Genomic DNA, 224,363 nt, shown 5'->3' on the forward strand with positions numbered 1-224,363 from the left:
ACGAAGGGGAGCGCCAGGACCGTGTAGGCGAGGACCAGAACGACGGGGAAGTCCTCGTTCTGGACGGCGATGAAGGTCTGGTAGAGCGGGGTCCGCGACAGGTGCTCCGGGCCCCAGCGCAGCACGGTGGTGATACCGGTGACCAGCGCGATCGGCGGCACCACCAGCGGCAGCATGCACATGACCTCGACGACCGGGCGCAGCCGCGGGGAGCCGATGCGTACGGCCACCAGCGCGGGCACGGCGAGCAGCAGCGACAGTGCGATGGTCGCGGCGGCGAGGCCGAGGGAGAGCAGCAGGCTCTCGGTGAAGCCGTCCGCGGAGAGCAGCTCGGTGTACGCCTCGAAGGTGACGCCCTGGCCGGGCACGTGCACGGTGAAGACGAACGAGGCGACGAGCGGGACGAGGAAGTAGGCGCCGGCGAGGACCAGGACGGCTCCGCGCCAGATCCTGGGGCGGGGCCGGCGGGCCGGGGTCCGCGCCGGGGCCCCGGTCTGCGGTTCCCCGGTGTCCCGGGCGCCGTCGGAGTACCCGGTGGTCGGGGTGGTGGGGGTCAGCGCAGCCATCGGGCGCTCCGTCGCTGGAGGGGCAGGTAGACGGCCATGACCAGGCCGGCGATCAGGATCATGTCGAGGCCGAGGGCGAGCGCCACGTTCTCCTGGCCGGTGAGCACGTTCCCGGACAGCGCGTCCGCGATCTTGAGCGTGACCAGCGGGACGGAGCCGCCGACGAGGGCCGCGGCCGTGGCGTGGGCGGCGAAGGCGGTCCCGAAGAGCAGCACGAACCCGCCGAGCAGGGAGGGCGCGAGCACGGGCAGGCCGACGTGGCGCCAGAACTGCCATCCGGTGGCTCCGCTGCTCTGGGCGGCCTCGCGCCACTGCGGGCGCAGTCCGTCCAGTGCCGGGGCGATCACCAGCACCATCAGGGGAATCAGGAAGTACAGGTAGACGACGGTGAGGCCGGTGAAGGAGTACAGGTTCCAGCCGAGGGCGGTGAGGTCGGCGAGCCGGGTGACGACTCCGGAGATCCCGACGGTGGCGATGAAGGCGAACGCCAGCGGTACGCCGCCGAAGTTGGCGAGCACCCCGGAGGCGGTCAGCGCGGCGCTGCGCAGGCCCGGGGAGCGGGAGCTGACCACGGCCTGGGCGATCACCACGCCCAGGACTCCGCCGACGAGTGCGGTGAGGGCGGAGAGCTGGACGCTGCCGATGAGGGAGTCGAGGTAGGGGCCCTGGAGGGAGCGCGCGAGGTGCTCACCGGTCACCCGGGTGGCGCCGCCTGCCGGGTCGGTGCGGGTGACCGCGCCGTAGGCCATGGCACCGAGGGGGATGCCGAAGCAGAGCCCGGTGAAGGTGAGCAGCGGGAGGGTCGCGAGCCAGGTGCGCGGGCCGCGCCGCCGGCGGCGGGTGCCGTCGGCGGCGCGGGGGTCGGTGGTGGAGGACATCAGGAGAGGGCCTTGTCCCACTTCTCGGCGAGGGTGGCCTTGGCCTTGTCGAGCTCTTCGGAGGCGGGGAAGGCCGGGGTGCCCTGGACCTGCGGGAGCTTGGCGACGGCGGCCTTGTCGGCGGTGCCGTCCTGGGTCATGCCGGGGAGCAGGACCGGGCGGGCGTATCCCTTGAGCCAGAGGTTCTGGCCCTCGGCGCTGTAGAGGAACTCCAGCCACAGGCGGGCGGCCGCCGGGTTGGGGGCCTCCTTGTTGATGGCCTGCGAGTAGTACTGGGCGTAGACGCCGTCGGTGGGGACGGCGACCTTCCAGTCGACGCCCTTGCCCTTGAACTGGTCGGCGTAGCCGGCGTTCAGGTAGTCCCAGTCGATGGAGATGGGCGTTTCGCCCTTCTCGACGGTGGCCGGGGTGGACTCGACCGGGATGAAGTTCCCGCTCTTCTTCAGCTGGCCGAAGAAGTCGATGCCGGGCTGGATGTCGGCGAAGGAGCCCTTGTTGGCGAGGGCGGCCGCGTAGACGCCGCCGAAGGCCGAGCCGGACTTGGTGGGGTTGCCGTTGAGCGCGACCTTGCCCTTGTACTCGGGCTTGAGGAGATCGGCGAAGGTCTGCGGGCAGGTGGGGATACGGGCGGCGTCGCAGCCGATGGAGACGTAGCCGCCGTAGTCGTTGGTCCAGCGGCCGTCGGCGTCCTTCTGGGCGGCGGGGATCTTGTCCCAGCCGGCGACCTTGTACGGGGCGAAGAGGTTCTCGGCCGCGCCGCTGCGGGCGAAGGCGATACCGAGGTCCAGGACGTCGGGGGCGCGCTTCTGGCCCTTGCGGGACTTGACGGCGGCGATCTCGTCGGAGCTGGAGGCGTCCGGGTTCTCGCTGTTCACCTTGATCTTGTACTTGGCCTCGAAGGCCTTGATGATCTCGCCGTAGTTCGCCCAGTCCGGCGGCAGCGCGATCACGTTGAGCTCGCCCTCCTTCTGCGCGGCGGCGGCGAGGGCCTCCAAGGAGCCGAAGTCGGCGACCGAGGTCGCGGCGCCCGGCTGCACGCCGTTCTTGGCGCCGTCGGCGCCGCCGGACTTCTGGTCGGGGGCGGCACCGCAGGCGCTGAGCGTGGTGAGTACGGCGGCGCTGAGCAGAACGGCCGCACCGCGACGGGCGGAGGAACTGAGCACGGTCTCTCCCGGAGACGAAGGTGGGTTCACTTGTCTGAACAAGTTGGCTCCAGTTCGCCCGGGCCCGCTGTACGGACGGTGAACGCCGCCTGTCGCCCGGAGCACGTCTCGACGAAGAGAGAAGAATGACCGGAAGAAGCCGTGACAGAACCTGTTGGAATGATCATGGGATACGTGTGCACAGCGATTCCGGTACGGCACCGCCGGACCACGGCGAGCAGGGGGCGAAGGGCATGAGCACGAGCGCGGGCACGGCCAGGTACGCGGAGATCGCCGAGGCGCTGCGCCGGGAGATCCTCTCGGGCGAACTCCCGGTGGGGGCGCACCTGCCCTCGGAGAGCGACCTGGCTGCACGCTGGTCCGCATCGCGCGGGACCGTCCGCCAGGCGGTCGCCACCCTCGCCGCGGAGGGGCTGATCGGCTCCCGCCAGGGCGCGCGGCGCATCGTCCTGCGCCGGGAGCGCCGGCACAGCTTCGGCGAGCTCAACAGCTTCGCCCAGTGGGCCGAGGGGCTCGGGCACCGGGCCGCCAGCCGCTTCCTGTCGCGCACCCGCAGGCCCGCCACGGCCGAGGAGACGGACCGGCTCGCGCTGGCCCCCGGTACGGAGATCCTGGCCGTACTGCGGCTGCGGCTGCTCGACGGGGAGCCCACCATGGTGGAGCGCACCGCCTACGCCGACTGGGTCGCGGCGGCCGTCGAGGCGCTGCCGGTGGACTGCCGTTCCGTCATGGACAGCCTGGCCGAGGGTTCGGGGGTGGTCGCCCACTACGGTGAGCACCTCATCGACGCGCTTCCGGCCGGCAGCGAGGACGCCCGGCTGCTGGAGATCCGGCGCGGCAGCCCGCTGCTGCGCCAGCGGCATGTCTCCGCGACCGCCACCGGCCGCCCGATCGAGTGGTCCGACGACCGCTACCGGGCCGGCAGCGTGACCTTCAGTGTGAGCAACTCTTCGGTAGCAACTCCCTTGGAGCGGCGCGTCGGAGACCACTGACCGCGTCAGCCGGCGGCCCGCGGGGTCTCGGTGATCGCCCCGGGCAGCCAGTCGGCGACGTGCCCGAAGCCGAAGCCGAGAGCCGAGGCCCGGCCGTTGTCCATGGCGTAGGCACGGTCGAAGGAGAAGGGCGAGGCGGCGGCGCCCGCCCCCACCACCCGGTACCGCGGGACCCGTCCGACCTGCGCCGCGACCGCCTCGCAGAGCGCGAGCACGTCGGGCGCGCCGTGGGAGGCCGCGTTGACGGGCCCGGTGAAGGTCCGCTCCGCCGTCCAGTACAGGAATTCGGCCATCTCGTGGTGGTGGATGAACGAGGTGGCGTACGGGGCCTCGTGGACGTCGACCGGGGTCCCGGCGCCGATCCGGTCCACGTAGTGCGCGAGCCGCCCGGTGAACTCCGCCGGGCCGCCGCCGAGGACGTGCGCGGCCCGCACGCTGACGTACGGGAAGGCCGGGTCCCGCAGGAAGACGGCCTCCGCCTGCCGCTTCCCCTCGGCGTAGACGTACGCGGGCCAGGGCCCGGGTCCGCGGCCCGCGGCACCCGCGAGCGGCAGCCGCACGGGATCGAGCGACGCCTCGGTGACGGGGGCGGAGGCGGGGGCGGGGGCGGGGGCGGGGGCGACGGAGCCGACGGGACCGGCGGGGAGCGTGGCCGGGTCGTAGACCTCCATGGTCGAGGTCATGACGTAGCGCCCGGTCCGCCCGGCGAACACCCTTCGGGCGACGGCGGCCTGGAGCGGTGTGTAGCAGACCTGGTCCACGACCACGTCGAACTCGCGCGGGCCCAGAGCCGCCCGCAGCGCCTCCTCGTCGTCGCGGTCGGCGACCAGACGGTCCACGCCGTGCGGTGGTGCGCCGGAGCCCCGGTTGAGGACGGTGACCTCGTCGCCCGCCTCGCGCGCCCGGGTGACCAGGGTCTTTCCGAAGTACCGGCTGCCGCCGATGACAAGAATTCGCTTCATGCGCCCGACTGTGCCGCTGTATCGTCCCCCAGCGGAACCGACCAGCTACTGAACGCATCGTAAGGAAAACTGATGATCGATGTGCACCGGCTGCGCGTCCTGCGGGCGGTGGCCGAGCACGGCAGTTTCAACCGGGCCGCCGGCGCCCTGCTGTTGACCCCGTCGGCCGTCTCGCAGCACATCGCGGCGCTGGAGCGCGCGGTCGGCCACCCCGTGGCGGTGCGCAGCACGCGCGGGGTCACCCTCACGGAACCCGGCAGGCTGCTGGTGGAGGCCGCCGAGTCGATCTCCGCCGAGCTGGACCAGGTCCGCCACGCGATCGACCGGCTCACGGCGGAGCGGCCGCGCCTCACCGTCGCCACCTTCACCAGCGGGGGCCGGCATCTGCTGCCCTCGGCGCTGCCCCGGTTCGTGGCGGCGCATCCGGAGGTGGAGCTGACCGTGCTGGAGAGCGAGCCGGAGGCCGCTGCGGCGATGGTGCGCACCGGAGCCGCCGATCTCGCGCTGGCCTACCACTTCGACGGGCCGCCGCCCGTGCGCGCGGGTGAGCGCCCGGGGCTCGACTGGGTTCCGCTGATGGAGGATCCGCTGTGGCTGGTGCTGCCGCCGGGTCACCGCCTCGCGGACCGGCCGTCGGTTGACCTGGCCGACCTGGGCGCCGACCGCTGGGTTCTGGGCTGCCTCAGGACGGAGGCCTACCTGCGCCGGTACGCGGAACTCGCCGGCTTCGACCTGCGGGTGGCGGCCTCCACCACCGACTACTTCTTCGCGCAGACCCTGGTCGCGGCCGGGGTCGGGGTCTCCCTGATCCCGGACGTCTCGCTCGCCACGACCGGGGAGTCGATCGCGGTCCGCGTCGAACCCCCGCGGCCCGCCCGGCACATCGGGCTCGTCCTCCCCCGACGGCGTCCCCCGCACCCCCATACCCAGGCGCTGGCAGCCGCCCTGACCGCTGCCGCCACCTCCGCCGCCCCGACCCGCACACCGACCGGAGAGCGCCCTTGAACCACCTCCTGTGCGGACTGGCCGCCAATCCGGCACTGCCGCCGGAACTCGTCGACCGACTGCTGACACGCGCACTGAAGGAGGCGGGCACGGAGCCCGGCACCGACCGGGACTACGCCGACGAACTGCTCCACGACCTGACCGACCGCACCGATCTGCGCCGCGACCAGGTGCTGGCGCTCGCCGCGTACGCGAGGAGCACCGCCGTGCCCCTCGCCTACCGCGGGATGCTCACCGCCGCCGACGTGGATCCCCTGTGCTGGCCGTACGCGGCCATCGCCCTGATCGACGAGGGCCGCGGGCACCCCGAGTGGCCCGGCCTCCTCGCGGCGCACCCGGACTCCGAGATCCGCTGGAAGCTGGCCTCCTGCCCAGGCCTGCCGCCCGACGCGGTGGACCTGCTCGCCGCCGACCCGGACGTGGAGGTCGTGCAGGAACTGGCCCTCTGGACGGACTCACCCGTGACCGCCCGCCTCGCCCTCCACCCGGATCCCGAGGTCCGCCTCGCGGTATCGGCCAACCCGTCCACCCCGCTCGAAGCCGTCCTCGCCCTGGCCGAGGACCCCGAACTGACCCTGGGATGGGCGCTGCACGAGCGCCCCGATCTGCCGCAGGCGCTCTACGCCCGGCTCGTCGCCGAGGCGCATCCCGGTCTCCGTGCCACGTACGCGAGCAACCCCGGGATCGGCCAGGAGCTGATCCGCCTCCTGGCCGCAGATCCGGAGATCCAGGTACGGCGCGCCGTCGCGGAGCATCCGCACGTACCGCTCGACCTGCTGGCCGAGCTCGTCGTCGGCGACCGGGCGGCGTGGGATCCGCTGCCGCGGATCGCCGCCGCCACACCCGCCGAACTCGCCGAGCTGGCCGGCTCCCGCCACGCGGCCGTACGGATGCTCGTGGCGCAGCGGCGCGACCTGCCCCCGCAGCTGCGCGACGCGCTGGCAGTCGATCCGGACGCGTCCGTGGTCAGGGCCGTCGCACGGCACCCCGGTCTGTCCGAGGAACTGCTGCGCGCCATGGTCGCGCGGCACGGCGTGCAGGTCCTCGCCGCGGTGGCCGCCAACCCGGACGCGTCCGGTCCGCTGCTGGAGCACCTGACGCAGCACCGACCGGGTGTGCGCAAGGTGCTCAAGGAGGTCGCCAAGCATCCTCGCGCGACCGGCCCGGCCCTGCTCGCCTGCCTGGGGGACCGTACGTCCCGGCCGCTGGCCGCCGCCCACCCGGCGCTGCCGCCCGAGGCCATCACCGGGCTGCTCGCCGACGAGGACCACCGGGTGGCGAGGGAGGCGGCGGGCAACCCCTCGCTCCCGCGATCCGTGATGGTGGAGCTGGTGCCCTGACAGCGACGTGACGACCCCGGTCCCGGGCACCGGCCCGGGCCGGGCCGGGCCGGGGGACCGCCGAACCGGCGCGGTCCCGGTGGGCCGGCCGGCGGACGTTCGGCCTGCTGCGCGGCGCCGCCAACCGCCCGTGCCCGCACGGCGGCCGCCGAGGGCCGGTCACCCCGCGGGCGCCTGAGGGTGTCCCGGGCGGGGAGCGGTGACCGAGCCGGGGGTCACCAGGCCCGTCTCGTAGGCGAGGACCACGGCCTGGGCCCGGTCGCGCAGCGACAGCTTCGCGAAGATGCGCGCCACATGGGTCTTGACCGTGGCCTCGCTCAGCGTGAACTCGCGGGCCAGCTCGGCGTTGGAGAGCCCGTGGCCCATCAGGGTCAGCACCTCGCGCTCGCGCGGGGTCAGCGCGGCCAGTTCCTGCCGGGCGGCGACAGCCGCGGCGGGGTCCGCGGCGGCCGCGCCCGGGCCGCAGCGCTCCACCAGGCGGCGGGTGATCGACGGGGCGAGCAGCGCGTCGCCGGTGCCGACCAGCCGGACGGCGGCGGCGAGGTGCTCGGGGGTGACGTCCTTGAGCAGGAAGCCGCTGGCCCCGGCAGCGAGGGCGGCGTACACGTACTGGTCGAGGTCGAAGGTGGTCAGCATGATCACCCGGCAGTCCGGGGCTTCGGCGAGGATGCGCCGGGCGGCTTCCAGACCGTCCATGTTCGGCATCCGGATGTCGAGCAGCACGACGTCGGGGCGCAGTCGGCGCACCGCGGCGACGGCCTCCACGCCGTCGGCGGCCACGCCGACCACGTCGATCCCGCGGGCGGTCAGGATCAGCCGGAAGCCGGTGCGGACCAGGTCCTGGTCGTCGGCGATCACCACGCGCGGCGCGGGCGCGGCAGGCACCTCCGGCGTGGTCACGGCCGCTCCAGCGGAAGCCGGGCGCGCACCCGGTAGCCGCCGCCGAGGCGACGGCGGGCGTCGAGGTCGCCGCCGTAGACGGCGACGCGCTCGCGCAGGCCGAGCAGTCCGCGGCCGGTGCCCCCGGCCTTCGGCCGGTCCCGGCCCCCGGCGGGCGCCGGGGCGGGCTCGTCCCCCGTCAGCACGCTGGGTCCGCGGCCCAGCACCTCCACCCGCAGCGCGCGCTCCTGGTACCGCACCGTCACCTCGGTCCTGCCTCCGTCCCCGTGTTTGAGCGCGTTCGTCAGCGCCTCCTGGATGATCCGGTACGCCGTGACGTCGATCCCGGCCGGAAGCGGTCGCGGCTCCCCGGAGATCCGTACCTCCACCGGCAGACCGGCGAAGGCGAACCGGTCGATCAGCGGGCCGAGCCGGGCGAGGCTCGGCTGCGGCGCCAACCGGCCGGCGTCCGGGGCCTCGTACGGTTCGTCGCCGCCGTCCTGGGCGGGCGCGAGCAGGCCCAGCAGGTGCCGCAGTTCGGTCATCGTGTTCCGCCCGGCCCGCTCCACGGCGCCCATCGCCGCCGCGGCTTCCTCGGGCAGGGTGGCGAGCACCTCGCGGGCGGCCCCGGCCTGGACCACCATCAGGCTCACGTTGTGGCTGACGATGTCGTGGAGCTCCGCGGCGATCCTGGCCCGTTCGGCGTCGACGGCGCTGCGGGCGGCGCCCTCGCGCTCCCGCTCCAGCAGCCAGCCGCGCTCCTCGAGCGCCCGGCGGTGGCCGCGCCGCGCGCGCAGCAGGGCCACGCCGAGCGCGCCCGCCACGGCCGCGCACACGCAGGCCGCGACCGCGGCGATGACCGTCCCCACCTCGAACTCCCCCACCCCGTAAGCCTGGACGCCATTGTGCCGGACGGCCCGCGTACATCCCCGGGATGACCCGGGCGGACGGTTACATCCGGGGGCCGACGCCGGGCCCGCAGGCTCCGCCCTAGGTTCGGGCCATGACAACTGATCATGACGCTGCGCGGCAGGTCGTCGTACGGCTGGACGATGTGCACAAGGAGTACGGCGACACGAAGGCCCTGGACGGTCTGTCGCTGGAGATCCGGGCCGGGGACGCGGTGGCCGTGATGGGCCCGTCCGGCTGCGGCAAGTCCACGCTGCTCAACATGGTGGCCGGGCTCGACCGGCCGACCTCGGGCACCGTCGAGGTACGGGGTCAGGACCTCGGCGCGCTGAACGAGACCGGGCTGGCGCTCTTCCGGCGCCGGCACATCGGGATGATCTTCCAGTTCTTCAACCTGATCGACGACCTGCCGGTCCTGGACAACGTGGCGCTGGCCGCCCAGCTGACGGGCGCCCCGGCCCGGCAGGCGCGCCGCCGGGCCCTGGAGCTCCTCGACGAGCTCGGTGTGGCCGACCGCCGCAACAACTATCCGGCGACGCTCAGCGGCGGTGAGCGCCAACGGGTCGCCGTGGCACGTGCCCTGATGAACCGTCCGGCGCTGCTGCTGGCGGACGAGCCGACCGGCGCCCTGGACAGCCGCTCGGGCGAGCAGGTGATGGACCTGCTGATCGACCTCAACCAGATCGGCCAGACCCTGCTGATCGTCACGCACGACCCGCAGTTGGCCACCCGGTGCGCGAGCCGTCTGGTCGAGGTCGCCGACGGCCGGGTCGCCCGGCAGAGCGCGCTGGAGGCGACCGCGTGAGCGCCGTGTGGCGGGCCTCTCGCGCGGCGGTGCGCCGCCGCAGGCTCCAGACGTTCGTCATCGGACTCGTCGTGCTCTGCTCGACCACGACCGTGCTGCTCGCGCTGGGGCTGCTCGACGCCGCCTCCAGCCCCTTCGACAGGGCTTACGCCTCCCAGCGCGGCCCGCACACCGTCGCGACCTTCGATACGGCGAAGGCGTCGCCGGAGCAGCTCGCGCGGACCGCCGACCGGCCCGGGGTGGCGGCCGCGGCCGGGCCGTTCGAGCAGGCCGTCCTGGACGTTCCCGCAGGCTGGCTGTGGATGGCCGGCGGCTCCCTCACGGTGGTGGGGCGGGCCGACCCGGCGGGTCCGGTGGACCGGATCGAGCTCCTGGAGGGCCACTGGGCGACCGCGCCCGGAGAGATCGTCGTCGGCTGGTACTCGACCGGCTCGCCCGGACCCCGGCTCCTGGGGACCAGGCTGGAGGTCCCCGGTTCCGCTCCGCTGACCGTCGTCGGGTTCGCGGCCGCCGTGAGCAGGTCGGCGGGCGCCTGGGTCTCGCCCGAGCAGATGACCGCGCTGCGTCCGTCCGCCGCGCAGATGCTCTACCGCTTCACGCACTCCTCGACGGACGCGGAGCTGGCCGCCGCCCTGGCCGGGGCGACCGCCGGACTGCCCGAGGGTGCGGTGACCGGCACGCAGACCCATCTCGCACTGCAGCAGGCCTTCTCGGCACTGGCCGACGCCTACCTCCCCTTCATGACGCTGTTCGGTGTGCTCGGCCTCCTGGTGTCCGCCCTGATCGTCGGGAACGTCGTCAGCGGGGCGGTGGTGTCCGGGTACCGGCACATCGGTGTGCTCAAGGCACTGGGCTTCACCCCGAACCAGGTCGTCACCGTGTACCTGACGATGACGGCCGTGCCCGCGGTCGTCGGCACCGTCCTCGGCACCCTGCTCGGCAACGCGCTGGCCGTGCCCGTCCTTCGGGTCGCCTTCTCCGGCGTCGAGACGGGCCGGGCCGCCGTCGGTGACGTCGGTGCGTGGGTGTCCGTGGTCTGCCTGCTCGGCATGCCCGCCCTCGTCCTGCTCACCGCCCTGGTTCCCGCGCTGCGGGCGCACCGGCTGCCGGCGGCCCGGGCCATCAGCGCGGGCGGCGCCCCGCGGACCGGGCGCGGCCTGCGCGTGCAGCGCCTGCTCGGCGGCACCCGGCTGCCGCGCCCGGTCAGCCTGGGCCTGGGCCAGCCGTTCGCCCGGCCCGGCCGCACCCTGATGACGATGGCGGCCATCGTCCTCGGGGTCACCACGGTGACCCTGGCGACCGGGCTGACCAGCACGATGCTCGCGTTCGGCGAGGCCGGTCGGGGCGGCGGCGGTGCCCGGATCCACGTGGAGGCGGGCGGGCCGCTCAACAACCGGCCCGCTCCCGTGCTCGGTGACGGCCCGACCGAGGAACGGCTGAGGTCCCTGCCCGGTGCGACGGGGGTACGGGCCCGCGGGCTGGCCCTGGTGAGCCTGGCCGGGCAGGTCCGGCCCGTCTTCGCCAACTTCTACCGTGGGGACGACCCCGCGGCCGCGGGCCGGATCGCCCGGGGCCGCCAGGCGCGGGCGGCCGGCGAGATCACGGCCGGGCCCGCCTTCCTGACCCAGAACGGGCTGGAGGTCGGCGACCGGGTCACCCTGGCGCTGAACGGCAGGCAGGTGGCGGCGACCGTCGTGGGTGAGCTCGTGGAGGGCAACGCGCGTGCCCTGGACGCCACCTGGCAGACCTTCCGCGAGCTGTCACCGCAGGCCGGCGCCGCCGAGTACGAGGTGCGCCTCGCGGCGGGGGCCGACGCCGCGGGGTACGTGGAGGCGGCCCGGGCGATCGATCCCGGCCTGCGCGTGTCGGTGCTGGACGACCGGAACGCCGGCACCGTCACCGTCGTCGCCTTCTCGTCGGCGTTCACCGTCCTGCTGAGTGTCGTGGCGGCGCTCGGCGTCTTCAACACGGTCCTCCTGGGCGTCCGGGAGCGCCGCCGGGACCTCGGCATGCTCAAGTCGATCGGGATGACCCCGCGGCAGGTCGTGGCGATGACCATGACCTCGGTGGCGGGCGTGGGCGCGGTCGGCGGGCTGCTCGGCGTCCCGCTCGGGATGATCGCGCACCGGCTGGTCGTGGACCACGTCGCGGTGGTCGCCTTCCCGGAGTCGATGAAGGACGTCTGGGACGCCCCGCTGCTTGCCGGACTGCTGCTGGCGGGGGTCGCGATCGCCGTCCTCGGCGCGCTGGTCCCGGCCCGGTCGGCGGCCCGGATGACGATCGCGTCCGCCCTGCACACCGAATAGGGCCGCGCTCCGGGCGGGGTCGCCCGAACTCCCGGTGAACTCCCGCCGACGCCCCGCCCCGGCCCGTCCCGGGTGAATTCGTCACCTCCCCGGGCCGGGGGTCGTTAGGGCCTGGGGGTTGACTCGGGGGCGAAGGGATGACGGAATGCGGCAGTTTCCTCTGGAGATGCACCACATGGCACCCGGCCGGGTGGTCGAGTGGCGGCTCAGGTCCGCGGCGGCGGAGGCCGCCGACACGGGTGACCCGGTGGGCAGGAAGGCGTCCTTCAACCAGGACAAGCACTTCACCGTCGCCGAGGAGAGCAGGGCCGCAGACGACCCGGTCGCGTCCTGGGTCGCGGTGACCTTCGAAGTGACCGGGCGGCTCGACGAGCAGGCCCTGGCGCAGTCCCTGCTCTCCTTCGTGCAGCGGCACGAGGTCCTGCGCTGTGCGTTCCGCCGCCTGGCGGGCGAGGTGGCCTGCGAGCCGTTCGACCCCGCCGGACTGGCCCTCGAACCCCGGCAGGTGGGCGCGTTCGAGACCTCCGATCTGCTGCGCGAGTTCCTCGTCGAGCGGTTCAAGCGGAGCATCGACACCCTCTCCTGGCCGCTGTTCGTCATGGGTGCGGTGGTGCGCGAGGACTCCGCGACGGTCTACCTCGCCTTCGACCACATCGTCTGCGACGGCATGTCGATGCCGATCGTGGCCCGCGAGGTGTCCACCGGCTACGAGGCCCTGTGCCGCGGCGAGAGCCCCGAACTGCCGCCCGCCCCCAGCTACCTCGACTTCGCCGAGGAGCAGCGCCGCCGCTACCTGTCCTTCGACACCAGCGACGAACGCCTTGACTACTGGAAGGCGTTCATGGGGAAGGCCGGCGAGTTCTTCCCGCGCTTCCCCCTCGACCTCGGTGTCGAGCCGGGCCGGATGTACCCGATCGTCAACGAGGCCTCCACCCTCCTGGACGCCGCCGAGGCCGAGGTGTTCGAGAAGACCTGTCTGGCGGCCGACGGCAAGCCGTTCATGGGGATGCTCGCGTCGGTCGCGGTCTGCCTGCGCGAGGCGGGCGGTCCGGGCGTCTACCGCGGCTTCATGCCGGTCAGTGAGCGCGGCCGGGACACCTGGGCGCATTCGGTGGGCTGGTTCGTCAACACCCTGCCCATCGAGTTCGACGCCTCGCCCGGCCGGGACTTCGCCCAGGTCATGGCCTCCGTCCGGGCCGGCTTCGGCGAGATGATGAGCCATCTCGACGTGCCGTTCGTCCGGGCCTGGCAGCTGCTGGCGCCCGAGGAGTTCGCCGCCCGCTCCTGGCCGTACCCGGTGAACTTCTTCTCGTACATCGACATGCGCAAGTGCCCGGGGGCCGAGCGCCACGACGAGTGGCGTCCCACCACCCACGTGTGGTCGGCGAGGGCCAACGGGGCCTGTTCGTGGTTCCAGCGGGACCGGGACGGGATGCACATGAACTCGATCTACGTCGACACCCCGGCGGCCCGCCGGACCATGGGCGACTTCCAGGCGGCGCTGCGCCTGACCGTCCAGGAGATCGCCCGGTCCGGCGGGTTCCGCCGCCCGATCGCGCTGACCACTCCGCGGCGGCCGCTGCACACCCCGCTGGACGCGGCCGCGTTCGCCCGCCGCGGCTGAACCGCGGCCCGGGCGTCACTGCGGCCGGGCCGCCGCCCGCGGCCCGGCCGACGAGGTGCTCCGCAGCACGGAGATCCCGACGGCGAAGGCCCAGTAGCCGCGCCGCTCAGAGGCGGGCCGCGCGGTCCAGCAGCAGGGTGCGTTCCCGCGCGTTGCGCGTGAGGGAGGCGGCCCGCTCGAACTCCGCGCGGGCCTCCCCGGTCCGGCCCAGCCGCTCCAGCAGGTCTCCCCGTACGCTCGGCAGCAAGTGGTAGGCGCGCAGGGCCGGTTCCCGGGCCAGGGCGTCGACCAGGGCAGGGCCGCCTCCGGCCCCTCGGCCATCGAGACGGCCACCGCCCGGTTGAGTTCCACGACCGGGGACGGGACGAGCTGGACGAGCCGCCCGTACAGGGTGGCGATCCTCGGCCAGTCCGTGTCCTCGTAGCGGACCGCCGCCGCGTGGCAGCCGGCGATCGCGGCCTGGACGGAGTACGGGCCGTTCCCCGCCCGGCCCAGGGCCCGGGCGCCCCGGTGGATGAGCATGCGGTTCCACCGGGCCCGGTTCTGGTCGGCGAGCAGCACCGGTTCCCCGTCGGGCCCGGTGCGGGTGGCGATGCGGGAGGCCTGGAACTCCAGCAGGGCGGCCAGTCCGTGCGCCTCGGGCTCCTCGGGCATCAGGGCGGCCAGTACGCGGGCCAGGCGCAGGGCGTCCTCGCACAGGGCGGGGCGGACGAGGTCGTCCCCGGCGGTGGCCGCGTACCCCTCGTTGAAGACGAGGTAGATGACCTCCAGCACCGAGGAGAGCCGGGCTTCGCGATCGGCGCCGTACGGGACCTCGAAGGGCACTCCCGCCTTGGCCAGGGCCCGCTTCGCGCGGACGATGCGCTGGGCGACGGTGGCCTCGGAGGTGAGGAACGCGCGGGCGATCTCCTGGGTGGTCAGCCCTCCCATCAGGCGCAGGGTGAGCGCGATCCGGGCCTCGGTGGCGAGGACGGGGTGGCAGGAGGTGAAGATCAGGCGGAGCAGGTCGTCGTCGATGTCCTCGGGGTCGGCCGGTTCGGCGGGCGGTGGCACGTCCTCCAGACTCCGGCCGACCTCCGCGAGCTTGCGCGCGTAGGTCTCCTTGCGGCGGACGAGGTCGATCGCGCGGTGTTTGGCGGTGGTCATGAGCCAGGCGCCCGGGCGGTCCGGGACACCCGACCGCGGCCACTGCTCCAGCGCCGCGACGAGGGCGTCCTGGGCGATCTCCTCGGCGATGCCGACGTCCCGCACGACCCGGGCGACACCGGCGATGATCCTCGCGGACTCGATCCTGAACACCGCTTCGACCGCCTGGGCCGCGCTCACTGCCGTCACGGCCACCCATCAGAGCAGCCGTGACGGGGCAGGGCAAACGCGGCGCGGGCGCGCCGGGATCACATCTCCTGGATCTCCCGGACCTCGGCGCTCACCTTCCATTCCACCGGGTGGATCTCGAGGAACCGCCGGGTCCACTCGATGGCCTCGGCCTTGTCCTTGCACTGGGTGAGGGAGTAGCCGCCGACGACCTCCTTGGTCTCGGTGAAGGGGCCGTCGGTGTAGCTGATCTTCCCTCCGGACCAGCTGAGGCGGGTCCCCGCGGAGGTCGGGAGCAGGCCGGCGGTGTCGAGCATGACCCCGGCCTTGGTGATCTCCTCCAGCAGCGCGCCCATGCGCTGCTCGAACTCGGGCGGGAACTCGTCGCTGGGCAGGTCCTGCTCGTCGATGCGGATCATCGTCAGGAAGCGCGGCATGGTGACTCCTCGGTCGGGAGGGCGGGGACTCTCCCCGCCTCTCACCCCTGCGTCGAACGGGAGACGCCCGCATCGACAGCCTCCGGGAAATTCTTCGAAGATTTTTCCGGGGCGGCCACCCCGGTCCCCCGTCCGGCCGACGCCCCGGAACACCGGGCGGTCGGACGGGATGTCGCGGCCGGATCGCGCAGAGCCCGCCCACGCACGGCTACTCGCGAGTAGGATCGCGGCCCCGGACACCTTCGAGAGGATCCCCCGATGCCCCGCGTCTCCTCCCCCCACCTGCTGGCCGGCCTCCTGGCCACGATGGCGGTCGCCCACGCGGCCGTGCCCGGAAAGTTCGACGCGATCATCCCCCGTTCGCTGCCGGGCAGCCCCCGCGCGTGGACGTACGGGAGCGGGGTGGCCGAACTCGCCCTCGCGGCCGGGGTCGCCCATCCGCGCACCCGCCGGGTGGCCGCGCTCGCCACGGCGGCGTTCTTCGTCGGCGTGTTCCCGGCGAACGTGAAGATGGCCGCCGACGCGCGCCACGCCTCCCCCGCCGTCCGGGCCGTGACGCTGGGCCGGCTGCCACTGCAGGCGCCCCTGGTCCTCTGGGCCCGCAAGGTGAGCCGGGACGCCTGAGGCCGGACCCCCGGGCCGGGGCCCTGCCGCCGGCCGGGTCCCTGCCGTCAGCGGCTGTCTCCCGTCCAGTCCCAGTGGCCCGGGTCGCCCTCGCGGCGGCGGTAGTGGGCACGTCCGCCCGCTCCGTAGCGCCCTATCTCCGTGGGGAGCCCGGCCTCTTCGGCGAGCTGCGGCGCACTCCAGCCGGTGACGTCCAGGAGGAGCCCGTCGAGCGGCCCGCCGACCAGCTCGCCGTAGGTGTGTCCGGATCGCGGTCCGGGGTCGGGGTCCTCGTGGTCGGCGCCGTAGACCCGGCGCCGGAGCATCCTGTCGTCCATACCGCTCAGCTTCACAGCCGCCACTGACAACGGCCCGGGCGGCCGCGGTCCGGCGCGGCGGCGATGATGGGGGCCGCCCTCCCGATCCGGGGAGGCGCACGAGCGAGGAGCGACACGCATGGCACGTCGGGTGCACCAGCCACTGGAGGACGAGGAGTTCGACTTCATCCTCTCGATGACGACCGGGCCCGTTCTCGCGTACTTCTGCGGCTCCTGGCCCAAGGCCGTCGAGGCGTGCCGCGCGATGGACGCCGTGGTCGGGGAGCTGACCGAGGAGTACGGGACGCGCTTCACCGCCGTCCGCACCGACATGACCCGCTGCCCCGGGCCGACCAGGCGCTACGGGGTGACGGGCGCGCCGACCGCCGTGCTCATCGAGGACGGCGAGGCGGTCGCGAGCCAGGCGGGGCCGATGACGCGCGAGGAGTTCCGGGCGTTCCTGGACGCCCACCTCTGAGAATTTCCCGGCTTCCCGGGTTCCCGGGTTCCCGGGTTCCCGGGTCAGAGCAGGGCGACGGCGCGGCGTTCCAGGGCGAGGGAGCCGTCGACCAGTCCGGCGAACTCGTCGAAGAGGGCGCGCCGCCCCGGGGCGGCGGTGTCCGGGCTGGCCGCGCGCGCCAGTTCCGCGAGCCGGGACCAGTTGACGGCCGATTCGCGGAACAGAGCGGCCGCCTCCGGCCGTCCGGCGAGGTCGCGGAGAGCTTCTCCATCCCGGAGAAGCCGAAGTTGACGTCGAACCTGTTGCCCAGCACCGGGCCGGCGAGACGGGCCGCGGTGGCGGCCACGGCCCCGTCCACATCCGGTGCGCCGGCGGCGGGGCCGGTGGGTACGAGCATCCGGTGGCGACCCTTGCGGTGGCCGGTCCAGGCCTCGCCGAACTCCTGCTCTGCGATCCGGTACGCGGCCGGGGCTCCGTCCTCGACGTACAGGCTGTCGCCTTCGTACCCGGCGAGGACCACGGTGTACGGATCGGCTCCGGCCATCTCGTCCGGGGTGCCGCCGTGCCAGGGGAGCCGGGACCGGTCGACGGTGCAGAACACCGGCCGGCCGGCGTCGAGTGCCGCGCGCACGCGGTCCCAGCGGGGCCGCGCACTCCGGGTGACCTCGTAGGGGACGCGGAGCCGGTCGAGCGCGGCTTCCACCCAGGGGTCGGGGTGGGCCTGCGCGACGATCGTCAGCAGGGGCGGGTGTCCGGCGTACTCGAAGACGAAGTACATGAAGCCGATCCCGCCCGCGAGGCCCGCGACCAGTTCCTCCTCGTGCACGCTGCCGAGCGCGTGCCGGACGAGTGAGCTCTCCCGGTGCCGTCCGGTGCCGAAGTCCTCGTAGAGGAGTCCGCCGGGCTTCGGCCGGGGTGCCTGCTCGGTCATCGGACCAGCGTAGCGACGAGGTCCGACAGCCGGACTTCCTGTACAGTTGTCCAGGAAATACCGGCCGGTAGGCCGGCCCGTACCGACATCGACCCCGAGAAGTGGAGGCGGCCATGCACGCGGTCGCATCGGTCCTGATCGGCCTCGTGGCCGCACTGCACGCGTACTTCATGGTCCTGGAGATGTTCCTGTGGCAGCGGCCCCCGGGCCGCGCACTGTCCGGCTTCGACGCGGACACCGCCCGCCTCACGGCACCGCTCGCCGCCAACCAGGGCCTGTACAACGGCTTCCTCGCCGCCGGACTGGTCTGGTCGCTCGTGATCGACTCGCTCGCCACCCAGATCTTCTTCCTCGTCTGCGTGATCGTCGCCGGGATCTACGGGGCCGCGACCGCCAACCGCCGGATCCTCGTGGCCCAGGCCCTGCCCGGCGCCCTCGCCCTCGGCGCGGCGCTGCTGGCCTCGTGAGTCCCGAGGACCCGCGTACGGCCCGGACGAAGGGGCGGCTGCGGACAAGCCTGCTGGCCGAGTGCGCGGACCGGCCGCTCGCCGAGGTGAGCGTCTCGGCGGTGGTCCGCCGGGCCGGCGTCGGCCGCGCCACCTTCTACCTGCACTACGAGGACCTCACCGCGCTCGCCGTGGACGCGTGCGCGGACGTGGTGCACGCGGCGGTCGACGCCCTGCACGCCTGGCAGACCGGCCCGTCGCCGCTGCCCCCGGCCCGGCCGCCCGCCGCGCTGGCCGGATTCCTGGCGGAGGCCGCCGACCGGGCGCCGCTCTACCGGACCCTGCTCCTCCCGGGCGGCGGCGGCCCGCTCGGCAGACGGCTGCACCGGGAGCTGCGCGCCCGGGCCCGGGCGGAACGGGCGGCGGTGGGCGCCCCCCACCCCGAGCTGGTCGCGTCGGCGGTCGCGGCCGCGTTCACCGGCGTCCTCGCGGACTGGCTGCACGAGGACATCCGGGCGGATCCCGAGACCCTGGCGGACCACCTGTGGCGGCTGCTCCTGGCCCTCCACCGCGCGATCGGGCCCGACGGCGGGCCGGAGGCGGCCCGGACCCGGTAGCGGGGCGGCCCGCAGCGCGCGAAGCCCCGCCGGGCCGGCCGGCGGGGCTTCGCTTCACGGGCGCGGCCCGGGAAGTGGACTAGCTGAGGGGAACCACCTGTTCGGCCTGCGGTCCCTTGGGGCCCTGGGTGACGGAGTACTCGACGCGCGCGTTCTCCTCCAGCGACTTGAACCCGGTGGTCGCGATCGCGGAGAAGTGCACGAACACATCGGGGCCGCCGTCGTCCTGCTGGATGAAGCCGAACCCCTTCTCCGAGTTGAACCACTTCACGATGCCTGTTGCCATCTGGCTGATCCTTCACAACGTTCCACTGCGGGCCGCACGCGCGGCCGTCTCGATCCTGCCCAAGGGTCCCGCGGAGCACACGCTGAACGCGGCCAACCGGGGCGTGCCGCACATTCGAACTTCCGGTCGCCTTGTCCGTGGAAAGAGTGAACGGCTCTGCAGAACGGCTCTGCCCGAAACCGTTCAGGCGCCGCTGTCCGCGGCGGGCAGCGCCTCGGCGGACCGCTGCCGAGGAGCCGCCACGAGGGCCCGCCGAGGCCCGCTGACGCGGCAGCCGAGGCAGTCGGCATGCCCCGTACGGGCGCCGGTGTCCCGGGTGCGCCAGTCCCAGTCGGCCTCCGGCCGGGGCCCGCTCGGCTTGCCCCACCCGGCGAGGTGCAGCAGCCAGGTGACGATCCCGGCCGCGGCGACGACGCCGAGGCCGATCCAGATCCCGGGAATCCAGGCCGCGCACACGGCGCCGCCCGCTCCCGCGAAGCCCAGCAGGGCCAGGGTGGTCCCGGTCCAGCCGGCCACCGTGTGGCCGAGGTCTACGTGGCCGTGCGCGCTCATGGTTCTCCCTGGTCGGACCGACAGCAGTACGCTCGGAAGCGGGAAGCTTATTTCGCGAGGTAAGCATCTCACTTGCTAAGTAACTTAGAGACTAAGGAGTATTTGGGTGCAGGGCAAGACCCGCCCCCCGGCCACGGCCGGCGAGGCGATTGCGCGCATGGACCAGTACGTCGCCCTGGGCATCGTCGGCCAGCAGGAGGTGGCGCAGCTCCTCGGGCTCAACGTCACCGATCTGACCTGCCTGGGGCACATCCTGGGTGCCGGGGACGCCCCGCTCGCCGCCGGCGACCTCGCCGGACTGCTGGACCTCACCACCGGAGCCGTCACCGGGGTGCTCAACCGCCTCGAACGCGCCGGATACGCGCGGCGCGTCCCCGACCCGGCCGACCGGCGCCGGGTCCGGGTGGTGGCCGACCCCGCGGCCGCCGCGCGGGTCATCGCCGTGTACCAGCCGATGTACGACCGGCTGGCCACCCTCTTCGCCGACTACACCCCCGACGAGATCGCCGTGATCGCCGACTGGTTCGGCCGCGCGGCGGTCGAGATCCGCGCGCACTGCGCGCAGGTGCGGTCCGGGGAACTGACCGCCGGGGAGGCATAGGCCCCGCTGGTACCATGGGCGGTTGACCATCTACTTCTTTCTCCCCCGCTTTCTCTCTGCTTCGAAAGGTCCTGCATGAGGAACCCGTCAGCTCATGGGCGCTTCGGTGTGAAGGGCGGTGCCAAGGCCGGTGCCCGTACCCCCGCCAAGGCCCCCCGGACCCTCGGCCCGCAGGGTGAGTTCACGATGCACGCGCCGAAGGAGCCGGCGCTGGCGCCGGTGGCGTCCTTCGCCGAGCTCGACCTCCCCCTTGAGCTGGTGGAGACCATGGCCTCGCTGGCCGTGACGGAGCCGTTCCCGATCCAGGCCGCGACGCTCCCGAACGCGCTGGCCGGCCGGGACGTACTCGGCCGCGGCCGGACCGGCTCGGGCAAGACCCTCGCCTTCGGCCTGGCACTGCTGGCGCGCACGGCGGGGCAGCGGGCCGAACCGAAGCGCCCGCTGGCGCTGGTCCTCGTACCGACGCGTGAACTGGCGCAGCAGGTGACCGAGGCACTGGAGCCGTACGCCGCGGCCCTGAAGCTGCGCATGGCCACCGTGGTCGGCGGACTGTCCATCGGCCGCCAGGTGAGTTCCCTGCGCGCCGGCGCCGAGGTGGTCGTGGCCACCCCCGGGCGGCTCAGCGACCTGGTGGGGCGGCGGGACGTACATCTGGAGCGCGTGAGGATCACCGTGCTCGACGAGGCGGACCAGATGTGCGACATGGGCTTCATGCCGCAGGTCACCGAGATCCTGGACCAGGTGCACCACGCGGGACAGCGGATGCTGTTCTCGGCGACCCTGGACCGCAATGTCGACCAGCTCGTCCGGACGTACCTGAAGGACCCGGTCTCGCACTCCGTCGACCCGCAGGCGGGCGCGGTGTCCACGATGGACCACCACGTGCTGCACATCCACGCGGCCGACAAGGTCTCGGCGGCGACCGAGATCGCGGCCCGGGACAACCGGGTGCTGATGTTCCTCGACACCAAGCACGGGGTCGACCAGTTCGTGAAGCACCTGAGGGCCATGGGCGTGCGGGCGGAGGGCCTGCACAGCGGCAAGTCGCAGCCGCAGCGCACCCGGACCCTGGCGCAGTTCAAGAGCGGCGCCGTCACCGTCCTGGTCGCGACGAACGTCGCGGCGCGCGGCATCCACATCGACGACCTCGACCTCGTGGTCAACGTCGACCCGCCCGCCGACCACAAGGACTACCTGCACCGGGGCGGCCGCACCGCGCGGGCCGGCGAGTCCGGCCGGGTCGTCACCCTCGTCACCCCGAACCAGCGCCGGGACATGGTCCGCCTGCTCTCCGACGCACGGATCCGGCCGACGATCACGCAGGTGCGCTCCGGTGAGGCGGCACTGACCCGCATCACCGGCGCCAAGGCCCCCTCCGGGGTCCCGCTGGCGGGCTCCGCGCCGACCGACGCCAAGGGCAGGCCCTCGGGCTCGGAGCTGGCGTTCCGCGGCATGGGCACCCGCCCGGGCCGGGGCAAGGAGTCCCGTAAGACGATCGAGGCCCGCCAGCAGGCCGAGGCCCGCCGCGCGGCCCGGGTACGCCGGGGCGTCTGACACGCGTGGGGCCGGCGTCGCATCCCCGGACCGGATCCGGTCCGGGGATGCGACGCCGGCCCTTTCGCTGTCGGGCTCCGCGCTGTCGGGCCTGGGCTACCGGGCCCTGCGGCGGCGATTGCGCGCCACGATCGCGCGGGTGACCACGGGGGGAAGCAGGTCCTTGGCCAGCTTGCGCCAGCGGACGGGGGGCTTGCGCACGGCGGCGGGGGCGGGGACCGGCGCCGGTTCCACGCGCGGCGCGGGCGCGGGGTGCAGCGGCTGCGGGGCCTTGGGCGCGACCACGCCCTGGTCCCCGATGCGTATCAGGGGGCGGCCGTCGATCATCTCCACGCCGTGCCAGAGGTCGCTGCGCTCCTTCAGCCAGGTGAGCATCGCCGCCTGGTGGGGTTCCGGGTCGCCCCAGGTCGCGTAGAGCTTCAGGCCCGAGATGCAGATGGGGTGCAGGTCACCCGTGACCACCGAGCTCCACACGGCGGCCGCGACGCCGGGGGTGTGCTCGGAGCGGTAGTCGTCGAAGACCACCACGGCTTCCGGGGCCGCGACGAGCCGCGAGGACGCGATGTCCGTGGCGACGTGCTCGTAGAGGTGCGAGGCGTCGATGTGCACGAACCGGCAGCTCGCCGGCTTGACCTCCTCGGCGACGACCGAGGTGGGGGCCTGGATCACGGTCGGCAGCGCCTCGTGGAAGGCCAGGTAGTTCGTCTCGAAGCCGCGCCGCGTGAGCGTGGGGTAGGACTCCCGGTTCTCGGCGATGTTGAAGTCGTCCGTCGCGGGCATGTCGAAGAGGTCGCAGACGGTGAATTCCTCACCGGGCTGGAGGTACCGGCCGAGATACACCGCGCTCTTCCCCATGAAGGCACCGAGCTCCAGCAGGTCGCCCGGCTGCCCCCCGCTGCTGTTCTGGCGCGTCAGGAACCAGTCGAAGAGCACCTGGTCGAGCTCCGAGAACCAGCCTTTTACCTCGTCGTACGTGGTGGGGACGAGCGGAGCAGGCTCACCGTCGGTGGTCGTGACGGAAGCTTGTGAAACGTGCGACACGGAGAGTCATCCTCCAGCGAAGTGGCATCGGTCTTCACGCTGATACCCGGCCGGGTAACGGCACCCTAAGCCCTGGACGGACGTGTGACGAGATGTAATCGGGATTGGCCTGTTATTTTCGGCGCCCGTTTCGTGCGGTGTACTCGGCCCTCGGTCCGGCGGCGCGGCCGCCCGCTGCCGGACGCCGCGGCGAGCCGCGCGGCGGACCGGGGCTCGTGGCGCCGGCGCCCGGACGCCGGCGCGACGGCGTGTCCATGCCGGAAGCGGATCCCGACACTCGTCGGGCAGCAGCTCCGGCGGTTCGTCCGGTGGCCGAAAACCGGAGCGCCGGGAGAGCGGGCCGCTGCGGTGCGGCGGCCGGACGGCCGGGTGTCCAGAGTGTCGAATCCGGCGCCGTGCGAGTGCAGTTCGAGCGCTTCGAGGTGCGCCGAGCCGCTCGCGGATCCACCGCACGGCCTCCTCCGGGGGCCGTACCGGAACCGGAGGCCGCCCCCTCCGGTTCAACGTCCGGCGCTGCTCCGCCAGTCGGCGCGCAGCGGCGGGCCTGGCCGGCCGCACGATGGAGCCCGTGGCCCGGGCGAGTTCCCGGTACCGGTCGCCGCCGTGCGTCGATCGCGGCGAGACGTCTACCGGAACACACCGGCGGCTGCGAAGATCATTTGGCGTGATCGCGACGGGCCGTCACCTGAGCAGCTTCCCGTCGGACTCGTCGTCCTCGTCGTCCTCGTCGGCCGCCCGGTAGTGGTACGCGTCCGCCCACGAGTCGTCGTCCCACCAGTCGTCGTCCGGGCAGTCGTCCGGGGCGTCCTCCTCCATGACACCGCGCCACAACCGGTCGTCCTCGGCGCTCCGGCGGATGCACAGCCGCCGCGGCTCGTCCAGCGAGGCGAGAGCCGGATGGAGCTCCGCGCGGACCCGGTCCCCCAGCGGGTCCTCGCACGCCGTGCGCGCGCGGACCGCCCTGCCCGCGCCCCCGGCGGACGCGAGCGCCGCGAGGCACCCGGCGGCCACCACGGCGGCGGCCCAGCCCCGGACCCCGTGCGGGCGGACCATCAGCAGCAACACGCCCACCACGCACCAGAAACCCGCCAGCAGGAGGATGCCCGTACAGCCGCAGCAGCCGAGCAGGCAGCCGGGCTCCTTCGGATCCCGCGGGATCCGGGGGATCGGGGGCAACAGGGCGTTCCGTTCCCTCCGGTACGCGTCGCGCCGGATCTGGTACTCGGTGTCGTACCGGTCGATCCAGCCGATCGACACCGGCTCGGGATCGTACCGGCGTACGGCTTCCAGCAAGGCGGCAGGCAGCGGGTGGGCCGGCGGCGTCCGGCCGCGCCCGCGGCCCTCCTCGGTCAGCCGGGCCGCCCCGGTCCCGTCGATCTCGAGGTACCCGGCGAGCAGCAGTTCGGCGGCCGCCGCCTCGACCTCCTCGGACTTCAACGCGGCTGCGTGGTAAGGCTCCAGGTCCAGCGCGGCGACCAGCGCGAGGATCCCCCGCCGCGTCCGGGCCCGGTGCCACCACCGCAGCCCGATGACCGCGTACACGGCGGCGGCCACGGTGAACGCGGATACGGCGAGGACGGGGTGGAGCACGCCCCGAGGCTACGTGCACCGCCCCCGGGGCGGACACGCGTTTTTCCGGCACACCGCGCGCACCGCCGGGCACGGCGGGCACCGTGACCGGGTCAGACCGGCTCGTCGACCAACCCGAAGCCTTCGGGGAACTCCCGCAGGAAGGCGCGGCGTGCGGGATCGCCCTCTTCCTCGGCCATCCGCCCGAGCAGGTCGGTGAACTCGCCGCGCTGGTCGTCCGGGAGCCGGCTCAGCAGATGGCCCACCCACTCCAGCATCCTGACGGCGTCGTCCTGATCCACCTGGTCGTCCTCGCAGCCCTCGATGAACCGGAGGACATCGGCCAGGGCTTCCGCGAGAGCACGGGTCAGCGACGGGTACACGGACATGGATACGGCCTCCCAACAGGCGAACTGCACAGTGCGGCCATCTGAGCACACCCCACCGACAACACCCCCGACGCCGGTCGGCCCGGATGCGGGTGCTCGACCGGGGTCCGGTCGGCGCCCCGCCGGGTCAGACCGCGGTGCCGCGGCGAAGGCGCTCGGCGGCCGCGTTGCGGACGCGGCGGGTGCGGGCGTCGGTGGCCAGCAGGGTCAGGGCCTCGTACGAGGTCAGCAGGCGCACGGCGGTGCGCTGGCACCAGTCGGAGGCGGCCGCGAGCTCCTCGGCGGACCAGGGCTCGCCGCGGGTGACGGCCTCAATGAGGTTCCACTCCCGCAGCCGTCGCTCGGGGAAGGCCCGGCCGGCGAGGGCGCCGGCGATGGCCCGGGACCAGGCGGGGAACTCCTCGGCGGCGAGCAGCTGTACGGCACGCCGGTCGAGGTGGGTGACCACCGCGCTCTCGGCCATCACCCGGTCGGGATCGCGCAGCACCTCGGCGACGACCTCCGCCTCGGCCTGCGCGCCCGGGCCCGGCGCCGCGGCCAGGGACTCCAGGTGGCGGACGTAGCGCCAGTGCTCGCGGGGCGCGTCGGTGTCGGGGCCGGGCCCGCTCACCGGGTCCCGCGCCGGTATGCCCGAGGCGGGTCGCTGCTGGTCGTTTCCACTCCGCATGGCCCCCATTCCACACGATCTCCACGTGCGGTCGGCGGTCAGGGTGCGGTCAGGTCCTGTTCAGCGGTGCGGAGCCAGCATCAGGGCCTCCGCGCCGACGGGTCGGTAGCCCGCCGCCTGGAAGGCCCGGATGCTGCGCGCGTTCCCGGTGGCCTGCTGGGACCAGACCGGCTGCCCGCCGGGGACGAGGTGGCGGGCGGCGCGGGCCAGTTCCCGGCCGAGTCCGCGGTGGCGCACGCCCTCGTCGACCTCGATCGCCGCCTCCCAGCGGCCCGCGACGCCGCGGCCGAGGACGAGCACTCCCCCGGCCGCCGACCAGACCCGTACGTCGTGCCGGCGGCGCAGGGCCCGGCGGACGCGGGGGTGGTCGGGGTCGGTCGTCTCCACGAGGTCCAGTGCCGGTGCGCCGGGCAGCGGGCCGGCGACGGTGAGCAGGTCGATCGTGTCGGTGCCGCGTCCCGTGCGGTCGAGGAGCGCGGCCAGGAAGCGGGGGTTCATGGTGGCCGCAAGAGCGTCGCAGTCGAGGGCGGCGAGCGTGGCGTGCACCCAGTCCGGGTCCTCGTCGGTGAAGACCACGGAGTGTGCGGTGAAGGCGATGACGCCCGCGTCGCGCCGGTGTTCCTGCGGGACCACGGTCGTGCGGCCGTCGGGCGGCGGGAACCGCCCCTCGGCCGCCGCGTCCAGGATCTCCGTCAGCGTAAGTCCCACGGCCGTCAGACCTGCTCGAAGTGGAAGGACTTGATGAAGCAGTCGCGGGGCTGGCCGATCGCGAAGAAGATGCAGTCCACCAGCGACTGCGAGGTGAGCGGGTCCTCGGCCGTGCGCGGCGCGCCCTCCCAGGACTCCGACAGCGGGTCGTGGTTGTCGAAGTCCGGCGGGTAGAGGGAGATGACGCGGACGCCCTGGTCGCGCAGCCTGCGGGAGAGGATCTCGGTGAAGCCCGCCTGGGCGCTCTTGGCGGCGTAGAAGGCCGCGTGGGCGTCGGAGCGGTGGTGGCCGGCGTCCCCGCAGCCGGAGACCATGGTGACGATGTCCGGCTTGGCCGACTCCAGGAGCAGCGGGAGGAAGGCCTTGGTGGCCAGGACGGTGCCGGTGGCGCCGGAGGCGAGGGTGTCGGTCACGTCCTCGTCGGAGGCGGACAGCAGGTCCGTGCCGTGCTGGTAGCGGGAGCCGTTGTTGACGAGCACGTCGACGTGGTCGGTGCGGGCGGCGACCGCGGCGGCGAACTCCCTTACGGACGCGGGGTCGGTGAGGTCGCAGGCGTAGGCGTGGACGCGGTCCGCCGCGTGGCCCTGGGCGCGGATCTCCTCGCGGACGCGTTCGGCGGCTTCGAGGGTGCGGGCGGAGAGGTGGACCTCGGCGCCCCGGCTCGCGAAACGGAGGGCGAGGGTACGCCCGAAGTCGCGGCCCGCGGCGGTGATGACGACGCGGTGCTGTTCCAGTGCCATGTCTGCTGCCATGTCTGCGCTCCTGATTCGTGGTCTGTACACATGATCTCAGGTGCGGTGAACGGCCGTTCGGGGCGACCGGGGCGCGGAGGGCGCGGGCGCGGACGCGTACGGCTCTCCGCGCCACGCCTCAGCCCTCGCCCGCCTCCTGGTCCGCCTCCGGCAGCGGAGCCCCGGTCTCCAGCAGGGTCTTGAGGCTGGACGCGAGCATCGGCCAGGCCCGTCCGCACATGCCGATCAGCGTGCCGCCGGGTTCGAAGTCCTCGTGCAGGATGGTCAGCCGCGCGAGGGTGTCGCCGACGGGCTCGATCTCGTACGTCACCTTCGTGCGGCGCTCCTTCGCCAGTTCGGCCCGCAGTTCCTCGCCGATCCCGACCGAGGCCGCCCACTGCGGGGTGAAGGTGTGCCAGGTGTAGGAGAGCAGGCGGTCCGGGACGCAGCCGAGGACCACCTGCTCGGGGTCGCTGGTACGGGCCCCCCGCTCGACCCAGTCCATCGGCGAGCCCACCGCCCAGTCGGTCTCGAAGCTCAGGCCCCAGTACCGGCGGGTGAAGGCGGGCTCGGTGAGGGCCTGCCAGACCCTGGCGGGATCGGCCTGGATGTACAGGGTGTAGGTGATCGCGCTGTCGCTCATGGCCCCATGCTGCGGGACCGCGGACCGCGGACGCCGGATTTCCCGATCATGGCGGCCGCCGCGGTCACTCCACGTGCAGGGCGAGCCCGCACACCCCTGGGCCGGGGAGTTCCGTGGGCGGGGTGCGGACGGGGTCGGGGAGGCCGAGGCGGGCGCGGGCGGCGTGGACCGCCGCCAGCTCGTCGTCGCCCGCCCGCCCCCAGTCGTTCAGTTCGCGGACCTGTTCGGGGGTGGCCAGCAGGCGGGCGTACGCCGGGTCCGTGTCCGCAGCCGCCGCGAGGCCGGTGAGGCGGGCCGTGGTGCGCACGTGGGCGCCCTGCTCGCCGTGCCGGTAGCCGAGCGGGGCGGCGTCCTCGGTGGATCCGGCCGTCGGGGGCGGGAGGTGGGCGGCGCCGGTGGCCCGGGAGACCAGCAGCAGGACCCGGCCGTCGGGGGCGAACAGCCAGGCGGACCGGTCCCGTACGGGCAGCCGCTGCGGGACCGGGCCCGGGTGCCAGGCACCGTGCTGCGGGATCCGCCGGGTGCGCAGGACCCCGAGCCGGTCGAGGGCGGTCGGCGCGGTGGGGCGGCCGTCCTCCAGCAGGGCGGTGCCGGAACCGTTGACGCGGGCGCGCAGGGCGGACAGCGCGCGGCGGGCGTCGCCGGGGTCCATCAGGGCGGGCAGGTCGGCCGGTTCGGCGAAGTGGATGCCGGTGATCTCCTGGGCCGGGAGGCGAACGGCCCCGATCCGCTCGGGGGTCCAGGTGCCGCCGTCGTAGACGTGCAGGATCTCGCCGGGGAAGCGCATCTCGGGCGGGAAGCCGGGGGTGTCCGCCGGAATCCAGTCGACGGCGAGGCCTCGCGGGTAGCGGCCGTCGACGCCGAGTTCCTCGCGCAGCTCGCGGGCGGCCGCCGCGGACGGCGCCTCGCCGGCGTCCACGGCCCCGCCGGGGAGCAGCCGGTCGGCGCGGTAGTCGACGCTCTGGACGAGGATCCGGCCGCGGGTGTCGGTGACGAGGACGACGGCCGCGGTCCACACGGCGGCCCGCGAAGCCCCGTACTCCGCCGGGGTCATCCAGGTCCCCGTCCGCTCCCGCTCGTGTTCGTCGATCGCGCCCTGGTCGGTCAGCTGCGGCATCGGACTCCGTTCACCGTGGGTGGACCTGCCGGCCTGTGCAACACCGGGCGCGGCTCCCGGGTTACGGCGCACCGCCCGCCCGCCCCGACACCGCACGCCTTTGCCACTCCTATACCTCCTTATTACTTGGTTATGTACTCCCTGGTACGTTCCGGATGCGGACCGGCAGCGTGAAAGCCGCCGGTCCGACCAGCCTTCACGCCCCGACCGGACCGCACGGACCCAGGAGAGACCCACACATGCGACGCGCCTCCCCCACGGGCACCGGCACTCCCGCGGAACCCGGCAGGAGGTGGAGCCCACCGGCGGTCGCCGGTGCGGCCGCGGGCGCCGCGGTCGTCGGCTTCGGCGGGCTGTACGCCGCCGGGCTGCTCCTGGCCGGCGAGGAGGTCGCCGCGGGAACGAAGGTGCGCGGGGTCTCCCTAGGCCGTCTCTTTCGGATCTTGCCGGGCCCGCGACGCCCGGCACCGCACCCGGCCGCGTTGTCGGGGCGCCCGAGTACGTCCAGTACACGGTGCGCACCTCCGCCTTGCCGGGTACGGCACCGGACGCCGCGGGCTCGGCCGACAAGATCCGAAAGAGACGACCTAGGCGGCATGACCCGGGACGGGGCCCGGCAGACCCTGGACCGCGCGCCCGGCCCGGCCGCCGCGGCCCCGGTGGCACTGCGGGTCGGCGAGCGCGCCGGAAGCGGCCCGGAGTGCGAGCCCCGGACCCCGCTGGAGGGCTTCGACGTGGCCGTCGACCGCGTGTTCGTACAGGGCGGCAAGGAGGTCCGACGGGAGACCATGAAGACCCGTTGCACCCCGCGCGACCACGTGACGTGCGGCGCGTGACCGGCACCCGCGCGGGGGCGGCGGCCCCGGCCGGGGGGTCCGGCGGCCGACTGGCCGCGGTCGACGCCGTCCGCGGACTGGCCGTCCTCGGCATGTTCGCCGTGCACGTCGGTCCCAGCCCGGAGCCGGAGGGCGCCGGTTACCTCCTCGTCGCGGCCGACGGGCGCGCCCCGGCCCTCTTCACCCTGCTCGCCGGCTTCTCCCTGGTCCTCGCCCAGCGCGGGCAGGACCCGGCGCAGCGCCCACGCGGCTGGGCACGCCGCTGGCGGCCCCTGCTGATCCGCTGCGCGCTGCTGGCCGTACTCGGCGTGTGGCTGGCCTCGTTGTGGCCCGGGATCCTGGTCATCCTGGCCTTCTTCGCCGTGTACTTCCTGGCGGCCGAGCCCTTCACCCGGCTGTCCACCCCGGTGCTCACCGCCGTGGCGGCCGTCTCGGTGGTGGCGGGCCCGCTGCTGTCGTTCCTGCTGGGCCCGGTGTTCGGGTACGGGGCGTCGGGGCGCGGGCTGGTCCCGGAGGCCGCCGATCTGGCCGGTTGGTCCGGGCTGGGCGCGGTGCTGCTGGAACTGCTGCTCACCGGGGCGTATCCGCTGGCCACCTACTTCCCGTACGTGCTGGCCGGGATGGCGCTCGCCCGGCTGTGCGACGTGCGGGAGCGGCCGGTGGCCCGGCGGATGGCGGTGTGGGGCACGGTGGCCGCCCTCGCCGGATACGGCTCCGCGTGGCTCGCGAACCACGTGTTCGGTGCCCGGCAGCGGCTGCTGGAGGCGATCGCCGTCCACCATCCGGAGGCCCTGGCCGCGGCCGATCCCGTACGGGAGGTGCTGCAGGGGCAGTACGGCGCCGTGCCCAGCACCTCCTGGGACTGGCTGCTGGTGGCCGATCCCTACAGCCAGACCCCGCTCGAGACCCTGGGCAACGCGGGGGTGGGCTGCGCCCTCATCGGCCTGTGCGCGCTCGCCGCGCGGCACGGGGTGGGCGCGCGCATGCTCCGGCCGCTCACGGTGCTCGGGGCGATGGCGCTGAGCGCGTACGTCGTCCACGCGCTGGTGCTGGCCGGGCCTGCGCACGGCGCGGCGTCCTGGTCCGCCTGGCTGGCCTTCAGCGGCGCGGCCCTGGCGCTGACCTGGGCCTGGCAGCTGATCTGGGCCGAAAGCCCACTGCGCCGCGGCCCGGTGGAGCACGTGCTCCGGCTGGCCGCCTCGGGGCGCGGCCGGACCTGAGCGCGCCGTCACCCGTCCGCGTGATGGGGTTCGGCTCGCGCGGCACCGGTACGGCAGGGTGGGCGGATGCAGCTGCGTCCCGCCCTGCCCCTGACCCTTGCCGCACTCGTGCTGACCACCGGGTGCGTGACGGTTCGTCCCGCCGCTCCGCCGGACGTGCCGCGGCCGGCGGCGCCCGCGCAGGCCCGCACGCAGGAAGGGCAACCGACGCCCCTCGCCCTGCCGTTGGGCCCGCTCCCGACGTCGCCCGAACCCGAACCCGAGCCCGCCGCGCCCGCACCACCCGCACCGCCCGTCCCTCCCGCACGGCCCGTGGTCCCGGAGGCCGCACCGGTACCGGCCGCGGCCGAGCGGCCGCGCCGCCCGCGCCGGGTCGACGCGAAGCCCCCGCGCCCCCGGCGGCCCGCCGAGAGGGTGAAGCCCGCGGCCCCGGCGAAGCCCCGCAGGCGACCGCCGGCCGTGGCCGAGCACCGGCCGGCGCCGCGGCGTCCGTACGACATGGCCTCCTTGTGCGATGCAGCCGAGGGCGTCGTGCATCCGTCCATCGTCGCCCTCTGCCGCTGAAGGCGTGAGCGTCCGCCGAACGGTCGGCGGCCGGACGGGCGGACCTCGGGGATACCCTCGGAGCCGCGGAACGGACGACACGGGGAGCGGGCAGGATGTACGAGGCGGGGCCGTCGGCGGTGGATGCCGTGCGGGCGCTGAAAGAACTGGCGCGGGAACGGCCGGACGAGCTGGAGCTGTTCGAGGGTTTCACGGACGCGGAGCTGGACGGCTGGGCCGTTGCGGTGCCCGAGGAGGTGCGGGGCGTCCTGCGGGAGATCGGCGGCCTGGAGACCCAGGACCACGAGTACCGTTTCGGGCCACGCGGCCGTGAGGTGTTCGCGGACGGCTGCTGGACCCTGGGAGAGACGGACTTCGGCGAGGGCTCGCTGATCGTGGGGGTAGGGGCCGCCGGCTGGGGGCCCGTCGTCGCCGTCAACCCCTGGGGGGCCGACCCCGATGTCACCATCGAGGCACCGGACTTCACCGCATGGCTCGCCGGGTTCGCCGAACGGTTCGCGGACGGGGTCGCGGACCGGCCGCGGGGGACGTTCTCCGTGTCGGCCACCTCCACCGTCGAACTCGCCGAGGAGGGCGGGGAAGGCGCGGAAGGCGCGGAAGGCGAGCGGGCCGGGGGGATCGACCGCGAGCTCGCGGCGCTCGTCGGGCGCGGCGACCCGCTCACCGATCTCGTCGATCTGCGCGGCCTGCCGGGCTATCCGTGCTCCGTGGACTGGGAACCGTACTTCTCCACCTTCCACGAAACGGCCGACACCGGAAGCAGCGAGGTCCAGTTCCGGATCGTGGGCGAGGGCCGGGCACTCCTGCTGCGCAGCGTGGTCAGCGGCGACTTCCTCGGCCGGGCCGTGCGCCGCCACCGCGTGCCGGCCGATGCCGCCCGGCGTGCGGTGGCCGAGCTGCGGGAACTGGCCGACGACTGCCCCGGCTCGGTCGTGCTCGACGCGGGCTGCGCCGACTCCGTGATGGACGGCTGGGCGGTCCCGGTCCCCGAGGAGGTCCGGACCGTGCTCCGGGAGATCGGCGGGGTGGCGATCGCGGGGCTTCCGGAGCTGCGGCTGCTGCCCGGGGCGCCCGAACACGCGGTGGACCCCGAACTGCACCGGATGCTGGGCGGCGACGGCTCGTACTGGCCGCTCGCCCGGATCGGCCACGGGCACGGCCACGCCCTCGCACAGATCCGGATCGACCCGGCGACCGGCCGGTGGGGGTACGTCGTGTCCGTGCCCGGCGACGGCGAGAGCCTGCGGGAGTATCCGGAGCTGGCCCTGCTCGCCGAGTCCCTGCCGGACCTGCTGCTGACCTTCGCACGGCTGGCCCGGCGGGCCGCGGCGGGCCCCGATTTCGCCGCGCGGATGGCCCGCGACACCCGGTGGCTGTTCCCCAACACCGGTGAGCCGTGGCCGCGTCCCGCCCCGGTCGGCGAGTGGGCCGGTTCGGCGGACCCGCTGCTCGCGGCGGCCACCGAGCTGCCGGACGGGACGCACGCCGCCGACCTGCGGGCCGTACCGATCCCGAGCGACCTGTGCTTCTACCGGGCGGCCGGCTGGCCGTACGCGGCCCGGCTGGAGCGGCTGCACTTCGCTGCGGCCGGCCAACTGGCCGCCGCCGTGCCGGTGGCGGTGCCGATGCCGGGCTGACGGGACGGGGTGCGGACGGTGATATCGGGTGGATCCGTCCGTTCGGGTTACCTACAGTGACGAGGCACCCGATGTCGAGCAGGAGCGGACCATGCGCATCCACTATCCCCGTACGCCGCACCTGCCCTGGTCCCCCGGGGTGGCGGCGGACGACGTCCGGGCTGCCGGGCCGGGAGGGCTGGCCGGGCGCGAGGTCGTCGTGACGGAGAAGCTCGACGGGGAGAACACCACCCTGTACGCGGACGGCCTGCACGCGCGCTCGCTCGACTCGGCGCACCACCCCTCGCGGGCATGGGTCAAGGGTCTCCAGGGCCGCATCGGCCCCGGGATCCCCGCCGGGTGGCGGGTGTGCGGGGAGAACCTCTACGCCCGGCACTCGATCCCGTACGAGGACCTGGACAGCTGGTTCTACGGGTTCTCGGTGTGGGACGGGGAGCACTGCCTGGACTGGGACCGGACCGTACGGTTCCTGCGCGGCCTGGGCGTGCCCACCCCGCGCGTCCTGTGGCGCGGCACCTTCGACGAGCGCGCGCTGCGCAGGCTGAAGCTCGACACGGCACGCCAGGAGGGGTACGTCGTGCGGACGGCGGCCGGTTTCGCGCGCGCGGACTTCGGCCGGTGCGTGGCCAAGTGGGTGCGGGTCGGCCACGTACAGACCAGTACGCACTGGATGTTCGCGCAGGTCGTGCCGAACGGGCTCGGGCCGGCCGCTCCGTTGTGGGCGGTGCGCTCGGGAGCCGAGGCCGACGTGCCGGGGCTGACCGCTGCCCTCGGCATGACCGGGACCGGGTCCGAGGCCGCCGGAGCGGCCGACCCGGACGAGGTCACCGAGGTCGCGGCCCGCATCGACGGAGCGGGACGGACCGGGGAGGACCGTCTGGCCGGTGTGCTGGCGGCGGTGCTCCACCGCGAGCCGCGGGCCCGGATCGCCGCGCGGATCGCGGCGGGCCCGGCCGGGATGGGGCTCGCGCGGCGGGTCGCCGACCTGGTGGGGCTGTACCCGTACCTGCAGCGGCCGTTCCCGGACGAGGAGCGGCGGGCCGGGCTGGTCCGGATGGCCGCGGCGGCCGATCTCGGCGTGCTGCACGCGCTCGCCGGGGCGCTGGCGGACGGGCCGGAGGAGCGGGAGTGCGCGGAGTGGTCCGCGCTGTGCGCCGAGGAGGCCGGGCTGCTCGGTCCGGAGCCGCTGGAGGGGCTGCGGGCCGGGCTGCGCGAGGCGCTCTCCGGTCTGGGCACGGAGGCCGCGGACCGCTGCTGGGCCGAGGCCCGGCGGGCGTTCGCGCAGGGCGGGATCTCCGGATCCGCGGTGGAGGAGGCCGTGGCGGCGACGTGGCAGTGGCGCGCGGGAACGTTTCCCCGATTGGTGCAGCTGTGCGGGCCCTCGGGCAGCGGGAAGAGCACCTTCGGCCGCGAACTGCCCGGTGTGGACGCGTACATCAGTCTTGACGATCTGCGCACGGCCCGGGGTTCCCGTGCGGACCAGGGGGCCAACGCCGAGGTGCTGGGCGAGGGCCTGGACCGGCTCGACGCGGCCCTGGCCCGCGGCGGGACGGTGGTGTGGGACGCCACCTCGCTGACCGGCCGGCAGCGCGGCCTGGCGGGTTCGGTCGCGCGGCGCCGCGACGCGCTGGTCACCCATGCCGTGGTGCTGGTGGAGGAGGCGGAGCTGGTGCGGCGCAACGGCGTGCGCCCGCATCCGGTGCCGCCGCAGGTGCTCACCTCGCAGGTGCGCCGGTTCAGCCCGCCGTACGCGGGTCAGGCGCACCGCACGTGGTACGTCGGTGCGACCGGGGCCGTCGAGGACACGGCGGGCGGCCTCGCCGGCACGGGCGAGGGCCAGGGACAGGGGCAGGGACAGGGGCAGGGACAGGGGCAGGGGGCGTACTGATGCGTACCAGCGAGGAGCTCTACCACCGGGTCCGCTGGGACTCCCGGTTCGATCCGGCGCGGTTCGTGCTCGGGCTGCTCCAGCGCGGGGCCGCGCCGAAGCGGGTCCCGCTGCCCTCCTTCGTGCCCGGCGGCGACATCCCCTGGCACCGGGTGCTGTTCGTCGAGGCCGACGGTGAGCTGGTGTGGGACCGCGCCACGGGCGTGGACCGGATCGACGTCACCTCGGCGGGCCGGGTCCGCGATCCACGACTGCTGCGGGCCCCGTTCTTCACCGCCCGGACCCCGCACGCGTGGGACCCGGCGGGCGGCGGCGCCTGGCGGCCCGCCGAGCCGGTGCCCGGGGGCGGGACGGCCGCCGCGCCCTCCTCGGTGCGGATGCTGACCTGGAACACGCTCTGGGACCGGTACGACGCCCCGCGCATCGCCACCGCCCGCCGCAGGCCGCTGCTGCTGGCCGACCTCGCGGCCGCCGATGCCGATGTGATCGCGCTGCAGGAGGTCGAACCCGAGCTGCTCGGCATGCTGCTGGCCGCGCCGTGGGTGCGGGCCTCGTACACCCTCGGCACGGACCCGGGGGGCCGGGACGTCGCCGAGTGCGGGCTGCTGCTGCTCAGCCGGCTGCCGGTACGGGAGGCCGGGACGCACGCCCTCCGCCCGCACAAGGCGGTCACCGCGGTCACGGTGGACACCGCGACCGGCCCGCTGGTCGTCGCGAACACCCACCTGACCAGCGACCACACCGAGAACGGCGATGTCCGGCGGGAGGCCGAACTGGCCCGGCTCGCCGAGGGGCTGGGCGGCATCGAGGCCGGGGTGGCGCTGCTGGGCGACTTCAACGACGGCCGCCACGGCGCCTGGGGGCCCGCGGCCGCGCTCGGGATGCGGGACGCCTGGAGCGACGTTCACGGGCCGGCGGACGACACGCCGACCTTCGATCCGGCGGCCAATCCGCTGGCCGCGGTGGGCTCGCTGTCGGGGCGGGCGGCCCGGCTGGACCGGATCCTGCTGCGGTCCGCGACGGCGCGGGTGACCCGGGCCGCGCTCCGCGGTGACGCACCGGCTCCGGAGGGGCTGTTCATCTCCGACCACTTCGGGGTCGAGGCGACGGTGGAGTTCGGGGAGCGGGGCGGTGCTCCCGTGCGCCTCGACGTACCGGCGACGGCACGGACGGCGGTGGCATGGCTGCCGCCGGCCCTGCCGGAGGCGGTACGGGAGCTGCGCCGCGAGCTCGACCCGCAGGCCGGGCGCTGGCCCGCGCACGTGAACCTGCTCTTCGGCTTCGTACCGGAGTCCTCCTTCGCCGAGGCGGTACCGCTCCTGGCGAAGGTGGCCGCCGCTACCGGGCCGTTCCCGGTCCGGCTGGAGGGTGTGCACAGCTTCGGGCACCGTGAGGACGCCACCATCTGGCTGGATCCGGCGGCGGCGGGTGAGGCGCCGTGGCAGGAACTCCGGCGCGCGCTGGTGGAGCGGTTCCCTGGCTGCCGGGGGCGTACGGGTGACCAGCATGGCTACACACCGCATCTGACACTGGGGCGCAGCCAGGACCCGCCGCAGGCGGTCGCGGCCTTCGCCGCGCGGCTCGGCGGCCCGGTGGCCGCGCGGGTCGGGGAGCTGGCCGTGCTCTCGCGCCGCGGGGACGGGCCGATGCGGGTCCGGGCGACGGTGGCGCTGGGCACGGGCGAGGTGTGCTGGGAGCCGGAGCCGGGCTTCGAGCCGGAGCCGGCGGACCGGCCCGGGCCCGCGGTCCGGGAGGAGGCCGCCGAGTCGGTCACCGCGCGCGTCCGGGCGGCGCTCGGCGGCAGCGCGCAGGTGCACCTGGCCGGGTCGCGCCGCATGGGCTGCGCCCTGCCGGAGTCCGACCTGGACCTGGTGGCGGTGGTACCGGGTCCGGCCGATGTGGCCCTCGTACGGGGCCGGGTGGCGGCGGCGCTGCCCGAGGCGGAGCGGCTGCGCGAGGTGACGGGGGCGCGGGTGCCCGGGCTGCGGTTGCGTGTCGGCGGGCTCCCGGTGGATCTGGTCGTGGTGGCCACCGGCGGGCTGGATCCGGCGCACGCGGTGGCACGGCGGGCGGAGCTCGGCGAGGCGTCCGCGCTCGCACTGAGCGCGGTCAGCGACGCCGATGCCGTACGGGACCGGGTGGGGGCGCAGCGGCAGGCCGCGTTCGCCGGGCTGGCCCGGCGGGTGAAGGCGTGGGCGCGCGCCCGGGGGCTGGATTCGGCGCCGTTCGGGGGGTTGCCCGGGCTGGCCTGGGCGGTGCTCGCGGCGCGCACGGTGGAGGAGGCCGGGGCGCTGCCGCCCGACGCCCTGCTGCGCGAGTTCTTCGGCGGATGGGCCGCCTGGGACTGGCGGGTGCCGGTCTCGCTGTCGGCGGCGGGCCCACAGGCGCCGGAGGGCGGGCCGGGCGCGGTCACCGTGCTCACTCCCTCGGAGCCGGTGCGCAGTTGCACGGCCCAGGTCGGGCCGGGCCTGCGCGACCTGCTGGTCCAGGAGCTGTACGCGGCCTGGGAGCTGCTGGAGTCCGGCCCGGCGGACCGCGTGTGGGCCCCGGGGCCACCGCCGCTGCACCGCCGGCACGCCGCCTGGGCGGTGGTGACCGTACGGACGGCCCCCGGGGCGGAGTTCGAGGAGACCCTGGGCCGGGTGCGCGGGCGGCTGCGGGCCCTGCTGGGCGCGCTGGAGGAGGCGGGCGTGTCCGACGCGCACGCCTGGCCCCGGCCGTTCGAGTCGGGTCCGGCCCTGGCCCGCTACGCGATCGGCCTCGGCGCGGCTCCGCCGGACGCGGCGCGCCTGGCCGCCCTGTCCGGCCCCTGGCGGACCGGCCTGCCGGGTGTCGAGGTCTCCTGGGCGGCCGGCGGCGAGGTGCCCGACCCGGTGTGAGCCGGGAGGGGTCGGGGGCCGTGGGTCACGTGGGGCGGACCTCGATGATGATCTTCCCTGCCGTGTGCCCTCCCTGGCTCAGCTCGAAGGCGGCCGCCAGCTCGCCCAGCGGGAAGGTCGTGGCGACCGGCACCTTCAGCTGTCCGCTGTCGGCGAGCCGGCCCAGTTCGGCCAGGTCGCCGCCGACCGGCCGGACCCACATCCACTCGCCGCCCGCACCGAGCACGCTGGGGTCGGCGATGGAGGCGTGCCGGCCGTCGTCGTGGAGCACCTCCCGGGTGACGGCGCCGACGCCGCCGACGAAGTCCGCGACGACCGTGGGGCCGTCGGGCACGAGGGCCCGGACGCGCGCGGCGAGTCCGTCCCCGTACTCGACGGGTTCGGCGCCGAGCTCGCGCACCCGGTCGTGGTTGCGCGGGGAGGCCGTGCCGATGACCCGGGCGCCCAGTGCCCGGGCGATCTGCACCCCGAAGGAGCCGACTCCGCCCGCCGCGCCGTGGATGAGGACGGTGTCGTCCTTGCCGGTGCCCAGACGGGTGAGCAGCTGGTAGGCGGTGAGCCCGGCGAGCGGGAGTCCGGCTGCCTCGGCCCAGGTGAGGGCGGCCGGCTTGTGCGCGAGGGCGCGTACGGGCACGGTGACGAACTCGGCGAAGGTCCCGCCGTGCACGTAGTCCTTGCGGGCGTACGCGATGACCTCGTCGCCCTCGGCGTATTCGGGGGTGTCGATGCCGACCCGCTCGACGGTGCCGGACACGTCCCAGCCGGGGACCACCGGGAAGACGACGTCCATCAGGGGGTCGAGCCCGCCCGCCATGATCTTCCAGTCGACGGGGTTGACGGAGGCGCACTCGACCCTGACGAGGACCTCACCGGGGCCGACCTTGGGCATCGGCAGCCGGGTCTCGGAGAGCACCTCCGTCCCGCCGTACGTCTCGTACGCCATCGCCCGCATGGTTTCCTGGCTGCTCCGGCCCGACTGGGACATGTACCCGACCTCTCCGTGTGCTGGTGGAACCCGCCCCCGGCCCATCCCACCATGCACGAAGCGCCCGCCCCACGAAGCGGGGCGGGCGCGGCGCGGCGCGGCTCGGCTCGGCGGAGCGCGCGGGGCGGCTCACTCGTACTCGGTGCCGCCCTTGCGGGTCAGGTACGCCGGGCTGACCGCCTTGGCGATGGCACGGCCGCCCGTGACCGGGCTGTACCGTTCCGCCGACGGCCGGATGACGACGCCCTCCCGCAGGTGCGCGGCCTTGCCGGAGACGGTCTCGCGGCCGGTCGCCAGCTCCAGCACCGTGTCGAGGTCGTACGGACCCTCGTACAGCCGTGGCACCAGCGGAAGCTCACCGTCCGTCAGGACGGCCGCCGGGTCCAGCCAGCGCGTCTGCCCGTCGATCTCGGCGCAGACGTCGAAGACGGCGTATCCGGGCGGCGTGTCGGCGGTGCGGACGTCGGTCCCGTACGAGAGGTCCTGGACCCCCTTGCCGTACACCTCGCCGAAGATCCCGACGCGGGTCGCGCCGAGGCGGTCGGCCAGGGCCGCCGCGACGGCCGCCACGCCGTGCCCGCGTACGGCCCGCCAGTAGAGGTTGTGCTCGTCCTCCTTGAGCGCCAGCCCCTTCGAGCCGAAGCCCTTGGAGGAGACGATGGACCGCTCGCCCTCGGCCACGTACGTGAACAGGGAGGCGGTGCCGTGCAGCTTCTCGGTGAGGACGACCGGCTCGCCGGGCTCGAAGATGTGCGGGTAGCGCTGGAGGTTCTCGATGTCGACCCACGGCATCAGGTCGGCGGCGGCCTCGACATCGCCGCTCATGGTCGTGGGTATGGGCGGGGCCCATTTGGTGATGCCCAGCAGCTCCGCGAAGTCCGTCTCCTCCTCGGCCGCTTGGGCCAGGTCCACGTCGGCGAGCGCGCGCGGCCTGCACACCAGCCCCTGCGAGAGTTCGCCGCGGAGCCGGACCGCCTTGACCCGGTCGGCGGAGCCGCCCGCGAGGCGCCCGGTGAGACCGAGCTCCTCGATCAGATCCGCCGGCAGCACGGCCTGTTCGGGGATGTAGACGGCGAACTCTCCCGTGCGATAGGCGCCCTTGGCGATCACGGCGCGGTACAGGCCCACCTGGGCCAGTTCCAGCGCATCCGCGTTCGGGTGCTCGTGGACGGTCAGTTCTTCGGCGGTGACGCGCAGGGTCGACATGGGACGGCTCCAACAGGGTTCAGGGACACGGACGACGCCCGGTGATGGTGCGGCGCGCCGGTTTCGACCACTCTGCTTGCCGCGATTTCCGCTGGTCCAGCGAATATCGCGGTGTTAGCCTGCCCGCCCCGTCGCCGACCCGCAGGAGGCTCACGTGTCAGCTCGTCCGGTCACCGTCGTCACCGGCGGCAGCAGGGGAATCGGTGCGGCGACCTGTCTGCGGCTGGCCGCCGACGGGCACGATCTGGCGCTCGGTTACACCCGCGACGCGGCGGCGGCCGAGGCCGTCGCCGACCGGGTGCGGGCCGCCGGGGCGCGCTGTGTGACCGTGCGCGGAGACATTTCCGAGGAGTGCGCCGTCGAGCGGCTCTTCGACATCGCCGGCGCCGAACTCGGCAGGGTCACCGGGCTGGTGAACAACGCCGGGGTGACCGGCCCGCTGGGCCGGCTCGCCGATGCCCGCACCGAGGACCTGCGGCGGGTCGTGGAGGTGAACCTCCTCGGCTACCTGCTGTGCTGCCGCCGGGCCGCCCGGGACATGGCGGAGGCCGACGGCGGGGCGATCGTGAACGTCTCCTCCACGGCCGCCACCCTCGGCAGTCCCGGGGAGTACGTGCACTACGCGGCGACCAAGGCTGCCGTCGACGCGCTCACCGTGGGCCTCGCCAAGGAGCTCGGCCCGGACGGGATCCGGGTCAACGCCGTGGCGCCGGGCATCATCGAGACCGACATGCACGCGGCGATGGGCGATCCCGACCGTCCGGCGAAGGCCGCGGCCGGGATCCCGCTCGGCCGGCCCGGCCGGCCCGACGAGATCGCCGGGGCCGTCGCCTGGCTGCTCTCCGCGGACGCCTCGTACACGACGGGCACCGTGCTGCGGGTCTCCGGCGGCCGCTGATCCCGCCGGTGCCGTCCGCTCCATGGATCAGATCAAAGGCCACCGGCTGAACACCACTACGAGGAACAGCAGCGCGACGGCCACGGCGGTGAGGCAGGACCGTGCGAACGCCTTCGCCACGCTGTGCTCGTCCGGCGGGGGCGGCGGTCCGGGTGGTGGGACCGGGACGGACAAGGAAACCCCCGTGGACACGGGTACGGATCGCACGGGACGAAGCGCCCGAAAGCGCCCGCTCCTGCGTTCACCAGTAGCCCGACACAGGACTTGAACGTATTCAATCCCTACGGGGCCGGAGGGCGCGGTGGTCGCTCAGCCCATTGCAGCCTGGGTCGCCGGGCCGTAGACGCCCGGGGGGTCGCCCTTGATGGAGCGGTCGCGCTGCAGCTGGCCGACGCCCCGCTTGGTCTGGCTGTCGTAGACCCCGGTGACGGAGACGTACGTGAACCCCTGGCCGTGGAGCAGCTGCTGGAGGGCGCGCACCTCGGGGCCGCTGTCGCCCATCCGCAGCGTTCCGGAGGAGCTCGGCGGGCCCGGGACCGAAGCGCCGGGCGAGGCGGGCGGCTTGGCACCCCGGCTCGCGGACGTGCCCCCGTCCCGGGAGGGCGTAGGCGAGGCGGAGGCAGGAGTGGAGGCGGACGCGGACGGCGCGGACGCGGACGGGCCGGGTACGTCGGCCCCGGCGGCGGAGCCCGGACCGCCCCCGTGGAGCCTCGGTACGGACAGCTCGGCGGGCGCCCCGGCCCGGGGCGGCTGCGGGTCGGGACCACCCAGCAGGAGCACCAGGGCGCCCGCCCCGGCGAGTGCCAGCAGGGTCAGGACGGCGATCGGCAGCCCGCCGCGTCGACGACGGCCGGAGCCGTGCGCGCGAGCGGAAGCGGACGCGGGAACGGAAGCGGGAACGGCGCCGGGAACGGCGGGTTCCCGGACGTGCGCCGGGCCGGGGAAGGCGAGGGGGCCGGTCTGCGGCAGGGCGGGCGCGGCCGCCCGGGGCGGCGGGCCGGAGGGGGCGACGTACGGGCGTACGAGCAGGTGGTCGTCGGGGACGGTCCCGCTCTCATCAGGGTCCTGGCGCATGGTGGTCTCCCGGCGGGGACGGGGGCCGGCGCGGCGGTGCGGTGCCAGCCCCCACCCGGTCCGTCAGGCTCCGTGCCGCCGGGCGGCGGGAGCCGGGGCCGCTGCGCATGCCGGGGGACCGCCGATTTCGGCCTGGTCGGTCGACGGGCGAACGGGTCTGGACATCTGGCGTATCTCCGGAGTGCGGCTCAAGCTGCGATTCTTGATCGGCGCACTCTTGCCCTCCGACGGGGGCCGGGTCAAGCCGGGTGTCCGATCCGCCCCCGTCCATCCGATCTGTCGGGCACGACCGCTGCCGTCGCGCCCCGCCCCGCCATCAGCCGAGGGTGCCGGGTGTGCGGCGGATCGCCGTGACCCACACGGTGACGGCGGCCGTGAGCATCAGGGCGGACCCGCCGGGCAGGACACGGCGGCACGGGGATCCGGAGGTCGCGCCTCCCCCTTCACCCGCACTGCCGTTCCAATCCCCCGCACGCCCTGTTCCATTCCCGCCGGATGGGTTTCACCCGCACGCGTGAGAGGAGAGCCGGGCGGGCCCGGCCGTACGGCAAGGTGGTCGGATGCAGTTACGCCGGGCCGTGCCCCTCTCCCTCGTCGTGCTCCTCGCGAGCACGGGCTGCGTCTCCGTCGGGTCGCAGGATCCGGCTCCTGCTCCCGTACGGGGATCCGCGCCGTCGGCCGGGGCGCCCGGGGGCTCGACGCCCCTGGCCCTGCCGCTGGGGGCCCTGCCCGGGACCGCCCCGCCCGCTCCGGACACGGCCCGGGACCCGAACGGCGGGGACGGCGCGGACGGCGCGGAGCCGAGGCCGGCCCCGAAGTCGGCCCCGGAACCGAAGCCCTCGCGCGAGCGGGCCGCCAAGGCGGCGCCGCCGCCCCGGCGCAAGCGGGTGCCCGGACCGGCACCGGCCCATCCGCGGCGGCGGCCGGCCCCGCCGCCCCGCCTGGACCAGCTGTGCGCGGCCGCGGAGGGCGCGGTACCGCCCTCCATCGTCGACCTGTGCCTTCGGCAGTACGGCCGCTGACGACCGCGCAGGTCTCCGGTGCGACGCTTGACCCTCCCCCTGTGTCAGACCTTGTAGTGGAGAGCGTCATGTTCACCATCGGAGACTTCGCCAAGCACGGCCGCGTCTCGGTCCGCATGCTGCGTCACTACGACGCCCTCGGACTGCTGCGCCCGGCACGTGTCGACCCCTTCACCGGCTACCGGTCCTACGAGGCCGGCCAGCTCGCCCGCCTCAACCGGATCATCGCGCTCAAGGAACTCGGCTTCTCGCTCGAACAGGTGGGGACGATCCTCGGCGAGCGGTTGGGAGCGGAGGAGCTGCGCGGCATGCTGCGGCTGCGGCAGGCCGAGCTGGAGACCGCCATGGCCGCCGCGGCGGCCCGGCTGGTCCAGGTCGAGGCGAGGCTCCGGACCATCGAGAACGAGGGAACCATGCCCGCCGACGACATCGTCGTGAAGAGCCTTCCGCCCGTCCGGCTCGCCGAGCTGACCGGCACGGCCGGAAGTTACGAACCGCAGGACATCGGCCCGGTCATCGGGCCGCTCTACGAAGAGCTGTGCCGCCGGTTCGAGGCGGCCGGAGTCGTCCCGGCCGGCCCCGGTACCGCCTACTACGAGGACGTGCCCGCCGCGGACTCCACGGCGGCGGTCCTCGTCCACGCCGGACTGCCGGTGGCGGCCTCGGTCCGTGCCGAGGACCTCGGGGGTGAGGTACGGATCGTCACGCTGCCGGCGGTGGAACGGGCCGCGACGGTGGTGCACCGCGGCTCGATGGACGGCGTGCTGCCGACGTCGCAGGCCCTGGCGCGGTGGATCGACGAGCACGGGCACCGCTCGGCCGGGTACGCGCGCGAGCTGACGCTGGCCTGCCCGGAGGACCCGGACCAGTGGGTGACCGAACTCCAGGAGCCGCTGGCCGCCACGTCCTGACACCTCCACCGCACCCCAGATGAGCCGGGGCCCCTCAGGGGCGGCGTCCGCAGGCACGTGCGCACCGCCGGGCCGTGTCGCGCCGGGCCGTGCGCAGCCGGCGCACGGTGTCGTGGCCGCGCCGCTTCCACTCGCCCCGGGGCAGCGCGGCCCGCTGGCCGCCGCCCGCGATCAGGGCGTTGACCGGGGTCATCGGGTCGGCGGCCATCGCCTTGGCGAACAGGACGCCGACCACGAGCGGGACCAGGGCCACGGCCAGGGCCGTACCGGCGGTGGTCACGTGCTGCATGCGCGGGTGGGCGGCCCGGCCGCTCGGGGCGTCTGAAGTCATGTCCCCATTCGACCGGCGGCACGCCGTCGGGGAATCGGGGTGGATACTCAGGCCGTTGGGTGTGAGGTACTCAGACGGGTGGGACGGGTGGTGGGTGATGGCGGCAGCCGGGCAGGGTTTCGAGCCCGCGACCGGCGACGGACCGGAGGCCGAGCCCGTCGGGCGTGCGGCGGAGCTGCGCACCGCGTACGAGGGGCTGCTGCAGATCCGCCGCCTGGTGAACGGCCCGGCGGGCACGGCGGTTCCCGCGCCGTGGGAGGTACGGCAGCTGCCGCGCGCGGTGGCCCTCGTACTGGAGGCGGCCGGGATCACGCCGTCGGCGCTGGACGCGCAGGGGAGGCGTACGCGGACGGGCTACCGCGTGGCGGCCGGAGCGGAACCCGGGCGGGCGGAGGTGACCTGGCTGGGTCCGGCGGGCGGCGGCGCGGCCGGTGAGGAGCAGGAGCGGCTGACGGCCTGCGCGGCCGTGCTGGAGCCGCTGGGCTGGGTGTGCCTGCTGTACCGGGGCCCCCGGCGGCGCCGCTTCCTGGAGGTCGAGCCCCCGGACGGGCCGGGCGGGGGCGCGCTCAGCCGAGGGTGAGCAGGACGACGTCCACCTCCTGGCCGCGGGCCATGGCGAAGTCGCGGGTGCGGCCGGTCACGGTGAACCCGCACTTCTCCAGCACCCGGATCGAGCCGGTGTTATCGGCCACCGCCCCGGCGTGCAGGGGCCGGGTGTCCTCCAGCCGGATCAGTTCGGCCAGCGCCCGGGTGGCGATGCCCCGGCCCCAGTGCTCGGGGCCGATCACGTACGTCACCTCGCGCTCCTCGGGGGGCCCGAACACGGCGGCGTGACCGACCACGACCCGGTCGGCCAGCACGGTGCGCAGGAGCACGGCGGGGTCGTTGCGCACCTTCGCCCAGTGCGTGTCGAAGTGGCCCCGGTCGTAGTGGTACTTCCTGGTGATCGCCGCCATCTGCTGGAGGCCCGGGTGCGTCAGCTGCTCCCAGAAGACGGCCAGGTCCTCGTCGTTCGTCTCGCGCAGCTCGATCTCCACGTGCGCTCTCCTTCTCCCCCGGTTCTCCCCCGGTGTTCGATCCCGACGGCCACCCTACGAGGAGCGCGGGGCGGCCGGGGCCCGCGTCACGCGTAGCGTCCGGCCAGCGCGGTCACCGTCTCGGCGAGGGCCCGGCGCAGTTCGGGCGGGCCGAGCACCTCGGCCTCCGTGCCCAGGCGCAGCAGGTCTCCGACGGCGACGGCCGGGGACTCGACGGCGATGCGCAGCCGGACCCAGCCGTCCGCGTCGGGCGGGCCGGCTTCGGCGAGCGCCCGGGTGCCGGCCGCCCCGAACTGCATGGGCAGCAGGAGCTGTCCGCGCGGGGAGAGCCGCAGTTCGGCGGTCTGCTGGTGGAGCGCGGCGTTCAGGCGGCCGGTGGACTCCTGCCAGTACGCGGCCAGTTCGAATCCGGCGGGCCGTTCGAAGCGCTCGGCCGCGGTGTCCACCGCCAGGAACCGGGAGACCCGGTAGGTCCGTACGGCGCCGTCGGCATCGGCAACATCGGCGACGAGGTACCAGATGCCGCTCTTGAGGACGAGGCCTAGCGGACGGAGCTCGCGCCGTACCTCGCCGCGCCAGCGGCGGTAGTGGGTGCGCAGCACGTGCTGGTCCCAGACGGCCTGCGCGATCCGTGCGAGATGCGGAACGGGGTCGGCTTCCCGGAACCAGGCGGGCGCGTCGAGGTGGAAGCGGTCCTGGATCCGGCGGGCCCGCGCGGCGAGTGCGGCCGGCAGGGCGGCCTGGAGTTTGAGCTGGGCGGCGGCCAGATCGGCGCCGAGGCCGAGCTCCTGTGCGGGTCCGGGGGCACCGGCCAGAAAGAGCGAGCCGGCCTGGGCGTCGGTGAGGCCGGTGAGGCGCGTGCGATAGCCGTCGGCCAGCCGGTAGCCGCCGGCCGGGCCGCGGTCGGCGAGGACGGGGACGCCGGAGGCGCCGAGGGCGTCGATGTCGCGGTGGATCGTGCGCACCGACACCTCGAGCTCGGCGGCGAGTTCGGGGGCGGTCGCCCGGCCGCGGTTCTGCAGCAGCAGGAGCAGGGAGAGAAGCCGGTCGGCGCGCATGGCGTCATTGTCGCCCGTACCTGACAGAAGGTGTCAGGTACGGCTGCCAGCCTGGGGGAACGCCGGGCGGAGAGACCGTCCGGCCGGCCGAGAGGACCGCTATGCCCACGCCCGTAGAGACCGGCGGCAGCTTCACCTTCGCGAACTGGGAGGAGAGCCCCGTCGGCACCCCGGACACCGTCCCGAGGCTCACCCACGCCCATGTCAACAACGCCTTCACCGGCGGGATCTCGGCAGCCGGGACCGCATGCGACTACACGATCGCGTACACCGGGGAGAACGTCGGCTCGTACAGCGGCATGGAGCTGGTCTCCGGCAGCCTCGACGGCCGCAAGGGCAGTTTCGTGCTGGAGGAGCGGGGTACCTTCGACGCCGGCGGCACGGTCTGCCGGTTCGAGGTGGTCCCCGGCTCCGGCACCGGGGACCTCGCCGGACTGACGGGCTCCGGAGGCTTCACCCACCACCACGGCGACACCTCCGTCGCGTACACCTTCACCTACGACCTGGGCGACAGCGCGTCCCGCTGAGGGACCCGGCGCCGCCGGTCCCCGAGCCGGTGGCGCCGGCGTTGTCAGTGGGTCCCTCTAGCGTCTGGAACATGACGCGGACCGCACATACCTTCGCCTACGCACGCCCTTCCTCGCTGACCGCCTCCGGGGAGGGTCGGGCCCTCGACCTGGAGACGGCTGGTGGTCTGACCCCGGCCGGGGCCGACGCCCATCCCCAGTTCTTCGCCGGGTTCCTGAGTGCCCCTCAGGCTGCCGCGCGGGCCCTGCTCGCCGTCGCGGACGTGGCCGCGGCACGCTACTACCAGCGCACCTTGCGCGCCTCGCTCGACCCGGTCGTCACGGGCAACGGCGACCGGCTGCGCTTCGAGTCCTTCTCGGGGTGCTGCGGGGTGTACGCCCGGCTCGACGTACTGCCGGACGGCCTGCGGGGCGCCGACACCGGACACGGCACCACCAACGTGGACGTCAACAACCCGCTGCGCGAGGCGTTGTCCCGGCTGAGCGGGGACGACCCGCTGCACCTGCGGGTCGGCCCCGACGAAATGGCGGTGACGACGCTCGACGGGCCGGTCGTGGAGAAGAAGGTTCCGCTGCCGGAGCGCTGGCTGCGCGGTTTCGCCGAGTCCCAGGCCGTCACCACCGGCTTCGACCTGCGGGCCGAACTGACCGCCGCCGAGGCGGCGCGCTTCCTCCGCTCCCTGCCCCGTGCCGCGGCGGGCGGCGGCGCCGCGAGCGGCACCCTGTGGGTGGTTCCCGCCGGCCGCACGCTGCGCCCCACCACCCGGCCGGTGCCCGGCGCGGTCTGTCTGCCCGGTCCCGAACGCCTCGCCGCCCTCCAGCGGGTACTGCGGCACGCCACGGGCCTGCGCGTGTACGGTCCCGCACCGGCCGGGGCGGAACCCACCGCCTCCGCCTGGGAAGTCACCCTGCCCGGAATGCGGCTCACGCTCACCCTCTCCCCCGAGGCCTCCCGCGGGTTCTCCGGCGAGGGCGGGGTCCTGGAGGCCCTGGCCACCGACGAGGCGGCCGGGGACGCCGAGCTGATCTCCGTGCTCCTCGCCTGGGAGCCGCGCATCGATCCGGCGGATCTGGCGGACCAGTCGGGGCTCCCGGTGGAGCGCGTACGGGCGGCCCTGACCCGTCTCGGCACGGCCGGCCGGGTCGGCTACGACATCGCCGAAGCCGCCTACTTCCACCGCGAACTCCCCTACGACGCCCGCCGCGCCGAGCGGCACAACCCGCGGCTGGTCGCCGCCCGCGCCCTGCTGGCGGCCGGTGCGGTCAGCCTGGACGGGACCGGCACCGCCCTGGTGGCCTCCGGTGAACGCCGCTACCAGGTGCGCGAGTCCGGTGGCGCGCTCAGCTGCACCTGCCAGTGGTGGGCCGACCACCGGGGCCGCCGCGGCCCCTGCAAACACGCGCTGGCCACCCGGATGGCCCTGCGGGCCGCTGCCACCACCGCCACAGCCGCCACCTCTTCCCTCTCCTCTGCCCCTTCCGGAGCCGCACGATGAACCCCGACCAGAACGCCACCGAGAACGCCACCGAGAGCATCACCGAGGACGTCCTCGCAGCCGTCCGGGCGGGCCGTACCTCCGAGCTGCCCGGTCTCCTGAAGCCCCTGGAACCGGCACAGCGCCGGGCGCTGCTCGCCGGGCTGAAGGAGCTGCGCCGCGAACTGCGTTCCTCGCGGTGGGAGCGCTGGGAGGACCGCAACCGGACGAACCCGGCCCTGGTGGTCGCCGGAGCCGGCTGCATCACGGGGGCGGCGGCCGCGGCCGCCTGGATCGGCGCCGCCGATCTGCGCCGCTGGCGGCCGCGGCCGCCCGTCGCCGCACTGCTCGACGTACTGTCGGGCCGGGATCCGAAGTGGCTCGGCGACCTCGCCCACCGGCTGGCCGCCCGGTCCGCCACCGCCGAACAGGACTACCCGCTGATACGCGAATTCGTCCGGCTCGCCGGTTGTCCGATGCCCACCACCGACGGCTGCGTCGAGGGCTGGGCGACGGCCGTGGGCGCGTCCCGCTCCCCTCTCGTGGTCACCCTGCGCCGCGACCCGCACCTCACCGCCCTCGCCCCGCGGCTCTTCGAGACCGCCGAACCGGTCGGTGTCCTCACCTGGCACCGGGAACCGGACGGCCCCGACAACTGGCCGACCGCGCTGGCCACCCTGGCCGACGAGGGGCTCCTGGACCGCGCCGTCCTGCTGGACGGGTGCACCGCACGGTTGCTGCGCGGCGGCAAGCCCGCCGAGCTGAAGCCCTACCAGGAGATCCTGGAGGCCCTCCGGCCGACCGTCGAGGAGGAACGCGAGCGGGCCGCCGACTGGATCGCGCTGGCCGCCGACGCCCCTTCCGCCGTCGCCGGCAACGCCCAGCAGACCCTCGCACGGCTCGCCGCGGCGGGCCATCTGACGCCCCGCCGGCTCGCCGAGATGTCGGCCGCCGTCCTCTTCCGCCCCGAGAAGAAGCTGGTCCGCTCACAGCTCGTCCTGATCGGCAAGGAACTCGCCCGCGACCCGGCCGCCGCTCCCGAGCTGCTGCCGGAACTCGCCGAAGCCTTCGGGCACGCGGACACCGACATCCAGGGGCGGGCGCTGAAGCTGGTCGCCGCCCACCTCACCGACGATCCCGGACTGCGCTCCGAACTCGCCGAACGGGCACACCTGTTGAGTCAGGTCCACCGGGCCCGGGCGGTGGAGCTCCTCGGAGCGGCCGCCGCTCCCGCCGGGGAACCCGGCCCCTACCAGGAGATCCTGCCGCCGCTCCCGGTCCCGGCCCCGCTCGCCCCCGCTCCGGAGACGGTCGCGGAGACCGTGGAGCTCGTCGCGGCGGTCATCAACGCGCGCACCGCCACCGTCGAGGAGTTCGAGCGCGCCCTGGACGGGCTGGTACGGCACGCGTACCGGGACCGCGCGGCCCTCGCCGAGGCGCTGCGGCCCGCGCTGGCGGACCGCTGGTGGCTCGACCCCGAGCAGTCCCGTTACTACACGCACGAGCTGCCCGGCCTGGAGCACGTGGCCGCGTGCGTCCTGGACGCGCCGCCGACCGGCACACCGCAGCCGGCTCTCGCGTCCTGGCGCAGCGACTGCCACCACACCGCGATCGGCGCCGCCACCCGTGCGCGTGTGGTCGAGGCCGCGCGGGGCATCGCCTCCCGGCCGCTGCCCTTCCTGCTCGCCACGCCCACCGTGGAGACGGGCTCGCTGGACCCGCGCGTCCTGGTCGCCCGTCTGGTCGAATACGGCCGCCTCGGCGCGGAGCCCGCGCCCGCGGACTTCGCCCAGGCCCTGCTGCGGGTCCACCGCGACACCGCGGTCGCCCCCGAGGCCGCCGCCCTGGGCACGCCCGCCGGCGACCGGCTGGCCGCCTGGCTCGGCGACACCGGCCGGCCCGTGGCCGTCACCCGCCGTACCGCGCCGACGGTGTGGCACCGGTGGGGTGGTGAAACTCCCGCGCACCTGGTGATGGACACCGGGCAGCGGACGGCCGTGCTGCGCGAGTTCCCGCAGCCGTTCCACGAACTGGCGGGGGCCCGCAAGGCGGCCGACCGCTGCTGGGACGGCCGCGACGACGCGGCGCTGATCGCGGTCCTGCCCGAGGACCGGGAGACCCTGGCCGCCTGGTGCCTCCCGGCCGTCACGGCCGGTGCCATCAGCGAGGCACGCCAGGCGGCCACCGCGCTGCCCCTGCTCGCCGCTGCCGGCGGACCGGCCGGCCCGGCCCTGCACCTGGCGGTCGCCACCGGGCTCGGCTCCCGGCACCCCGAGGACCGGCTGAGGGCCGTGGACGCGCTCCTGACCCTCGCCGCCCGGGGCGAGCTGGACGCCGTCCGGCTCGGATGCGACCTGGCCGAGCTGATCACCCTGGGCACGGTCAAACCCACCCGGCTCGCCGACTCGCTGCGCACCCTCGCCGCGACGGGCGCGTACGCGACGACCTGGTCCGTGCTGCAGTGCTCCCTGCCCGCGCTGCTCACCGGGACGGTGGATCCCCGCGGTGCCGGAGACCTGCTGTCGACGGCCGCCGAGTGCGTGGAACTGTGCGGGGCCGCGGCACCCGAACCGGCCGGGCTCGCCGCCGTCGCCGCCCGGGGCGGCAGGTCGCGCCTGGTCACCCAGGCGGCCCGGCTGAGCGCCGCCCTCCGCCGCAGCGAGGAGGTTCTCGCGACGGTCGACTGAGACGGGCAACCGAACGGGTGCACACCGGAAGAATTGTTGAATGCGGTCCGACTGTCCGGAAATATGCGGCCAATTTGGCGATGAGTGGACTGATGTTCCATCATCGTGACTGCACGTCAGTTTTCGGTGTGCATCAGAGGGAAACGGGGGCTCCGGGGGGTCCCCCGTTCACACCGGCCCGACTCCGCAGGCGAGTTCCGACTCTCGCCGCGTCGCGCCGTGATTCCCGTTCCCGTTCCCGTCATCCAGGCAAAGGCTCATGTCCGCCCAGCAGCTCTCGGACCTCATACGTTTCGCGCGCCACAACTCGCCCTACTACCGGGACCTCTACGCGTCCCTGCCACCGCACGTCGACCGCCTCGCCGACCTGCCGGTGGTCGACCAGCAGGACTTCTGGGCGGCCAACGCCCTGCACGACAGCCGTGTGCTGACCGGCCCGCTCAGCGAGGCCACGGTCTACAAGACCGGCGGAACCACCGGGTCCCCCAAGTTCTCCGTCTACACCCGTGACGAGTGGCGCACGTTCGTCACGGCCTTCGGCGAGGGGCTGGTGGACACCGGTCTGCGCCCGGGGCACCGCGTCGCCGACCTCTTCTACGCCGGCGAGCTGTACGCCAGTTTCCTCTTCGTCCTCGACTCGCTCGCCCACGCGCCCGTGGACAACGTCCGCCTGCCCATCGGCGGCGGCGCGCCGCTTGAATCGACGATCCCCGCGCTGCGCGATCTCGGCGCCCAGGTACTGACCGGCACGACCACCACCCTGTGCCGGCTCGCCGAGCAGGTCGTCTCGTCCGGTGTCCGGCTCGGTTCGGTGGAGTTGCTCCTCTTCGGCGGCGAGGCCCTCTTCGACGACCAACGACGCCTGCTGGCCGCCGCGTTCCCCGGCGCCGAGGTCCGTTCCGTCGGATACGCCAGCGTCGACGCGGGCCTGCTCGGCCGCCCGGTGCCCGGCCCGGACGCCCGGGTGCACCGGGCCTTCGCCCCGTACGCCGTCGTCGAGATCCTCGACGACTCCACCGGTGAACCCATCACCGAACCGGGGCGGCCCGGCCGGGTCGTCGTCACCAGCCTCTTCCGCCGCCTCATGCCGATCATCCGCTACCCCGCCGGCGACCGGGCCGAGTGGACCGGCACCGGCCCCGGTCACTTCAGGATCCTCGGACGCGCCGAGGAGGGCGTGCGCGTGGGCCCCGTCTCCCTCTACACGCAGGACGCCCAGGACGCCGTGGCCGCGGCGGACACCGAGGGCCGCGTGGTCGGCATGCAGCTCGTCGTCCGCCGCTGGGACGGCCGCGACGGGCTCGTCCTGCGGCTGGCGACGGCCCCCGGTGAGGACGGCCGCGAGGCACTGGCCGAGGCCGTCGTCACGGAGCTGGAGACCGTGCGGCCGCTGTATCCGGACAGTGTGCGGGCCGGGTTCGTGCACCCGCTGTCCGTGGAGTGGGCGCGCCACCGCGACCTCGCCGTCAACCCGCGCTCGGGCAAGCTAGTCCGTGTCCTCGACGAGAGGCCGACCGCATGACCGCCCCATCCACGACCGACACGGCCGGCACGGCCGGCACGGAGACGTTGACCGGGCCGCAGCCGGGGACCGGCGCCGACCGCCGGCGCGCTCCGCTGGTCCTGCGCAACCGGGCCTTCGGCGCCGTATGGCTCGGGCAGGTCCTCACCCAGGCCGCTGTGCGCATGTTCCAGGTCGGCGTGTCCTGGTGGATCGTCGCCTACGCCGTGCCCGGGGCCCGGGGGCTGGCCTCGGGGTTGTTCATGGCGGTCTGCACCCTGCCCGCCGTCGCGCTGGCGCCCGTCGTGGCCGGCGCCGTAGCCCGCATCGCACACCGCTCGGTGCTGCGCACAGCGGCCGCCGTGGCCGGGGCCTGCTCGGCCGCCCTCGCGCTGTGGGCGTACGGCGGCGGCCTGCCGCTCGCCACCGTGTACGCCGCCGGTCTCGCCCTGGCCACCTGCCAGGCGTTCTTCGACCCCTGTCTGACCACCTCGGTCCCGGAGCTCGTCGACGATGCCGACATCGAGACGGCCACCGGCTTCGAGCTGTCCACCCAGTCCCTGGCCGGCCTCTCGGGAGCGCTGCTCGGCGCCCTGGCCGTCGACCGGGCGGGGGTGGCCGGGCTGGCCGCCGGCTGTGCGGCCGCCTACCTCGGCGCCGCCGTGCTCGTCGCGAGCGCCCGGTTCCGTACCCTCGCCGGGGACAGCACGGTCGGCGCGGACGGCGCGGCGGCCTCGCCGGGGAGGCGACCGCTGCGCCGCATCCTCGCCGAACTGCCCTCCGTGCGGCGGATCCTGATCTGCTTCACCGCGGCGAACCTGTTCACCGCCGCCGTGTTCGTCGTCATCCCCCTCTACACCCGGTCGGTCCTCTTCGGCGGCGGCGGTACCGTCGCGCTGCTGGAGGCCTCCCTGGGCACCGGTGCGCTCGTCGGCGCCTTCACCGGCACCCGCGTGCCGGGACGGCCCACGGTCGCCGGCGCCTGGTGCCTGGGCCTGATGGCCCTCGCTCTGGCGCTGCCGGGTCTGTTCGCGCAGCGCCCGGTCGTCGCGGGCTGCCTGGCCGTGGCCGGCTGGTGCGCCGGGGCCGTCAGCGTGCGCTTCGTCGCCCTGTTCCAGCGGATGGTGCCGACGGCCGACAAGCCCGGCTTCTTCGCCGTGATGCAGGCCGTCCTGGGTGCCTCCCTGCCGGTGGCGTCCCTGGTGTTCGGCTCCGCCGGTGACTTCCTCTCCCCGCAGACGCTGTGCCTCGTCCAGGGCATCGGGCTGCTCCCGGCGGCCTGCGCGCTGGCCCTGCTCGGGTCCCGTACGCCGGACCCGGCCGTGGCGGAACCCTCGGGAGGAGAGCGATGAGCCCCGTGATCACCCCGGCCGTCCGCGCGGACATCGCCGAACTTCGCCAGCTCTACTACGCCGTCTACGGCCCGCACTACCCCGTGGCCCTCGGCACCGACCCGGCCGAGATGGCCCGGCTCATCGCCGACCCGCACTCCCTGTGGCTCGTCACCCGCTGCGCCGGCACCGGGGCCCTGACCGCGTCCGCCGCCATCCACGGCGAGGCGGGCAGCCGCACCGGCCGCCTGGAGGGCATCGCCGTGCACCCCGAGCACCGCTCGGCGGGCCTGGCCGCCGCCCTGACCGAGGCCCTGTGCGCCGGGATGCTGGACACGGGCCGCCTGGACTCGGTGTACGCGACCGTACGCACCGTCAGCGCCGGTCCGCAGCGCGTCGTCGCCCGCAACGGCTTCCGGCCACTGGGCATCCTGCCCAACGCGGTGGATCTCAGCAGCCGCGAAAGCCTCGCACTCTACGCGCGTCACGCCGCCGGAGTGCTCGACCGCCGGATCCCCGTCACCGAAGTACCGGCCCCGATGCTGCCGTTGCTGCGCACGGCCGGGTCGGCGCTCGGCATCGGCTATCCCGGGGTCAGGGCGGCCGCCGGCCCGCTCCCGGCGCCCGCTCCGCACGCGGCCGTCGAACGGCTGGAGGTGATCGAGGCACCGGCCTTTGTCCGCCGCCGCTTCCGCGAGCGGTTCCCGGGCGCCGGGGGCTGGTTCTATCCGCTGCACACCCCGAACGTGCTGCTCACCCCCGAGGACGGCCGGTTCGAGGTCTACGCCTACCTCAACCGCGCCGGCGGATACGGCTGCCTGCTGACGGCCCACCCCGACCCGGCCGCCGCGGCGGCACACCTCGAACCCGTCACCCGGGCCCTGGCCCGCGCGGGCGCCGGCTACGTCGAGGCCCTGGTGCCGCTCGCCCACCACGAGGCCCTCGCGGCCTTCCTCGCCCAGGGGTTCGTCGCCGGGGCCCTCTACCCGGCCATGCGCGCCGACGGCGACGGCTTCCACGACTACGCCGTCCTGTCCCGTTCCAGTGAGCGGATCGACTTCCGCGGCGTCGCCGTCGAACCACCCCTCCAGCCGTATCTGGACTGCTACGTGTCGGCCTGGGCGTCGGCACACCTGCCCACTTCATCCGAGGTTGCCCCATGAGCCCCACCAGCCCTACCAGCCCTACCAGCCCCACGAACCCGCATCTCGCGCCCGTCTCCGTACCCGACCCGGCCCTGCTGCCGCACGTACAGGAACTGTGCGACCTCACCGATCCGTACGCCTTCGGACCCGCGCAGGACGAACTGTTCGCCGCCGCCATGGCGGAGACCAACGCCTGGCACACCGAGCGCTCCGCGTTCTTCCGCTCCCTGTACGAAGCCACTCCCCCGGCCGAGCCGTACCGTACGCCGCTGGTCCACGCGAACTTCTTCAAGCGGCACGAGGTGCTCTCCATCCCCCGCGAGGACGTCGAACTGCACCTGACCTCCTCCGGTACCACCGGCCAGAAGTCGCAGATGTTCTTCGACGAGTGGACGATCCGCTCCGCCCAGCGCATGGTCGCCCGGATCTTCGAGCGCAACGGCTGGATCACCCCCGACCAGGAGGTCAACTACCTCCTCTACAGCTATGAGCCGGCCCCCTCGCTGAACCTGGGGACCGCCTTCACCGACAACTACCTGTGCGACTTCGCCCCCGTGCGCAGCGTCGCGTACGCGCTGCGCAACACCGGCGGCGACCACGAGTTCGACCCCTTCGGCTGCATCGCCGCGCTGCGCCGCTTCGAGCGGGAGGACGCCCCGGTCCGCATCCTCGGCTTCCCGGCCTTCCTCTTCTTCACCCTGGAGCGGATGCGGGCCATGGGGCTGCCTCCGCTGCGCCTGCCCGAGGGCTCCCTGGTCGTCCTCGGCGGAGGCTGGAAGGGACACGCCGACCGGCGCGTCGAGAAGGAGGAGCTGTACGCGCGCGTCACCGAGCAGCTCGGCATCCCGGGTGAGCGGATCCGGGACACCTTCGGGTCGGTCGAGCACTGCATCCCGTACATCGAGTGCGACCACCACCGGCTGCACGCCCCCGTCTGGTCGCGGGTGACGATCCGCTCCACCCGCACGCTCGAACCGCTGCCCCACGGGGAGCGGGGCTACCTGCACCTCGTGTCTCCGTACATCACCTCGGTACCGGCGCAGAGCGTGGTCATGGGCGACCTCGCCTCCCTCCAGCCCGGCAGCGCGTGCGGGTGCGAGCTGGAGACCCCCTGGTTCACCGTCCACGGCCGTGCCGGGGTGAGCCGCAATCGCAGCTGCGCGGTGGCCGCAGCGGAACTGATGAAGGGAATGGTGTGACCGTGAGCGTGCACCAGCACTACTGGCAGGGCGAGTTCATCGGCGACGAGGAGGCCGGACGCCGGCTGGCCGGGCTGCCGGCCGCCGTCGAGGCCGCGCTCGCGGAGAGCCTGGAGACCGAGACCGTCCTGGCCGCGTGCGACGCCCTCGCCACCGCACTGTGCGACCCCGGCCATCCCGTACGGGCCCGGCTCGCCGCGCACCTGCCCGAGGGCGAGGACCCGGCCGTCCTGGCCGAGCTGGGCGGCCTCCTCGGCCGGCGGGAGCTGACCCGCAAGCTGCGCCGGGAGCTCGGCGGCGCGGCTCCCGGCCGGCTGAACCGGGCGGATCCGCGCGAGACGGTCTACGAGGCGTGGGCGCCCGTCGGTCTGGTCGCCCACGTCGCGCCGGGCAACGCGGCGACGGTCGCACCGCTGAGCATCGTCGAGGGGCTGCTCGCCGGGAACGTCAACGTGCTCAAGACCAGCAGCGACGACACCCTGCTGACCCAGCAGCTGATGGCGGAGCTGGCGGCCCTGGACCCGAGCGGGGCGCTGGCCGCGCGGATCGTCGTACTGCGTTTCCCGTCCTCCCGCCAGGAGTGGCTGCGCCTGATGTGCGCGCCCGCGGACGCCGTCGCCGTATGGGGCGGGGAAGCGGCCGTCGAAGGGGTGGCGGCCCACGTGCCGCCCGGCTGCCGGCTGGTGGAGTGGGGGCACCGGATCTCCTTCGCGTACCTGACGGCCGACGCCTGGTCGGCCCCCCGCACGCTCGACGCCCTGGCCGACGACGTCTGCCTGCTCGAGCAGGAGGCGTGCTCCAGCCCTCAGGTGGTCTACCTCGACACCGAGGACGAGGACGAGCTCTTCGGTTTCGCCGAGCGGTTCGCCGCGGTCCTCGCCGCGCGGCCGCCGGCCGCGGCGGGCGCGCTCGCGGGCGAGCCGGATCCGGCGGAGGCGGCCGAGCTGACCACCACCGAGCTGATGGCCCGGCTGGAGGAGCACCTGGGCCTGACCCGGGTGTTCGCCGCTCCCGACGGCTCGTGGCGGGTCATGGCCGACACCCGGTCCCCGCTGACCGCCTCGCCGCTGCACCGCAGCGTGTGGGTCAAGCCGCTGCCCCGCAAGCGGCTGATCGCCACCCTCCGGCCGATGCGCCGCTATCTGCAGACGGCGGGCATCGCGGGCAGCCCGGCGGACATCGCCGAACTCTCCCGTACCGCCCTGGCCGCGGGCGTCACCCGGGTCACGCCGGTCGGCGCCATGCTGGAGAGCTACGCGGGCGAGCCGCACGACGGGGTCTACGCCCTGCAGCGCTACAGCCGCCGCGTCGCGGTCCAGGCCGATCCGGCCGCCTTCGCCACCACCGCCTGCCTGGACGACCTGGTCCGGCCCGTGGTGCTGCCGCGTCCCGAGGGGCCGCTGCTGGGCAAGGAGGACGTGCAGGAGCCGGCCCGCCGGCTGGGACGGGCCGATGCCGAACTGTACTTCCGCAGCGGCGGCAGTACCGGCGCACCGGCGCTGTCGGTCTTCAGTTACGACGACTACGACACGCAGATGCACGCCGCCGCCCGGGGTCTGCTGGCCGCCGGCTACGACCCGGCCTCGGACAGGACCGCCAACCTGTTCTACTGCGGCGCCATGTACGGCAGCTTCATCAGCTTCTTCTCCGTGCTGGAACGGCTCGGAGGCGTGCAGCTGCCGCTGTCGGCGGGCCCCGACCACCGGGCCACGGCACAGGCGCTGATCGACCACGGGGCCGACACCCTCTTCGGCATGCCGTCCTACCTGTGGCAGCTGCTGCACGCCGAGAAGGAGGCGCTGCGCGCGTACGGCGGCCTGCGCAAGGTGTTCTACGGCGGCGAGCACTTCACCGAGGAACAGCAGCGCACCCTGAAGGACACCTTCGGCATCGAGGCCGTCCGTTCGATCACCTACGGCAGCACCGACCTCGGACCGCTAGGCTACCAGTGCACCGAGAGCTCCGGCGGTGTCCACCACCTGCACGCCGACCTCCACACGATGGAGATCCTGGAGCTGGCCGAGGACCGCCCGGTGGTCCCGGGCGAGACGGGCCGGCTGGTCTTCACCACGCACGCCCGGCGCGGCCAGCACCTGGGCCGGTACGTGATAGGCGACCTGGGCCGGGAGATCCCGGGCCGCTGCCCGTGCGGACGGCACGCGCCGCGCTTCGAGCTGCGGGGACGCACCGGCGACGTGATGCGGGTGGCGACGTACTTCCTGAACCACCGCCGATTCCTGGACCTGGCGGAGGAACGCGGCGGCCACCGGGGCGAGGTGCAGATCCGGCTCGACTCCGCCGAGGCGCGCGAGCGGCTGACCGTGCGGGTGGAGCGGACCGCGACGACGGATCCGGAGCGGCTGCGGGAGGTCTTCCTGGCCGGCTACCCGGAGCTGCGCTCGGCCGTGGCGGAGCGGCTGCTGGATCTGGTGGTCGAGGCGGTGGACGGCGCCTCGCTGAACCGCAGCCCGACCAGCGGCAAGCTCCTCGCCGTGGTGGACGCGCGCGGCTGAGACGAGAGGGGGCGCGGGACGGCCCGACGGCCGTCCCGCGCCCCCTTCGCCGATCCGGCCGTCAGGTCACGGCGCGCCGAAGGTGAGCGTCAGCTGCGGCGTCCCTTCGTTCGCCTGCGCCTCGGAGGACCACAGCCACAGGGCGTCCGTGCCGGTGCTGCTGAGCGCCAGGCCGTAGCTGCCGCCGAGCGCCGCCGCGACGCTCGCGGTGGTCAGCCCGGTGGTGTGCACCGCCGAGCCGTCCGGGATCCCGGTGAAGGTGCCGAGCGCCGGGCCGCCCAGCGCGGGCCGGTTGTTGTAGGTGGTCCCGCCTTCGCTCCACGAGCCGGTGACCGGGAGGACCGAGACGGTGTCCGTGGTGCCGGCGCCGCTCTGCGTGCTCGTCTTCACACTGAGCACGGCCGACTTCAGCACCGTGCCGGCGGGTGCGGCGGGCAGGTCGAAGCGCAGGTAGCTCGCGTAGAAGGAGGTGCCGCGCACCGCGAGCGAGCCCGAGGTGCCGTAGTTGGTGGCGGGCGCCCCCGCGTTGGCGTAGGTGTCCTCCGCGACGGGCACCTGGACCACCGAGTCGGCCGGGGCGGTGGCGAGGGCGTAGTGGTTCTGGACCTGTGCGGCGCTGAGCACCGTGGGGTAGACGGCGGTCTCGTCGAGCCGGCCCGCCCAGTACTCGCTGATCGGACGGTCGGGCCAGCCGCCGAGGCTGTCGCCGCCGGCGTGCCAGTAGCCCGAGAAGTTCTCGTGGGTGGTGACGGCGAGGGTGCCCTTCTGGGCGCCGTCCACGTAGAGGGTCATCCCGCCGGGGCCCTGGGTGGCGACGACGTGGTGCCACTGGTTGTCGTTGTACGAGCCGGGGGTGGTGATGGTGCGGGTGGCACCGGTGTAGACGCCGAAGACCAGCCGGCCATTGTTGGTCATGTAGATGTGCTTGTCGTACTGACTGCTGCCGCGGGTCTGGTTGTTCCCGAAGCCGACGAGCTTGCCGCCCCGGGTGGTGTCGGTCCTGAACCAGGTCTCGATGGTGTAGGTGCTGCCCACGGTCTGCCGCGCGTCCCCGTACACCTGGGTGTCCGTGCCGTTGAAGCCGATCGCCGTGCTCGCGCCGGAGACCGCGCCGGGCGTCTGCCGCAGGGCGGGGGCGTTGAGGTGCATGCCGCTCCGGTTGCCGGCGGCCGAGGAGTCGGCGACGAAGGGCAGGGCCGATTCGTCGTAGCGCCAGTACTGCTGGGCTCCGTCGGCGCGCACCTGGTTCGAGTAGCCCTCCACCGAGGTCGGGACGGTCACGCTCGCCGTCGCGGACAGGGCGCTGGTGTTGCCGGCGGCGTCGGTGGCCGTCACCCGGTAGGTGTACGACTGGCCCGCCGCCGCGGTGGTGTCGGTCCAGGAGGCCTGCGGCCGCTTGAAGAACAGCGAGTCGGCGGTCACCGTGGCGAGCGGCGTGGCCGCGCCGTTCCGGTAGATCCGGTAGGTCAGCGCGCTGTCGTCGAGGTCGAGGCTGGTGCGCCAGCGCACCTGGACCTCACCGGGCCGGAAGCTGACCGCGCTCGCCACGGGCACGGTGGGTGCGCCGGTGTCCCCGGTGGAGGCGAACCGGGTCAGGCTCTGCTGCGCCGCACCGTTGACGGTGGTGAACTCCCCGCCGACCCACAGGTACTGGACGCCGCCCTTGGAGCCGACCGTCATCACGCGCGGCCCGATGCCCTCGCCGATGCCGTCGTTGGTGTCGGGGGCCCAGCCGAGCTTTCCGGTTCCGGTGGTGGGCTGGGCGAGCAGGTGGTGGCGCTGGCCGTCGGGGAACTCGCCGACGCTGGAGCAGTCGTGCGCGTGCGAGGCGCTGTAGAGCACGCTCTGGTAGGGCAGCACGGCCTGGGTGGCGCCCAGGCAGGTGTCGCGCCAGCGCTGGCCGAAGTCGCCGAGGTTCAGGGCGATCCGGCCGTCGAAGACCCCGCCGCCCGTGCCCTCGTTGGCGGTGTAGAAGCCGGTGGCGTCGGTCGCGATGTCCTTGACCACGGAGTTGGTCTCGATGAAACCGGCGTACGACTTGGTGAGCGCGCCGCTCGTCGCGTCGACGACGGCCAGGGCGTGGGTGTTCGTACCGTTGACGGTGAAGAAGTCTCCGCCGAGGATCACGTTGTCGCCGTCGGGGGTGACCTCGACGGCGCGCCCGGGCTCGTCGGCGTCGGCGGTGAAGGGCTTCAGGGAGCCGTCGGCCGCGCCGACCGCGGCGAAGCGCTCACGCGGCTGGCCTGCGACGCTGAGGAAGTCGCCGCCCGCGTAGACGGTGTCGCCGGTGACGGCCAGGGCGCGGACGGTGGCCGCGAAGGCCGGGCGGAAGCCCTGTTTCACCGTGCAGCTCGCCACGTCGACGGCGGCGAGGCTGGAGACGGGGATGCCGTTGACGGCCCCGAAGTAGCCGCCGACGTACAGGGTCGCCTTGTCCGGCGAGAGGGCGAGCGCGCGGACCGTGGCACTGCCCGAGCCGACGGTGAAGGACAGCTCGCAGGAGGTCGGGGCGCCGGTCGCGGCGTCGAGCGCGACGAAGTTCACGGCCGACCGCTCGCTTCCGGATCCTCCCTCGGGCGGGCGCACCGTGGAGAAGGTGCCGCCGACGAAGACCTGGCCGGCCGCCTCGGCGAGGGCCCAGACGACGCCGTCGGGCTGCCAGGTGGACAGCGGGTCCGCGGTGAACGCGACGGGCGGGGTGACCGCGGCCGCCTGCGGGGCGAGGCCGAGGCCCGCCCCGAGAGCGGTGCCGGCCAGGGACAGGGCGAGCGCGGCCGCCGCCCCTCGGGATCTACGCATGAATCCCCCAGTTCGGTGTGCGGTACGGCCGTAGGGTGCGGCCGGACGAGCCATGGCCGAAAACCACCGAACAGCAGTCCACGACCGTGCCTAAGGGCGCACCCTAGAGCGATTCACGGCTCGATTCATCCCACTTGGCGTATCGGATGCGAAAGAACGCCGCCCCGCACTCCTGCCCCCGCCGTCACGCGCGGGGCTTCGCCCGGACGTGCATGCGCTCGCCCTGCCGCCCGAAGAGGCTGAGAACCTCCACCGGCCGCCCGTCCGCACTGCTGAACCAGTGGGGCAGCCGGGTGTCGAACTCGGCGGCCTCGCCGGGGCCGAGGACCAGATCGTGCTCGGCGAGCACGAGGCGCAGCCGGCCCTCCAGCACGTACAGCCACTCGTAGCCCTCGTGGGTCCGCGGATCCGGCTCGCCGCCCCGGTCGGGGATCAGCATCTTGTAGGCCTGGAGGGGGCCCGGGCCCCGGGTCAGCGGGACGGCCGTGCCGCCGTTCGGGAGGGTGCGGGGGGTCAGCCGGACCCGGGGATCACCCACTTCGGGAGCGCCCACCAGGTCGTCCAGGGGCACTTGGTACGCGGCCGCGAGCGGCAGCAGCAGTTCCAGGCTGGGGCGGCGCTGCCCCGACTCCAGCCGCGACAGGGTGCTCTTCGAGATGCCGGTCGTCTCGGAGAGCGCGGCCAGGGTGAGACCGCGCCGGGCGCGCAGCCTTCTGAGCCGGGGGGCGACCTCGTCGAGGACCGCCTGGTGCGGGGATGGCTTGTCGTCCATCGGGCCATTGCACCCGTCCGTCCCGGAAACGGCAACAAGGTTTGCCGTCCGCCACCGGACGGCCGCACCCTCCCGGCATGACCCCATACACCGATTCCGCGACCGGCCCCCGACAACGGCCCACCACCACCGGCGACGACGACGCGGACGCCGGCGCCCGCCGGCCCGCCGTCCGGTGGGCGCTCGCCGGTCTCTCCCTCTCCGTGCTGCTGTCCTCGCTCGGCACCGGGATCGCCCACGTCGGCCTGCCGGCCCTGGCGCAGGTGTTCTCCGCGTCGTTCCAGGAGGTCCAGTGGATCGTCCTGGCCTATCTCCTCGCCGTCACCACCCTGGTCGTGGGTGCCGGACGCCTCGGCGACCTCGTCGGCCGCCGGCGGCTGCTCCTGGCGGGAATCCTCCTGTTCACCGCGGCCTCGGCGCTGTGCGCCGCCGCGCCCACGCTCTGGCTGCTGGTCGGCGCCCGGGCGGCCCAGGGGCTGGGAGCCGCCGTGATGACGGCCCTCACCCTGGCGTTCGTGGGTGAGACGGTCCCCAGGGAACGGACGGGCAGCGCCATGGGGCTGCTCGCCACGATGTCCGCGGTGGGCACCGCCCTCGGTCCGTCGCTGGGCGGAGCCCTGCTCGCCGGGGCCGGCTGGCGGGCGCTCTTCCTCGTCAACGTGCCGCTGGGCCTGGCGGCGTTCCTGCTCTCCCGCCGCCATCTGCCCGCCGACCGGCGGGAACCCGGGGGCGACCGGCCCCGATTCGACCACCTGGGGACGCTGCTGCTCGCGCTGACGCTCGCCGCCTACGCGCTCGCGATGACCCTCGGTGGCGGCCCCTCCGGCCCCCTCGGCACCTCTCTGCTGCTGGCCGCCGTCTGCGGAGCCGCCCTCTTCGCCCGTGCCGAGGCGAGAGCGGCCTCCCCCTTGGTCCAGCGCTCGCTCCTGCGCGATCCGGTGATCGGTGCGGGCCTCGCCTCGAGCGCGCTCGTGTCGACGGTGATGATGGCGACGCTCGTGGTCGGGCCGTTCTACCTCTCCCGGACGCTCGGTCTCGGCGAGGCCCCGGTGGGACTCGTCCTGTCGGTCGGTCCGCTGGTCGCCGCGGTGACCGGGATGCCCGCGGGGCGCCTCGCGGACCGCTTCGGCGCGCAGCGCACGACCCTGCTCGGGCTCCTGGCGATGACGGCCGGCGCCGCCGCCCTCTCCCTGACGCCGGCTTCGCTCGGTGTCCTCGGGTACATCGCCCCGCTCGCGGTCGTGACCGCGGGCTACGCGGTGTTCCAGACGGCCAACAACACCGCCGTCATGGCGGACGCCGGCCCCGACCGGCGGGGCGTGGTCTCCGGCATGCTCGGCCTCTCGCGCAATCTCGGCCTCGTCAGCGGTGCGTCCCTCATGGGGGCCGTGTTCGCGCACGGGTCGGCGACGGCCGACATCGCCTCGGCGCCCGCCGGGGCCGTCGCCACCGGGATGCGGTTCACCTTCCTGGTGGCGGCGGCCCTGATCCTCGTCGCGCTCGCCGCCGTCGCCGCGGCGGGCCGGGTCAGCGGGCGTCCGGACCCGGCAGGGGACGGCACAGCAGCGCGGCCGGGGAGGGGCGGGTGGCGGCGCGGGTGGTGAAGGCGATGCCCGCCGCGTACTCGGTGGGCAGGCACTGGCCCTTGTAGTTCCCGTAGGCGAACTCGCCGCCGGGGCCGCCCGCCGGGCGGTTGTCGCCCCGGTCGAACCACACCGTCCGGCCGCCTCCGGGGAGCGTCGTACGGGCCGGGGCGCACAGCGCCGCCGAGACCCGCTCGCCGCGCAGGCTGTAGCCGATCAGGAACTGGCCGGCCGGGCACTGGAACTTGGTGTATCCGCCGGCCCAGTCACCGCCCGCCGGGACGTACCTCTCGTCGCGGACCACGGTGTGCCCGCCCGTCGGAGCGCGCAGGTCGGAGCTGGAGCACAGGCCTCGGCCACCGGTGTGGGCGAGCCCGGTGAGACGGGCGCCGTCGGGGCAGACCGCCTTGCGGGCCCCGCTGTCCCAGTCCCCGGTGGCCCGGGTGCGCAGCGAGGCGTTGTGGTCGCGGTGGTCCGTGGTCAGCTGGTACCAGGCGGTGGTGGCGGGGACCGGTCCGGTGCGACCGGGGTTGGTGCTGAGCGGGGACCAGTGGGCGGTGCGCCAGTCCCCCGGGTCCAGGACGCCGGAGCGGCGGCCGGTCGCGTCGTAGCGCAGGAGCGCCCAGCTGTCGCCGCCGGGGGTGCCGTGGGCGGTGGTGCTCCAGCCGACGAGGGGCCAGTACGCGAAGTCGGCGTCGGAGCGCGTCAGGTACCCGGTGAGGCGCTCGAACCAGGCGCGCGGGGCGGCGGAGCTCTCGTCGGCCCCGATACCGAACTCGCTGATCCAGACGGGGGCGGTGAAGTGCGTACCGGTCTCCGCGGACACGAAGAAGGCCTGGTCGTAGAGGGTCTGTTCGAGCTCCGCGGCACTCATGTCCTGGTAGCGGGCGTCGTGGGTCTCGCCGATGCCGGTCGCGCCGCTGTGCCGGGGGCCGGTGTACCCGTAGAAGTGGGCGGAGTAGACCAGCTTGTTCGAGGTGACCAGGGTGTGGGAGAGGGTGCGCACGGGGGTGAGGGTGGGGCGGCCGTGCGGGAAGCCGTCCACGGGCAGGCCGTACCAGTTGATGCCCTCGACGACGATCAGCAGGTTCGGGTTGGCCTCGGTGAGGATGCGGTCGGCGGCCTCCTGGGCGGCGGCGTGCCAGTCGTGGTTGTCGCCGAGGCCCCAGTTGGGGTCGTCCCAGACGTCGCGGCGGACCTCGTTGTAGAGGTCCGCGCCGACCACGCGCGGGTTGTCGCGGTAGCGACGGGCGAGGAAGACCCAGTCGTCGGCCCACTGGGCGGTGGAGCGGCCGCTGTTCCAGCGTTCGTTGCCGTCGAGGCCGCAGCACCAACGGGTGGTGACGGTGTGGTTGTTCAGGATGACGGCGAAGCCGGCGTCGGTGAGGGCGGCGACCACGGCGTCGTAGACCTGGAGGGGCGTACGGCCGCGCAGGGCCGGGTTGGCGGCGACGGCCGAGTCCGGGACGGCGGTGGCGTCGCGCAGCATCTCGTTGGAGAAGGGCAGCCGGATGCTGTTGAGCCCCACGGCGCGGAAGTCGGCGAGCAGGGTGGCCAGGGGTACCCGGTCCAGGCCGATCGGGATGCCGTGGGCGTTCTGCCCGCTGTGGTGCGTGGCGGGGTCGTCGCGGTCGCCCGAGCCGTTCCAGGACCCCTGGGCTCCGTCCCAGTTCCCGGAGCGCAGGCGGAAGCGGTTGCCCTGCGCGTCGACGACGTACCGGCCCCGGGTGGACAGCGGCGGGGTCCAGGCCGCGGCGGCACCGGTGGCGGCCGAGGGCTGCGGGGCGGTGGCATGGGCGGGCTGCGCGGGCGGCGCCGACAGGGCCCCGGCCGCCAGCAGGAGGGCGCAGAGGGCCGCGCGTAAGGGGTTCTTCATCTCGCTCCTGCCGGAATATGCCGTCCCGGCGGGCGGCTGCCGCGGGAAAGTTACCAGCGGGTCGCTTCCGGCGGAAGTCGAACGCGGGGGCGCTTTCCGACGCCGACGACCCGCGGGCCTGCCCGGACGGCGCCGGTGCGCCCCGGACCGCACCCGCCGGATCCGGCCGGTCGACGCCCGGTCACGCACCGTCACCCTGGAGAAACGGCCCCGCGCGGGGCCGCGCACCTCTACCGTGCCCTGAGGTGATGTGGCACGGCACCGGAGGGCGGGGCGGATGGACGACGACGAAGACATGCGGCTGGCGGGAATGACACCGGAGATCTCCCGCCGTACCCTCACCCTGCTGCGCGGTCTGGCGGGCCTCGAGCCGCCCGAGCAGGTCCCCGAGGAGGCCATGGTCGTCGCCGACGCGGTCCTGGCCGAGCACGGCACCGACGGGCTCCGGGTGCTGGTGATGACACTGGCGGCCTGGGCGACGGCCCAGATCGAGAACGTCGCCGAGCTGAGCGGCCGCAGTCACGAGGCCGTCCTCGACGCGATGGAGCTGGCCTGCCTGGAGGCGAATGCCGAGGACACGCCTTAGGTCCAGGGGTCCGAGCGGCCGCTCGGACCCCCTCCCGCACCGGGCGCGGAAGAAACCGCGTCCGGTCCGGCCGCGATATGGCGGGCTTCGGCGACACTGGGAGAGCAGGAGCGTCGTGGGGGGTCGTGATCGGAGGCCGTCGTGAGCACACCTTCCCCCATCCGGATCGCCGCCGTCCTGTCCACCGAGCACCGTGGACGGCTGATGTCGCAGGCCCGTGAGGTGAATTTCCCGGAGAGCGCGCGCATCTTCGACGAGGGCACCCGGGCGGATTCCTTCTGGATCGTGCGTTCCGGCACCGTGACCCTGGAGATCCCCGTCGCCGGCCGCCGGCCCGCGCCCGTGGAGAGCCTCGGCCCCGGTGAGCTGGTGGGCTGGTCCTGGCTGTTCCCGCCGTACGTGTGGCAGCTCGGCGCGGAGGCGATGACACCGGTACGCGCGTACGAGTTCGACGCCGCGACCGTGCGGATGCTGATGGACGCCGATCCCACCTTCGGCTCCGCGATCGGGCACTGGGTCGGGCGCGTCCTCGCGATGCGCCTCCAGCAGACCCGCACCCGCCTGCTGGAGCTGTACGCACCCCGTCTCAGCAGCACCGCCTGAGTCAGTCACGCACGCCCGCCGTCCCGACCGCCCCGCGCCTCAGGCACAGCGCGGCCGGGACGACCGCGGAGAGCACCGCCACGGCCGCGCAGGCGCCGGACGTCGCGCCGAGGGCGCCCCACGGGATCACCGGGGCGCTCCTGACGTCCAGGAGGCCCAGTGCCGCCCGGACTCCGGCCAGGTTCAGGGCGGCGACCAGGGTTCCGGCGACCGTGCCGACGAGGACGACCAACAGGGACTCCCCCGCCACCAGCCGCAGGACCTGCCCCCGGGTGGCTCCGGCCAGGCGCAGCACCGCGAAGTCGCGGGTCCGGTCGGACGTGGCCATGACCAGGGTGCCGGCGAGCGCGATCCCCGTGTAGAGCAGGGCGATGCCGAGGACCAGCAGGAAGCCCGTGCGGGTGGTGTGCCGGGTCCCGGGCCGGGTTTCGGCCAGCCACCGGTCCTTGGTGAGGACGCGGCCCCCGGCCTGCCGGGCGGCCTCGGCCAGCGCCGCCCCGACCGCCGCGCCGTCCGCGCCCGGGGCGAGGCGTACGTCGATCCGGTCCACCGTCGCGCCGGGGGCGTTGGCGGGGGTGACGTAGGCCCCGTTGCCGCCCGTGCCGACGCTCATCACGGCGGCGATCCGCAGGGTCTTGCGGGTGCCGTCGCCGAGCCACACATCGACGGCGGATCCGACGGTGTGCCGTTCCCATTCCGCGGTGACGATGACGGAGCCGCCGTCGAGGTCGGTGACCGACCCGGCCGTGAGGGGCAGCCGGGCGGTCCGGGCGAGGGCCTCGGGGTCCGCGGCGCGGGCGTCGGTGCGGATCAGCGCCGTACCCTCCTCCAGCACGTGGACGGCGGTCGCCGCGCTGGCGGAGATCTCCGTTCCGGGTACGGCCCGGATCCGCTCGACCGCAGCCGGATCGAACCCGCCCGGACCGGCCGTGACGACGTGGTCGGCGGTGGTCCGCTGCCGGGCCTCGGCGGCCCTGGCCTCGTTCAGCGTGGCGGTGGTGCCCAGCAGGGATCCGGCGAGGGCCACGGTGACCAGGACGGGCGCGGCGACGGCCGCCGTACGGCGGGTGCCGGCCGCCGCGTTCTCCCGGATCAGCATCCCGACGGCGCCCGGCAACCGGGCGGGGAGCCAGGCGACCAGCCGGACCAGCGGCCGCACCAGCACCGGCGACAGCAGCGCGAAGGCGACGACGAACAGCATCGGGCGGCTGGTGTACGTCTTGCGGTGGAGCAGGTCCGACGGGTCGGTGAGCAGGGCGTGGGCGAGGGTGCCGAGGCCCGCCAGCAGCAGTCCGGTGCCGAGGATCCAGCGGCCCGGGGTCATGGTCCGCGTCTCGTGGGCGGCTTCGCGCAGTGCCTCGGAGGGAGCGACCCGGCCCGCCCGCCAGGAGGCGGCGACGACTCCCGCGAGGGCGACGAGCAGGCCTGCCCAGAAGGCCGCGTGGAAGGGCCAGGTGGCGTCGCCGACGGTGAACCAGCGGGGTGCGAGGCCCTCGTCCACCAGGTACGAGACGAACAGGGGCGCCCCGTACGCCCCGAGCAGGCAGCCCGTGGCGGAGGCGACCACGCCGAGCAGCAGCGCCTCGGCGGCGACCGTGCGGCGGATCTGGCCCGGGGTGGCGCCGGCGCTGCGCAGCAGGGCGAACTCCCTGCGGCGCTGGGCGACCGCGAACGCGAAGGTGGAGGCGACGACGAACACCGAGACGAAGCCGGTGACGCCGCCCGCGGTGCCGAGTGCGGCGTTCACGGCGAGCAGGGCCTCGCTGTCGCGCTCGGGGTCGGGGTCGGCGTGGCGGCGGTCCCGGCCGGTCAGGACCCGCACGCCGGCGTCCTGGCCCGGGAGCGCGCGTGCGGCGTCCCGTACGGCGTCGCGCACGGCGTCGCGCACGGCGTTCGGGTCGGCGGCGACGACGAGTTGGCCGACGGCGGGCGAGAGCCGGGCGGCGCGGGCGTCGGTCCAGAACACGGCGGCCTCGAAGCCGCGGTCGGCGACGGTGCCGACCACGGTCACGGCGCCGTGGTCGGTGCCGATCCGGGCTCCGGGCCGGGCCCAGCCGGTGGTGACGACCTCGTCGTCGGAGCGCGGGGGGCGGCCGGCGTCGAGGGTGTACGGGGCGAAGGCGGCGACCGACCAGGGGTGGCCGACCAGTTGCTGCGGCCCGCCCTCGGCGCGGACGGGGAAGGACCGGTCCTCGGTGGTCGGGCCGAGGGCCGCCAATCGCCGGGCGAGGTCGGGGGCGAGTGGCCGGGGGTGGGCGAGCCTGCCGGTGCGCTGCCCGCCCGGGACGGGGACGCGCAGCACGTCGTCGCCCCTGACGACGACCGGGGCCTGGGCGAACCGCTCCGGGAGGCGCTGCGGGGCGTCCAGGGTGGCGGCGAGCCCGAGGCCCATGGTGGCGATGAGGCCGACGCCGAGGGCCAGGGCCACGAAGCTTCCCACGAAGGTGACCCAGCGGTCGCGCGCGGTGCGCAGGGCGACGGTCAGCACGGCGCTCCCTCCAGCACGGTCATGCGGGTGGCGATGTCCTGGGCCCGCGCGCCCCGGAGTTCACCGTTCATCCGGCCGTCGGCGAGGAAGACCACGCGGTCCGCGCAGGAGGCGGCCACGGGGTCGTGGGTGACCATCACGACGGTCTGGCGTTCGGTGTCGACCATGGACCGGAGCAGGGCCAGCACCCCGCGGCCGGTCCGCGAGTCCAGTGCGCCGGTGGGTTCGTCGGCGAAGAGCACCTCGGGGCGGGTGATCAGGGCGCGGGCCAGGGCCACGCGCTGCTGCTGCCCGCCGGACAGTTGCGCGGGCCGGTGCCGGGCCCGGTCGGCGAGACCCACCCGGGCCAGGACCTCGCGGACCTCGGCCCGGGCGGGGCGGCGGCCGGCCAGCCGCAGCGGCAGGGCGACGTTCTGTTCGGCGGTCAGGGCGGGCAGCAGGTTGAAGGCCTGGAAGACGAAGCCGATGCGGTCGCGGCGCAGCAGGGTCAGCCGGGTCTCGCCGAGCCCGGCGAGTTCGGTGCCGCCCACGCGCACGCTGCCGGAGGTGGGCCGGTCGAGTCCTGCCGCGCACTGCAGCAGGGTGGACTTGCCCGAACCGGAGGGGCCCATGACGGCGGTGAAGGTGCCCCGGGGGACGTCGAGACAGACCCGGTCGAGGGCGGTGACCGCCCGGTCGTCCGTGCCGAAGACCCGGGTGACGTCCTGGAGTTGGATCGCGTCGTTTTCCATGACCCCAGCCAACCGTCGCGGGCGGGGCGGCGCAGCGGGCCCAGACCGTGTCCCCGGGGTGGGGCCGGCCCTACCCCCGGAGGGGGTCCAGACCCCGTCGGGGCAGATCACAGGCGTGCCGCGGCAGGTTTCGCGGGGGTGTCCCGGTCGGTGTTCGGCCGATTCGGCGGCCCGCTCCCGCACAGGTCAGCCCACCCTCACAGCTGCTGTCTGCAGTCATTCGTACACGATCGGTGACGAAAAATGGGGGTCCGAACGGGCGTTCAGGGCTCGGGTCGGCAAGACTGCGTCCGCTATCCGAAACATCAACCCAAGGGAGTGTTCGAAATGCGGTCCATCGCAAAGGGTCTCGGGCTCGGTTCCGCCGCCATGGCGCTCACCGCGCTCACCGCGCTGGCCTGGCCGGGTATGGCCGGAGCCGCACCGACCGGTACGGCGAGCCTGTACGCGCCGTCCGCGCTGGTGCTCAGCGTGACGGCCGGACCCGATGCCGAAACGGGCACGGTCCTGCGCGCGGTGACCCTCGTCTGCTCGCCGGCGCCCGGCGGGACGCACCCGAACCCGGCCGCCGCGTGCGCCGAGTTACGGGCGAACGGCTCGCAGCTCGACCCGCTCGCCGCGCCGGCCCCCGGCGCCGCCTGTACCCGGGAGTGGAACCCGATGACGGTGGCGGCCGTCGGGGTGTGGCAGGGCCGTCGGCTCAGCTACACGTATACCTTCGCCAACCCGTGCGGCCTGCGGAACACCTCCGGCACGCTGTTCGGTTTCTGATCCCCCGTGAAGCGGTGGGCCGGGCGGCGCCGTGCGACCGCCGCCCGGCCCGGCCGCCGGGAGCCGGCCCCGCTGCCGCCGGCACGGCCGGATCCTCAGCCCAGTTCGAGGCTGGTCACCCCGAAGAGCTCCGTCAGGGCGAGGTCCGGCGCCGGACCGGTGTACATCCGGGCGGTCTCGAAGGCCGGTACCAGGCCGAGGCGTTCGAAGAGCGCGGCCGCCGCCGGGTTGGCGTCCGGCACGTCCACGGACACCGGCCCGTCGGGGGCGTGCCGGGCCAGCTCCCGCAGCAGGGCCGCCGCCACCGCCGGGGTGGCCGCGTAGAGCGGGCCGATCCGGTGGGCGGCACTGGAGGGGCGGATCACACCGAGGCCCTCGACGCGGCCGTCCCGGACGGCCGCCAGCGCGGTGCGGCCGGGCAGGGCGGTCCAGGCGGACAGGAAGGCGTCCCGCGGCGCGGGGAAGAACCGCCGGTCGTAGGCGGCGAGCCGGCCGAAGGGCAGGGTGCCCGCGTCCACGATCTCGATCGCGCCGTCGTCGTCGCCGTCGCCAGCGCCCTGTGGGGTGCCTTCGTAGCGGAAGTTGTTCCAGGCGTGACGGAAGCCCGACTTGCGATAGTTGTCCTGCTGGTCGACGACCCCGTCCAGGCCCACGAGGCGCCCGTCGAGCCGCTCCATCCCGGCGTGCCACAGCCGGATGCCGTACCCCTGGCCGCGGACGGCCGGCCGGGCGATGTAGAAGCCGATGAAGCCGAAGCCCGCGCCGTACCGCACGGCGGAGATGCAGGCCACCGGCTCGCCGTCCAGCCGCCCGACGAGGAACCCCTCCGGGTCGGCGACCGCGAAGGCGTACCGGTCCGAGTCCCCCGGATTCCAGCCCTCCTCGTCGGCCCAGTCGCGGATCAGCCTCATGTCGGCGGCGCTCGCACCGGTGATCTCGAATCCCGTCATGCCGGTGTTGTACCAGACGGGTCCGATGTGTGCAGCGGGGCCTGATCAGCCGTCAGGAGGCGGACGATCGCGGCCGGATCGGCCTCCCGGTGGAGATCGCTGACCTGCCCGTCACCCACTTCGACGACCCGCCATACCCCGTCCGCGCGCAGCGCGAGGTCGGTGGTCACGAAGGGGCAGGCCAGCGCCTCGACGGCCGCCCGGACCGGTCCGAGAGCCGGTCCGAGAGCCGGTTCGAAGGACGCTTCCGGTACCTCGGCGACCGGGCTGTCGGGGTGGGCGGTGACCAGCCGGGGCACCCCGTCCCGCCACCACACCCGTACCTCCGAGGCCACCGCCCGCGACGTGACGAAGTGCTCGAAGGCCCGCACCACCACCCCGCCGGCCAGGAACTCCCCCTGCAGTTCGACGAAGCGGGCGACGACGCGGTGCAGCGCGGCCGGGTCGGCGAGGTCGGGCACGTAGCAGGCCTCGTCCCACTCGTGCTTGCGGGACTTCACGTAATCCTTGACGACGGCGGCTCCCGGCGGCAGGCCCGCCGCGAGGGCCGCGAGGCCCTCCGGGTCCGGGACCGCCCCCGGCACCGCCGGCAGCCAGCCGCTGACCGGGGTCAGGCCCGCGAAGGTCTCGTACCAGCCGGGGAGTTCGTGCGCACGGCGGTACGCCTCCGGGGTGACCACCAGCTCGCCACCGCGCCGGCGCAGGGCCGCGTCCAGCGCGGCGTAGTGGCCCGAGGGGATCATCCAGCCCCGGTACCAGACGGCTCCCGTCCCGTCCGGCACGCGCGCGACGGCCCGTTCGGCGTCCCCCGCGAGCAGCGCGTCGTGGTCGATGAGCAGGGCCGTTCCCCCGGCGGCCCGCAACTGCCGGGCCTCTGGGGCGAAGTGGGCGTCGGCCCGGCGCTCGTTCAGCGGATCGCGGCAGTAGAGGACGGTGGTGGTGGTCTCGGTTGTCGTAGCCATGCACCCACCCTATGAACGGCCCCGCCGGTCACCGTACGGATCTCAGCCCGCGCAGATCACGTCGTCGAGCCGGATGGGGTCGGAGTCCAGACGTACGTACGCGGTGAAGGTGTCGGTAGTGCCGGAGGCCCAGTGGGTGGTCACGGTGGCCCAGCCCACCGAGGCGGCCTTCGCGACGGTGACCGGACCCACGCTGATGTCCTGAGGCTCGTCGTGGGCGCAGAGCAGGACGTCGACCTCCTCATTGATCTGCTGTCTCTCCTTGAGGATCTGCGAGACCTGGTTCTCCCGGTCCGTGTCGGAGGGACCGTGGTCACCGTAGAAACCGATGAGGAACTCGCTGATCTGGGCAGCGGTGTGTCCCCTCCCCGCGACGGCGGCGGGCGCGGCCAGGGCGGGAACGGACGGCACGACCGGTAGCACGAGCAGGGTCAGCAGCAGGGCACCGAGGCGGTACGGCGTGAGCATCATGTCCGGTCTTGTACCCGCCGGGCCGGTGGATCGGGAGGGCGGGGCCCGGATCTCACTCCTGTGGGGGGCGGGATTCACCGCAGAAACGACCCACCGGGCGATGCGCGGAAATGGGCTCGCGGGCGACCCGCACCCGTACGTAGGGTCGGCTGCATGGGGAAGCCACTTGTCGCAGTGTTCAGCGGGGCCGGAATGTCCACCGACTCCGGAATTCCGGACTACCGGGGACCCCAGGGCCTGTGGCGGCAGGATCCCGACGCCGAAAAGCTCGTGACCTACGCGTACTACATGGCCGATCCGGAGATCCGGCGCCGCTCCTGGCTGATGCGTGCCGAGATCGGCGCGCTCGGAGCACGGCCGAACGCCGCGCACCTGGCCGTGGCGGAGCTCGAGCGCGGCGGCACCCCGGTACGGGTGATCACCCAGAACGTGGACGGACTGCACCAGCTCGCCGGGATGCCCGACCGCAAGGTGTTCGAGCTGCACGGCAGCGCCCGGTCGGTGGTGTGCACTGCCTGCCACGCCCGGTCGGAGATGGACGAGGCGCTGGCCCGGGTGGCCGCCGGGGAGCCGGATCCCGCCTGCCTGGTGTGCGGCGGGATCCTCAAGTCGGCGACCGTCATGTTCGGCCAGCGGCTCGACCCCGAGGTGCTGGGGCAGGCGATCGCCGTGGCCAAGGGGTGCCAGGTGTTCATCGCCGTCGGGTCGAGCCTGCAGGTGCAGCCGGCCGCGTCGCTCGCCGGGATGGCCGCGGAGGCCGGGGCCCGGCTGATCATCGTGAACGCGGAGGAGACCCCGTACGACCCGCTGGCCGACGAGATCGTCCGCGAGCCGATCGGCACCGCCCTGCCGGCCCTCCTGGCCAGGCTCTCCGCACCCTAGGCTTCCGCGTCCGCCGCCCGGCGCATTTCCGTCACGTCCAGCTTCTTCATCCGCATCATGGCGGCGGTGGCCCGGGCGGCCCGGCCGGGGTCCGGGTCGGCGATCAGGTCGATGGCGCCCGGCGGGATGACCTGCCAGGACACACCGAACCTGTCCTTGACCCAGCCGCAGACACCCTCCTCGCCGCCGTCGCCGGTCAGCGCGTCCCAGTAGTAGTCCGCCTCCGCCTCGTCGGCGCAGCGGATCTGGAAGGAGATCGCCTCGGTGAAGGGGAACTGCGGGCCGCCGTTGAGGCCGATGAACCGCTGGCCGTTGATCTCGAACTCCACGACCATCACGGAACCGGCCTCGCCGGGCCCCGCCTCCGTGTACCGGCCGATCCGGCCGAGCCGGCCGTCCTTGAAGACGGACAGGTAGTAGTCGGCGGCCGCTTCCGCGTTGCCGTCGAACCACAGACACGTGGTGAATCCGTTGCCGCTCATCTCTGCCTCCGGGCCGGTCTGTATGTGAGGGACGGTGGAGACCGTCCCTCACATACAGACCGGCCCCGGACCCGAAATTCATCGGTGGGTCCGGGGCCGGTCCGCATTGTGCCGGTAATGCGCCCGTTCGGCCTACTTGGCGGGCTCCGCGCCCCTCTCGAGCATGCGGTCCACGACGCGCTCGGCGGCGTTGCCCTGGTCCAGGTCGCAGAACTCGGCGCGGAACGCCGCGCGCGCCTCCGCGTACTCCGCCCCGACCGCGTCCGCGTTGCGCACGGCCTCGATCAGGCTCGCCGAGTCCGCCAGCAGCGGCCCCGGGGCCTTGGCCTCCAGGTCGAAGTTGAAGCCGCGCAGCGTGCCGCGGTAGTGCTCCAGGTCGTACGTGAACAGCAGGATCGGCCGGTCGGTGTGCGCGAAGTCGAACATCGCGGAGGAGTAGTCCGAGATCAGCACGTCGGCGACCAGCAGCAGGTCGACCACGTCGGGCCAGCGGGACACGTCGACGACGAATCCGTCGCGGACGCCGTCGCGGACCTGCTCCGTCACGTGGTGGTGGCTACGGATCAGCAGGACGTGGTCCTCGCCCAGCTCACGGCGGGCCTGGTCCAGGTCGATCCGCAGATCGAGCTTGTAACCGCCGGAGAAGGCCTCGTTGTTCTCGCGCCACGTGGGCATGTAGAGGACGACCTTCTTGCCCTCGGGCAGGCCGAGCCGACGGCGGACCTCGGCGATCCGCTGCGCGTCGGGCCGCACCAGCGCGTCCGTACGCGGGCTGCCCGCCTCGATGACCTCGCCGTCGTAGCCGAGGGCACGCTTGAGGACGGGCGTGGCGTAGGAGCTCGGGGAGGCCAGCAGGGTCCACTGGGCGCTGTCGTGCTCCAGCCCCTCCAGGATCTCCGGGCTCGTGTAGTAGTCGTGCACGAAGTCGTGACCGATCTCCTTGATCGGCGTACCGTGCCACGTCTGTACGACGACCTGCCCGGCGCGGCGCTGGAAGCGGTCCGGCACGTTGTCGTTGGTCACGAAGTAGCGGGCGCGGGCCAGCACCTCCCACGACTCCACGCTGTTGTACTGGACGGCGCGGGCGGTCTCCGGGACCTCGGTCTGGCCGTCGCGGACCAGCCAGATGTGCTCCAGCTTCTCCCCGCGGCGCACCAGTTCCTCGTGGATGGCGCGCGGCGAGTCGCCGGAGCTCTGCCCGTGGTGGACGTCGTAGACGACGACGTCCTTGACCGGCAGGGCGCGCTGCGCCGGGTAGGTCTCGAACCGGGCGACGCGCTGCGCGTGGTTGGAGCGGTCGTGCGGGCTCAGCAGCGGGTCGGCGACCAGCACCATGCGGTCGTAGAAGCGGGTCTCGACCCGCATCCGGCGGCCCTGCACGGTGAGCGGGTGCGGCCCGGCGAAGAGCAGGCCGGGGCCCATCTGGACGGGTGCGCCGCGGTCGACACCGAGCAGTCCGGCGGTGGTTCCGCCCTGGGCGGCCGGGCGCAGCGTGGGCCACCAGCGGCCCTCGGGGAGCGTGGTGCGGCCGGCGTACGCCTCGGGGAGCACGGGCTTGAAGACGGCCTCGAAGGCGTCCCCGTCGCGGGTGACGGGGTAGCTGTACTCCACGCCGTGCGCGTTGTGCAGGACGAGCTCGTACGGCTCGTCGGCCGGCGCGAGGAAGCGGCCCCGCAGGGTGAGGGTGCCGTCCTCGGCGGTGACCTCGTCGACCAGCGGCGGGGAGGGCTGCACGGAGAGGGTCAGGTGTCCGGTGTTGCCGCGCTTGGCGAAGAGGGAGCGGCCCTCGTCCTCGCCGGGCAGGGACAGGACCAGGCCGTCGAATCCGCCCCGCTCGTCGTGGACCATGCGGTGCTCGGTGCCGTCGGGGCCGACGACGGAGAGGCTCCAGGGCTCGGGGGCCCACGCGCCGGGCTCGCACTCGGCGTCCGGTACGGCGGCCAGGTCGGCCAGCGGTACGCGGGCGGTGAAGGAAGCCCGGTCGGCGCCGGATCCGGTGCTCTCCAGCGGGAAGGAGAGGACGGTGCCCGTGGTGACGTGGACGGCCCGCAGCTCGGTGGATCCGACGGCCTCGGCGGAGAGTTCGCCGGTGATCTCGACGGCGTCGTCACCCGCGGCGCGGACGTCCAGGGCGCGGGCGCGGGCGATCTCCACCTGGATGGTGAGTGCGCCGGAGACGACCGGGACGATCCGGACGTCGGGGGCCACCCAGTACGGGGGCGGGTTCTGGCCGGTGTCGTTCTCCCCGCCGCGCAGGCGGGCGCGGTGCAGGCCGCCGGGCCCGGTGACGGCGATGGACGTGGTCCATATGCCCTGGTTCCACTTGCCGCCCGACTGGAAGATCGAGGGGTCGACGACGGCCGTGAAGCCGGCCCAGTTCGCGTGCCGCAGGGCGAGGTGCGGGGAATTGACCGAGGCCATCGGGGAGGCGACGGTACGGGTGCCGACGACGGAGCGGCGGCGCTTGTTCCCCTCGCGGAAGACCAGCATCTTGCGGGAGCCGAGGCGGCTCTCCGCACCGAGGTGACCGGGGAGGGCGTAGCCGCGCAGCAGCAGCTTGCCGTCGACCCAGGCCGCCTGCTCCAGGCGGCTGACGACGCGGCGCTCGCGCGGGCCGAGGGTGAGGATCTTGGCCGGAACCGGCGGACGGCCCTGCAGGAAGGGGTAGTCGGCCTGCGGGCGGGCGAGGCCCTTGACCGGCACGCTGTAGTGGTAGTCGCGCTGGTGGTGCTGGAGCGCGATGAAGTCCTCGACGCGGCCTTCGCCGGCCAGGTACGCCTTGAGGCGGTCGGCGACGGTCAGGTCGGACCAGGGGCCGGTGCCGATCTCGCGGACGAGACCGCCGACCTCCTTGACGAACGCGGCGCGGAAGTCGGGGCCGCCCTCGCCGACGTACTTGTAGATGAGCGGGAGTTCCTCGCTCAGCACGTTGTGGTCGTAGTCGCGCAGGTAGCGGGCGTACTTCGCGCCCTGCTTGGCCTTGAGGGACTCGCGGACCAGGCGTACGGACTTCACTCGGTCGATGAGCGAGATCGGGTCGGTGGAGCGCTGGGTGATGGAGCGCTCGCCGGTCTCGCGGACGCGCCAGTGGTAGACGCAGTCGCTGAGGATGTCGACGCTCGAGGCGAAGTAGTGCGCGGGGATGCTGACCGGGGCGTCCTCGTAGAGGATGCCCTCCGGGTACTGGAAGCCGTGCCGGTCCCAGAAGCTGCGCCGGTAGACCTTGTTCCACGCGGTGCGGTCGGTGACCAGCGCCGGGAACTTCGAGATGTGCGTCTTCAGCTGGGTGCGGGCGAAGGCGGCCCGGTGTCCCCAGGACTGCTGCATGCCGACGGAGCGGAAGCGCTTCACGTTGCCGCCCGCGAAGTCCGAACCCGTCTCGTCCAGCGCCTCGATGAGCCGCTGGTAGGCGTAGTCGGGCATGGTGTCGTCACTGTCGACGAAGGCCAGGTACTCACTGTCCTTGTCGGCGTGGCGGGCGCCCACGTTACGGGCCGCACCGAGGCCCGCGTTGTCCTGCATCACGACACGGAAGCGCTTGTCCTTGGCGGCGAACGCCTTGGCTATGACGGCGCTCGTGTCCGTGGACCCGTCGTCCACGAGAATGACTTCGAAGTCTTCGAAGGTCTGGGATGCGATGGATTCCAGGCACTCGTCGAGATAGAGCTCGACATTGTAGACGGGGACGACGATGCTCAGGCGGGGCGGCATGGGTGGCGGTTTCTCCAGCGTTTTATGCTTTGTCGTTGATCAGCTGCTCACAGCATCCTACTCTGTAACAGAGTTATAAACTCCACCCATATGGGGCATAGCCAACAAGCCGTCGGGGCGGACGGCAAAGAATTCAGCCGTCCGCCACTTCGGCGATGCGATCGAAGGCGGCCTGACCGCGCCCGGCGGGGGCGGTCAGACCTCCAGGTCTGCTTCGATCTTCTTCAGTTGATGCCGGGCCATCGCGAGGTTGGCCCGCCCCTTGTCGAGGGCCAGGTAGAGGAAGAAGCCCGTGGAACCGCGGGCCTTCATCAGCCGGATCAGGTGGTACTGGCTGCCGAGGGTGATGAGGATGTCCTCGATCTCGTCCTTGAGGCCGAGCATCTCCATCGTGCGGACCTTGGCGCGCACCACGTCCGTGTTGCCCGCCGCCGCGACCGCGAGGTCGAGGTCCTTGCCGCCCCCGATGGTGCCGAGGGCCATACCGCTGCCGTAGTCGACGAGCGCGGCACCGATCGCGCCTTCGATCGTGGTGGTGGCTTCCTTGAGTGCGGTCTCCACATTGACCATGAGAGGGTCCTCTTTCTCTTTTCACTGTGACTGGAACACGTGGGGAACATGACTTGCTGTAACCGGATGCAGCCGTGGCGGCGCGCGCCGGACGGGTCGGGCCCTGCCGTCGGCCGGAACGCGCATCACCCGGGTGGGGCTCCGGGGCCCCGCCGCCCGAGGGTGTGGTCGATCAGTTCCGCTATCCGGAGACTGGAGCGCCGCGCTTCCAGGTGGAGGCGTCCGACGTTGACGCGCGGCTCGGCGGTCAGGGTGAGGACCGCCGCCAGGCCCGCCGCGTAGGTGGCGACGTATCCGTCCTCGCCTCGCACGAGCAGTTCGCGGAAGGCGCCCTGGCCGGTGCAGTCGCTGAGCCGCTGGGCCACCCCGAGGGCGGCGGCGGTCAGCGCCGCGATGGACTCCGCCTCGGTGGCGGCGCTGTCCTGGGCGAGCACGAAACCGTCGGCGCTCGCGGCGAGGGCACCGGTGAGCTGGGGTACCCGGGCCCGCAGCCTGCGGAGCTCTGCGAGTATCTCGGCCTCCGTCTCGGGGGGCACCGTACTCATGTCGGCCTTTCTCCTTTCGGGCTGCCTACGCTCGGAGCGGTCGGCGCGCAGGGCCGGTCGCAGCGGGAGCCTCACAGACTTGCCTCCAGTGCGTCGCGTAACCGGCGGAGCAGCGCCACGTCCGGGGATTGGGCCTCGGTCATCCAGTCGGGCAGGGGCGCCACGGCCGGCGGCGGGGCCGGGGTGTGCGGGGTCTCGACCAGTCCGGCCGCCGCGAGGCGCCGTACGTCGAGCAGGGTGTGGAAGGCGGGCCGGCCCAGGACCCACGCGAGGTCGGCCGGGGTGCGCAGGCCGTCGGCCTGTTGCAGCAGGGTCCGCTGCCGGGAGGTGATCGTCTGGCCCGGCGCGGCCGCCCGGGGTACCACCGGGGAGGTGTCCAGCAGGGGGTACGGCCAGACCGCGTCGAGCAGGTCCCGGCGGCGCCGGGTCTCTCGTTCCACCGCGGCGGCGGGAACGGAACGGACGGAGCCGATCCAGTGGGTGGCCCCGCGGCGGAAGCGGGAGGGCCCGCTGCCCGGGGAGAGTGCGAAGAAGGCGGCGTCGAATATCGCGGCGAGGTGGCATATCTCCAGCTCCCCGTCGGCGAGCCCGCCGCTGTCCACGAGGAAGCGGGCGACCTGGCGGCGGGCACCGGCCCGGTCCACGGCCTCGCGCCAGCGCTCGGGGGCGAGACCGCCACCGGTGGTGAGCAGTACGTCGAGACCGGGGGTGGCCGGGCTCTCCGCGTGCACGATGCGGCCGTCCTCCAGGAAGAGGGTGCCGCGGTCGCGGAGCAGGGCGCCGGTGGCCCGCTCCGCGGCGAGGCGGGTGAGTAGGGGGGAGACTGCGGCGAAGGCGTTCGCGGCCGTGGCGGTGGCCGGGGTGGTCATCTGAGTACCAGCCCCTCCGCCAGGGCACGGAGCCGGTGGCGCGCGAGGGCGAGATTGCCGTCGACGCGGTCGAGCCACAGGTGCAGGAATACGCTGCTGTCGAAGCTCGTCTCGACGAAGCGCAGTACGTGGTATCCAGTGCGGGTGGTGACGATCAGATCCTCGACAGGCGGGCCGGCCGGTAAGCCGGCGGACGAACCGGCGGAGGGAACGGCTCCGCCACCGTGTGCCGGGTCCGGCTCCGCAGGGGCGAAGGACTCGTACTCGGCTGCCGCCCGGGCCAGCTCGGCGGTCTCGGCGGCGGTGGTCTCGTGGTCGCCCACGGGCGACTCCCCCGCGGTGCCGAGGGCCAGTCCGCTGCTCCAGTCGACCAGCGCGGCCCCACGCGCACCAGGCAGGGCCATGGCTTCGAGCAGGCATTCGTCGATCCCGGGCACGCGGGCTCCCCTCCCGGCCGGACGTGCTGAGTGCACGGTCGTACGGCGCGACAGGAGGGAACTTACTCAAGTTCCACTGTACGAAAGGGCGTTCTGGCATTTTCCGCTGGAACATGCCAGGAAGGGTGCGAGAGCTTGGCCGGAACGCGTCGGAATTTGATCACGAAGCGAGCGGAAGATCGTCCGCGAGGCGGAACGACCCTCCCTCGCGCTGCACGTAGCCCTCGTGGGTGAGGGTGCGCAGCAGGTGGTAGACGGTGGGCAGGGGGATCCCGGTGAGCCGGGCCAGCCGCTTGGCCGTCACCCCGCCTTCCGCCGACATCGCCTCCAGGAGACGCAGTGCGCGCTGCACGGAGCCGATCAGGGTGGGTGTGCTGTCCTTCTGGCTGTGGTCGGTGCCCATGACTAGTCCCCCTGCTCCGGTACGAGGCCTGGCAAACCCATCAAAGTGGCTCACCGGACGCAAAACCAGCGGACTCGCGTAAACCTGAGCATAAGATCACCGCATCCCGGCCCCGGCGCGAGCGCTAGCGCGTGCAGGTCACGTACGCCGGGAGGGGGGCGTCCGCGATCAGGTGGCGCGGCAGGGACAGTCCGAAGCGGCGTTCCACGACGGCGAGGGTGTGCCGGTCGCGGTCCGCGTCCGCCTCGTCGGCCGGGCGGGCGCACGCGCCGTCCGGGGTGAGGATCCCGGCCGCGATCAGCTCCGGGAGCAGGAAGTCCGGCCGGTGGCCGCCGCGCCAGCACTCCTCGCCGAGACCGAAGCAGCACACCAGCTCGCCGTCCCGGGCGTACGCGAACTGCACCGGCGGATGGTCGGGCTGCGGGTCGAGGTGGACGGCCTCCACGCCGCCCCGGGAGACCTCGGCGAGCCGTTCCGCTCCGGCCGGCTGACCGTGTTCGACGGCGAAGGACCAGCCGCCCCACCGGCCGACCCGGGCCACGCCGTCGCCGTCCACGGTCTCGGTGACCATGCTCCAGGCGTCGAGCGCGCCCAGCGGCCCGGGGTGCACGCCCGGCAGCGCGCCGAGTCGCGCGGCGAGTTCGTCGGGGGTTATCCCGCGGGCGAAGGTCAGGCCGGCGAACCACTGGTCCCAGTCGGCCAGCCACCGGATCCCGTCCGCCGCGTCCTGTGTCGTGTCCGCCATGTCCGCACTCCCCACGGTTGCCCCACCCCGCCGGTGCTCGTTCACCGGCACGATAGTCAGTCCGCGGGCTTCTCCGGGAGGAGGCGCTCGACCATCGTGCGAATGAGCCCGTGCGCCGGGTGCGCCTCCAGCATGGCGGGCGCGGTCAGGTCGTCCACGATCAGACCGAGCATCGCCAGGTACATCAGGACCACGCCCTGCCGGTCCCCGGGCAGGCCCGCGTCCAGGTGCCATCTGATGTTGGCCTCCAGTTCCAGGCCCTGGAAGGACGCGAGCTCGGCCTGGAGTTCGGGGCGTCTGATGCCCTCCAGCCGCAGCTCCAGCATGGCGATGTGCACACTGCGCTCGCGCCTCATCCGCTCCAGGAGCCGGGTGAGCAGGACCTCGGTGTCCAGCGGGCCGGTGAGGTCCGCCGGGTCCGGGACCAGCCGCTCCCGCGTGCGGTGCAGGATCTGCACGAGCAGCTGGGACCGGTTGGCGAAGTAGTTCGAGGCGGTGCCGGTGGGTACGCCGGCCTCGGTGTCCACGGCGCGCAGGGTCAGACCGCGCGAGCCCTCGCGCGCCAGCACTTCGATGGCGGCGTCGAGCAGTGCGGCGCGGCGCTGCGGGTTCTGGCGCATGGTCGGGTCCCTGGAGGCGGAGGGGGCGCGTCGGGTGAACACTGCAGGTGCAGTGATTCGCACACGGTAGCGGACGTGCCCGGTCCGGCCCCTCCCCACCGCCCCCTCCCCCGTGTCAGGCTGCGCGTCATGGAGCGGATCATCGAGGAGATACGCGAGGACCTGTCCCGCCGGATCGCCGTGGCGGCCGACCGGCTCGCCGACCGGACGCTGGCCGAGGACCCCGCCTACGCCGCCCTGCTGGGCCGGGCCGAGCTGCGCGAGCGGATCCACCACGCCCTCGGCCAAGCCGTGGAGGGGCTGCTCCGCACCGCCCGGGGCCTGCCGGTGGATCTGTCCGGAGCCCGGGAGGTCGGCACGCTCCGTGCCGAGCAGGGTCTGCCGCTGGCCTCCCTCCTGCGCACCCACCGGCGTGGCGGCCGGCTGCTCTGGCAGAGCCTGACGGAGGCCGTGACCGCGCACGACCGGGCGGCGCTCCCCCGGCTGCTGCCGGGCGCGGCCGCGTTGTGGGACGTACTGGACCAGATGACGGACGCCATGACGGAGTCGTACCGCCGGACCGAGGCCGCGCACGGCGACCGGGACCGGGAGCGCCGGGCGGCCCTGCTGGACGTGCTGCTCGACGGCGGGGACGGGCCGTCGGAGCCGGGCGCGCGAGTCTTGGCCGACGAGGCCTCGGCGGCCGAAGCGGCCGCCGCACAGCTGGGGCTGCCGGAGCGGGGCCGTTTCACGGTGGTCGTGCTGGCCGGCGGCGCATCCGGCACCCCGGCCCCGCCGGCCACCCCGGCCGGGGGGTCCGGAGCCGCCTCCGCCCCGCGCGTGCTGTGGCGCGTCCGCGCCGACGGGGAAATCGGTCTGGTGGACCTGGGCCACCATCCGCTGGAGTCCGTACGGGAGCTGCTCGCGCCCCTCGGGGTGCGCGCCGGGGTCGGCCCCGTCGTCACGGCGCCGGCCGGGGTGGCCCGGGCGCACCGGCTGGCCGCCCTCGCGCTGCGCACCACCCCCGAGTCCGAGGGCCCGCGCACCGCGCTGTTGGACGAACGGCTGCCGGCGGCGCTGGTCGGCGCCCAGGCCGAACTCGCCGACCGGCTGCGCCAGGTGGTGCTCGGTCCGGTGCTCGCGCTGCCCGCGGCGGACCGGCGGACGCTCCTGACCACCCTGGGCACCTGGCTGGCCTGCCGGGGCTCGACGACGGACGCCGCGCAGCGGCTGTACTGCCACCGCAACACCGTCTCCAACAGGCTGCGGCGCCTGGAGCAGCTGACCGGCCGCTCCCTGTCCGACCCCCGGCAGGTGGTGGAGCTGGCGCTGGCGCACGCGGCGGTGCTGCAGCGCGTCGAGGCGGAAGCCGCTACCCGTCCTGCCGTGCCGGATCCGCGGGCCGGGCGGACTCCAGGAGGTACGGTACGTCGATCACCGCGACGCCCGGTGTGAAGAGCAGCCGGGCCTTCAGCCGCAGGGCGTTCTGGTTGTGCAGGGGCTGCTCCCACCAGTTGCCGACCACGTACTCGGGGATCACCACCGACAGCATGTCCGTCCCGGAGCCGGCGGCCAGTTCCTCGACGTGGGCCAGGATCGGGCCCACCACCTCGCGGTACGGCGAGTGCAGGATCTTCAGCGGCAGTCCGGTGTCGTGCGCGTCCCACGCCTCGCGCAGCCGGGCCGCCTCCTGCTCGTCCGCCGCGACGGTGACCGCCGTCAGCGTGTCCGGGCGCAGGCCCTGCGCGTAGCCGATGGCCTTGAGCGTCGGGGCCTGCACGGCGGCGACCAGGACCAGGACGTGGTGGCGGGCGGGCCTGCGCGGGGTGGCGCCGGGGGCGATGGCGACCTGCCGGGCGACCTGGTCGTAGTGGCGGCGGACGCCCTTCATGCCGAGGAAGAGCAGCGGCATGGCGATGACGACCAGCCAGGCGCCGTGGGTGAACTTGGTGAGCAGGACGATGACCAGGACCAGACCGGTCAGGGTGGCGCCGACGGCGTTGATGGCGAGCCTGCGGTGGATGTGGATCCGCTCCTCGCGCGGGGTGGCGGGTGAGGCCAGCACCTTCCGCCAGTGCCGGACCATGCCCGACTGGGAGAGGGTGAAGGAGACGAAGACGCCGATGATGTAGAGCTGGATGAGGCGGGTCAGTTCGGCGTCGAAGGCCACGATGAGGGCGATGGCGGTGAGTGCGAGGAGCACGACGCCGTTGGAGTAGACGAGCCGGTCGCCTCGGTTGAAGAGCTGGCGGGGCGCGTAACGGTCCCTGGCCAGGATCGAGGCGAGCATCGGGAAGCCGTTGAAGGCGGTGTTCGCGGCGAGGATCAGGACGCCCGCCGTGACGACCTGGAGCAGGTAGAAGAGGAAGTCCCAGCTGCCGAAGGTGGCGCGGCCGATCTGGGCGAGGGCGGTGGAGGTCGCGGTGCCCGGGGGCAGGCCCAGTTCGGTGGGGTCGGCGGCGACGTGCACCTGGTACGACATCGCCAGGGCGGTGATGCCGGCGAACATCGTCACGGAGAGCACGCCCATCGCGGCGAGCGTGGTCGCCGCGTTGTCCGCCTTGGGCTTGCGGAAGGCGGGGACGCCGTTGCTGATGGCCTCGACGCCCGTGAGAGCGGTGCATCCGGAGGCGAAGGCGCGCATCGTGAGGAACACCAGGGCGAGTCCGGTGTAGGTGTCGACCGGGGTGATCGGGAGGTCGGCGGACTCGGCGCGGATGGTGTCGCCGGTCCCGAGCCGTACGGCGGCGACGGCGAACATGAGGTAGATGACGAGAACGAAGCCGTAGGTGGGGATGGCGAAGATGCGGCCCGACTCCCGTACGCCGCGCAGGTTCATCACGGTCAGCAGCACCACGAAGGCGACGGAGAGCACCACTTCGTGGTCGCTGAGCGAGGGAATGGCCGAGGTGATGGCGTTGACGCCGGAGACGACGGAGACCGCGACGGTCATCACGTAGTCGACGAGCAGGGCGCTGGCGGCGGTGAGTGCGGCGGTCTGCCCGAGGTTCTCCGAGCTGACGACGTAGGCACCGCCCCCGCCCGGGTAGGCGTGGCAGGTCTGCCGGTACGAGGCGACGACGACGATGAGCAGGAAGACGATGGCGGCGGCCGCGTACCAGGCGAGGTGCAGCAGTGCGACGCCGCCGAGGGCGAGGACCAGCAGGATCTCCTCGGTGGCGTAGGCCACGGAGGAGAGCGGGTCGCTGCAGAAGATCGGCAGGGCGAGCCTCTTGGGCAGCAGGGTCTCGCCCAGGCGGGCGGTGTCGAGGGGTTCGCCGACCAGCATGCGCTTCACATTGATACGCCTCATTCGGGCATGATCGTTCATCGATGTCGCCCATCAGCCCTTCTGGGGCTTGTGTCACCCGGCGAGCTCCTCCGCCCGGTGCGCCAGCCACAGGTCGTGGCGGGCACTGGGGGACTGCAGCAGGGAGCGCTCCAGCAGTGCCTCGATCCGGGTCAGCCGCTTGCGGGCACCGGGCACGGAGACGCCCAGCGCCGCGGCCGCCGGAAGGAGTTGGGCGTCGTGCGCCAGCCAGGCACGGACCGTGTCACGGGCTCCCGGCGGGGCGTCTGGTCCGGTCAGCGCGCTGAGGTGGGTACGGGCCCAGTCGGTCAGGCGCGGGTCGCGCAGCACGTCGTCGAGACCGCAGGCTGCTCCGGAGGCGTCGTCGCCGGTCCCCGCTCCGGCTGCCGCGGCCGGACCGGCCCCGGCGCCGGTCCCCGAGGTGAGCCGCAGGGCAAGGGAGAGCGCCGCCTGGTCCGCCAGCCGTGCGAGGTCCAGGCCGAGCAGCGCCTCGATCAGGCGGAGCCGGGCCGCCAGGGTGTTGCGGTGGATCTTCAGCAGCCGGGTGGCGCGCGAGGTGAAGTTCAGCCAGGCGTGGGCGGTGGCGCGCAGCTCCTGCCCGCCGGGGTCCTGGGGGCGCCGGGGCGTGTGCGCGTGCAGGGGTGCGAGCAGGGCCTCGGCCCAGCGGCCCCCCGCCTCGTACGCGACGAGGGCCAGTTCGGGACCGGGCCCGAACCGGGCGTGCCGGTCACCGCTCGCCCGGGCGACGGCCAGCGCGTGGAAGGCCTGGGTGTAGGCGGCCGGGGCCTCGCTCAGGCCCGTCTCCCCGCTGGCCCCGACGGCGCAGTCCGGCGCCGCCGCCACCAGTGCTCCGGCCAGGGGGTCGCCGGTGGCGGGCGTCCCGCCCGGGCCGGGCGGGGCGAGCACGATCAGGTGGCGCACGTAGACCGGGCAGCGCACGATCCAGGCCCGGCCGCCCGTCAGTTCCCGGCAGATCCGGCTGACTTCGGCGCGCCGTCCGGCGGGACACTCGATGACGTACATCCGCATGGGGTCGGGCAGCGCGGGGCCCAGTGTGGCGGAGATCTGACGGGCGGTGGACAGCCGGCCGTTCATCAGCAGGTGGAGGACGGCCTCGCGGACCTGCGCCTCGGCGCGCCGGACCCGTTCCTCCCGCCGCCCGGCCTCCTCGGCGCGCAGTACGAGGTCCAGCGGTACGGCCGCGTCCGCGAGGAGCGCGGGCGCGTCGGGGTGGTGCGGCTGCTCCAGTACGGCGGCCAGCGCGCGCGGGCCGTCCAGGGCGAACAGCAGGGTCACGCGGTCGGCTCCGTGCAGGACCGCCGACCGTACGCCGCGGGCACCCAGCTCGGCCGCTCCGCGCACGGCGGCCTCGGGAGCCGGTCCGTGCTCCGCTTCGGGGTCCACCACCCCGACCCAGCCGCCGAGGTGGGAGGCGAGCCACTCCAGCAGTGCGGTCGATCCCCCGCCGTGGACGAGCCGGTGGATCCTGAGGATGTCGTCGGAGCGGGACACGGCCGCATTCAACCACCCGTCGCTCACTGTGCGCTGTGATACCGGTCTCGCCCGCTCACTGGGCAGGACGAACCCTGCGCACGTCCCGGCGCGCGCATAGGCTGGGGGACAGGCGGCAGGATCCCGGCGGCTTCGATTGGAGTCGGACACGGGGGAAGCCACGGGATCCCGCCGCCGATCACATCTTGCGGGCCGCGCTGCGGATGGCCTCCCGGATGCGGAAGTAGGTGCCGCAGCGGCAGATGTTGGCGATGGCGTCGATGTCCTCGTCCGTGGGCTCGCTCGTGCGCTTCAGGAGGGCGACGGCGGCCATGATCTGGCCGGGCTGGCAGAAGCCGCACTGGGCGACGTCCTGTTCGAGCCAGGCCTCCTGCACGGGGTGCAGGTCGTCCCCGTTCGCCAGGCCCTCGATGGTGGTCACCGCCTTGCCGGCGCACGCGGAGACGGGCACCACGCAGGGACGGATGTCGGCGCCGTCCAGGTGGCTGGTGCAGGCCTTGCAGACATCCACCCCGCAGCCGTACTTGGGGCCGCGGACGCCCAGCATGTCGCGGAGCACCCACAGCAGGGGCAGGTCGTCGGGCGCGTCCACGGTGACGCTCCGCCCGTTGACGGTGAAGGTGTGCGAGGGCACTGCGTACTCCTGGTTCCGGGACTGGGCCGTCTCTTTCGGATCTTGCCGGGCAGCGCGGGCCCGGCAAGATCCGAAAGAGACGGCCTAGCGGGGGTAGGGGGTGAAGTCGACGTCGAAGTCGAGGGGGAAGCTGCGTGGTGTGGAACCGGTGGCCCTGGCCCAGGCGTTGGCGATCGCGCCGACGGCGGCGGGCACGCCGAGCTCGCCCGCGCCGCCCGGTTCCTCGCCGGTGGCCGGCAGCACGAAGACCCGTACGTCGCGCGGGGTGTCGCGCTGCCTGGCCCAGTGGAACTGACTGTAGCTGCCCTCCAGCGGAAGCCCCCGGTCGAGGTGGAGCCCGGCGCGCAGGGTGGTGGAGATCGCGTCGGTGAGGCCGCCGATCATCTGGGCCTCCAGTCCGCGCGGGTTGACCGGCAGGCCCACGTCCACGGCGATGACGGCCCTGGTGACGCGGACGTGGTCGGGGTCGCGGGTGTCGATCTCGACGAGGCATGCGGTGCGGGACTTGTACTCCTCGTGGAAGGCGATGCCCTGGGCGCAGCCGGCCTCCATCGGCCGTCCCCAGTTGCCCTCCTCGGCCACCTTGTCGAGCACGGCGCGCTGGGCGTCGGTCTTCAGGAAGGTGCGCCGGAACCGGTACGGATCCTTTCCGGTACGCGCGGCGAGTTCGTCGACCACGATCTCCTCGGCTCCCCGCGTGTTGGCGGAGTACACCGAGCGCCAGGACCCCGTCGGGATGCCGGTGGGCACCTCGTGCAGCCCGTGGGTGGTGAGCCCGAAGTGGTAGGGGGACTTGATCGTCGTGTGGAACAGGGTCTGCGCGAGGGTGGCGTTGCCGATGCCCAGCGGCAGGCTGGCGGCGGTGGCGGTGATGATCTCGCCGAGCCCGTGCCGGAAGTCGGTCTCGGCTGCGGCCACCCGGTGTTCGAACGAGAGCACCTCGCCCAGCAGGTGGGTGGCGCGGATCCTGTGGTGGGTGGCGGGGCGCATCCGGCCGTGCCGGGTGTCGTCCACGCGGGTCCACATGAGCCGGACCGGACGCCGGCAGGCCTTGGAGACGCGGGCGGCCTCCAGGGCCGCGTCGAAGAAGAGCCGGCGGCCGAAGGAGCCGCCGGCCTGGACCACGTGCACCGTGACCTTGGACAGCGGCAGGCCGAGCTCGGCGGCGATGGTCTCGCGGGCCACGATCGGGGACTTGAGGCCGGACCAGATCTCGGCCCGGTCCTCGCGCACGTCGGCGACTGCGGAGTTGGTCTCCATCGGGGCGTGGCTGACGAAGGCGAAGTCGAACTCCGCGTCCACGTAAGGGGTCAGCAGCGGCGGTACCAGCAGCGGCGGGGTGGCGGCGCGCAGCTTGGCCCTGATCTGCTCGTCGGAGAGCTGGTCGGCGGGGCCGGGGCCCCAGGTCACCTGGAGGGCGGCCTTGGCGTCGAGGGCCTGGCCGAACGTCTCGGCGACGACGGCGACCCCGGTGGGGACGGTCACCACGTGCAGGACTCCGGGCATGGCCCGGACGGCGGGGAGGTTGGTGACGGTGCGGACCGTGCCGCCGAGGGTGGGCGGGCGGCGCACGACGCAGGGTTTGGCGCCGGGCACGTCGAGGTCGAGGGTGTACTGAAGGGCTCCGGTGACCATGGCGCGGGCGTCGACGCGGCCGGTCGGCCTGCCCACGAGGGTGTGTCCGGCCCGCTTCTTGGGGGTGGCGCCGAGGACGGTCAGCCCGGGGTCGGCGGCGGCCGCGGCGAGGTCGCCGTAGTCGGCGGTGCGGCCGTCGGGGGCGCGGACGGTGCCGCCGGAGGTGGTCAGTGCGTTCGGGGCCAGCTTCCAGCGGTGGGCGGCCGCCGCGACGAGGCGGGCCCGGGCGGTGGCGGCGCACTGGCGGACCGGCCCGTAGAGGGAGCGGATCGAGTTGGAGGAACCGGTGAGCTGGTTGAAGAGCAGCTCGGGCCGGGCGTCGTCCAGCTCCACGCGTACGTCGGCCAGTGGTGCGTCGAGTTCCTCCGCGACCAGCATGGCGACGGCGGTGGTGAGGCCCTGGCCGACCTCCTCGCGCGGCAGCCGGAAGCGGATGGTGCCGTCCGCCTCGACGGCGAGCGCCAGCAGGGCCGAGGTGGGCGCGCCGGCCAGGATGAACAGGTCGCCCAGGTCGATCACGTCGGCGATGGCCGGCAGGGAGGGCACGACGGCGTGGGCGGGCTGCGGGGTCAGCGCGTCGGCGGCGGCCCTGGTGACCAGGGCCAGGGTCGGTGCGGCCACGAGGCAGGTGAGGAAGGAACGGCGGCTCCGCCCCGTGGCGTGGTCGTGCCCGGTCATGTCGTTGTGTGTCCCCTGCGCTGCGCGGGCCCGCCCGCGCAGACCTCCCCCGGTTTATTACCGGCACGTAGGGTAGCGACCGGGCAGGGCGATGGGAAGTCCCGATCACGCCGCGTCATTCATGGCGACATCACTCGTTCGGGGGTATACCGGCGGTCTTCCTTGATCCGTTCATTACGCGATTCCCACGGCGTGCCGGACTCGCACGACTCGGCCGTACGATCGAGCGAGGGTCGCCGGATGGCCTGATTCCGGCCGCTGTTCGCAGGGTGGTCCGACCCCGACCGGCTGGTCTCCTCGCAGCACCCCGGAGTTCACCTGACCGGATTCGTTCGCACACCGCGAACGGGGCGGCAGGCCTGCGGCATATACCAGAAGCAAGAACGTAGCGGATGTTGCCAAACGTCTTACACACCGTCGCGCCCTGTGCAACAGTCGTTACCGGTCCTTCCTTCAGACTTGGCCGTGCCGCGCCTGTATCGGAGTTCTCATGCCGTCCCACCTGTTCGCGGACCGTCCCGCGCAGCCGCCCGAGCCTGGGTCGGTGGACGCTCTGATCTCGCAGACCCGTCGGCTGCGGGGCGAAGTGGACGCGGTACGCCGCGACACGGTCGTCGACGACGACGACGCCCAGGGCCGCTGGCAGCGCGCACTGTGCGATCTCGCCGTCCACCATCTCGACGACCTGCGCGAGCACCTCGGCCAGCTCAAGGAGGGCCTGCCGGCGGCGCCCGACCCCGTCGAACAGCCGCAGACGGCGCCCGAGGCCGGACCCGAGGCCCAGATCCGCGTCGGCAGCGCCGAGTGGAACCTGCTGACCGACGAGGTCAGTTGGTCCGACGAGCTGTTCCAGATCTTCGGCCGCTCCCCCGAGTCCGGCGCGCTCCCCCTCGACGAACTGGGCTCGACCCTCTTCTCCGAGGACCAGCCGCTGCTCACCGCGTGGGTCACCGCATGCCTGGTGGACGGCAGACCGATCGACGGCGAGTTCCGCATCGTCCGGGCCGACGGCCGGGTCCGGACCCTGCACATGAGGGCCGAGCCGGTACTCGACACCGACGGCTGCACGGCCTCGATGTGGGCCGTCCTGCGGGACGTGAGTGAACTGCGCCGGAGCCAGCGCGCGGTGCGCGAGTCCCGTGACTCGCTGCAGCGCCAGCGGGAGATCGCGCAGACCGAGCGCAGGCTGGCGGTCGAGCTGCAGGAAGCCGTGCTCCCCCCGTGGCGCGGCTCCCTGCGGTTCCCGTACGGCAGCGCGGGCACGCTGGACGTGGCCGCGCACTACCTTCCCTCCGCGACCAGCGCGCTGATCGGCGGCGACTGGTACGACGCGCTCGAACTCCCCGACGGCTGCTCGATGCTGACGGTCGGTGACCTGACCGGGCACGGGGTGACCGCCACCTCCGGGATGGCGATGATGCTCGGCGCCCTGCGCGGCATGGCCATGGCGGGCATCGAGCCCGGTCCGCTGATGGGCTGGCTCAACCAGCTCCTGGAGACCTCCGTACAGCCGGCGCTCGGCTCGGCCGTGTGCTGCCGCTACGATCCCGCACGCCGGGTCCTGTCCTGGGCGCAGGCGGGCCACCCCGCACCCCTGCTCTTCCGCCGCGGCTCGGGGCGCTCCCTGCTGCCGCCGGAAGGCGTCCTGCTGGGCGCCACCTCCGGAGCCTCGTACGGCCAGGCCGAGGAGCACCTCGAAGTGGGCGACCTGCTGGTCCTGCACACGGACGGACTCACGCCGCGCAGCATCGAGTTCAGCCGGGCGGACGGGACCGAACGGCTGCTGGCGCTCGCGCCGCGGTTCTCGGCGGCGCGGTCGGCGCAGGAGTGCGTGCGGATCGTGATCGAGGAGTTCGGCGAGAGCGAGCGCGAGGACGACGCCTGCGTACTGGTCGCCCGGGTCGGCGGATAACGGCCGCTGTCCGCAGGGCTTCACGAGGCTTCAGGGCCGCGCCGGAGGGCGCGGCCTCACTCGTCTCCGTACGGGGCTTCGTGCAAACGGCGGGCGTGGGACTACACCCCCGTGCCGCGCGGTGCCGGCGTGTCGGGGAGGGCCAGCTTGATCTCCTGGCGCAGGTCCTCGATGCGCGCGTACCCGGCGTACTGGGCGGTGAGCCGGTACATCTCCCGCAGCCGGTCCCAGGTCCGGTGCGAGGAGGTCTCGTTCATCGAGACCAGCGCGAGGCGCGCGTACCGGTCGGCCTGCTCCGGCTCGTCGGCGATGAAGCAGGCCGAGGCCATGGAGATGTAGTCGAAGATCTGCGAGCGCTGGTAGCCCTCGCCGCGCAGCCGCAGGGCCTCCTTGGCGTGGCGCGCGGCGATCGGCGCCGCGGCGGCGTCGTGGTCCGCCAGGGTCCGGTAGGCGAGGGCCTGCATGCCGTGCAGGTCCGCCTCGTCGAAGTGCTGCATCCAACTCGGCGGCGGCACGTCGCCCTTGTCGGAGACGAACAGTTCCTCCGCCTCGCCCAGGGTTCGGCGCATCGCCTGGCCCTTGCCCATGGCGGCCTGTGCCCAGGCCTCGATGGTGTGCAGCATGGCGCGCGTGCGCGGGAGGGTCTGCTCGCCCGAGCCGGACTGGGCGAGCTTCATCAGGTCCAGGGCCTCGTTCGGCTTGCCCAGGTGGACCATCTGCCGGGCGGCGCGTGACAGCGCCTCGCCCGCGCGCGGCCGGTCGCCGCCCTCACGGGCCGCGTGCGCGGCGATGACGAAGTACTTCTGCGCCGTGGGTTCGAGCCCCACGTCGTGGGACATCCAGCCGGCGAGGACCGCCAGGTTCGCCGCCACCCCCCAGAGCCGCCGCTGGAGGTGGTCGGGGTGGTGGTAGGCGAGCATCCCGCCCACCTCGTTGAGCTGGCCGACGACGGCCTTGCGCTGGAGTCCGCCACCCCTGGAGGCGTCCCAGGCGCGGAACACCTCCACGGAGCGCTCCAGGGCCTCGATCTCCTGGGAACCGATCGGTGCGGCCTCGTAGCGGTCGTAGCCCGCTGGATCGGCCTGGAAGGCATCCCCGAAGCTCCGGGCCTCCTTGGCGAGGGCGGGGTCGGTGTGCAGCCAGTCGTACATGGCGTTGGTGAGGGCGGAGCCGGCGGTGAGCACCGCTCCCGCGCCCATCAGACCGCGACGGTTGAGCATGAGGTCCATTCCCGTGAATTCGGTGAGGACCGCGGCTGTGCGTTCGGGCGCCCAGGGCATGCCGTCGGGGTTCTCACGAGCCCCGTCCGGCTGTCGTCTGGAGGTGCGCCGCTGCCGTACGAACCCGAGGTCCTCGATGGTCACGACACGACCGAGCCGCTCGGTGAACAGTGCTGCCAGTACCGTGGGCACCGGTTCGCGGGGGGCCTCCCCCATGTCGATCCAGCGCCGCACCCGCGAGGTGTCGGTGGCCAGTTGGGGGTGGCCCATGGCCGCCGCCTGCCTGTTCACCATCCTCGCCAGTTCGCCCTTCGACCAGCCGGCCAGGCCGAACAGGTCGTTCAAGCGGGTGTTTGGACCTTTGCTCACGTCAAGCCCCCAGGTTCTCGGCTGAGTTGACAGTAGCCCGCCGGTAGGTGCCCAGCGACTATTCGCCAGGCTTCGCCAGGGCACGCCCGATGGTTCGCCACCTTGCCCCGGGTGTCAGGTAGGAATGCGCCTCCCCGACCCGGTTCACCGGCGGAACTCCCCAGGGTGAAGTACGGGATCCGGCGGGGCGGCGTACGCAACTCGTCGGCGCACGAAGGGATCCGTATCACCATGTACGCAGCAACGTCCTCCGTGTCCGCACCGGTCCGGTCGCACCGCACGCTCCCGGCTGGCGGCGGCCCCTACCTCGAACCCGGCCGCCCGGCGGCTCCGGCACAGGGCGCCGTCCGGCCGCGGCGAATGCCGGGTACCGGATCCCAGCCCGTCAGCGGAAGAATCGACCTCTCGGGGCCGCAGGGGGCGCAGCTGCGCACCGCGCTCGCCTCGGTTCAGCGGATCTGTCCGGAGTTCGCCCCGGTGCAGGTACTGCGGCGCAGCGGCCGCTCGGTCCTGCTGGTCGGCACCACCGGACGGCTGACCGCCGTCGCGAAGGTGTTACTGGACCACTCGCCCGAATGGCGTGAGCGCTACCGGCACGAAATAGCGACATACCGGGCCTTCGTCCGGCACCGCCCACCGGTCCGGGTGCCGCGGCTGATCGCCGCCGACCCCGAGAACTGCACGCTCGTGGTGGAGCGGATGGCCGGCCGGGTCGCGGCACTGCAGCGGCACCCGGTGGAGCCGCCGCCGCGGGTGGACCTCCGGGCGGCCCTGGGCGCGGTGTCCCGGGTCAACCAGTGGCGGCCGCCGACGGAGTTGTTCGGCACCCCGATGAACTACGCGCGCAGGATCGCCCGCGACTACGAGTTGGGCCTGCTGACCGACCGGGACCTCGGTGACCTGCAGAAGCTGCTGCACGGCGTGAAGCTGTCGGGCACGGCGCTGCAGTTCAACCACGGGGACGCCCTGCTGTCGAACCTGCTGCTGTCGCCGGCCGGCCCGGTCCTGCTCGACTGGGAGCACGCGGGCTGGTACCTGCCGGGGTACGACCTGGCCACCCTGTGGACGGTCCTGGGCGACGCTCCGGCCGCCCGCGCCCAGATCAGCCGGCTCGCCCAGTCGGCCGGTCCGGCCGCGCGGGACGCCTTCCTGATCAATCTGATGCTGGTACTGACCCGGGAGATCCGGATGTCCGAGACGGCGGTGCAGCGCTCGATGCTGGCGACCGCCCCGACCCAGTCGCTGCCGGTGGGCGCCCTGTCCTCCGGTGAGGAGCAGCGGCTGCTGCTCCGCCGCCTGCACGACGACGCAGGGATGGCGCGCCGAGCGGTCCGCGCGGCGGTCGGCACTCGCTGACCTCCGCCGGTCCATCCCCACCCCCCCCCATGGTTGCCGAGCCCCGGGCCTTCCGCCCGGGGCTCGGCAGTGTCCGCGCCCGGGCAGGTACCTGTCGCCCAGGGGTTCAGACGAACCCCTGGGCGACCGGCTCGGTCGCCTCGGCGGCGCTGGGCCACGATGTCCTGGTGGTACATACCGCGGGTGGTGACACCGTCCCACCGCGTGCGCTCCGACTCGTCCATGCCCCGATCCCGGGGACGCCCTCCCATGCGGCTCGGTGCCGGGTGGCCCGTATGCCTTGACATCACATGATCCCCCGAACAGTTTTCTGACTCAGTATCAGAAATGCTGGAGGCACTTCCCCCCTTCCCACACCGCTGGAGCCTGCCCATGTCCGCAAGCGCTTCACGCACCACCCCCGCCGCCCTCCCGACCAGACGCGCGGTCCTCGCCGGTACGGGGGCCGGGGTGCTCGCCGCCACCGTGCTGCCGTCCGCCCCCGCCCGGGCCGACGGATCCCAGGACGGGCCGCCGCTCGGCGAGTACGACGTCGTCGTGGTCGGGTCCGGGGCCGCCGGGATGACCGCCGCGCTCACCGCCGCCAAGCGGGGGCTGAGCGTACTGGTGGTGGAGAAGGCCCCGACCTTCGGCGGGTCGGCCGCCCGGTCCGGAGCCGGTATCTGGCTGCCCAACAACTCGGTGATCCTGGGTGCGGGGGTGCCGGACACCCCGCAGAAGGCGGCGACGTACCTCGCGGCCGTCGTCGGGCCCGAGGTGCCGGCCGACCGCCAGGCCGCGTTCCTCGCCAACGGGCCGCGGATGCTGGACTTCGTGATGGCCAACAGCCCGCTGAGGTTCCGCTTCATGGAGGGCTACAGCGACTACTACCCCGACCTGCCGGGCGGTCTGCCGAACGGCCGCTCCATCGAGCCGGACCAGATCGACGGGAACATCCTGGGCGCCGAACTGGCCCGCCTGAACCCGGCGTACATGCCGGTCCCGGCCGGGATGGTGGTCTTCAGCCAGGACTACAAGTGGCTGAACCTGGCGGCGGTGAGCGCCAGGGGGCTCGCCGTGTCCACCGAGTGTCTGGCGCGCGGCACGAAGGCGGCGCTGCGCGGCGAGAAGCCGCTGACGATGGGCCAGGCCCTGGCGGCCGGGCTGCGCGCCGGGCTCCAGCGGGCCGGAGTGCCGGTGTGGCTGAACAGCCCGCTGGTGGACCTGGTCCAGGAGGGCGGCGCGGTCACCGGCGTGGTGGTGGAGAAGGAGGGCGTACGGGGCACCGTACGGGCCCGGCGCGGGGTGGTCATCGGCTCGGGCGGGTTCGAGCACAACGCGGCGATGCGGGCGCAGTACCAGCAGCAGCCCATCGGCACCCAGTGGTCGGTGGGCGCGAAGGAGAACACCGGCGACGGGATCCGGGCCGGGCAGCGGGCCGGGGCCTCGCTGGCGCTGATGGAGGACGCGTGGTGGGGGCCGTCGATCCCGCTGCCCGGGGAGCCGTACTTCTGCCTGGCCGAACGGACCCTGCCGGGCGGGCTGATCGTGAACGCGAACGGCGCGCGGTTCGTCAACGAGGCGGCTCCGTACAGCGATGTGGTGCACGTGATGTACGAGAAGGACCGGGGCGCGGTCGGTTCGCACATCCCGGCGTGGCTGATCGTGGATCAGAACTACCGCAACAGGTACCTGTTCAAGGACATCCTGCCGACGCTGCCCTTCCCGGACTCGTGGTACCAGGCGGGTGCGGCGAAGAAGGCGTGGACCTGGGACGCGCTGGCCGGTCAGATCGGGGTCCCGGCAGGAGCGCTGCGGGCGACGCTGGGCCGGTTCAACGCGCAGGCGTGGAGCGGCGACGACGCCGACTTCCACCGGGGCGACACGGCGTACGACCATTACTACACGGACCCGAACGTGCACCCGAACTCGTGTCTGGCACCCGTCTGGGTCCCGCCGTTCTACGCGTTCAGGATCGTGCCGGGGGACCTCGGTACGAAGGGCGGCATCGTGACCGACGCCCGGGCGCGGGCCCTGCGCCCGGACGGCTCGGTGATCCCGGGCCTGTACGCGGCCGGCAACGCGAGCGCCGCGGTGATGGGACACAGCTACGCGGGGGCCGGATCGACGATCGGCCCCGCGATGACCTTCGGCTACGTGGCGGCGAACGCCATCGCGGACGCGTGAGGCCCCGCGCCGGGGGCCCGGCGGGGGATGCGGACGGTCAGCCCTGCTGGAAGAGCTCGGCGGGGAGCGGCTTCAGGAGGGCGTAGAGGTCATCGGTGATCGGACGGTCCCAGCTGGCGATGGTGACCAGCACGTTGTCGCTGCGGTCGAACTGGACGCAGGAGATGCGGGACTCCGACAGCTTGATCTTCCGGACGATGAGGAGGTTGTCGCCCTGCATGACGGGGCAGTCCTCGACGCCGGTGACCTCGACGTCCTCGTCGTTCTCCAGTGCGTCGAGGAGCTGGGCCACCTCGAAGGGGATCTGGTCGTCGGTGAGGTCGCGGGCCGGGGAACCCTCCGGGAGGTTCCCGATGATCATCGCGGGGCCGCGTCCGCCGAACAGGTCGTAGCGGAGGAAGACACCCTGGCAGCTGCCGTCGGGCGCGGGCAGCAGCCCGGCCCCGAGATTGCCCGGCCAGTCCCCCGGGTCCATGGCCAGGACATCGAAGTCCGGGCCGGCGGGAGTGGCGGCGCGGTGGCGGCGGAGGAAGGACATGCCGCCATGGTACGTGGCCGCGCGGGTTTTCCGGCCCGGGGGCCCGCATCCGGGGACCTGGCCGGGCCGGGCCCCCGGAGCGGCCCGTCAGATCGGCGGGACGAGCGTGAACCAGTACGGGAGCAGGGCGGCGTCGCCGGTGACCCGCAGGGCCGTGGGCGGGAGGCGGCGCCAGAGGAACAGGGCGAGGTCGGAAGCGGTGCCGGAGGCCTCCACGTCCGCCGGAACGGTGGAACCGGGCTCCAGCAGGACCTGGTCCCCCGAGAAGACGACCGTCCAGGATTCCGGACCGTCGGTACGCCGGAAGCGGTACCTCTCCCCCGTGCCCGGCGGTGCCTGCTGCCAGCCGCGGCGGGCCGGGGCCATCACCTCGATCGTCTGGGTCACGGCGTCCGCGGCCATGTCGGGGGCGAGGCGGCCCGCGCCACCGGTCGCGGATTCGGCGTCCCAGCGGTGCACGGCCAGCTCGATCAGCTGCATCCGGAGCCAGAATCCCGTGGTCTGCTCCACCGACCAGGTCCAGACGGCCGTGTCGGGCCCGAGCTCCTCGAAGAGCTCCGCGAGCTCCCGGGCGCCCTGGGCGAACCAGTCGGTCAGCCCGTCCGGGTCGGCGGGGACCGCGGGGAGGTCGAGGCCGGCGGGGTCGGGCGGGGTCGTGAGCCGTTCGCGCAGGACGTGGGCGAGGTAGCGGTGCACTCCGCCCAGGTGCCGGACGAGGTCGGTGACCGTCCAGCCGGGGCACGAGGGGACGGCGGGCACCGGCTCGCCGAGGTCGAACGCCCGGCGCACCGCTTTCTCGAACGCCGCCGCCTCGGTCCGGAAGGGGGCGAGTCTTTCGGCATGATCCATACGGGCATCTCTGCCCGCCGGGCGGCGGATCCGATCACGTTGAGCTACGGGCGAACGCCTCCAGGGCGTCCCTGAGCCCGGTCCGGTCGGTGCCCAGCTTGCGGCAGGCCGCCGACAGGGCCCAGTCCGGCGCGGGCAGCACCACGGTCTCCGGCACGGTCTCCTTCTCGGCGCGCACCGCGAGGTCCGCCGCCTGCCGCTCCTCTTCCGTGAGCCCGTCCTCCCAGGCCAGCCCGCACGGCAGGGCGCCGCCCAGTCCCAGCAGGGTGTCGGTGGTCTGGGCGGCCAGCCCGTCCGCACCGCATTCCCGGGCCGTCACCACGGCCTGCATCAGCACGTCCGCGTCCCGCAGCTCGGTGCCGAGGGCGGCCAGGGCGCAGGCCAGTTCGTAGCCCGCCGGCGAGGCCGAAAGGAGGGTGACCGCCTCCTGGAGGAGCCCGGCCCGCTCCCCGGGGGCGGCGACCTGCGCCGCGACCCGCAGGGCCTGGCCGATGCCCGAGGCGGCGCCGAAGGCGCGGGCCCGCCGGACGGCGTCGTCGGCCAGGGCACGGGCCCGCTCCGGATCGTCCTCGGCCACCGCCCGGGCGAGGTGCAGCTGCCAGGGGCACCAGGCCGGATTCTGGATGCCGCGCGGGGTCAGCCGCCGGTCGACCGCCTCCAGTTCGACGATCGCGGCCCGTACCTCGCCCCGGGACAGCAGCAGTTCGGCGTACACGGTCTGCGAGTCGGGGAAGACCACGGCCGCCGGGAAGGGGCTGCCGTATTCGTGCTCCCGGGCCAGCTCCCAGGCCTCCTCGGGCCGGCCGCGCGCGAGCAGGGTGGTGAGGAGGATGGCTATGGCGTACCAGTGCACGGGGGTACGCCGGCCCACGCGTTCGGCGAGCCGCAGCCCGGCCCGGGCCAGTTCCTCGGCCTCCACGAGCCGCCCGCGCCGGTAGCGGACGTAGGCCCGCAGGCTGTAGGCGAAGGACAGGTGCGCCCCGCGCCATCCGTGCCGTTCGAACTCGGCGGTGCCCGCCTCGAACAACTCCTCGGCCCGTCCGGGCCGGTCGGTGTACATGTGGGCCATGGCGACCAGGACCGGGACCTCGAAGCCCCGGTCCTCGTGGGCCCAGCTGAAGGGCTGCTCGAGCACGCGTCCGGCGTGGTGCAGCACCACGTCGACCGGCTCGCCCCGCAGGCATGCGTCCCAGGCGCGCAGCCCGATGATGTACCGCTCGGTGAGGTCGCGCCCGGTCAGCCGGTCGGCGAGGCGGGCGAGCCGCCGGGAGCGGGCCGGGGAGTCGGTCTCGGCCGCGTTGAACGCGTCCCACATGAACTGCTCGGACTGCAGGCGCAGCCGGGCGCGTACGTCCTGGGTGTACGGGATCTCCCGCGCGAGCGATTCCGAGGCTTCGGCGAGCCGGTCGCTGTGTGCGAGGACCTGGGCGAGCCGGATGACGATGCCCTGGCGCAGGGCCGGGTCGTCGGAGGGCTCGGCGAGGGCGGCCCGCAGGTGGTTGACCGTGTTGGCGGGTTCGGTGAGCAGGGAGGCGCAGCCCAGTTCGTAGAGGACGGCGGCGCGTTCGTCGAAGTCCGGGGGTTCGAGCAGCGCGCGGGCGAGCTGGCGGCGGGCGGCCTCGGGCGCGCCGGCCCGGAGGTTCTCGCCGGCGGCCTCGCGCAGGGTGCGCACCACCCAGGGGTCGTTCTCGGGGTGGGTCTCCAGCAGGTGGCGGGCGGCCGCGGAGGAGCCGAGTCCGGCGTCGACGACGGCCGCCGCGGCCTTGCCGTGGAGGGCGACGCGGAGCGCGTCGGGGATGGCGCGGTAGATGGCGGTGGCGATGAGCGGGTGGACGAACTCCAGTCCGGTCTCGGCGTCGGATTCCTCGGAGGTGGCCGCCGAGAGGATGCGGGCGTCGCGCAGCCGCCGGGTGGCGTCCACGGCCTCCTCGGCGCCGAGGGCGGCGACCCTGGCGGCGATGTCCCGTGGGATGGCGGTGCCGAGGACGGCGCACGCCCAGGCGAAGCGGACGGTGGAGGGGCCCAGGCGTTCGAGGCGGGCGACGAGGCCGCTGCCGCGCTGGGCGGCGGCGAGGTCGCGCAGCTGCGGGGCGTTCGCCTCGACCGGGGTCAGGCCCTTGCCGCGGACCTTGGCGGTGAGTTCGACGGCTTCGAAGGGGTTGCCGGTGGTGACGGCCCAGGCCTCCTGGCAGAAGGCGTCGTCGGCGTGGGGGCCGACGGCCTCGCGGACCAGGGTGGCGACGGCGGCCGGGGTGAGCGGGGCCAGGGGCAGCGGGCGCTGACCCGCCCGGCCGGGCAGCGTGCGGAAGGCGTCGGCGTGCTCGGGCAGTTCGTCGGGGCGGTAGGCGACGACGAGCAGCAGGGGGAGGTGTTCGGCGCGCGGGGCGAAGGCGGCGAGCCAGCCGAGGGACTCGGGGTCGGCCCAGTGGGCGTCGTCGAGGACGAGGACGACGGGGGCGCGCTTGACGACGAGGTGGGTGAGCACCCAGTCGAGCCCGTCGCTCAGGCCCTGGGGGTCGGGCGGGACGCCCTGCTCGGGAGCGCAGAGTCCGAGGGCCGGGCCGACGATGGGGTACCAGCCGCCGAGGGCGGCGCGGAGTTCCTGCTCGGAGGTGCCGGCGAGCTGGGGCTGGATGAGCTGGCGGGCGACGTGGAAGGGCTGGCTCTGCTCCTGTTCACCGCCCCGGGCGGCGAGGACGGTGCAGTTGCGGGCGAGGGCGCGGCGGCGCAGTTCGGCGAGCAGGGTGGTCTTGCCGAGGCCGGCGGGGCCGGAGAAGGCGAGCAGCGCGCCGCCCGCGTCCGGCCCGGGACCGGTGAGCTGGTCCAGGGCTTCGTCGACGATCGCGAGTTCGGCATCGCGTTCGACCATCGTGCGCCGTGTGCGGGTCCGGCGGTCCGTCATGGCTGGTACCCCCCAGGCCTGTTCGGGGGTTCAGCGTACGCCCGCGCGCGGCGCGAGGGATCCCAGTGCGGAAAAGAATCCGATCTTCTTTTCCGGGGAGCTTCAGTCGTGTACGGAACGGGCCGCGAGGTCCTCCAGGACGGCCACGGCCTCGGCGGCCCGGTCGGCGGCCACGAAGAGGTGGTCGTGGTGGTAACCGGCGATGACGTTGCAGCTCAGACCATGTGCGCCGAGTTCGGTGGCGAAGGCTGCGGTGAGCCCGACGGCGTCGAGGGCGGAGTGGATCCGCAGGGTGATCCAGCCGGCCGTGTAGTCGTAGGCGAGGCCGGCCGCGTCGGCGTCCTCCTGGCGCAGCACCAGGGTGAGGCCCTCGGGCTCGAGGACGGTGGCGACGGGGGTGGTCCCGGCGGGGACGGTGGTGCCGTCGACGGTGCAGAAGACGTACCGCCCCTCGTTCAGCTCGGGCCGCATGCCGCTCAGGAGTTTCCGCAGGTCGTGCTCTCCGCTCATGCGGCCACCCTACCGATCGCCCCGGCGGGTGGCCGGTTCATCGGGGGCAGACGACGCGGCGGGCGTCCTGCCCCCATGGCTCCCCCTCGTCAGTCCTCGTACAGCCGCCGGTGCCACCACGGGCGCGGACCCCCCGACCGGTCCGTGGTCGCCGCTTCCCGGTCGAAGACTGTCCGCCTGCGGAACTCCGCGTCCAAGGGACGCAGTACGTCGCCGAGCGCGCGTCGGGCCACGGGCGGCAGGGTCCGGTAGGCGTCGGCCAGTTCGTCGCGGACCGTTGCGACGTCGTCGATGGCGCAGGACGGGGCCGGGCAGACGGCGTAGGTCAGCCGCAGGCGCGGGCCGGGGCCGCGCAGGAAGACGCGGTAGCGGCGCAGGAGGTCGCCGAGAGGATGGAGGCGGGCGCCGGCCGTCCGGTGGACCTCCGCGCTCGCGGCGGGTGACAGTCGGTCCACGACGGGCAGTTCACGCGCCCAGGCGGGTGCCCGGCGGCCGGCGTGGGTTCCTCGTGCGGCGCGCAACGCGCCCGGCCGGCTACGCGGCATCGCCCTTTCGGCGGGTGAAGGTCATGCGCCCCATCCTGCCCGGCGCCCCGAGCCGGCATCCAGGGGATTTCGGCGGCCACCGGGCCGGCGGCTCCGCGCCCGGTGGTGCGCCGCGTACGTACGGTGCCCGGTCAGGTCAGGTCGAACTCACCGCCCCGCGCGTTCAGTACGAACTTGTGCCACTCGTCCGGCGAGAAGATCAGCGAAGGGCTCTCGGGACGCTCGCTGTTGCGCATCGCGATGAAGCCCTCGACGAAGGCGATCTGGACGTCGCCCGCTCCCCGGCTGCTCGACTGCCAGTCCGCCTCGGTGAGATCGAGGTCCGGCTTCCCCCAGCCAGCGAGGGGCTGCGAAGTCATGCTCTCGGCCACGTGCGTGCTCCTCCCGGTACGTCGTCCGGGGGCAAGGTTAACCACCGCAGCGGGTGCCGGACAGGCCACGGTGAGTCACCCGTGGCCGGTCCGGCTCCCCGGCCGGCCCCTCCGTCGCCGGCCGGGCCCGTGTTCAGGAGTTCGGCTCCTGTGCCCCCACCAGCCACATCGCGAAGAACTGCGCGCCGCCGCCGTACGCGTGCCCGAGCGCCCGGCGGGCTCCCGGAACCTGGTGTTCCCCGGCCTGGCCGCGGACCTGGAGGGCCGCCTCCGCGAAGCGGATCATGCCGGAGGCGCCGATCGGATTGGTGGACAGCACACCGCCCGACGGATTGACCGGAAGGTCCCCGTCGAGCTCGGTGACCCCGGCCTCCGTGAGCTTCCAGCCCTCGCCCTCCGCCGCGAAGCCGAGGTTCTCCAGCCACATCGGCTCGTACCAGGAGAACGGTACGTACATCTCGACCGCGTCGATCTCCCGGCGCGGGTCGGTGATGCCGGCCTGGCGGTAGACGTCGGCCGCGCAGTCCTTGCCGGCCTGCGGCGACACGAAGTCCTTGCCCGCGAAGAGGGTGGGTTCGCTGCGCATCGCCCCGCCGTGCACCCAGGCGGCCGGCTTCGGCGAACGGGCCGCGCCCGCCCGGTCGGTGAGGACCATCGCGCACGCGCCGTCGGAGGAGGGGCAGGTCTCCGAGTAGCGGATGGGATCCCAGAGCATGGGCGAGGCCTGGACCTTCTCCAGGGTGATGTCGTGCTCGTGGAGGTGCGCGTACGGGTTCTTGAGGGCGTTGCGCCGGTCCTTGTACGCCACCAGCGAGCCCACCGTGTCCGGCGCGCCGGTGCGCCGCATGTACGCGCGTACGTGCGGGGCGAAGAAGCCGCCCGCGCCGGCGAGCAGCGGCTGCTGGAAGGGGACGGGGAGCGACAGGCCCCACATGGCGTTGGATTCGGACTGCTTCTCGAAGGCGAGGGTGAGGACGGTGCGGTGGACGCGGGCCGCCACCAGGTTGGCGGCGACCAGGGCGGTGGACCCGCCGACCGAACCGGCCGTGTGGACGCGCAGCATCGGCTTGCCGACGGCGCCGAGGGCGTCCGCCAGGTACAGCTCGGGCATCATCACCCCCTCGAAGAAGTCGGGGGCCTTGCCGATGACGACCGCGTCGATGTCCGCCCAGGTCAGTTCGGCGTCCGCGAGGGCTCGCGCCGCCGCCTCGCGGACCAGTCCGGCGATGGACACGTCGTGGCGGGCCGCCACGTGCTTGGTCTGGCCGATCCCGACGATGGCCACGGGCTCTTTGCTCACCTTGAGTCCCCTTCCAGGACGGCGACCAGGTTCTGCTGGAGGCAGGGGCCTGAGGTGGCGTGGGCGACGGCCCGCCGCGATGCGCCCCGGTGGATCCGGGCGGCCGCCTCGCCGATGCGGATCAGGCCGGCGGCCATCATCGGATTGGCGGCGAGCGCTCCCCCGGAGGGGTTGACGGTCACGTCGTCGGCGAGTCCGAGGGCCTTGCGGAGCACGACCTCCTGGGAGGAGAACGGCGCGTGCAGTTCGGCCGTGTCCACCGGGGCTTCGAAGACGCCGGCGCGTTCGGCGGCGAGCCGGGTGGACGGGGAGTCGGTGAGGTCGCGCAGGCCCAGGCTGTGGGCCTCGATGCGGTGGTCGATGCCGGTGATCCAGGCGGGGCGTTCGCACAGCTGCCGCGCGAGGTCGCCGGCGGCCAGGACGACGGCGGCCACGCCGTCGCCCACGGGCGGGCAGTCTCCGGTGCGCAGCGGCCTGACCTGGTAGTCCCCCTGCGGGACGGGCCCGCGGAGCTGGGCGTGCGGGTTGCCCTCCGCATCGGCCCGGCTGCGGGCGCCGACGGCGGCCAGGGCGCTCTCGTCGGTCTCGCCCGCGTCGATCAGGGCCTGGGCCTGGAGGGCGGCCAGGGCCACCGCGTCGGGCCAGAGCGGGGCGACGTAGTACGGGTCCAGCTGGCGGGTCAGCACGTCGCGCACCGACCCCGGTGAGGACTTCCCGTAGGAGTAGACGAGCGCGGTGTCGGCCTCGCCGGTCTGGATCTTGACCCAGGCCTCGTAGAGGGCCCAGGCCCCGTCCATCTCGACGTGCGACTCGGAGATCGGCGGCCAGGCGCCGACCCCGTCGAGGGTCATGGTGAAGGAGAAGGCCCGGCCGGCCAGGTAGTCGCTGGAGCCGGAGCAGGTGAAGCCGATCTCGCCGGCCTTGAGGCCGGTGGCGGCCAGCACCTGGTGCAGGACCGGCATGACCATCTCGACTTCGCTGAGCTCGTCGGTGCGGCGCAGGTGGTCGCTCTGCGCGAAGGCGACCACCGCGACCTCGCGGGCGTATCGGGCCATCAGATGAGCTCCTTGTACGCGTCGTAGTCCGCGTCCGGTTCGCCGGTGGGGCGGTAGTGGTCGGGGTAGCGGCCGCCCTCGGTCCATACGGGCTCGACGCGCAGGCCCATGCGGACCTGGTCGTAGGGGATGCCGCCGATCCGGCCGTGGAGGGCGAGGCCGGCGCCGTCGAGGGCGATGTGGGCGTAGACGTAGGGGACTTCGATGTCCAGGTTCTTGGCTTTGATGTTGACGATGCAGAAGGTGGTGACCGTGCCGGCCGGGCCGACCTCGACGCGGTCGGTGGTGGCGACCCCGCAGGTGGGGCAGGCGCCGCGCGGGGGGACGTACACCTTGTGGCAGGAGGGGCAGCGCTCGCCGACGGTCCGCCGCTCGGAGAGGGCCTCGATGTACGCGGTCTGGGCCCGGCCCGGGCTGTAGACGTAGTCGAGGCGGGCCTCGGCGACGATGCCCGTGACGGCACCGGCGAAGCCCCCGTCGTGGGGGACGGCCTCTCCGCCGGCGGGGCCGTCGTACGGTTCGAAGCAGGCGATGTCGGTGATGGCGCCGGTGCGCTCGGGGGCCCAGCGGACCCGTACGCGCATGCCGGTGCGGACGGCGTCGGGGCCGGGCGCGTCGAGCGCGTGCAGGAGGGCGGTGTCGGCACCGTCGAGCCTGACCAGCACCCAGGCGAAGGGGGTGTCCAGGGGCTGTTGGGAGCGGGGGCTGTCGTTCCACGCCCAGGTGGTGACGGTACCGGTGGCGGCGACCTCGACGAGCTCGCGGATCTCCTCGGCGGTGACGGGGTCGTACTCGACGGGCGGGACCATCACCTTGCCGCCGGAGGTCTTCACCCCGAGGACGACGCCCTCGCGCAGCCCGGTGAGGAAGGCGCTCTGGACGGGCCCGAGGGACCGGGTGAAGGGGAACTCGACGATGAGGGGCGCGCGGAGCACCTCCGGTGGGGAGGCAGCTGTCATGGCGGTTCTCCGATGCGATCGATTCCGGTACGGACGGCGGGTACGAGCCGTTTCGACCCGCCTGCGGTAGCTGGGGGAATTCGAGGCGCGGGGAGCAGCGCCCCCTCGTTCAACCTCGCCCGGGGGTACCTCCCAGCGGTAGCTGGGGGGAGTTTGAGGCGCGGGGGTCCGGGGGCAGCGCCCCCTCTTCCAGCCTCGCCGGCGATTGAGGCGCGGGGGTCCGGGGGCAGCGCCCCCGCAACGGCGCCGCACCCGGGGCACAGGCACAGGCACAGGCGGCCCGGGCTACTCGCGCCGATACACCGCGGGCCGCTTCTCGGCGAAGGCCCGCGCCCCCTCCTTCGCATCGGCGGTGTCGAAGACCGGCCACCCGCGCAGGAGTTCCGCGGCCAGCCCCTCCCGCTCCGTCAGCTCGGCGGTCTCGTAGACCGACGCCTTGACCGCCTCCACCGCCAGCGGCCCGCACGCGTTGATCCGCTCCGCGATCTCCAGGGCCGCCGCCAGCGCCGTACCGTCCGGCACCACCCGCCCGACCAGCCCGATCCGCTCGGCCTCGGCGGCGGAGTACGGGCGGCCGGTCAGCAGCATCTCCAGGGCGTGCGTACGCGGGATCTGGCGCGGCAGCCGCACGGTGGAGCCGCCGATCGGGAAGAGCCCGCGTTTGACCTCGAACAGCCCGAAGGTCGCGCCCTCGGCCGCGACCCGGATGTCGGTGCCCTGCAGGATCTCGGTCCCACCGGCCACGCAGTAGCCCTCCACCGCCGCGATCACCGGCTTGCGCGGGCGGTGGTGGCGCAGCATCGCCTTCCAGTGCAGGTCGGGGTCGGCCCCCAGGCGGTCCCGGTACCGGTCGCCCGCCATCCCCTTCCCGGCCAGGGCCTTGAGATCCATTCCGGCGCAGAAGTCACCGCCGGCGCCGGTGAGGACCACCGAGCGGATCCCGTCGTCGGCGTCCGCCTCCAGCCAGCCGTCGTACAACCCCACCAGCAGCGGCAGCGAGAGCGCGTTCTTCGCCTCGGGCCTGTTCATGGTGAGCACCAGCGTGGCGCCGCGGCGATCCACGGTCAGGTGTTCCGTCCCACCCATTGCCGTCCTCCCGTCTCAAGACCTAGAACAGGTTGCAGTAGGGGAGGATGCAGTTCAATAGTTTTCTGACACCCAGTCAGTTTTCTTGAACGGTGCCCTTCCCAGTTGCCGTCTCCGGCGCTCTAATGACCGCCGGAACAGACCAGTCACGGGGTCAGGAGGAACGGTGGAGTACAACCTTGCCGACCTGTTCGAGTCGGTCGTGGACGTGGTTCCGGACCGCGAGGCCCTCGTGTACGTGGACCACCCCGGGACCGGCGCCGAGCGCCGCCTGACGTACGCGGAGCTCGACACGGCGGCGAACCGGATCGCACACCACCTGCTGGACAGCGGCCTGACGGCCGGCGAGCACGTGGGCCTCCACCTCTACAACGGGATCGAGTACCTGCAGACGGTGCTGGCCTGCCTGAAGGCCCGGCTGGTCCCGGTGAACGTCAACTACCGTTACGTGGAGGAGGAGCTGGTCTACCTCTACAACGACGCCGACCTCGCGGCCCTCGTCTTCGAGGGCGAGTTCACCGAGCGGGTCGCGGCCGCGCTGCCGCAGACGACGAAGCTCCGGCACCTGATCCGGGTCGGCGAGGCTCCCGAGGGCGCCCCCGAGCCGTCGATCGCGCCGGTCCCGTACGCGGACGCCGAGGTGGCCGGATCACCGGAGCGCGGGTTCCCGCCGCGCAGCCCGGACGACCTGTTCATCATCTACACGGGCGGCACGACCGGCATGCCCAAGGGCGTGATGTGGCGGGCCGAGGACCTCTTCTTCGCCGGGCTCTTCGGCGGGGAGCCCTCGGGCGAACCTGTGAAGCGGCCCGAGGAACTGGCCGAGCGGGTCGCGGCGCGCGGCGCCGGGCTCACCTTCTTCCCGGCGCCCCCGCTGATGCACGGCACGTCGACGCTGACGTCTTTCATCGCCTTCAACTACGGCCAGCGGGTGGTCATCCACCGGAAGTACGCGCCCGAGGAAGTGCTCCGTACGATCGAGAAGGAGAAGGTCTCCAGCGTGTCGCTGGTCGGCGACGCGATGCTGCGGCCGCTGATCGACGCCCTGAACGGCCCCCTCAAGGGCACGGACCTGTCGTCGCTGTTCAGCGTCTCCTCGTCCGGGGCGATCATGTCGGAGACGGTGCGCGCCGAGTTCCAGCGGCTGGTGCCGAACGTGCTGCTCCTGAACAACTTCGGGTCGTCCGAGTCCGGGTCCAACGGCCGCGCGACCGACGACTCCGGCCCGGAGAAGGGCTTCCGCCTGGAGGTCAACGACCGTACGCAGGTGGTGGACCCGGTGACGCACGAGCCGGTGGCGGTGGGCGAGCCGGGCCGTCTCGCCCAGCGCGGGCACGTCCCGCTCGGCTACTACAACGACCCGGGGAAGACCGCCGAGACCTTCTTCCAGAAGGGGACGGAGCGCTGGGTGCTGCTCGGTGACATGGCGACCGTCGACGAACAGGGCATCGTCACGGTGCTCGGCCGCGGCTCGCAGTGCATCAACACGGGCGGCGAGAAGGTGTATCCGGAGGAGGTCGAACAGGCCCTGAAGTCCCACCCCGACGTGTACGACGCCCTGGTGGCGGGGGTCCCGGACCCGACCTGGGGCAGCCACGTGGCCGCCGTGGTCCAGGTCCGGGAGGGTGCCGAGGCGCCGTCCCTGGACCAGATCCAGAGCCACTGCCGCACCAGGCTGGCGGGCTACAAGATCCCGCGGCAGCTGGTCATCGCGCCCGCCATCCAGCGGTCCCCGAGCGGGAAGGCGGACTACCGCTGGGCGAAGGCGGTGGCGACGGAGGCGGACACGGCGTAGCCGTACGGCCGCACGCCCTGCTCCCCCCGCTCAGGACGACGCGGGCGCGGGTGTGAGGGCCGGGGCGGAGGGTGCCGTGGGGGCGGTGGCGGCGTCGTCCTCGTCCACGCAGGTCAGCACCATGGATACCGGCGCCGGCTGACCTGGCGTCTCCTCACCCATGAGGCGGGAGGTCACCGTCCAGTTGCCCTTCGTCAGGGTGAGCGTCCGCTCGCCCAGGTCGGGCCCGTCCTGCCAGCCGTGGTCGGAACGGGCCCGCGCGAAGGCCGCTTCCACGGCGGCGTCCGCCGTATCCGGCGCATGACGCCCCGAGAGCCGTTCGTGGCACGTGCGCATGCCCCCGGAGGGTTCCCGCTCCACCGTGATCCCCTCCGCCGCCAGTATCGAGGTCATCTCCGACACCACGGTTTCGCGGGGCAGCGGCGGACCCGAGTATCGCGGGGGCAGCGGGCCGAGGTCCCGCAGCAGATACGCACCGACGGCCACCGAGGCCGTCGCCAATGCCGTCAGGGCCAGGAGCGCCACGGCTGTGAGCACCAGTGTCCGTCGCACGATGATGTCGGTCCTCCCGGGTTCGCGGAACAGCCCGCCAGTCTGCCATCCCGCCGATCTTGACGAGCGACCGCCCGGCGGGCCATGGCCCCGGCCTGCCGCGCCGTCAGGCGCCCACCGCCAGGAACCGCTCCACGCGGTCCGCGAACCAGGCCGCGTCGTCCAGCCACGGGAAGTGGCCGGCCCGGGGCTGGACGTCGACGGTGCCCCGCGGGAACAGCGCGGCGAGCCGGGCCGCCAGGGCGGGCCGGGGGTTGCCGTCCAGCTCCGCGGCCAGTACGAGGACCTCGCCCGTGACCCGGCGGAGCGCCGCGCGGGTGGCGGGCGGGTCGAAGGCGCCGGTGCCCGCGTAGGCCTCGGCGGCCTTCGCGTTCTGCTGCCGGGGGTTCGCCGCCCAGTGCTCCCCGGCCGTCGCGTCCCAGTTCCCGTAGAACAGCGGCGCGGCCAGGGCCCAGTCCTCCTCGCCATCGGCGGTGTCCGTGAGGATCCGCTCGTAGGCCGCGATGGCCGTGTCGTACGGCTCGCCGCCCGCCCGCAGCCGGGCGCCCTCCAGCCTGTCCTCCGCCGTGACCGGGAGATCCACCGCCCACGCGGTCGGCGTGACCAGGACGGTCCGGCGCAGCCGCTCGGGGTGCGCGGCCGCGTAGAGCTGGGCGAGGTTGCCGCCGGCGGAGTGGGCGAGGAGGTCCATGCGCTCCAGGCCCAGGTGCACGCGGAGGGCCTCGACGTCGGCCACTTGGTGGTCGACCCGGTACGTCGACTCGTCCGCCGGTATCGCGGACTCGCCGGTACCGCGCAGATCGAGCAGGATGAGACGGCGCCCGGCGGCCAGTCCGCCGAGGTCGCCCAGGTAGGCGGAGGCCCGCATGGCGCCGCCGGGGAGGCAGACCAGCGGCTCGCCCTCCCCGTGGAGGTGGTAGGCGAGTTCGGTCCCGTCGTACGTGGTGAAGGCAGGCATGCGGGCCATCAGAACAGACGATCACTCGTTCGAGTCATTGATTTGGCACGCGGATTCCTGGCAATCTACCGAATGATCGGTCGGTTCTCATGATGAGGTGACGGCATGGCGGTGTACACGGATCTCCACGACACGGGCGAGCGGCTGGGCCGCGACGAGCTGGCCGCCCTCCAGCTCACCCGGCTGCGCGCGACCCTGCACCGCGCCTACGAGAAGGTGCCCTTCTACCGGCAGGCCTTCGACAAGGCCGGTGTGCATCCCGACGACTGCCGCTCCCTCGCCGACCTCTCCCTGTTCCCCTTGACCACCAAGGCCGACCTGCGCGACCAGTACCCCTTCGGGATGTTCGCCGTGCCGCGCTCGCAGGTGCGCCGCATCCACGCCTCCAGCGGCACCACCGGGCGGCCCACCGTCGTCGGATACACCGACGGGGACCTGGACACCTGGGCGGACGTAGTCGCCCGGTCCATACGCGCGGCGGGCGGGCGGCCCGGCCAGATCGTCCACATCGCCTACGGGTACGGGCTGTTCACCGGCGGGCTGGGCGCGCACTACGGCGCCGAGCGCCTCGGCTGTACGGTCGTGCCCGCGTCGGGCGGCATGACGGACCGGCAGGTCCGGCTCATCGAGGACTTCCGGCCGGAGGTCATCATGGTGACGCCTTCCTACATGCTGACGCTGCTGGACGAGATGGAGCGCCAGGGGATCGACCCGCGCGCCACCTCGTTGCGGACGGGGATCTTCGGCGCGGAGCCGTGGACCGAGGAGATGCGCCGGGAGATCGAGGAACGGCTCGGCATCGACGCGGTGGACATATACGGCCTGTCCGAGGTCATCGGACCGGGCGTGGCGCAGGAGTTCGCGGAGACCAAGGACGGGCTGCACATCTGGGAGGACCACTTCTATCCCGAGGTGGTCGATCCGCTGACCGGGGCGGTGCTGCCGGAGGGCGAGCCCGGGGAGCTGGTGTTCACCTCCCTCACCAAGGAGGCCATGCCCGTCATCCGCTACCGCACCCGGGACCTGACGCGGCTGCTGCCCGGAACGGCCCGGCCTGCCTTCCGCCGGATGGAGAAGATCACGGGGCGCAGTGACGACATGATCATCCTGCGCGGGGTGAACCTGTACCCGACCCAGATCGAGGAGGTCCTGCTGCGGACGCCGGGCCTGGCTCCCCACTTCCAGCTGCGGCTGACCCGGGAGGGCCGGATGGACGCCCTGACGGTCCGGGTGGAGGCGCGCCGGGAGACGGACGCCGAGCGGCGGCAGGACGCCGCCGCCTCCGTGGTCCGGGCCGTCAAGGAGGGGGTCGGGGTCTCCGTCCGGGTCGAGGTGGTCGACCCGGAGACGCTGGAGCGTTCGGTGGGGAAGATCAAGAGACTGGTCGACCTCCGCGGAACCGGGGAGGCCGCAGACACGCGTCCGGGCGGCTGAAACCACCCCTTCGGGCCCACTTGGGCGTGGCTCCGGGGAGCGGGCCGCCGCTCGGGGGTAGTGCATGGGGTGTGATCTCCACCCTCCGGCAGCTCTACGACCGGCTCCAGGGCTCCCAGATCGGGCTGGCCTGGAGCCGTGGCCGGGAGATGGAGCTGATGCACCGGGCCATGGGCTTCGCGGCCCTCGGCTTCCTCACCCTGGTCCCGCTGCTGGTGGTGGTGGCGGCCGCCGCGCCCGGGAGCGGCTCGGGCTTCGGCCGCTGGCTCGGCCAGGCCCTCGGGGTGACGGCGGCCTCGCGGGTCCGGGTCGAGATGCTGTTCGGGGCCGCGGATCTGGCGCTGGAGCGGACCACCGCGTTCGGTCTGGCCGCCCTCGCGGTGTTCGGCCTCACCTTCGGGTCGGCCGTGCAGACCGGCTACGAGAAGGTCTGGGACCTGCCGACCGCGCGCTGGCACACCATGTGGCTGCACGTCGTCTGGCTCGCCCTGCTGGTCTGCTACCTCGCCCTGCTCGTGGGGATCCCCTCGCCGTCGGACAACGCCCTGGGCACGCTCCTCGGCGCTCTGGGGGACCTCGTCGGCACCTGCCTGTTCTTCATCGTCTCGCAGCGCCTGCTGCTCGGCGGCCGGGTCCGCTGGCGCGCCTTGGTGCCGGGAGCGGTGGCGACCAGCCTCGGGCTGCTGGGGCTGCGGATCTTCTCGCAGCTGGTGTTCTCCCCGCTCATCGCCTCCAACGCGGTGATCTACGGCCCCTTCGGCACCCTGCTCGTGGTCCAGTCCTGGCTGGTCGGCGTCGGCTTCGTGGTCTACGGCGGCGCGCTCGTGGGCCGGCTCGTGCACGAGCACCTCACCCTGCGGCGGCTGCGGCGCGACGGACTCTTCCCTCCGGAGGAGCCCGGGCCCGCCGCGTCCCCGCCGCGCCCCGGCTGACCGGGCCCGCCCCGGCCCGGCGTCAGCGGCCGGGCTTCGCGAAGCGGTCGCGCAGTTCCCGCTTGAGGATCTTGCCGCTGGCGTTGCGCGGGAGGGCGTCCACGAAGAGCACCCGCTTCGGGGCCTTGAAGTGGGCCAGACGCTCCCTCGCGTAGGCCATCAGCTCCGCCTCCGTCACCTCCCCCGCCTCCCCGCGCGCCACCACCACCGCGGTGACCGCCTCGATCCAGCGTTCGTCGGGCAGCCCCACCACCGCCGCCTCGGCCACGCCCGGATGGGTGTAGAGCACGTCCTCCACCTGCCGCGAGGCGACGAGCACCCCGCCCGAGTTGATGACGTCCTTCACCCGGTCCACGACCGTGAAGTACCCCTGCGCGTCACGCACCGCGAGGTCGCCCGAGCGGAACCAGCCGCCCCGGAAGGCCTGCTCCGTGGCCACCGGGTCGTTCCAGTACCCGAGGCAGAGCTGTGGCGAGCGGTAGACCACCTCGCCCGCCGTTCCGTCCGGCACGTCCTCGCCGTCCTCGTCGACGACCTTCGCCTCCACGTGGCGCACGGGCCGCCCGCAGGAGTCCATCCGCCCCTCGTGCTCCAGCGGTCCGAGCACCGTGGCCAGCGGGCCGATCTCGCTCTGGCCGAAGCAGTTGTAGAAGCCGAGCCCCGGCAGCCGCTCGCGCAGGCGTTCCAGGACCGGGACCGGCATGATCGAGGCCCCGTAGTAGGCCTTCCGCAGCGCACCCAGCTCACGTGCCGCGAACTGCGGGTGGTTGGCGAGGCCGATCCACACCGTCGGCGGGGCGAAGAGGCTGTCCGCCTCCCCGGCCTCGACCAGGTCGAAGATCCGCTCCGCGACCGGCGCGTCCACGATCGTGTTCCGTGCCCCCACCGCCAGGTACGGCAGCAGGAAGACGTGCATCTGCGCCGAGTGGTAGAGCGGCAGTGAGTGCACGGGCCGGTCGTCCTCGGCCAGGTCCAGTGCCCCGATCGCGCTCTCGTACTCGTGGGCGAGGGCCCGGTGGGTCATCATCGCGCCCTTGGGCAGGGCGGTGGTCCCCGAGGTGTAGAGGAGCTGCGCCAGCGTGCCCGGGTCCCGGTCGGCCTCAAAGGGCAGCGGCTCGGCCAGCTCCGCCAGGAAGGAGTCGGGGGCGTCGCGCAGCGCCCGTACCCGGTACCCCTCGGGGATCCGTCCGGCCAGGCCGGGATCGGCGAGGACCAGGGCGCTCGCGGAGTCGTCCAGGATGTGCGCGAGGTCCTCGCCGGTGAGGTTCTGGTTGACCGGGACGTGGGTGAGCCCGGCCCGGGCGCAGGCGAGGAAGGCGAGGAGGTAGGCGTCGCAGTTGTGGGCGAAGGTGGCGACCCGGTCCCCGGCGGCCAGCCCGTACCGCTCCCGCAGCACGGCGGCGCCCGTGGTGACGGCCGCGTCGAGTTCCGCGTACGTCCAGCTCCGCTCGCCGTAGCGCACGGCCGGGCGGTCGGGGACCCGCCGCGCGCTGTCGTGCACCAGTCCGTCGACCGTGTTGTCCCGCACCGCCCGTACTGCCCGCACCGCCCGGTCTGCCGTCATGGCGCGATCCTCGTCCTCCCGTACGCCCAAGGTCAATAACCGGATACCAAACGGGATGTTGACAGATCGCCGGACGGGCTGAATGAGTGTGGGGGCACGGAAGTACCGCCTGTCCAACGGGTAACCACGCCCGCCCACAGGACACTTGGGAGGACTGTTGCGTCTCAGCACTCGTCCGATACTCCGCCGCGTCGCCCTCACCGGCGCCGCTCTGCTCGCCGCCACGGCCGCCGTGCCCCAGGCCTCGGCGGCCGCCGCACCCGACGAGCGGACAGCCGCCGGGGGCGGCCTGTCGGCCGTCATCCGGTACACCGAGAACGGCATCCCGCACATCCTCGCCCGCGATTACGCCCGGCTCGGCTTCGGCACCGGCTGGGCCCAGGCCGCCGACCAGGTCTGCGTCCTCGCCGACGGGTTCGTGACCGTCGCCGGTGAGCGTTCGCGCTGGTTCGGCGCCGACGCGGCGCCCGATTTCTCGCTCTCCTCCGCCACGAAGAACCTCTCCAGCGACCTGTACTTCAAGGGCGTGCGGGAGTCCGGCACGGTGGAGGGGCTCCTGGCGACCCCGGCCCCGGCCGGTCCGACCGGGGACCTCAAGGAGCTGATGCGCGGCTGGGCCGCCGGGTACAACGCCTGGCTGACCCAGAACCGGGTCACCGACCCGGCGTGCCGGGGCGCCGGCTGGGTCCGCCCGGTCACCACCGCCGATGTGGCCGCCCGCGCATTCGCCGTCTCGGTCCTCGGCGGCCAGGGCCGCGGCGTGGACGGCATCACGGCCGCCCGGCCCCCGGGCGCCGCGGGCGCGGCGGCCGGCCCCACGGCGGGCCCCGGGGCCGCGGACCCGGCCGCCGACCCGGCGGCCGCCGCCGAGGCCGCGCGGGAGTTCTTCGACACCGGCCGCTACGACATGGGCTCCAACGCGGTGGCCTTCGCCGGCTCCACCACCGCGAACGGCCGCGGCCTGCTCCTCGGGAACCCGCACTACCCGTGGCACGGCGGGCGGCGCTTCTGGCAGTTCCAGCAGACCATCCCGGGCGAGCTGAACGTCTCGGGAGCCTCCCTGCTCGGCACCGCCGTGGTCAACATCGGCTTCAACGAGAAGGTGGCCTGGAGCCACACGGTGGCGACCGGCACCCCGGTGAACCTGCACGAGCTGACCCTCGACCCGGCGGATCCGACCGCCTACCTGGTCGACGGCCTCCCGCAGAAGATGACCCGGCGGACCGTCACCGTGCCCGTGGCGGGCGGCGCCCCGGTCACCCGCACCCAGTGGTGGACCCGCTACGGACCGGTGGTCTCGGACCTCGGGCCGGGCCTGCCCCTGCCGTGGACCGCGCGGACGGCGTACGCGCTGAACGACCCGAACGCGGTGAACCTGCGCGGCTCCGACACCGCCCTCGCGATGGGCAGGGCCCGCTCGGTGGCCGGGATACGGGAGGCGCTGGGGCGCACCCAGGGCCTGCCCTGGGTCAACACCGTGGCGGCCGACTCCGCGGGCGGCACCCTCTTCACGCAGACCCAGGTGCTCCCCCGGATCACCGACGAGCTGGCGGCCCGCTGCTCCACCCCGCTGGGCCGGGCCACCTATCCGGCCTCGGGGCTGGCGGTGCTGGACGGTTCGCGCGGCGACTGCGCGATCGGGTCGGATCCGGACGCGGTGCAGCCGGGCGTCTTCGGCCCGGGGAAGGCACCCACGCTGCAGGGCGCCCCCTATGCCGAGAACTCCAACGACAGCGCCTGGCTGGCCAACGCCGACCGGCCGCTGACCGGCTACGAGCGGGTCTGGGGCAGCATCGCCACCCCTCGCTCGGCGCGCACCCGCGGCGCCGTCGAGGACGTGTCCGCGATGGCCGCGAGGGGCCGGCTGACCGTGGCCGACCTGCAGGAGCAGCAGTTCGCGAACCGGGTGCCGGCCGGTGATCTGGCGGCGGCCGACGCGGCGCAGGCGTGCGCGGCCCTGCCCGGCGGGACGGCGACGGCGAGCGACGGCGCCACGGTGGACGTCTCGGCGGCCTGCGGGGTGCTGGCGGGCTGGGACCGCAGGGCCGACAGCACCAGCCGCGGGGCGCTGCTCTTCGACCGGTTCTGGCGCAGGCTGACGGCCTCGACTCCGGCCAAGGACCTGTGGCTGGTGCCGTTCTCGGCGGCCGACCCCGTACGCACCCCCCGTACGCTCGACCGGGCGGCGCCCGGCATCGGGCGGGCGCTCGCGGACGCGGTGGCGGAGTTGCGGGCGGCCGGGATCGCACTGGACGCGCCGCTGGGCGAGCACCAGTTCGTGGTCCGGGGCGGACGCAAGCTGCCGGTGGGCGGCGGTACGGAGGCGCTCGGCGTCTGGAACAAGACCGAGGCGCCGTGGAACGCGGCGGCCGGCGGCTACCCGGAGGTCACCCACGGGTCCAGCCACATCCAGGCGGTCGGCTGGGACGGCGGCCGCTGTCCGGTGGCGCGCACCCTGCTGACGTACAGCCAGTCCTCGAACCCGCTCTCGCCGCACTACGCCGACCAGACCCGGATGTACTCCGAGGAGCGCTGGGTCACGGCACGTTTCTGCGAGCGGGACATCCTCGCGTCGCCGAAGCTGAAGGTGGTCCTGGCCCGCGAACGGCGGTGATCACCCCCCGCGTGCCCCTTCCCGGCCCCGGCCCCGGGCCCTCACGGGCTGACGGCCAGGAAGAGGTACGCGGCCAGCAGCACGATGTGCACGCCGCCCTGGAGCAGCGTGGCCCGCCCGGGAACGATGGTGAGGGCGCTGACCACGACGGTGAGGGCGAGCAGCACCATGTGGATCGGGCCGAGGCCGAGCAGGAGCGGGCCGGAGAGCCAGATCGAGGCCAGGGCGATGGCCGGGATGGTCAGGCCGATGCTGGCGATGGCGGATCCGTAGGCGAGGTTGAGACTGGTCTGCACGCGGTCGCGGCGGGCGGCGCGGACGGCGGCGAGGGTCTCGGGCAGCAGGACCAGCAGGGCGATGATCACGCCGACGACCGCCTGGGGCAGCCCGGCGGCCGCGACGGCCCGCTCGATGGTCGGGGAGACGGCCTTGGCGTCGCCGACGACCGCGACGAGTGCCATCAGCAGCAGGCCGAGGCTGATGAGGGCGGTGCGGCCGGTGGGCGGCTCGGCGTGACCGTCGGCGTCGCCGGAGCCCGTTCCGGTGTCCACGGGCAGGAAGTAGCTGCGGTGGCGGACCGTCTGGACGGCGACGAAGAGTCCGTACAGGGCGAGCGAGGCGACGGCGGCGAAGACGAGCTGCGCGGCCGAGAACTCGGGGCCGGGCTTGCTGGTGGTGAAGGTCGGCAGGACCAGGCTGAGGGTGGCCAGCGTCGCGACGGTGGCGAGGGCGGCACCGGACCCTTCGGGGTTGAAGACGGCGATCCGGTTGCGCAGGGCGCCGACGAGCAGCGACAGGCCGACGATCCCGTTGCACGTGATCATGACGGCGGCGAAGACCGTGTCCCGGGCGAGCGAAGCGGTCTTGTCGCCGCCGTCGACCATCAGGGTGACGATGAGCGCCACTTCGATGACGGTGACCGCCACGGCGAGGACGAGCGAGCCGAAGGGTTCGCCGACCCGGTGGGCGACGACCTCGGCGTGGTGCACGGCGGCGAGGACCGCGCCGGCCAGGCAGAGCGCGACGAGCGCCACCGCGAAGCCGGGCAGGTCCCGCCCCCAGCTGAGGACGAGCGCGACCAGCGCCACCACGGGGACCCCGACGGTCCAGTCGGTCAGGAAGGATGTGCGCTTAGTCGTACCCATATCTGCCAAGTTGCCAGATGCGTCCCTCAAGTGCGCCGCAAGGCGCGCCTCCGGGTCCTTGACGTGGCATTTCTCACGGATTCTCCCGGCGTGGCGGGTTGCGGTCGCCGCGGTGTGCCGCGGCGACCGGCGGGCTCACATCGCGCGCTCGTGGCCCTCCCAGTACGGGTCCCGCAACCGCCGCTTGTAGAGCTTGCCGTTCGGGTCGCGCGGCATCGTCCCGATGAAGTCGACGGTCCTGGGGCGCTTGTACCCGGCGAGCTGCCGCTCGCAGTGGTGCAGGATCTCGGCGGCCAGGGCGTCGCCGGCCGCGAAGCCCTCGGCGGGCTCGATGACGGCCTTGACCTCCTCGCCCCAGTCGGCGTGCGGGATGCCGAAGGCTGCGGCGTCCGCCACGGCCGGGTGGGTGAGCAGGGCCGATTCGATCTCGGCCGGGTAGATGTTGACCCCGCCCGAGATGATCATGTCGATCTTGCGGTCGCGGAGGAAGAGGTAACCCTCCTCGTCCATCAGTCCCAGGTCGCCGACCGTGAAGAAGTCGCCGATCCGGTTCTTCCTCGTCTTGCCCTCGTCCTTGTGGTAGCTGAAGCCGCCGGTGTTCATCTTCATGTAGACGGTGCCCAGTTCGCCCGGGGGCAGCCGGTTGCCGTCGTCGTCGAAGACGGCGAGTTCGCTGATCGGCCAGGCCTTGCCGACCGTGCCCGGCTTCTTCAGCCAGTCCTCGGCGGTCGCGAAGGCGCCGCCGCCCTCGCTGGCCGCGTAGTACTCCTCCACGCAGTGGCCCCACCAGTCGATCATCGCCCGTTTGACGTGGTCGGGGCAGGGCGCGGCGCCGTGGATGGCGTGCCGCATCGAGGAGACGTCGTACGCGTCCTTCGTCTCCTGCGGGAGGGCGAGGAGGCGGTGGAACTGGGTCGGCACCATGTGGGTGTGCGTGCAGGCGTGGGTGTCGATCAGGCGGAGCATCTCCTGCGGCGTCCACTTGTCCATCAGGACCAGCGGGTGCCCGATGTGCAGGGCCGCGCCCGCGAACTGCAGGACCGCGGTGTGGTAGAGCGGCGAGCAGACCAGGTGGACGTTGCCGTCGAAGGGCCGGATGCCGAAGATTCCGAGGAAGCCGCCCAGGTACGTCTCCTCCGGGAGCTTGCCGGGCAGCGGGCGGCGGATGCCGCGCGGGCGGCCGGTGGTGCCGGAGGTGTAGTTCATGACCCAGCCCAGCGTGCGGCCCTCGGGGACGGTCGCGGGGTGCCCGTCGAGGAGCTGCGCGTACGGCCGGAAGCCGGCGACCGCTCCGACGGCGTAGCGGTGGCTCGCGGCCAGACCGGCCTCGTCGGCCGCGGCGGTGGCCGCTTCGGCGAAGCGCTCGTGGGCGATGAGGACCTTGGCTCCGGAGTCGGAGACGATCCAGGCGATCTCGGGGCCGACGAGGTGGTGGTTGACGGGGACGAGGTAGAAGCCCGCCTGGGAGGCGGCCAGATAGGCGGTGAGGAACTCGACGCCGTTGGGGAGCACGACGGCGAAGACGTCGCCCTTCTCCAGGCCGGCCGCGCGCAGGCCGTGGACGAGGCGGTTGACGTCGGCGTGCAGTCGCCCGGCGCTCCATTCCTCGCCATCGGGTGTCACGAGGACGGCGCGCCCGGGGTCGGCGGCGGCCTGGGCCCAGAAGCCGTTGGGCGGCTGCTGGCCGGCGGTGGGGGTCGTGGACGTCGTCGCGGTCATGGCACTCACGCCTCTCGGACTCGGCCGGCGATGCGGTTGATGCGGTCGATGGCCTTCTCGAACCCGCCGGTGAGGTCGTCGAAGACGGCCTGGACGCTGCGTTCCTCGGTCATCCGGCCGACGATCTGGCCGACCGGGGTGCCGAGCAGGGGCTGGATCTCGTACTTCTGGATCCGGGAGACGGCCTCGGCGACGAGCAGGCCCTGGAGCGGCATGGGGAGCGCGCCCGGGCCCGCCGGGTCGTCCCAGGCGTCGGTCCACTCGGTGCGCAACTGGCGGGCGGGCTTGCCGGTGAGCGCGCGGGAGCGGACGGTGTCGCCGGAGCCCGCGGCCAGCAGTTTCCGGGTGAGGGCGCGCGAGTGGAGATCGGCCTCGGTGGTGGTGAGCCAGAGCGAGCCGAGCCAGGCGCCCTGGGCGCCGAGGGCGAGGCCGGCGGCGATCTGCTCGCCGCTGCCGATGCCGCCGGCGGCGAGGACCGGGAGGGGGGCGACGGCGTCGACGATCTCGGGGACCAGGACCATGGTGGCGATGTCGCCGGTGTGGCCGCCGGCCTCGTAGCCCTGAGCGACGACGATGTCGATGCCGGCTTCGGCGTGACGGCGGGCGTGCTTGGCGCTGCCGGCGAGGGCGGCGACGAGGACGCCGTGGTCGTGGGCGCGCGCGATGACGTCGGCGGGCGGGGAACCGAGCGCGTTCGCCAGGAGTTTGATGGGGTAGTCGAAGGCGACGTCGAGCTGGCTCCGGGCGACCTGCTCCATCCAGCCGGTGATCCGCCAGCCGGAGGCCTCGCCCTCGGCGAGCTCGGGCACGTGGTGCTTGGCCAGGGTGTCGCGGACGAAGGCGCGGTGCGCGGCCGGGATCATCGCCTCGATGTCGGCTTCGCCGATGCCGTCGACGGCCTTCTTGGCGGGCATGACGACGTCGAGGCCGTAGGGCTTGCCGTCGGTGTGCGCCTGCATCCAGTCGAGGTCGCGTTTCAGGTCGTCGGGGGCCGTGTAGCGGACCGCGCCGAGTACCCCGAAACCGCCCGCGCGGGTGATGGCGGCGGCGACCGCGGGGAAGGGCGTGAAGCCGAAGATGGCGTGCTCGACTCCCAGTTTCTTGCTCAGCTCCGTCTCCATGGGCGGCAGGATGCCGCAGCCCGGCGACCGAGGGAAGAGATTTTCTGATGCAGTGTCAGATTCTTTACGGGCCGGTCGGTGCGGAGGGTGCCCGGTGGGCGGGCAGATACCCACTACCGTGCGGATCGCCTGCGGCACGCTCGGCGGATACGGGCTCCGGTCCGCGGCGCGGCGCGGCGAAGGACGGCACACCGCCGGCAGCGAACGCGGGTGCGGGACGCGGGTACGGACGGCGGATGCGGCAGCGGGGTTCTGGTTGTGGACTGGGAGGGCCGGACATGGCAGCGGACACGGGGGCCGGAGCGGCGGACAGCGGCACGGAGCGGCCGGACGGCCACGGGCAGGGGCAGGGGCAGGGGCGTGCGGGTGCGGGTGCGGGCGAACCGGGCCGCGGGTCGACGCGGCGACGGCTCGGGGCGCGACTGCTCGCCCTGGGCGGGGTCCTCGTCCTGCACGCCGCGCTCCCCGGCGCGGCGGGCGCCGCGGGCGGCCCGGCCGAGCGGCGCGCGCTGCAGGGCCTGCGGCTGCGGTACGGATCCGCCCGCCGGGCGGGGTTGCTGGAGAAGCACCTGGAGGAGGTGGCGGACGAGGCCCGGCGCTTCCTGGGCCCCTCCCCCGAACACCCCTACTACGCGGGAGCGGTGGTCCTCGCCGGCCGGGGCCGCACCATCGCCCTGCACCGCGCCATGGGCCACGCGGTCCGGTACGCGGACTACGACGGGCGCACCGACCGGGTCCGGGAGTTCCCCGCGGCCGAACGGATCGCGATGACCGAGGACACGGTCTTCGACCTGGCCTCGCTGACCAAGCTGTTCACCTCGATCCTGGCCGTGCAGCAGATGGAGCGCGGGCGCCTGGAGCTGGAGGCTCCGGTGTGCCGGTACCTGCCCCGGTTCACCGGGGGCGGCAAGGAGATCGTCACGGTCCGTCAGCTGCTCACGCACACCTCGGGGCTGCGCTCCTGGGCGCCCTTCTACCAGGAATCCACGCGGGAGGGGCAGCTGAGGCTCCTGTGGTCGGTCAGGCCGCAGGAGACCCCCGGTACCGTCTACCGGTATTCCGACCTCAACCTCATCGCGTTGCAACTGCTCCTGGAACAGACCACCGGTCGCACTCTGGACGTCCTGCTCCGCGAAGAGATCACCGCTCCGCTCGGGATGCACCGCACTCGTTACAACCCACCGCGCTCCTGGCGCCGGGTCACCGCCGCCACCGAGGTCCAGCGACCGCCCTGGTCCGGCCTGGACCGCGGGCTGGTGTGGGGCGAGGTGCACGACGAGAACGCGCACGCGCTCGGCGGCGTCGCGGGCCACGCCGGAGTCTTCGGCACCGCCTGGGACCTGGCCGTCCTCGCCCGCGCCCTCCTCGACGGCGGGGTCTACGCGGGCAGGCGCATCCTGCGCCCCGCCTCCGTCGAGCTGCTCTTCACCGACTACAACACGGCCTTCCCCGGCGACGACCACGGCCTCGGGTTCGAGCTCTACCAGCACTGGTACATGGGCGCCATGGCCACCCCGCACTCCGCCGGGCACACCGGCTTCACGGGCACCTCCCTGGTCCTCGATCCCTCCACCGACTCGTTCCTGGTCCTGCTCGGCAACTCCGTCCACCCCGTACGGACCTGGCGGGCCGGCAGCGCGCCACGGGTCGCGGTCGGCAACCGCTTCGCCCGCGCCGTCCCGGTCCGCACCCGGCACGGCGGCGCGGCTTGGTTCTCCGGCATCCAGGCGGGCGCCTCGGGCACCCTCGCGCTGCCGCCGCTCCGCCCGGCCACGGCCGCCGCCCGGCTGCGCTGCGCCGTGTGGTGGGACACCGTGCCCGGCGAGGGAGCCCTGCACCTGGAGGCCTCCGCCGACGGCGAGCACTGGGAGGCACTGCCCTTCAGCACGCTGCGGTCCACCGGCGGCACACCCGAGCAGTGGCCGCGGGGCTCCGTGAGCGGCTGGTCGGGCCGTGTCTGGCACCATCTCGAAGCCCCCCTGACGGCCGCCTGGGCGGGACGTGAGGTACGGCTGCGCTTCCGCCACACCGCGACCGGCCGCTACGTGGGGCGCGGGTCCTACGTGGACGTCGTCCGCGTGGCGGAGCCGGGCCGCCTGCTCTTCGCGGAGGACCGTCCCGCCGACGCCGAGCGCATCGAAGCCATCGGCTGGACCCGGTCGGCGGACTGACCTGGGCTGTCTCTTTCGGATCTTGTCGGCCGAGCCCGCGGCGTCCGGTGCCGTACCCGGCAAGGCGGAGGTGCGCTCGTGTACTGGGCGTACTCGGGTGCCCCGACAACGCGGCCGGGTGCGGGTGCCGGGCGTCGCGGGCCCGGCAAGATCCGAAAGAGACGGCCCAGCCGGCTGCTCAGTGCCGTACGAGACAGAAGGGGTGCCCCGCCGGGTCCGCGTAGATCCGCCAGCCGCGCCCGTCCGAGCCGTCGAGCAGCGTCCCGCCGGCCGCCAGCACCTCCTCCTGGGCCCGGTCCAGGTCCGGGACGCCGAGGTCCAGGTGGAACTGCTGGGGCCGCGCGGGGTCGGGCCAGCGCGGCGGGACGTGGTCCAGGGCCTGCTGGAAGGCCAGCACCAGGCCCGAGGGCGTGTGGAGCGTCACCCAGCTCTCGTCGAGCGACCAGCGCCGGTCCGGCTGGTTGACGTTCCCGCCCAGCAGGGACCGGTAGAACTCGGCGAGCGACTGCGGCTCGGGACAGTCCAGGACCACGCACTGCAGTTCGGCGATCATGGCCGGATCCTAGGGGGTGTCTCGTCTACCGGGCCGGACCAGGGGTCGGCGAGCGGCACCGGCCGGCCAGACGACCTCCACCGGCATGCCCTGCGCCCGCGCCGTCGCCACGGCGTCGCCCGTCCCGCCCGGCCGGCCGCCCGGACCGCCGTCCCAGACCGCGACCAGGAGTTCGGCCCGGCCGAGCAGCAGTCGGTTGGCGGCGGCGTAGGCCGGCGCGCCCGCCCTCCGGTACGGCATGACCTTGACCTCGGCGGCTGCCCGCAGGAGGCGGTCGAAGGCGGTGGCGTGCGGTCCCGCGGGCATGCGCGCGCGGTAGTCGGCCGAGGGCAGGACCGCCACGAGCCGTCCGCCGAGCGCGAGGACGGCATCCGCGAAGAGCGTGTCCGCGCCCGCGGCCAGGCAGGAGATTCCGGTGAGCTCCGTGGCCGGGTAGCGGGCGAGCAGCGCGGCCAGCGCCTGCGCGACGAGGGGAAGGCTCGCCTCGGTGAGGTTCGCATGGCCCGTCACCGCAAGGGTCGCCATGGCAGGGCTGCTCCGCATCGAAGGACCGTCGTCGAGGCCGCCGGACGGCGACGTCCCCATCATGCGGGGCCGCGCCGGCGCCGGCCACGGATTTCCGGCCGGAGCGGGAGCCGGAGCCGCAGATCCGCGGCCGCGGCCGGGGCCGGGGCCGTTCGTCAGCGGTTCTGGAGCGTCTTCTGGAGCCAGTCGAAGACGACCTCGCAGTGCAGTTGCGGGGCCATGGGGGAACAGTGCAGCTGCGCGCCCTGGGCCGCCGTCAGTTTCAGGTAGTCCTTGGGCGAGGTGAGGGCGTCGTACATGCGGCGCGGCTGGCCCGGGTAGAACTGCTCGCCCTCGTAGTCCAGCACCAGGGTGGGTGCCTTGATGCGGCCGACGACATCGGTGATGGACAGCGCCTGGATGCGGGTGGCGGGGGTGTAGAAGTCGGTGAAAAGCTTTCCCCGCCGGGCTTCGAGCATCGCGGGGATGGAGAACGGCTCGAAGCGCTTCTTCATCACGTCGGCCGCGTCCGGAGGCAGTTCGGGGACGACCTCCTTGTTCCAGATGTCGTTCGTCTCCTGCTTGTCCGGAGTGAGGATCTTCCGGATCTCGGGCGGGAAGCCCAGCCACGGTTCCACGCAGCCCGGCATGGCCACCAGCGCGGCGATCCGGGTCTCGAACGCCGCCGCCCTCGGGGCGAGGTCCCCCGCCATGCTCAGACCCGTGAGGGCGATCCTGTCCGGGTCCACGTCGGCGCGGGCCGACAGCCAGTCGACGAGGGGCGTGACGACCTTTTCCCAGGTGGGGGTGAAGACGACCTGGTCCACGAAGAGCAGCTGCCCCTGGCCCGGCCCGTCGTAGACGAGCGCGTTCCAGCCCCGGTCCAGTGCGGCCGGGACCCCGTAGGTCCACATGTCCACGTTCTGGCCGTCGCTGCCGTTGGTCAGGATCACCGTCGGGCGCGGGGTGCCGGAGGCGTCGGGGCGGAAGAACCACACCGGCAGCGGCGTGGCGCCGTAGGGCACGTTCGCCTTCACGGGAGCGGGGTCGCACAGGCCGCAGAAGGTGTCCCAGGCCCCGCGTCCCGCCTTGTACAGCGCTTCCTCGCTGCCGGGGTCGTCCGAACCGAGGACGAAGAACAGCGCCTGACCGTAGTACTGGGCGGCGCGCAGTGCCCGGAACCGCTTGGTCTGGCCGTCGGCCGGAGCACCCGGCGGCGCCTCCAGGAGCTGGTCGCCGAGTGCGCGGAAGGTCTGCACGTACGTCTGCGCGGTCAGCCCGGCGCCGTTGATCGTGTTCACGGCCGTGAGGACCTCGCCGACCTCGGCGGCGCCCGCGCCCGAGCCACCGAGCGCGAGGAGTCCGTTGAAGTTGTACGCCGGGTCCTTGAACAGCGTCATGGCGCCGGGGGTGAGGCCGCCCGCGGCCGCGGTCGGCGGGGGCGAGCCGCTGGACGCCGCCGCCGGAGCACCGGAGGCGCCGCCTCGGGTGCAGCCCGCCGCGAGGGCGGCGCCCGCCCCTGCCGTGAGCAGGGCGCGGCGGGTGGGGCCGGAGTGCTGGTCACCGGATATGTGGTTCATGCCATCGGAACGTAGCCCCGGCCCGGTGCGTCGGCCTGCCGTCCCGTCCGGCGCGGTGGGTGCGGTGGATCCGTCCCCGTCCCCGGTCGGCCCTGAAGCGGCAGGTGGCGGGCTTGTGTCCGGACCCGTCGGCGCGGGTTTGCGGACGCCGCCCGCCTTGCGCCGGTCGGGGGACGTGGGCCCCGACCGGCCGGGGGGGGGAGGCCGGTCGGGGCGGGCCCCGGCCGGCCGGGGGGAAGGCCGGCCAGGGCGTACTGGGAGGGCGGGGACATCGTGCCCTTGCCCGCACCACGTATGGATGAACGGTCAACCATCACGGAAGGTTCCCGGCCCCGATGCCGGGCTCGCCATCCCGTGCCGGCGCGGAACGTCCTACGCTGAAAAGCGGCGGCCGAACCGGCGAGCGGCCTGCGGCCGCCCCCGTGGGCACCTGCCCCTCCCCCACTGCGCAGGTGCCCACCCCGGCTTCGCACGGCGGTGCGACGGCCCGAGGGGCCCCGGTGCCCTTCGGGTCAGGCCGGGCGGGCGAGGACCGCGTCGAGCATCCGCCGGGTGACGGAGGTCAGTTCCGCGAGGTCCGGAGCCGGACGGGAGCGGGCGAGAGCGCCGGCCAGCCGGTCGTAGAGGAGCCCGTCCGTCCATGCGACCAGCAGCTCGGCGGCTTCCTCGGGCCGCTGCGCGCCGAGGGCGGCGAGGACGCCCGTGGCGCGGACCCGGGCTCCCTGACCCGCCCGGTGGAAGTCCGCCTCCAGTTCGGGGTTGCGGGCCGCTTCGAGGCTGAGTTCGAAGCGGGCCAGCTGGCGCGCGCGGCCGACCGTCAGCCAGCGGTGCAGCAGCCCGGCCAGCGCGGCCGCCGCCGCCTCCCGGTCCGCCGCCGGGGGCGCGGGCGCTCCCTCGGACGGGCGGGCGCCCCCGGGATCGCCCGGGCCGCCGACATCGCCGAGGTCGCCCAGGTCCAGCTCGGCCAGCCGCTGGTAGCAGGCCCCGATCAGCGCCGTCCTCGTACGGAAGTAGTACGAGGTGCTCCCGGCCGGCAGCCCGGCGGCGCCGTCGACCGCGCGGTGGGTCAGACCCCGGAGCCCGGCGGCGGCGACGAGGTCGATCGCGGTATCGGCGATCAGCGTTCTGCGATCCGCGGTGGGCGGGCTCTTGCGAGGGGTGGACATCCGCCCACTCTACAGCTGTAGAGTGGGCGGCATCGGACTCTACATATGTAGAGGATCCGGCCGGGGAGTACCGGAGTAAGAGGAAGCGGGGGACTCGTCATGTCGGCAGTTCAGCGTCACGCGGTCGTGGCAGGCGCGGGGATCGGCGGGCTCACCGCGGCCGTGGCCCTGCACCGCCACGGCTGGCGGGTCACCGTGTGCGAGCGCGCGGCCGGACCGACCGCGGTCGGCGCCGGGATCGTGCTCGCCCCCAACGCCCTGCGCGCCTTCGACACCATCGGCTTCGACATCGCCCGCGCGGCGGGCCGCGCCGTGCCCGCCGCGATGGGCCTGCGCCGCCCGGACGGCCGCTGGCTCAGCCGCGCCGACACCGCCGCGCTGGCCGCCCGCTTCGGCGGACCGCCCCTCGCCCTGCACCGCTCGGCGCTGGCCGACGCCCTCGCCGCCGCCCTCCCCGCCTCCGCGATCCGCTACGGCGTCGCCGTCACCTCGGTGGACGACGCCGGCGGCTCCCCGGTGGTCCGCACCGATGCCGGCGACCTCGACGGCGCGGACCTCGTCATCGCCGCCGACGGCATCCACAGCCCGCTGCGCCACCAGTACTTCCCGGACCACCCGGGCCTGCGCCACAGCGGGGAGACCGCCTGGCGCACGGTCCTGCCCGCCGCCGCGACGGCGACCGCCGAGACCTGGGGCCGCGGCGAGCGTTTCGGTACGGTCCCGCTCGCCGACGGCCGGATCTACGTCTACGCCACCGCCGTCGTCCCCGCCGGCCACCGTCCCGCCGACGTCCGCGCCGAACTCCTGCGCCGCTACGGCACCTGGCACGACCCGATCCCGGCCCTTCTGGAGCGGATCGACCCGGCGGCCGTGCTCCAGCACGACCTGTACGACCTGGCCGCCCCGCTCCCCCGCTTCCACCACGGGCGCCTGGTCTGGCTCGGCGACGCCGCCCACGCCATGACCCCCAACCTGGGCCAGGGCGGCTGCCAGGCCGTCGAGGACGCCGCGGTCCTCGGCCATCTCCTGGCAGGCGCCGACGCCGCGGCCGTCCCGGCCGCCCTCGCCGCCTACAGCACGGCCCGCTGCGCGCGCACCGACGCCATCCGGGTCCGCGCGCGCCGGGCGGGCCGGGTCGCCGCCCTCGGCCACCCCCTCGCCGTGGCCGTCCGCGACCTTGCCGTCCGCGCCACCCCCGCCCGGGCCGCGAACCGGGCGATGGCCGCGCTGTTCGACGGATTCACGCTGCCGGACGGAATGGGCCCCGTGCCCGCGGGCGTTGCCACTCGTCGGTGAGGTTCGCCGACCGGTTCGACCGGGGTCCTGGCAGCTGGACCACGTCACGTCGTACGTGGGCTCGGGCGGCACCGAGGGCCAGTACTGGAACCTCTCCGAGCACCCCGCGGTCCGCATCCAGGTCGGGCCGAAGATCATGCAGGGCACGGCCGGCACCGCCACCCCGGAGGAACGCGCCGCATACTGGCCGGTGATGGTCGGGCACTGGCCCGCGTACGACGAGTACCGGGCCAGGACGGACCGCGAGATCCCGATCGTCGTGCCCGAACCCACCGGATGACGACGGGCCGGCGGGAGCCTGCCTCCCGCCGGCCGGTCCGGCAGGCCTCAGAGCGAGCCGACGACCTTGCGCGGGCTGACGCGGACGACGACGCGCTCGGCGTCGTCCTTCGACGCCGGGTTGAAGTCCGCGTAGTCCTTGCCCGTGTACTTGCGCGACAGCTCGTTGATCAGCTCCTGCCCGCCCTCGGTGGTCAGTTCGGCGGTGCCGCGGACCTCGGCGTAGGTGTAGGGCGCGTTCGCCGGGTTGATCATGACCGTGATCCGCGGGTCCGCGCGCAGGTTCTTCTCCTTGCGGCGGCCGACCGTCGTGGAGACGAGCAGGTCGTCGCCGTCCCGGGTGAGCCAGGTGACCGACAGCTGCGGGCTGCCGTCCGGCTGGATCGTGGCCACGGTCGCGAAGACCGGGCTGTCGTCGATGAGTTTCTTCAGGTCGTCGGAGAGTTCGGCGGACACGGAGCGGTTCCTTCCCTCGGCTGACTGCCGTCCCCGGGCCGACTGGCCGCGGAGGGGACCGGCAACGGACAGCCTGCAAAACCGCTGCCGTCCCGGGCAAGCTCCGCCGCCCCCGTGCCGCACCGCGCGCCGCGGCCCCGGACACCCCCGATTCCGGGTCGTGACCGGGCCGCGCACCCGGCCCGCCGACCGGACGGGGCCCGCATGATCCACCCGTCCGGCGGAGTCCTAGTGCCCCAGTACCGCCATCGCCGCGTTGTGCCCGGGGACACCGCTGACACCGCCGCCGCGGACCGCGCCCGCCCCGCACAGCAGGACGTTGCGGTGGGTGGTCTCCACGCCCCACCGGCCGCCCTCGTCGGCGTAGGGCCAGGAGAGGTCGCGGTGGAAGATGTGGCCGCCGGGCAGCCGCAGTTCACGCTCCAGGTCCAGCGGGGTCTTCGCCTCGATGCACGGGCGTCCGTCCGCGTCGAAGGCGAGGCAGTCGGTGAGCGGTTCGTCCAGGTGCGCGTCGAGCTGCGCGAGGGTGGCCGTCAGCAGGACCTCCCGGGCCTGCTGGTTGTCGTGTCCGAACAGCCGGGCCGGAGCGTGCAGGCCGAAGAGGGTGAGGGTCTGGTAGCCCTGCTCCACCAGCTCCGGGCCGAGGATCGTCGGGTCGGTCAGCGAGTGGCAGTAGATCTCCGAGGGCGGTACGGAGGGCAGTTCGCCGGAGGCGGCCTCCGCGTAGGCCCGGGCCAGCTCGGCGTAGCCCTCGGCGATGTGGAAGGTGCCGGCGAAGGCCTCGCGCGGGTCCACCGAGGTGTCCCGGAGCCGGGGCAGCCGGCGCAGCAGCATGTTGACCTTGAGCTGGGCCCCCTCGGGTGCCGCCGCGCCCTCCGGCGGGGCTTCGCCGAGGAGTTCGGCCAGGGCCCGCGGCGAGGCGTTCACCAGGACCGTGCGGCCGACGACCCGGCCCTCCCCGGTCGCCGTGCGGAACACCACCTCGGCCGGGGCGACCCCGTCCGTGTCGATCCGCAGCACCTCGTGGCCGGTCGCGATTTCGGCACCGGCCGCCCGGGCCGCCGCCGCGAGGGCGTCCGTCAGCGCGCCCATACCGCCGACGGGCACGTCCCAGTCGCCGGTCCCGCCGCCGATGACGTGGTAGAGGAAGCAGCGGTTCTGCGCGAGGGAGGGATCGTGGGCGTCCGCGAACGTGCCGATCAGCCCGTCCGTGAGGACCACCCCGCGGACCAGGTCGTCGGCGAAGTTCCGCTCCACGGCCTGTCCGAGGGGCTCCTCGAAGAGCATCCGCCAGGCGTCCTCGTCGTCGATCCGGGCCCGCAGCTCCGCCCGCGTGGGCAGGGGCTCGGTCAGGGTCGGGAACACCTTCTCGGCGACGCGCCCGGTGGTCCCGTAGAAGGCGCGCCAGTTCTCGTACTCCCGCTCCGAGCCGGTCAGCCGCGCGAAGGACTCCCGGGTGCGCTGCTGGCCGCCGCCGACGAGCAGTCCGCCGGGGCGCCCGCCCCGTTCGGTGGGCGTGTACGAGGAGATCGTGCGGCGGCGTACCGCGAACCGCAGGTCCAGGTCGCGCACGATCTTCGAGGGGAGGAGGGAGACGAGGTAGGAGTAGCGCGAGAGTCTGGCGTCGACGCCCGCGAAGGGGCGGCTGGAGATCGCTGCCCCACCCGTGTTGCCGAGCCGCTCCAGGACCAGCACCGAGCGGCCCGCCCGCGCCAGGTACGCGGCGGCCACCAGGCCGTTGTGCCCGCCGCCCACGATCACGTCGTCGTACACGTCCCGCCCGAAGGTCGTCATGGCTCTTGGTAGCACACCTGGCCGAGCCGCTCCAGACAGTGGGCCTCGTCGGCGTGGGCCAGGGCCGTGTCGGGATGTTCGTCGCCGAGGGACCGCTCGCGGATGCCGGAGATGTCCCGGTAGATGGGCAGCGCCTCGTCCCAGCGGCCCAGCCGGCCCAGCCCTCCGGCCAGTTCCCGGCGGCTGACCAGGGTGTCCGGGTGCTCGGGCCCGAGCACCTCGGCGCGCAGGGCGCCCACTTGGCGGGCCTCGGCCACCGCCTCCGCCCAGCGCTCCAGACGGCCCAGGTTGACGCCGAGGACGTGCCGGGCGCGCAGCGTCTCGGGGTCGGTGACCCCGTAGGCGCGGGTGCGGTCGCGGACCAGGCCCCGGAACAGGTCGAGGGCCTGTTGGGTGTTGCCGGTGCGGCCGAGGGCGATGCCGACCTCGTAGCGGGCGGCCAGGGTGTCGGGGTGGTCCGGGCCGAGCACCCGCTCCCGTGCGACGCCGACCTGGTGGAAGGCGACCAGTGCCTCCTGCCAGCGCTCCAGGCGGCCGAGCGCGTACGCCGCCTCGTAGCGGGTCAGCAGGGTGTCCGCGTGCTCGGCGCCCAGGACGGCCGCCCGGTCGGCGGCGACCGCGGAAGCGGTGGCGTGGGCCTCCGCGTGGCGGCCCAGCGCACCCAGCGCGCAGGCCAGGTTGTGCCGGCAGCGCAGGGTGTCGGGGTGGAGCGGGCCCATGCTCCGCTCGCGGGCGACGAGCACCGCGCGGTAGACGTCGTGCGCCTCCTGGTGGCGCCCGAGCCGGCCCAGTTCGTACGCGGTCTCCTGGCGCGCCGCGAGGGTGTCGGCGTGGTCCGCGCCGAGGACCCGCGCGCGCCCCTCGGCCACGGCCGTGTACCCGGCGAGCGCCTCCTCGGGCCGGCCCGCACGGCTGAGGGCGTACGCGCGCGCGTGGCCGGCGGCGAGCGCGTCGGGGCCGCTGCCCCGGGGGCCGGAGGGGCGCGGGAATCCGTACGCGGCGGTGAGCCGCGGGTCCTCGGCGGGTGCGGGACGGATGATGGTGGTGGTGCCGGGGTGGACCGGGGGGTACTCGCCGCGCGGGCGCGGCACCGGCGGCCGGCCCGCCGGGCGCGCGGCGGTCCAGGCTCCGGTGAGCACGGCCCATTCGCCGCTCGCCGGCCGGGCGTCGATCCCGGCCTTGCGGCCGGCGGTCATGCCACGGGCCCACTGCGGGAGCGGGGCCTGCGCGCCGGGCAGCCCGCCCGGGCCCAGCCGTGCCTCGACGAGTCGGCGGTGCACGTGGCGGGCGTCGCCCGGCCGGTCCTCGGGCCGCTTGGCGAGCAGGTCCAGGACCACCTCGTCGAAGTAGCCGGGCAGCTCGGGGCGGTGCTCGCGCAGCGGTACGGGCGCGTTGTCGCGGTGGCCGACCAGCACCGACCAGGAGTCGCCGAGGTCGAAGGGCGGGGCGCCGGTGGCGATCTCGTACAGGACGCAGCCGAAGGAGTAGAGGTCGCTGCGGTGGTCGACCTCGCCGCCCGCGATCTGTTCGGGCGACATGTAGTGCGGGGTGCCCATGGCCATGCCGCCGCCGGTGAGCTTGGCGGTGAAGCCGATGTCGTGGGCGAGTCGGGCGATGCCGAAGTCGCAGATCTTCACGGTGCCGTCGGTGAGCCGCATGATGTTGGCGGGTTTCAGATCCCGGTGGACGACGCCCTGGTCATGGGTGTAGCCGAGCGCGGCGGCCATCTGCTCGGCGATGTCGACGACCACGTCCACGGGGAGCGGGCGCGCGTCGTTGTCCTCCATGAGCTGGCTGAGGTTGCGGCCCTCGAGGAGTTCCATGACGAGGTAGAGCGGGCCGCCCGCGGCGCTGTCGTCGCCGAAGTCGTGGACGACGGTGACCCCGCGGTGCTGGAGGGAGGCGGCCACGCGCGCCTCGCGCCGGAACCGCTCGCGGAGCACCTGGGTGAAGTGGGCGTCCTGCTCGGCACCGATCGGCTTGAGGCACTTCACGGCGACCTGCCGGCCCAGCGACTCGTCCCGGGCGCGCCAAACCTCGCCCATGCCGCCGCGACCGATCAGGTCGAGCGACCGGTAACGGCCCTGGATCAGTCTGGACTCCGCCATGTCTTAAAGCCGCCCCCGATTTCGCGCTACGCCCTCCCCGGCCGGTCCAGTATGGCCGCTGATGTACGCAGTGTGTACGGCGAGGGGCGGCTCCCGGGGCCCATGCGGCGCATCGCTTTCAAGATGTGACCTGGAGGCAGCTGCCAGCGTAGACCTGCGGGAATGCTGCGCAGTACGCGCCCGGTGAGGCGCAGGCGCCGGGTGACGCTGCGCGGGGCCGGTGCGGGCCGCCCGTACAGCTGGTGCGCCCAGCCCGGGAGGGAACCGTACGCCAGTCCGGCCAGTGGCGGCCACAGCAGGTTTCGGCCACGTACGAGGAGGGCAGGGACGGGCGGGCCGCGCAGGAAGTCGTCCACGGCGAGGGCGTCGGGGCCGGCGGCGAGCTCGGGGCGGATGCGTTCGAAGTACGCGGCGAGCCCGGCGGTGTCGGCGGGGACCCCGGCCGGGTCGAGTCCGACGAGGCGGGCGTTCACGCGGTTCTCGTCGACGTAACGGTCGGCCTGGGCGGGGGTGAGGGGGACGCCGGAGCGGCGCAGTACGTGCAGGAAGCTGTCGATCTGCGCGCAGTGGATCCACAGCAGCAGCTCGGGGTCGTCGACGGGGAAGCGTTCGCCGGTGTCCGGATCGGTGGCGGACAGTCTGCGGTGGATCGTGCGGACCCGGAGGCCGGCCTGCTCGGCGGCCTCCGTCGTGCCGTAGGTGAGGGTGCCGACGAAATCGGCGGTGCGCAGCAGCCGTCCCCAGGCGTCCGACCGGAAGTCGGAGTTCGCCATGACCCCGCGGACGGCGCGCGGGTGGAGGGCCTGGAGGTAGAGCGCGCGGAGCCCGGCGATCCACATCATCGGGTCGCCGTGGCACTGCCAGGTGACGGACGAGGGGCCGTACAGCCCCGGGTCGGCGCCGGGGCGCGGTCCGGTCCCGGTGGTCCCCATCCCGTACCTCCCCGTCGCAGGCGTCCGGCGGCTCCAGCCTACCGATCCGGGGCGGCCGTAGGAGGCCGTCGGAGGCCGTCAGCGATCCGTATGGACCGGGGCGGCGGCCGTCAGGGTCCCGTCAGGGGGTGGGGCCGGAGCCCTGGGGGCGGGGATGGCTTCGGCGAGGGAGCGCGCCGCCGCCGTCGCCGAGGGCGCGGTCCGTGCTCTTCGGAGAGGAGGTGCCCATGACCACGACCGAGGTCCGCGAGGCCGTCACCGCTGCGGACGACCTGTCCGTCTGGCCCGCCTCCACCGGCCGCCTCCCGCACGGCGGACTGGCCGTCGGCGGGGTGTCGCTGGCCGAACTCGCCGAGCGGTTCGACACCCCGGCGTACGTGCTGGACGAGGGCGAGGTGCGCGGGCGCTGCCGGATGTACCGCGAGGCCTTCCCGGAGGCGGAGGTGCTGTACGCGGCCAAGGCGTTCCTGTCCCGTGCCATGGTGCGATGGGTTCGCGAGGAGGGCCTGGGGCTCGACGTGTGCTCCGCCGGGGAGCTGGAACTCGCCGTCACGGCGGGCTTCCCGCCCGAACGGATCGTGCTGCACGGCAACGCGAAGTCGCCCCGCGACATCGGGGCGGCGCTGCGGCTCGGCGTCGGCCGGATCGTCATCGACAGCCAGTCGGAGATCGCGCGGCTGGCCGCGGGCGTGGGGACGGGCGCCGGGACGGGCATCGCGGCGGGCGGCCGGCAGAAGGTCCTGGTCCGGGTGGTCCCGGGCGTGTCGGCCGGCGGCCACGAGAAGATCCGTACGGGGACGGACGGCCAGAAGTTCGGCCTGTCGGCGGGCGACGGCTCCGCGCAGCACGCGATCGCCCGGATACTCGGACAGCCGCAACTCGACCTCGTCGGCCTGCACTGCCACATCGGCTCGCAGATCACGGAGGTGAAGCCGTACGTGACCGCCGTGCGCCGGATGGTGGGCCTGATGGCCCGGGTACGGCGGAGCCACGGCGTGGTGCTGCGCGAACTGGACATGGGCGGCGGGCACGGTATCCCCTACCGGCCGGGGGAAGCGGCGCTCGACCCGGACGCCCTCGCGCGCCGGCTCCGTTCGGAGCTGGTCGCGGGCTGCGCGGCGGCCGGGCTGCCCGTGCCCCGGCTCGCCATCGAGCCGGGGCGGGCGATCGTGGGCCCGGCCGGGGTGGCCCTGTACCGGGTACTGGCCGTCAAGCACACCGGGGAGCGGGTGTTCGTGGCCGTGGACGGCGGGATGAGCGACAACCCGCGGCCCGCGCTGTACGGGGTGCGGTACGCGCCCCGGCTCGTCGGCCGCCGGTCGACGGCGGATTCCCGTACGGCCACGGTCGTGGGCCGGCACTGCGAGGCGGGCGACATCCTGGCCGCGGACGTTGCGCTGCCCGCCGACGTCCGGCCGGGCGATCTGCTCGCGGTTCCGGTGGCGGGCGCGTACCAGCTGTCCATGGCGTCGGGTTACAACCTCGTGGGCCGCCCGCCGGTGATCGCGGTCCACGAGGGCACGGCGCGGCTGCTCGTCCGCCGCGAGACCCTGGACGACCTCCGCCGCCGGGACGTCGGGGTGTAGGCCGTCTGGCCGGGGCGTAGGCGGCATAGAGTTGCGGGGTGCAGCTCTACACGATCGGCGAGGCCGCCCAACTCCTCCGCGTCAGCACCGACACCGCTCGCCGCTGGGCGGACGCCGGCCGCTTCCCGACCCTGCGCGAGGGCAACAAGCGGATGGTGGAGGGCGTACACCTGGCCGCCTTCTGCGTGGCGCTCGCCCAGGAGGCGGCCGAGGGCGACGGCGAGTCCGCCACTTCCGCGCGCAACGCGCTGCCCGGGATCGTGACGGCGGTGACGCTCGGCGAGGTGGCCGCCCAGGTCGAGATCCAGGCCGGCCCGCACCGCGTGGTCTCCCTGCTGACCCGCGAGGCGGTCGAGGAGCTCGGACTCGCGGTCGGCGTGCAGGCCGTCGCCCGTGTGAAGTCCACCAGCGTCCACATCGACCTCGACTGAGCGTGTGCGGTGGGCCGCCCGCGCGACGCGGGCCGGGTCCGGCGCATGACAGGGTGAAGGCATGACGACGCACCGCGCACCCTCATCGCCTGCCCTCTCCCGGCCGTGGCCGGACTCCGCCGCGGCCACGGCCGGGACGCACGCGGACCTCGTCGCGGCGAAGGCGCTCGTCTACGACCCGTGCGGATTCACCTGCTCGCTGCCGGTCCCGGAGGCCGAGGGCGCCGCCTACGCCGCCCACACCTTCACGCTGGACGGCCGTGCCGTCCGGTTCCGCGCGGCGAAGACCACCCCCACGAAGGTCGGCCAGTTCGTCACCGTCTGGAAGCGCTCCGAGGCCGGTCCCATCCAGCCGTTCGACGCCGCGGACCCGGTGGACCTCTTCGTCATCAGCACGCGCGACGGTGACCGCTCCGGTCAGTTCGTCCTGCCCCTGGACGCACTGCGCCGGCACGGCGTCGTATCGACGGACGGATCCGGCGGGAAACGCGCCTTCCGCGTCTATCCGCCCTGGGTCACCACCACCAACCGCCAGGCCGGCAGCGCCCAGGAGTGGCAGCTGGAGCATTTCCTGGCCCTGCCCCGGGACGGATCCGTCGACCTGGTCCGCGCCCGGGAGCTCTACACGTGAGCCGCCCGGTCAGCGGCACGCTGCACCACGTCGAACTGTGGGTGCCGGACCTCGACCGCGCGATCGCCTCGCTGGGCTGGCTCCTGGAGGCCCTGGGCCACACGCCCTACCAGCAGTGGGCCGACGGCCGCAGCTGGCGTCTCGGGCCGACGTACCTGGTCGTCGAGCGGTCCCCGGCCCTCACGTCCGACCGGCACGACCGCTGCCGGCCGGGACTGAACCACCTCGCCTTCCACGTGGAGGACGCGGCCGCGGTCGAGCGCCTCGCCGGGGAGTCGGCCCGCCACGGCTGGCACCTGATGTTCCCGGACCGGCATCCGCACGCGGGCGGACCGCAGCACTACGCCGCCTACCTGGAGAACGACGACGGCTTCGAGGTCGAACTCGTCGCGATCCCCACCACCGGCTGATCACCGTCAGCGGGCCGGATCGCGGCCCGTGGCGCGTTGCCAGTCCTGGTAGGCGGCGACGGCGGTGGGGAGCGTGGGGAAGATGTGCTCCGGGCCGACGGTGGCCGTCAGGCCGTAGGCATCGAGGGGACTGCGCAGGTCCTGCTTGACACGGGCGAGTGCGAACACGATGTCCCGTCGGACGAGTTCGCAGCGCAGGGCCTCGACGGCGTCGAGGGCGGTGATGTCGACCTCGACGTTGGCCTCGGTGTTCAGGACGAACCAGTGGACGGGGTCGTGCTGGGCGGCGACCGAGGCCAGCGCCCGGCGGCGGAAGTCCTCGGCGTTGGCGAAGAACAGCGGTGAGTCGTAGCGGTAGATGAGCAGACCGGGAAGGGTGCGCGCGGTCGGGTAGTCGTCGATGTCGTGCATGCCGGCCAGACCGGGGACCATGCCCTCGACCGCGTCGTGGGGGCGGGCGACCCTGGTGAGCAGTTCGGCGACGGACAGCGCCACGGCGAGGAGAACGCCGTACAGGATGCCGAGGGCCAGGACGCCGAGACCGCAGCCGAGCGCCAGCAGGAACTCGCGGCGGCGGAAGGCTGCGAGCCTGCGGAACTCGCTCACTTCGACCAGGCGGACGGCGGCGTAGACGACGATGGCGCCGAGCGCGGCGGAGGGGGTGTGGCCGAGCAGCGGGCCGAGGAAGAGGAGGACGGCGGCCACGCAGGCGGCGCCGACGAGGGAGTACGCCTGGGTGCGGGCTCCCGAGGAGTCCGCGAGGGCGGTGCGGCTGGCACTGCTGCTGACCGGGAAGCCCTGCAGGAATCCGGCGCCGAGGTTCGCCGTGCCGAGGGCCAGGAGCTCCCGGTTGGTGTCCAGGGGGTGCGGGTCGTCGTGCCGGGCGAAGGCGCGTGCGGTCAGGACGACGTCGGTGTAGCCGACCAGGAGGACGCCGAGGGCCGGCAGCACCAGAGCGGCGAGGTCGGCCGGGCGCGGCAGGGCGAATTCCGGCAGGCCGGTCGGGACCGTGCCGATGACGTCGATCCCCTGGTTCTCGTCGAGTGCGAAGACGGCCACCACCGCCGTGGCGAGAACGAGGACGACGAGCGCTCCGGGCAGCGGTCGCCACAGCAGGGGCAGGGTGAACAGCAGGAGCAGGCAGCCCGCGGCCATCACGGTCGTGGGCCCGTCCAGGTCGCCGATGTGACGGAGGAACGAGAAGAGCCGGGGGAAGAACCCCGATCCGTCGGCGCTGGTCCCGGTGAGGCGGGGCAGCTGGTCCACGATCATGATGAAGGCGACCCCGGCCAGGTAGCCGACGAGGACGGGCCTGGAGAGGAGGTCGGCCAGGAAGCCGAGCCGGACGGCCCATGCGGCCAGGCAGAGCAGGCCGACGACGAGTGCCAGGGCTGCCGCGAGGGCCGCGTACCGCGCGGGGTCGCCCGCGGCCAGCGGTCCGACGGCCACGGCGGTCATGAGGGCGGTGGTCGATTCCGGTCCGACGGACAGCAGGCGTGAGGTGCCGCTCAGGGCGTAGAGGGCCATGGCGGGCAGGACGGCCCACAGGCCGACGACCGGGGGGAGACCCGCCACACCGGCGTACGCCATGACCTGGGGGACCAGGTAGGCGGCGACCGTGATCCCGGCCAGGACGTCGCCGCGTAGCCAGTTCCACCTGTAGCCACGGAGGGCGGGCGGGATCGCGGTGATCCGTCCGTGCTTCGGCATGGCACCTCCGGGACTCCGTGCGGGCCGTGCGGGCCGTGCGGGCCGTGCGGACCTGTGGCCCACCATCGTGCCGGGCGGAGGGCGGTGCGGAGGTGAAGCGCGCGAGCGGTCCGACCGCTACGGGCCTCGATGCCGATGCCCTCGGCCCGGGGCTGCAGGAGGTGCGCGCCCTCGTGCGCGACGACCAGGCCCCTGCCCTGCCGGGCCGCGAGCAGGGCCGCCGGTGCCGGTCCGGCAGGAACGCGGATGACGGTGTCGCCCGGCCGCGGGCCGGGTGTCCGCCGCCGGGAGCTCCGGCCGCGCGAGGCCCGGCATGGGCCGGTCGGCCCACGGTCGGGACCACCGGGCCCATGCGCGCGGCCGCCGGGAACACCAAGACTGAAGACGGACCCGGACAGGAGGCCTTCCATGATCACCCCGTCACCCACCCGTATCTCCGAGGCGCTGCCCGCCGACTGCCGCTCCCGTCTGATGGAACTGGCCCAGGAGGTCAACTTCGCCGAGGGCACGCGTCTCTTCCGCGAGGGCGGCCGCGCCGATCGGTTCTGGATCGTCCGTACCGGCACCGTCACCCTGGACGTCCACGTGCCCGGGCGGCGCGCCGCCGTCATCGAGACCCTCGGCGCCGGTCAGCTGGTCGGCTGCTCGTGGCTGTTCGAGCCGTACTCCTGGCGACTGGGCGCCGAGGCGATGACGCCCGTCCGCGCCCACGAGTTCGACGCGGCGCGCGTACGGATGCTGATGGACGCCGACACCGCCTTCGGCTCCGCCCTCGGCCACTGGGTCGGTCAGGTCCTCGCCCACCGGCTGCAGGCCGCCCGCGTGCGCCTTCTCGACCTGTACGCGCCCTACGGCAGCGGCAGCTTCCGCTGATCGTCCGCACCGCGAAGGAGCCGGTCATGCCCGCATCCCGCTACACCGTCAGTGACGTCATGACGCATACCGTCGTCGCCATCGGCCGCGAAGCGTCGTACAAGGAGATCGTCGAGCTGATGCACCAGTGGAAGGTCGGCGCGGTCCCCGTGCTGGAAGGCGAGGGCCGGGTCGTCGGCGTGGTGTCCGAGGCGGACCTGCTGCCGAAGGAGGAGTTCCGGCGTACGGAACCCGCGCTGCCCGAGCAGCTGGAGGAGGCTTCGAAGGCCGGCGCCGTACTGGCCGAGGAGCTCATGTCGAGTCCGGCGATCACCGTGCACCCCGACGCGCCCGTCGCCGAAGCCGCCCGGATCATGGCCCGCAAGCACGTCAAGCTCCTGCCCGTGGTGAACGCGCTCGGCATGCTGGAAGGGGTGGTCGGCCGGGGCGACCTCCTGAAGGTGTTCCTGCGGCCCGACGAGGAGCTCGAGGAGGAGATCCGCCGGACCGTGCTCGCCGATCTGGTGCCCGGGGTGTCCTTGGACTTCGCCGTGCAGGACGGCGTGGTCACGCTGCGCGGCCCGCTGCGGGACCGGGCCCTGGTCCCCCTGCTCGCACGGGCGGTCCGCGCGGTCGAGGGCGTCGTCGACGTCCGGATGGAGCCGGGGAGCACGGAGAGCGGCATCGCCGCCTAGTTCCTGAGACAATTCCGGTGGAAGCGCAGGGAGCGGACCGAACCCAGGGGCGATCATGTCCGAGGATCCGAACGGCTCCGCCGGGGCGCCGGTCAGGGTGTTCCTCCTCGACGACCACGAGGTGGTCCGGCGCGGGCTGCGGGACCTCCTGGAAGCGGAGCCGGACATCACCGTCGTGGGCGAAGCCGACACCGCCGAGCACGCGCTGGCCCGCGGGCCGGCGCTGCGTCCGGACGTCGCCGTACTCGACGTGCGGCTGCCCGACGGCGACGGCATCACCGTGTGCCGCGAGCTCCGCTCGCGCATGCCGGGCCTGGCCTGTCTGATGCTGACGTCCTTCGACGACGAGGACGCGCTGCTGGACGCGATCATGGCGGGCGCCGCCGGCTACGTGCTGAAGCAGATCAAGGGCTCCGACCTGGTGTCGGCCGTACGCACGGTCGCCACGGGCCAGTCCATGCTGGATCCCGCGACGACTGCCCGTCTGATGCGCTCCCTGCGCGACCCGGAAACGGAGAAGGCTCCGGAGGACGCCCGCCTGGCGGCCCTGTCGGAGCGGGAGCGGGCCGTCCTCGAACTGATCGGGGACGGCCTCACCAACCGGCAGATCGCCAAGCGGCTCTACCTGTCCGAGAAGACGGTCAAGAACCACATCTCGCGGCTGCTGGGCAAGCTCGGAGTCGAGCGCCGGGTCCAGGCCGCCGTCATCGCCGCCCAGGTGCACGAGCACAACGCGGGAACGGCGAAGGGTTAGGCCGTCGCCGGAGGCCGGTCACCTCTCGGCGGGGCCAGTGGCACCTGCCACTCCAGGCGGGTGCCCCGCTGCCCGTCGCCCCGCCCCGCGACCTCCATGCGGCCGCCCAGCCGTTCGGCCCGCTCGGCCAGGTTCCGCAGTCCGCTGCGGCGGCCGCCCTCGGACAGGCCCACGCCGTTGTCGGTCACGGTGACGGTCAGGTTCCCCCCGGCCGCGGCGACAGCGACCTCGGCCCGGGTGGCTCCGGCATGGCGGGCGACGTTGGTGAGGGCTTCGCCCACCACGGCGAGGGCCTCGTCCGCGACGGTCGGCGGTACGCCGGTGTCGATCAGCCCCTCCATCCGCAGGGCGGGGGCGAAGCCCAGGACCGCGGTGGCCCCGTCCAGGGCCCGGACGAGGCGGGCGCGCAGCGTGGACGCCTCACCGGGGGCCTCGTGCGCGCGGAGTCCGAAGATGGTGGAGCGGATGATCTTGATGGTGGCGTCCAGGTCGTCCACGGCCCGGGCGAGGCGTTCCGACGCCTGGGGATGGTCGACGAAGCGCTGTGCGCTCTGGAGCGTCATACCGGTGGCGAAGAGGCGCTGGATGGCCAGGTCGTGCAGGTCGCGGGCGATGCGGTCGTGGTCCTCCAGCAGGCTCAGCTGCTCGGCGTCGCGGCGCCGGTCGGCAAGCTCCAGCGCGAGGGCGGCCTGGCCCGCGAAACCGGGCAGCGCGGCGACCTCGGCGGTGGCGAACAGCGGGCGGCCGTGCCCGCGGGCCAGGATCAGGACGCCGCTGAGCCGTTCCTCGGTGCCGACGGCGACGGCGACCGCCGGGCCGAAGCCCGCCCATCGCTGCGGCTGCACGGTGACGCGCTCGTCGGTCGCCACGTCGGACACCGTGACGAGGCCGTCGCGGGCCAGTGCGGCCTCGGCGAGAGTGCCCCGGGTGCTGGGCAGGACGATCCCGCGGTGCGCCTCCGCTCCCGCTCCGAGGGCGATCGAGCCCGTCAGCTCGCCGGCGGAGCCGAGCAGGTAGAAGACGCCCAGGTCGGCGCCGGTGATGTCCTTGGCACGCGCCAGCATGCCCCGGAGGACCTCGTCCTCGGGTGCTCCCGAGAGCAGGGCGCTGGTGATGTCGGAGCCGGCCTCCAGCCAGCGCTCGCGCAGCCGGACCTCCTCGAAGAGCCGGGCGTTCTCGATGGCGATGCCGGCCGCGACGGCGAGGGTGGACAGCACCGCCTCGTCCTCGGCGTCGAACTCGGCACCGCCGCGCTTCTCGGTCAGGTAGAGGTTGCCGAAGACCTCCTCGCGGACCCGGATCGGCACTCCGAGGAAGGAGTGCATCGCCGGGTGGTGGGGCGGGAACCCGTACGAGGCGGGGTGCTCGGACAGCTCCGACAGCCGGAGCGGCTGGGGGTGGCGGATCAGCTCGCCGAGGATGCCGTGGCCGGAGGGCAGGTCCCCGATCCTCCTGCGGAGGCCGTCGCTGAGGCCGACGGGCAGGAACTCGGCCAGCTTCTTGTCGTCCCCGATCACGCCGAGGGCCCCGTACTCGGCGTCCACGAGCAGCACGGCGGCCTCGACGATGCCGCGCAGCACCTGCGGCAGGTCGAGTTCCCGGCCCACCGACATCACGGCTTCGAGCAGGCCGTTCAGCCGGTCTCGGGTGCCCCTGACCTCGTCGATCCGCGCCTGGAGTTCGTCCAGCAGCTCGTCGAGCCGCAGCCGTGGAACACCGCTCCGGGCGGGCTGATCGCATGCGCTCATGCCCTACCTCCGGCCGGCGACGAGGGCGACAGGGCCGTCGCCTCCACCGTAGCTCCGGGCCCGGGGACCCACCCGCTCCGTGCGGCCGAACGGGGCCGCCGTTCATGCCCGGGTCCCGAAGTCCTCGCCGGTCCGGGGGATGAGGAGGACGGGGCAGTGCGCGTGGTGCAGCAGGCTGTGCGTGACCCTGCCCAGGTTGGGGGCGAGCCCGAGGGGCCCGGGGACCCGGCGGCCGCCCATGACGAGCAGGTCGGCGTGGCGGGACGCCTCGACCAGGACTCCGGCGACGGAGACGCTCTTCTCCGCGTCGGCCTGCACGTCCAGGTCGGGGAACTCGCCTCGGATCACGTCCGTGGCGGCCCGCAGGGTCTCTTCGTGCCCGCTTGCCAACTCGTCGACGCCGTCGAGCATGGTGACCACCTGCCCGACGGACTGGAGGATGTTCCACACGTGCAGCAGCCGCAGGGAGGCCTTGCGCAGCTCGGCCTCCCGGGCGGCGTACCGGACGATCCGCAGGTCGTGCTCGTCGCGCACGGCTGCGAGCACGGTGCCGGTCTCCTCGGCCCCGTGGGTGCCCCGGACCACTATGACGGGGGTCATGGCGATGGCCGCGGTGCCCAGCCCCACCGATCCGAGCAGCAGGGAGTTGAACCCGCCCAGGCCCCGGTTGCCCACCACGACGGTGCCGTGGCGACCGGCGGCCCGGTGCAGCGCGGTGACGGCGTCCGCCCGGCTGAACTCGGTGGTCACATTCAGGCCGGGGTACTCCGCCGCCACTGCCTCCGCCGTGGCGTCCAGCAGCTCCCGCCCGTTGAAGCGGATCCGTTCGACGGTCTCCGCCGACAGGTACAGGGCCCTGCCTTCGGTGTCGGCCGCGTGGACGACGTGCAGGGGCCGGTCCCGGCGTACGGCCTCCCCGGCAGCCCACAGGGCGGCGCCGCGCGCCGGCTCCGAGCCGTCCACGCCGACGGTGACCGAGCTGGTGTCCGGGGTACGGAATGTGCTTTCCACGATTCCTCCCAACCGAGGATCCGATGAAGGACACCACTCACGCTGACACCTTCGGTGCCCCGGCAGGAGGGCCGCCCGGGACCTCCGACGGGACCGTTCAGCCCTCGATCACGGGGCGCACGCCGGGGGATGGTGGGGGCACGACAAGCACCGGACACACCGGCCTCGCGTGGGGCGGCGGAGCAGGAGGACCTCATGAAGCGCATCAAGGTGGCGGACCTCATGACCGACGAGGTCGTATCCGTGGCCCCGGTCACCGCCTTCAAGGACGTGGTGAAGCTCCTCGCCCAGTACGACATCTCGGGAGTCCCCGTCCTGGACGACGAGGACCGCGTCGTGGGGGTCGTCTCCCGGACGGACCTGCTGGCTCACGCGGCGGGCCCCCACGCGGTGGACCCGGACACCGACCGGCGGAACGGCTCGGGTACGGGACCGCCCACGGCGGGCGACGTCATGTCCGCGCCCGCGGTCACCGTCCACGCCGAGGAGACGGTCGCCGACGCCGCACGGCTGATGACCCGCCGGAGCATCGAACGCCTCCCCGTCGTGGACGTGGAGGACCGCCTCGTCGGCATCGTCACCCGCCGGGACCTGCTCCGCACGTTCCTGCGGCCGGACTCCGAGATACGCCGGCGCGTCACCGACGAGGTCCTCCTGGGGGTACTGGGCGTGCCGGCCGATGACGTCGAGGTCCACGTGGTGGACGGCATCGTCACCCTGGACGGCCGTGTCGAGCGCCGGAGCCAGCTCGCCGCGCTTCTCGGTCTCGTCGAACACCTCGACGGGGTCGTCGCGGTGGCATCGCGGGTGACCGCCCGCACCGACGACACGTCGACCGTTCACGCCGGCCGCGGCCGCCGCGCGATGCCGTGGTGATCCGGCGCCGGGGTGCGTGAGCCGATCGCGCGCCGGCCGATCCCCCGGTACCCACGTGAGGCCGTACAGACAGGAGCAGTGCCATGACCGCACCACAGCTCGACCCCGACACCGCGGCCCGGCTCGTCGAAGACGCCGTCACCGCCCCGTCCATGCACAACGCCCAGCCGTGGAGGTTCGTGTTCCGGGCGGGCAGCGGAGCCCTGGACCTGTACGGCGATCCGGACCGCGCCATGACGCGCTCGGATCCGGATCACCGTGCCCTCCACCTCGGTTGTGCCGCGGCGCTGTTCAACCTGCGCGTGTCGGCGGCCCGGAACGGCCTGCCCGTCCGCGTACGGCTCCTGCCGGACGACCGCGAACCGTGGCTGCTCGCCACGGTGACCCTCGACACGACCGCCGCCGAGGAAAGCGAGTTGGCCTCCCTGTACGAAGCCCTCCGGCGCCGTCGCACCAGCCGGTACCCCTTCGGCGACGAGTCGGTGCCCACCGCACTGCTGGACGGCCTGATGGCCGCGGCCCGCTGGGAGGACTGCCGGCTGACCGTCCCCGACCCGTGGCACATCGACACCGTGCTCGGGCTGGTCCGGGACGCGGAACACCGTGAGGAGATCGATCCGCTCGTCCGGGCGGAGACCGCGGCCTGGACCTCCCCCGTGCGGGGCGCCTTGGGTACGCGCGACGGCGTTCCCGCCGCCGCTTTCGGACCGAGGAGTTCCGCCGGCCCCGCGCCCGTACGCGACTTCGGCCGGGCCGGGTCGGCGGCGGACCGCGGCCGGGCCGTGTTCGAGAAGCGGCCGCAGCTGGCCCTGCTCAGCACTTCGGGGGACACGAGAGTCGACTGGCTGCACGCCGGCCAGGCGCTGGAGCGCGTCCTCCTGCAGGCCACCGCCGACGGACTGGCCACCTCGATGACCTCCCAGCCCCTGGAATGGCAGGAGCTGCGGTGGACGGTCCGCGATCCGGTGGCGGCCGCGGGACACGTCCAGATGGTCCTCCGCCTCGGCTACGGTCCCGCAGGACCCGCCACACCCCGCCGCCCGGTGACCGAGGTACTGGAAATCCGGGAAATCCGGGAAGTGCGGGAGGCCCGCGAGATCCGGGAGCGTGGGGCGACGGACGACTGACGCGCCCGCGCCGGGCCGAGGTCCGGGCGGGCGGGCGGTATCAGTCCTCGCCGGCTCCGGGGCCGGGGCGCGAACGGCCGGACCAGAGGGGCTCGACACCCGCCCACTCGGAGTCCCAGGCACGTGCGCAGCGCGCGTCCACGACGCGCAGGCGCACGGCGACGACGGCGCCACCGACGAGCACGGTCCCGGCCAGCGCACCGGCGCCGACCGCCGCCGCGTCCAGGGCGACGCGTGCCGGGTCGGGAGGCCCGGTGGCCACCCTGCCGTTGTCGTCGACCCATACGCGGACCGTGTCACCGCTGCGGGTCGCTGCCGGAACGCCGACGGTTGCCGTGTGCGTGCGGTGTGCGGGGTAGTGCCAGGTGGCGGTGGCCACGGTGATCGGCGGACTGCCCGGCCGGTCACCGGCTCGGTGGGTGGTCTCGCCGACCGTGGTCGCCGCCACGGCGTGGCGGTGGCGGGCGATCTCCTCGGCGGCGCGGTGCCCGCCCGTCCAAGCGGCCCGCCCGAGGGTGACACCGACGATCACGGCCAGCAGACAGGTCAGCGCGAAGGCGGCGTGCGTACGGGTCCGGGTGCGGTCGGCATCCCGCCTGAGCGGGTTGCTCCAGGTCGCCTTCCACCGTCGGTACATGGCGCGCCTCCGTCCACGGGCCGTGACGCCGCCGCCGGACATCATGACGGGTGCTCCTCGCTTCCGTGCCGGGGGGCTGATGCCAGTGTCGCGCGCCCGGTCGAGCTCCGCTTGGGCAGCCGGAACCACCGCTCCTGACCGGCGGCGACGTCCACCCTCCGGTCGCCGGGCAGGATCACGGGCACCGGGCCCAGGAGCGACGGGGGGACGCTGATGCCGAGCCGGCCGGGCCGGAAGCGGATACGGATGTCCCGGTGGCCCAGGTAGGAGATCGAGAACGCGGACCGGGGCACTTCGGACAGGGGAACCGGGTCGACGTGCAGGCCGTCGCCATGGGGTTCGAGTCCGACGATGCCGCGTTCGACGAGGTCGAGGGTGCCGCCCATGGCCCCGAGGTGGATCCCTTCGCCGGTGGTGCCGCCCTGGACGTCGGTGATGTCGCCGAGCAGGGCTTCCTGGCAGTAGCGCCACGCGTCCGGGCCCTGCAGCCGGGCGAGGACCCAGCCGTGCACGAGACTGCTGAGCGTGGAGCCGTGGCACGTGCGCCGCAGGTAGTGGGCGACCGTCCTGCGCCAGAGGTCGTCGTCGAGGCGGTATCCGAGCCGGGTGAACAGCAGTTCGAGTTCGGTGGGACGGAAGAGGTGGCCGAGCATGAGGGTGTCGGCCTGCTTGGACGCCTGGTAGCGGTTGGGGGTGTCGCCCTCGGCTTCCAGGATGCGGTCCAGGCGGCGGATGTCCCGGTACCGGGCGCGGTAGCCGGCCCAGTCGAGCTCCGCGAGGTCTCCGTAGCCGTGGAACTGGCTGATCACGTCCTGGTGGAACGGCACGTACAAGCGGTACGAGACGTCCTCCCAGGAGCGGAGGTCGTCGGCTCCGACGTCGAGTCGCGCGCGGAGTTCGGCGCGGCGGGCGGCCGGGAGTTCCCCGTACAGCTCGAGGGCGCGGGCGAGCACCCACGCGGCGGTGACGTTGGTGTAGGCGTTGTCGTCGATGCCGGGAGCGGCGGCGTCCGGGTAGGCGTCGTGGTATTCGTCCGGGCCGACGATGCCGCGGATCCGGTAGCGGCCGAGAGCACTGTCCCATGTCGCCGCACCGGCCCAGAAGTCGGCTATGTGCAGCAGGAGTTCGGCTCCGGGGCCGTGCATGAAGCCGATGTCACCGGTGGCCTGGCCGTACCGCCACACGTTCCAGGCGACGGCCGATCCGACGTGGTGCTGGAGGTGGGAGTGGTCGGGCAGCCAGCGGCCGGAGCGCGGGTTGAGGTGCAGCCGCTGCGTCTCTTCCGCCCCGGAACTGCCGCTCTGCCAGGGGAACATCGCTCCCCTGGCGCCGGCCCGGCGAGCCGCCTCCCGCGCTGCGGGGAGCCGCCGGTGCCGGTACATCAGCAGGGCGCGGGCGGTCTCGGGGAGGTGGAGGGCGAGGTAGGGCAGGACGAACAGCTCGTCCCAGAAGATGTGCCCCCGGTACGCCTCGCCGTGCAGGCCGCGGGCCGGGACCCCGGCGTCGAGCTCCGCGGTGTGCGGCGAGAGGGTCTGGAGGACGTGGAAGGCATGCAGCCGCAGCACGCCGCCGGTATCGCCGGGTACCTCCACCTCCCCCTCGCTCCACAGGCGTTGCCAGGCCGCCCGGTGGGAGGCCAGCAGGTGGGGGAAGTCCGGAGCGTGTGCGGCACGGTCGATGCTCCGGCTCAAGGGGTCGGCCTGGGGGCGGTCGAGCGAGGTGCACAGGGCGGCGGTCTTCACGACGACGACCCGGGCGGCCCGCCCGATCGGCAGGACGAAGGTCTGGGCGGCGGTGGTCGCGGTGCAGGCCCTGCCCGCCGGCGCCGCCGGACGTCCCGTGGTCCGGACCGCGAGCCCGATCCGGACCCGTGAGGTGCGGGTGGCGCAGGAAAGCCAGGCGGTGCCCTCCGCCTCCACCCCGGCCCGGTGCTCGACGAGGTGCCGCCCGGCCAGCGCGCGGTAGCGGTCGACGCCCTCGTTCGTGACGTCGCCGTCGAGTACGGACTCGATCTCGATCCTGCCGCTCCAGCCGTACGCCCTGAAGACCGTGTGCTGCGCCGCCAGGACCGGATCGCCCATGTGGACGAGACGGGTGTGCGTGACGCCCAGGCGGCGGCCCTCGGGGTCGTGGAAGAACATGCGGCGGGTGAGCGTTCCGGCGCGCAGGTCCAGCGATACGTGGCTGTGGCGCAGGGACGGGTGGTCGGGAGTGAGCCAGTCGCCGGGCGGTGCGCCCTCGGGCAGGCAGCGGTAGCGCAGGGCGGTCCAGTCCGGCAGCCGGACCATGTCCTCGTTGGAGACCGTTCGTCCGCCGATGTCGGAGGCGAGCCGGTCGTAGCAGCCGGCGAGGTAGGTACCCGGGTAGTGGATGTCGTCGGCGACGCTTTCGGGGGCCGAACCGCGGGTGACGAAGCGGCCGTTGCCCAGGGCGCACAGGGACTCGACCAGCCGCTCGGTCCCGGGGTCGTAGCGGTGGTACTCCCAGCGCCAGGGCGTGTTCACGGGCGGCGGTCCCCTTCGACGGCGGCGGGCAGTGCGGCGAGGCCGGGACGGAGGGAGCGGGCGTGCCGGGAGGCCGAGACGGCTGCGCACAGGATCGCCTTCTCCCGCAGTTCCCGGAGCGCGGGCCGGACGTCGTCGAAGGTACGGACGCCCTCGGTCCGCAGCATCGCGCGGAAGGCCTCCTCCTTCCGGGCGGCGACGGCGTGGACGGTGGCGCACCCGGGCGGGTCCTCGGGCGTTCCGGGCGGGAGGCCGATGTGGCGGGCGGCGAGGAAGGCGCGTACGCCGTCGAGGCGGGAACGGCCGTCGACCAGGTCCCGGTGGTCCCGGACGGGGTCGAACGGGCGTGGTCGCGCACCGGCGGGCGGTGACCGCCACTCGGGGAGGCAGCCGTCGAAGGTCTCCCGCCAGGCGGCCGCGTGGCGGTCCGCGGTGGCGAGGAGCACTCCGTCGGTGTCGAAGACGACCGCACGCAGGCCGTTCATGGGCCGTGCACCACGGCCCGGGGGTGCGACCTGCCGGACTCCTGCGGTGTGGTGCCCGGCATGGTCGTCACGGCGCTCATGGCGCTCACGGCGCTCATGGCGCTCATGGCGCTCACGGCTCCGGTGGCGGTACGGCGACCGTGTCGTGCCGGGGTCCGCCGAGCACCACGCCCGCCCGGGCGGACCATGCGGGTGCACATCTCGAACGCCTCGGGCACGCCGACGGCCTCGATGACCACGTCCGCCCCGAGGCCGTCGGTGAGGTCCTCCACCAGCCGCTCGGGCTCCTCGTCGGCGCTCGCGGTCGCATCGGCGCCGAGGTCGCGCGCGGCGGCGAGCCGGGCGGCGGCGAGGTCGACGGCGATGATCCGCCCGGGGCTGTAGAGCCGTGCCGTGGCCACGGCGGCCAGGCCGATGGGTCCGGCCCCGACCACGACGACGGTACCGACGGCCTCGTGCCCCAGGATGCGTCCGGGCGTCACGTCGGGGACGTCGCCCTTGTCGGTTTCGCAGATGGTGACGGCGTCGACCCGGACGATCGCGTCGGCGGCGTCCTTGACGGAAGGGTCCGGGACGTCCTGCCAGGAGGCCTGCCCGGGCCCGTGGAAGACGAGAGCCTTCATGGCGCGGCCTTCTCTCTCTGTGTCTGCCGTGCGCGTGCTCCGTGGGAGGGATCACCGCCAGGCTGTGCCCCGCACCCGCGTCCCGCTTGGGCCGGTCGGCCCCTTCCGGGGACCGGTCGGACCGCTCGCGACCGGCCGGTCCGGTGCGACGGTGGAGACCGGCTTCCCTCCCGGAAGGAGGCTGCGGACTCTTCCAGGGTGTCGCGGACCAGCGGCACCGCAACCGGGACCGGGACCGGGACCGGATCGCGTGGTCCCGTCCCCGGCCGCACGGATCTGAGGACCTTCCATGACCTCCACCCCGTACACCGTCGCCGACGTCATGACCGTCAACGTCGTCGCCGTCACCCCCTCGACCGGCTTCAAGGACATCGCCGCCGCGATGGAGCGGTGGAAGGTGACCGCCCTGCCCGTCATCGAGGGCGAGGGCCGCGTCGTCGGCGTGGTCTCCGAGGCCGACCTCCTGCCCAAGGAGGAGTTCCACGAGCACCGCCCGGGCCTGATCGAACAGATGCGCCGTCTCGGCGACACCGCCAAGGCCGGCTCCACCCGCGCCGAGAACCTGATGACCACCCCGGCCGTCACGATCCGCCCCGACGCTACCCTGCCCCGGGCCGCCCGCCTCATGGCCGACCGGCACGTCAAGCGCCTGCCGGTCGTCGACGCGGACGGCATCCTCAGGGGCATCGTCAGCCGGGCCGACCTCCTCAAGGTCTTCCTCCGCACCGACGAGGAACTCGCCACCGAGATCCGCCGCACCGTGGTGGGCCGCCTCTTCCCCCTCTCCGGTGAAGCGGTCGAGGTCACCGTGGTCCAGGGGATCGCCACCCTGACCGGTGAGGTGCGGGACCCCGGCCTGATCCCCCTGGCCGAACGCCTCGCCCGCTCCGTCGAGGGCGTCGTGGACGTCCGCTGCCGGCTCGGCCACCCGGCCGGAGCCGGCGGTTCCTGACGGCGTCCGCGGAGGTCAGCTGGTGCGGAAGCTGCCGGTGTACACGTCCGTACGGTTCTGCGGTGCACCGGAGTGGGTCTCGGTGAGCACCGCCCGTACCCCCTGGCCGTCCGCCACCAGGCCCTGGTAGTCGCCGAGGAAGTAGCCCCCGGCGAACGGTGCCTGCAGCCAGTCGAAGATCCTCGAGATGCGTCGCTCGGTCCGGCGCTTCGGGTCCCCGTGCGGCAGGGTGGCCAGCTGGTACGTGGTGGGCAGGGTGGTGGTGTCGCCGGGCTCGAGGAAGCGCAGGTCGTAGTAGGTGAGTGCGACCGTGCCCCGCTCGTCGACCGCGATCGACGGGGAGAAGGCCGGCACGCCGTCCGGGCTGATCAACTCCGGGGCTCCCCAGGTGCGTCCGCCGTCGGTGGAGCGCACCAGCTGGACGGAGTCGAAACTGCCACCGGAGAAGTCCGAGCCCTCGTACGCCATGTAGAGCGTGCCCGTCTTCGGGTCGACGGCCGGGCTGGGCAGGGTGGACGCGGCGCGCAGCAGCTTGGCGGGGTCGTTCGGGTCGACCTCCGGCACGGCGGTGTCCTTGGCCACGACGACCGGGGCGCCCCAGGTCTCTCCGGCGTCGGTCGAGGTGACCATCTCGTAGCGGGCTTCGACGACGGTGCTCAGGTCCTCGGAGTAGGTGATCCGGTCGAAGAAGTCGTACAGGGTGCCGGTGTTCCGGTCGACGACGATCTGATGGCCGATGGTCTGGGTGTCGGGCACGGCGCTGGTGTCGACGAAGGGCCGGGCCCCGCTCCAGGTGCGGCCCCCGTCGCGGGTGACGGAGATGTAGCCGGGACCGTCGAGGGAGCCGGGGCCGGGCGGGTCGTTGTCGAGGCGGTTCCAGACCTGGTAGGCGGTGCCCTTGCGGATCGGGTCGGCGGTGATCGAGGGCTTGTCGTTGAAGAACGGCTGCTCGTCGACGTGCGTGGTGGTGAGGTTCTGCCACGTGCGGCCGCCGTCGCGGGACGTGGCGGCCAGGAGGCCCGTGCGCGTGCTCTTGGTGAAGTCGACGCCCTCGCCGCTCACGTAGACGGTGCCGTCCGGTCCGGTGCTCACCCAGGGGTCGGTGGCCCGTTCGTAGTCCGCTCCGCCGGGGGCGCAGAGGCTGAACGGCAGCGTGCTCCGGTGGAAGGTGTGGCCGTCCGTACTCCAGCCGGCCACCAGGCCACGGGCGCCGCCGTCGTTCCAGCGGTCCTGCTGGAACACGGTGACCACGCGCTCGGGGTCGCGCGGATCGACGGACAGGTACGGCTCGACCTCGGTGCCCGGGTAGACGACGCTGTCCGGGGACCTCCCTCCGATGGTGCACGTCGCGTACGGGTCGCCTTCGGACACCCTGACCAGTGGTGTGCCGTCGGGGTCGGGGTTCCGGTCCGCTGCGGCGGGAGTCGCGCCGGCGACCGTGACGAGCAGGAGCGCGGCGGTGGTGAGGGCGGTCAGGGGTGGGAAGACGCGTCGCATGCGGGTTCTCCTGCGGGCCGGCCGGCTGGGACACGGAGGCCTACCGGAACGCGAGGGTGGGGCAACTCCGCTTGTTCCATTTCGGCGTTGCGGCCGGTGCCCTTGATCGGCCGAACGTGGTTGCGCGCCCGGAAGGCCCGGCGCTCCCCGGCCGCGGGTCGTCGGCGCTGACGTGCCGTTCCCGGTCGTCCTGCCAGAACTTCACCGTCAAGCCCGGTTCCAACTGCGGTACTTGGTACGCAGCCCAGACGGCGGCGTTCCGGGTCGAGGTGGAGCCGGCAGGGCCCGGCCCTCCAGCGGAAGACTCCGCGGCCGGCCCCTGCGAACGGCATCCGCGCTCGGGCGTGTCGGCCGTCGGAGTCGGTCCTCGTCGATCGGTCCTCCCCGGCCGCGGCCCGCCGGCCGATCGTAGGAATCACCAGCTCACACCCGCGAAGTGGTCCCGGAACTGGTGGGACATCCACTGAGTTTTCCCGGCGCGGCGGTGTTGACTGCGTCTGACTCTCCATCACACCACAGCAGGTCGACTCCTCCCGTCGGCGTGCCGCGACATCCCCAAGGGGCGGGTACGTTGAAGACTTCCACACCACGCGGAGCCGGGCTCGTGCTCGGCTCCGCAGCCGCACTCGTAGCCGGGCTGTGTCTGGCACCGGCCGCCCAGGCCGCACCGGATCCCACCGTCTCCTTCGGCGGGGCGACCGCCGTCCCGCTCCCGGCGGGCTCCGGTAAGGGCACTGCCCCGGCGCTGGGCGACCTGAACGGCGACGGCAAGGCCGACCTCGTCACCCCGGTCAAGGGATCGAACACCCTGGTGGCCGCGCTCGGCGACGGCAAGGGCGGCTTCGGCCCCGGTGTCTCCTTCGGGCTCGACACCGGCACCTTCCCGACGGCGGTCGCGCTCGCGGACCTCAACGGTGACGGCCGGCTGGACGCGGTCGTCGCCGCGGCCCTGACCAAGCAGCCCACGCAGCACGGCACGGAAAGCATGGGCAGCGTCGTCGAGCTGCTCGGCGACGGCAGGGGCGGCTTCGCCCCGGCCACCTCCTACTCCGCGCCGACGCTGGTCAACCCGTCCACGAACGCGATGTTCCCCGTGGACATCACGGTCGCCGACATGAACGGTGACGCCAAGCCGGACGTGCTGACGTCCAACAGCAACGGCGACAACGTCTCGGTGTGGACCAACGACGGCACCGGCGCGCTGGGCACCGCGAGCAACTACTACGTGGGCGGCGGCCGGCCCAGCAGCTACTCCGCCGGGCAGCTCCGTCCTTCCGGCTTGAAGGCCGGCGATGTGAACGGCGACGGCAAGCTCGACGTGGTCACCGTGAACGCGGGTACGTCCGACATCTCCGTCCTCCTCGGCGACGGCAAGGGCCGTCTCGGCCCGGCCACCCGCTTCGCCGACGGCGTCTTCCTCGGCCGGGCCATCGCCCTCGGCGACGTGAGCGGCGACGGCAAGCAGGACGTGGTCGTCGCGCACACCGACCGGACGATCACCGTCTTCCTCGGCGACGGCGCCGGAGCCTTCGGTGCCCCGGTCACCTACCCGGTCGGCGGCAGTGCTCTCGAGGGCGTGGCCATCACCGACGTCAACACGGACGGCAAGCCGGACCTGGTCACCAACAACGGCCCTGACAACCAGCCCACCGTCCTGCTCGGCGACGGCACGGGTACCTTCCGCAACGCAAGCCCGCTCTACGACGTGAAGGGAGGCGCAAACGGCTCGTACGCTGTCGGAGACCTGAACGGCGACGGACGGCCCGACCTGGCGGCCGCCTCCACTGCTGCGGGCGTCGCGGCGCAGGTGCTGCTGAACGCCTCGAAGCCGAACCGCACGGCCCAGTCGATGTCGATGCAGGTGGCCAAGGCGCCCGGTGTCCTGTCGATGGAGGTGAACCTGCCGGCCGTCGACTTCGGCACGCTGTCACCCGGCACCGTCGGCACCGCGGCCGGACTCGGCACGTTCAAGTACACCAACACCCTCTCCACCAACGCCCCCTGGTCGGTGACCGTTGCCGCCACCGACCTGGTCAGCGGCACGGGCACCATCGGATGGAGCAATCTGAATATCACGGCCGGCGGACACCTCAATGGGACCGGCGGCCAGTGGACGGGCACCGCCGAGCCGGGCCCGGGCGGCCACTTCCCCGAGGGTGCCGATCCACAACCGGGCACCAGCCTCTCCCCGGCCGTGACGACGGCGACCGGTGACGGCGGAACCCGCGGTGCCTTCACCCACGACGGGTCGACGGCGCAGTGGAACATCCCCGCGCAGACGGTCCCCGGCTCGTACAGCGGCACCCTGCAGTACACGATCACCGGCTGATCCCATGACCAGCTGTCTGCGCGCCCGGGGCGGCGCCACCGCCACCCACCGGGCACGGTTCCCTGCCCTGTGGTGCCTCCTCCTCACGGGTCTCGTGCTCGCTCTCGCTCCGGCGCCGGGCGCGCAGGCAGCGCCGGCCCCCGTACCGTCGCCCGCTCCACCCGAATCGGCTGCGGGGGCGCCGTTCGGCGTGCAGGCCGGGCTCTACGGTCTGACGACGCTGACCGGCGGGCACTTCGGGTACGCGCTGAAGGCCGGCGCCCGGATCGAGGATTCCGCGGTCATCTACAACGAGAGCGACGAGGCCCGGACCTTCCACCTCTACGGTGCCGACGTCGCCAACGCGGCCGGCGGCGGCCTGGCCCCCGCGCAAGAAGGCCGGCAGATGCGTGCGGTCGGGGCCTGGCTGAAGCTGGACTCCGAGGCCACCGTCACCGTGCGGCCGAAGAGCAGGGCCACGGTTCGCTTCTCCCTCGCGGTCCCCGACGGCACCCCGCCGGGCAGCTACCTCGGCAGCCTGGTCACCGCGCTGCGCACCCCCGCCGTCAGCGGCGGCGTGAACACCGAGACCCGTATCGCCCGGCTGGTCGAGGTCACCGTCCCCGGCACCGCCGACCTCCAGGTCTCCCTCACGGAACTGGAACACCGGCCTGCGAGCGGCGGCGAGGAGTTCACGGTGACCGTACGCAACACGGGCAACGTCCTCTACACCCTCGCCGGAACGCTGAACATCAGCGGCGGCGGCTCCGCGCGTACCGTCCCGCTCACCCCCACGGGGATCTACGTGATCCCCGGCGGCAGCGCCACCATCACCGGCCGCCTCGCCGGCCTCCCCGCTCTCGGCCGCCGCGCGGTCACCGCCTCGGTGACCGCCTCGGTTCCCGGCGGCGCGGCGAAGACCGTGGACAGCAACACGGTCCGCCTGTCCTACTTCCCCTGGCTCACCGCGACCCTCACCATCGGCGGCCTCCTCGCCCTGGGCCTTCTCCTCGTCATCACGCGCAAGCGACGGCGTGCCTGGCTGCGGCGTCGCGCGGGGGAACGTACCGCGCTGCGCGCCCTGCGGCGGGAACTGCGCGCCGGGACCCCGCCCGCCGACGACCCCCACGAAGCGCAGGCAGGCGGCGCACTCCCGTAGGAGCGTCCCCTCCACGGCCTCCGTCTGTTGTCACAGTGACCTAGCGGCGTACGCGCGGCATGCCGAGGCCGATCCAGGAGATGATCTCGCGCTGGATCTCGTTGTTGCCCCCGCCGAAGGTGAAGATCACGGCGCTGCGGTAGCCGCGTTCGAGCTCGCCGTGCAGGACCGCGCCCGCGGAGCCGTCCTTGAGGGAGCCGGCCGCGCCGACGATCTCCATCAGCCAGGCGTACGCGTCCCGGCGGGCCTCCGAGCCGTACACCTTGACCGCGGAGGCGTCCTGCGGGGTGAGGGTGCCGTTCTGGACCGCGCCCACCATCTGCCAGTTGAGCAGCTTCATCGCGTCGAGCCGGGCGTGGGTGCGCGCGAGACGGCCGCGGACCCAGGAGAGGTCGATGACCCGGCGTCCGTCGGCGAGTTTCGTCGCGGCGGCCCAGCGCTGGACGTCGTGCAGGGCCCGGATGGCCATCGTGCCGTGTGCGGCGAGGGTGACGCGTTCGTGGTTGAGCTGGTTGGTGATCAGGCGCCAGCCCCTGTTCTCCTGGCCTACGCGACGGCTCGCCGGGACGCGGATGTTCTCGTAGTAGCTGGCGGTGGTGTCGTGCGAGGCGAGGGTGTTGATGAGGGTGCAGGAGTAGCCGGGGTCCGAGGTCGGGACCAGGAGCATGGTGATGCCCTTGTGGGCCGGGGCGTCCGGGTCGGTGCGCACGGCGAGCCAGACCCAGTCGGCGGTGTCTCCGTTGGTGGTCCAGATCTTCTGTCCGTCGACGACGTACGTGCCGGTCTCCTCGTCGCCCTCGCGCACGGCCTTGCACTTGAGGGCGGCGAGGTCGGTGCCTGCGTCGGGCTCGCTGTAGCCGATGGCGAAGTCGATCTCCCCGGCGAGGATCTTCGGCAGGAAGTACGCCTTCTGCTCGTCGGTGCCGAACTGCATGATGGTCGGCCCGACCGTGTTGAGCGCCATCAGCGGCAGCGGTACAACCGCCTGCGCTGCCTCGTCGAAGAAGATGAACTGGTCCATCGCCGTCATCCCGCGGCCGCCGTACTCCTTCGGCCAGCCGACCCCCAGCCAGCCGTCGGCGCCGAGCCGTCGGATGGTGTCCCGGTAGAAGCGCTTCTGGGCGGCCGGGTCCTCGTAGCGGGCGTAGACGTCCTGCGGCACGAGCTCGGCGAAGTAGGCGCGCAGTTCAGTGCGCAACTGCTGCTGCTCGGGCGTGTATTCGAGGTGCACGGGCCCCTCCGGGTCTCGCGGTCCAGCCGGTCGCTGTGGTGGCGGCGGTCAGAGTAGAACCTGTTACAAGAATTCGGAAGGACCCGGGTGCGCCCGTTCGGGGCCGGCGTTCATAATCGCGACCATGACGAGCCCACGCAGCAGAGCGGAATTCTTCGTCGAACCCGAGCGGGACGGCCGCTTCAGCGGCCCGGCCACCGGTGACGAGCGGCGGATGCTGGTCGCCTTCCTGGCGGATCACCGCGCCACCCTGGAGCTCAAGTGCAAAGGCCTGGGCGCGGAGTTGGCGTACCGGTCGGTGGAGCCGTCCACGCTCTCCCTGCTCGGCCTGGTCCGGCACCTGGCCGATGTGGAGCGCCACTGGTTCCGGCAGGTCCTGGCGGGGCAGGACGCACCGCCCCTGTTCTCCTCGGCGGAGGATCCCGACGGGGACTTCGACGGAGCCCTGTTCGATCCCGCGGCGGTCGAAGCGGTCTGGGAGGCGTGGCGCACCGAAGTGGCCTTCGCCGAGGGCTTCGTGGCCGAGGCACCCGATCTGGACGTCGAAGGCGTCGACGAGTGGCGCGGCAGGGTGTCGCTGCGCTGGGTGCTGATCCACATGGTCGAGGAGTACGCGCGGCACAACGGGCACGCCGACCTGCTGCGCGAGCGGATCGACGGGGCCATCGGCATCTGAGGGGTCGGCGAGCCGCTCGCCCCGCCCCCGACGTCAGGTGAAGAGGTACAGGACGTCGAAGTGGACGAGGTCGCGGGCCGTGTCGAAGAGGTACCGGCCCGAGGGGACTCCGTCCGAGGCCGGGCCGGCAGCGCCCCGGCCGTTCGCGTACGCGTCGAACCCGGCGCTGTGCTGCCAGGACGCGGCGGCGGGCAGGTGCTCCTTCAGCGCGGCGGGCAGGTCGGCCGGCGCGCCCGCGGCGGCGAAGGCGTGGTCGGGTCTGCCGGTGATCGCGGCCGCGCCGCCGGCCGGCAGGTGGGCGACGCCGACCACCCGGATCCGGGAGTCGGGGCCCGGGATGCTCCGGTCGCCACCCGGCCCGTCGATGTCGTAGCCCAGCCAGTGCGCGTCGGTCAGCTCGCCCAGGAACGGCCCGAGCCTGCGGTTCAGCGGCTCCAGGTCGGTGCGGACCTCGGGCCGGCGCGGCGACCGCGGCCACAGGAGGTACGTCATGCCCCCGCCCACCGTCAGCAGCGGGAGGCCGGCGATCAGCAGGAACCGGCGGCGATCGGTACGTCCCCGCCGTGTGTCCATGATCGCCGCCCCCTGTCGCCCGTCAGTTCAGGGCGCCGATCATAGCCTTCGCCGTCGCCGTCATCGCCGTACGGGCCGCCGTCAGGTACGGCCGGGGGTCGGCCGGGGTCAGGTGGGTACGGATGGCTTCGGTCATCGCCACATTCAGGGCGGTGCCGATGTTGACCTTGCGGATGCCGCCCGCGACGGCCGCCGCGAGCTCGGCGTCCGGCAGCCCGGAGGATCCGTGCAGGACGAGCGGTACGTCCACGGTCTTGGCCAGCCGGGCCAGCAGCGCGTGGTCCAGGGCCGCGGTCCGGCTGGTCATGGCGTGGCTGCTGCCGATGGCGACGGCGAGGGCGTCGACCCCGGAGTCGGCGACGAACCGCCGGGCCTCGTCGGGGTCGGTACGGGCGCCGGGCGCGTGCGGGTCGAGCGGCGCGGCGCCGTTCTTGCCGCCGACCTCGCCCAGCTCGGCCTCGATCCACAGCCCGTTGGCGTGCGCCCAGTCGGCCGCGGACCGGGTGGCCTCCAGGTTCTCGGCGTACGGGAGTTGCGCGGCGTCGTACATCACCGAGCTGTATCCGGCGTCGCACGCCTGCCGGAGCAGCTCGGGGCTCTTGACGTGGTCGAGGTGCAGGCCGACGGGGACCCCGGCGGCCTCCGCGCACGCGCCGGCGGCCCGGGAGATGGGCAGCAGCTGACCGCCGCGGAACTTCACGGCGTTCTCGCTCAGTTGGAGGATGACGGGCAGGCCGGCCGCTTCGGCCCCGGCCACGACGGCTTCGGCGTGCTCCAGGGTGATGATGTTGAAGGCGGCGACGGCCCGGCCGGCCGCGGCTGCTTCCAGGACCAGGTCGCCGGCCCGGACCAGGCTCATCGGACCGCCTCCTCGCCGGTGGTGAGGATCACCGAGCGCGTGAGGTTGCGCGGCGCGTCCGGATCCAGCTGCCGGTGGGCGGCGACGGTGAGGGCGAGGCGGTGCACGCGGACCAGTTCGGCGAGCGGGTCGAGCCGCCCGGGCACCCATTGGGAGCCGGTGGCGCGCACCTGTTCGGCGAGCCCGTCGGGAGCCTCGTCGAGCGACCAGGTGACGGTGCCGGGCCCGGAGACGCTGATGGGTCCGTGCCGGTATTCCATCGCCGGGTAGGACTCGGCCCAGGACAGCGAGGCCTCGCGCATCTTCAGCGCGGCCTCGTGGGCGAGTCCGACGCTCCAGCCGCGGCCGAGGAAGGTGAACTGGCCCCGGCCGCCGATGTCGGCGGGCAGCGGTTCGGCGAGGGCGGTGCGGGCGTCGGCGACCACGGAAGGGGTGTGGAGCCCGACGTGGGCGCGCAGCAGGGTGAGGGCGGTGGTCGCGAACCGGGTCTGCACGACGGACTGTTCGTCGGCGAAGTCGAGGACGACCAGTTCGTCCGCGGCGGTCATCACCGGGGTGGCCGGATCGCCGACGACCGCGGTCGTGGGCACGCCCGCGTCCCGCAGCCCGGCCAGCAGGTCGAGCACCTCGGTGGTGGTGCCGGACCGGGTCAGGGCGACGACCCGGTCGTAGCGGCGGTGGCGCGGGAACTCGGAGGCGGGGAAGGCGTCGGTCTCGCCCTGTCCGGCCTCCTCGCGGAGCACGGCGGCCGCCTGGGCCATGTAGTACGAGGTCCCGCATCCGACGATCGCGGTGCGCTCCCCCGGCTGCGGGAGCACCGCCCGCCGGGCCGGGGCCAGTTCGGCGGCCCGCTCCCAGCATGCGGGCTGCGTGCCCAACTCGTACGCGACGTGACTCATACAGGCTCCCTCGTGCGGCAGGCGGGTCTGAATGCACTGATTGCGTTTTCCTGCAAGGTAGCTGTCGGTTTCACGCAACTTCAAGCATTTGAGGTCGGAGCGGCTGAGTTAGTGTCGCCGGGTGGGCCGATGGAGGCCGCCGGGAAACACCGTGGGACGCATGTCGAAGAACACCGAAGGGGGCGGCCGATGACCCGCAAGGAGCGCTGGCAGGCACTGCTGGACCTGCTCGTGGAACGGGGCGAGCTGGAGGTGGAACCCGCGGCGGAGGCCCTCGGCGTGTCCGCCGCGACCATCCGCCGCGACCTCGACCAGCTCGCCGAACAGCAGCTGCTGGTCCGCACGCGCGGCGGAGCCGTGCTGCACGGGGTCTCGTACGAACTCCCTCTGCGCTACCGCACCTCGCGCCGCGCCGCCGAGAAGCACCGGATCAGCGAGGCGGTGGCGGCCCTGATCAACCCGGGCGAGGTGATCGGCCTGACGGGCGGCACCACGACCACCGAGGTGGCGCGCGCGCTGGCCGGGCGCCCGGACCTGGCCCAGGGCTCGCCGGCGCTCACCGTGGTGACCAACGCCCTCAACATCGCGGGCGAGCTGGTGATCCGGCCGCAGTTCAAGATCGTACTGACCGGCGGGGTGGCCCGCCCCCAGTCGTACGAGCTGACCGGCCCGCTCGCCGAGCAGGTACTGGGGCAGCTCGCGGTGGACACGGCGGTGCTCGGCGTGGACGGCTTCGACCCGGTGGACGGCGCGGGGACCCGCCACGAGGACGAGGCCTCGATCAACCGCCTGCTGTGCGAGCGCGCCCGCCGGGTGGTCGTCGCGGCCGACTCCAGCAAGCTGGGCGTCCGCGCGTTCGCGCGCATCTGCGCGACCTCGTCGGTGGACGTCCTGGTGACGGACACGGGCCTGGCCCCGGCGGTGGCCCGGGCCTTCGGCGCGGCCGGGGTGGACGTGGTCACGGTGTGAGCGACGGGCGGGCGGGGCGGGTGACCGGGCCGGACCAGGCCGGGCCGGTCACCCGCCCCGCCCGCGCCTACAGCGACATGGTGCGGCTGGCGACGAGCTCGCCCACGGCGTAGCCCTCGACCCGCATCGAGCGGGCGGCCGTGGCGCCCGTGACCGTGACGTCGGCCTGGCCGTCGGGGACGTCCACGGAGGCGCCGGGACGCCGGTCGAGGTAGACGTCGACGCGGTCGATGTTGGTGGTCGTCAGCCTGAGGCGCAGCGATCCGTCGGCGCGCGCGACGTTGGCGATGTTCAGCTCCCGCACGGGCTGGGCCGCGAGCAGTTCACCGGCTCGTGCCAGGAGGTCGGCGTTGCCTTCGAGCAGGTCCCGGGCGGTCATCTTGTGACGCACGTCCGGCACGACGCCCAGGTCCTCCAGGGGCGTGCCGGACCGGTCGCCGACCCGCAGGGACCGGCGGATCGACACGCGCATGCCCGCTCCGTTGGGGAGCGGCCGGTAGGGCGAGGCGACGAGCGGGAAGTCCCGCAGGAAGTCGGTCTGTTCCCAGACGTTGGCGCCGCCGGCCCCGGTGTTGTCGTCGGCGCCGAGCACGGTCCCGATCCGGTGGTCCTGGAAGCCGGCGGCGAACATGTCGGTGGCGGAGTAGCACCGGGCGTTGGTGATGAGGACGACCGGGCCGAAGTACTTCTGGCCGGTGTCGTTGGCCAGGCCCTCCGGGGTGAGGGGCAGGGCGGCGGAGAACGTGGCCCCGGTCTCGACCGCCTGCTCCATCGACGGCACCCACGGTTCCAGGTCCCCGCTGCTCCGGCAGATCTGCAGGTTGAGCGGTGTGTTGATGAACTGGAAAGACTCCGGAGTGATGTGACGTGGCGTCAGTGTCTGCAGGGTGCGCTCAGCCGCCAGGACCGAGCCGCCGCCGTTGTCCCGCACGTCGACGATGAGGCCGTTCTGCGGAAGGGCCCCGATGAGCCGGACGAACTCCGCGACGAAGGGGCCGGATCTGTCGACCATGAAGGTGTGGATGCGGATGTGGCCGAAGGGCCCCGAGGGGGTCTCGACGGAACGGGCCGTGAACACCTCGGGCATCGTGCTCGCGAGCTCGCCCGCCGCGGACCGGGGGGACTCCCCCGCGGCCACCGCCTGCTGCTGCTCGATGACGTGGGGGACGTAGAGCATGACCTTGGCCCGGCTGATCTCCTCGGACTCGTAGTCCACTCCCAGGGCCAGCGCCTCTTCACCGTCGGGTCCGGCCTGCTCCCCGAAGGTGTCCACGATCTGCCAGTCCACCTGCAGTTCGTGCTTGTCGCCGTCGGTACCGACGTAGCTGACGGTGACCCACTCCTCGAACGGGGGCAGGTGGGCGGAGAGCGAACGCACCGTCAGCGACTCGATGCCCCGGCTGCGGCGCGCAGCCGCGTTGCCGCCGGCGAACCGGCCGGCGTTGAGCTCGACGGCCTGCTCGATGGGAACGCCGCTCCAGTGGGTGACCCGGGCCCCCGGGGCGAAACCGGGCTTGGAGAAGCCCTGCATGACGAGGGTGACCAGGAAGCGCGGCTCCGCTTCGTCGGTCGCTTCCTCGACCAGGAAGGGCAGGAAGGCGATCTTCTTCGCGAACGGCGCGGGCAGCTGGTAGTTGGTGTGCAGGTCCCGCACCGAGTTGAACACCTTCGACATCTCCGCGTGGAAGATCCACTCGGGCGGCATGGTGGCCGACGTCTGCTGCTCCAGCTGCCGGCGGATCAGGCGCAGCCGCTGAACGGGGTTGACCGCGTGCATCGCGATCTTCAGGGGCAGATGGACGTAGTTCTGCTCCAGCAGCACCAGCGCCTGGTCGACGAGGAGCTTCCGCTGCTCCAGGGTGAGGGTGCCCGCGTCCTTCAGGAAGGTTGCGAGCTGGGTGGCGGCTGCCAGGTGCTCACGGACCACCTCTGCCGTCTGCTTGAGGTAGTCGGGCGCGGTGTCGGCGGGGACGGGGGTGTCGGATGTGTCGGGGGTGTCGGCGGCGGGGCGGCCCATGATGCCTCCGTGGTCGGGGTGGGGCTCCTACGGCTCGGGGCACAGTCTTCGACCGTGCGGCCGGCCCCCGACAGAGCGCGCGCCGGAGTTCACCCGTACAGGCGTGTGGCGAAACCATTCGCCCTGCCGCCGACTCCCTCAGTGGGCCGGGAGCCGCTCCGATTCCCGGACCAGGGCGGCCAGGACGGGCGCGATCAGCGGGTGGGTCTCGCCGCCGCGGCGGGTGGCCGCGAAGACGCGGCGGGTGGCCGCCGGGCCCGTGACCGGGCGGACCTGTACCTCCTTGAGGTCCATGCCGCGCAGGGCCGAGCGCGGGACGAGGGCCACTCCGGCACCCGCGCCCACCAGCGCCGTCACGGCGCGGAAGTCGTCCGAGGAGTGCACGAGCCGGGGCTGGAAACCCGCCAGCTCGCAGGCGAGCAGCGTCACGTCGTGGCACGGGTTGCCGGGGTACTGGCCCACCCAGTCCGAGTCGGACAGGTCGGCCAGCGACACCGCGGGCAGATCGGCCAGTGGATGCCCCGAGGGCAGGACCGCGTCGAAGGGCTCCGCGTACAGGGGGAGGACGGACAGCCGCGCGTCGTCGGCCCCCGGGCCGCCCCGGTACTCGACGGCGAGCGCGAGGTCCGCCTCGCCGTCCAGCAGCTGCGGCAGGCTCTGGTCACCCTCCGCGTCGCGGACCCGCAGCCGGATGCCGGGCCGTTCCAGCGCGAGCCTCGCGATGGCCGGGGCCAGTACTTCCGCGATGCCCGTCGCGAAGGCGGCGACGGTGACCTCGCCCGCCGAACCGCCGGCGTAGGCCGCGAGTTCCGCCTCCGCCCGCTCCAGCTGCGCGAGCACCTCGTGCGCGTGGCCGAGGAGGATCTCACCGGCCGCCGTGAGCCGTACGCCCCGGCCGCTGCGGGTGAGCAGCGCGTGGCCCGTCTCCTGCTCCAGCGCCGCGAGCTGCTGGGAGACGGCGGAGGGGGTGAGGTACAGGGCTGCGGCCGCGGCGGTCACCGTACGGTGGTCCGCCACGGCCCGCAGGATGCGCAGCCGGCGGGGGTCGATCACCCCACCATTGTCTCAGGGTGCACGGCCCCCTCCGACCTCGCGTTCCCCTCAGACCCCAGTGGTGCCGAGGGCCGCGCGGGCGTCGATGAAGGCGGCCACCGCGCGCTCGACGTCGGCCGTCGAGTGGGCCGCGGAGAGCTGGACGCGGATGCGCGCCGCGCCCATCGGCACCACCGGGTAGGAGAAGCCGATCACGTACACGCCGCGCTCCAGGAGGAGCTCCGCCATCCTGGCCGCCTCGGCCGCGTCGCCGATCATGACCGGGGCGATGGCGTGGTCGCCGGGCAGGATCTCGAAGCCGGCCTCGGTCATCTTCGTACGGAAGAGCGCGGTGTTGGCGGCGAGGTGTTCGCGCAGGTCACCGGCCGACTCCAGCAGGTCGAGGACCTTGAGGGAGGCGGCCGCGATGACCGGGGCGAGGGAGTTGGAGAAGAGGTACGGGCGCGAGCGCTGGCGCAGCAGCTCCACGATCTCGGCGCGCGCCGCGACGTAGCCGCCGGAGGCGCCGCCCAGCGCCTTGCCGAGGGTGCCGGTGATGATGTCGACGCGGTCCATAACGCCGTGCAGCTCGGGGGTGCCGCGGCCGCCGGGGCCGACGAAGCCGACGGCGTGGGAGTCGTCGACCATGACCATGGCGTCGTAGCGCTCGGCCAGGTCGCAGATCTCGGCGAGCGGGGCGACGTAGCCGTCCATGGAGAAGACGCCGTCGGTGACGATCAGCTTGCGGCGGGCGCCGCCCTCGGTGGCTTCCTTCAGGCGGGCTTCGAGCTCGGCCAGGTCGCGGTTGGCGTAGCGGAAGCGGCGGGCCTTGGAGAGGCGGATGCCGTCGATGATCGAGGCGTGGTTGAGGGCGTCGGAGATGACCGCGTCCTCGGCGCCGAGCAGGGTCTCGAAGACGCCGCCGTTGGCGTCGAAGCAGGAGGAGTAGAGGATCGTGTCCTCCTGGCCGAGGAAGGCCGAGAGCCGCGCCTCCAGCTCCTTGTGCACCTCCTGGGTGCCGCAGATGAAGCGGACGGAGGCCATTCCGTAGCCCCAGCGGTCCAGTGCGTCCTTCGCGGCGGCGACGACCTCGGGGTGGTCGGCCAGCCCCAGGTAGTTGTTGGCGCAGAAGTTGAGCACCTCGCCGGCGGTGCCGCCCGAGGTGACGGCGACCGCCGCGTTCTGGGGGGTGCCGATGACGCGCTCGGGCTTGTGCAGGCCGGCGGCGCGGATCTCGTCGAGGGTGGAGCGCAGGTCCTCGCGGACGGTCTCGAACATGGTGCGGTTCTCCTTGTGCGGCGGAGGGCGACGGAGGGCGACGGAAGGCGACGAGGGAGGGGGCCGGGCCCCGCGGAGGGGGGAGGGTGTGCGGGGCCCGGCCCGGAGGGAGATGGTTCGTCGGGTGTGGCGGACGGGCGGTCGGGCTACGCCGTCCAGTCCAGGATGATCTTGCCGCTGCGGGCGGTCGCCGCCTCGTCGAAGGCGGCCTCGAAGTCGCGGTGCGAGTAGCGGCCGGTGATGACCGGGCTCAGGTCGAGCCCGCCCTCCAGCAGTACGGTCATGGCGTACCAGGTCTCGAACATCTCGCGGCCGTAGATGCCCTTGATCGTGATCATCGAGGTGACCACCTTCGCCCAGTCCACCGGGAACTCCTGCGCCGGCAGGCCCAGCATGGCGATCCGGCCGCCGTGCGTCATGTTGTCGATCATGTCGCGCATGGCCTCGGCACGGCCGGACATCTCCAGACCGATGTCGAAGCCCTCGCGCAGGCCGAGCTTGGCCTGCGCCTCGGCGATCGAGGACTCGGCGACGTTGACGGCGAGGGTGGCGCCCGCCTTGCGGGCGATCTCCAGGCGCTCGGGGCTGACGTCGGTGATGACCACGTTGCGGGCACCGGCGTGCCTGGCCACGGCCGCCGCCATGATCCCGATCGGGCCGGCGCCGGTGATCAGCACGTCCTCGCCGACCAGCGGGAAGGACAGCGCGGTGTGCACGGCGTTGCCGAAGGGGTCGAAGATCGCGGCGACGTCCAGGTCCACGGCGGTGCGGTGGACCCACACGTTCTGGGCGGGCAGCACCACGTACTCGGCGAAGGCGCCGTCGCGGCCGACCCCGAGCCCGATCGTGCTGCGGCACAGGTGACGGCGGCCGGCCAGGCAGTTGCGGCACTTGCCGCACACCAGGTGGCCCTCGCCGCTGACCAGCGCGCCGACCTCGATGTCCTGGACGTCCGCGCCGAGCGCCGCGACCTCGCCGACGAACTCGTGGCCGAGGACGAGGGGGGTCTTGACCGCGCCCTGCGCCCAGCCGTCCCAGGAGCGGATGTGCAGGTCGGTCCCGCAGATGCCGGTGCGCAGCACCTTGATCAGTACGTCGCCGGGGCCGTATTCGGGCTCGGGGACGTCCATGAGCCACAGGCCGGGTTCTGCCTTGTGCTTGACGAGTGCCTTCATGGGGTGGCTCCAGGCATGCGGAAGGGTACGCCGCGGGCGGAGGGGCCCGAACGGCGGCGGTGACGTGCACCAATCTGCCGATCGGTGCGGTGATCAGTCCATCGAGACTTTCTTAAAAGGGTCGACAGCGCAGCTTCACGCCTATGCTCCTCCCGTGACGGGGAAGGGGCTCGCGCTGGAGACGGCGCGAGGGGAAAAGGGGAGGTGAGGAGCGTGCCGAGTCTGCGCAGCAGGGCGCTGTCGGCGGCGCTGATCGCGGTGGGCCGGCGAAGACGGTACGCGAGCGCGGAGGCCGTGCGGTCCCGGGTGGCCGAATCCGCCCGTCGGCCGGCCTCCCATCTGCCGCCGCGGTCGCTGGGGCGGGTCGCCGACATCTCGCGGACCTTCGTGGGGGCCTGGCCGGTGTACGACGTCTCCCCGCTCGGGGCGGAGCCGGCGGCCCACGTGCTGTACGTGCACGGCGGCGGCTACGTGCACGAGCTCGAGCGCCCGCACTGGGCGCTGATCCGGACCCTGGTCACGCAGGCGCGGGCGCGGGTGGTCGTACCCGCGTACATCCTCGCTCCGCGCGGTACCGCCGACCGGACCGTCCCGGTCGCCGCCGACCTGCTGAGCGGTCTGATCGCGAGCGGCGGTTCCGGCGGGACGGTGCTGATCGGGGACTCCGCCGGGGCCGGGCTGGCGCTGGCGGCCGCGCAGCGACTGCGCGACCGCACCGGGGACCAGCCGTCCCGGATCGTGCTGATCTCGCCGTGGCTGGACGTGACGATGAGCCATCCGGACCAGGCGGCCATCGAGGCGGCCGATCCGCTGCTGGCCCGTCCGGGGCTGCAGGAGGCCGGGCGGCTGTACGCGGGAACCCTGGACGCCGAGGATCCCCGGGTGAGCCCGCTGCACGGCGGCTTCGCCGGCCTGGCGCCGATGACGGTGTTCACCGGGACCCGGGACGTGCTGACCACGGACAGCCGGGAGCTGCTGCGCCGGGCCCGCGCGGACGGGGCCGAGGTGGAGTTCCACGAGGCGGCGGGGCTGCCGCACGGGTACCCGCTGCTGCCCGTGCCGGAGGGGCGCGCGGCGCGCGAGCGGATCGTCGAGCTGATCAGGTCGACGGCGGAGCTCTGAGGTCACGGCGGTGACGGCGGACCGACGACGGCCTATGCCGTGCAGGTCATCAGGGAGCTGATCGGCCAGGCGCGGTACGCCGTCCAGTACGCCTCGTCGCGCACGGCGTCGGCGGGCGGGGTCCGGTTCGGCTGCCAGCCGACGGTGACGAAGCCCGCCTCGACGGCGGCCTCGGCGAGGTCGGCGTGGGCCCACTCGCGGAATTCGAAGGGCACCGGTGGCTCGGTCAGGAAGTGCGCCTTCAGCAGCGGCGCGTCGCCGTCCGGGACCCGGTCGAGGATGCGCACCCCGTACGGCGACCAGTCCACGCGCGGGAACGCCCCCGCGTTGGGGACGATGGCGAGCAGCCGGCCGCCCGCCCGGAGGTTGGCGCGGACGGACCGGAACATCGCGTGCAGGGACCTGCGGTCGGGCGCGTAGCTGAAGACGTACGCGGCGGTCGCGAGGTCGAAGGGGCCCAGGTGGGGCAGGCCGGCGGCGTCGGCGACGTGGTACTCGACGTCAGGCCGGTCCCTGGTCGCCTCGTGCGCGCGGGCGAGCCGGATCATCTCCTCCGAGACGTCGACGCCGACGGTCCGCCGGGCCCCGCCGCGGGCCAGCAGCCGGGTGTTGTATCCGTATCCGCAGGCCAGGTCGAGGGCGTCGAGCCCGCGCACCCCGCCGAGGGCGTCGAGTGCTCCGTGCAGGGTGTAGGTGTCGGCCGCGGAGAAGGCCGCCGTGCTCGTGGACTCCGCGTAGCGCTCGCCGATGGTGTCGTACTGGAACCGCATGCTCTGCCTTCCGGGGGCCTGCCGGGGGTGGGACGCCTGCGTATCGTGCCCCGCGGCGCCGTCCGCGGGGTGGTCCGCACACCCGTGCGTCCCCCGGACGAGGGAAGCGGTCGGCCTATCGGCCGGGGACGGCCGCGACCAGCTCGCGGGCGCAGGCGCGCAGCCAGGCGTGCGCCGGGTCGGCGTCGTGGCGCGGGTGCCAGGCCATGCCGAAGGGCAGGGTCGGCAGGGCGAGCGGGATCTCGAAGGCTGCCAGCCCCAGCGCGGTGGCGAGCGGCTCGACCTGGGAGGTCATCAGTCCGACCAGGTCGCTCTCGCGCAGGACGAACAGCGAGGCGGGGAAGGTGCCCACGCTGCCCACCACGCGCCGGGACAGCCCCTGCTCGGCGAGGGCGACGTCCACCGGGCCCTCGAGGCGGCCGCGCCGGGACGCGGTCAGGTGCTCGGCCGCGGCGAAGCGGCGCGCCGAGATCCGGCCGCTGAGCAGCGGGTGCCCCTGGCGTACGACGCCCAGCATGCTCTCGTCGGTGAGGTGCTCGACGCGCACCTCGGGGGACCGGGTGTCGACGACGCCGAGTTCCAGGTCGGCGACGCCCTCGCGCAGGGCGGGCACGTCCACGTGGCTCTCCGAGAGGAAGCGCAGCCTCACCCCCGGCGCCTCGCGGGTCACCCGGTTGAACAGCGTGGCCGCGTACACGGCGGTGAAGGCGTCGTTGGCCAGCACGGTGAAGGTGCGGGTGAGCGTGGGCAGGTCCACCGCGGCGCCGGTGAGGAAGAGGGCGCGGGCCCGGTCCACGACCGCGCGGACCTCGCCCTGCACGGCGAGCGCGTGCGGGGTGGGAACCATGACGCGGCCGGCCCGGACCAGGACCGGGTCGCCGAGGGCCTTGCGGATCCGGCCGAGGGTGCGGCTCATGGCCGGCTCGGACAGGTGCATGCGGGCCGCCGCCCGGGACACGCTCGCCTCCTCCAGGAGGACGTCCAGGGCGACGAGGAGATTGAGATCCAACCCAGATTGCGTCACACGCATACATCCCTTGCACAACTTGCACTGGAAAGCAGATCGGTCCAACTCTACGGTGGACCACGGGTGATGGCCCCTGCCGGCCCGAACCGGCCCGCCGACCCCACCCCTTCCTTCCTTGCGTCCTCGCTTCCTTCCTTCTTTCCTTCCTTCTTTCCTTCCTTCCTTCCTTCCTTCCGCCGTACCGTCCCGACTCCGAGGAGGAGCCGTGCTCCGCCATGCCGTCACGCAGGGTCCCGTCGTCCCCGCGCCCTCCCTCACCCGGCCCGCCCTGCTCGTCCTGTGCGCCTGCGTACTCGTCGCCCAGGGGATGGTCGCCGCCGTCAACCTGCTGATCCCCCAGCTCGCCGCGTCCGATCTGCATCCGGATCCCGGCGAGCTGCTGTGGTCGGTGGACGCCTACGTCATCGTCTTCGCCGCGCTGCTGATCCCCGCCGGGGCGCTCGGCGACCGGTACGGCCGCAAGGGCGCCCTGCTCTGCGGGCTCGGCCTGTTCGCCGTGGGCGGCGCCGCCAGCGCGCTCGCCCAGACCACGGCCGTGCTGATCGCGGGCCGCGGTGTCTGCGGGGCGGGCGCGGCCCTGATCATGCCCGCCACGATGTCCGTCCTGGTCCACCTCAGTCCGCCCGAGCGCCGCGGCCGCGCCCTGGCCACCTGGACGCTGTCCGCGGGCCTCGGGGGCCTGGCGGGCAACGTCGGCGGCGGCCTGGTCGGTGAGTTCCTGACCTGGCGGGCCCTGTTCTGGGCGGTCGTCCCGCTCGCCGCCCTGCTCGCGCTCGCGGTCGCCCGCGCGGTCCCCCGTACTCCGTCGCAGCCCGCCGCAGCCGTCGACCCCCTCGGCGCGGCGCTGCTCGCGGGCGCGCTGCTCGCGGTGGTCTACGCGATCATCGAGGGCCCCGCCCACGGCTGGGCCTCGGTGGAGGTCCTGACCGCCTTCGGCGCGGGTGCGGTACTGCTCGGGACCTTCACCCGGCACGCCCTGCGCGCCGCCCGCCCGCTGCTGGACCCGCGGATCTTCCGCTCCCGCAAGCTGCGCGCCGGGGCGCTCGGCATCGGCACCGGCTTCTTCGGCCTCTTCGCGCTGTTCTTCGTCAATGCCCAGTACCTCCAGTACGCGAAGGGCTTCTCCCCCGCCCAGACCGGCCTCGCGATCGTCCCGCTCACCGTCGGCATGGCCCTGGTGCCCAGGTTCGGCGCCCGGCTCCAGGAGCGCACCGGACCGCGACTGCCGGTCGGCGCCGGGCTCGGCCTGATCGGCGCGGGGCTGCTGCTGGTCTCCACCGCCGACGCGGGCACCCCGTACCCGCTGTACGCGCTCTACCTGCTCGTACTGTCCGTCGGTACGGGCCTGTCCGCGCCCTCGCTGACGCTGACGGTGGTCGCGGAGCTGCCCTCCCACCAGGCCGGGCTCGGCTCGGGGCTGAACACCGCGGCCCGGGAGATCGGCGCCGCCCTCGGGGTCGCGGTGGTCGGCACGGTGCTGGCCTCGCAGTTCCGCGGGGACCCGCACGATCCGGCCCAGATCGGCGCCTTCACCGACGCGATGGGCACCGCGCTGCGCACGGTGGCCGTGGTGCTCTTGTGCGCCGCGGCCGCGGTGGTGACCGGGTACCGGACCTCGGAACGGCGCGGGAAGGGCCGGGATGCACGAGCCACGGCCGAGGGCGCATCCTGACTGTGTGATGGCGAGAGCGGACGACGCCGGCGCCGCGCCCGACACCACGGATGCCCGTGATGCGACGTCCCAGGTGCTCGCACGGGCCGCCGTGAACGCGATGGAGGCCGTCGGTGGGTACGCGGCCGGCGTCTACCTGCGCTCCCCCACCACCGGGCTGCTCCTGATGGCCGTGTTCACCGGGCTGCCGCTGCAGCTGTTCCGGCCGTGGTGGCGGATGCAGGTGAACCGCCCGTACCCGATCGCCGAGGCCTACCGCTCCGGGCAGGCCGTGCACCTGCCGGACGCGGAGTCGGCCATGAGCCGGTTCCCGCAGCTGATGGCCGGTCTGCCGTTTCCCTTCGGCTCGTTGTACGAACCGGTGACCGCCGGGACGGAACGGTTCGGCGTGCTGGTGGTGCTGCGCGAGGCCACCCCGGGGATCCCGGTCGGCACCGCGGACCGCGAACGGCTGCGAACCGCCGCGGAGCGGCTGGCCGCCGACCTCACCGCGCTCGCGGCGGCCGGGGCGCGGACGCTGTGGGAGGGCGACCCGGTGGGCGTGCCGGCGCCGCCTCCCGAGGCCGGGGCCGAGGGTGCCCGCAGGGCCGCGGACCGGCTCGCGCAGGCGGTGCTCTCCCTGGACCGGGAGGGCCGGATCGGCTACGTGAACACGGCCGCGGAGGACCTGCTCGGCCTCGACGGGCCCCATCTGCGGGGAAGGCTGCTGTGGGAGGCGCTGCCGTGGCTCGGGCATCCCGCCTACGAGGACCACTTCCGGGCCGGCTTCATGTCCGGCGAGCCGGTGCACTTCCCCGCCCGGCGCGGCCGGCACGCGCCCGGGCAGTGGCTGTCGGTGGACCTGTATCCGGCGGCCGACGGCGTGACCCTGACGCTGGGGACCTCCGCGAAACCGGCCTACGCGCCCGAGGCACGGGCCCGGCCGGAGCCGGTCGCCGATGCGGACACGGGTGTGAAGGCCGACACGGACACGGGCGTGGAGCCCGGCGTGGACTCCGGCACGGACGCCGACGTGGAAGCCGACGTGGACGCGTACGCGAACCTCGACGCGTCCGCCGACGAGGCCTCGGCGCTGTACCGGCCGGTGGCCCTCGCCATCGCGCTGACGGAGGCGGTCACGGCCCGGCAGGTGTCGGCGGTGGTCACCGAGGAACTGCTGCCGGCCTTCGGCGGCCGCCAGCTGGCGATCTACCTGCTGGACGAGCGGCACCTGCACCTGGCCTGGGAGACCGGTTTCCCGCAGGGCTTCCTCAACCGGTTCGACGGGGTATCCCTCGACGTCCGGCTGCCGGGTGTGGAGACGCTGACGACGGGCCGGCCCCTGTTCTTCGAGTCGATGCAGCACCTGGCCGCCGCGTACCCGGGGATTCCGCTGGACGCCGATGTCGGCGCCCGCGCGTTCCTGCCGCTGATCGCCTCCGGCCGGCCGGTCGGCTCGTGCATCCTCGGCTTCGACTCGCCCCGCGGCTTCAGCCCGGAGGAGCGTACGGTGCTCACGGCGCTGGCCGGTCTGATCGCACAGGCGCTCGCGCGGGCCCGGCGCTACGACAGCGAGGTGGAGCTCGCCCGCGGTCTGCAGTCGGCCCTGCTGCCGCACCGGCTGCCGGTGCGCGAGCACGTGGACACCGTCGGCCGCTACCTCCCCGGCACCCTGGGCATGGACGTCGGCGGCGACTGGTACGACGTCGTCGAGACGGGCTCCGGCCTGCTGGCCCTGGTCATCGGGGACGTCCAGGGCCACGGCGTGGCGGCCGCGGCGACCATGGGCCAGCTGCGCAGCGCGGTACGGGCCTTCGCGCTCAGCGGCAGCACCCCGGAGCAGGTGGTGGGCGGTACCAACCGGCTGCTCATCGACCTGGATCCGGGTCAGTTCGCGAGCTGCTGCTACATGCTGCTCGATCCGGCGTCGGGCTCCGTGACGGCCGTCCGGGCCGGGCACCCGCAGCCACTGCTGCGCCACCCGGACGGCCGGACCGAGGTGCTGGACCTGGCGGGCGGGGTGGTGCTCGGCATCGACCCGGAGGCCTCGTACCCGGTCACCGAGCTGCGGCTGACGACGGGCTCGGTCCTCGCCCTGTACACGGACGGGCTGGTGGAGAAGCCGGGCCTCGACATCGACGCCGGGGTGGAGCGGCTGCGGACGGTCCTGGAGGCGGCCCGGCCGTCCCCGCTGACCGAGACCGCCGACCGGCTGATCAGCGAGGCGGGCAATACCGCCGACCGGCCGGACGACATCGCCCTGTTGCTGGCCTCCCGTACCGGCGGGGACCCGTAGGGCGTCGTGCGGGTCAGTCCGGGCTCGCCAGGGTCAGCGCGGTGTTCACCAGGCCGACGTGGCTGAACGCCTGTGGGAAGTTGCCGAGTTGGCGTCCGGCGAGCGGGTCGTACTCCTCCGCGAGCAGGCCCACGTCGTTGCGCACGGACAGCAGCCGCTCGAACAGGGCGCGGGCCTCCTCCCGCCGGCCCGTCATGTGCAGGGCGTCGGTCAGCCAGAACGAGCAGGCCAGGAAGGCTCCTTCGTCCCCGGACAGCCCGTCGACGGTGGAGTCCGCGGTGCTGTAGCGGCGGACCAGTCCGCTGCTGCCGAGTTCGGCGCGCACCGCGTCGACCGTGCCGACGACCCGCGGGTCGTCGGGCGGCAGGAATCCGACCCTGGGGATGAGCAGGGTCGCCGCGTCCAGCTCGGTGGAGCCGTAGTACTGGGTGAAGGTGCCCCGTTCGGGGTCGTAGCCCTTGGCGCACACGTCGCGGTGCACCTCGTCGCGCATGGCCCGCCAGCGTTCCACGTCGCCGTCCAGGGAGGGGTCGCTCTCCAGGGTGCGTACGGCCCGGTCGGCCGCGACCCATGCCATCACCTTGGAGTGCACGAAGTGGCGGCGGGGGCCGCGGACCTCCCACAGGCCCTCGTCGGGGCGTTGCCAGTTGCGTTCGAGGAAGTCGAGCAGCGCCAGCTGGATCCGCCAGGCATGGCGTTCGGAGGGCAGCCCGGCGGACCGGGCCAGGTAGAGGGAGTCGATGACCTCCCCGTACACGTCCAGCTGGAGCTGGTCGACGGCGGCGTTCCCCACGCGGACCGGGGCGGAGGAGGCGTAGCCGCGCAGCCAGGGCAGTTCGCTCTCGGGGATCCGCCGCTCGCCGCCGATCCCGTACATGATCTGGAGGTCGGCCGGGTCGCCCGCGACCGCGCGCAGCAGCCACTCGCGCCAGGCGCGGGCCTCGTCGAGGAAGCCGGTGGACAGGAGCGAGCCGAGGGTGAGGGTGGAGTCCCGCAGCCAGCAGTAGCGGTAGTCCCAGTTGCGGACACCGCCGAGTTCCTCGGGCAGGGAGGTGGTGGCCGCGGCGGCGATGCCGCCGGTCGGGGCGTAGGTCAGGGCCTTGAGGGTGATCAGGGAGCGGGTGACCGCCTCCTGGTAGGGGCCCTCGTAGCGGCATTGCGAGGCCCAGTCCCGCCAGTCGGCGCGGCTCTGCTCCAGCGCCTCGAAGGGGTCGCAGGGCTCGGGGCGCGGCCGGTGCGAGGGGTGCCAGGTCAGTACGAAGGCGACGCGCCGGCCGGCGGTGACCGGGAACTGGGAGCAGGTGCTGTTCGCCTCGCCCCAGGTGCGGACCGGGGGTTCGCTGCGGAACCAGGCGGAGTCGGGCCCGGCGATGGCGACCCGGTCGCCGTCGCTGCGGCGCACCCAGGGCACCACGTGGCCGTAGTCGAAGCGCAGGCGCAGGGTGCTGCGCATCCTGACCGTGCCGCTGATGCCCTCGACGATGCGGATGACGTCGGGGGCGACGTCGCGCTGGGGCATGAAGTCGGTGACCTTGACGGTCCCGGTCGCGGTCTCCCAGTACGACTCCAGGATCAGCGAGCCGTCGGCGTAGGCGCGGCGGGTGCAGGGCTCGCCCGCGGCGGCGTCGAGGGGCGCGATGCGCCAGTGGCCGTTCTCCTCCTCGCCGAGGAGCTTGGCGAAGCAGGCCGCCGAGTCGAAGCGCGGCAGGCACAGCCAGTCGATGGACCCGTCCCGGCCGACCAGTGCGCTGGTCATCAGGTCGCCGATGAGTGCGTAGTCTTCGATGGGTTGTGTCATTTGTGCGCTATTCCCCTGAATGTCCGGGGCCAATCAGCTCAGGCCCCGGACACCGCTCATGGGATCGGCGCCGCCGTCAGGAGATCGTGACGAACTGACCGATGCTCGGTACGCCCTGGGCGTCGAGCGCGAAGAGCATGTACGTCCCCGGCAGGACCACTCCGGTGTCGGCGGGTACGGACACCGTGTACCTGCCGCCTCCCGCGGCGGTGGACACCACGGGGACCCGGCGCTGGTCGTTGTCGGTGGAGTGGGTCGCCGCGGCGGCCCGCATCAGGACGAAGGACGCCACCGAGCCCTGGGTGCTCACCGTGAGCGAGGCGCCGGGGGCGGCCCTGGGCGGCACACCCGCGGTGATGGCGGGACGCGGCTTCGGGGATCCGTCCGCGTTGAGCAGGTACGGCGGGGTGAAGATCGCCCCGTCCGCGTGGTTGGTCGCGCAGTCGCCGCACAGACCGCCGCCGCCGGAGAAGATCCGTCCGTCGGGCAGCAGGTTGGCCACGCTGTGGTAGTTGCGCGGAACGGCCATGGTGGCGAGCGGGGTGAAGGCGCCGGTCGCCGGGTCCCACAGTTCGGGGGTCAGGACGGAGGTGGCGTCGCTGAACGGCACCGGATAGGCCTGGCCGCCGAACACGGCCACCTTGCCGTCCGGCAGCACCACGCTGTTGCTGAAGGCGCGGGCGTGCTCCATGTCGCCCGTGCGGGCGGCCTGGACCTGGGTGCCCGAGATGCCCACGGTGTAGGCGCGCTGGGTGGCCGGGGAGTCCTGGTAGGCGGGCGAGCCGCCCAGGGTGAGCAGTTTGCCGATGTCGTAGGCGACGGCGTTGCCGGTCATCGCGTCCTGGCTGTCGGCCCGGGTGCCGGCGGAGGTGATGCCGCCCTGCCCGCTGGTGGAGATCCAGTTCATCTGCTTGCTCGGGCCCACTTGCAGCACCTTGCCGCCCGAAGTGGCGTGCAGCCACATGTGGTTGTCGGCGCGGTAGGGTCCGGCCGGGTCGGCCGTCAGCGCCGGGGAGGCGGGGACGCCGGGCAGCGTGCGCCAGGTGCGGGTGTCCGGGGACCAGACCTCACCGGCCTTGTCGGTACCCGTGGACCCGCTCCAGGATCCGCCGAGGACGAAGGCCTCGCCGGTGGAGAGCAGGGTCATGGCCTGGTAGCCGCGGGCTATGTTCATGCTCGTGGTGGCGGACCAGCTGTCGGTGGCGGGGTCGTAGATGCTCGCCTTCTCCGCGTTGCTGCCGCCGGTGACGAGCACCCGGCCGTCGGCGAGCATGGCGATGCCGGGACAGAACATGTCGTGTCCGGTGTTGTCGATGCGGCGCTGGGTGACCTTGCCCGTCTTCAGGTCCAGGATCGCGGTCTGCGTGTAGCCGTTGCTGCCGCCGAAGCGGTCGACGGCGTACGCGGACCAGGCCAGCAGCTTGTCGCCGGGCAGGGCGGCGGTGGCCACCGGCACGAGCGGGAAGCCGGTGATCCGGTCCCAGGAGCCGTGGACGGCCGGGCTGGCCGGACCGCTCAGGCGGATCTCACCGGCGGAGGTCCACGCCCCGCGGCCGCCGGCCTCGCTGGTCGCGGTGAGCCGGACGAAGCGGGCGGACGCCGCGCGGGTGAAGGTGGCGGTCTTGACGGTGTCGTCGTCGCGCCAGGTGCCCGTGGCCACCGGGGTGCCGAAGGTGACGCCGTCGGTGCTGGTGGCGATGGAGTACGCGCCCACGCGCCCGTTGGGCCCGGTGGAGCGGGGATGGTAGACCAGCGCGGCGACGGTCTCCGTGCGGTGCATGTCGATGGTGATGCTGTGCGGCAGCGGAGTGGGGGTCGGGTTGTACTTGCTGTGCCAGATGGTGTTGTCCTTGCCGTCCAGCACATTGGCCGCACGGCCGTTCTCGCCGCCGGTCTCCTCGTCGCTCGCGGTGGCCGTCCATCCGTTGCGGGACAGGTCGACGGTGGCCGCCGGGGTGCCGGGGTCGCCCAGCAGGTCGATCTCGGCGGCGGAGGACCAGGGTCCGCGGCCGCCCGCCTCGCTGAGCGCGGTCAGCCGGACGAACCGGGCGCCCTGGGGGGCGAATCCGAGGGTCTTGGTGCTGGCGTCGTCCGCGAGCGTGCCGGTGGCGACCGGGGTCGCCCAGCCCACCCCGTCGGTGCTGAGGCTGATGCTGTACTCACCGACGCGCCCGTTGGGCCCGTTGTTGCGGGGCCGGTAGACGAGGGCGGAGACGACCGCGGTGCGGTGCATGTCGACGGTGATGACGTGCGGCAGCGGGGTGGGGGTCGGGTTGTACTTGCTGTGCCACATGGTGGCCGCGTTCCCGTCGAGGACGTTGGACGCGCGGCCGTCCTCGCCGGCGGTCTCCTCGTCGCTCGCCGTGGCCGTCCATCCGGCCCGGTCGAGGGTCGGAGCCGTCGGCTCCATCGCGTTGGCGGGGACGATGCCGTGGTGCGGCGACTGTTTCGCCGCCTGCTGTTCGAACGGCACGGGCGCGGGACGGGGCGCCGGTGCGCGGCCGGCCGCCGCCGTGCTCGTGACCACGAACCACGGGGTCAGGCCGACCAGCAGGGAACCGAGGCCGAGGGCGATGAGCAGGTGGGAACGGCGTATCGCGCGATGAAAGGCGAGGAAGCGCCTGGACTGCAATCTGACCTCCTGGGGCGAACTGATGTGCCCCGTAGAACATAGGTGAGCACACCAGCAACTTGCCGGAAGTCAAAAAGAGTTGGCGCAAAAGCGTATGGCCGGTCGGAGCGGGTGGACACCGGACGGACCGAAAGCCCCGCCGGGCGGGTTCCCGGCGCCCGGACGCCTTCCGCGCCCCGACCCCGACGGCGAGATGCCGAGGCAGGCGGCGGACGGAAGGCCGGCGACCTTGTGCGGCCGGCCCCACTCCGCAAGAAGATGCGGCCGCCCGCGCGTTCCGGGTCCCGCCGGCGGGCGACGGGACCCACGACCTAGTTGCGTACGAGGAGCAGGACGGCCGCGAGGACCACGCCGAGGGCGAGGGCGAGGGCGCCGTGCGTGAGGCGGTGGCCGCGCAGGACGGGCAGGAGGCGGTCGACGGCGTACCGTCCGGGGCCGGTGAGGGCGAGGGCCGCGGCGCCCGCGGTCAGCAGCAGTTCGTACTCGATGCCCTCCGGGGCGAAGAAGGCTCCGGTGCCGTGGACGGCGATCGCGTTGATCAGGGTGCCGACGACGGCGGCCCCGGCGAGCGGGGCGAGCAGTCCGAGGGCGAGGCCGAGCCCGCCGAGGGTCTCGGTGAGACCGGCGAGGACCGCCATGGCGTCGCCCGCGGGGTAGCCGCTGGCGGTGAAGAACTGGCCGGTGCCGCTGATGCCGCCGCCCCCGAACCAGCCGAAGAGCTTCTGCGCGCCGTGTGCCGCCATGGTAAGGCCGAGGACGAGGCGCAGCAGGAGCAGACCGGTGTCGTGGCCCGGGGTGGAGAAGGCGGCGGTCTCGGGGCGTGCGGCCGGTGCGGCGGCCTGCGGCTTCGTCGTGGTGACGGAGGGGCTGGTCATCGGGGGGGTCCTTCCGGTCGGGCGGCCCGGTGGGGAGGCAGGGAAGAGTTGTTCAAATTCGAACCGCTGACCCCGACCCTAACCATTGATTCAAATTGGAACAACCCGTGTAGTCTGGGCCCATGGCTGAACCGAGATGGCTGGACGACCGCGAGATGCGCGCATGGAGCGGCTTCCTCGCCGCATCGGCCCTGGTGAACCGGCGTCTCGATCAACAGCTCAAGGACGAGTCCGGGCTCTCGCACCCCCAGTACGAGATCCTCGTCCGGCTCGCCGCGGCACCCGGACGTGAGCTGCGGATGACCGAGCTCGCCAATGGTCTGATCAACTCCAAGAGCGGGCTGACCTACCAGGTCACCCAGATGGAGAAGGCCGGCCTGGTCCGCCGCCGCAGCTGCCCCTCCGACGTGCGCGGCGTCTTCGCCGTCCTCACCGACGCCGGTCTCGCCAAGCTGGAGGAGGCCGCCCCCGGGCACGTGGCGACGGTCCGGGAGATCCTCGTCGACGTGCTCACCCCCGGACAGCTCGACGCGCTCGCCGACGGACTGGGCGAGGTCGGCCGCCGGCTGCGCGGACAGGGCGCCTGAACGGATCCGGCCGCCCCCGGGCATTGCCGGTCCGATATCGGGGTATAGGGCCGCCATGGACGGAAAGGTCTGGCTCGCCCTGGGCACGGTCGTCGCGGTGGGACTCGCGATCGCCGCGGCCGTGCTGCTCGTACGGGTCTTCGCGGCCCGCCGGCTGCTGGTCGACTCGGGGATCCCGCTGCACGACAAGGCGCTGTTCTGGGCCGCGGTGATCTACACCGTCTCACCGCTGGACCTGATCCCGGACCCCGTGTACCTGGACGACATCGGGATCCTGCTGCTGGCGCTGCGCTCGCTGCACGCGGCGGCCGGGGCCGTGCGCTCCCCGAAGGAGCCCGGCGCCGCCTGAGCCGGGGTTCAGCGGACGCCGTGGGGCCGGAACTGGATGCTGACACGCGGACCGACGGCGCGCGCGGACTTGGGCACGGCGTGCTCCATGGTCCGCTGGCAGGAGCCGCCCATGACCACGAGGTCGCCGTGCCCCAGGGGCAGCCGCAGCAGGGTGGCACCGCCGTCGCGGGGCCGGAAGGCGAGATCGCGCGGGTCACCGACGGACACGATGGCCACCATGGTGTCCTCGGCCCGGGAGCGGCCGGTCCGGTCGCCGTGCCAGGCGACGCTGTCCCGGCCGTCGCGGTACAGGCACAGGCCCGCGGTGGTGAAGGGCTCGCCGAGTTCGGCGGCGTAGTGGCCGCTCAGCACCTCGCGGGCCTCCGTGAGCGAGGGGTGGGGCAGGGGCTCGCCCTCCGCATAGAAGGCGAGCAGCCGGGGCACGTCCACCTCCCGCTCGTACATCTGGCGCCGCTCGGCTTGCCAGGGCACGTCGGCGGCCAGCCGCTCGAAGAGCGCGTCGGCGCCGCTCAGCCAGCCTGGCAGGTGATCGACCCAGGCCCCGGCCCCGAGATCGGTCCGCCGCATGCCGCCGAGGGGGCCGAGCCGGATCTCGTCGCCCTGGTCGAAGAGGGAACCCTGAAGGCCCTGGACTGCGCGCATGGACCCAGCCTAACCCCGACAACCGAACACATGCGCGAATAACGCGCCGCGACTCAGCCCTGCGGCGCTCCCGGGCCCGGCCCGGCTCCTTACCGCCCGATACCGCCCGACGGCCGGCACAGCAGGGTGACGGCCACGGAGACCCCTGCGACGACGGCGATCGCGGTGCCCGGGGCGACGTACTGGGCCAGAGCTCCCGCGACGGCGGCGCCGATGCCCTGCCAGGTCATCCGGCCGGCCGACTCGACTCCCTGGACCTGGCCCCGGATGGCCTCGGGGGTCTCCTCGAGGAGCTGCTCCTGGAGGGGCAGGGTGGCCGCGAACCCGACACCGGCCAGGAACACCGCGACGGCCGCGACCGGGACGGGCGGGTGCACGGCGAACAGCAGGAAGGGGGCGGCGAGCAGCAGGCGCAGGGCGAGGGCGAGGCGTCGTCGCCTGTCGGCGGTGAGCAGCCGGCCGACGGCCAGGTCCCCGAGGAGCATGCCCGCCGAGGTGGCGGCCAGGAGGGTGCCCGCCCGGCCGGGGTCGTACGAGAGGAACAGGGCCTCGCAGCCGACGACGAGGCCGTTGGGGACCCAGAGGTTCAGCAGCAGCCTCCGGCGCCCGGGGTGGGCGAACAGCTCGGCGTTCGCCGCCCAGGTCCGGCGCAGCCCGGGCCGGCGGGTGAGCCGGATCGAGTGCTCCCGGACGGTGGCGGCCACGACGGCCGACCCGAGGGCGGCCAGGGCCGCGGCGGCGACGAAGACCCCGTACGGGCCCAGGTACCGCAGCAGTGCGGCGCCGACGGCGTAGCCGATGATCACCGTGCCGCCCGAGGTGATGTTCATCAGCGAACGGGCGGACGCGTAGCCGGATCCGGGCACCACCTCGGCGAGCAGCCCCAGCCGGGTGCCGGTGCCGAGGGACTGGAAGAAGCCGAGCGTCAGCAGGAGGGCGAACCGGGCCGCGAGCGGCAGCCCCGGGACCGCCTGCGCGGCGATGCCCGCCAGGGAGAGGAACTGGAGCAGGAGGAGGGTGCGGCGGGGCCGCTTCCCGTCCGCGACGGACATCAGCGTCAGCGCGCCGAGCACCGTCGCGAACGTGGCGCCGTACATGCTCACGGCCGTCAGGAACGGGGAACCGGTCCGGTGGTTGACGAGCGTGCCGAGCGCGAAGCCGGACAAGGTGCTTGCCGCGATCATGAGGGTGAAGCTGATGTACAGGCCGCCGAACTCCTTGTTGCGGAGCAGGGCGCGGTATCCGGTGGTGGTAGCGGTGGTCGGGGGTGCGGCAGGGCCGACGGAATGGCGTGAAGGCATGAAAAAAGCCTCCGGACACATGCACGGGGCACGCACGCCGAAGGCTGACGAGGTCATTCTAGCAGTCGTACCAGCCCAGTTGACGGACACTTCGGATCCCGCGGGCGGCACCTAAAGCGTATTACCGCAGCGTAGGCGTGTGATCAGGGACTCACGGTCTTGGCCGCGGGCGCTGCGCGCGGTACGGTCACGGCGACATTTCCACATAGCGACGACGGCGAGACGGAAGCCCGGTGTGAATCCGGCATGGTCGCGCCACTGTGTGCTGCGGCGGCATCTCCACGATGGCGGCGCGGCGAGTCAGACCCGAGGACCGTCGTCCTGCACCACCGTATGGGACGCGTTGTTCCCCGAGGAGGTTCCATCATGGCCGAGGCTCTCGCTTCCGCTGCCGTATCCACCCCCGCCCTCTCGCCGTCGGCTCCGCTGCCGGTGCGCGCGGTACTGCCCTGGGCGCTCTTCGTCGGTCTCCTGATGCTCGTGGCCCTCTACTTCGTCGGCGCCGAGCAGGGCGCCACCGCCGTGTTCGCCGGCGAGGGCGTGCACGAGTGGGTGCACGACGGGCGCCACCTGCTCGGCTTCCCCTGCCACTGAGAGGCCACGCACATGTACGCCTCCACTGTCAGAGGTCTGCTGGTCCGCGGCATGCTCGCGGGCCTGATCGCCGGACTGTTCGCCTTCGCCGTCGCCTACGTGGTGGGTGAACCGCCGGTCCGGGGTTCCATAGCCGTGGAAGAGGCCAAGGCCGCCCAGGACGCCGCGAGCGCCCCGAGCGCCCATGCCGGGCACGGCGGTGACGCCGCGTCGGGCGAGGCCGCCGAGGAAGAGGAGGAGCTGGTCAGCCGACCGGTTCAGTCCACCTTCGGCCTGGCCACCGGTGTCCTGGTCTACGGGGTCGCGCTGGGCGGCATCGCCTCGCTCGCGTTCTCGTTCGCCCTCGGCCGCGTCGGCGGGTTCAGCCCGCGGGCCACGGCGGCGCTCACCGGGGCGGGCGCGTTCGCCCTGGTCTACCTGGTGCCGTTCCTCAAGTACCCGGCCACCCCGCCGGCGGTCGGCAACCCGGACACGATCGGGCAGCGCACCACGCTGTTCTTCCTGATGATCCTGCTGAGCGTGCTGCTCGGCGTCGGCGCGATCATCCTCGGACGCCGGCTGGCACCGCGCCTGGGCAACTGGAACGCGACGCTGGCCGCAGCCGGCGGCTTCATCGTGGCCACCGCCCTGGCGTTCGTGGTCCTGCCGGACAACAGCGACGCCGTCCAGCCCGGCTTCCCCGCGGCCCTGCTGTGGGAGTTCCGGGTCGCCTCGCTGGCCGTACAGCTCGTCCTGTGGGCCGTGTTCGCCGTCGTCTTCGGCGTCCTCGCCCAGCGGCTCCTGGCCGCGCGCGCCGACGGCGCGGAAGTGACGGCTCCTGCCCAGCAGGAGGCGCCCGCGCTCGGCTGACACCGGCCGCGACGCCTGTGCCCGGGCCCCGCCGACCCCCTGTGGGGTGGCGGGGCCCGGGCATGTGCACGCGGGGGCGCCCTACGATGTGCGCATGAGTGCGGGCAGGCATCCGGCAGGTGCACACGATGCGCGGATCGCGCCGGTCCCACCGGGCAGACCGGTCATGGCGGACGCGCCAGACGTGGCAGACGCGCCTGACGTGGCGGACGCGCCCGACGCGGCGGAACGGGGTGACCGGCTGGAGGCCGCCGCGTCCGTGCTCGCCCTGCTCGCCGACCGCACGCGCCTGGCGCTCATGGAGCGCCTGGGCCGGGGCGAGGCCGATGTCACCACCCTCACGGAGGCGTGCGGAGCCGCCCGCCCCTCCGTCAGCCAGCACCTCGCCAAACTGCGGCTGGCCGGGCTGGTGACCACCCGCAAGGACGGCCGCCGGGTCGTCTACGCCCTGGGTCACGGGCATTTGCGGCGGCTGGTGGACGAGGCCCTGAACGCCGCCGACCACCAGCTCGGTTCGCTCCCGCCGCACGACTGACCGGCACGCGCCGGAAGCTGTCCCGCCACGATCGCGGCGAGCGCGAGCCCGAAGCCCACGAGTTGCACCGGGCCCAGGGTCTGGCCGAGCAGCAGGGCCCCGAGCAGTGCGGCGACGAGCGGCGAGAGCAGGCCGAGCACCGCGGCGGAGGTGACGGGGAGGCTGCCGATGCCCTGGAACCACAGCACGAAGGTGGCCAGGCCGCAGACCAGGGAGAGCCAGAGGTAACCGAGGGCCCCGGTCGGGCCGATGGCGGGCGGCGGCTCTTCGGCGAGGAAGGTGACGGGAATCAGGAACAGGCCGCCGGCCGTGAGCTGCCAGCCGGCGAAGGCGGTCGCGCCCATGCCGGCGGGCCGCCCCCAGCGCTTGGTGAGCGTCACCCCGAGCGCCAGTACGGCCGCGGCGGCCAGGCCCGCCGCGATGCCCACGGGGTCGAACGCCGCGTCCGGGCCGATCACGACCAGGCCGATGCCCCCGACGCCGATCACGCCCCAGGTCAGGCGCCGGGCGGAGAGGCGCTCGTGAAGCATGGTCACGGCCAGGACGGCGACCATGAGGGGCATGGCCGCCGTCAGGGTGGCGGCCACGCCTCCGGGCAGCCGTTCGGCCGCGATGAACAGCAGCGGGAACAGCAGTCCGATGTTCAGCGTGCCGAGCACCGTGACGCGCCCCCACCAGGCTCCCCGGGGCGGTGTCCGGGTGAGCGCCAGCGCGATCAGGCCGGCGGGTAACGCCCGTATCAGGCCTGCGAACAGGGGGTGTCCCGGCGGCAGCAGCTCGGTGGTGACGACGTAGACCGTGCCCCAGGTCAGGGGGGCGAGCGCGGTCAGGAAGGTGCGGGGCAGGTTCCCACGGGCCGCCCGTGCGGCTGGACTTGTCATGTCTCGGAGTCTCATCGGGCTCGATCGATGAGTCCAACACATGTTTGTCAGCCCATCGATCGTGATCCACGATGGATCGATGGAGCTCCAGCAGATGCGCTACGTCCTCGCCGTCGCCGAGACGAACAGCTTCACCCGGGCCGCAGAACGGTGCCTGGTCGTCCAGTCCGCCCTCAGCCACCAGATCGCGCGCCTGGAACGGGAACTCGGCGCGCGGCTCTTCGAGCGCACCAGCCGCCGGGTGCGGCTGACACCGGCCGGCGCGGCGTTCCTCCCGGCCGCCCGTGAGTGCCTGGACGCCGCCGAGCGGGCGGCCGCCGAGGTCGCGGCGGCCGTCGGGGAGGTGCGCGGCCGGCTCGCCGTGGGGCTGATCCCGACCGTCGCCGCGGTCGACGTCCCGGGGGCGCTGCGCGACTTCCGCCGGAGGTACCCGCACGTGCGCGTCAGCCTGCGCGTCGGAGCGAGCGAGGACCTGGTCGAGCGGGTCCGGGAAGGGGCCCTGGACGTCGCCTTCCTGGGACTGCCGACCACAGCCCGGCCCCGGGGGGTCGCGGCTCGCGAACTCGCCCGGGACCGGCTCGTCGCCGTGGTCGCGCCGGACCATCCGCTCGCCACCGAACCGGCGGTCGACCTGCGCAGGCTCTCCCGCGAGGTGTTCGTGGACCTGCCGGCCGGGACGGCCGGGCGGGTCCAGTCGGACCTGGCCTTCTCGGCCGCCGGTCTCACCCGCGACGTCGCCTTCGAGGTCACCAGCGCCGACTACATCGCCCGCCTCGTGGGACCGGGCCTGGCCGTGGCCATGCTCCCCTCGGCCTACGCGCCCCAGCTCGCGGGAGTCGCGACCGTCGAGGTGAGCGACGCCCCGGCCCGCGTCGAGTACGCCGTCTGGAGCCGAACCTTCCGCACCCCGGCGGCGGCCGCCTTCCTCACCGCCCTCGACGACCATGTCCTCGCGCAGGCCGCCCCGGCGGGCTGGGCCGTAGAGACGGCCTAGTGCGGGGCGTCGGTGGCCGTGCGGTGAAGAACGTGCTTGTCGAGGACGATGGTGCCGGCGCTCAGGACGGCGCCGTGGAGGTCCGAGAGGTTGCCGTCGAGGTGAATGGCCCTGCCCTCCGTGCGGTAGGTCCCCGTGTTGACGCCGATCTTGAACGCGGGGCAATCGTCCAGGTTGCAGATCACGTTGTTGATCTGCTCGAAACGGCCGTCCGCGGTGAAGGTCAGCTTCTCGATGTACAGGGTGATTCCCGGGCGGTTCTCGTCGACGGACTCGGTCCACTGCCCTGTCAGCCGGGCCTGGTGTGCGGCCGGGGCGTCTTCCCCCGCCACCTGGGCGGCGGCAGAGCCACTGGTGACCGTCATGGCGGCCAGGAGCAGCAGTGCGGTGCCCATTGCTGACCGGATCGTCGTCTTCATCTGCGTGGTCATCCCTTTGCTGTCGACATTGACGGGCCCGACCGTATTCGTTCGGGTGGCGGCCTCGTTCCCCCTCGACGGGGACCGCGTCTCGTTTCGGTTGCTCCGCGGATGCGGTGGACGCTCCGCACCGGCCACGGGGGACAGAGGTACCGGGTCCCTTCCGCTGTCCGGCATGAGGCACACCGGTGGGCACCGATTGGCCGAGACAGGTGGGGGGAAACTGCGGTGTGGCCCGGACCGACCGATGACGGGGCGGCCTCGGTGCGACATGGGCGCGGTCGGGTCTCGCGACCCGGGCCGTTTCCTGAGGGTCGTCCGATCGTCGGTCGACGTGTGTCGTTGACCGGGCCGACGGCGCGCAACAGGTGCACAGGTGCGCACATGTTGACTAAGCTGGATCCGACCGAGTCCGACGTGCTGTCATCGATCCGCCGACCGGGACGGGGACCGTGCTGTCCGTACTGCGCAACGGCACCTATCGCCGCCTGTTCACCGCCCAGGTCATCGCCCTGGTCGGGACCGGCCTGGCCACCGTCGCACTGAGCCTGCTCGCCTACGAGCTCGCGGGCGAGCGCGCCTCCGCGGTCCTCGGCACCGCACTCGCGATCAAGATGACCGCCTACGTCACCATCGCCCCGGTGATCGGCGCGATCGCCGACCGGATCCCCCGTCGCGCCCTGATGACGGCCATGGACCTGACCCGCGCCGGAGCGGCGGTGGCCCTTCCGTTCGTCACCGAGATCTGGCAGGTCCACGTCCTGATCTTCCTGCTCCAGGCGGCGTCGGCGGTCTTCACCCCGACCTTCCAGGCCACCGTCCCCGAGATCCTGCCCGCCGAACGCGACTACCTCCGGGCCCTGTCGATGACCCGGATCGCCCACGACCTGGAGAGCCTCCTCAGCCCGGTGCTGGCCGCGGCGCTGCTGAGCGTGGTCGGCTTCGACCGGCTGTTCGTCGCAACGGCCGTCGGCTTCCTCGCCTCCGCCGCACTCATCGTCGCCACGGCGCTGCCCGGACCCGCCCCGGTGGAGCGGACCGGCAGCGTCCGGACCAGGGCCCTCCTCGGCATCCGCCTCTTCCGGGCCACGCCCCGGCTGCGCGCCCTGCTCGCGCTCGACCTCGCGGTCGCCGCCGCCGGGGCCGTCGTCCTCGTCGACACCGTCTCCCTGGTGCGCGGCCACCTCGACCGTCCGGCCGGCGCCGTCCCCCTCGCCCTCGGGGCGTACGGCGCCGGATCCATGGTGACCGCGCTGTGCCTGCCGCGCCTCCTGCGCCGCACCACCGACCGCACGGTGATGCTCCGTGCCGCCTTCGCCCTCCCCGTGGCCCTGGCGGCCACGGCCGCGCTCGCCGCGACCGGACCGCGCGCCTGGTCCTGGCCCGCGCTCCTGGCCGTCTGGGCCGCGATCGGCGCCGCCTGCTCCGCCGTCCTGACTCCGGGGGGCCGGGTGATCCGCCGCTCCACCGCCGACGCGGACCTGCCCGCCGCGTTCGCCGCCCGGTTCTCCCTCTCCCACGGATGCTGGCTGCTCACCTACCCGCTGGCCGGGTGGCTCGCCGCGGGGGCGGGGCTGCCGCTGACCGTCCTGGTCCTGGGCGCCGTGTCCCTGAGCGCCGCCGCGGCCGCGGCGGTGATCTGGCCGTCCCGGGACCCGTACCGGCTGGAACACGTACACCCGGACCTCCCGTCCGATCACCCGCACCTCGCCGACGCCCGCCCGGCCGGGGGCGGTTGGCGCCACGGGCACCACTACGTCATCGACCGGCACCACCACCGCTGGCCCGGAGAAACACCTGGCCGATCGGGCTGAGCGGCGTTACGATCAACGCGATGACCATTCACTCCCTTCACAGATCGGGGGTCCCGTCCACGCAAGGTGAGCGCTGATGCCCACCGAGAACGTGCACGGGGATTCCCGCCTCGCCCTCTGGCTCCGCGTACGCGAGTACGCCGTGCCGGCGTCCATGATCGAAGCCGCGACCGCCCGCCGCTCCGCCGGTGACTGGGCCGGGGCCTGCGCCGCCGCAGGCGTCGACGTCGATCTCGATCTCCGCTTCCTGGCGCGCTCGCGCGGCCATGAACTCGCGGCCCGGATCCGGGCCGACCTTCGCCACCTGGCACCCGACCTGTTGCGCTGGCACCTGCCGCGCATCGCTCCCGACGGACTGCTGCGCCCCGGGCTGGCCGTCACGCTGGCCCGGTACGACACGGCCGCCCGCGAAGACCCGCGTACCGTGCACCTCGTGGCCAGGACCGCGCCCGCGTGGGCGGACGGCGGTCAGCGGATCAGCCTCGCGCTGTGGGACGGCGCCCGCTCCGGGCACGGCCCTTCGGGAGACCCGCGCCACGGGCCCCGTCCCGACCGCCGGTTCCGCCTCGACCTGCACCGCCACCTGTGGGACGCCCGCAGGACCGGCGAGCTGCGGGTCCGGTCCGGGGCCGACCGGCCGCCCTCCGGCAGCCCTCCCCCACCGGACGCCGAGCTCCTGGCGGCGCTCCCGCAGGGGCACCGGTACGCCGTCGGCCGGTGGGCCCACGAGGCCGCGATCCTGCTCCGCGCCGAGGGCCGGACCACCGGCGCCGTCGCGGTACGGCTGGGGGCCCGGCAGCGGCTGGTGCTGGACCTGGCCGCGGACGGCCCGGGACCGCCCGCGCTGCGGATCGGGGCGGCACCCGCCGACGGCAGCGCCTCCGCGCTGCCGTTCCTGCCCGACGCTGCGGTCTGGACCCTGCCCGACCTTGACCTGATCCGTACCGGATCCATCGAGCCCGAACGGCTGCACCCGCTGGTCGCCTCGGCACTGGTACCGGACCTCGCGCCGACCGGACCGGCCGGTACCGCGGACCGCGCGGGGCAGCCGCGCCTCGTCGAGTGCCGGGGCGCCCGGCACCGTATCGGCCTGGTCGACGGGGTACTGGCCGCTCTGGACCACGACCCGGCCGAGATCCGCCGGGAGGAACTGCTGGCCGCGCTGACCGGTACTCCGCTGCCCTGCCTGCGGGCCATCGACGCGGCGCACCGTCGGCCGGACTGCCTCACCGGGGTCCGCGAACGCCTGGACCACGGCGACGTCGCCGGGGCGCTGGCCGTGGTGGAAGGGCTGCTCGGCCCCGACGCCCTGCTGCGTGCCGGGGCGCTGCGGGACGAGCTGGAAGCGGCCGCGCTACGGCGGATCACCTACGGACTGTTCCGGGCGGGCCTGGCCCTGCCCGGCCCCCGCCGGATCCGCCCGGGCGGGCCCCGCCCGCGGGGCCACCGGCTCCACCCGCGCCAGGCACACGCCCGCTGACCCGGGGTCCTTCCCCGCCCGCTCCCCCGACTCCCTCTCCTTCGGTCCCCCGGACCGCCCCCGTTCCCCACGAACCCGTACAGGTGATCACCCATGCCCTCGCACGCCCCGTTCCCGGCCGACGAAGCCCCCTCCCGACTCGATGTCGCCGAAAGACTGCTGGCCCTGCTGCGCGACACCACCACCGAACCGCGTCCCGACGACCAGTTGGAGGCTCTGACCCTGGCCGTGGCCGCCGACCTGCCGGTGCTCCTGTGGGGCGAACCCGGCATCGGCAAGACCGCGGCCCTGACACAGCTCGCCGAGACCCTCGACCTGCCCCTGACCACGGTGATCGCCAGCGTGCACGAGCCTTCCGACTTCTCCGGCCTGCCGGTCGTCGGGGACGACCCCGCCGAACAGGGTGTCCCGATGGCCCCGCCGGACTGGGCCGTACGCCTCGTACGGACCGGGCGCGGACTGCTGTTCCTGGACGAGCTGTCCACGGCGCCGCCGGCCGTCCAGGCCGCGCTGCTCCGCCTCGTACTCGAACGCCGGATCGGCTCGCTCCAACTGCCGCCCGGGGTGCGGATCGTGGCCGCCGCCAACCCGCGTGGCTCGGCGGCCGACGGCTGGGAGCTGAGCCCGCCCCTGGCCAACCGGTTCGTCCATCTCCAGTGGACCCACGACCACGACGTCGTGCTCCGCGGGCTCGGCGGGACCTGGCCCCGGGCAACACTGCCGCACCTGGACGCCGGGCGACTGCCGGCGGCCGTGGACCACGCCCGCCGTGCGGTGTGCGGGTTCCTCACCACCCGTCCCGCGCTCGTACACCGGCTGCCCAGCACCGAGACCCGCCGGGGTGGTGCCTGGCCGTCGCCCCGCAGCTGGGACATGACGATACGTCTGCTCGCCTTCGCGCACGCGGCGGGCTCCTCCCGGGAAGTGCTCTCCATGCTGGTCAGGGGCACGGTGGGGGACGGTCCGGGGCTGGAGCTGCTGGCCGCTCTGGACCGGATGGACCTCCCGGACCCCGAGGAGCTGCTCGCCGACCCGGCGGGCGCCGACCTGCCCGAGCGGGGGGACCGGCGCCAGGCCACGCTCGACGGCGTGGTGGCTGCGGTCCGGAGGCGCCCGGACAAGTCCCGCTGGGACGCGGCGTGGGCACTGCTGGTCCGGGCGCTGGAGACCGGCGCCCCCGACCTGGTGGTCGTCCCCGCGACCACTCTCGCCGCCCTGCGCCAGGAGGACTGGGACGTGCCGGAGTCGATCGAGCGGCTCGCCGGAGTGGTGGCCCTGTCCCGGCGGGCGGACCTGTCGCAGGAACGGGCGACGGCCCGGACCGGGGACCCGGTGGGAGCCGGCCGATGAGCACACCGACGACGGGAACCGGGCGGGCGGAGGCGCAGCGGGCAGGGACGCAGCGGGCGGGGGCACTGGACTTCGACAAGCTCTTCGCGGCACGCCTGCACGCCGCCCGGGTCCGGCCCTACCTGGCGACCGCCCTGTTCGCCCTGCACACCGTGGAATCGCGGCGGGTGCCGACGATGGCCGTCGACCGCCACTGGCGGTGCTACGTCTCGCCGGGCTTCGTGGACCGGACACCGGTGGAGGAGCTCGCCGGGGTCTGGGTCCATGAGGTGTCCCACCTGCTGCGCGACCACCACGGACGCGGTGACCGGGTCGCCCGGGAACGCGGACTGACCGGCCCGGGCGAACGGCTGCGGATGAACATCGCCGCGGACTGCGAGATCAACGACGACGCCTACGGCGAGGGGCTGGTACCTCCCGAAGGGGCGCTGACGCCGGAGTACCTGGGGCTGGAACCGGGCGAGCTCATGGAGGACTACCTGCGGCAGTTCGGACTCGGACCACTGACGCAGGAGCTGGTCTGGCTGGACTGCGGCAGCGGCGCCGACGGCCTGGAACGCGAGTGGGACCTGGGACCGGACGGCGCGCACGGCCTCAGCGCGCAGGAACAGGACGCGGTCCGGTTCCGGGTGGCGCAGGGGATCAACGGCCGTCCCGGAAGCGCGCCGGCCGGGTGGCGGCGATGGGCGGAGGAGGCGTTCCACCCGCCGCAGCCCTGGCGGGAGTTGCTGGGAGCGGCGGTCCGCTCGGCGGCCTCCGGCGCGGGCGCGGGCGAGGACTACAGCTACGCCCGGCCCTCGCGGCGCTCGGCCGCGCTGCCAGGCGCCGTACTCCCGAGCCTGCGGCGCAGACCGCCCCGGGTCTGCGTGGTCATCGACACCTCCGGTTCGGTCAGCGACGACGAACTGGGCAGTGCGCTGCTGGAGGTCGCCGCGATCGCCCGCGCCGTGGGCGGCCGCAGTGACATGGTCAGCGTGGTGCCGTGCGACGCTGCGGCGCGGATCGTGCACCCGCTGTGCAGCGGCGAGGGCATCCCACTGGTGGGTGGCGGGGGTACGGACCTGCGCACGGGCTTCGCCAAGGCCCTCGGTACGGCGCCCCGGCCCGATGTGATCGTGGTCCTGACGGACGGACAGACGGCCTGGCCGGCCACGCGACCGCCCTGCCGCACGGTGGTGGGCCTCTTCCAGCGGGACCGGGGGAGCCGTTGGAGCGAGCAGGACCCCGACTACGTGCCGGGCTCCCCGCCGGCCTGGGCCCGCGTGGTGACCATCGGCTCCCCCGGCACCCGCTGACCCGCACCCCGCCGGGCCGAAGATGACGGAACGCGCCCGGACAGGATACGAAGGCCTCGTGAACGAAAAGACCCAGGCAGCGACCGTCCGCGTGTTCATAGCGCTGGCCCCGCCCGACGACGCGAAGGAAGAGCTGGAACAGCGGCTGCAGCCCGCCTACACCGCGTACCCGCGCATGCGCTGGAACCGCATCGAGGACTGGCACATCACCCTGGCCTTCCTCGGCGAGCTGCCGGTCACCGCCCTCGGACTGCTGCGGCCGCCGCTCGCGGAGCTCGCCCGGGCCCGGCGGCCCCTGCGGCTCGCGCTGCGCGGCGGCGGGCACTTCGACGAGCGGGTCCTGTGGACCGGGATCGACGGAGACCTCGAAGGGCTGCACCTCCTCGCTGCCGAGGTGCGCGCCGCGGTCACCGACTGTGGCATTCCCTTCCACGGGCGGCCCCTGCGCCCCCATCTGACGCTGGCGCGCTCCCGTCGGCACGACAACACCAGTGCGGTGGACGCCGCCACCGGACTCGACGCGTTCACCGGCCGCCCGTGGCCGGCCCGGCGCCTCCACCTCGTCGGGAGCAACACCGGCCGCGGCCCCGGTCCGATCCACTACCGTGACATCGAGTCCTGGCCCTTCGAGGGCGGACCCGACGGCAGGAACGCATGATGAGCGACTGGCATTCACAGTTCCTGGACCATTCCTCAAGAATCCGCTTGCACATCGGCGATGTCAGCTTGGGGGCGGTGGACCGGCAGGTGATCGATCAGCTCGCCGATCTCGCAGGTGCGGGAATCCATCCGGCGGGTTACATGCCGTTCAGCACTCCATGGACCGCGGGTTCCCCGCAGTCTGCCCAGCGGAACATCAGGCACTGGATGACGGCCAGTATCGAAAGATCGCACATCGGGAAGTGGAGTCTGATTTTCGCTGTCCGGCGAAACGGGGTACTCGTCGGCTCGACCAACCTATCGGCATCGAACTATTCCGATGGGAGAACAGTCACGACAGGGTCATGGCTGGGCCAGGACTTCCAGGGAGTCGGCACCGGAAAGCTCATGCGGACCGCGCTCCTACAGCTGGCCTTCGGCGAACTCGGCGCCGAGTTCGCCACCAGCGAGGTTTTTGCCGATAATTTCCCCAGCCGGGCGGTGAACGAACACCTGGGTTACGTGGACGACGGTGAGCGCACCGTCACCAGGGAAGGGAAGCCGGCACGGCTCAAATCTTATCGGCTTTCCCACCGCGAGTGGTCCCGCATGGCGGATGTGCAAATTTCGGGAGGGAAGGAGATGGGTGATTTCCTGAGGCGCTAGGCAAAGAAATGAGGGCCGGAGTTTTCGTCGTCCTCCGGCTTCCATCGATTTCCGAACCAAATCTGCCTGAGGTCGCCGGAAATGGCGCGGACGCACTTCAGGGGGGTGCCCGGGGATGAAATGTCGACAAACAGGGTCCGAGAATGTGTCTCGTCCCACCCGCGCATGAGATCGGGGATTCCTGCCGTGGAATCACCCTCGAAGAACCAGTCGATCGACCTGCGGTCCTCTGGTGCGTGGTAATGAAGGGCATGGGCCAGCGGTCCTTCCGACCGCTCCTGCACGGCGGCGTCTCCTCGCACGATCGATGCGGCACCGAAGTGACTCATGGCCTCTTGGAGCGCCTTCTCGGCGGCAAGGGGCCACGTGGCTTTCGTCGCCATGCCATAGGAAAGGGCAGGTGCGGCCTCCTGGAGGATCGCAACGCCCACCGTCGGTGCGATCGCGGAGAAGGCCAGGAACTCGACCCTGCAACCGGTGGAGCGCAAGCGTTCCACGATGGCGCGGACGCCACGCGGTTGCGACGCGAATCGATCCGGAGGTCGCTGCGAGATCCACGACCTCACGAATGCGTCACGCTCGATCAGCTCGTACAGTGCCGACGTTCTGGCTTCGGACAGTGACGCACCTGCCGCCACTCCATTGGACGTGCAGGACCCGCACAGCGGGGCACAATTCATCGATGCTTCGACCGGATAGTAGACGAGCTCGACGGGCACCCACTGCTCGTCCCCCGCACCTGTCGTCCCTTTCCGCCACCGGTACGTCCCGTCGGACCGGAAGGGGGCAAATTTCGGAGCTTCACCGTCCGCGTGGCCGGAGAACCCTTGCATCCCGGGCGGATACAGCGATCGCACATCAAATACGTTCGACAAGTGCAGGCTCTTTGCACTGCCTTTCGCATCCACCGCGACCTGCTGCGCCGAATTCCTTTCGATGGCCTCTCCGAGAGCCCGGATCCGAGAGGTGCCGGACGTCCATCCGGCTCCCGTGGCCCGCGATCCGGACAGGCCGGGCAGAGCGATCTGTGTCAGCACGATGCCGAGTGTGCCCGTGGCAACAGCCGGTTCCTTCGACGCCACGAAATCGAAGACCGGCCTCTGCGACTCCTGCCAATCCGTCAGAAGTTTCAGCATGTCCGGCTCAGTGCTTGTACCGCCGTAGCCAAGCGCTATGCAGGTCATGGGGAGTTCTGTTGGCCCGAACCGGCAGATCAGCTGCAGCGCCGAGTCCCGAAATGCCCCCCATTCAAGAGATGCGAGTCCGAGCTCGACTGCTCCGAGGTGCACCATCTGGGCGATGTGGCCGGCTTCGAGAACAGCGTACCGATAGCCTCGATTGCCATACTTATAAGACTGGACCGACGGGTCTGCGGATACCACTACGAAGGCTGCGGCGCCGTGGACGGGTCCTTCGCTCTCGAGAGCATGGCGCAGGACCGCGCTGTCCAGGGGCAACCTCCGGCGCCGACCGACCGACAGGCGGGCGGACTCCGGGTCCCAGGTCAACAACTCCCAGCCCGTCTGCGCTCTGCGCAGCACCTGTATGCGGCAAGGATTCAAACCCCCTGCCGAAGGCACAGCACGAATTGCGGCGCTGTACGAAACCGTCAGCACCCTGCTCAGGTCCTCGACGGAGATATTTTCGTGCGGGCTGAAAGACCGAACGCTCCGACGGGCGTACGAGAGTTTCACCAGGGGAGTTTCCTGCGGCTGCGCTGCGGACCTGTCACGCAGCTTTCGCCGCCGCGCTTGTGCGGCGATATCAGAGCGCGGTGCGCTGTCACCAAAAGTTTGCGGGTTGGAGCCGGCCACGTGCCCCGGCCGCCAGCTCTCGGACGTCAGCGTGACGGCGTCGTGCCGCAACAGGTTCTTGAGCAAGGACAGCAGCCGCACCTCGCCGACTCCCGCCGTCGTCACGCGGAACACCTGCTCGACGGTCTTGAAACCGGTGAGTTGATGCAGGAAGGCGCACAATTCGCCGGACTCGTCGGGGAAGCTGAGATTGGCGCGTGGCGCAGCGATCTCGGTTCGCCGGTGTTCCACGATCCACCGAGTCGGCGAGGTCAGCCTCAGCCGCGCCGAGGGGGAAAACTCCGCGCGGGTCAAAGCTCTCCCCCTCCGTGGCTCGACTAGCGCGGGTCAGAACACTGACAGTCGAGTACGACGCCCAGCCCGCTTTCGTCATCAGTCGTATTGTGCGCCTCGTACGGCTCGACGTTGAGATCGAATTCTTCCACAAGGATCTCCTTTATGGTTCGACTCGCCAACAGATGAGGGGTGACTCTATCCACGCCGGAGGTTGCATCGCAATAGCAATATCGGCGTCTTCCGCTTTTGTCCTGAACCTTTTGGAACGCCCGGCACACGGTCTTCCGGCCCGCGGGGTCGCCGTCAGCCCGGCCCGAGCCCGGTGCCACGCCCGGGACCACCATCTGCCTGTCGCCGCGGGGTGGGCTGCCCTACCGTCGAAGCGAGCGGTTCGCAGTCGGCATGACATCTGACGGGTCCCTTCGACCTTCCCGGGAGATACGCGTGAGGATGCTGATCAACAGCCCGCAGACCGTGGTCGCCGACGCCCTGCGCGGGATGGCTGCCGCCCATCCCGAGCTGGACGTCGACGTGGAACGGCGGGTGGTCGTACGCCGGGACGCGCGGTCGGGCGGGCGGGTCGGGGTGGTGTCCGGGGGCGGATCCGGGCACGAGCCGCTGCACGCCGGGTTCGTGGGGTACGGGATGCTGTCGGCCGCGTGTCCCGGGGAGGTGTTCACCTCGCCGGTGCCCGACCAGATGGTGCGGGCGGCCGCGGCGGTGGACTCCGGCCAGGGGGTGCTGTTCGTCGTCAAGAACTACACCGGGGACGTGCTGAACTTCGAGATGGCGGCCGAGCTCGCCGAGGAGGACGGTCTGCGGATCGAGCGCGTCCTGGTCGACGACGACGTCGCGGTGACCGACAGTCTCTTCACCGCGGGACGCCGCGGTACCGGCGCCACCCTGTTCGTGGAGAAGGTCGCCGGGGCGGCCGCCGAGGAGGGGGCGCCGCTGGAGCGGGTCGCCGCGCTCGCCCGGCGGGTGAACGAGTCCTCGCGGAGTTTCGGGGTGGCGCTGAGCGCGTGCACCACTCCGGCGAAGGGCAGCCCGACCTTCGAGCTGCCCGACGGGGAGCTGGAGTTGGGCATCGGCATCCACGGCGAGCCCGGCCGGGAGCGGCGCCCGATGATGTCGGCGGGGGAGATCGCGGAGGTCGCGGTGGGCGCCGTACTGGAGGAACTGGCGCAGATCGGACCGGCCGACGGGCCGGTGCTGGCCCTGGTCAACGGAATGGGGGCGACACCGTTGCTGGAGCTGTACGGGTTCCACGCGGAGGTGGCGCGGGTACTTGCCGAGCGCGGGGTGCCGGTGGCCCGGGCGCTCGTCGGTAACTACGTCACGTCGCTGGACATGGCGGGGTGTTCGGTGACGTTGTGCCGGGCCGACGAAGAATTGCTGCGGCTGTGGGACGCGCCCGTCCGGACCGCGGCGCTGCGCTGGGGGCTGTGAAACGTATGGTGTCGGTGGGACTGGCCAGGCGGGTGCGAGGCGAGGAGATCCGGTGCGTGACGCAGAGTTCTTCCGGCGCTGGATGGCGGCCGCCGCGGCCGCGGTGGAGCGGGAGGCGGACCGGCTGACGGAGCTCGACTCCCCCATCGGCGACGCCGACCACGGGAGCAATCTGCTGCGGGGGTTCACGTCCGTACTCGCCGCCCTGGAGGCGGAGCCGACGGCGGCGGCGCCGGGCGCGGTGCTCCAACTGGCCGGAAGGACGCTGATCTCGACGGTCGGCGGGGCGTCGGGACCGCTGTACGGAACACTGCTGCGGCGCACGGGCAAGGCGCTCGGGGAGTCGGCCGAGGTGTCCGACGCGGAGCTGCGCGAGGCCCTGTCGGAGGGGGTCGGGGCGGTGGCGCAGCTGGGTGGGGCGGCGCCGGGGGACAAGACGATGCTGGACGCCCTGGTGCCGGGGGTGGCCGCGCTGGGCACGTCGTACCGGGCGGCCGGGGACGCGGCGGCGAACGGGGCCCGGGCGACGGTGCCGATGCGGGCGCGCAAGGGGCGGGCCAGCTACCTGGGCGAGCGGAGCATCGGCCACCAGGACCCGGGGGCGACCTCGTCGGCACTGCTGCTGTGGGCGCTGGCGGACGTGGCGGATTCGGCGGGCGCGCGGTGACGGGCGAGCACCCTGGGCCCGGCTCCGGATCCGTCCCGGCCCTGGTCGGCATCGTGCTGGTGTCGCACAGCGCGCGGGTCGCGGAGGCCGTGGCGGACCTGGCGCGCGAGCTGGCGGCCGGCGGACCCGTGGCCCCCGTGGCCGCGGCGGGCGGCACGGCCGTCGGCGGGCTCGGCACGAGCGCGGAGCGGATCGTCGCGGCCGCCCGGGAGGTGGACCGGGGCGCCGGGGTGGCTCTGCTGGCCGATCTGGGGAGCTCGGTGCTGACGGTGAAGGCCCTGCTGATGGAGGAGGAACTCCCTCCGGGGTCCTGGCTGTTGGACGGGCCGTTCGTCGAGGGTGCGGTGGCGGCGGTGGTGACCGCGTCCACCGGAGCACCCCCGGCGGAGGTCGCGGCGTCCGCCGCCGACGCGTACACGTACCGCAAGACCTGACCGGACGGCCCGACCGCGGACGCCGCCTACGACCGCGGGCGCCGCCTACGACGCGGGCGGCGACGGCGACGGCGCTACGGACGTCCGCGGAGGGTTTCGATCTCGCGGCGCTCGCGCTTGGTCGGGCGGCCCGCTCCCCGGTCGCGGATGCCGACCACGGCGGCCTCCACGGGCGTCGGCGGCGGCGGGCTGTTGTCGATCAGACATTCGGCGGCGATCGGGGCACCGACCCGCTTGGACACGGGCCGCTTGACGACGACGATCCGCTCGCGCCCAGCGTGGAAGAGCCGCACCTCGTCGCCCGCGCGCACGGGCTGCGCCGGCTTGGCGCGCTCCCCGTTGACCTTGACGTGGCCCGCCCGGCAGGCGGTCGCCGCGATCGAGCGGGTCTTGGTCAGACGTACGGACCAGATCCACGCGTCGACCCGTACCGTGCCCGTTCCCGTTACCTCATCAGCCATGCCCCCGACTCTAGCGAGCCGACCGCGGCGCAATGGAACGAGTTTTGGCAGATGCGCCAAGAGGTATGGCATCTGCCATGGAGATCAGGCCAAGAGAATTGCAAATGCGCCACACGTACCCATACGTTGTCGCCCATGCAGTCCTACACCATCGGACAGGCGGCGCGTCTGCTGGGCGTCAGCCCGGACACCGCCCGCCGCTGGGCCGACGCCGGCCGGGTCGTGACCCATCGCGACGAAGGCGGCCGACGCCTGATCGACGGACGCGACCTGGCCGCGTTCTCCGTCGAGGTGGGCCAGGGCGCCCACATCGAGGACGGGGAGCCGTACACCTCGGCGCGCAACGCCTTTCCCGGCATCGTCACGGCCGTCAAACTCGGCGACGTGGCCGCCCAGGTCGAGATCCAGGCCGGTCCCCACCGTCTGGTCTCCCTGCTCACCCGTGAGGCCGTCGAGGAGCTCGGGCTGGAGGTCGGCATGCAGGCCACCGCCCGCGTGAAGTCCACCAGCGTGCACATCGACCGCACCTGATCCCGAAGGCGCCGTCCGGCGTCCGCCCGCGGTCCCCCGCACCACCCGCTCAGCACCACCGAACGTCCCCACCCGCTCCGCCCGTCACCGGCGCGGGTCACCACCGCGCGGTTCCGGCACAAGGCCGGCCGCCGACCCGACCGAGGAGCATCTGCTCATGTCCCCGATCACGATCCGCCGTCGTACCGCCGCCGCCGCGCTGACCGCCGCCCTGCTCGTGCCGCTGGCCGCCTGCGGCGGCAAGAGCGACGACAAGGCCGCCGCCGAGACCACGCCCGAGCCGAAGGCCGTGAACCTCACGGTGCTGGCGGCCTCCTCCCTCACCGACGTCTTCAAGACCGCGGGCGAGGAGTACCAGAAGACCCACCCCGGCACGAAGATCACCTTCTCCTTCGCCGGTTCGCAGGAGCTCGCGGCCCAGGTGAAGCAGGGTGCGCCGGCCGACGCGCTGGTCACCGCCGACACCAAGACCATGGACGGGCTGAAGGCCGAGACCGGCGACGCCACCATCATCGCCAAGAACCGCCTGGTCATCGCGGCCGGCAAGGCCAACCCGTTCAAGATCGACGAGCTCAAGGACCTCGCCGACACCAAGATCAAGGTCGTGCTCGCCGCGCCCGAGGTCCCGGTCGGCCGCTACAGCAAGCAGATCCTCGACGCCCAGAAGATCGAGGTGAAGCCGGTCTCCCAGGAGCCCAACGTCCGTGCCGTGCTGAGCAAGGTCGAGCTCGGTGAGGCCGACGCCGGTCTCGTCTACAAGACCGACTCCGCCAAGTCCGGCGACAAGGTCGTCGCCGTCGAGATCCCGGACGACCAGAACGCCGTGGCCTCCTACCCGGCCGCCACGCTGAAGCAGTCCAAGAACGCCACGGACGCGGCCGCCTTCGTGGCCTGGCTGAGCTCCCCCGAGGCGCAGAAGATCCTCCAGGACGCGGGCTTCCAGAAGGCGTAACCACCGGACGACCCGCACTCCTTGAGGGGCTGCCTGAACCGGGGGGACAGGCAGCCCCTCTCGGCGTTCCCGCGGACGGGCCCCCGGACCCGCCGCGACAGCGCCGCCCACCGCCCGCCACCCGACCACCGGCCCGCACGCCCGCCCGCCCACGCTTCCCCGCGGCCGACACCCCAGCCAGGAACCCTCATGAGCAGACTCCGCAGTGAAGCAGGCCGGCGCAGCGGCATACGCGTCCGCACCCGTGCCCGCACGCGGCCCCCGCTGGCCCTGGCGCTCCCCGCGCTGCTCGCCGTCGCGTTCCTGCTGCTGCCGCTCATCGGCATCCTCGTCCGCACCCAGTGGGGCGAGCTCGGCGCCCACCTCACCAGCCCCGGCGTGGTCGAGGCCCTGAGGCTCTCGCTCCTGGTGTCCCTGTGGGCCCTGGCCCTCTCGCTGCTGCTCGGCGTACCGCTCGCCTGGCTGCTGGCACGCGTGGAGTTCAAGGGCAAGGCCCTGGTCCGCTCCCTCGTCCTGCTCCCGATGGTGCTGCCGCCCACCGTCGGCGGTGTCGCCCTGCTCCTCGGCTTCGGCCGGCGCGGACTGCTCGGGCCCTGGCTGGAGGGCACCTTCGGGATCACCCTGCCGTTCCACACCTCGGGCGCCGTCGTCGCGGCCACGTTCGTCGCCATGCCGTTCCTGGTGATCAGTCTCGAAGGCGCCCTCGGCGGCCTCAGGCAGAGCTACGAGGAGACCGCCGCCTCCCTCGGCGCCTCGCCGGTCCGGGTGTTCTTCACCGTGACCCTGCCCATGGTCGCCCCCGGCCTGATCGCCGGTGCGGCACTGACCTGGGCCCGCGCGCTGGGCGAGTTCGGGGCGACCATCACCTTCGCCGGCAACCTGCCCGGCACCACCCAGACCCTGCCGCTCCAGGTGTACCTGCTGCTGCAGGACAAGCCCGAGGCCGCCACCTCCGTCTCGCTGCTGCTCCTCGCGATCGCCATGGGCGTGCTGATCGCCCTGCGCGGACGCTGGACGGGCACCCCGGTGGCCCCCGGAGCCTCTTCGGCGCCGGTTCCCGAGGAGCCGGCCGCCTCCGAAGCCCGAACCTTCGGCGACGGCGACTGCGACGGCGACGGGGGCACCACGCTGCCCCACGACAGCGGCCGCTGGCCCCTCACCGCCACCGTCACGGGCTTCAACGAGCTCACCCTCGACGCGGAACCCGGCACCACCATCGCCGTCGTCGGCGAGAACGGCGCCGGCAAGACCACCCTGCTGCGCGCCCTGCTCGGCCTCACCCCCCGCGCCCACGCCGAACTACGCCTCGGCGACCACGACGTGACGGCCCTGCCCCCGCACCGGCGCGGCGTGGCCTGGGTACCCCAGGACGGCGCGCTGTTCCCGCACCTGACCGCGGTGGCCAACACCGCGTACGGGCTGCGCGCCCGCGGGGTACCGCGCGCGCGGGCCCGCCGCGAGGCCCAGGCCTGGCTCGACCGGCTCGGGGTCGGCCATCTCGCCGACCGCAGGCCCTCCCAGCTCTCCGGCGGCCAGGCCCAACGGGTCGCACTGGCCCGCGCACTGGCCGCCCGCCCCCGGCTCCTCCTCCTGGACGAACCACTGGCCGCCCTCGACCAGACCACCCGCGCCCGCGTACGACACACCCTGCGCACCCACCTCGCCGGCTTCGGCGGAGTCTGCCTCATCGTCACCCACGACCCCGTCGAGGCCGTATCGCTCGCCGACCGCGTCCTCGTACTCGCCCACGGACGCGCACTCCAGGACGCACCCCCCGCCGAAGTCACCCGCAATCCCCGCTCCCCCTGGGTCGCCCGCATGCTCGGCCGCAACGCCTGGCCGGGCACCGCGTCGGCCGACGGGCTCGCTCTCGCGGGGGGCGGTCGGCTGGTGGTCGCCGAGACGCTGCCCGAGGGGGCGGAGGCGCTGGCGATCATCGCTCCGGAGGCGGTCTCGGTGCACCGGGACCGCCCGGGCGGCAGCCCCCGCAACGTCTGGCCGGGCACCGTACGGGAGATCACCGCGGTCGGCAGCCGGCTGCGCGTGCTGATCGCCTCGGCGCAGGCGCCCGACCTGGTCGCCGAGATCACCCCGGACGCGGCGGCCGAACTGGGCATCGCGGACGGCGCCGCGGTGTGGACGAGCGTGAAGGCCACCGAGGTCACGCTGGTACGCCTCTGAGGCCTTCGAGGCCTCCGACAGCGCGGGCCGGGAGCGGACTCCGGGCACCCGGCCCGCGGCCCACGGTGCTCAGCCGCCGTCCTCCGGAGCGGCCAGGGCGAACTCGCACCACACGCACTTCCCACCGCCCCGGGGCTCCACGCCCCACTCGTCGGCGAGCCGGTCCACCAGCATCAGCCCGCGCCCCGAGACCGCCCAGTCGCCCGCCTCGCGCCGCCTCGGCAGGGCGCTGCTGCTGTCCTCGACCTCGATCCGGATCCGGCCCTGCGCCGTGAGCCGCATGCTGACGTGGCCGCCGCCGTCCGTGTGGACCAGGGCATTGGTCATCAGCTCGTCCGCCGCCAGTTCGATCTCGTCGGCCCGGTGCCGCGCTCCCCAAGCGGACACGGCAGCCCGGATCAGGTGCCGGGCCAGCGCCGGGGCCTTCGTGTCACCCGGGGTGAGCCGCTGCTGCAGCGGACCCCCGCCGCGTGCGGTGGGGGTGCCGCGGCGGCGCAGTACGAGCATGGCCATGTCGTCCCCGCCGCCCGCGTCGCCGACCAGGTCGCACAGCACGTCGGCGAGCTCCTCCACGTCGACCGGGCCGCTGTGGACCGCCGCCATGAGCTCCCGCATGCCGGTGTCCCGCTCGGCGCCGGGCCGCTCGATCAGGCCGTCGGTGCACAGCAGCAGGGTGTCCCCGGGGTGCAGTTCGAGACTGGTGACGGGGTAGCCGGAGCCGGTTCCGGACCGCTCTCGGGGCGGCAGGCCGAGCGGCAGCCCGCCGGCCACCTGGACCCGGTGGACGCTGCCGTCGCCGCGCCGCACTACGGGGTCGAGGTGCCCGGCGCGGACCAGCCGGGCCATCCCGGTGGTGAGGTCCACCTCGGCGTAGGTGCAGGTGGCGAACCGTTCCGTCTCCAGCTCGCGCAGGAAGGCCGAGGCCCGGGCCATCGCCGCGCCCGGCGTGTGGCCCTCGACGATGTAGGCGCGCATCACGATGCGCAGCTGTCCCATGACGGCGGCAGCGTCCGTGTCGTGCCCCTCGACGTCGCCGATCATCACCCCGACCCGGCCCTCGCCGAGCGGGACCACGTCGTACCAGTCGCCGCCGATGTCCCGGCCCATTCGCGCGGACCGGTACCGTACGGCGATCCGCGCGCCCGGCACGTCCGGGATCCGGCGGGGCAGCATGGCCCGCTGGAGCCCTTCGGCCAGGTCGTGCTCCTGTTCGAAGAGGATGGCCCGCTGGAGGCTCTGCGCGACCCCGCTGCCGAGCGCCATCAGCAGGTTCCTTTCCTCCGCGGTGAACTCGCCCTCCCGCGTGTAGAGCAGCCCGAGCGCTCCGATGGGCCGGCCCTGGGCGATCAGCGGGAGGTAGACGCCGCTGCGGACGGACAGCGGCTCGATGTACTGCCACAGGTCCGGGTAGCGGTGCTGGAACTCCTCCCGGGAGACGAGGATGACCGACTGCATGGTGCGTACGGCCTCGCTCATCGGGAGTCGCGCGTCGATCCGCGTGTACTCGATCTCGGGCACGTACGAGCCGAGCTGCCCCTCCGCGACCAGGTGGATGCGGCCGCCGTCGACGACGCCCAGCATCACGCTGACGGCGCCGAGGTGGCCGAGAGCCTGCGGGTCCTTGAGGATGTCGGTCACGTCGTTGACGGTGCGGGCGTGGGCGAGGATGGCGGTGGTCCGCTCCACGACGCCGGTCATCCGGCGCCGCCCCTCGATCTCCTCGCCGCCGGCACCGGGCTCGCCCGGGTCGTGGGCGGCGTCGCGGAGGATCCCGATGACGCGGTACGGGCGACCGGACGGCTCCCGCAGGATGTGCCCCTGGATGTGGGTCCAGGTCGGCGCGCCGTCGCGCCGGCGGCTGCGGACGTAGGCGCCGTAGTGGCTGCGGCCGTCCTTGATCGCCTGCGCGACCCGGGTGTCGAGCCGGGCCTCCTCACCGGGGGCGAAACGGCTCCGGAGCCCGCCGGGGGTCCCGTCGTACTCGTCCGGGCGCAGGTCCATCACCTCGAGGGCGGTGGGATCGAGATGCATCCGACCGCTGTCGAGGTCCCAGTCGAAGGTGCCCATGCGATTGAGCGCCAGGCTCGTGTCCGGCCTCGCTGGCCAGCCGACGTCGGAGTTCTCTGCCCTACGGGCCATGCAGCCAGGGTCTCACTCCCGCCCGCCGGTGTCCCTGCGGGAGGCCCGGACACCCTCCGTGCCCGGGCCGACACGCCGGCCGGAGCACCCGTCGGTGGTCCGGCCGGTGGCACAACGGCGGGCGGTACCCGGGGAAGCGGCGGCCGGGAGGTTCAGTGCCGCCCGCCGTCCGGCGGGGTCGCGTCATGGACCAACAGTGCGATCTGGACCCGGTTGTTGAGGTCGAGCCGGGTCAGGATCCGGGAGACGTGGGTCTTCACCGTGGGCAGCGCCAGGTGGAGCTCCCGGCCGATCTCGGCGTTGGACAGGCCCCGCCCGACCGCCAGGGCCACCTCCCGCTCGCGCCCGGCCAGCAGCTCCAGCCGGGCGCGGGCGGCGGTCGCCCGGGTGTCCTGGCCGAAGTCGCCCGCCACCTGGTCGATGAGCCGGCGGGTGACGGCCGGGGAGAGCACCGGGTCCCCCGCGGTCACCGTCCGGATGGCCGTCACGATCTCCTGCGGCGGGGTGTCCTTGAGGAGGAACCCGGCCGCTCCGGCCCGCAGTGCCCGCAGGACGTGCGCGTCGGTGTGGAAGGTGGTCAGGACCAGCACCTCCGGGGCTCCCGGCCGCGCCCGGAGCCGCTCGGTGGCGGTCAGCCCGTCGACACCGGGCATCCGGATGTCCATCAGCACCAGGTGGGGCTCGTGAGCGGCGACCAGTGCGGGCACCTCCGCCCCGTCCGCGGCTTCCGCGACGAGCTCGATGTCCGGGGCGCCGCCCAGCATCAGGCGCAGCCCGGCCCGTACGATCGCGTCGTCGTCGACCAGCAGTACGCGGATCACCGGTGCCTCGTCCTCCATGTCCCCCGGCCTTGCGGCCTCGTGCTCTCGTGCTCTCGCTGCCTGATCTTCGGTCAGCCCTGCCAGGGTAGCCAGGCACGCACCCGGAACCCGCCGCCGGCCGGGAGGGCCGTCAGTTCCCCGCCGGCCAGCCGGGCGCGTTCGGCCAGCCCGATCAGCCCCTGCCCGCCGCCCCGGGCCGGTCCGGGGACCGTGACCGGGGCCGGATCCGGTGCGGGCGGCGGGGCGTTGCGGATCTCCACCGTCAGCCCGTCGCCCGGGCCGCCGGTGATGCGCACGTCGGCGGCCGCGCCGGGCGCGTGCTTGCGTACGTTGGTCAGCGCCTCCTGCACGATGCGGTACGCGGTACGTCCCACCAGGGGCGGCGGCGCGGCCCCTTCGGGTGGTCCGGCCAGCTCGATCCGTCCGCCCGCGGCCCTCGCCTCCGCCACCAGCCGGGGAAGGTCGGCCAGTTCGGGCTGCGGGCGTTCGCCGCCCTCCGCGGCCCCCGTGCCCGTACCGGGCCCCTCCCGGAGTACGCCGATCACCTCGCGCAGGTCGTGCAGTGCCAGGTGGGCACTCTCGCGCATCACCCCCGCGGCCCGCTCGATCTCCGCCCGCGGGGCGCCGGGATTGAACTCCAGGGCGCCCGCGTGCACGCTGAGCAGCGACAGCCGGTGGCCGAGCACGTCGTGCATCTCACGGGCGATCTCCTCCCTGGCCTCCATCCGGGCCCGCTCGGCCCTCGACTCCGCGTCCGCCTCGGCCAGCTCGGCGCGCTCGCGCAGCGAGGCGATGAGCTGCTGCCGGGACCGCCGGAACAGCCCCCAGCCGATGGCCCCGGCGATCAGGGCGAAGTACGTCACGGCCGAGCCGGCCCGCTCCTCGGGCATGTCCGGCAGCTGCCACAGGAAGAGGGGGAGCGGTCCGAAGGCCAGGGCCGCCACCCATGCGGTGGCCCTCCACGGCCGGGTCGCGGCCACCGTGTACACCGCCACGATCGTCGGCCCGGTCAGGTAGTGCGCCATGCTGCCGGCCAGGAGCAGCACCACGGCCAGCCGGACCGGCGCGCGCCGCCGCAGCAGGACCGCCGCGCACGCGAGCCCGCCGGCCGCCTGGTCGGCGGCGCGCCAGCCCGGGCCGAGGCTCTCCGCGACCGGAATGGACTGGGAGCTGACGGCGGCGAAGCAGGCGGCGAAGAGGAACAGGGCCAGGTCGGCGGCCCAGTCCCGGCGAGTGCGGTGGATGCGGCGCATGTCCCGGAAATCTACGCGGGCGGGCGCGTGAGCGGGCCTCCGCGGCCCGCACCGGATACTTAAGTACGAGCGCGGAAGCCCTAAGGCCGATGTCCGGCAGGGCGCCCGGCTCCTAGTTTCGGAGCATGACCTCCACCTCACCGAAGTCCCCGAAGTCCCCGCTGGCCAGTGTCACCGGTGTGCTGTGCTTCGTCCTCGCCGTCGGCGGCGCGAGCGGTCTGCTGCACGAATGGCTCGGCTGGATCCACTTCATGGGGTTCCTCCGTCACCTCGCCCCCGACGGCTACGAGATCTACAGCTACATCGTCATGATCGCCCTCGGCCTCGCGGTGGGCGTCGCGGGCGACACCCTCACCCGCCGCGACCGGGGCTGATCCCCGGTCCGCCGCGGCGGCGCGCCCCGACAGCGCCTCCTCCCGAGTTCGGGAGGAGGCGCTGTCGGGCGTCGTGGACGGACGTCAGCTTTCCCGGGCCGGGCCCTCGGGCTCGGACTGCGGGGCCGTCCGGGCCGGTTCCTGCTGCGGGGCGGAAGGCTGCGCGGCGGACGGCGGCGGGGGCGCGGACTGCTTCTGCGCGGAGGGCTGGGGCGCAGAGGGCGGCGGCGGGGCGGACGGGCGCTCGGGGGCGGCCGAGGTCGGCGGGCGCGGTGCGGGAGACCCCGGAGTCGCCGGGGCAGGGGGCGACGCGGGGGTCGCGGGTGCGGACTTCGGCGTCGGTGACTGCGCGGGCGGCTCGGAAGCCGGCTTCGACGGCGTCTGCGAGGCGGGCTCCGAGGCAGGCTTCGAAGGCGGCTTCGACTCGTCGGACGGCTTCGAGGGCGATGCCGAAGGCGACCCGTCCGGGGTCTTCTTCGGCGACTCGGACGCAGACTTCGACGGGGACCCGGACGGGGGCTTCGAGGGCGACTTCGACGGGGACTCCGAAGGGGACTTCGAGGGCGACTCGGACGGGGACTTCGAAGGAGACTTCGAAGGAGACTTCGACGGCGACTCGGACGGGGACTTCGACGGTGACTCGGACGGGGACTTCGACGCGGACTTCGTCGGTGTCGGCGACGTCACGGACGTGCTCGGGGTCGGGGACGTTCCGGACGGGGTCGGCCGCGGCGAGGTCCCGGACGGGTTCGGGGTCGTCGGCGGGGGCGTGAGCGGCGGTGTAGGGACGGGCGGTGGCGGGATCGGCCTGTCGGGCTTGGGCTTGCCCTGGTGGTCACCGCCCTTGGGGCGCTCGTACCACTGGTTGTCCCGGTGGTCGTAGATCACGATCTTGTTGACGACGGTCGGGGCCGGTGCGATGGCCACCACCTTCGCCGGCTGGTACGAGGGCCACGTCTGCCCGAAGCGCTTCGGCGCGGCCTTGAGCGGCACCGGCGGGCCGAGCGGGTTGCCGCACGCGCAGCGCACGCGCGGCACTCCCCGGTCGTCCACCAGCACGGCCGTCCCGGCCTGGAGCACCGCCTGGTAGGGGACGAGCTTGCCGTCCCGGTAGCTGTGGTTCGTCACCCGGGTGTCGAACCGCAGCTGCACCGAGGTGAGGGAGCGGAGGTAACCGGGAACCGCGGCCGGCTGGATGCCCTGGGCCTGGGCGAAGGCCGCGTTCTTGGCGGGATCCGCGCCCAGCGACCCGATCAGCTTCTCGACGTCACAGCTGGCGACGTTCCTGGTGCCGCCGTACACGCCGGGCGCGGAGCCGCTGACGCTCCTGGTACCCACCGGGCCTGTCGGGCTGGCACTCGGACTGACCGTGCCCTGGGAAGAGGGTGGCGGGCTCTCCGGCGGGGGCGGTGCGTCCTTCACCACCGTGGACTCCGTGAAGGGGTCGGGTCCGGAGGCGGCGACGGGCTGGAGGAACACCTCGCCGCCGGCGTTGTCGGTCTTCCCGCCGGGCCGGGTGAGGACCACCGCCAGGGCCACGACCGCCGCCACCGCGACCAGCGCGGTGACGAGGCGTGGCACGGAGCGCCACCAGGGCCCACCGGCCGGCCCCTGACCCGGGCCTCCGGTCCCGCCCGGCCCACCCGGCCCACCGGGCGGCGCCGGCGGCGGCGGTGGCGGCGGAGTGCCCTGCTGCCCGCCCGAGAGCGGACCGGAGGGCGGCCCGGTGGGGCGTCCTGAAGACGGCGGTCGGCCGGAGGGTTGTGTGGTCACGGGCTCTTCTTCCCAGGAGGAGTGAGTTCCCCGGGGACCATTGTGTGCGCCGTCCGGGTGGTGCCCGCAAGCCGGGGATGTCACGGTGGCAGGGTGAGTCGGACGCCGGAATCGTCATCGTCGGGGGGCTCCGCGAGGGCATGGCGGGACGCCCTCGTCGCGGTCGTCGCGGGATTCGTGGTGATGACCGCGGTCGCCGTCGCCGGGCTGCTGTGCGCGGGCGCGGGCGACCTCCCGGGCGGCGCGTTCCCGCATGTGGCCGCCGCGGTCGTGGTGATGGCGGCGGGCGGCTCGCTGGAGGTTTCGGGCGGTGCCGGTTCGCTGGCGGGGGCTGAGGTGAGCCTGTCGGTGGTCCCCCTCTCGGTGAGCCTGGCGGGCGCCCTCGTGACCGGCTACCTCTTCCTGCGCCCCCTGCACAACCGGGCCGTTGCCCGGCCCCGCGAACTCATCGCCCGTGCGGTCCCGTTGGTCGTGCTGTGGCTGCTCGCCCTGACCGGCGCCGCCTTCCTCGCCCGCGAGACCTTCGGCATCTCCACCGGCGACTCCCCCATCGGGACCATCACCGAACTCCTGGACTCCGCACCCACGGTGGGCTTCCGGGCCGACCTGCCGGCCACGCTCCTGTACGGACTGCTCTGGATCCTGGGTCTGTTGGTGATCGCCCTGCTGGTCTCGCGGCGCGCGCCGCTCCCGGCCCGGCTGGTCCGCTTCCACACGGCGCTGCGCCCGGCCGCCTTCGCCACGATGCTGCTGCTCCTCGCCTACGTCGTCCTCGGCATCGGGGTCGGCGTGGTCGTGGCCGCCACCCAGGGCCATGCCGACCGGACCTTCGCCGTGATCCTGCTCGGGCTGCCGAACCTCGTCTGGCTCGCGCTCACCCTGGGCTTCGGCGGCGCCTGGGAGGGCAACGTCGAGGGGCCCTTCGGGCTGCCGATGCCGCAGTTGCTGGACCAGGTCCTGCGCGGCTCCGACCCGTCCCGGATCGACGTGGCCGCGCTCGCGGAACAGGACTCCCGGGCCTGGTGGCTGGTGGCGGTGGCCGCCGTCCTGCTGCTCGGCACGGGCGTACTGGCGGCCGTACGCTCCCCCGCCCACGTCCGCCCCTGGCAGCACGCCCTGCACCTGGGCGTGGCCCTGGCCCTGGCAACCCTCGCGGTCTGTCTGCTGGGCCGGATCCAGGCGCAGTTCGGCCTCTCCCTGCTGGGCATCGGCGAGGTGGACGGCCTCGGCGGCCAGGTCCGGCTGCAGCCCGTGCTGTGGCGCAACGTCGGTCTCGGGCTCCTGTGGGGCGCCGTGGCGGGATTCCTCGGCGCCCTGCTGGCCCGTCCGCTGCACCGGCGCGGCCGTGTCGACGAACCGGCCGCCGCGACCCGCGCGACACCCGGGTAGACGGCCCAGCCCCGTGGGTGCGGCTCAGGCCGTCCCCCGGGATCCGGGCACCGGACGGCCGAACACCGGCAGCGCCCAGGCCGGCACCGGCGGCGGGGCGGGCAGATCGGGACGCGCGGTCTGCCCCGCATCGCCCGCCGGCCCCGTCGTCCCCGCCTGCGGCGGCCCGCCGGCCTCCCCCGCCCGCCGCAGGGTCCCGGTGAACTCCAGACAGCTGCTCCACCGGTCGTCCGGCGACTTGGCCAGCGCCTTCGCGAGGACGGCGTCCACCTCCTGCGGCAGTCCGGGCCGCCGCGAGCTCAGCGGGGGCGGGGCGTCGTACTGGTGGGCCCACAGCAGGGCGATGTCGTCGTCGCGCTGGAAGGGCGGCTCCCCGGCGAGGGCCTCGTAGACGACGCACCCCAGGCTGTAGACGTCGCAGCGGCCGTCCACCGGCTTGCCGGAGATCTGTTCCGGCGCCACGTAGGTCAGGGTGCCGACGAACTGCCCGTCGGTCGTGAACCCGGTCAGCGACAGCGACTTCTTCGTCAGACCGAAGTCCGTGAGGTAGGCGTGTTCCGGGTGGTCCCGGTCCGTGCCCGGGGCGATCAGGATGTTCCCCGGTTTCACGTCCCGGTGGACCAGGTCGTGGGCGTGGGCGGCGTCCAGCGCGGAGGCCACCTGGCCGGCGATGCGCGCGGCCGTCTCCACCGGCAGCGGGCCCGTCCGGTCCAGCATCACCCGCAGGTCCGGTCCCTCGACGAGGCGCATGGCGATGTAGAGGAGTCCGTCCGCCTCCCCCGCCTCGAACACGGGCACGATGTGCGGGTGCTCGATGGTCGCCGCCACCTTCGACTCGTGGGCGAACCGCTGCCTGAAGGTGTCGTTCCGGGCCAGCTCGGGGGCCAGCAGCTTCAGTGCCACCCGCCGGTCGAGCCGCAGGTCCCGTGCCTCGTAGACGACGGCCATGCCGCCGCGCCCGATCTCGCTCTCCACCAGGTACCCGGCGATCTGCTTCCCGCGCAGGTCGGTCGGGGACCCGCCGGCGGGCTGCGCCCGTTCCTCGTCCACCGTCAGCCGCCCCCGGGATCGCGGGTGTCCACGATCCGCGTCGGGTCATGGGCCGCCGCCCGGTCGGACCGGTCCTTGGGCCCTTCGCGCGGGATGCCGACCGCGTCGGTGGGGGGCGGTTCCCTCCGTACGGCGGCCCCGCCGCCCGGACTCGTCTCGGCCGGCGGCGACGGCGGCGCGGATTCGGGCGCGGGCGCGGGTTCGGGTTCGGGCGCGGACGGGCCGCCCGGACCGGCGACGACCGCGTAGGTCGACATGCGGTCCCCGTCGTCGTAGAGCCACCGGCCCGACCTCTCGTCGTAGAGCCAGACCGACTCCCCGTCGATGACCACCCCGGCCCGCAGTCCGCGCACCGAGCGGCGGAAGGCGTCGGCGTCGATCCGGCCGGAGGCGAGCTCGTCCACGGCCCGGCGGTAGCGTTCCAGGGCCTCGGAGCCGCGGGTGAGGAGCGGCCGCGGATCCTCGGAGCGGACGGGGGGCCGTCCCGCGGCCGTCGGCGGCGGGTGCGGTACGGCGACCAGCAGGCGCCCGTCGACCCAGGCGGACCAGCCGTTGGCGCACAGCACCTCCCCCCACTCCCCGCGCCGGGACAGCAGTTGCACGGGCAGGAACGGGTCCAGGGGCACGGTCGGCCGGGAGACGTCGGGGCCCTCCCAGGCGGGCAGTCCCTCCTGCGGCACCACATGCGTGGGCCGGAAGTCCGCCACCTCGCCTCCGGGGCCCAGCGGGCTGCTCATGGGGCCTACTTCCGCATGACGGTCGGCTCGTGGCGGCGCAGCAGCCGGGCCACCAGGACGCCGAACAGCACGGACAGGACGACGAGCATGCCCATTTCGAGGAGCCAGAGGTGGGCCTTGTGATCGAACAGCGGGTCCTGGGTGATCTTGCCGGGCACGATCGCGCCGAGGTCGATGGTGCCCGCCATCGCTCCCATGGCCCACCGGGCCGGCACGAACCAGGCCAGCTGTTCGATGACGGGGACGCCGGTGAGTTTCAGCAGGGAGCCGCAGAAGACGACCTGGATGATCGTGAGGAGGACCAGCAGCGGCATGGTGACCTCCTCCTTGGTCACCAGGGCGGAGATCAGCAGACCGAGCAGCATCGCGGTGACGGAGAGCAGGGCGACCGCGAGGGTGATCTCCAGGAGCGGTGGCATGAAGAGACCGCGGCCGCCGGGTGCGTTGATGGTGACGCCCGCGAGGCCCACGAGGGTGAGGACCACTGCCTGGGCGACGGTGACCGCGCCGAGGACCACCACCTTGGACATCAGGTACGCCGACCGGGACAGGCCCACCGAGCGCTCGCGCTGGTAGATCACGCGTTCCTTGACGAGTTCGCGCACCGCGTTGGCGGCGCCGATCAGGACTCCGCCCACGCACAGGATGAACAGCGCGTTCAGCGCCGTCTCCGCCGTGAGGGAGTTGCCGGCCAGTGCGCGGGCCATGGCCCCCATGACGAAGGGCAGGCCGACCATGATGACCAGGAAGGTCCGGTCGGACCTGAGCACGGCGGCGTAGCGGCGGATCAGGGTGGACAGCTGGGAGCCCCAGCTCTGGGCCTTGGGCGGCGGCTGCGGCGGAGCGCCGGCGGACCGTTCGGCCTGCGCCGCGAGCGGGAGCCGGCCGGCCGTGACGTCGACGTGCCGCCGGTACAGCGGCGAGGCCCGGTACTCCCCGGCCCAGTCGCGGTCGCGCTGGTTCTCGAAGGCTTCGAAGGCCTCGGGCCACTGTTCGAAGCCGAAGAATTCGAGGGCCTCCCCGGGGGCGCCGTAGTACGCGATGCGCCCGCCGGGGGCGAGGACGAGGAGCCGGTCGCAGCCCTCGAGGTTGAGCACGCTGTGGGTGACGACGATGACCGTGCGGCCGTCGTCCGCGAGGTCGCGCAGCATGTTCATCACCGAGCGGTCCATGCCGGGGTCGAGTCCGGAGGTGGGCTCGTCCAGGAAGAGCAGGGAGGGCTTGGTGAGCAGTTCCAGGGCGACGGAGACGCGTTTGCGCTGGCCGCCGGAGAGGCTGTGGATGGGCTGCTCGGCACGCTGTTCGAGGCCGAGTTCCCCGATCACCTCGTCGACGCGGGCCTGGCGTTCGGCCTTGGCGGTGTCCTGCGGGAAGCGCAGTTCGGCGGCGTAGGTGAGGGCGCGCCGGACGGTGAGCTGGGAGTGCAGGATGTCGTCCTGCGGGACGAGGCCGATGCGGCTGCGCAGTTCGGCGTAGTCGCGGTAGAGGTCGCGCCCGTCGTACAGGACGGTGCCCTGGTCGGCGGGGCGCAGGCCGGTCAGCGCGCCGAGCAGGGTGGACTTGCCCGCTCCGCTGGGGCCCACGACGGCGAGCAGGCATTTGGCGCCGACGGGGAAGGAGACCTGGTCGAGGAGGGTCTTGCGGCCCTGGTCGACGGCGACGGTGAGGCCCTGGACGTCGAGGGAGACCTCGCCGGTGTCCACGAACTCCTGGAGCTGGTCGCCGACGAGGCAGAAGACCGAGTGGCCGATGCCGACGATGTCGCCCTCGGTGACACGGGTGGCCCGGGTCACGGCGGCGCCGTTGAGATAGGTGCCGTTGTGGCTGCCGAGGTCGACGATCTCGTAGCTGCCGTCGGCGAGGGCGTGCAGTTCGGCGTGCCGGCGGGACACGGTGAGGTCGTCGACGACGAGGTCGCTGTCGGGGGCGCGGCCGATGCGGACGGCGGTGCGGACGGGTAGCGGGCGTACGGTCGTCGGCTGCCGGAAGGTGCCGGTCATGGCCGGGTTCGTGACGTGGGAGGGGCGGCCGGCGCCGGGCGCGGGGGGTGGTGCGGGCGGGGGAGGCGGCGGCGCGGGACCGACGACGGCGGCGCGCGGCCCGTCCTCGACGCTGCCGAAGCGCAGTTCCGTGCCGACGCCGACGCTCCACTCTTGGACGCGGTGGCCGTCGGCGAAGGTGCCGTTGGTGCTGCCCTCGTCCTCCAGCGTCCAGTGGTCGCCGTCGGGGCGCAGGATCGCGTGGTGCCAGGAGACGCGGGCGTCGTCGAGGCAGATCTCGCAAAGGGGGTCCCGACCGACGTGGTAGATCCGGCCGGGATCCATCTCGGTGGCGCCCCAGTCGGTCACCAGGACGAGCTGGGGCGCGGTCGGCACACTTGGGCGCTGGACCATGACCAGATTTTCCCACGATCGGGAAGGTCCGGCACCGGTCGGGCATCGTCGCAGGTCAGAGGCCTCTTATGGGTAATGACAACGGTCCCCGTTGCAGCCTTTGCCGATCCCGCCGGGGTGCGCTTCACTTCACGCGACGGACCCCGACACACGGGTGCCGCGACGAGACGGGGGACGCCATGAGTGGGCACGACCACGCGCACGACGGCCACGGGCACGGCCACGGACCCGGAGGGCACAGCCACGGCGTGGCGGCCGATGCCGACCGGCGGTGGCTGGCCATCGCGCTCGCCCTGATCGGCGGGTTCATGGCCGTCGAGGTGGTCATCGGCGTCATGGCCAACTCGCTGGCCCTGATCTCCGACGCGGCCCACATGCTGACCGACGCGGTCTCGATCGTGCTGGCGCTGATCGCCATGCGGCTGGCCGCGCGCCCCGCCCGCGGCGGCTTCACGTACGGCCTCAAGCGGGCCGAGATACTCTCCGCCCAGGCGAACGGGCTGACGCTGATCCTGCTGGCGGTCTGGCTGGCGTACGAGGCGGTGCGGCGGCTGATGGACCCGCCGCCGGTGGAGGGCGGGCTGGTCGTCGTGACCGCGCTCGCGGGCATCGTCGTCAACGTGGCCGCGGCCTGGTGCATCTCCCGGGCGAACCGTTCCACGCTCGTCGTCGAGGGCGCCTACCAGCACATCCTGAACGACCTCTTCGCCTTCATCGGCACCGCTGTCGCCGGTCTGATCGTGCTGACCACCGGCTTCCGGCAGGCGGACGCGATCGCCACGCTGGTCGTGGTGGTGCTGATGGTCAAGGCGGGTTACGGGCTGGTCCGCGAGTCCGGCCGGATCCTCCTGGAGGCCGCCCCGGCCCATGTGGACCCGGACGCGGTCGGTGACCGCCTCGTCGGGCACCCGCCGGTCACCGAGGTCCACGACCTGCACATCTGGACGATCACCTCGGGCCAGGCGGCCCTGTCCGCGCACGTGCTGGTGGAGCCGGCGGGCGACTGCCACGCCGTGCGCCGGGAGCTGGAGCGGCTGCTCGAGAAGGAGTACGGGATCACGCACACCACCCTCCAGGTGGACCACGCGCAGGACTCCCTGCTCACGGTCGGCCGTGCGGGCGGGGGCACCTCCGACGCGCACTGCGCGGACGCGCACGGCCCGGTGCACCGGCAGGGCCCGCACGACCACTGACGGCAGAACGCGTGTCCGGGTCACTGACCGGGGTCCGTACGGGGCATGGATGCACCCATGACACACAAACGCAGTGCCGGACTGCTCCTCTTCCGGCGGACCGGTCCGGAGCCGGAGCCCGGTGTCGAGGTACTCCTCGGACACATGGGCGGGCCGCTCTGGGCCGGCCGCAAGAGCGGTGACTGGGCCATCCCCAAGGGTGAGTACGGCCCGGACGAGACTCCCCGGGACGCGGCCCGCCGCGAGTTCACCGAGGAGATCGGGCTGCCCCCGCCCGAGGGCGACTACCTGCCGCTGGGCGAAGTCCTCCTGTCCAGCGGCAAGCTCGTGACCATCTGGGCGGTGGAGGCGGACCTCGACCCCGCGCTGATGGTGCCCGGGACCTTCACGATGGAGTGGCCTCCGCACTCCGGGAACGTCCAGGCGTTCCCGGAGCTGGACCAGGTGGCCTGGTTTGCTCCGCCCCTGGCGAAAAACATGCTGATTCCTTCCCAACTCCCGTTCTTGGAACGACTGTTGGAGCTCCTGAAGGTTTGACCCACACTTGCACTTGCCAACACCCTTACCTGCATGGACATTGCACACATGACCAACGTCGTGCTGGTGGGGACCTTGGACACCAAGGGTGTGGAGTACGGCTGGCTGCGCGAGAGGCTGCTGCGCGCCGGCGTCGAAGTGGTACTGGTCGACACGGGAATCATGGGCGAACCCCGGGTGCCCGCCGACGTACCGCGCGAGGCGGTGGCCCGGTCGGCCGGGACGGAACTGTCGGAACTGCGCACGGCCGCCGACCGGGGCGCGGCCGTGACCACCATGGCGAGGGGCGCGGAGGCGACCCTCTTACGCCTCCACGCCGAGGGCAGGCTGCACGGGGTGCTCGCCATCGGCGGGAGCGGCGGCACCTCCATCGCCACCCTGGCGATGCGCGCCCTGCCACTGGGCGTACCGAAACTGATGGTCTCGTCCATGGCGTCCGGCGACGTCCGCCCCTACGTGGGCTCCTCGGACATCACGATGATGTACAGCGTGGTGGACATCGCGGGGATCAACAGCGTCTCCGCCCCGGTCCTGGGCAACGCCGTGGCGGCGATCACCGGGATGGCCCGGGCGTATGCCCGTACCTCCGCGGAGGGCCGCCCGCCCCGGCTGGGCGCGGCCGGCCGCCCCGTGGTCGCGGCGAGCATGGCGGGCGTGACCACGGCCGGGGTGGACGCGGCGCGCGAGCGGCTGACGGAACTGGGCTACGAGGTGCTGGTCTTCCACGTCAGCGGCACCGGCGGCCGCACCCTGGAGACGCTGGCCGGCCAGGGGGTCTTCGCGGGCGTCCTCGACCTGACCCTCAGCGAGCTCGCCGACGACCTGTGCGGCGGCATCCTCACCGCGGGCCCGGACCGGCTCAGCGCGGCCGGGCGGGCCGGAATCCCCCAGGTGGTGAGCCTGGGGGCGCTGGACATGGTGAAGTTCGGCCCGCTGGAGAGCCTGCCCCGGCGGGTCCGCGAGCGGGGCGTCCACGTCCACAATCCGTCCATCACGGTGACCCGTACGACCCCGGCCGAATGCGCGGAGCTCGGCCGCCGGGTCGCCGCGAAACTGTGCGCGGCGAGCGGCCCCACAGCGGTATGCGTCCCGCTCCGTGGACTGTCCACGCTCGGCGCGCCGGGCGGGCCTTACCATGACCCCGGCGCGGACCGGGCCCTGTTCTCCGCGCTGCGCGAGGGCCTGCGGGGCAGTGCCACGAGGCTCTACGACTACGACACACACATCAACGATCCGGCCTTCGGGCGGGCGGCGGCCGACCGGCTGCACACCATGATCGGCGCCATGTCGGCCGCGGCCTGAGCCGTCCGCCGTGGTTGGGAACCGGCCACGGCGGAAACCACGTCCCTTGGGGCGTCCGGCCCGGGGAGGGCCGGGTGGACGCCGGTCCGGGACCGGTCGGGTCGTCCGGCGATGCGGCGGCACCACACGGCAGGCAGGGGGCGGGAACGATGAAGGACACGAGGGCGGCATGGTCGGTCCCCGGTTACACCGAGGTCCGTGAGCTCGGTTCGGGCGGCAGCGGCCGCGTGGTGCTCGCCGTCCACGACGGCACGGGCACCCCGGTCGCGGTGAAGTACCTCAGCGACCGGCTGCGCCGGGATCCGGCGTTCGTCGGGGAGTTCCGGGCCGAGGCCCGCCTCCTGGGCGGGCTGCAGACCCCGTACGTGGTCAGGCTGTACGAGTACGTGGAGGCGTCCGGCGGCGCGGCCATCGTCATGGAGCTGGTGGACGGCATCTCCCTGCGCGCGCTGCTGAAGCAGTCCGGGCGGGCCGACGCCGAGGCCGCGCTGGTGGTGCTCAAGGGGTCCCTGCTGGGGCTGGCGGCGGCGCACCGGGCCGGCGTCGTCCACCGGGACTACAAGCCGGAGAACGTGCTGGTCGCACCGGACGGCTCGTCGAAGCTGGTGGACTTCGGGATCGCGGCGAACCGCGGCAGCACGCCCGGCGTGGCCGGAACCCCCGCCTACATGGCTCCCGAGCAGTGGCAGGGCCGGCCGGCCTCGCCCGCGGCCGACGTGTACGCGGCGACGGCGACCTTCTTCGAGTGCCTCACCGGCCGCAAGCCCTTCGACGGGGAGAACTTTGCCGAACTCGCCGTCCAGCACATCGAGGCTCCGGTACCGGAGACGGAAGCGCCCGAGCCCGTGCGTCCACTGATCCGGCGCGGCCTCGCGAAGGCACCCGAGCAGCGGCCGGAGAACGCCGAGGCGTTCGTGGCCGAGCTGGAGGGCGTGGCGCTGGCGGCGTACGGGCCCGAGTGGGAGGAGCGCGGGCAGCGCAAGCTGGCGGCGCTGGCCGCCCTGCTGCCGCTGCTCTTCCCCTCGGCGGGCGGCCCGGCGGCCGGCACCACGGCGTTCGCCACGACCACCGTGCCCAGCGGTTCCGGCTGGGCACCGGGTCGCCGCGGCTGGCTCGCGGCGGGCGTGGCGCTGGTACTGGGGACCGTACTGGTGCTGACGACGGACGCGATCGGCGCGGCCCCGGACGCGGCTTCCGCGGTGAGCGCCTTCGCCACGACGAGCGCGGCCCCGCCCGGGTCGGCCCCGCCGAGCGCGAGCCCGGCCCCGACGGGCTCCGCCTCCCCCTCGCCGAGTGCGAGCCCCTCGGCGTCCCCGAGCCCCTCGCCGTCCGCGTCCGGGTCCCCGACGCCTTCTCCGTCGTGGTCGACGAGCCCCGCCCCGACGCCGACGGTGAGCCGGCCTCCCACGCCGACCCCGACACCGACGCCCGCTCCGACGCTGAAGGTCACGGACGTCTCCGTCACGCTCAGGCCCGGCGTCTACCGGGGCGACGCGACCATCTCGGTCGCCACCCAGGGCACCGGACCGGTCACGGTCACGGTGGAGTGGTTCCTGGGCAGTACACCGGGCTCCTACTCCGTCCGCGACGGCATGGAGTCGTTCGTGATGCAGGCCGGCTCGGCACTCGACCCCGTGCCCCACACCTTCACGCGCGGCGGCGGCTGCTACGGCGGCGTGCGCGTCACCACCAAGCCCGCCGCCGGGAACAAGTCCGCGTCGGCCTCGCAGTACCTGCTGCGCTGCAAGGAGCCGGAGGTGCCACGATGAGCGGTGCCGGCGTCCCCGAGGGCGACGACTACAGCGCCACCGTCCTCGGCAGCCACTGGTTCAGCGGCCCGCCGGACACGACGAAGAGGATGGCTCCCCAGGAGGTGGCACCCGACCGGGTCGAGGGCTCCGTGCTCCGGTTCGGGCCCGGGGTGACAGCGGCCATGCCCGCGCCGTTCCCGCTCGACGTCCCGGCGGCCGTCGCGCCGCCGCCCCGGCGGCGCCGCCTGGCCGGGCTGCGGCGGTACGCCCTCGCGGCGCTCGTCCTGGCCGCGGTCCTCGCGTATCTCGGGTGGCAGCGGTTCGGTCCCGGGATCGAGGTCCGGGACGTGACCGTGAGCACCGATCCCAAGGGACCCGCCTGTGACGCGGCGGCCGACGTGGTGGCCGTCGTGGCGACCAACGGGCGCCCGGGCGTCCTCACCTACCGGTGGGTGCGCAGCGACGGCACCCGGTCCGAGCGGCTGACCGAACGGGTGCCGCGCGGGCAGCGGGAGGCCCGGCTGCACCTGCTGTGGACCTTCCGGGGCACGGGGAGCTACCCGGCACGGGCGGAACTGCAGCTGGTGTCGCCCGGGCAGCGGACGGCCGCGGTGGACTTCACGTACCGCTGTACGCCTTAGGAGGTCGTGGGCAGCCGGACGACGGCGAGTCCGCCGTCGAGGTCGACCCGGGTGCGCGGCGGGGCGCCGTCCTCCTCGTCGTCGCGCATGACGAGGGCGCTCTGCCGCTCCTTGAGCTCGTTCTGCTTGCCCGGCGAGAAACTGGCGTGCAGCTGCTCGAAGCCGGTGGCGGACATCTGTCCCTGACGGCCGTTCCACCGCCAGGGCAGCAGCCCGGCACGGCCCGCTCGGACGAGTGCCAGGTCGAGGAAGGCCACGGCGGTGAGCACCAGAGCCAGACCGGGAAGGGTCATGAAGACGACGAAGCCCATGCGGCGACGGTAGCGCAAGCCGGTCCCCGGCCGTCCGGCCGAGGTGCGGCAGGCCCGCGGCCACCTCGGGGGGTGGCCGCGGGCCGTTTCGCGTTCCGCCCCCGCCGCAACCGGGGGACGGACGTCAGGGGCTCCGACCGGGGTCGGAAGCCGGGGTCAGAAGCGGGCGTGCGCGGTGATGTCCGCCTCGAACTCGCCCGTCATCGCCGGGGTCACCGTCGGCCGGCACTGCCGTACCGCCGCCAGGTAGTCGCGCGTGGTCGCGCCCAGCTGCGCGGCCGCCGCGCCGCGTGCGCCCACCGCCTCCAGGTCCCGCTCGAAGGACACCTGTGCCGCGATCCGCGCCGCGTGCTCGATGTCGGCGGGCGTGAACAGTTCGGTCGCCGCCACCAGGGCGTCCACGTCGACGTCCGCGCGGCCGGCCGTGTAACGGGACCAGATGGCGGCCCGCGCCCCGGCGTCCGGGGTGCCGATCGGGATGAGGTAGTCGAAGCGCCCGGGCCGAAGGAAAGCCGGATCGAGGGACCGGATGGAGTTGGTGGCGCACACCAGCAGCCGCTCGTCGCCCTCCCGGAAGCCCGGTATCAGCTTCAGCAGCTCGTTCGTCACCCCGTGGATCCCGCCGGGCTGCGCGGGCTCGGTGCGCACCGGGGCGATCTCCTCGACCTCGTCGATGAAGACGAGTACCCGCTCCAGCTCGGCGATCCGGGCGAACGCGTCGCGCAGCGCGGCCGCCAGGTTGCCCTCGTCGGCGAGGCGGGAGGGCAGCAGTTCCACGAAGGGCCAGCCGAGGCGGGAGGCGATGGCCCGGGCGAAGGTGGTCTTGCCGGTGCCGGGCGGGCCGAAGAGGGTGATGGCGCGCGGCGGCCGCACCCCGTGCGAGGCGGCCCGCTCGGGCTCGGCGAGCGGCAGCACCACGCGCCGCTCGATGAGGTCCTTCTCCTTCTCCATGCCGGCGACCTTGGTCCACAGGTCGTTCGGCAGGAAGCGGCCGCCGAGGTCGTCGAGCAGTCCCGCGGCCGGTCCGTGCAGCGGCTCGGTCTTCTCGAAGTAGGCGACGGCCGGCTGCCGGGTGTACCCGGCGTTGAGGAGGCCCTCGCCGAGCATGTCCTCCTCGGGCAGGACGTACGCGATGCGCCCGACGCGCGCGGCGATGAGCCGTCGCTCCAGTTCGACGAGCAGGGCGCTGGCCAGGCCCCGGCCGCGCCAGCCGGCGGCGATCGCGATGCGCATGACCCAGGCCCGTTCGCCGGTGACGCAGGCGAGCGCCGCGCCGATGGGGACGCCCTGGTGGACGGCGACCACACAGGGCTGGCGGTCGGTCAGCGCGCCGATGCACTCGGCGAGCGAGAAGACGGACTCCTGGCCGAGTTCGGCCGTGGTGTCGATCAGATGGACCACCGCGGCGAGATCGCTCTCGCGGTAGTCGTGGATGAGCCAGTTCACCGGGTACCGCCCCTCGTTCGTGCTCCTGCGGCGAGGCTAGGGGCGGGTGGGCCGGACGATCACGCTCCGTGGTGCACAACACCCGGTCCGGAAACCCTCCGTGGCGTCCATAGACTGGTGCTTTCCGCCGACGCCCCGCACCGAGGATCAGCGCACCTTCATGCCTTCCGACATATCCGCCACAGCTGAATCCCGGTGTCGGCGCCTGGTGGTGTGGCTGGTCCCCTTGCTGTGGACCCTGGGGCTCGGTCTGTGGGGGCTCACCCGGCAGGACAGCGTGTGGCGGGACGAGGCCGCGACCTGGCAGGTGGCCGGGCGCTCGCCGGGCGAGATATGGGCGATGCTCGCGAACGTGGACGCCGTGCACGGGCTCTACTACCTGCTGATGCACTGCCTCTTCGAGGTCTTCGGGGCCAGTACGGCGACCCTGCGGCTGCCGTCCGTGCTGGCCGTCTCGGCCGCAGCGGCGTGCGTGGGGCTGATCGGGCGGCGCCTGGCCGGGTTCTGGGCCGGGCTCGGCGGCGGGCTGGCCCTCGGGCTGCTGCCGGCGGTCCAGTTCTACCTCCAGGAGGGGCGTCCGTACGCGCTGGTCGCGGCGGGGGCCGGGCTCTCCACGCTGCTGCTGGTCTCGATACTGGAGCGCGGGCCGGGACGGCGGACCTGGCCGCGCTGGACGGCGTACGCGGTCACCGTGCTGGTGTGCGCCCTGCTGAACTGGCTTTCCCTGCTGGTACTACCCGCGCACGCGGCGACCCTGGGGTGGGTGCGGGCCGGGCGGGGGGTGTGGCTGCGCTGGGCGGCGTACGGCTCGGGCGCGGTGGCGGGGGTACTGCCGCTGATCCTGTTCAGCCGCGGCCAGTCGGAGCAGGTGTCCTGGATACCGCCGCTGACCTGGCACATGCTGATCGGGCCGGGGATCCTCCTGGCGGTCGGCGGGCTCGGCGCCTGGGCGGGCCGGCCGGAGCGGTCGGACCTGCCGGACCGTGGGGCGCTCCCGGTGGCCGCGGTCGGCCTGCCGCTCCTGGCGGTGCCGCAGCTCGGGCTGATCGGGCTGTCCCTGGTGCAGCCGCTGTTCCAGGACCGGTACGTGCTGTTCAGCATGGTCGGGCTGGCGCTGCTGATCGGCGCCGCCCTGGGCGCCGCCGTAAGGGCCTGTGCACGCCGCCTGCCGAGGGCGGCGGGCCTGCTGGTGCCGGGCGTGGCCGGGCTCTCGGTGCTGGCCCTGCTGCCGGTGGAACTGGACAAGCGGGCCCCGGCCAGCCGGATCGACGACGTCCTCGCGGTGGCCGGCGAGGTGGCCGGGCTGAAGCGGGACGGGGACGCGGTGTTGTTCGTCCCGGCCGCGCGACGGGACACCGCGCTGGTCTCGCCCGGCGCCTTCGGGGGCCTGGCCGATGTGGCTCTGGCCGCGTCGCCGGCCGCCTCGGCCACCCTGAAGGGCGAGGAGGCGGACCCCGCGCGGATCCGGGCGGCGCTGCTCGGGCAGCGGCGGATACTGCTGGTGACGGACGCGGAGAAGGTGGCGAAGCCGCCGTCGGCGGAGCGGGACAAGGCCAAGGCGGCCGTCCTTCGGGAGCACTTCGCGGTGGTGGCGGACCGGCAGGTGCGGGGGCGCCGGGTCACGGTGTACGAGCGGCGCGGATAGCCGCCGATCGACCGCCGACGTCCGACATAGCGGGTCCTGTCAGGGCATGACCCGGCCTTCACACCGGCTTCACAGGATTCACAGGAGATTCATACGGAACACCATCCTCCGGACATAGGTTCGGCGGGCAGGGTGGGGAAATGATCCACCCCACGCTCCCTCGACCGGCCCGGCGCACCCGTGCGCGGCGGGCGTCCCGGATCCTGCTCGCGCTGTCCGCGATGGCCGCGCTGATCGGCGTGGACCTGCCCGACGCCGCCGCCGGACCGCCGCTCGGCGTGACCGCGTGGGCGCTGCCCGGCGGCACCACCGACCGGGTGGGCGCGCTGTTCGCCGGCAGGCAGGACGGCGGGCACCACTGCACCGCCGCCGTGGTGCACAGCGAGGAGGGCGATGTGATCGCCACCGCCGCACACTGCCTGGAGAGCCCCTCCACCACGGTCTTCGCGCCGGGCTACCGCGACGGCAAGGCCCCGTACGGATTCTGGAAGATCACCGCCGCGTACCTCGCACCGGGCTGGACGGACGGCCAGGACCCGGACGACGACATCGCCTTCGCGAGGGTGGCCCCGGCGGACGGTGGGCGGACCGGAGCCGTGGAGGACCTCGTGGGCGGCTTCCCGGTCGCCGCCGAGCAGCCGGAGCACGCCAGGGTGACGGTCATCGGCTACCCGCGGACCCTGGAGGCCCCGGTGCGCTGCGCGAACACCACCGACCTGCTGTCCCCGACCCAGCGCCGGATCGGCTGCCCGGACCTCACCGGCGGGACCAGCGGCAGCCCCTGGCTGGTGAAGGGTGCGCTGGCCGGGGTGCTCGGCGGCTACGAGGGCGGCGGGAGCGTCCCGGAGATCTCGTACAGCGCGGTCCTCGGCAGCCGGGCGGTGGAGCTGTACCGGCAGGCACGGTCCTGAGGCCCTGAGGCCCTGAGGCCGGCCTAGCGGGTGGCCGGGATGCGTTCCGCGTCGGGCGCCGAGGGCTGGGCGGGCAGCCGGCCGGCCGACGGGCCGCGCGGGGTGGCCGAGCGGATGTCCTGCACCCCGCGGCGCAGGCGGTCGCCCAGCAGCCGGCCGAGCGGGCGTTCCACGAGCCGGTGGACGAGCCAGGCGAGCAGCAGCATCGCCGCGGTGACACCGATGGCCAGGGGTACGGGAGCCACCTCGCCGCGGAAGTGATGGATGAAGGTCAGCCCGGCCATCATGTGGATCAGGTAGAGCGGGTACGTGAGCGCTCCGGCGTGCGGCAGCCAGCGCCACCGGACGCCGTCGAGGGCGCCGAGCGCTATGGCCGCCATGAGGGCGAAGCCCAGCGCGATGACCAGATGGGCGGGCAGGGCGGGCGTCCGCTCGGCGGCGGCGCGGCCCAGGTTGGTGATCATGCGGGCGTGCACGTAGTGCTGCGCGAGGAGGAACTGGACGCCGATGACGGCCCACAGGACGGCGTTCGGCCCGAACCGGCGCATCAGGTAGAAGCCGATGCCGGCGATGAAGTACGGGGACGAGGACGAGACCGCGAAGAAGGAGAGCACTCCGTTGCCGGCGGTGGGCGCCACGACGCCGGCCAGGGTCCAGGCCGCGCAGAACAGGATGCAGTTGCGGTAGGTCACACCGCGCATCACGACGATCGCGAAAAGGACGTAGAACTTGAGCTCGACGAAGAGGGTCCAGTAGGCGTCGTCGATGTTCGGGACGCCGAGGCCGGCCTGGAGCATCGACAGGTTCACCAGGACGTCGCTGAACGCGTCGACCCGCCTGACCTCGGGCCAGGAGTAGAGCACGAGGGCGGTGAAGGCGACGGCCGCCCAGTAGGCGGGGAAGAGCCG

197 protein-coding genes and 2 pseudogenes (2 of these 199 cut by a window edge) are annotated in these 224,363 nt (G+C 73.6%); 90 read left to right on the forward strand and 109 right to left on the reverse strand.

All coding sequences use genetic code 11. The annotated features are described in order from the left end of the window. The 3 genes in view from ACXNSR_RS04165 to ACXNSR_RS04175 are tightly spaced (each overlapping or abutting the next) and all read right to left on the reverse strand, a layout consistent with a single transcriptional unit that may run on beyond the window. On the reverse strand, window positions 1-566 hold the 5' portion of the coding sequence (locus ACXNSR_RS04165) for an ABC transporter permease (protein ID WP_458640776.1). Its footprint begins 376 nt before the window's first position; 566 of the gene's 942 nt are visible here — the first part of the coding sequence; the start codon lies at window positions 564-566; its stop codon lies off the left edge, out of view. Next, window positions 554-1,444, reverse strand: coding sequence for an ABC transporter permease (locus tag ACXNSR_RS04170; RefSeq protein ID WP_458640777.1), 891 nt, complete (start codon window positions 1,442-1,444; stop codon window positions 554-556). Before ACXNSR_RS04170 ends, ACXNSR_RS04165 begins: the two co-directional genes overlap by 13 nt. Further along, window positions 1,444-2,607 carry an ABC transporter substrate-binding protein gene (locus ACXNSR_RS04175; RefSeq protein ID WP_458640778.1) on the reverse strand — a complete coding sequence of 388 codons (1,164 nt, stop codon included), beginning with the start codon at window positions 2,605-2,607 and terminating at the stop codon, window positions 1,444-1,446. Before ACXNSR_RS04175 ends, ACXNSR_RS04170 begins: the two co-directional genes overlap by 1 nt. A gap of 233 nt (window positions 2,608-2,840) precedes the next feature. Between ACXNSR_RS04175 and ACXNSR_RS04180 the strand changes: the two genes are divergently transcribed. After that, the gene (locus tag ACXNSR_RS04180; RefSeq protein ID WP_458640779.1) at window positions 2,841-3,599 is read left to right on the forward strand and encodes a GntR family transcriptional regulator; all 759 of its coding nucleotides are present in this window, start codon (window positions 2,841-2,843) and stop codon (window positions 3,597-3,599) included. 5 nt (window positions 3,600-3,604) lie between these two features. Here ACXNSR_RS04180 and ACXNSR_RS04185 read toward each other — a convergent pair whose 3' ends face one another. Then, complete coding sequence (locus ACXNSR_RS04185) at window positions 3,605-4,561, reverse strand: NAD-dependent epimerase/dehydratase family protein (protein ID WP_458640780.1); 957 nt, start codon at window positions 4,559-4,561, stop codon at window positions 3,605-3,607. A 72-nt stretch (window positions 4,562-4,633) separates the two neighbouring features. On the opposite strand from ACXNSR_RS04185, the gene ACXNSR_RS04190 reads away from it, so the two are divergent. Together ACXNSR_RS04190 and ACXNSR_RS04195 are read left to right on the forward strand one after the other, a co-directional pair. Next, window positions 4,634-5,566: a LysR family transcriptional regulator gene (locus ACXNSR_RS04190; protein ID WP_458640781.1), complete on the forward strand. Its 933-nt coding sequence runs from the start codon at window positions 4,634-4,636 to the stop codon at window positions 5,564-5,566. After that, entirely contained in the window at window positions 5,563-6,906 is a 1,344-nt protein-coding gene (locus ACXNSR_RS04195) for a hypothetical protein (RefSeq protein ID WP_458640782.1), read from the forward strand. Before ACXNSR_RS04190 ends, ACXNSR_RS04195 begins: the two co-directional genes overlap by 4 nt. Before the next feature lie 159 nt (window positions 6,907-7,065). Here the strand turns inward: ACXNSR_RS04195 and ACXNSR_RS04200 are convergent, their stop codons facing one another. Both ACXNSR_RS04200 and ACXNSR_RS04205 read right to left on the reverse strand, forming a co-directional pair. Next, complete coding sequence (locus ACXNSR_RS04200) at window positions 7,066-7,791, reverse strand: response regulator (protein ID WP_458643561.1); 726 nt, start codon at window positions 7,789-7,791, stop codon at window positions 7,066-7,068. 11 nt (window positions 7,792-7,802) lie between these two features. Then, the gene (locus ACXNSR_RS04205) at window positions 7,803-8,669 is read right to left on the reverse strand and encodes a sensor histidine kinase (protein WP_458640783.1); all 867 of its coding nucleotides are present in this window, start codon (window positions 8,667-8,669) and stop codon (window positions 7,803-7,805) included. 119 nt (window positions 8,670-8,788) lie between these two features. Between ACXNSR_RS04205 and ACXNSR_RS04210 the strand changes: the two genes are divergently transcribed. The 3 genes from ACXNSR_RS04210 to ACXNSR_RS04220 all read left to right on the forward strand — a co-directional run bounded on the left by ACXNSR_RS04210 (window position 8,789) and on the right by ACXNSR_RS04220 (window position 13,429). After that, window positions 8,789-9,499, forward strand: a complete 711-nt coding sequence (locus ACXNSR_RS04210) for an ABC transporter ATP-binding protein (RefSeq protein WP_458640784.1) — start codon at window positions 8,789-8,791, stop codon at window positions 9,497-9,499. Then, the gene (locus tag ACXNSR_RS04215) at window positions 9,496-11,805 is read left to right on the forward strand and encodes an ABC transporter permease (RefSeq protein ID WP_458640785.1); all 2,310 of its coding nucleotides are present in this window, start codon (window positions 9,496-9,498) and stop codon (window positions 11,803-11,805) included. Before ACXNSR_RS04210 ends, ACXNSR_RS04215 begins: the two co-directional genes overlap by 4 nt. A gap of 145 nt (window positions 11,806-11,950) precedes the next feature. Beyond that, on the forward strand, window positions 11,951-13,429 hold the full coding sequence (locus ACXNSR_RS04220; protein WP_458640786.1) for a condensation domain-containing protein: 1,479 nt from the start codon (window positions 11,951-11,953) through the stop codon (window positions 13,427-13,429). Between the two features lie 106 nt (window positions 13,430-13,535). Here the strand turns inward: ACXNSR_RS04220 and ACXNSR_RS04225 are convergent. After that, window positions 13,536-14,755 (reverse strand): annotated as a pseudogene (locus ACXNSR_RS04225) (RNA polymerase sigma factor). A 68-nt stretch (window positions 14,756-14,823) separates the two neighbouring features. Beyond that, window positions 14,824-15,180, reverse strand: coding sequence for a YciI family protein (locus tag ACXNSR_RS04230; protein WP_189742561.1), 357 nt, complete (start codon window positions 15,178-15,180; stop codon window positions 14,824-14,826). A gap of 258 nt (window positions 15,181-15,438) precedes the next feature. Between ACXNSR_RS04230 and ACXNSR_RS04235 the strand changes: the two genes are divergently transcribed. Then, entirely contained in the window at window positions 15,439-15,804 is a 366-nt protein-coding gene (locus tag ACXNSR_RS04235) for a DoxX family protein (RefSeq protein WP_458640787.1), read from the forward strand. Window positions 15,805-15,851: 47 nt separating this feature from the next. Here the strand turns inward: ACXNSR_RS04235 and ACXNSR_RS04240 are convergent, their stop codons facing one another. Further along, window positions 15,852-16,121 carry a hypothetical protein gene (locus tag ACXNSR_RS04240; RefSeq protein ID WP_458640788.1) on the reverse strand — a complete coding sequence of 90 codons (270 nt, stop codon included), beginning with the start codon at window positions 16,119-16,121 and terminating at the stop codon, window positions 15,852-15,854. Between the two features lie 118 nt (window positions 16,122-16,239). Between ACXNSR_RS04240 and ACXNSR_RS04245 the strand changes: the two genes are divergently transcribed. Further along, window positions 16,240-16,578, forward strand: coding sequence for a thioredoxin family protein (locus ACXNSR_RS04245; protein WP_458640789.1), 339 nt, complete (start codon window positions 16,240-16,242; stop codon window positions 16,576-16,578). On the opposite strand, the gene ACXNSR_RS04250 is transcribed toward ACXNSR_RS04245, so the two are convergent. Beyond that, window positions 16,493-17,491, reverse strand: coding sequence for a BtrH N-terminal domain-containing protein (locus ACXNSR_RS04250; protein WP_458640790.1), 999 nt, complete (start codon window positions 17,489-17,491; stop codon window positions 16,493-16,495). The genes ACXNSR_RS04245 and ACXNSR_RS04250 overlap by 86 nt on opposite strands. Window positions 17,492-17,604: 113 nt before the next feature. Here ACXNSR_RS04250 and ACXNSR_RS04255 point away from each other — a divergent pair, with 113 nt between their 5' ends. Continuing rightward, complete coding sequence (locus ACXNSR_RS04255; protein ID WP_458640791.1) at window positions 17,605-17,958, forward strand: DUF1304 domain-containing protein; 354 nt, start codon at window positions 17,605-17,607, stop codon at window positions 17,956-17,958. Next, entirely contained in the window at window positions 17,955-18,554 is a 600-nt protein-coding gene (locus tag ACXNSR_RS04260) for a TetR/AcrR family transcriptional regulator (protein WP_458640792.1), read from the forward strand. The genes ACXNSR_RS04255 and ACXNSR_RS04260 overlap by 4 nt, the downstream gene beginning before the upstream one ends. Before the next feature lie 79 nt (window positions 18,555-18,633). Here ACXNSR_RS04260 and ACXNSR_RS04265 read toward each other — a convergent pair whose 3' ends face one another. Together ACXNSR_RS04265 and ACXNSR_RS04270 are read right to left on the reverse strand one after the other, a co-directional pair. Continuing rightward, on the reverse strand, window positions 18,634-18,840 hold the full coding sequence (locus tag ACXNSR_RS04265; RefSeq protein WP_458640793.1) for a cold-shock protein: 207 nt from the start codon (window positions 18,838-18,840) through the stop codon (window positions 18,634-18,636). Window positions 18,841-19,023: 183 nt separating this feature from the next. Beyond that, window positions 19,024-19,392 carry an HGxxPAAW family protein gene (locus ACXNSR_RS04270; protein WP_458640794.1) on the reverse strand — a complete coding sequence of 123 codons (369 nt, stop codon included), beginning with the start codon at window positions 19,390-19,392 and terminating at the stop codon, window positions 19,024-19,026. Between the two features lie 106 nt (window positions 19,393-19,498). On the opposite strand from ACXNSR_RS04270, the gene ACXNSR_RS04275 reads away from it, so the two are divergent. After that, window positions 19,499-19,993 (forward strand): MarR family winged helix-turn-helix transcriptional regulator, encoded by a 495-nt coding sequence (locus ACXNSR_RS04275; RefSeq protein ID WP_458640795.1) that lies wholly within the window; start codon window positions 19,499-19,501, stop codon window positions 19,991-19,993. A gap of 75 nt (window positions 19,994-20,068) precedes the next feature. Beyond that, window positions 20,069-21,547 (forward strand): DEAD/DEAH box helicase, encoded by a 1,479-nt coding sequence (locus ACXNSR_RS04280; RefSeq protein ID WP_458640796.1) that lies wholly within the window; start codon window positions 20,069-20,071, stop codon window positions 21,545-21,547. 96 nt (window positions 21,548-21,643) lie between these two features. Here ACXNSR_RS04280 and ACXNSR_RS04285 read toward each other — a convergent pair whose 3' ends face one another. The 8 genes from ACXNSR_RS04285 to ACXNSR_RS04320 form a co-directional block, all read right to left on the reverse strand. Then, on the reverse strand, window positions 21,644-22,588 hold the full coding sequence (locus tag ACXNSR_RS04285) for a class I SAM-dependent methyltransferase (protein WP_458640797.1): 945 nt from the start codon (window positions 22,586-22,588) through the stop codon (window positions 21,644-21,646). 681 nt (window positions 22,589-23,269) lie between these two features. Beyond that, complete coding sequence (locus ACXNSR_RS04290; RefSeq protein WP_458640798.1) at window positions 23,270-24,178, reverse strand: hypothetical protein; 909 nt, start codon at window positions 24,176-24,178, stop codon at window positions 23,270-23,272. A gap of 92 nt (window positions 24,179-24,270) precedes the next feature. Then, window positions 24,271-24,546, reverse strand: a complete 276-nt coding sequence (locus ACXNSR_RS04295) for a hypothetical protein (RefSeq protein ID WP_458640799.1) — start codon at window positions 24,544-24,546, stop codon at window positions 24,271-24,273. Window positions 24,547-24,673: 127 nt separating this feature from the next. Then, on the reverse strand, window positions 24,674-25,213 hold the full coding sequence (locus tag ACXNSR_RS04300; protein WP_458640800.1) for a hypothetical protein: 540 nt from the start codon (window positions 25,211-25,213) through the stop codon (window positions 24,674-24,676). 60 nt (window positions 25,214-25,273) lie between these two features. Continuing rightward, window positions 25,274-25,921, reverse strand: a complete 648-nt coding sequence (locus ACXNSR_RS04305) for a GNAT family protein (protein ID WP_458640801.1) — start codon at window positions 25,919-25,921, stop codon at window positions 25,274-25,276. 5 nt (window positions 25,922-25,926) lie between these two features. Beyond that, window positions 25,927-26,661 carry an SDR family oxidoreductase gene (locus tag ACXNSR_RS04310; protein ID WP_458643562.1) on the reverse strand — a complete coding sequence of 245 codons (735 nt, stop codon included), beginning with the start codon at window positions 26,659-26,661 and terminating at the stop codon, window positions 25,927-25,929. A gap of 130 nt (window positions 26,662-26,791) precedes the next feature. After that, a complete protein-coding gene (locus ACXNSR_RS04315; RefSeq protein ID WP_458640802.1) occupies window positions 26,792-27,295 on the reverse strand; it encodes an SRPBCC family protein in 504 nt (167 codons plus the stop codon). A 64-nt stretch (window positions 27,296-27,359) separates the two neighbouring features. After that, on the reverse strand, window positions 27,360-28,412 hold the full coding sequence (locus tag ACXNSR_RS04320) for an NUDIX domain-containing protein (RefSeq protein ID WP_458640803.1): 1,053 nt from the start codon (window positions 28,410-28,412) through the stop codon (window positions 27,360-27,362). A 596-nt stretch (window positions 28,413-29,008) separates the two neighbouring features. Between ACXNSR_RS04320 and ACXNSR_RS04325 the strand changes: the two genes are divergently transcribed. From ACXNSR_RS04325 to ACXNSR_RS04350, 6 genes are all read left to right on the forward strand, one after another. Beyond that, window positions 29,009-29,248 (forward strand): hypothetical protein, encoded by a 240-nt coding sequence (locus tag ACXNSR_RS04325; RefSeq protein WP_458640804.1) that lies wholly within the window; start codon window positions 29,009-29,011, stop codon window positions 29,246-29,248. Further along, window positions 29,245-30,468, forward strand: a complete 1,224-nt coding sequence (locus ACXNSR_RS04330) for a DUF418 domain-containing protein (protein WP_458640805.1) — start codon at window positions 29,245-29,247, stop codon at window positions 30,466-30,468. Before ACXNSR_RS04325 ends, ACXNSR_RS04330 begins: the two co-directional genes overlap by 4 nt. Window positions 30,469-30,534: 66 nt before the next feature. Beyond that, a complete protein-coding gene (locus ACXNSR_RS04335) occupies window positions 30,535-31,032 on the forward strand; it encodes a hypothetical protein (RefSeq protein ID WP_458640806.1) in 498 nt (165 codons plus the stop codon). A 95-nt stretch (window positions 31,033-31,127) separates the two neighbouring features. Then, window positions 31,128-32,669: a hypothetical protein gene (locus ACXNSR_RS04340; RefSeq protein WP_458640807.1), complete on the forward strand. Its 1,542-nt coding sequence runs from the start codon at window positions 31,128-31,130 to the stop codon at window positions 32,667-32,669. Window positions 32,670-32,760: 91 nt separating this feature from the next. Beyond that, window positions 32,761-34,557 carry an RNA ligase family protein gene (locus ACXNSR_RS04345; RefSeq protein ID WP_458640808.1) on the forward strand — a complete coding sequence of 599 codons (1,797 nt, stop codon included), beginning with the start codon at window positions 32,761-32,763 and terminating at the stop codon, window positions 34,555-34,557. Further along, on the forward strand, window positions 34,557-37,436 hold the full coding sequence (locus tag ACXNSR_RS04350; protein ID WP_458640809.1) for a poly(A) polymerase: 2,880 nt from the start codon (window positions 34,557-34,559) through the stop codon (window positions 37,434-37,436). The genes ACXNSR_RS04345 and ACXNSR_RS04350 overlap by 1 nt, the downstream gene beginning before the upstream one ends. A gap of 25 nt (window positions 37,437-37,461) precedes the next feature. Here ACXNSR_RS04350 and ACXNSR_RS04355 read toward each other — a convergent pair whose 3' ends face one another. Continuing rightward, entirely contained in the window at window positions 37,462-38,388 is a 927-nt protein-coding gene (locus ACXNSR_RS04355) for an NADP-dependent oxidoreductase (protein ID WP_458643563.1), read from the reverse strand. 162 nt (window positions 38,389-38,550) lie between these two features. Further along, window positions 38,551-39,627 (reverse strand): RNA ligase (ATP), encoded by a 1,077-nt coding sequence (locus ACXNSR_RS04360; RefSeq protein WP_458640810.1) that lies wholly within the window; start codon window positions 39,625-39,627, stop codon window positions 38,551-38,553. 154 nt (window positions 39,628-39,781) lie between these two features. On the opposite strand from ACXNSR_RS04360, the gene ACXNSR_RS04365 reads away from it, so the two are divergent. After that, window positions 39,782-40,525, forward strand: coding sequence for an SDR family NAD(P)-dependent oxidoreductase (locus ACXNSR_RS04365; protein ID WP_458640811.1), 744 nt, complete (start codon window positions 39,782-39,784; stop codon window positions 40,523-40,525). 309 nt (window positions 40,526-40,834) lie between these two features. On the opposite strand, the gene ACXNSR_RS04370 is transcribed toward ACXNSR_RS04365, so the two are convergent. Next, the gene (locus ACXNSR_RS04370) at window positions 40,835-41,599 is read right to left on the reverse strand and encodes a peptidoglycan-binding domain-containing protein (RefSeq protein WP_458640812.1); all 765 of its coding nucleotides are present in this window, start codon (window positions 41,597-41,599) and stop codon (window positions 40,835-40,837) included. Between the two features lie 560 nt (window positions 41,600-42,159). Between ACXNSR_RS04370 and ACXNSR_RS04375 the strand changes: the two genes are divergently transcribed. Then, the gene (locus tag ACXNSR_RS04375) at window positions 42,160-42,621 is read left to right on the forward strand and encodes a hypothetical protein (RefSeq protein ID WP_458640813.1); all 462 of its coding nucleotides are present in this window, start codon (window positions 42,160-42,162) and stop codon (window positions 42,619-42,621) included. 68 nt (window positions 42,622-42,689) lie between these two features. Next, window positions 42,690-43,532: a MerR family transcriptional regulator gene (locus ACXNSR_RS04380; protein ID WP_458643564.1), complete on the forward strand. Its 843-nt coding sequence runs from the start codon at window positions 42,690-42,692 to the stop codon at window positions 43,530-43,532. Between the two features lie 34 nt (window positions 43,533-43,566). On the opposite strand, the gene ACXNSR_RS04385 is transcribed toward ACXNSR_RS04380, so the two are convergent. Further along, complete coding sequence (locus ACXNSR_RS04385; RefSeq protein WP_458640814.1) at window positions 43,567-43,863, reverse strand: hypothetical protein; 297 nt, start codon at window positions 43,861-43,863, stop codon at window positions 43,567-43,569. A 97-nt stretch (window positions 43,864-43,960) separates the two neighbouring features. Here ACXNSR_RS04385 and ACXNSR_RS04390 point away from each other — a divergent pair, with 97 nt between their 5' ends. Continuing rightward, window positions 43,961-44,443: a hypothetical protein gene (locus ACXNSR_RS04390; RefSeq protein ID WP_458640815.1), complete on the forward strand. Its 483-nt coding sequence runs from the start codon at window positions 43,961-43,963 to the stop codon at window positions 44,441-44,443. On the opposite strand, the gene ACXNSR_RS04395 is transcribed toward ACXNSR_RS04390, so the two are convergent. Further along, complete coding sequence (locus tag ACXNSR_RS04395; protein WP_458640816.1) at window positions 44,430-44,900, reverse strand: GNAT family N-acetyltransferase; 471 nt, start codon at window positions 44,898-44,900, stop codon at window positions 44,430-44,432. The genes ACXNSR_RS04390 and ACXNSR_RS04395 overlap by 14 nt on opposite strands. An 86-nt stretch (window positions 44,901-44,986) precedes the next feature. After that, window positions 44,987-45,958, reverse strand: a complete 972-nt coding sequence (locus ACXNSR_RS04400; RefSeq protein ID WP_458640817.1) for a helix-turn-helix transcriptional regulator — start codon at window positions 45,956-45,958, stop codon at window positions 44,987-44,989. Window positions 45,959-46,059: 101 nt separating this feature from the next. Here ACXNSR_RS04400 and ACXNSR_RS04405 point away from each other — a divergent pair, with 101 nt between their 5' ends. The 8 genes from ACXNSR_RS04405 (at window position 46,060) to ACXNSR_RS04440 (ending at window position 58,336) form a co-directional block, all read left to right on the forward strand. Beyond that, entirely contained in the window at window positions 46,060-46,485 is a 426-nt protein-coding gene (locus tag ACXNSR_RS04405) for a DUF3224 domain-containing protein (protein WP_458640818.1), read from the forward strand. Between the two features lie 71 nt (window positions 46,486-46,556). Next, window positions 46,557-47,981: an SWIM zinc finger family protein gene (locus tag ACXNSR_RS04410; RefSeq protein ID WP_458640819.1), complete on the forward strand. Its 1,425-nt coding sequence runs from the start codon at window positions 46,557-46,559 to the stop codon at window positions 47,979-47,981. Further along, window positions 47,978-50,647: a DUF7824 domain-containing protein gene (locus tag ACXNSR_RS04415; RefSeq protein WP_458640820.1), complete on the forward strand. Its 2,670-nt coding sequence runs from the start codon at window positions 47,978-47,980 to the stop codon at window positions 50,645-50,647. Before ACXNSR_RS04410 ends, ACXNSR_RS04415 begins: the two co-directional genes overlap by 4 nt. 259 nt (window positions 50,648-50,906) lie before the next feature. Next, on the forward strand, window positions 50,907-52,169 hold the full coding sequence (locus ACXNSR_RS04420) for a phenylacetate--CoA ligase family protein (RefSeq protein WP_458640821.1): 1,263 nt from the start codon (window positions 50,907-50,909) through the stop codon (window positions 52,167-52,169). Beyond that, complete coding sequence (locus ACXNSR_RS04425; protein WP_458640822.1) at window positions 52,166-53,500, forward strand: MFS transporter; 1,335 nt, start codon at window positions 52,166-52,168, stop codon at window positions 53,498-53,500. The genes ACXNSR_RS04420 and ACXNSR_RS04425 overlap by 4 nt, the downstream gene beginning before the upstream one ends. Beyond that, a complete protein-coding gene (locus ACXNSR_RS04430) occupies window positions 53,497-54,642 on the forward strand; it encodes a GNAT family N-acetyltransferase (protein WP_458640823.1) in 1,146 nt (381 codons plus the stop codon). Before ACXNSR_RS04425 ends, ACXNSR_RS04430 begins: the two co-directional genes overlap by 4 nt. Then, a complete protein-coding gene (locus tag ACXNSR_RS04435) occupies window positions 54,639-55,823 on the forward strand; it encodes a LuxE/PaaK family acyltransferase (RefSeq protein ID WP_458640824.1) in 1,185 nt (394 codons plus the stop codon). The genes ACXNSR_RS04430 and ACXNSR_RS04435 overlap by 4 nt, the downstream gene beginning before the upstream one ends. Window positions 55,824-55,825: 2 nt before the next feature. Further along, on the forward strand, window positions 55,826-58,336 hold the full coding sequence (locus ACXNSR_RS04440; RefSeq protein WP_458640825.1) for an acyl-CoA reductase: 2,511 nt from the start codon (window positions 55,826-55,828) through the stop codon (window positions 58,334-58,336). A 66-nt stretch (window positions 58,337-58,402) separates the two neighbouring features. Here the strand turns inward: ACXNSR_RS04440 and ACXNSR_RS04445 are convergent, their stop codons facing one another. Both ACXNSR_RS04445 and ACXNSR_RS04450 read right to left on the reverse strand, forming a co-directional pair. Continuing rightward, complete coding sequence (locus tag ACXNSR_RS04445; RefSeq protein WP_458640826.1) at window positions 58,403-61,135, reverse strand: DNRLRE domain-containing protein; 2,733 nt, start codon at window positions 61,133-61,135, stop codon at window positions 58,403-58,405. A gap of 184 nt (window positions 61,136-61,319) precedes the next feature. Beyond that, complete coding sequence (locus ACXNSR_RS04450) at window positions 61,320-61,907, reverse strand: helix-turn-helix domain-containing protein (RefSeq protein WP_458640827.1); 588 nt, start codon at window positions 61,905-61,907, stop codon at window positions 61,320-61,322. A 77-nt stretch (window positions 61,908-61,984) separates the two neighbouring features. Here ACXNSR_RS04450 and ACXNSR_RS04455 point away from each other — a divergent pair, with 77 nt between their 5' ends. Continuing rightward, complete coding sequence (locus ACXNSR_RS04455) at window positions 61,985-63,511, forward strand: MFS transporter (RefSeq protein WP_458640828.1); 1,527 nt, start codon at window positions 61,985-61,987, stop codon at window positions 63,509-63,511. Here ACXNSR_RS04455 and ACXNSR_RS04460 read toward each other — a convergent pair. Beyond that, on the reverse strand, window positions 63,435-65,366 hold the full coding sequence (locus ACXNSR_RS04460; protein ID WP_458640829.1) for a glycoside hydrolase family 5 protein: 1,932 nt from the start codon (window positions 65,364-65,366) through the stop codon (window positions 63,435-63,437). The two genes, ACXNSR_RS04455 and ACXNSR_RS04460, sit on opposite strands and share 77 nt — an antisense overlap. Before the next feature lie 277 nt (window positions 65,367-65,643). Here ACXNSR_RS04460 and ACXNSR_RS04465 point away from each other — a divergent pair, with 277 nt between their 5' ends. Further along, entirely contained in the window at window positions 65,644-65,952 is a 309-nt protein-coding gene (locus tag ACXNSR_RS04465) for a hypothetical protein (protein WP_189742644.1), read from the forward strand. Window positions 65,953-66,093: 141 nt separating this feature from the next. After that, on the forward strand, window positions 66,094-66,555 hold the full coding sequence (locus tag ACXNSR_RS04470) for a Crp/Fnr family transcriptional regulator (protein ID WP_189742646.1): 462 nt from the start codon (window positions 66,094-66,096) through the stop codon (window positions 66,553-66,555). 1 nt (window position 66,556) lies between these two features. On the opposite strand, the gene ACXNSR_RS04475 is transcribed toward ACXNSR_RS04470, so the two are convergent. Further along, window positions 66,557-69,043 carry an ABC transporter permease gene (locus ACXNSR_RS04475; RefSeq protein ID WP_458640830.1) on the reverse strand — a complete coding sequence of 829 codons (2,487 nt, stop codon included), beginning with the start codon at window positions 69,041-69,043 and terminating at the stop codon, window positions 66,557-66,559. Further along, window positions 69,037-69,774 (reverse strand): ABC transporter ATP-binding protein, encoded by a 738-nt coding sequence (locus tag ACXNSR_RS04480; RefSeq protein WP_458640831.1) that lies wholly within the window; start codon window positions 69,772-69,774, stop codon window positions 69,037-69,039. The genes ACXNSR_RS04475 and ACXNSR_RS04480 overlap by 7 nt, the downstream gene beginning before the upstream one ends. Before the next feature lie 327 nt (window positions 69,775-70,101). Between ACXNSR_RS04480 and ACXNSR_RS04485 the strand changes: the two genes are divergently transcribed. Further along, on the forward strand, window positions 70,102-70,545 hold the full coding sequence (locus ACXNSR_RS04485) for an SSI family serine proteinase inhibitor (RefSeq protein ID WP_458640832.1): 444 nt from the start codon (window positions 70,102-70,104) through the stop codon (window positions 70,543-70,545). 95 nt (window positions 70,546-70,640) lie between these two features. Here the strand turns inward: ACXNSR_RS04485 and ACXNSR_RS04490 are convergent, their stop codons facing one another. The 3 genes from ACXNSR_RS04490 to ACXNSR_RS04500 are packed head-to-tail and all read right to left on the reverse strand — an operon-like array spanning window position 70,641 to window position 72,928. Next, entirely contained in the window at window positions 70,641-71,495 is an 855-nt protein-coding gene (locus ACXNSR_RS04490; RefSeq protein ID WP_458640833.1) for a GNAT family N-acetyltransferase, read from the reverse strand. Next, the gene (locus tag ACXNSR_RS04495; RefSeq protein ID WP_458640834.1) at window positions 71,492-72,457 is read right to left on the reverse strand and encodes an ATP-grasp domain-containing protein; all 966 of its coding nucleotides are present in this window, start codon (window positions 72,455-72,457) and stop codon (window positions 71,492-71,494) included. Before ACXNSR_RS04495 ends, ACXNSR_RS04490 begins: the two co-directional genes overlap by 4 nt. 42 nt (window positions 72,458-72,499) lie before the next feature. Further along, entirely contained in the window at window positions 72,500-72,928 is a 429-nt protein-coding gene (locus ACXNSR_RS04500; RefSeq protein ID WP_458640835.1) for a hypothetical protein, read from the reverse strand. A 153-nt stretch (window positions 72,929-73,081) separates the two neighbouring features. Here ACXNSR_RS04500 and ACXNSR_RS04505 point away from each other — a divergent pair, with 153 nt between their 5' ends. Then, window positions 73,082-73,810, forward strand: coding sequence for an SIR2 family NAD-dependent protein deacylase (locus ACXNSR_RS04505; RefSeq protein WP_458640836.1), 729 nt, complete (start codon window positions 73,082-73,084; stop codon window positions 73,808-73,810). Here ACXNSR_RS04505 and ACXNSR_RS04510 read toward each other — a convergent pair. The 9 genes from ACXNSR_RS04510 to ACXNSR_RS04550 form a co-directional block, all read right to left on the reverse strand. Beyond that, window positions 73,807-74,292 carry a VOC family protein gene (locus tag ACXNSR_RS04510; protein ID WP_458640837.1) on the reverse strand — a complete coding sequence of 162 codons (486 nt, stop codon included), beginning with the start codon at window positions 74,290-74,292 and terminating at the stop codon, window positions 73,807-73,809. The two genes, ACXNSR_RS04505 and ACXNSR_RS04510, sit on opposite strands and share 4 nt — an antisense overlap. A 132-nt stretch (window positions 74,293-74,424) precedes the next feature. Further along, window positions 74,425-78,003, reverse strand: a complete 3,579-nt coding sequence (locus ACXNSR_RS04515; protein ID WP_458640838.1) for a bifunctional glycosyltransferase/CDP-glycerol:glycerophosphate glycerophosphotransferase — start codon at window positions 78,001-78,003, stop codon at window positions 74,425-74,427. Window positions 78,004-78,198: 195 nt separating this feature from the next. Beyond that, the gene (locus ACXNSR_RS04520) at window positions 78,199-78,573 is read right to left on the reverse strand and encodes a hypothetical protein (RefSeq protein WP_150255694.1); all 375 of its coding nucleotides are present in this window, start codon (window positions 78,571-78,573) and stop codon (window positions 78,199-78,201) included. Between the two features lie 125 nt (window positions 78,574-78,698). Further along, entirely contained in the window at window positions 78,699-79,118 is a 420-nt protein-coding gene (locus ACXNSR_RS04525; RefSeq protein WP_458640839.1) for a roadblock/LC7 domain-containing protein, read from the reverse strand. Window positions 79,119-79,189: 71 nt separating this feature from the next. Continuing rightward, on the reverse strand, window positions 79,190-79,987 hold the full coding sequence (locus tag ACXNSR_RS04530; RefSeq protein ID WP_458640840.1) for a transcriptional regulator: 798 nt from the start codon (window positions 79,985-79,987) through the stop codon (window positions 79,190-79,192). Then, on the reverse strand, window positions 79,984-80,424 hold the full coding sequence (locus tag ACXNSR_RS04535; RefSeq protein WP_458640841.1) for a hypothetical protein: 441 nt from the start codon (window positions 80,422-80,424) through the stop codon (window positions 79,984-79,986). The genes ACXNSR_RS04530 and ACXNSR_RS04535 overlap by 4 nt, the downstream gene beginning before the upstream one ends. Window positions 80,425-80,584: 160 nt before the next feature. Continuing rightward, entirely contained in the window at window positions 80,585-80,827 is a 243-nt protein-coding gene (locus ACXNSR_RS04540) for a helix-turn-helix domain-containing protein (protein ID WP_189742670.1), read from the reverse strand. Window positions 80,828-80,951: 124 nt separating this feature from the next. Next, complete coding sequence (locus ACXNSR_RS04545) at window positions 80,952-81,572, reverse strand: DUF6461 domain-containing protein (protein WP_458640842.1); 621 nt, start codon at window positions 81,570-81,572, stop codon at window positions 80,952-80,954. 56 nt (window positions 81,573-81,628) lie between these two features. Next, window positions 81,629-82,192, reverse strand: coding sequence for a TetR/AcrR family transcriptional regulator (locus ACXNSR_RS04550; RefSeq protein ID WP_458640843.1), 564 nt, complete (start codon window positions 82,190-82,192; stop codon window positions 81,629-81,631). 129 nt (window positions 82,193-82,321) lie between these two features. Here ACXNSR_RS04550 and ACXNSR_RS04555 point away from each other — a divergent pair, with 129 nt between their 5' ends. Beyond that, a complete protein-coding gene (locus tag ACXNSR_RS04555) occupies window positions 82,322-83,626 on the forward strand; it encodes a helix-turn-helix domain-containing protein (RefSeq protein WP_458640844.1) in 1,305 nt (434 codons plus the stop codon). Here ACXNSR_RS04555 and ACXNSR_RS04560 read toward each other — a convergent pair. The 4 genes from ACXNSR_RS04560 to ACXNSR_RS04575 all read right to left on the reverse strand — a co-directional run bounded on the left by ACXNSR_RS04560 (window position 83,544) and on the right by ACXNSR_RS04575 (window position 89,940). After that, window positions 83,544-85,484 (reverse strand): APC family permease, encoded by a 1,941-nt coding sequence (locus ACXNSR_RS04560; RefSeq protein WP_458640845.1) that lies wholly within the window; start codon window positions 85,482-85,484, stop codon window positions 83,544-83,546. The two genes, ACXNSR_RS04555 and ACXNSR_RS04560, sit on opposite strands and share 83 nt — an antisense overlap. Before the next feature lie 51 nt (window positions 85,485-85,535). Beyond that, window positions 85,536-86,993, reverse strand: a complete 1,458-nt coding sequence (locus ACXNSR_RS04565) for a PucR family transcriptional regulator (RefSeq protein WP_458640846.1) — start codon at window positions 86,991-86,993, stop codon at window positions 85,536-85,538. 178 nt (window positions 86,994-87,171) lie between these two features. Continuing rightward, window positions 87,172-87,627, reverse strand: a complete 456-nt coding sequence (locus tag ACXNSR_RS04570) for a (2Fe-2S)-binding protein (protein ID WP_458640847.1) — start codon at window positions 87,625-87,627, stop codon at window positions 87,172-87,174. An 84-nt stretch (window positions 87,628-87,711) separates the two neighbouring features. Beyond that, the gene (locus ACXNSR_RS04575; protein WP_458640848.1) at window positions 87,712-89,940 is read right to left on the reverse strand and encodes a xanthine dehydrogenase family protein molybdopterin-binding subunit; all 2,229 of its coding nucleotides are present in this window, start codon (window positions 89,938-89,940) and stop codon (window positions 87,712-87,714) included. A 490-nt stretch (window positions 89,941-90,430) separates the two neighbouring features. On the opposite strand from ACXNSR_RS04575, the gene ACXNSR_RS04580 reads away from it, so the two are divergent. Next, window positions 90,431-91,852 carry a PP2C family protein-serine/threonine phosphatase gene (locus ACXNSR_RS04580; RefSeq protein ID WP_458640849.1) on the forward strand — a complete coding sequence of 474 codons (1,422 nt, stop codon included), beginning with the start codon at window positions 90,431-90,433 and terminating at the stop codon, window positions 91,850-91,852. A 101-nt stretch (window positions 91,853-91,953) separates the two neighbouring features. On the opposite strand, the gene ACXNSR_RS04585 is transcribed toward ACXNSR_RS04580, so the two are convergent. Beyond that, window positions 91,954-93,441, reverse strand: a complete 1,488-nt coding sequence (locus tag ACXNSR_RS04585) for a DNA-binding protein NsdB (RefSeq protein WP_458640850.1) — start codon at window positions 93,439-93,441, stop codon at window positions 91,954-91,956. Between the two features lie 231 nt (window positions 93,442-93,672). Between ACXNSR_RS04585 and ACXNSR_RS04590 the strand changes: the two genes are divergently transcribed. Together ACXNSR_RS04590 and kstD are read left to right on the forward strand one after the other, a co-directional pair. Next, window positions 93,673-94,797, forward strand: coding sequence for an aminoglycoside phosphotransferase family protein (locus ACXNSR_RS04590; protein ID WP_458640851.1), 1,125 nt, complete (start codon window positions 93,673-93,675; stop codon window positions 94,795-94,797). 372 nt (window positions 94,798-95,169) lie between these two features. Next, a complete protein-coding gene (gene kstD, locus ACXNSR_RS04595; protein ID WP_458640852.1) occupies window positions 95,170-96,963 on the forward strand; it encodes a 3-oxosteroid 1-dehydrogenase in 1,794 nt (597 codons plus the stop codon). Between the two features lie 37 nt (window positions 96,964-97,000). Here kstD and ACXNSR_RS04600 read toward each other — a convergent pair whose 3' ends face one another. The 10 genes from ACXNSR_RS04600 to ACXNSR_RS04645 form a co-directional block, all read right to left on the reverse strand. After that, on the reverse strand, window positions 97,001-97,501 hold the full coding sequence (locus ACXNSR_RS04600) for a hypothetical protein (protein WP_030758373.1): 501 nt from the start codon (window positions 97,499-97,501) through the stop codon (window positions 97,001-97,003). An 87-nt stretch (window positions 97,502-97,588) separates the two neighbouring features. Beyond that, window positions 97,589-98,350 carry a maleylpyruvate isomerase family mycothiol-dependent enzyme gene (locus ACXNSR_RS04605; RefSeq protein WP_458640853.1) on the reverse strand — a complete coding sequence of 254 codons (762 nt, stop codon included), beginning with the start codon at window positions 98,348-98,350 and terminating at the stop codon, window positions 97,589-97,591. 34 nt (window positions 98,351-98,384) lie between these two features. After that, window positions 98,385-101,219 (reverse strand): ATP-binding protein, encoded by a 2,835-nt coding sequence (locus ACXNSR_RS04610; protein ID WP_458640854.1) that lies wholly within the window; start codon window positions 101,217-101,219, stop codon window positions 98,385-98,387. 135 nt (window positions 101,220-101,354) lie between these two features. Then, complete coding sequence (locus tag ACXNSR_RS04615) at window positions 101,355-101,762, reverse strand: ACT domain-containing protein (protein ID WP_458640855.1); 408 nt, start codon at window positions 101,760-101,762, stop codon at window positions 101,355-101,357. Window positions 101,763-101,851: 89 nt separating this feature from the next. Beyond that, complete coding sequence (locus tag ACXNSR_RS04620) at window positions 101,852-102,217, reverse strand: hypothetical protein (RefSeq protein WP_458640856.1); 366 nt, start codon at window positions 102,215-102,217, stop codon at window positions 101,852-101,854. Window positions 102,218-102,438: 221 nt separating this feature from the next. Further along, complete coding sequence (locus ACXNSR_RS04625; protein ID WP_370466718.1) at window positions 102,439-102,666, reverse strand: DUF397 domain-containing protein; 228 nt, start codon at window positions 102,664-102,666, stop codon at window positions 102,439-102,441. 145 nt (window positions 102,667-102,811) lie between these two features. Next, window positions 102,812-103,978: a thiolase domain-containing protein gene (locus ACXNSR_RS04630; protein ID WP_458640857.1), complete on the reverse strand. Its 1,167-nt coding sequence runs from the start codon at window positions 103,976-103,978 to the stop codon at window positions 102,812-102,814. After that, window positions 103,975-105,033 (reverse strand): thiolase domain-containing protein, encoded by a 1,059-nt coding sequence (locus ACXNSR_RS04635; RefSeq protein ID WP_458640858.1) that lies wholly within the window; start codon window positions 105,031-105,033, stop codon window positions 103,975-103,977. The genes ACXNSR_RS04630 and ACXNSR_RS04635 overlap by 4 nt, the downstream gene beginning before the upstream one ends. Then, the gene (locus ACXNSR_RS04640) at window positions 105,033-105,992 is read right to left on the reverse strand and encodes a Zn-ribbon domain-containing OB-fold protein (RefSeq protein WP_458640859.1); all 960 of its coding nucleotides are present in this window, start codon (window positions 105,990-105,992) and stop codon (window positions 105,033-105,035) included. The genes ACXNSR_RS04635 and ACXNSR_RS04640 overlap by 1 nt, the downstream gene beginning before the upstream one ends. A gap of 285 nt (window positions 105,993-106,277) precedes the next feature. Continuing rightward, window positions 106,278-107,078, reverse strand: a complete 801-nt coding sequence (locus ACXNSR_RS04645; RefSeq protein WP_458640860.1) for a crotonase/enoyl-CoA hydratase family protein — start codon at window positions 107,076-107,078, stop codon at window positions 106,278-106,280. 166 nt (window positions 107,079-107,244) lie between these two features. Here ACXNSR_RS04645 and ACXNSR_RS04650 point away from each other — a divergent pair, with 166 nt between their 5' ends. Continuing rightward, window positions 107,245-108,873, forward strand: a complete 1,629-nt coding sequence (locus ACXNSR_RS04650) for an acyl-CoA synthetase (protein ID WP_458640861.1) — start codon at window positions 107,245-107,247, stop codon at window positions 108,871-108,873. 30 nt (window positions 108,874-108,903) lie between these two features. On the opposite strand, the gene ACXNSR_RS04655 is transcribed toward ACXNSR_RS04650, so the two are convergent. Then, window positions 108,904-109,425, reverse strand: a complete 522-nt coding sequence (locus ACXNSR_RS04655; RefSeq protein WP_458640862.1) for a hypothetical protein — start codon at window positions 109,423-109,425, stop codon at window positions 108,904-108,906. Between the two features lie 106 nt (window positions 109,426-109,531). Beyond that, window positions 109,532-110,383: an alpha/beta fold hydrolase gene (locus tag ACXNSR_RS04660; RefSeq protein WP_458643565.1), complete on the reverse strand. Its 852-nt coding sequence runs from the start codon at window positions 110,381-110,383 to the stop codon at window positions 109,532-109,534. Window positions 110,384-110,488: 105 nt separating this feature from the next. Here ACXNSR_RS04660 and paaK point away from each other — a divergent pair, with 105 nt between their 5' ends. After that, window positions 110,489-111,817 carry a phenylacetate--CoA ligase PaaK gene (paaK, locus tag ACXNSR_RS04665; protein WP_458640863.1) on the forward strand — a complete coding sequence of 443 codons (1,329 nt, stop codon included), beginning with the start codon at window positions 110,489-110,491 and terminating at the stop codon, window positions 111,815-111,817. Window positions 111,818-111,888: 71 nt separating this feature from the next. Beyond that, entirely contained in the window at window positions 111,889-112,749 is an 861-nt protein-coding gene (locus tag ACXNSR_RS04670) for a YhjD/YihY/BrkB family envelope integrity protein (protein WP_458640864.1), read from the forward strand. A gap of 22 nt (window positions 112,750-112,771) precedes the next feature. On the opposite strand, the gene ACXNSR_RS04675 is transcribed toward ACXNSR_RS04670, so the two are convergent. Next, window positions 112,772-114,313 carry a fatty acyl-CoA synthetase gene (locus ACXNSR_RS04675; protein ID WP_458640865.1) on the reverse strand — a complete coding sequence of 514 codons (1,542 nt, stop codon included), beginning with the start codon at window positions 114,311-114,313 and terminating at the stop codon, window positions 112,772-112,774. A gap of 157 nt (window positions 114,314-114,470) precedes the next feature. Between ACXNSR_RS04675 and ACXNSR_RS04680 the strand changes: the two genes are divergently transcribed. Then, window positions 114,471-116,927, forward strand: a complete 2,457-nt coding sequence (locus ACXNSR_RS04680; protein ID WP_458640866.1) for a penicillin acylase family protein — start codon at window positions 114,471-114,473, stop codon at window positions 116,925-116,927. Between the two features lie 41 nt (window positions 116,928-116,968). On the opposite strand, the gene ACXNSR_RS04685 is transcribed toward ACXNSR_RS04680, so the two are convergent. The 3 genes from ACXNSR_RS04685 to ACXNSR_RS04695 all read right to left on the reverse strand — a co-directional run bounded on the left by ACXNSR_RS04685 (window position 116,969) and on the right by ACXNSR_RS04695 (window position 120,912). Further along, on the reverse strand, window positions 116,969-118,072 hold the full coding sequence (locus tag ACXNSR_RS04685) for a calcium:cation antiporter (RefSeq protein WP_458640867.1): 1,104 nt from the start codon (window positions 118,070-118,072) through the stop codon (window positions 116,969-116,971). Window positions 118,073-118,207: 135 nt separating this feature from the next. Then, window positions 118,208-119,791, reverse strand: a complete 1,584-nt coding sequence (locus ACXNSR_RS04690; RefSeq protein ID WP_458640868.1) for an acyl-CoA synthetase — start codon at window positions 119,789-119,791, stop codon at window positions 118,208-118,210. A gap of 5 nt (window positions 119,792-119,796) precedes the next feature. Continuing rightward, window positions 119,797-120,912 carry a nitronate monooxygenase gene (locus tag ACXNSR_RS04695; protein WP_458640869.1) on the reverse strand — a complete coding sequence of 372 codons (1,116 nt, stop codon included), beginning with the start codon at window positions 120,910-120,912 and terminating at the stop codon, window positions 119,797-119,799. A 278-nt stretch (window positions 120,913-121,190) separates the two neighbouring features. Here ACXNSR_RS04695 and ACXNSR_RS04700 point away from each other — a divergent pair, with 278 nt between their 5' ends. After that, window positions 121,191-123,083 carry a serine hydrolase domain-containing protein gene (locus tag ACXNSR_RS04700; RefSeq protein WP_458640870.1) on the forward strand — a complete coding sequence of 631 codons (1,893 nt, stop codon included), beginning with the start codon at window positions 121,191-121,193 and terminating at the stop codon, window positions 123,081-123,083. Window positions 123,084-123,261: 178 nt separating this feature from the next. On the opposite strand, the gene ACXNSR_RS04705 is transcribed toward ACXNSR_RS04700, so the two are convergent. The 4 genes from ACXNSR_RS04705 to ACXNSR_RS04720 all read right to left on the reverse strand — a co-directional run bounded on the left by ACXNSR_RS04705 (window position 123,262) and on the right by ACXNSR_RS04720 (window position 126,886). After that, window positions 123,262-123,636, reverse strand: a complete 375-nt coding sequence (locus ACXNSR_RS04705) for a VOC family protein (RefSeq protein WP_458640871.1) — start codon at window positions 123,634-123,636, stop codon at window positions 123,262-123,264. A gap of 9 nt (window positions 123,637-123,645) precedes the next feature. Continuing rightward, on the reverse strand, window positions 123,646-124,161 hold the full coding sequence (locus ACXNSR_RS04710; RefSeq protein WP_458640872.1) for a hypothetical protein: 516 nt from the start codon (window positions 124,159-124,161) through the stop codon (window positions 123,646-123,648). A gap of 155 nt (window positions 124,162-124,316) precedes the next feature. Next, entirely contained in the window at window positions 124,317-125,720 is a 1,404-nt protein-coding gene (locus tag ACXNSR_RS04715) for an alpha/beta hydrolase family protein (RefSeq protein WP_458640873.1), read from the reverse strand. 512 nt (window positions 125,721-126,232) lie between these two features. Then, window positions 126,233-126,886, reverse strand: a complete 654-nt coding sequence (locus ACXNSR_RS04720) for a TetR/AcrR family transcriptional regulator (protein WP_458640874.1) — start codon at window positions 126,884-126,886, stop codon at window positions 126,233-126,235. A gap of 99 nt (window positions 126,887-126,985) precedes the next feature. On the opposite strand from ACXNSR_RS04720, the gene ACXNSR_RS04725 reads away from it, so the two are divergent. Then, window positions 126,986-128,182 carry an FAD-dependent monooxygenase gene (locus ACXNSR_RS04725; RefSeq protein ID WP_458640875.1) on the forward strand — a complete coding sequence of 399 codons (1,197 nt, stop codon included), beginning with the start codon at window positions 126,986-126,988 and terminating at the stop codon, window positions 128,180-128,182. Window positions 128,183-128,237: 55 nt separating this feature from the next. Next, on the forward strand, window positions 128,238-128,462 hold the full coding sequence (locus tag ACXNSR_RS04730) for a nitroreductase/quinone reductase family protein (RefSeq protein ID WP_458640876.1): 225 nt from the start codon (window positions 128,238-128,240) through the stop codon (window positions 128,460-128,462). 47 nt (window positions 128,463-128,509) lie between these two features. Here ACXNSR_RS04730 and ACXNSR_RS04735 read toward each other — a convergent pair whose 3' ends face one another. The 4 genes from ACXNSR_RS04735 to ACXNSR_RS04750 all read right to left on the reverse strand — a co-directional run bounded on the left by ACXNSR_RS04735 (window position 128,510) and on the right by ACXNSR_RS04750 (window position 133,751). After that, window positions 128,510-128,917, reverse strand: a complete 408-nt coding sequence (locus ACXNSR_RS04735) for a PPOX class F420-dependent oxidoreductase (RefSeq protein ID WP_458640877.1) — start codon at window positions 128,915-128,917, stop codon at window positions 128,510-128,512. 228 nt (window positions 128,918-129,145) lie between these two features. Continuing rightward, on the reverse strand, window positions 129,146-130,711 hold the full coding sequence (locus ACXNSR_RS04740) for a phytoene desaturase family protein (RefSeq protein ID WP_458640878.1): 1,566 nt from the start codon (window positions 130,709-130,711) through the stop codon (window positions 129,146-129,148). Continuing rightward, window positions 130,708-132,819: a serine/threonine-protein kinase gene (locus ACXNSR_RS04745; RefSeq protein WP_458640879.1), complete on the reverse strand. Its 2,112-nt coding sequence runs from the start codon at window positions 132,817-132,819 to the stop codon at window positions 130,708-130,710. Before ACXNSR_RS04745 ends, ACXNSR_RS04740 begins: the two co-directional genes overlap by 4 nt. Before the next feature lie 26 nt (window positions 132,820-132,845). Then, window positions 132,846-133,751, reverse strand: a complete 906-nt coding sequence (locus ACXNSR_RS04750) for an oxygenase MpaB family protein (protein WP_458640880.1) — start codon at window positions 133,749-133,751, stop codon at window positions 132,846-132,848. 227 nt (window positions 133,752-133,978) lie between these two features. Here ACXNSR_RS04750 and lysA point away from each other — a divergent pair, with 227 nt between their 5' ends. The 4 genes from lysA (at window position 133,979) to ACXNSR_RS04770 (ending at window position 136,809) form a co-directional block, all read left to right on the forward strand. Further along, window positions 133,979-135,337 (forward strand): diaminopimelate decarboxylase, encoded by a 1,359-nt coding sequence (lysA, locus tag ACXNSR_RS04755; protein WP_458640881.1) that lies wholly within the window; start codon window positions 133,979-133,981, stop codon window positions 135,335-135,337. 38 nt (window positions 135,338-135,375) lie between these two features. Further along, window positions 135,376-135,768, forward strand: coding sequence for a TOBE domain-containing protein (locus ACXNSR_RS04760; protein WP_189748212.1), 393 nt, complete (start codon window positions 135,376-135,378; stop codon window positions 135,766-135,768). A 61-nt stretch (window positions 135,769-135,829) separates the two neighbouring features. Beyond that, window positions 135,830-136,399, forward strand: coding sequence for a MepB family protein (locus tag ACXNSR_RS04765; RefSeq protein ID WP_458640882.1), 570 nt, complete (start codon window positions 135,830-135,832; stop codon window positions 136,397-136,399). Continuing rightward, window positions 136,396-136,809: a VOC family protein gene (locus ACXNSR_RS04770; RefSeq protein ID WP_458640883.1), complete on the forward strand. Its 414-nt coding sequence runs from the start codon at window positions 136,396-136,398 to the stop codon at window positions 136,807-136,809. The genes ACXNSR_RS04765 and ACXNSR_RS04770 overlap by 4 nt, the downstream gene beginning before the upstream one ends. A gap of 6 nt (window positions 136,810-136,815) precedes the next feature. On the opposite strand, the gene ACXNSR_RS04775 is transcribed toward ACXNSR_RS04770, so the two are convergent. Further along, a complete protein-coding gene (locus tag ACXNSR_RS04775) occupies window positions 136,816-138,519 on the reverse strand; it encodes a SulP family inorganic anion transporter (RefSeq protein ID WP_458640884.1) in 1,704 nt (567 codons plus the stop codon). Window positions 138,520-138,927: 408 nt separating this feature from the next. On the opposite strand from ACXNSR_RS04775, the gene ACXNSR_RS04780 reads away from it, so the two are divergent. The 3 genes from ACXNSR_RS04780 to ACXNSR_RS04790 are packed head-to-tail and all read left to right on the forward strand — an operon-like array spanning window position 138,928 to window position 140,820. Next, on the forward strand, window positions 138,928-139,392 hold the full coding sequence (locus ACXNSR_RS04780) for a Crp/Fnr family transcriptional regulator (protein ID WP_458640885.1): 465 nt from the start codon (window positions 138,928-138,930) through the stop codon (window positions 139,390-139,392). 26 nt (window positions 139,393-139,418) lie between these two features. Then, a complete protein-coding gene (locus tag ACXNSR_RS04785; protein WP_458640886.1) occupies window positions 139,419-140,066 on the forward strand; it encodes a CBS domain-containing protein in 648 nt (215 codons plus the stop codon). Window positions 140,067-140,121: 55 nt separating this feature from the next. Further along, window positions 140,122-140,820, forward strand: coding sequence for a response regulator (locus tag ACXNSR_RS04790; protein WP_458640887.1), 699 nt, complete (start codon window positions 140,122-140,124; stop codon window positions 140,818-140,820). Here ACXNSR_RS04790 and ACXNSR_RS04795 read toward each other — a convergent pair. Beyond that, complete coding sequence (locus tag ACXNSR_RS04795; RefSeq protein WP_458640888.1) at window positions 140,817-142,568, reverse strand: sensor histidine kinase; 1,752 nt, start codon at window positions 142,566-142,568, stop codon at window positions 140,817-140,819. The genes ACXNSR_RS04790 and ACXNSR_RS04795 overlap by 4 nt on opposite strands. A 102-nt stretch (window positions 142,569-142,670) precedes the next feature. Further along, window positions 142,671-143,579, reverse strand: a complete 909-nt coding sequence (locus tag ACXNSR_RS04800) for a universal stress protein (RefSeq protein ID WP_458640889.1) — start codon at window positions 143,577-143,579, stop codon at window positions 142,671-142,673. Window positions 143,580-143,774: 195 nt separating this feature from the next. On the opposite strand from ACXNSR_RS04800, the gene ACXNSR_RS04805 reads away from it, so the two are divergent. Then, window positions 143,775-144,455 carry a CBS domain-containing protein gene (locus ACXNSR_RS04805; protein WP_458640890.1) on the forward strand — a complete coding sequence of 227 codons (681 nt, stop codon included), beginning with the start codon at window positions 143,775-143,777 and terminating at the stop codon, window positions 144,453-144,455. A gap of 83 nt (window positions 144,456-144,538) precedes the next feature. Further along, window positions 144,539-145,582 carry an Acg family FMN-binding oxidoreductase gene (locus ACXNSR_RS04810; protein WP_458640891.1) on the forward strand — a complete coding sequence of 348 codons (1,044 nt, stop codon included), beginning with the start codon at window positions 144,539-144,541 and terminating at the stop codon, window positions 145,580-145,582. Window positions 145,583-145,622: 40 nt separating this feature from the next. Here ACXNSR_RS04810 and ACXNSR_RS04815 read toward each other — a convergent pair whose 3' ends face one another. Genes ACXNSR_RS04815 through ACXNSR_RS04830 form a run of 4 tightly spaced genes read right to left on the reverse strand, consistent with a single transcriptional unit; the run spans window position 145,623 to window position 149,831 of the window. Next, entirely contained in the window at window positions 145,623-146,219 is a 597-nt protein-coding gene (locus ACXNSR_RS04815) for an Rv1733c family protein (RefSeq protein ID WP_458640892.1), read from the reverse strand. A gap of 41 nt (window positions 146,220-146,260) precedes the next feature. After that, window positions 146,261-148,723, reverse strand: coding sequence for a glycoside hydrolase family 65 protein (locus tag ACXNSR_RS04820; protein ID WP_458640893.1), 2,463 nt, complete (start codon window positions 148,721-148,723; stop codon window positions 146,261-146,263). Beyond that, window positions 148,720-149,208 carry an HAD family hydrolase gene (locus ACXNSR_RS04825; protein ID WP_458640894.1) on the reverse strand — a complete coding sequence of 163 codons (489 nt, stop codon included), beginning with the start codon at window positions 149,206-149,208 and terminating at the stop codon, window positions 148,720-148,722. The genes ACXNSR_RS04820 and ACXNSR_RS04825 overlap by 4 nt, the downstream gene beginning before the upstream one ends. After that, entirely contained in the window at window positions 149,205-149,831 is a 627-nt protein-coding gene (locus ACXNSR_RS04830; RefSeq protein WP_458640895.1) for a zinc-binding dehydrogenase, read from the reverse strand. The genes ACXNSR_RS04825 and ACXNSR_RS04830 overlap by 4 nt, the downstream gene beginning before the upstream one ends. A gap of 289 nt (window positions 149,832-150,120) precedes the next feature. On the opposite strand from ACXNSR_RS04830, the gene ACXNSR_RS04835 reads away from it, so the two are divergent. Next, window positions 150,121-150,783, forward strand: coding sequence for a CBS domain-containing protein (locus ACXNSR_RS04835; RefSeq protein WP_458640896.1), 663 nt, complete (start codon window positions 150,121-150,123; stop codon window positions 150,781-150,783). Between the two features lie 15 nt (window positions 150,784-150,798). On the opposite strand, the gene ACXNSR_RS04840 is transcribed toward ACXNSR_RS04835, so the two are convergent. After that, window positions 150,799-152,280, reverse strand: coding sequence for a sialidase family protein (locus ACXNSR_RS04840; RefSeq protein WP_458640897.1), 1,482 nt, complete (start codon window positions 152,278-152,280; stop codon window positions 150,799-150,801). A 604-nt stretch (window positions 152,281-152,884) separates the two neighbouring features. On the opposite strand from ACXNSR_RS04840, the gene ACXNSR_RS04845 reads away from it, so the two are divergent. Together ACXNSR_RS04845 and ACXNSR_RS04850 are read left to right on the forward strand one after the other, a co-directional pair. Next, entirely contained in the window at window positions 152,885-154,609 is a 1,725-nt protein-coding gene (locus ACXNSR_RS04845; protein WP_458640898.1) for an FG-GAP repeat domain-containing protein, read from the forward strand. Between the two features lie 4 nt (window positions 154,610-154,613). Further along, on the forward strand, window positions 154,614-155,747 hold the full coding sequence (locus ACXNSR_RS04850; RefSeq protein ID WP_458640899.1) for a COG1470 family protein: 1,134 nt from the start codon (window positions 154,614-154,616) through the stop codon (window positions 155,745-155,747). A 40-nt stretch (window positions 155,748-155,787) separates the two neighbouring features. On the opposite strand, the gene ACXNSR_RS04855 is transcribed toward ACXNSR_RS04850, so the two are convergent. Then, window positions 155,788-156,978 carry an acyl-CoA dehydrogenase family protein gene (locus ACXNSR_RS04855; RefSeq protein WP_458640900.1) on the reverse strand — a complete coding sequence of 397 codons (1,191 nt, stop codon included), beginning with the start codon at window positions 156,976-156,978 and terminating at the stop codon, window positions 155,788-155,790. Window positions 156,979-157,102: 124 nt separating this feature from the next. Here ACXNSR_RS04855 and ACXNSR_RS04860 point away from each other — a divergent pair, with 124 nt between their 5' ends. Continuing rightward, window positions 157,103-157,654: a DinB family protein gene (locus ACXNSR_RS04860; protein WP_458640901.1), complete on the forward strand. Its 552-nt coding sequence runs from the start codon at window positions 157,103-157,105 to the stop codon at window positions 157,652-157,654. A gap of 33 nt (window positions 157,655-157,687) precedes the next feature. Here the strand turns inward: ACXNSR_RS04860 and ACXNSR_RS04865 are convergent, their stop codons facing one another. Genes ACXNSR_RS04865 through ACXNSR_RS04875 form a run of 3 tightly spaced genes read right to left on the reverse strand, consistent with a single transcriptional unit; the run spans window position 157,688 to window position 159,985 of the window. Further along, on the reverse strand, window positions 157,688-158,227 hold the full coding sequence (locus tag ACXNSR_RS04865; RefSeq protein ID WP_458640902.1) for a hypothetical protein: 540 nt from the start codon (window positions 158,225-158,227) through the stop codon (window positions 157,688-157,690). Window positions 158,228-158,249: 22 nt separating this feature from the next. Further along, entirely contained in the window at window positions 158,250-159,086 is an 837-nt protein-coding gene (locus tag ACXNSR_RS04870) for a class II fructose-bisphosphate aldolase (protein WP_458640903.1), read from the reverse strand. Further along, window positions 159,083-159,985, reverse strand: coding sequence for an SIS domain-containing protein (locus tag ACXNSR_RS04875; protein ID WP_458640904.1), 903 nt, complete (start codon window positions 159,983-159,985; stop codon window positions 159,083-159,085). Before ACXNSR_RS04875 ends, ACXNSR_RS04870 begins: the two co-directional genes overlap by 4 nt. A gap of 189 nt (window positions 159,986-160,174) precedes the next feature. Here ACXNSR_RS04875 and ACXNSR_RS04880 point away from each other — a divergent pair, with 189 nt between their 5' ends. Next, a complete protein-coding gene (locus tag ACXNSR_RS04880) occupies window positions 160,175-160,954 on the forward strand; it encodes a DeoR/GlpR family DNA-binding transcription regulator (protein ID WP_458640905.1) in 780 nt (259 codons plus the stop codon). Between the two features lie 67 nt (window positions 160,955-161,021). Here ACXNSR_RS04880 and ACXNSR_RS04885 read toward each other — a convergent pair whose 3' ends face one another. The 4 genes from ACXNSR_RS04885 to tdh form a co-directional block, all read right to left on the reverse strand. Next, on the reverse strand, window positions 161,022-162,971 hold the full coding sequence (locus tag ACXNSR_RS04885; RefSeq protein ID WP_458640906.1) for a S41 family peptidase: 1,950 nt from the start codon (window positions 162,969-162,971) through the stop codon (window positions 161,022-161,024). Window positions 162,972-163,109: 138 nt separating this feature from the next. Next, window positions 163,110-164,024: a LysR family transcriptional regulator gene (locus tag ACXNSR_RS04890; RefSeq protein WP_327387049.1), complete on the reverse strand. Its 915-nt coding sequence runs from the start codon at window positions 164,022-164,024 to the stop codon at window positions 163,110-163,112. 48 nt (window positions 164,025-164,072) lie between these two features. After that, window positions 164,073-165,281, reverse strand: a complete 1,209-nt coding sequence (locus tag ACXNSR_RS04895) for a glycine C-acetyltransferase (RefSeq protein WP_458640907.1) — start codon at window positions 165,279-165,281, stop codon at window positions 164,073-164,075. A gap of 146 nt (window positions 165,282-165,427) precedes the next feature. Continuing rightward, on the reverse strand, window positions 165,428-166,456 hold the full coding sequence (tdh, locus tag ACXNSR_RS04900; RefSeq protein WP_458640908.1) for an L-threonine 3-dehydrogenase: 1,029 nt from the start codon (window positions 166,454-166,456) through the stop codon (window positions 165,428-165,430). Between the two features lie 213 nt (window positions 166,457-166,669). Here tdh and ACXNSR_RS04905 point away from each other — a divergent pair, with 213 nt between their 5' ends. After that, on the forward strand, window positions 166,670-167,578 hold the full coding sequence (locus ACXNSR_RS04905; protein ID WP_458640909.1) for an alpha/beta hydrolase fold domain-containing protein: 909 nt from the start codon (window positions 166,670-166,672) through the stop codon (window positions 167,576-167,578). 32 nt (window positions 167,579-167,610) lie between these two features. Here ACXNSR_RS04905 and ACXNSR_RS04910 read toward each other — a convergent pair whose 3' ends face one another. Further along, the gene (locus ACXNSR_RS04910; RefSeq protein ID WP_458640910.1) at window positions 167,611-168,348 is read right to left on the reverse strand and encodes a class I SAM-dependent methyltransferase; all 738 of its coding nucleotides are present in this window, start codon (window positions 168,346-168,348) and stop codon (window positions 167,611-167,613) included. 115 nt (window positions 168,349-168,463) lie between these two features. Next, on the reverse strand, window positions 168,464-169,378 hold the full coding sequence (locus ACXNSR_RS04915; RefSeq protein WP_458640911.1) for a LysR family transcriptional regulator: 915 nt from the start codon (window positions 169,376-169,378) through the stop codon (window positions 168,464-168,466). A gap of 202 nt (window positions 169,379-169,580) precedes the next feature. Between ACXNSR_RS04915 and ACXNSR_RS04920 the strand changes: the two genes are divergently transcribed. Both ACXNSR_RS04920 and ACXNSR_RS04925 read left to right on the forward strand, forming a co-directional pair. Continuing rightward, complete coding sequence (locus tag ACXNSR_RS04920; RefSeq protein ID WP_458640912.1) at window positions 169,581-171,047, forward strand: MFS transporter; 1,467 nt, start codon at window positions 169,581-169,583, stop codon at window positions 171,045-171,047. A 7-nt stretch (window positions 171,048-171,054) separates the two neighbouring features. Beyond that, window positions 171,055-173,322 carry a SpoIIE family protein phosphatase gene (locus ACXNSR_RS04925; RefSeq protein ID WP_458643566.1) on the forward strand — a complete coding sequence of 756 codons (2,268 nt, stop codon included), beginning with the start codon at window positions 171,055-171,057 and terminating at the stop codon, window positions 173,320-173,322. Between the two features lie 13 nt (window positions 173,323-173,335). Here the strand turns inward: ACXNSR_RS04925 and ACXNSR_RS04930 are convergent, their stop codons facing one another. From ACXNSR_RS04930 to ACXNSR_RS04940, 3 genes are all read right to left on the reverse strand, one after another. After that, on the reverse strand, window positions 173,336-175,120 hold the full coding sequence (locus ACXNSR_RS04930) for a glycoside hydrolase family 15 protein (protein WP_458640913.1): 1,785 nt from the start codon (window positions 175,118-175,120) through the stop codon (window positions 173,336-173,338). 76 nt (window positions 175,121-175,196) lie between these two features. Then, on the reverse strand, window positions 175,197-177,752 hold the full coding sequence (locus ACXNSR_RS04935) for a discoidin domain-containing protein (RefSeq protein WP_458640914.1): 2,556 nt from the start codon (window positions 177,750-177,752) through the stop codon (window positions 175,197-175,199). A gap of 311 nt (window positions 177,753-178,063) precedes the next feature. Continuing rightward, complete coding sequence (locus tag ACXNSR_RS04940) at window positions 178,064-178,627, reverse strand: DoxX family membrane protein (RefSeq protein ID WP_458640915.1); 564 nt, start codon at window positions 178,625-178,627, stop codon at window positions 178,064-178,066. Between the two features lie 122 nt (window positions 178,628-178,749). On the opposite strand from ACXNSR_RS04940, the gene ACXNSR_RS04945 reads away from it, so the two are divergent. Continuing rightward, the gene (locus tag ACXNSR_RS04945) at window positions 178,750-179,214 is read left to right on the forward strand and encodes a MarR family winged helix-turn-helix transcriptional regulator (protein ID WP_458640916.1); all 465 of its coding nucleotides are present in this window, start codon (window positions 178,750-178,752) and stop codon (window positions 179,212-179,214) included. 55 nt (window positions 179,215-179,269) lie between these two features. Further along, window positions 179,270-179,563, forward strand: a complete 294-nt coding sequence (locus ACXNSR_RS04950) for a YkvA family protein (protein ID WP_458640917.1) — start codon at window positions 179,270-179,272, stop codon at window positions 179,561-179,563. A gap of 8 nt (window positions 179,564-179,571) precedes the next feature. On the opposite strand, the gene ACXNSR_RS04955 is transcribed toward ACXNSR_RS04950, so the two are convergent. Next, window positions 179,572-180,207: an alpha-ketoglutarate-dependent dioxygenase AlkB gene (locus ACXNSR_RS04955; protein ID WP_458640918.1), complete on the reverse strand. Its 636-nt coding sequence runs from the start codon at window positions 180,205-180,207 to the stop codon at window positions 179,572-179,574. Window positions 180,208-180,296: 89 nt separating this feature from the next. Next, entirely contained in the window at window positions 180,297-181,508 is a 1,212-nt protein-coding gene (locus ACXNSR_RS04960; RefSeq protein WP_458640919.1) for an MFS transporter, read from the reverse strand. Window positions 181,509-181,874: 366 nt separating this feature from the next. Here ACXNSR_RS04960 and ACXNSR_RS04965 point away from each other — a divergent pair, with 366 nt between their 5' ends. From ACXNSR_RS04965 to ACXNSR_RS04975, 3 genes are all read left to right on the forward strand, one after another. After that, complete coding sequence (locus ACXNSR_RS04965) at window positions 181,875-182,102, forward strand: CbtB domain-containing protein (RefSeq protein ID WP_458640920.1); 228 nt, start codon at window positions 181,875-181,877, stop codon at window positions 182,100-182,102. 12 nt (window positions 182,103-182,114) lie between these two features. Next, window positions 182,115-182,951 carry a CbtA family protein gene (locus ACXNSR_RS04970; protein WP_458640921.1) on the forward strand — a complete coding sequence of 279 codons (837 nt, stop codon included), beginning with the start codon at window positions 182,115-182,117 and terminating at the stop codon, window positions 182,949-182,951. Window positions 182,952-183,153: 202 nt separating this feature from the next. Beyond that, window positions 183,154-183,486: an ArsR/SmtB family transcription factor gene (locus ACXNSR_RS04975; RefSeq protein WP_458643567.1), complete on the forward strand. Its 333-nt coding sequence runs from the start codon at window positions 183,154-183,156 to the stop codon at window positions 183,484-183,486. Here ACXNSR_RS04975 and ACXNSR_RS04980 read toward each other — a convergent pair. Further along, complete coding sequence (locus ACXNSR_RS04980) at window positions 183,405-184,367, reverse strand: EamA family transporter (protein WP_458640922.1); 963 nt, start codon at window positions 184,365-184,367, stop codon at window positions 183,405-183,407. The two genes, ACXNSR_RS04975 and ACXNSR_RS04980, sit on opposite strands and share 82 nt — an antisense overlap. A 79-nt stretch (window positions 184,368-184,446) precedes the next feature. Here ACXNSR_RS04980 and ACXNSR_RS04985 point away from each other — a divergent pair, with 79 nt between their 5' ends. After that, window positions 184,447-185,361, forward strand: coding sequence for a LysR family transcriptional regulator (locus ACXNSR_RS04985; RefSeq protein WP_458640923.1), 915 nt, complete (start codon window positions 184,447-184,449; stop codon window positions 185,359-185,361). Here the strand turns inward: ACXNSR_RS04985 and ACXNSR_RS04990 are convergent. Beyond that, a complete protein-coding gene (locus ACXNSR_RS04990) occupies window positions 185,358-185,792 on the reverse strand; it encodes a hypothetical protein (protein WP_458640924.1) in 435 nt (144 codons plus the stop codon). The genes ACXNSR_RS04985 and ACXNSR_RS04990 overlap by 4 nt on opposite strands. A gap of 440 nt (window positions 185,793-186,232) precedes the next feature. Between ACXNSR_RS04990 and ACXNSR_RS04995 the strand changes: the two genes are divergently transcribed. The 6 genes from ACXNSR_RS04995 to ACXNSR_RS05020 all read left to right on the forward strand — a co-directional run bounded on the left by ACXNSR_RS04995 (window position 186,233) and on the right by ACXNSR_RS05020 (window position 193,024). Next, entirely contained in the window at window positions 186,233-187,594 is a 1,362-nt protein-coding gene (locus ACXNSR_RS04995) for an MFS transporter (RefSeq protein WP_458640925.1), read from the forward strand. A gap of 76 nt (window positions 187,595-187,670) precedes the next feature. Continuing rightward, window positions 187,671-189,074, forward strand: a complete 1,404-nt coding sequence (locus tag ACXNSR_RS05000; protein ID WP_458640926.1) for a hypothetical protein — start codon at window positions 187,671-187,673, stop codon at window positions 189,072-189,074. 93 nt (window positions 189,075-189,167) lie between these two features. Next, window positions 189,168-190,424, forward strand: coding sequence for an AAA family ATPase (locus ACXNSR_RS05005; protein ID WP_458640927.1), 1,257 nt, complete (start codon window positions 189,168-189,170; stop codon window positions 190,422-190,424). After that, complete coding sequence (locus tag ACXNSR_RS05010; RefSeq protein ID WP_458640928.1) at window positions 190,421-191,719, forward strand: vWA domain-containing protein; 1,299 nt, start codon at window positions 190,421-190,423, stop codon at window positions 191,717-191,719. The genes ACXNSR_RS05005 and ACXNSR_RS05010 overlap by 4 nt, the downstream gene beginning before the upstream one ends. Before the next feature lie 22 nt (window positions 191,720-191,741). Beyond that, window positions 191,742-192,377, forward strand: a complete 636-nt coding sequence (gene thpR / locus ACXNSR_RS05015; RefSeq protein WP_458640929.1) for an RNA 2',3'-cyclic phosphodiesterase — start codon at window positions 191,742-191,744, stop codon at window positions 192,375-192,377. Next, window positions 192,377-193,024, forward strand: a complete 648-nt coding sequence (locus tag ACXNSR_RS05020) for a GNAT family N-acetyltransferase (RefSeq protein ID WP_458640930.1) — start codon at window positions 192,377-192,379, stop codon at window positions 193,022-193,024. Before thpR ends, ACXNSR_RS05020 begins: the two co-directional genes overlap by 1 nt. Here ACXNSR_RS05020 and ACXNSR_RS05025 read toward each other — a convergent pair. Beyond that, window positions 193,021-195,132, reverse strand: a complete 2,112-nt coding sequence (locus ACXNSR_RS05025) for a YcaO-like family protein (RefSeq protein ID WP_458640931.1) — start codon at window positions 195,130-195,132, stop codon at window positions 193,021-193,023. The genes ACXNSR_RS05020 and ACXNSR_RS05025 overlap by 4 nt on opposite strands. A 426-nt stretch (window positions 195,133-195,558) precedes the next feature. On the opposite strand from ACXNSR_RS05025, the gene dhaK reads away from it, so the two are divergent. From dhaK to ACXNSR_RS05040, 3 genes are read left to right on the forward strand one after another with little or no spacing between them, the layout of a single operon-like run. Then, on the forward strand, window positions 195,559-196,563 hold the full coding sequence (dhaK, locus tag ACXNSR_RS05030; protein WP_458640932.1) for a dihydroxyacetone kinase subunit DhaK: 1,005 nt from the start codon (window positions 195,559-195,561) through the stop codon (window positions 196,561-196,563). A gap of 52 nt (window positions 196,564-196,615) precedes the next feature. Beyond that, entirely contained in the window at window positions 196,616-197,230 is a 615-nt protein-coding gene (gene dhaL / locus ACXNSR_RS05035) for a dihydroxyacetone kinase subunit DhaL (protein ID WP_458640933.1), read from the forward strand. Then, window positions 197,227-197,664, forward strand: a complete 438-nt coding sequence (locus ACXNSR_RS05040; protein WP_458640934.1) for a PTS-dependent dihydroxyacetone kinase phosphotransferase subunit DhaM — start codon at window positions 197,227-197,229, stop codon at window positions 197,662-197,664. Before dhaL ends, ACXNSR_RS05040 begins: the two co-directional genes overlap by 4 nt. Before the next feature lie 74 nt (window positions 197,665-197,738). On the opposite strand, the gene ACXNSR_RS05045 is transcribed toward ACXNSR_RS05040, so the two are convergent. Beyond that, the gene (locus ACXNSR_RS05045) at window positions 197,739-198,125 is read right to left on the reverse strand and encodes an RNA-binding S4 domain-containing protein (RefSeq protein WP_384837294.1); all 387 of its coding nucleotides are present in this window, start codon (window positions 198,123-198,125) and stop codon (window positions 197,739-197,741) included. A gap of 135 nt (window positions 198,126-198,260) precedes the next feature. Between ACXNSR_RS05045 and ACXNSR_RS05050 the strand changes: the two genes are divergently transcribed. The 3 genes from ACXNSR_RS05050 (at window position 198,261) to ACXNSR_RS05060 (ending at window position 201,789) form a co-directional block, all read left to right on the forward strand. After that, window positions 198,261-198,656: a TOBE domain-containing protein gene (locus ACXNSR_RS05050; RefSeq protein WP_030772813.1), complete on the forward strand. Its 396-nt coding sequence runs from the start codon at window positions 198,261-198,263 to the stop codon at window positions 198,654-198,656. A gap of 157 nt (window positions 198,657-198,813) precedes the next feature. Beyond that, the gene (gene modA / locus ACXNSR_RS05055; RefSeq protein WP_458640935.1) at window positions 198,814-199,608 is read left to right on the forward strand and encodes a molybdate ABC transporter substrate-binding protein; all 795 of its coding nucleotides are present in this window, start codon (window positions 198,814-198,816) and stop codon (window positions 199,606-199,608) included. 189 nt (window positions 199,609-199,797) lie between these two features. Next, window positions 199,798-201,789: an ABC transporter permease gene (locus tag ACXNSR_RS05060; protein ID WP_458640936.1), complete on the forward strand. Its 1,992-nt coding sequence runs from the start codon at window positions 199,798-199,800 to the stop codon at window positions 201,787-201,789. Between the two features lie 69 nt (window positions 201,790-201,858). Here ACXNSR_RS05060 and ACXNSR_RS05065 read toward each other — a convergent pair whose 3' ends face one another. The 3 genes from ACXNSR_RS05065 to ACXNSR_RS05075 form a co-directional block, all read right to left on the reverse strand. Next, entirely contained in the window at window positions 201,859-203,928 is a 2,070-nt protein-coding gene (locus tag ACXNSR_RS05065) for a SpoIIE family protein phosphatase (protein ID WP_458640937.1), read from the reverse strand. Window positions 203,929-204,080: 152 nt separating this feature from the next. Further along, complete coding sequence (locus ACXNSR_RS05070; RefSeq protein ID WP_458640938.1) at window positions 204,081-204,767, reverse strand: response regulator transcription factor; 687 nt, start codon at window positions 204,765-204,767, stop codon at window positions 204,081-204,083. A gap of 53 nt (window positions 204,768-204,820) precedes the next feature. Further along, on the reverse strand, window positions 204,821-206,002 hold the full coding sequence (locus tag ACXNSR_RS05075; protein ID WP_458640939.1) for a sensor histidine kinase: 1,182 nt from the start codon (window positions 206,000-206,002) through the stop codon (window positions 204,821-204,823). A 125-nt stretch (window positions 206,003-206,127) separates the two neighbouring features. Between ACXNSR_RS05075 and ACXNSR_RS05080 the strand changes: the two genes are divergently transcribed. Next, window positions 206,128-206,376, forward strand: a complete 249-nt coding sequence (locus ACXNSR_RS05080; RefSeq protein WP_458640940.1) for a hypothetical protein — start codon at window positions 206,128-206,130, stop codon at window positions 206,374-206,376. Window positions 206,377-206,853: 477 nt separating this feature from the next. On the opposite strand, the pseudogene ACXNSR_RS05085 reads toward ACXNSR_RS05080, so the two are convergent. Continuing rightward, window positions 206,854-208,149 (reverse strand): annotated as a pseudogene (locus ACXNSR_RS05085) (DUF6777 domain-containing protein); the annotation flags it as partial. 93 nt (window positions 208,150-208,242) lie between these two features. On the opposite strand from ACXNSR_RS05085, the gene ACXNSR_RS05090 reads away from it, so the two are divergent. Beyond that, window positions 208,243-209,538, forward strand: a complete 1,296-nt coding sequence (locus ACXNSR_RS05090) for a streptophobe family protein (RefSeq protein ID WP_458640941.1) — start codon at window positions 208,243-208,245, stop codon at window positions 209,536-209,538. Between the two features lie 24 nt (window positions 209,539-209,562). Here ACXNSR_RS05090 and ACXNSR_RS05095 read toward each other — a convergent pair whose 3' ends face one another. Genes ACXNSR_RS05095 through ACXNSR_RS05105 form a run of 3 tightly spaced genes read right to left on the reverse strand, consistent with a single transcriptional unit; the run spans window position 209,563 to window position 213,718 of the window. Further along, window positions 209,563-210,588, reverse strand: coding sequence for a serine/threonine-protein kinase (locus ACXNSR_RS05095; protein ID WP_458640942.1), 1,026 nt, complete (start codon window positions 210,586-210,588; stop codon window positions 209,563-209,565). A gap of 2 nt (window positions 210,589-210,590) precedes the next feature. Then, window positions 210,591-211,325: a hypothetical protein gene (locus ACXNSR_RS05100; protein WP_458640943.1), complete on the reverse strand. Its 735-nt coding sequence runs from the start codon at window positions 211,323-211,325 to the stop codon at window positions 210,591-210,593. Between the two features lie 5 nt (window positions 211,326-211,330). Continuing rightward, window positions 211,331-213,718: an ABC transporter ATP-binding protein/permease gene (locus tag ACXNSR_RS05105; protein ID WP_458640944.1), complete on the reverse strand. Its 2,388-nt coding sequence runs from the start codon at window positions 213,716-213,718 to the stop codon at window positions 211,331-211,333. 179 nt (window positions 213,719-213,897) lie between these two features. Here ACXNSR_RS05105 and ACXNSR_RS05110 point away from each other — a divergent pair, with 179 nt between their 5' ends. The 5 genes from ACXNSR_RS05110 to ACXNSR_RS05130 all read left to right on the forward strand — a co-directional run bounded on the left by ACXNSR_RS05110 (window position 213,898) and on the right by ACXNSR_RS05130 (window position 219,142). Next, window positions 213,898-214,911, forward strand: coding sequence for a cation diffusion facilitator family transporter (locus ACXNSR_RS05110; protein WP_458640945.1), 1,014 nt, complete (start codon window positions 213,898-213,900; stop codon window positions 214,909-214,911). Between the two features lie 57 nt (window positions 214,912-214,968). Continuing rightward, window positions 214,969-215,448: an NUDIX domain-containing protein gene (locus tag ACXNSR_RS05115; protein ID WP_458640946.1), complete on the forward strand. Its 480-nt coding sequence runs from the start codon at window positions 214,969-214,971 to the stop codon at window positions 215,446-215,448. Window positions 215,449-215,496: 48 nt separating this feature from the next. Further along, window positions 215,497-216,750, forward strand: a complete 1,254-nt coding sequence (locus tag ACXNSR_RS05120) for a Tm-1-like ATP-binding domain-containing protein (protein ID WP_458643568.1) — start codon at window positions 215,497-215,499, stop codon at window positions 216,748-216,750. 149 nt (window positions 216,751-216,899) lie between these two features. Next, complete coding sequence (locus tag ACXNSR_RS05125; protein WP_458640947.1) at window positions 216,900-218,519, forward strand: serine/threonine-protein kinase; 1,620 nt, start codon at window positions 216,900-216,902, stop codon at window positions 218,517-218,519. Then, the gene (locus ACXNSR_RS05130) at window positions 218,516-219,142 is read left to right on the forward strand and encodes a hypothetical protein (RefSeq protein ID WP_458640948.1); all 627 of its coding nucleotides are present in this window, start codon (window positions 218,516-218,518) and stop codon (window positions 219,140-219,142) included. The genes ACXNSR_RS05125 and ACXNSR_RS05130 overlap by 4 nt, the downstream gene beginning before the upstream one ends. On the opposite strand, the gene ACXNSR_RS05135 is transcribed toward ACXNSR_RS05130, so the two are convergent. Both ACXNSR_RS05135 and ACXNSR_RS05140 read right to left on the reverse strand, forming a co-directional pair. Next, complete coding sequence (locus tag ACXNSR_RS05135) at window positions 219,139-219,453, reverse strand: DUF6191 domain-containing protein (RefSeq protein ID WP_458640949.1); 315 nt, start codon at window positions 219,451-219,453, stop codon at window positions 219,139-219,141. The two genes, ACXNSR_RS05130 and ACXNSR_RS05135, sit on opposite strands and share 4 nt — an antisense overlap. Before the next feature lie 156 nt (window positions 219,454-219,609). Continuing rightward, window positions 219,610-220,899, reverse strand: coding sequence for an ATP-binding protein (locus ACXNSR_RS05140; RefSeq protein ID WP_458640950.1), 1,290 nt, complete (start codon window positions 220,897-220,899; stop codon window positions 219,610-219,612). A 160-nt stretch (window positions 220,900-221,059) separates the two neighbouring features. Between ACXNSR_RS05140 and ACXNSR_RS05145 the strand changes: the two genes are divergently transcribed. Together ACXNSR_RS05145 and ACXNSR_RS05150 are read left to right on the forward strand one after the other, a co-directional pair. Further along, on the forward strand, window positions 221,060-222,544 hold the full coding sequence (locus tag ACXNSR_RS05145) for a glycosyltransferase family 39 protein (protein WP_458640951.1): 1,485 nt from the start codon (window positions 221,060-221,062) through the stop codon (window positions 222,542-222,544). 140 nt (window positions 222,545-222,684) lie between these two features. Then, a complete protein-coding gene (locus tag ACXNSR_RS05150) occupies window positions 222,685-223,455 on the forward strand; it encodes a trypsin-like serine peptidase (RefSeq protein WP_458640952.1) in 771 nt (256 codons plus the stop codon). A 23-nt stretch (window positions 223,456-223,478) separates the two neighbouring features. Here the strand turns inward: ACXNSR_RS05150 and ACXNSR_RS05155 are convergent, their stop codons facing one another. Beyond that, window positions 223,479-224,363 carry the 3' portion of an acyltransferase family protein gene (locus tag ACXNSR_RS05155; RefSeq protein ID WP_458640953.1) on the reverse strand. The gene runs 315 nt beyond the window's last position, so only the last 885 of its 1,200 coding nucleotides appear in the window; its start codon lies beyond the right edge, outside the window; the stop codon is at window positions 223,479-223,481.

It is taken from the genome of Streptomyces sp. NC-S4, assembly GCF_054353315.1.

Excerpts from the sequence above, each read along its gene's own strand:
- ACXNSR_RS04795 (WP_458640888.1), bottom strand. The coding sequence starts at position 142,568 with ATGAGCGCATGCGATCAGCCCGCCCGGAGCGGTGTTCCACGGCTGCGG.
- ACXNSR_RS04985 (WP_458640923.1), top strand. The coding sequence starts at position 184,447 with ATGGAGCTCCAGCAGATGCGCTACGTCCTCGCCGTCGCCGAGACGAAC.
- ACXNSR_RS04660 (WP_458643565.1), bottom strand. The coding sequence starts at position 110,383 with ATGCCTGCCTTCACCACGTACGACGGGACCGAACTCGCCTACCACCTC.
- ACXNSR_RS04300 (WP_458640800.1), bottom strand. The coding sequence starts at position 25,213 with ATGCGGAGTGGAAACGACCAGCAGCGACCCGCCTCGGGCATACCGGCG.
- ACXNSR_RS05065 (WP_458640937.1), bottom strand. The coding sequence starts at position 203,928 with ATGGCCCGTAGGGCAGAGAACTCCGACGTCGGCTGGCCAGCGAGGCCG.
- ACXNSR_RS04265 (WP_458640793.1), bottom strand. The coding sequence starts at position 18,840 with ATGGCAACAGGCATCGTGAAGTGGTTCAACTCGGAGAAGGGGTTCGGC.
- ACXNSR_RS04540 (WP_189742670.1), bottom strand. The coding sequence starts at position 80,827 with ATGGGCACCGACCACAGCCAGAAGGACAGCACACCCACCCTGATCGGC.
- ACXNSR_RS04810 (WP_458640891.1), top strand. The coding sequence starts at position 144,539 with ATGACCGCACCACAGCTCGACCCCGACACCGCGGCCCGGCTCGTCGAA.
- ACXNSR_RS04180 (WP_458640779.1), top strand. The coding sequence starts at position 2,841 with ATGAGCACGAGCGCGGGCACGGCCAGGTACGCGGAGATCGCCGAGGCG.
- ACXNSR_RS05050 (WP_030772813.1), top strand. The coding sequence starts at position 198,261 with ATGCAGTCCTACACCATCGGACAGGCGGCGCGTCTGCTGGGCGTCAGC.
- ACXNSR_RS04865 (WP_458640902.1), bottom strand. The coding sequence starts at position 158,227 with ATGGACACACGGCGGGGACGTACCGATCGCCGCCGGTTCCTGCTGATC.
- ACXNSR_RS05125 (WP_458640947.1), top strand. The coding sequence starts at position 216,900 with ATGAAGGACACGAGGGCGGCATGGTCGGTCCCCGGTTACACCGAGGTC.
- ACXNSR_RS04775 (WP_458640884.1), bottom strand. The coding sequence starts at position 138,519 with ATGCCGAAGCACGGACGGATCACCGCGATCCCGCCCGCCCTCCGTGGC.
- ACXNSR_RS04640 (WP_458640859.1), bottom strand. The coding sequence starts at position 105,992 with ATGACAGCTGCCTCCCCACCGGAGGTGCTCCGCGCGCCCCTCATCGTC.
- ACXNSR_RS04370 (WP_458640812.1), bottom strand. The coding sequence starts at position 41,599 with ATGCGCCAGGACCCTGATGAGAGCGGGACCGTCCCCGACGACCACCTG.
- ACXNSR_RS05105 (WP_458640944.1), bottom strand. The coding sequence starts at position 213,718 with ATGGTCCAGCGCCCAAGTGTGCCGACCGCGCCCCAGCTCGTCCTGGTG.
- ACXNSR_RS04515 (WP_458640838.1), bottom strand. The coding sequence starts at position 78,003 with ATGCCGCCCCGCCTGAGCATCGTCGTCCCCGTCTACAATGTCGAGCTC.
- ACXNSR_RS04835 (WP_458640896.1), top strand. The coding sequence starts at position 150,121 with ATGACCTCCACCCCGTACACCGTCGCCGACGTCATGACCGTCAACGTC.
- ACXNSR_RS04410 (WP_458640819.1), top strand. The coding sequence starts at position 46,557 with ATGACGCGGACCGCACATACCTTCGCCTACGCACGCCCTTCCTCGCTG.
- ACXNSR_RS04335 (WP_458640806.1), top strand. The coding sequence starts at position 30,535 with ATGCAGCTGCGTCCCGCCCTGCCCCTGACCCTTGCCGCACTCGTGCTG.
- ACXNSR_RS04715 (WP_458640873.1), bottom strand. The coding sequence starts at position 125,720 with ATGAACCACATATCCGGTGACCAGCACTCCGGCCCCACCCGCCGCGCC.
- ACXNSR_RS04230 (WP_189742561.1), bottom strand. The coding sequence starts at position 15,180 with ATGCCGCGCTTCCTGACGATGATCCGCATCGACGAGCAGGACCTGCCC.
- ACXNSR_RS04240 (WP_458640788.1), bottom strand. The coding sequence starts at position 16,121 with ATGGACGACAGGATGCTCCGGCGCCGGGTCTACGGCGCCGACCACGAG.
- ACXNSR_RS04965 (WP_458640920.1), top strand. The coding sequence starts at position 181,875 with ATGGCCGAGGCTCTCGCTTCCGCTGCCGTATCCACCCCCGCCCTCTCG.
- ACXNSR_RS04490 (WP_458640833.1), bottom strand. The coding sequence starts at position 71,495 with ATGACGGGATTCGAGATCACCGGTGCGAGCGCCGCCGACATGAGGCTG.
- ACXNSR_RS04505 (WP_458640836.1), top strand. The coding sequence starts at position 73,082 with ATGGGGAAGCCACTTGTCGCAGTGTTCAGCGGGGCCGGAATGTCCACC.
- ACXNSR_RS05005 (WP_458640927.1), top strand. The coding sequence starts at position 189,168 with ATGCCCTCGCACGCCCCGTTCCCGGCCGACGAAGCCCCCTCCCGACTC.
- ACXNSR_RS04880 (WP_458640905.1), top strand. The coding sequence starts at position 160,175 with ATGACCCGCAAGGAGCGCTGGCAGGCACTGCTGGACCTGCTCGTGGAA.
- ACXNSR_RS04885 (WP_458640906.1), bottom strand. The coding sequence starts at position 162,971 with ATGGGCCGCCCCGCCGCCGACACCCCCGACACATCCGACACCCCCGTC.
- ACXNSR_RS05145 (WP_458640951.1), top strand. The coding sequence starts at position 221,060 with ATGCCTTCCGACATATCCGCCACAGCTGAATCCCGGTGTCGGCGCCTG.
- ACXNSR_RS04615 (WP_458640855.1), bottom strand. The coding sequence starts at position 101,762 with ATGAGCGGAGAGCACGACCTGCGGAAACTCCTGAGCGGCATGCGGCCC.
- ACXNSR_RS04610 (WP_458640854.1), bottom strand. The coding sequence starts at position 101,219 with ATGGTCGAACGCGATGCCGAACTCGCGATCGTCGACGAAGCCCTGGAC.
- ACXNSR_RS04805 (WP_458640890.1), top strand. The coding sequence starts at position 143,775 with ATGAAGCGCATCAAGGTGGCGGACCTCATGACCGACGAGGTCGTATCC.
- ACXNSR_RS04255 (WP_458640791.1), top strand. The coding sequence starts at position 17,605 with ATGCACGCGGTCGCATCGGTCCTGATCGGCCTCGTGGCCGCACTGCAC.
- kstD (WP_458640852.1), top strand. The coding sequence starts at position 95,170 with ATGTCCGCAAGCGCTTCACGCACCACCCCCGCCGCCCTCCCGACCAGA.
- ACXNSR_RS04460 (WP_458640829.1), bottom strand. The coding sequence starts at position 65,366 with ATGAAGAACCCCTTACGCGCGGCCCTCTGCGCCCTCCTGCTGGCGGCC.
- paaK (WP_458640863.1), top strand. The coding sequence starts at position 110,489 with ATGGCGGTGTACACGGATCTCCACGACACGGGCGAGCGGCTGGGCCGC.
- ACXNSR_RS04485 (WP_458640832.1), top strand. The coding sequence starts at position 70,102 with ATGCGGTCCATCGCAAAGGGTCTCGGGCTCGGTTCCGCCGCCATGGCG.
- ACXNSR_RS04280 (WP_458640796.1), top strand. The coding sequence starts at position 20,069 with ATGAGGAACCCGTCAGCTCATGGGCGCTTCGGTGTGAAGGGCGGTGCC.
- ACXNSR_RS04245 (WP_458640789.1), top strand. The coding sequence starts at position 16,240 with ATGGCACGTCGGGTGCACCAGCCACTGGAGGACGAGGAGTTCGACTTC.
- ACXNSR_RS04915 (WP_458640911.1), bottom strand. The coding sequence starts at position 169,378 with ATGCGTGTGACGCAATCTGGGTTGGATCTCAATCTCCTCGTCGCCCTG.
- ACXNSR_RS04955 (WP_458640918.1), bottom strand. The coding sequence starts at position 180,207 with ATGCGCGCAGTCCAGGGCCTTCAGGGTTCCCTCTTCGACCAGGGCGAC.
- ACXNSR_RS05110 (WP_458640945.1), top strand. The coding sequence starts at position 213,898 with ATGAGTGGGCACGACCACGCGCACGACGGCCACGGGCACGGCCACGGA.
- ACXNSR_RS04720 (WP_458640874.1), bottom strand. The coding sequence starts at position 126,886 with ATGTCCACCCCTCGCAAGAGCCCGCCCACCGCGGATCGCAGAACGCTG.
- ACXNSR_RS04635 (WP_458640858.1), bottom strand. The coding sequence starts at position 105,033 with ATGGCCCGATACGCCCGCGAGGTCGCGGTGGTCGCCTTCGCGCAGAGC.
- ACXNSR_RS04700 (WP_458640870.1), top strand. The coding sequence starts at position 121,191 with ATGGCAGCGGACACGGGGGCCGGAGCGGCGGACAGCGGCACGGAGCGG.
- ACXNSR_RS05060 (WP_458640936.1), top strand. The coding sequence starts at position 199,798 with ATGAGCAGACTCCGCAGTGAAGCAGGCCGGCGCAGCGGCATACGCGTC.
- ACXNSR_RS05080 (WP_458640940.1), top strand. The coding sequence starts at position 206,128 with ATGACCTCCACCTCACCGAAGTCCCCGAAGTCCCCGCTGGCCAGTGTC.
- ACXNSR_RS05070 (WP_458640938.1), bottom strand. The coding sequence starts at position 204,767 with ATGGAGGACGAGGCACCGGTGATCCGCGTACTGCTGGTCGACGACGAC.
- tdh (WP_458640908.1), bottom strand. The coding sequence starts at position 166,456 with ATGAAGGCACTCGTCAAGCACAAGGCAGAACCCGGCCTGTGGCTCATG.
- ACXNSR_RS04575 (WP_458640848.1), bottom strand. The coding sequence starts at position 89,940 with ATGACCGGGCACGACCACGCCACGGGGCGGAGCCGCCGTTCCTTCCTC.
- ACXNSR_RS04445 (WP_458640826.1), bottom strand. The coding sequence starts at position 61,135 with ATGCGTAGATCCCGAGGGGCGGCGGCCGCGCTCGCCCTGTCCCTGGCC.
- ACXNSR_RS04375 (WP_458640813.1), top strand. The coding sequence starts at position 42,160 with ATGCAGTTACGCCGGGCCGTGCCCCTCTCCCTCGTCGTGCTCCTCGCG.
- ACXNSR_RS04815 (WP_458640892.1), bottom strand. The coding sequence starts at position 146,219 with ATGTACCGACGGTGGAAGGCGACCTGGAGCAACCCGCTCAGGCGGGAT.
- ACXNSR_RS04425 (WP_458640822.1), top strand. The coding sequence starts at position 52,166 with ATGACCGCCCCATCCACGACCGACACGGCCGGCACGGCCGGCACGGAG.
- ACXNSR_RS04940 (WP_458640915.1), bottom strand. The coding sequence starts at position 178,627 with ATGACCAGCCCCTCCGTCACCACGACGAAGCCGCAGGCCGCCGCACCG.
- ACXNSR_RS04350 (WP_458640809.1), top strand. The coding sequence starts at position 34,557 with ATGCGTACCAGCGAGGAGCTCTACCACCGGGTCCGCTGGGACTCCCGG.
- ACXNSR_RS05045 (WP_384837294.1), bottom strand. The coding sequence starts at position 198,125 with ATGGCTGATGAGGTAACGGGAACGGGCACGGTACGGGTCGACGCGTGG.
- ACXNSR_RS05130 (WP_458640948.1), top strand. The coding sequence starts at position 218,516 with ATGAGCGGTGCCGGCGTCCCCGAGGGCGACGACTACAGCGCCACCGTC.
- ACXNSR_RS04295 (WP_458640799.1), bottom strand. The coding sequence starts at position 24,546 with ATGTCCGTGTACCCGTCGCTGACCCGTGCTCTCGCGGAAGCCCTGGCC.
- ACXNSR_RS04315 (WP_458640802.1), bottom strand. The coding sequence starts at position 27,295 with ATGAGCGACAGCGCGATCACCTACACCCTGTACATCCAGGCCGATCCC.
- ACXNSR_RS04550 (WP_458640843.1), bottom strand. The coding sequence starts at position 82,192 with ATGCGCCAGAACCCGCAGCGCCGCGCCGCACTGCTCGACGCCGCCATC.
- ACXNSR_RS04600 (WP_030758373.1), bottom strand. The coding sequence starts at position 97,501 with ATGTCCTTCCTCCGCCGCCACCGCGCCGCCACTCCCGCCGGCCCGGAC.
- ACXNSR_RS04895 (WP_458640907.1), bottom strand. The coding sequence starts at position 165,281 with ATGTTCGAGACCGTCCGCGAGGACCTGCGCTCCACCCTCGACGAGATC.
- ACXNSR_RS04530 (WP_458640840.1), bottom strand. The coding sequence starts at position 79,987 with ATGACCACCCCGGCCACCGCCACGGCCGCGAACGCCTTCGCCGCAGTC.
- ACXNSR_RS04545 (WP_458640842.1), bottom strand. The coding sequence starts at position 81,572 with ATGGCGGACACGACACAGGACGCGGCGGACGGGATCCGGTGGCTGGCC.
- ACXNSR_RS04875 (WP_458640904.1), bottom strand. The coding sequence starts at position 159,985 with ATGAGTCACGTCGCGTACGAGTTGGGCACGCAGCCCGCATGCTGGGAG.
- ACXNSR_RS04745 (WP_458640879.1), bottom strand. The coding sequence starts at position 132,819 with ATGGCGGAGTCCAGACTGATCCAGGGCCGTTACCGGTCGCTCGACCTG.
- ACXNSR_RS04345 (WP_458640808.1), top strand. The coding sequence starts at position 32,761 with ATGCGCATCCACTATCCCCGTACGCCGCACCTGCCCTGGTCCCCCGGG.
- ACXNSR_RS04830 (WP_458640895.1), bottom strand. The coding sequence starts at position 149,831 with ATGAAGGCTCTCGTCTTCCACGGGCCCGGGCAGGCCTCCTGGCAGGAC.
- ACXNSR_RS04340 (WP_458640807.1), top strand. The coding sequence starts at position 31,128 with ATGTACGAGGCGGGGCCGTCGGCGGTGGATGCCGTGCGGGCGCTGAAA.
- ACXNSR_RS04685 (WP_458640867.1), bottom strand. The coding sequence starts at position 118,072 with ATGGGTACGACTAAGCGCACATCCTTCCTGACCGACTGGACCGTCGGG.
- ACXNSR_RS04625 (WP_370466718.1), bottom strand. The coding sequence starts at position 102,666 with ATGACTTCGCAGCCCCTCGCTGGCTGGGGGAAGCCGGACCTCGATCTC.
- ACXNSR_RS04400 (WP_458640817.1), bottom strand. The coding sequence starts at position 45,958 with ATGCGCGCCGACCGGCTTCTCTCCCTGCTCCTGCTGCTGCAGAACCGC.
- ACXNSR_RS05010 (WP_458640928.1), top strand. The coding sequence starts at position 190,421 with ATGAGCACACCGACGACGGGAACCGGGCGGGCGGAGGCGCAGCGGGCA.
- ACXNSR_RS04185 (WP_458640780.1), bottom strand. The coding sequence starts at position 4,561 with ATGAAGCGAATTCTTGTCATCGGCGGCAGCCGGTACTTCGGAAAGACC.
- ACXNSR_RS04945 (WP_458640916.1), top strand. The coding sequence starts at position 178,750 with ATGGCTGAACCGAGATGGCTGGACGACCGCGAGATGCGCGCATGGAGC.
- ACXNSR_RS05150 (WP_458640952.1), top strand. The coding sequence starts at position 222,685 with ATGATCCACCCCACGCTCCCTCGACCGGCCCGGCGCACCCGTGCGCGG.
- ACXNSR_RS04765 (WP_458640882.1), top strand. The coding sequence starts at position 135,830 with ATGACGACGCACCGCGCACCCTCATCGCCTGCCCTCTCCCGGCCGTGG.
- ACXNSR_RS05020 (WP_458640930.1), top strand. The coding sequence starts at position 192,377 with ATGAGCGACTGGCATTCACAGTTCCTGGACCATTCCTCAAGAATCCGC.
- lysA (WP_458640881.1), top strand. The coding sequence starts at position 133,979 with ATGACCACGACCGAGGTCCGCGAGGCCGTCACCGCTGCGGACGACCTG.
- ACXNSR_RS04510 (WP_458640837.1), bottom strand. The coding sequence starts at position 74,292 with ATGAGCGGCAACGGATTCACCACGTGTCTGTGGTTCGACGGCAACGCG.
- ACXNSR_RS04405 (WP_458640818.1), top strand. The coding sequence starts at position 46,060 with ATGCCCACGCCCGTAGAGACCGGCGGCAGCTTCACCTTCGCGAACTGG.
- ACXNSR_RS04430 (WP_458640823.1), top strand. The coding sequence starts at position 53,497 with ATGAGCCCCGTGATCACCCCGGCCGTCCGCGCGGACATCGCCGAACTT.
- ACXNSR_RS04555 (WP_458640844.1), top strand. The coding sequence starts at position 82,322 with ATGGAGCGGATCATCGAGGAGATACGCGAGGACCTGTCCCGCCGGATC.
- ACXNSR_RS04710 (WP_458640872.1), bottom strand. The coding sequence starts at position 124,161 with ATGGCGACCCTTGCGGTGACGGGCCATGCGAACCTCACCGAGGCGAGC.
- ACXNSR_RS04500 (WP_458640835.1), bottom strand. The coding sequence starts at position 72,928 with ATGATGCTCACGCCGTACCGCCTCGGTGCCCTGCTGCTGACCCTGCTC.
- ACXNSR_RS05120 (WP_458643568.1), top strand. The coding sequence starts at position 215,497 with ATGACCAACGTCGTGCTGGTGGGGACCTTGGACACCAAGGGTGTGGAG.
- ACXNSR_RS04170 (WP_458640777.1), bottom strand. The coding sequence starts at position 1,444 with ATGTCCTCCACCACCGACCCCCGCGCCGCCGACGGCACCCGCCGCCGG.
- ACXNSR_RS04270 (WP_458640794.1), bottom strand. The coding sequence starts at position 19,392 with ATGAGCGCGCACGGCCACGTAGACCTCGGCCACACGGTGGCCGGCTGG.
- ACXNSR_RS04695 (WP_458640869.1), bottom strand. The coding sequence starts at position 120,912 with ATGGAGACGGAGCTGAGCAAGAAACTGGGAGTCGAGCACGCCATCTTC.
- ACXNSR_RS04790 (WP_458640887.1), top strand. The coding sequence starts at position 140,122 with ATGTCCGAGGATCCGAACGGCTCCGCCGGGGCGCCGGTCAGGGTGTTC.
- ACXNSR_RS04385 (WP_458640814.1), bottom strand. The coding sequence starts at position 43,863 with ATGACTTCAGACGCCCCGAGCGGCCGGGCCGCCCACCCGCGCATGCAG.
- ACXNSR_RS04850 (WP_458640899.1), top strand. The coding sequence starts at position 154,614 with ATGACCAGCTGTCTGCGCGCCCGGGGCGGCGCCACCGCCACCCACCGG.
- ACXNSR_RS04325 (WP_458640804.1), top strand. The coding sequence starts at position 29,009 with ATGACCCGGGACGGGGCCCGGCAGACCCTGGACCGCGCGCCCGGCCCG.
- ACXNSR_RS04220 (WP_458640786.1), top strand. The coding sequence starts at position 11,951 with ATGCGGCAGTTTCCTCTGGAGATGCACCACATGGCACCCGGCCGGGTG.
- ACXNSR_RS05075 (WP_458640939.1), bottom strand. The coding sequence starts at position 206,002 with ATGCGCCGCATCCACCGCACTCGCCGGGACTGGGCCGCCGACCTGGCC.
- ACXNSR_RS04860 (WP_458640901.1), top strand. The coding sequence starts at position 157,103 with ATGACGAGCCCACGCAGCAGAGCGGAATTCTTCGTCGAACCCGAGCGG.
- ACXNSR_RS05100 (WP_458640943.1), bottom strand. The coding sequence starts at position 211,325 with ATGAGCAGCCCGCTGGGCCCCGGAGGCGAGGTGGCGGACTTCCGGCCC.
- ACXNSR_RS04930 (WP_458640913.1), bottom strand. The coding sequence starts at position 175,120 with ATGACACAACCCATCGAAGACTACGCACTCATCGGCGACCTGATGACC.
- ACXNSR_RS04455 (WP_458640828.1), top strand. The coding sequence starts at position 61,985 with ATGACCCCATACACCGATTCCGCGACCGGCCCCCGACAACGGCCCACC.
- ACXNSR_RS04910 (WP_458640910.1), bottom strand. The coding sequence starts at position 168,348 with ATGCGGTTCCAGTACGACACCATCGGCGAGCGCTACGCGGAGTCCACG.
- ACXNSR_RS05115 (WP_458640946.1), top strand. The coding sequence starts at position 214,969 with ATGACACACAAACGCAGTGCCGGACTGCTCCTCTTCCGGCGGACCGGT.
- ACXNSR_RS04435 (WP_458640824.1), top strand. The coding sequence starts at position 54,639 with ATGAGCCCCACCAGCCCTACCAGCCCTACCAGCCCCACGAACCCGCAT.
- ACXNSR_RS04780 (WP_458640885.1), top strand. The coding sequence starts at position 138,928 with ATGATCACCCCGTCACCCACCCGTATCTCCGAGGCGCTGCCCGCCGAC.
- ACXNSR_RS04380 (WP_458643564.1), top strand. The coding sequence starts at position 42,690 with ATGTTCACCATCGGAGACTTCGCCAAGCACGGCCGCGTCTCGGTCCGC.
- ACXNSR_RS05000 (WP_458640926.1), top strand. The coding sequence starts at position 187,671 with ATGCCCACCGAGAACGTGCACGGGGATTCCCGCCTCGCCCTCTGGCTC.
- ACXNSR_RS04740 (WP_458640878.1), bottom strand. The coding sequence starts at position 130,711 with ATGACGACCTTCGGGCGGGACGTGTACGACGACGTGATCGTGGGCGGC.
- ACXNSR_RS04590 (WP_458640851.1), top strand. The coding sequence starts at position 93,673 with ATGTACGCAGCAACGTCCTCCGTGTCCGCACCGGTCCGGTCGCACCGC.
- ACXNSR_RS04645 (WP_458640860.1), bottom strand. The coding sequence starts at position 107,078 with ATGGGTGGGACGGAACACCTGACCGTGGATCGCCGCGGCGCCACGCTG.
- ACXNSR_RS04690 (WP_458640868.1), bottom strand. The coding sequence starts at position 119,791 with ATGACCGCGACGACGTCCACGACCCCCACCGCCGGCCAGCAGCCGCCC.
- ACXNSR_RS04250 (WP_458640790.1), bottom strand. The coding sequence starts at position 17,491 with ATGACCGAGCAGGCACCCCGGCCGAAGCCCGGCGGACTCCTCTACGAG.
- ACXNSR_RS04190 (WP_458640781.1), top strand. The coding sequence starts at position 4,634 with ATGATCGATGTGCACCGGCTGCGCGTCCTGCGGGCGGTGGCCGAGCAC.
- ACXNSR_RS04925 (WP_458643566.1), top strand. The coding sequence starts at position 171,055 with ATGGCGAGAGCGGACGACGCCGGCGCCGCGCCCGACACCACGGATGCC.
- ACXNSR_RS04675 (WP_458640865.1), bottom strand. The coding sequence starts at position 114,313 with ATGACGGCAGACCGGGCGGTGCGGGCAGTACGGGCGGTGCGGGACAAC.
- modA (WP_458640935.1), top strand. The coding sequence starts at position 198,814 with ATGTCCCCGATCACGATCCGCCGTCGTACCGCCGCCGCCGCGCTGACC.
- ACXNSR_RS04235 (WP_458640787.1), top strand. The coding sequence starts at position 15,439 with ATGCCCCGCGTCTCCTCCCCCCACCTGCTGGCCGGCCTCCTGGCCACG.
- ACXNSR_RS04210 (WP_458640784.1), top strand. The coding sequence starts at position 8,789 with ATGACAACTGATCATGACGCTGCGCGGCAGGTCGTCGTACGGCTGGAC.
- ACXNSR_RS04990 (WP_458640924.1), bottom strand. The coding sequence starts at position 185,792 with ATGACCACGCAGATGAAGACGACGATCCGGTCAGCAATGGGCACCGCA.
- ACXNSR_RS04480 (WP_458640831.1), bottom strand. The coding sequence starts at position 69,774 with ATGGAAAACGACGCGATCCAACTCCAGGACGTCACCCGGGTCTTCGGC.
- ACXNSR_RS04750 (WP_458640880.1), bottom strand. The coding sequence starts at position 133,751 with ATGGGGACCACCGGGACCGGACCGCGCCCCGGCGCCGACCCGGGGCTG.
- ACXNSR_RS04390 (WP_458640815.1), top strand. The coding sequence starts at position 43,961 with ATGGCGGCAGCCGGGCAGGGTTTCGAGCCCGCGACCGGCGACGGACCG.
- ACXNSR_RS04320 (WP_458640803.1), bottom strand. The coding sequence starts at position 28,412 with ATGCCGCAGCTGACCGACCAGGGCGCGATCGACGAACACGAGCGGGAG.
- ACXNSR_RS04415 (WP_458640820.1), top strand. The coding sequence starts at position 47,978 with ATGAACCCCGACCAGAACGCCACCGAGAACGCCACCGAGAGCATCACC.
- ACXNSR_RS04725 (WP_458640875.1), top strand. The coding sequence starts at position 126,986 with ATGTCGGCAGTTCAGCGTCACGCGGTCGTGGCAGGCGCGGGGATCGGC.
- ACXNSR_RS04465 (WP_189742644.1), top strand. The coding sequence starts at position 65,644 with ATGGACGACGACGAAGACATGCGGCTGGCGGGAATGACACCGGAGATC.
- ACXNSR_RS04360 (WP_458640810.1), bottom strand. The coding sequence starts at position 39,627 with ATGTCGACCCTGCGCGTCACCGCCGAAGAACTGACCGTCCACGAGCAC.
- ACXNSR_RS04825 (WP_458640894.1), bottom strand. The coding sequence starts at position 149,208 with ATGAACGGCCTGCGTGCGGTCGTCTTCGACACCGACGGAGTGCTCCTC.
- ACXNSR_RS04450 (WP_458640827.1), bottom strand. The coding sequence starts at position 61,907 with ATGGACGACAAGCCATCCCCGCACCAGGCGGTCCTCGACGAGGTCGCC.
- ACXNSR_RS04970 (WP_458640921.1), top strand. The coding sequence starts at position 182,115 with ATGTACGCCTCCACTGTCAGAGGTCTGCTGGTCCGCGGCATGCTCGCG.
- ACXNSR_RS04520 (WP_150255694.1), bottom strand. The coding sequence starts at position 78,573 with ATGGTCAATGTGGAGACCGCACTCAAGGAAGCCACCACCACGATCGAA.
- ACXNSR_RS04495 (WP_458640834.1), bottom strand. The coding sequence starts at position 72,457 with ATGGCTACGACAACCGAGACCACCACCACCGTCCTCTACTGCCGCGAT.
- ACXNSR_RS04525 (WP_458640839.1), bottom strand. The coding sequence starts at position 79,118 with ATGAGTACGGTGCCCCCCGAGACGGAGGCCGAGATACTCGCAGAGCTC.
- ACXNSR_RS04950 (WP_458640917.1), top strand. The coding sequence starts at position 179,270 with ATGGACGGAAAGGTCTGGCTCGCCCTGGGCACGGTCGTCGCGGTGGGA.
- ACXNSR_RS04840 (WP_458640897.1), bottom strand. The coding sequence starts at position 152,280 with ATGCGACGCGTCTTCCCACCCCTGACCGCCCTCACCACCGCCGCGCTC.
- ACXNSR_RS04580 (WP_458640849.1), top strand. The coding sequence starts at position 90,431 with ATGCCGTCCCACCTGTTCGCGGACCGTCCCGCGCAGCCGCCCGAGCCT.
- ACXNSR_RS04870 (WP_458640903.1), bottom strand. The coding sequence starts at position 159,086 with ATGAGCCTGGTCCGGGCCGGCGACCTGGTCCTGGAAGCAGCCGCGGCC.
- ACXNSR_RS04560 (WP_458640845.1), bottom strand. The coding sequence starts at position 85,484 with ATGAGGCGTATCAATGTGAAGCGCATGCTGGTCGGCGAACCCCTCGAC.
- ACXNSR_RS05135 (WP_458640949.1), bottom strand. The coding sequence starts at position 219,453 with ATGGGCTTCGTCGTCTTCATGACCCTTCCCGGTCTGGCTCTGGTGCTC.
- ACXNSR_RS04705 (WP_458640871.1), bottom strand. The coding sequence starts at position 123,636 with ATGATCGCCGAACTGCAGTGCGTGGTCCTGGACTGTCCCGAGCCGCAG.
- ACXNSR_RS04605 (WP_458640853.1), bottom strand. The coding sequence starts at position 98,350 with ATGGATCATGCCGAAAGACTCGCCCCCTTCCGGACCGAGGCGGCGGCG.
- ACXNSR_RS04785 (WP_458640886.1), top strand. The coding sequence starts at position 139,419 with ATGCCCGCATCCCGCTACACCGTCAGTGACGTCATGACGCATACCGTC.
- ACXNSR_RS04420 (WP_458640821.1), top strand. The coding sequence starts at position 50,907 with ATGTCCGCCCAGCAGCTCTCGGACCTCATACGTTTCGCGCGCCACAAC.
- ACXNSR_RS04960 (WP_458640919.1), bottom strand. The coding sequence starts at position 181,508 with ATGCCTTCACGCCATTCCGTCGGCCCTGCCGCACCCCCGACCACCGCT.
- ACXNSR_RS04355 (WP_458643563.1), bottom strand. The coding sequence starts at position 38,388 with ATGCGGGCGATGGCGTACGAGACGTACGGCGGGACGGAGGTGCTCTCC.
- ACXNSR_RS04310 (WP_458643562.1), bottom strand. The coding sequence starts at position 26,661 with ATGGCACTGGAACAGCACCGCGTCGTCATCACCGCCGCGGGCCGCGAC.
- thpR (WP_458640929.1), top strand. The coding sequence starts at position 191,742 with ATGACGGAACGCGCCCGGACAGGATACGAAGGCCTCGTGAACGAAAAG.
- ACXNSR_RS04980 (WP_458640922.1), bottom strand. The coding sequence starts at position 184,367 with ATGACAAGTCCAGCCGCACGGGCGGCCCGTGGGAACCTGCCCCGCACC.